At 34.5% G+C, this 230,686-nt stretch carries 235 protein-coding genes, 8 tRNA genes, 1 other RNA gene, 6 pseudogenes, 1 riboswitch and 4 other annotated features (2 of these 255 only partly in view); of the genes and pseudogenes, 32 read left to right on the forward strand and 218 right to left on the reverse strand.

What is annotated here, in order from left to right:
- The 7 genes from pstA to DM447_RS11350 all read right to left on the reverse strand — a co-directional run.
- Positions 1 to 378 carry the 5' portion of a phosphate ABC transporter permease PstA gene (gene pstA, locus DM447_RS11320; protein WP_112181319.1) on the reverse strand. 507 nt of this gene lie to the left of the window's left edge, so 378 of the gene's 885 nt are visible here — the first part of the coding sequence; its start codon is at positions 376 to 378; the stop codon falls past the left edge of the window.
- A complete protein-coding gene (gene pstC, locus DM447_RS11325) occupies positions 379 to 1,335 on the reverse strand; it encodes a phosphate ABC transporter permease subunit PstC (RefSeq protein ID WP_112181320.1) in 957 nt (318 codons plus the stop codon).
- A 96-nt stretch (positions 1,336 to 1,431) separates the two neighbouring features.
- A complete protein-coding gene (locus tag DM447_RS11330) occupies positions 1,432 to 2,439 on the reverse strand; it encodes a PstS family phosphate ABC transporter substrate-binding protein (protein WP_112181321.1) in 1,008 nt (335 codons plus the stop codon).
- Positions 2,440 to 2,623: 184 nt separating this feature from the next.
- Positions 2,624 to 4,726, reverse strand: coding sequence for a peptidoglycan D,D-transpeptidase FtsI family protein (locus DM447_RS11335; protein WP_112181322.1), 2,103 nt, complete (start codon positions 4,724 to 4,726; stop codon positions 2,624 to 2,626).
- Positions 4,727 to 4,776: 50 nt separating this feature from the next.
- Positions 4,777 to 6,051: an MFS transporter gene (locus DM447_RS11340; protein WP_112181323.1), complete on the reverse strand. Its 1,275-nt coding sequence runs from the start codon at positions 6,049 to 6,051 to the stop codon at positions 4,777 to 4,779.
- A gap of 160 nt (positions 6,052 to 6,211) precedes the next feature.
- Positions 6,212 to 6,823 (reverse strand): superoxide dismutase, encoded by a 612-nt coding sequence (locus DM447_RS11345; RefSeq protein WP_112181324.1) that lies wholly within the window; start codon positions 6,821 to 6,823, stop codon positions 6,212 to 6,214.
- A 179-nt stretch (positions 6,824 to 7,002) separates the two neighbouring features.
- Positions 7,003 to 7,608: a TraR/DksA C4-type zinc finger protein gene (locus tag DM447_RS11350; RefSeq protein WP_112181325.1), complete on the reverse strand. Its 606-nt coding sequence runs from the start codon at positions 7,606 to 7,608 to the stop codon at positions 7,003 to 7,005.
- A 283-nt stretch (positions 7,609 to 7,891) separates the two neighbouring features.
- On the opposite strand from DM447_RS11350, the pseudogene DM447_RS11355 reads away from it, so the two are divergent.
- Positions 7,892 to 9,562: pseudogene (locus DM447_RS11355) on the forward strand (IS1182 family transposase); the annotation flags it as partial.
- 13 nt (positions 9,563 to 9,575) lie between these two features.
- Here the strand turns inward: DM447_RS11355 and DM447_RS11360 are convergent.
- The 8 genes from DM447_RS11360 to DM447_RS11395 all read right to left on the reverse strand — a co-directional run bounded on the left by DM447_RS11360 (position 9,576) and on the right by DM447_RS11395 (position 12,919).
- Positions 9,576 to 9,648, reverse strand: a tRNA-Phe gene (locus tag DM447_RS11360).
- Between the two features lie 21 nt (positions 9,649 to 9,669).
- Positions 9,670 to 9,762: transfer RNA gene (locus DM447_RS11365), tRNA-Ser, on the reverse strand.
- A gap of 21 nt (positions 9,763 to 9,783) precedes the next feature.
- Positions 9,784 to 9,860, reverse strand: a tRNA-Ile gene (locus DM447_RS11370).
- Between the two features lie 7 nt (positions 9,861 to 9,867).
- Positions 9,868 to 9,943: transfer RNA gene (locus tag DM447_RS11375), tRNA-His, on the reverse strand.
- Positions 9,944 to 9,972: 29 nt separating this feature from the next.
- Positions 9,973 to 10,049 (reverse strand) — tRNA-Met (locus DM447_RS11380).
- Between the two features lie 4 nt (positions 10,050 to 10,053).
- Positions 10,054 to 10,128, reverse strand: a tRNA-Asn gene (locus DM447_RS11385).
- A gap of 252 nt (positions 10,129 to 10,380) precedes the next feature.
- Positions 10,381 to 12,027 carry a Na/Pi cotransporter family protein gene (locus tag DM447_RS11390; RefSeq protein WP_112181326.1) on the reverse strand — a complete coding sequence of 549 codons (1,647 nt, stop codon included), beginning with the start codon at positions 12,025 to 12,027 and terminating at the stop codon, positions 10,381 to 10,383.
- A gap of 265 nt (positions 12,028 to 12,292) precedes the next feature.
- Positions 12,293 to 12,919: an NfeD family protein gene (locus DM447_RS11395; RefSeq protein ID WP_112181327.1), complete on the reverse strand. Its 627-nt coding sequence runs from the start codon at positions 12,917 to 12,919 to the stop codon at positions 12,293 to 12,295.
- 90 nt (positions 12,920 to 13,009) lie between these two features.
- Between DM447_RS11395 and DM447_RS11400 the strand changes: the two genes are divergently transcribed.
- Positions 13,010 to 13,360, forward strand: a complete 351-nt coding sequence (locus tag DM447_RS11400; RefSeq protein ID WP_112181328.1) for a hypothetical protein — start codon at positions 13,010 to 13,012, stop codon at positions 13,358 to 13,360.
- A gap of 314 nt (positions 13,361 to 13,674) precedes the next feature.
- Here the strand turns inward: DM447_RS11400 and DM447_RS11405 are convergent, their stop codons facing one another.
- Both DM447_RS11405 and DM447_RS11410 read right to left on the reverse strand, forming a co-directional pair.
- Positions 13,675 to 14,118 (reverse strand): nucleoside recognition domain-containing protein, encoded by a 444-nt coding sequence (locus tag DM447_RS11405; protein WP_112181329.1) that lies wholly within the window; start codon positions 14,116 to 14,118, stop codon positions 13,675 to 13,677.
- 84 nt (positions 14,119 to 14,202) lie between these two features.
- On the reverse strand, positions 14,203 to 14,901 hold the full coding sequence (locus tag DM447_RS11410) for a transglycosylase SLT domain-containing protein (protein WP_112181330.1): 699 nt from the start codon (positions 14,899 to 14,901) through the stop codon (positions 14,203 to 14,205).
- A 181-nt stretch (positions 14,902 to 15,082) separates the two neighbouring features.
- On the opposite strand from DM447_RS11410, the gene DM447_RS11415 reads away from it, so the two are divergent.
- Complete coding sequence (locus DM447_RS11415; protein ID WP_112181331.1) at positions 15,083 to 15,370, forward strand: DUF2624 family protein; 288 nt, start codon at positions 15,083 to 15,085, stop codon at positions 15,368 to 15,370.
- Positions 15,371 to 15,412: 42 nt separating this feature from the next.
- Here the strand turns inward: DM447_RS11415 and DM447_RS11420 are convergent, their stop codons facing one another.
- The 24 genes from DM447_RS11420 to rpsU form a co-directional block, all read right to left on the reverse strand.
- On the reverse strand, positions 15,413 to 16,303 hold the full coding sequence (locus DM447_RS11420) for a deoxyribonuclease IV (protein ID WP_112181332.1): 891 nt from the start codon (positions 16,301 to 16,303) through the stop codon (positions 15,413 to 15,415).
- A gap of 70 nt (positions 16,304 to 16,373) precedes the next feature.
- Positions 16,374 to 17,687 (reverse strand): DEAD/DEAH box helicase, encoded by a 1,314-nt coding sequence (locus tag DM447_RS11425; protein ID WP_112181333.1) that lies wholly within the window; start codon positions 17,685 to 17,687, stop codon positions 16,374 to 16,376.
- Between the two features lie 349 nt (positions 17,688 to 18,036).
- Positions 18,037 to 18,843: a Nif3-like dinuclear metal center hexameric protein gene (locus tag DM447_RS11430; RefSeq protein WP_112181334.1), complete on the reverse strand. Its 807-nt coding sequence runs from the start codon at positions 18,841 to 18,843 to the stop codon at positions 18,037 to 18,039.
- Positions 18,818 to 19,540, reverse strand: coding sequence for a tRNA (adenine(22)-N(1))-methyltransferase (locus DM447_RS11435; RefSeq protein WP_112181335.1), 723 nt, complete (start codon positions 19,538 to 19,540; stop codon positions 18,818 to 18,820). Before DM447_RS11435 ends, DM447_RS11430 begins: the two co-directional genes overlap by 26 nt.
- A 33-nt stretch (positions 19,541 to 19,573) precedes the next feature.
- Positions 19,574 to 20,110, reverse strand: a complete 537-nt coding sequence (locus tag DM447_RS11440) for a hypothetical protein (protein ID WP_112181336.1) — start codon at positions 20,108 to 20,110, stop codon at positions 19,574 to 19,576.
- A 117-nt stretch (positions 20,111 to 20,227) separates the two neighbouring features.
- The gene (gene rpoD, locus DM447_RS11445; RefSeq protein WP_112181337.1) at positions 20,228 to 21,355 is read right to left on the reverse strand and encodes an RNA polymerase sigma factor RpoD; all 1,128 of its coding nucleotides are present in this window, start codon (positions 21,353 to 21,355) and stop codon (positions 20,228 to 20,230) included.
- Positions 21,356 to 21,387: 32 nt separating this feature from the next.
- Positions 21,388 to 23,205 (reverse strand): DNA primase, encoded by a 1,818-nt coding sequence (gene dnaG / locus DM447_RS11450; RefSeq protein ID WP_112181338.1) that lies wholly within the window; start codon positions 23,203 to 23,205, stop codon positions 21,388 to 21,390.
- 443 nt (positions 23,206 to 23,648) lie between these two features.
- On the reverse strand, positions 23,649 to 24,458 hold the full coding sequence (locus DM447_RS11455) for a pyruvate, water dikinase regulatory protein (protein WP_112181339.1): 810 nt from the start codon (positions 24,456 to 24,458) through the stop codon (positions 23,649 to 23,651).
- A gap of 16 nt (positions 24,459 to 24,474) precedes the next feature.
- A complete protein-coding gene (gene glyS / locus DM447_RS11460) occupies positions 24,475 to 26,568 on the reverse strand; it encodes a glycine--tRNA ligase subunit beta (RefSeq protein ID WP_112181340.1) in 2,094 nt (697 codons plus the stop codon).
- Positions 26,555 to 27,448, reverse strand: coding sequence for a glycine--tRNA ligase subunit alpha (glyQ, locus tag DM447_RS11465; protein ID WP_112181341.1), 894 nt, complete (start codon positions 27,446 to 27,448; stop codon positions 26,555 to 26,557). The genes glyS and glyQ overlap by 14 nt, the downstream gene beginning before the upstream one ends.
- Positions 27,449 to 27,538: 90 nt before the next feature.
- Positions 27,539 to 27,713: a binding site (T-box leader), on the reverse strand.
- A 58-nt stretch (positions 27,714 to 27,771) separates the two neighbouring features.
- Positions 27,772 to 28,527 carry a DNA repair protein RecO gene (gene recO, locus DM447_RS11470; RefSeq protein WP_112181342.1) on the reverse strand — a complete coding sequence of 252 codons (756 nt, stop codon included), beginning with the start codon at positions 28,525 to 28,527 and terminating at the stop codon, positions 27,772 to 27,774.
- Between the two features lie 79 nt (positions 28,528 to 28,606).
- The gene (locus tag DM447_RS11475) at positions 28,607 to 28,750 is read right to left on the reverse strand and encodes a YqzL family protein (protein WP_112181343.1); all 144 of its coding nucleotides are present in this window, start codon (positions 28,748 to 28,750) and stop codon (positions 28,607 to 28,609) included.
- Positions 28,751 to 28,843: 93 nt separating this feature from the next.
- A complete protein-coding gene (era, locus tag DM447_RS11480) occupies positions 28,844 to 29,746 on the reverse strand; it encodes a GTPase Era (RefSeq protein WP_112181344.1) in 903 nt (300 codons plus the stop codon).
- 175 nt (positions 29,747 to 29,921) lie between these two features.
- Positions 29,922 to 30,299 carry a diacylglycerol kinase family protein gene (locus DM447_RS11485; RefSeq protein WP_112181345.1) on the reverse strand — a complete coding sequence of 126 codons (378 nt, stop codon included), beginning with the start codon at positions 30,297 to 30,299 and terminating at the stop codon, positions 29,922 to 29,924.
- Entirely contained in the window at positions 30,274 to 30,741 is a 468-nt protein-coding gene (gene ybeY / locus DM447_RS11490; protein WP_112181346.1) for an rRNA maturation RNase YbeY, read from the reverse strand. Before ybeY ends, DM447_RS11485 begins: the two co-directional genes overlap by 26 nt.
- Before the next feature lie 2 nt (positions 30,742 to 30,743).
- Positions 30,744 to 32,876, reverse strand: coding sequence for an HD family phosphohydrolase (locus tag DM447_RS11495; protein WP_112181347.1), 2,133 nt, complete (start codon positions 32,874 to 32,876; stop codon positions 30,744 to 30,746).
- A 161-nt stretch (positions 32,877 to 33,037) separates the two neighbouring features.
- Complete coding sequence (locus DM447_RS11500) at positions 33,038 to 33,994, reverse strand: PhoH family protein (protein ID WP_112181348.1); 957 nt, start codon at positions 33,992 to 33,994, stop codon at positions 33,038 to 33,040.
- A gap of 3 nt (positions 33,995 to 33,997) precedes the next feature.
- Positions 33,998 to 35,227: a sporulation protein YqfD gene (gene yqfD, locus DM447_RS11505; RefSeq protein ID WP_112181349.1), complete on the reverse strand. Its 1,230-nt coding sequence runs from the start codon at positions 35,225 to 35,227 to the stop codon at positions 33,998 to 34,000.
- Positions 35,228 to 35,274: 47 nt separating this feature from the next.
- Positions 35,275 to 35,574, reverse strand: a complete 300-nt coding sequence (gene yqfC / locus DM447_RS11510; protein ID WP_369974651.1) for a sporulation protein YqfC — start codon at positions 35,572 to 35,574, stop codon at positions 35,275 to 35,277.
- Between the two features lie 105 nt (positions 35,575 to 35,679).
- Complete coding sequence (locus DM447_RS11515) at positions 35,680 to 36,147, reverse strand: hypothetical protein (RefSeq protein WP_112181351.1); 468 nt, start codon at positions 36,145 to 36,147, stop codon at positions 35,680 to 35,682.
- Positions 36,148 to 36,173: 26 nt separating this feature from the next.
- Positions 36,174 to 37,193 (reverse strand): flotillin-like protein FloA, encoded by a 1,020-nt coding sequence (floA, locus tag DM447_RS11520; RefSeq protein WP_112181352.1) that lies wholly within the window; start codon positions 37,191 to 37,193, stop codon positions 36,174 to 36,176.
- 27 nt (positions 37,194 to 37,220) lie between these two features.
- A complete protein-coding gene (locus DM447_RS11525; RefSeq protein ID WP_112182735.1) occupies positions 37,221 to 38,531 on the reverse strand; it encodes an NfeD family protein in 1,311 nt (436 codons plus the stop codon).
- 249 nt (positions 38,532 to 38,780) lie between these two features.
- Complete coding sequence (locus tag DM447_RS11530) at positions 38,781 to 39,227, reverse strand: GatB/YqeY domain-containing protein (protein WP_112181353.1); 447 nt, start codon at positions 39,225 to 39,227, stop codon at positions 38,781 to 38,783.
- A 72-nt stretch (positions 39,228 to 39,299) separates the two neighbouring features.
- Positions 39,300 to 39,473 (reverse strand): 30S ribosomal protein S21, encoded by a 174-nt coding sequence (gene rpsU / locus DM447_RS11535; protein ID WP_062319095.1) that lies wholly within the window; start codon positions 39,471 to 39,473, stop codon positions 39,300 to 39,302.
- A 184-nt stretch (positions 39,474 to 39,657) separates the two neighbouring features.
- Between rpsU and DM447_RS11540 the strand changes: the two genes are divergently transcribed.
- Positions 39,658 to 40,566 (forward strand): Na/Pi symporter, encoded by a 909-nt coding sequence (locus DM447_RS11540; protein WP_112181354.1) that lies wholly within the window; start codon positions 39,658 to 39,660, stop codon positions 40,564 to 40,566.
- Positions 40,567 to 40,929: 363 nt separating this feature from the next.
- Here DM447_RS11540 and DM447_RS11545 read toward each other — a convergent pair whose 3' ends face one another.
- The 7 genes from DM447_RS11545 to hemW form a co-directional block, all read right to left on the reverse strand.
- A complete protein-coding gene (locus DM447_RS11545; RefSeq protein WP_112181355.1) occupies positions 40,930 to 41,682 on the reverse strand; it encodes a 16S rRNA (uracil(1498)-N(3))-methyltransferase in 753 nt (250 codons plus the stop codon).
- Between the two features lie 20 nt (positions 41,683 to 41,702).
- Entirely contained in the window at positions 41,703 to 42,638 is a 936-nt protein-coding gene (gene prmA / locus DM447_RS11550; protein WP_112181356.1) for a 50S ribosomal protein L11 methyltransferase, read from the reverse strand.
- Positions 42,639 to 42,703: 65 nt separating this feature from the next.
- Positions 42,704 to 43,825 (reverse strand): molecular chaperone DnaJ, encoded by a 1,122-nt coding sequence (dnaJ, locus tag DM447_RS11555; RefSeq protein ID WP_112181357.1) that lies wholly within the window; start codon positions 43,823 to 43,825, stop codon positions 42,704 to 42,706.
- Positions 43,826 to 44,036: 211 nt separating this feature from the next.
- A complete protein-coding gene (dnaK, locus tag DM447_RS11560; protein ID WP_112181358.1) occupies positions 44,037 to 45,878 on the reverse strand; it encodes a molecular chaperone DnaK in 1,842 nt (613 codons plus the stop codon).
- A gap of 29 nt (positions 45,879 to 45,907) precedes the next feature.
- Entirely contained in the window at positions 45,908 to 46,459 is a 552-nt protein-coding gene (gene grpE / locus DM447_RS11565) for a nucleotide exchange factor GrpE (protein WP_112181359.1), read from the reverse strand.
- A gap of 184 nt (positions 46,460 to 46,643) precedes the next feature.
- On the reverse strand, positions 46,644 to 47,666 hold the full coding sequence (gene hrcA, locus DM447_RS11570) for a heat-inducible transcriptional repressor HrcA (RefSeq protein ID WP_112181360.1): 1,023 nt from the start codon (positions 47,664 to 47,666) through the stop codon (positions 46,644 to 46,646).
- 113 nt (positions 47,667 to 47,779) lie between these two features.
- Complete coding sequence (hemW, locus tag DM447_RS11575) at positions 47,780 to 48,946, reverse strand: radical SAM family heme chaperone HemW (protein ID WP_112181361.1); 1,167 nt, start codon at positions 48,944 to 48,946, stop codon at positions 47,780 to 47,782.
- Between the two features lie 845 nt (positions 48,947 to 49,791).
- Between hemW and DM447_RS11580 the strand changes: the two genes are divergently transcribed.
- Complete coding sequence (locus tag DM447_RS11580; RefSeq protein WP_112181362.1) at positions 49,792 to 50,805, forward strand: DUF3231 family protein; 1,014 nt, start codon at positions 49,792 to 49,794, stop codon at positions 50,803 to 50,805.
- A 490-nt stretch (positions 50,806 to 51,295) separates the two neighbouring features.
- Here the strand turns inward: DM447_RS11580 and DM447_RS11585 are convergent, their stop codons facing one another.
- Complete coding sequence (locus DM447_RS11585; protein WP_241964518.1) at positions 51,296 to 51,760, reverse strand: hypothetical protein; 465 nt, start codon at positions 51,758 to 51,760, stop codon at positions 51,296 to 51,298.
- Positions 51,761 to 51,878: 118 nt separating this feature from the next.
- Between DM447_RS11585 and DM447_RS18685 the strand changes: the two genes are divergently transcribed.
- From DM447_RS18685 to DM447_RS11595, 3 genes are all read left to right on the forward strand, one after another.
- Complete coding sequence (locus DM447_RS18685; protein WP_277871489.1) at positions 51,879 to 52,013, forward strand: hypothetical protein; 135 nt, start codon at positions 51,879 to 51,881, stop codon at positions 52,011 to 52,013.
- Positions 52,014 to 52,368: 355 nt separating this feature from the next.
- The gene (locus tag DM447_RS11590) at positions 52,369 to 52,593 is read left to right on the forward strand and encodes a helix-turn-helix domain-containing protein (protein ID WP_112181363.1); all 225 of its coding nucleotides are present in this window, start codon (positions 52,369 to 52,371) and stop codon (positions 52,591 to 52,593) included.
- Positions 52,594 to 52,672: 79 nt separating this feature from the next.
- Positions 52,673 to 52,873 carry a hypothetical protein gene (locus DM447_RS11595; protein WP_241964519.1) on the forward strand — a complete coding sequence of 67 codons (201 nt, stop codon included), beginning with the start codon at positions 52,673 to 52,675 and terminating at the stop codon, positions 52,871 to 52,873.
- Positions 52,874 to 52,882: 9 nt separating this feature from the next.
- Here DM447_RS11595 and DM447_RS11600 read toward each other — a convergent pair whose 3' ends face one another.
- Positions 52,883 to 53,083 carry a hypothetical protein gene (locus DM447_RS11600; protein ID WP_112181365.1) on the reverse strand — a complete coding sequence of 67 codons (201 nt, stop codon included), beginning with the start codon at positions 53,081 to 53,083 and terminating at the stop codon, positions 52,883 to 52,885.
- A gap of 464 nt (positions 53,084 to 53,547) precedes the next feature.
- Between DM447_RS11600 and DM447_RS11605 the strand changes: the two genes are divergently transcribed.
- Entirely contained in the window at positions 53,548 to 53,751 is a 204-nt protein-coding gene (locus tag DM447_RS11605; RefSeq protein WP_112181366.1) for a hypothetical protein, read from the forward strand.
- Positions 53,752 to 53,803: 52 nt separating this feature from the next.
- Here the strand turns inward: DM447_RS11605 and DM447_RS11610 are convergent, their stop codons facing one another.
- The 40 genes and pseudogenes from DM447_RS11610 to DM447_RS11800 form a co-directional block, all read right to left on the reverse strand.
- On the reverse strand, positions 53,804 to 54,694 hold the full coding sequence (locus DM447_RS11610) for a peptidoglycan recognition protein family protein (protein WP_112181367.1): 891 nt from the start codon (positions 54,692 to 54,694) through the stop codon (positions 53,804 to 53,806).
- A gap of 37 nt (positions 54,695 to 54,731) precedes the next feature.
- Positions 54,732 to 55,001: a holin gene (locus tag DM447_RS11615; protein ID WP_112181368.1), complete on the reverse strand. Its 270-nt coding sequence runs from the start codon at positions 54,999 to 55,001 to the stop codon at positions 54,732 to 54,734.
- 21 nt (positions 55,002 to 55,022) lie between these two features.
- Positions 55,023 to 55,313 (reverse strand): hypothetical protein, encoded by a 291-nt coding sequence (locus DM447_RS11620; RefSeq protein WP_112181369.1) that lies wholly within the window; start codon positions 55,311 to 55,313, stop codon positions 55,023 to 55,025.
- Positions 55,314 to 55,357: 44 nt separating this feature from the next.
- Entirely contained in the window at positions 55,358 to 55,540 is a 183-nt protein-coding gene (locus DM447_RS11625) for a hypothetical protein (RefSeq protein WP_112181370.1), read from the reverse strand.
- Positions 55,540 to 55,770 (reverse strand): hypothetical protein, encoded by a 231-nt coding sequence (locus tag DM447_RS11630; RefSeq protein ID WP_112181371.1) that lies wholly within the window; start codon positions 55,768 to 55,770, stop codon positions 55,540 to 55,542. Before DM447_RS11630 ends, DM447_RS11625 begins: the two co-directional genes overlap by 1 nt.
- Entirely contained in the window at positions 55,767 to 56,183 is a 417-nt protein-coding gene (locus tag DM447_RS11635; protein WP_112181372.1) for a DUF1617 family protein, read from the reverse strand. The genes DM447_RS11630 and DM447_RS11635 overlap by 4 nt, the downstream gene beginning before the upstream one ends.
- Positions 56,183 to 59,374, reverse strand: a complete 3,192-nt coding sequence (locus DM447_RS11640; protein ID WP_112181373.1) for a phage tail spike protein — start codon at positions 59,372 to 59,374, stop codon at positions 56,183 to 56,185. The genes DM447_RS11635 and DM447_RS11640 overlap by 1 nt, the downstream gene beginning before the upstream one ends.
- Before the next feature lie 29 nt (positions 59,375 to 59,403).
- Complete coding sequence (locus DM447_RS11645; RefSeq protein ID WP_112181374.1) at positions 59,404 to 60,858, reverse strand: distal tail protein Dit; 1,455 nt, start codon at positions 60,856 to 60,858, stop codon at positions 59,404 to 59,406.
- Positions 60,848 to 62,920, reverse strand: a complete 2,073-nt coding sequence (locus DM447_RS11650) for a phage tail tape measure protein (RefSeq protein ID WP_162632642.1) — start codon at positions 62,918 to 62,920, stop codon at positions 60,848 to 60,850. Before DM447_RS11650 ends, DM447_RS11645 begins: the two co-directional genes overlap by 11 nt.
- Positions 62,921 to 63,251: 331 nt before the next feature.
- On the reverse strand, positions 63,252 to 64,022 hold the full coding sequence (locus DM447_RS11655; RefSeq protein WP_112181376.1) for an HNH endonuclease: 771 nt from the start codon (positions 64,020 to 64,022) through the stop codon (positions 63,252 to 63,254).
- A gap of 136 nt (positions 64,023 to 64,158) precedes the next feature.
- Entirely contained in the window at positions 64,159 to 65,427 is a 1,269-nt protein-coding gene (locus DM447_RS11660) for a phage tail tape measure protein (RefSeq protein ID WP_241964520.1), read from the reverse strand.
- Positions 65,428 to 65,442: 15 nt separating this feature from the next.
- Positions 65,443 to 65,565: a phage tail assembly chaperone GT gene (gene gpGT, locus DM447_RS18690; protein WP_277871490.1), complete on the reverse strand. Its 123-nt coding sequence runs from the start codon at positions 65,563 to 65,565 to the stop codon at positions 65,443 to 65,445.
- A gap of 62 nt (positions 65,566 to 65,627) precedes the next feature.
- The gene (gene gpG, locus DM447_RS11665; protein WP_112181377.1) at positions 65,628 to 65,990 is read right to left on the reverse strand and encodes a phage tail assembly chaperone G; all 363 of its coding nucleotides are present in this window, start codon (positions 65,988 to 65,990) and stop codon (positions 65,628 to 65,630) included.
- Positions 65,991 to 66,025: 35 nt separating this feature from the next.
- Entirely contained in the window at positions 66,026 to 66,388 is a 363-nt protein-coding gene (locus DM447_RS11670) for a hypothetical protein (RefSeq protein WP_112181378.1), read from the reverse strand.
- Position 66,389: 1 nt separating this feature from the next.
- Positions 66,390 to 66,989, reverse strand: a complete 600-nt coding sequence (locus tag DM447_RS11675; protein WP_112181379.1) for a major tail protein — start codon at positions 66,987 to 66,989, stop codon at positions 66,390 to 66,392.
- Positions 66,990 to 67,000: 11 nt separating this feature from the next.
- Positions 67,001 to 67,384: a gp17 family tail completion protein gene (locus DM447_RS11680; protein ID WP_112181380.1), complete on the reverse strand. Its 384-nt coding sequence runs from the start codon at positions 67,382 to 67,384 to the stop codon at positions 67,001 to 67,003.
- Complete coding sequence (locus DM447_RS11685; protein ID WP_112181381.1) at positions 67,384 to 67,776, reverse strand: hypothetical protein; 393 nt, start codon at positions 67,774 to 67,776, stop codon at positions 67,384 to 67,386. The genes DM447_RS11680 and DM447_RS11685 overlap by 1 nt, the downstream gene beginning before the upstream one ends.
- Positions 67,773 to 68,141 (reverse strand): head-tail adaptor protein, encoded by a 369-nt coding sequence (locus DM447_RS11690; protein ID WP_112181382.1) that lies wholly within the window; start codon positions 68,139 to 68,141, stop codon positions 67,773 to 67,775. Before DM447_RS11690 ends, DM447_RS11685 begins: the two co-directional genes overlap by 4 nt.
- Positions 68,128 to 68,394, reverse strand: coding sequence for a phage gp6-like head-tail connector protein (locus DM447_RS11695; protein WP_112182738.1), 267 nt, complete (start codon positions 68,392 to 68,394; stop codon positions 68,128 to 68,130). The genes DM447_RS11690 and DM447_RS11695 overlap by 14 nt, the downstream gene beginning before the upstream one ends.
- A gap of 54 nt (positions 68,395 to 68,448) precedes the next feature.
- On the reverse strand, positions 68,449 to 69,600 hold the full coding sequence (locus DM447_RS11700; protein WP_112181383.1) for a phage major capsid protein: 1,152 nt from the start codon (positions 69,598 to 69,600) through the stop codon (positions 68,449 to 68,451).
- A gap of 13 nt (positions 69,601 to 69,613) precedes the next feature.
- Positions 69,614 to 70,339, reverse strand: coding sequence for a head maturation protease, ClpP-related (locus DM447_RS11705; protein ID WP_112181384.1), 726 nt, complete (start codon positions 70,337 to 70,339; stop codon positions 69,614 to 69,616).
- Positions 70,336 to 71,403, reverse strand: a complete 1,068-nt coding sequence (locus DM447_RS11710) for a phage portal protein (RefSeq protein ID WP_422385899.1) — start codon at positions 71,401 to 71,403, stop codon at positions 70,336 to 70,338. The genes DM447_RS11705 and DM447_RS11710 overlap by 4 nt, the downstream gene beginning before the upstream one ends.
- A 75-nt stretch (positions 71,404 to 71,478) precedes the next feature.
- Positions 71,479 to 73,125, reverse strand: coding sequence for a terminase TerL endonuclease subunit (locus DM447_RS11715; protein WP_112181385.1), 1,647 nt, complete (start codon positions 73,123 to 73,125; stop codon positions 71,479 to 71,481).
- A gap of 1 nt (position 73,126) precedes the next feature.
- The gene (locus DM447_RS11720; protein WP_112181386.1) at positions 73,127 to 73,456 is read right to left on the reverse strand and encodes a P27 family phage terminase small subunit; all 330 of its coding nucleotides are present in this window, start codon (positions 73,454 to 73,456) and stop codon (positions 73,127 to 73,129) included.
- A 108-nt stretch (positions 73,457 to 73,564) separates the two neighbouring features.
- The gene (locus DM447_RS11725; protein ID WP_112181387.1) at positions 73,565 to 73,897 is read right to left on the reverse strand and encodes an HNH endonuclease; all 333 of its coding nucleotides are present in this window, start codon (positions 73,895 to 73,897) and stop codon (positions 73,565 to 73,567) included.
- A gap of 252 nt (positions 73,898 to 74,149) precedes the next feature.
- Positions 74,150 to 75,694, reverse strand: coding sequence for a UvrD-helicase domain-containing protein (locus tag DM447_RS11730; RefSeq protein WP_112181388.1), 1,545 nt, complete (start codon positions 75,692 to 75,694; stop codon positions 74,150 to 74,152).
- Positions 75,681 to 77,444, reverse strand: coding sequence for an ATP-dependent nuclease (locus tag DM447_RS11735; protein WP_112181389.1), 1,764 nt, complete (start codon positions 77,442 to 77,444; stop codon positions 75,681 to 75,683). Before DM447_RS11735 ends, DM447_RS11730 begins: the two co-directional genes overlap by 14 nt.
- 214 nt (positions 77,445 to 77,658) lie before the next feature.
- On the reverse strand, positions 77,659 to 78,201 hold the full coding sequence (locus tag DM447_RS11740; protein WP_112181390.1) for a site-specific integrase: 543 nt from the start codon (positions 78,199 to 78,201) through the stop codon (positions 77,659 to 77,661).
- The gene (locus DM447_RS11745; protein WP_241964521.1) at positions 78,198 to 78,644 is read right to left on the reverse strand and encodes an ArpU family phage packaging/lysis transcriptional regulator; all 447 of its coding nucleotides are present in this window, start codon (positions 78,642 to 78,644) and stop codon (positions 78,198 to 78,200) included. Before DM447_RS11745 ends, DM447_RS11740 begins: the two co-directional genes overlap by 4 nt.
- 199 nt (positions 78,645 to 78,843) lie before the next feature.
- Positions 78,844 to 79,617, reverse strand: coding sequence for a DNA-methyltransferase (locus DM447_RS11750; protein WP_112181391.1), 774 nt, complete (start codon positions 79,615 to 79,617; stop codon positions 78,844 to 78,846).
- A gap of 145 nt (positions 79,618 to 79,762) precedes the next feature.
- Positions 79,763 to 80,635 (reverse strand): hypothetical protein, encoded by an 873-nt coding sequence (locus DM447_RS11755; protein WP_112181392.1) that lies wholly within the window; start codon positions 80,633 to 80,635, stop codon positions 79,763 to 79,765.
- Positions 80,636 to 80,668: 33 nt separating this feature from the next.
- Positions 80,669 to 80,875 carry an XtrA/YqaO family protein gene (locus DM447_RS11760; protein WP_112181393.1) on the reverse strand — a complete coding sequence of 69 codons (207 nt, stop codon included), beginning with the start codon at positions 80,873 to 80,875 and terminating at the stop codon, positions 80,669 to 80,671.
- Positions 80,876 to 80,972: 97 nt separating this feature from the next.
- Positions 80,973 to 81,308, reverse strand: a pseudogene (gene ssb, locus DM447_RS11765) (single-stranded DNA-binding protein); the annotation flags it as partial.
- 130 nt (positions 81,309 to 81,438) lie between these two features.
- Positions 81,439 to 81,804, reverse strand: coding sequence for an HNH endonuclease (locus DM447_RS11770; protein WP_112181395.1), 366 nt, complete (start codon positions 81,802 to 81,804; stop codon positions 81,439 to 81,441).
- 122 nt (positions 81,805 to 81,926) lie between these two features.
- Entirely contained in the window at positions 81,927 to 82,316 is a 390-nt protein-coding gene (locus tag DM447_RS11775) for a hypothetical protein (protein ID WP_162632643.1), read from the reverse strand.
- A 5-nt stretch (positions 82,317 to 82,321) separates the two neighbouring features.
- Entirely contained in the window at positions 82,322 to 83,260 is a 939-nt protein-coding gene (locus DM447_RS11780) for a DnaD domain-containing protein (protein ID WP_162632645.1), read from the reverse strand.
- Between the two features lie 69 nt (positions 83,261 to 83,329).
- Complete coding sequence (locus tag DM447_RS11785; RefSeq protein WP_112181398.1) at positions 83,330 to 84,082, reverse strand: phage antirepressor KilAC domain-containing protein; 753 nt, start codon at positions 84,080 to 84,082, stop codon at positions 83,330 to 83,332.
- A gap of 43 nt (positions 84,083 to 84,125) precedes the next feature.
- Positions 84,126 to 84,833, reverse strand: coding sequence for a hypothetical protein (locus tag DM447_RS11790; RefSeq protein WP_112181399.1), 708 nt, complete (start codon positions 84,831 to 84,833; stop codon positions 84,126 to 84,128).
- Complete coding sequence (locus DM447_RS11795; RefSeq protein WP_112181400.1) at positions 84,833 to 85,222, reverse strand: replication terminator protein; 390 nt, start codon at positions 85,220 to 85,222, stop codon at positions 84,833 to 84,835. The genes DM447_RS11790 and DM447_RS11795 overlap by 1 nt, the downstream gene beginning before the upstream one ends.
- Before the next feature lie 287 nt (positions 85,223 to 85,509).
- On the reverse strand, positions 85,510 to 85,752 hold the full coding sequence (locus DM447_RS11800) for a hypothetical protein (protein WP_112181401.1): 243 nt from the start codon (positions 85,750 to 85,752) through the stop codon (positions 85,510 to 85,512).
- 68 nt (positions 85,753 to 85,820) lie between these two features.
- On the opposite strand from DM447_RS11800, the gene DM447_RS11805 reads away from it, so the two are divergent.
- A complete protein-coding gene (locus tag DM447_RS11805; RefSeq protein ID WP_112181402.1) occupies positions 85,821 to 86,459 on the forward strand; it encodes a hypothetical protein in 639 nt (212 codons plus the stop codon).
- 184 nt (positions 86,460 to 86,643) lie between these two features.
- Here the strand turns inward: DM447_RS11805 and DM447_RS11810 are convergent, their stop codons facing one another.
- From DM447_RS11810 to DM447_RS11820, 3 genes are read right to left on the reverse strand one after another with little or no spacing between them, the layout of a single operon-like run.
- Complete coding sequence (locus DM447_RS11810; protein WP_112181403.1) at positions 86,644 to 86,898, reverse strand: hypothetical protein; 255 nt, start codon at positions 86,896 to 86,898, stop codon at positions 86,644 to 86,646.
- A complete protein-coding gene (locus tag DM447_RS11815) occupies positions 86,898 to 87,125 on the reverse strand; it encodes a helix-turn-helix domain-containing protein (protein WP_112181404.1) in 228 nt (75 codons plus the stop codon). The genes DM447_RS11810 and DM447_RS11815 overlap by 1 nt, the downstream gene beginning before the upstream one ends.
- Positions 87,126 to 87,158: 33 nt before the next feature.
- The gene (locus DM447_RS11820) at positions 87,159 to 87,404 is read right to left on the reverse strand and encodes a helix-turn-helix domain-containing protein (RefSeq protein ID WP_112181405.1); all 246 of its coding nucleotides are present in this window, start codon (positions 87,402 to 87,404) and stop codon (positions 87,159 to 87,161) included.
- A gap of 192 nt (positions 87,405 to 87,596) precedes the next feature.
- Between DM447_RS11820 and DM447_RS11825 the strand changes: the two genes are divergently transcribed.
- Together DM447_RS11825 and DM447_RS11830 are read left to right on the forward strand one after the other, a co-directional pair.
- Positions 87,597 to 88,247: a LexA family protein gene (locus tag DM447_RS11825; RefSeq protein WP_112181406.1), complete on the forward strand. Its 651-nt coding sequence runs from the start codon at positions 87,597 to 87,599 to the stop codon at positions 88,245 to 88,247.
- A gap of 68 nt (positions 88,248 to 88,315) precedes the next feature.
- On the forward strand, positions 88,316 to 89,458 hold the full coding sequence (locus DM447_RS11830; RefSeq protein WP_112181407.1) for a tyrosine-type recombinase/integrase: 1,143 nt from the start codon (positions 88,316 to 88,318) through the stop codon (positions 89,456 to 89,458).
- Between the two features lie 83 nt (positions 89,459 to 89,541).
- Here DM447_RS11830 and lepA read toward each other — a convergent pair whose 3' ends face one another.
- From lepA to gpr, 4 genes are all read right to left on the reverse strand, one after another.
- Positions 89,542 to 91,356, reverse strand: a complete 1,815-nt coding sequence (lepA, locus tag DM447_RS11835; RefSeq protein ID WP_112181408.1) for a translation elongation factor 4 — start codon at positions 91,354 to 91,356, stop codon at positions 89,542 to 89,544.
- Positions 91,357 to 91,458: 102 nt separating this feature from the next.
- Positions 91,459 to 91,776, reverse strand: a complete 318-nt coding sequence (locus DM447_RS11840) for a hypothetical protein (RefSeq protein ID WP_112181409.1) — start codon at positions 91,774 to 91,776, stop codon at positions 91,459 to 91,461.
- A 33-nt stretch (positions 91,777 to 91,809) separates the two neighbouring features.
- Positions 91,810 to 92,994 (reverse strand): stage II sporulation protein P, encoded by a 1,185-nt coding sequence (gene spoIIP, locus DM447_RS11845; RefSeq protein WP_112181410.1) that lies wholly within the window; start codon positions 92,992 to 92,994, stop codon positions 91,810 to 91,812.
- A gap of 81 nt (positions 92,995 to 93,075) precedes the next feature.
- Positions 93,076 to 94,188: a GPR endopeptidase gene (gpr, locus tag DM447_RS11850; RefSeq protein WP_112181411.1), complete on the reverse strand. Its 1,113-nt coding sequence runs from the start codon at positions 94,186 to 94,188 to the stop codon at positions 93,076 to 93,078.
- Positions 94,189 to 94,338: 150 nt separating this feature from the next.
- On the opposite strand from gpr, the gene rpsT reads away from it, so the two are divergent.
- A complete protein-coding gene (gene rpsT / locus DM447_RS11855) occupies positions 94,339 to 94,605 on the forward strand; it encodes a 30S ribosomal protein S20 (RefSeq protein ID WP_112181412.1) in 267 nt (88 codons plus the stop codon).
- A gap of 71 nt (positions 94,606 to 94,676) precedes the next feature.
- Here the strand turns inward: rpsT and holA are convergent, their stop codons facing one another.
- From holA to DM447_RS11915, 12 genes and pseudogenes are all read right to left on the reverse strand, one after another.
- Positions 94,677 to 95,708: a DNA polymerase III subunit delta gene (gene holA / locus DM447_RS11860; protein WP_112181413.1), complete on the reverse strand. Its 1,032-nt coding sequence runs from the start codon at positions 95,706 to 95,708 to the stop codon at positions 94,677 to 94,679.
- 356 nt (positions 95,709 to 96,064) lie between these two features.
- Positions 96,065 to 98,344 carry a DNA internalization-related competence protein ComEC/Rec2 gene (locus DM447_RS11865; protein ID WP_157967383.1) on the reverse strand — a complete coding sequence of 760 codons (2,280 nt, stop codon included), beginning with the start codon at positions 98,342 to 98,344 and terminating at the stop codon, positions 96,065 to 96,067.
- 43 nt (positions 98,345 to 98,387) lie between these two features.
- Positions 98,388 to 98,831 (reverse strand): annotated as a pseudogene (locus DM447_RS11870) (ComE operon protein 2); the annotation flags it as partial.
- Between the two features lie 62 nt (positions 98,832 to 98,893).
- A complete protein-coding gene (locus DM447_RS11875) occupies positions 98,894 to 99,511 on the reverse strand; it encodes a helix-hairpin-helix domain-containing protein (protein ID WP_112181416.1) in 618 nt (205 codons plus the stop codon).
- Positions 99,512 to 99,702: 191 nt separating this feature from the next.
- On the reverse strand, positions 99,703 to 100,452 hold the full coding sequence (locus tag DM447_RS11880; protein WP_112181417.1) for a class I SAM-dependent DNA methyltransferase: 750 nt from the start codon (positions 100,450 to 100,452) through the stop codon (positions 99,703 to 99,705).
- Between the two features lie 3 nt (positions 100,453 to 100,455).
- Positions 100,456 to 100,812, reverse strand: a complete 357-nt coding sequence (gene rsfS / locus DM447_RS11885) for a ribosome silencing factor (protein ID WP_112181418.1) — start codon at positions 100,810 to 100,812, stop codon at positions 100,456 to 100,458.
- Between the two features lie 5 nt (positions 100,813 to 100,817).
- Complete coding sequence (gene yqeK / locus DM447_RS11890) at positions 100,818 to 101,390, reverse strand: bis(5'-nucleosyl)-tetraphosphatase (symmetrical) YqeK (protein ID WP_112181419.1); 573 nt, start codon at positions 101,388 to 101,390, stop codon at positions 100,818 to 100,820.
- Positions 101,377 to 101,946, reverse strand: a complete 570-nt coding sequence (locus tag DM447_RS11895) for a nicotinate-nucleotide adenylyltransferase (protein ID WP_112181420.1) — start codon at positions 101,944 to 101,946, stop codon at positions 101,377 to 101,379. The genes yqeK and DM447_RS11895 overlap by 14 nt, the downstream gene beginning before the upstream one ends.
- A gap of 10 nt (positions 101,947 to 101,956) precedes the next feature.
- The gene (gene yhbY / locus DM447_RS11900) at positions 101,957 to 102,247 is read right to left on the reverse strand and encodes a ribosome assembly RNA-binding protein YhbY (protein WP_112181421.1); all 291 of its coding nucleotides are present in this window, start codon (positions 102,245 to 102,247) and stop codon (positions 101,957 to 101,959) included.
- Between the two features lie 2 nt (positions 102,248 to 102,249).
- On the reverse strand, positions 102,250 to 103,089 hold the full coding sequence (gene aroE, locus DM447_RS11905) for a shikimate dehydrogenase (RefSeq protein ID WP_112181422.1): 840 nt from the start codon (positions 103,087 to 103,089) through the stop codon (positions 102,250 to 102,252).
- 31 nt (positions 103,090 to 103,120) lie between these two features.
- Positions 103,121 to 104,242: a ribosome biogenesis GTPase YqeH gene (gene yqeH, locus DM447_RS11910; RefSeq protein ID WP_232824260.1), complete on the reverse strand. Its 1,122-nt coding sequence runs from the start codon at positions 104,240 to 104,242 to the stop codon at positions 103,121 to 103,123.
- Positions 104,230 to 104,745 carry a YqeG family HAD IIIA-type phosphatase gene (locus DM447_RS11915; RefSeq protein ID WP_112181423.1) on the reverse strand — a complete coding sequence of 172 codons (516 nt, stop codon included), beginning with the start codon at positions 104,743 to 104,745 and terminating at the stop codon, positions 104,230 to 104,232. Before DM447_RS11915 ends, yqeH begins: the two co-directional genes overlap by 13 nt.
- Before the next feature lie 386 nt (positions 104,746 to 105,131).
- Between DM447_RS11915 and sda the strand changes: the two genes are divergently transcribed.
- Positions 105,132 to 105,275 carry a sporulation histidine kinase inhibitor Sda gene (sda, locus tag DM447_RS11920; protein WP_112181424.1) on the forward strand — a complete coding sequence of 48 codons (144 nt, stop codon included), beginning with the start codon at positions 105,132 to 105,134 and terminating at the stop codon, positions 105,273 to 105,275.
- A gap of 132 nt (positions 105,276 to 105,407) precedes the next feature.
- Positions 105,408 to 106,106 carry an RNA polymerase sporulation sigma factor SigK gene (gene sigK / locus DM447_RS11925; protein WP_112181425.1) on the forward strand — a complete coding sequence of 233 codons (699 nt, stop codon included), beginning with the start codon at positions 105,408 to 105,410 and terminating at the stop codon, positions 106,104 to 106,106.
- A gap of 23 nt (positions 106,107 to 106,129) precedes the next feature.
- Here the strand turns inward: sigK and DM447_RS11930 are convergent, their stop codons facing one another.
- The 18 genes from DM447_RS11930 to cymR all read right to left on the reverse strand — a co-directional run bounded on the left by DM447_RS11930 (position 106,130) and on the right by cymR (position 123,264).
- The gene (locus tag DM447_RS11930) at positions 106,130 to 106,339 is read right to left on the reverse strand and encodes a YrhC family protein (protein WP_157967384.1); all 210 of its coding nucleotides are present in this window, start codon (positions 106,337 to 106,339) and stop codon (positions 106,130 to 106,132) included.
- Between the two features lie 81 nt (positions 106,340 to 106,420).
- Positions 106,421 to 107,116, reverse strand: coding sequence for a 5'-methylthioadenosine/S-adenosylhomocysteine nucleosidase (mtnN, locus tag DM447_RS11935; RefSeq protein ID WP_112181427.1), 696 nt, complete (start codon positions 107,114 to 107,116; stop codon positions 106,421 to 106,423).
- Between the two features lie 26 nt (positions 107,117 to 107,142).
- On the reverse strand, positions 107,143 to 107,823 hold the full coding sequence (locus DM447_RS11940) for a YrrS family protein (protein WP_112181428.1): 681 nt from the start codon (positions 107,821 to 107,823) through the stop codon (positions 107,143 to 107,145).
- Between the two features lie 277 nt (positions 107,824 to 108,100).
- Positions 108,101 to 108,577 (reverse strand): transcription elongation factor GreA, encoded by a 477-nt coding sequence (gene greA / locus DM447_RS11945; RefSeq protein WP_112181429.1) that lies wholly within the window; start codon positions 108,575 to 108,577, stop codon positions 108,101 to 108,103.
- A 188-nt stretch (positions 108,578 to 108,765) separates the two neighbouring features.
- Entirely contained in the window at positions 108,766 to 109,401 is a 636-nt protein-coding gene (gene udk, locus DM447_RS11950; protein WP_112181430.1) for a uridine kinase, read from the reverse strand.
- 3 nt (positions 109,402 to 109,404) lie between these two features.
- A complete protein-coding gene (locus DM447_RS11955) occupies positions 109,405 to 110,067 on the reverse strand; it encodes an O-methyltransferase (protein WP_112181431.1) in 663 nt (220 codons plus the stop codon).
- Between the two features lie 79 nt (positions 110,068 to 110,146).
- Complete coding sequence (gene mltG, locus DM447_RS11960) at positions 110,147 to 111,355, reverse strand: endolytic transglycosylase MltG (RefSeq protein ID WP_332871752.1); 1,209 nt, start codon at positions 111,353 to 111,355, stop codon at positions 110,147 to 110,149.
- Between the two features lie 152 nt (positions 111,356 to 111,507).
- Positions 111,508 to 111,786 carry a DUF1292 domain-containing protein gene (locus tag DM447_RS11965; protein WP_112181432.1) on the reverse strand — a complete coding sequence of 93 codons (279 nt, stop codon included), beginning with the start codon at positions 111,784 to 111,786 and terminating at the stop codon, positions 111,508 to 111,510.
- A gap of 16 nt (positions 111,787 to 111,802) precedes the next feature.
- Positions 111,803 to 112,219 carry a Holliday junction resolvase RuvX gene (gene ruvX / locus DM447_RS11970; RefSeq protein WP_112181433.1) on the reverse strand — a complete coding sequence of 139 codons (417 nt, stop codon included), beginning with the start codon at positions 112,217 to 112,219 and terminating at the stop codon, positions 111,803 to 111,805.
- A 1-nt stretch (position 112,220) separates the two neighbouring features.
- On the reverse strand, positions 112,221 to 112,487 hold the full coding sequence (locus tag DM447_RS11975) for an IreB family regulatory phosphoprotein (RefSeq protein WP_112181434.1): 267 nt from the start codon (positions 112,485 to 112,487) through the stop codon (positions 112,221 to 112,223).
- Positions 112,488 to 112,658: 171 nt separating this feature from the next.
- A complete protein-coding gene (alaS, locus tag DM447_RS11980; protein WP_112181435.1) occupies positions 112,659 to 115,292 on the reverse strand; it encodes an alanine--tRNA ligase in 2,634 nt (877 codons plus the stop codon).
- 320 nt (positions 115,293 to 115,612) lie between these two features.
- Positions 115,613 to 116,680, reverse strand: coding sequence for an AI-2E family transporter (locus DM447_RS11985; protein ID WP_112181436.1), 1,068 nt, complete (start codon positions 116,678 to 116,680; stop codon positions 115,613 to 115,615).
- A 49-nt stretch (positions 116,681 to 116,729) separates the two neighbouring features.
- A complete protein-coding gene (locus DM447_RS11990; RefSeq protein WP_422385900.1) occupies positions 116,730 to 116,969 on the reverse strand; it encodes a hypothetical protein in 240 nt (79 codons plus the stop codon).
- 92 nt (positions 116,970 to 117,061) lie between these two features.
- Positions 117,062 to 119,392 (reverse strand): SF1B family DNA helicase RecD2, encoded by a 2,331-nt coding sequence (gene recD2, locus DM447_RS11995; protein ID WP_112181438.1) that lies wholly within the window; start codon positions 119,390 to 119,392, stop codon positions 117,062 to 117,064.
- Between the two features lie 22 nt (positions 119,393 to 119,414).
- Positions 119,415 to 120,083, reverse strand: a complete 669-nt coding sequence (locus tag DM447_RS12000; RefSeq protein WP_112181439.1) for a tetratricopeptide repeat protein — start codon at positions 120,081 to 120,083, stop codon at positions 119,415 to 119,417.
- 79 nt (positions 120,084 to 120,162) lie between these two features.
- On the reverse strand, positions 120,163 to 121,272 hold the full coding sequence (gene mnmA, locus DM447_RS12005) for a tRNA 2-thiouridine(34) synthase MnmA (RefSeq protein ID WP_112181440.1): 1,110 nt from the start codon (positions 121,270 to 121,272) through the stop codon (positions 120,163 to 120,165).
- A gap of 23 nt (positions 121,273 to 121,295) precedes the next feature.
- On the reverse strand, positions 121,296 to 122,438 hold the full coding sequence (locus tag DM447_RS12010) for a cysteine desulfurase family protein (protein WP_112181441.1): 1,143 nt from the start codon (positions 122,436 to 122,438) through the stop codon (positions 121,296 to 121,298).
- A 406-nt stretch (positions 122,439 to 122,844) separates the two neighbouring features.
- Positions 122,845 to 123,264 (reverse strand): cysteine metabolism transcriptional regulator CymR, encoded by a 420-nt coding sequence (gene cymR, locus DM447_RS12015; protein WP_112181442.1) that lies wholly within the window; start codon positions 123,262 to 123,264, stop codon positions 122,845 to 122,847.
- Between the two features lie 280 nt (positions 123,265 to 123,544).
- On the opposite strand from cymR, the gene DM447_RS12020 reads away from it, so the two are divergent.
- Entirely contained in the window at positions 123,545 to 124,810 is a 1,266-nt protein-coding gene (locus tag DM447_RS12020; protein WP_112181443.1) for a replication-associated recombination protein A, read from the forward strand.
- Positions 124,811 to 124,982: 172 nt separating this feature from the next.
- Positions 124,983 to 125,669, forward strand: coding sequence for an RsfA family transcriptional regulator (locus DM447_RS12025; RefSeq protein ID WP_112181444.1), 687 nt, complete (start codon positions 124,983 to 124,985; stop codon positions 125,667 to 125,669).
- A gap of 60 nt (positions 125,670 to 125,729) precedes the next feature.
- Here the strand turns inward: DM447_RS12025 and ssrS are convergent.
- The 4 genes from ssrS to DM447_RS18440 form a co-directional block, all read right to left on the reverse strand.
- Positions 125,730 to 125,913: non-coding RNA, 6S RNA (ssrS, locus tag DM447_RS12030), on the reverse strand.
- Positions 125,914 to 126,019: 106 nt separating this feature from the next.
- Complete coding sequence (gene aspS / locus DM447_RS12035; protein WP_112181445.1) at positions 126,020 to 127,804, reverse strand: aspartate--tRNA ligase; 1,785 nt, start codon at positions 127,802 to 127,804, stop codon at positions 126,020 to 126,022.
- Positions 127,804 to 129,084: a histidine--tRNA ligase gene (gene hisS, locus DM447_RS12040; protein ID WP_112181446.1), complete on the reverse strand. Its 1,281-nt coding sequence runs from the start codon at positions 129,082 to 129,084 to the stop codon at positions 127,804 to 127,806. The genes aspS and hisS overlap by 1 nt, the downstream gene beginning before the upstream one ends.
- 65 nt (positions 129,085 to 129,149) lie before the next feature.
- Positions 129,150 to 129,372 (reverse strand) — a binding site (T-box leader).
- Between the two features lie 64 nt (positions 129,373 to 129,436).
- Positions 129,437 to 129,607, reverse strand: coding sequence for a hypothetical protein (locus DM447_RS18440; RefSeq protein WP_198663181.1), 171 nt, complete (start codon positions 129,605 to 129,607; stop codon positions 129,437 to 129,439).
- 83 nt (positions 129,608 to 129,690) lie between these two features.
- Between DM447_RS18440 and DM447_RS12045 the strand changes: the two genes are divergently transcribed.
- Positions 129,691 to 130,803 (forward strand): N-acetylmuramoyl-L-alanine amidase family protein, encoded by a 1,113-nt coding sequence (locus tag DM447_RS12045; RefSeq protein WP_112181447.1) that lies wholly within the window; start codon positions 129,691 to 129,693, stop codon positions 130,801 to 130,803.
- Here the strand turns inward: DM447_RS12045 and DM447_RS12050 are convergent.
- The 8 genes and pseudogenes from DM447_RS12050 to DM447_RS12085 form a co-directional block, all read right to left on the reverse strand.
- Positions 130,789 to 132,486 (reverse strand): annotated as a pseudogene (locus DM447_RS12050) (IS1182 family transposase). The gene DM447_RS12045 and the pseudogene DM447_RS12050 sit on opposite strands and share 15 nt — an antisense overlap.
- 172 nt (positions 132,487 to 132,658) lie before the next feature.
- Positions 132,659 to 133,102: a D-aminoacyl-tRNA deacylase gene (gene dtd / locus DM447_RS12055; protein ID WP_112181448.1), complete on the reverse strand. Its 444-nt coding sequence runs from the start codon at positions 133,100 to 133,102 to the stop codon at positions 132,659 to 132,661.
- A gap of 24 nt (positions 133,103 to 133,126) precedes the next feature.
- Entirely contained in the window at positions 133,127 to 135,328 is a 2,202-nt protein-coding gene (locus DM447_RS12060; protein WP_112181449.1) for a RelA/SpoT family protein, read from the reverse strand.
- A gap of 333 nt (positions 135,329 to 135,661) precedes the next feature.
- Positions 135,662 to 136,174, reverse strand: a complete 513-nt coding sequence (locus tag DM447_RS12065) for an adenine phosphoribosyltransferase (protein WP_112181450.1) — start codon at positions 136,172 to 136,174, stop codon at positions 135,662 to 135,664.
- Positions 136,164 to 138,515 carry a single-stranded-DNA-specific exonuclease RecJ gene (gene recJ, locus DM447_RS12070; protein WP_112181451.1) on the reverse strand — a complete coding sequence of 784 codons (2,352 nt, stop codon included), beginning with the start codon at positions 138,513 to 138,515 and terminating at the stop codon, positions 136,164 to 136,166. The genes DM447_RS12065 and recJ overlap by 11 nt, the downstream gene beginning before the upstream one ends.
- A 66-nt stretch (positions 138,516 to 138,581) precedes the next feature.
- On the reverse strand, positions 138,582 to 138,920 hold the full coding sequence (locus tag DM447_RS12075; RefSeq protein WP_112181452.1) for a LapA family protein: 339 nt from the start codon (positions 138,918 to 138,920) through the stop codon (positions 138,582 to 138,584).
- A 102-nt stretch (positions 138,921 to 139,022) separates the two neighbouring features.
- Positions 139,023 to 141,269 (reverse strand): protein translocase subunit SecDF, encoded by a 2,247-nt coding sequence (gene secDF, locus DM447_RS12080; RefSeq protein ID WP_112181453.1) that lies wholly within the window; start codon positions 141,267 to 141,269, stop codon positions 139,023 to 139,025.
- Between the two features lie 185 nt (positions 141,270 to 141,454).
- Positions 141,455 to 141,751 carry a post-transcriptional regulator gene (locus DM447_RS12085; protein WP_112181454.1) on the reverse strand — a complete coding sequence of 99 codons (297 nt, stop codon included), beginning with the start codon at positions 141,749 to 141,751 and terminating at the stop codon, positions 141,455 to 141,457.
- A 115-nt stretch (positions 141,752 to 141,866) separates the two neighbouring features.
- On the opposite strand from DM447_RS12085, the gene spoVB reads away from it, so the two are divergent.
- A complete protein-coding gene (gene spoVB / locus DM447_RS12090) occupies positions 141,867 to 143,420 on the forward strand; it encodes a stage V sporulation protein B (RefSeq protein WP_112181455.1) in 1,554 nt (517 codons plus the stop codon).
- On the opposite strand, the gene DM447_RS12095 is transcribed toward spoVB, so the two are convergent.
- Entirely contained in the window at positions 143,417 to 144,085 is a 669-nt protein-coding gene (locus tag DM447_RS12095) for a DUF421 domain-containing protein (protein WP_112181456.1), read from the reverse strand. The two genes, spoVB and DM447_RS12095, sit on opposite strands and share 4 nt — an antisense overlap.
- 60 nt (positions 144,086 to 144,145) lie before the next feature.
- Positions 144,146 to 145,453 (reverse strand): ArsB/NhaD family transporter, encoded by a 1,308-nt coding sequence (locus DM447_RS12100; RefSeq protein WP_112181457.1) that lies wholly within the window; start codon positions 145,451 to 145,453, stop codon positions 144,146 to 144,148.
- Between the two features lie 157 nt (positions 145,454 to 145,610).
- On the opposite strand from DM447_RS12100, the gene DM447_RS12105 reads away from it, so the two are divergent.
- Positions 145,611 to 145,985 carry a TIGR04086 family membrane protein gene (locus tag DM447_RS12105; protein ID WP_112181458.1) on the forward strand — a complete coding sequence of 125 codons (375 nt, stop codon included), beginning with the start codon at positions 145,611 to 145,613 and terminating at the stop codon, positions 145,983 to 145,985.
- Positions 145,986 to 146,178: 193 nt separating this feature from the next.
- Here the strand turns inward: DM447_RS12105 and yajC are convergent, their stop codons facing one another.
- The 12 genes from yajC to safA all read right to left on the reverse strand — a co-directional run bounded on the left by yajC (position 146,179) and on the right by safA (position 155,764).
- Positions 146,179 to 146,445 carry a preprotein translocase subunit YajC gene (gene yajC, locus DM447_RS12110; protein WP_112181459.1) on the reverse strand — a complete coding sequence of 89 codons (267 nt, stop codon included), beginning with the start codon at positions 146,443 to 146,445 and terminating at the stop codon, positions 146,179 to 146,181.
- 16 nt (positions 146,446 to 146,461) lie between these two features.
- Positions 146,462 to 147,601, reverse strand: a complete 1,140-nt coding sequence (gene tgt / locus DM447_RS12115; protein WP_112181460.1) for a tRNA guanosine(34) transglycosylase Tgt — start codon at positions 147,599 to 147,601, stop codon at positions 146,462 to 146,464.
- 31 nt (positions 147,602 to 147,632) lie between these two features.
- Positions 147,633 to 148,664, reverse strand: coding sequence for a tRNA preQ1(34) S-adenosylmethionine ribosyltransferase-isomerase QueA (gene queA / locus DM447_RS12120; RefSeq protein WP_112181461.1), 1,032 nt, complete (start codon positions 148,662 to 148,664; stop codon positions 147,633 to 147,635).
- A gap of 10 nt (positions 148,665 to 148,674) precedes the next feature.
- Complete coding sequence (locus tag DM447_RS12125; RefSeq protein ID WP_112181462.1) at positions 148,675 to 148,875, reverse strand: DUF2905 domain-containing protein; 201 nt, start codon at positions 148,873 to 148,875, stop codon at positions 148,675 to 148,677.
- Entirely contained in the window at positions 148,872 to 149,873 is a 1,002-nt protein-coding gene (ruvB, locus tag DM447_RS12130; protein WP_112181463.1) for a Holliday junction branch migration DNA helicase RuvB, read from the reverse strand. The genes DM447_RS12125 and ruvB overlap by 4 nt, the downstream gene beginning before the upstream one ends.
- Before the next feature lie 12 nt (positions 149,874 to 149,885).
- A complete protein-coding gene (gene ruvA / locus DM447_RS12135; RefSeq protein WP_112181464.1) occupies positions 149,886 to 150,497 on the reverse strand; it encodes a Holliday junction branch migration protein RuvA in 612 nt (203 codons plus the stop codon).
- A 385-nt stretch (positions 150,498 to 150,882) separates the two neighbouring features.
- Complete coding sequence (locus DM447_RS12140; protein WP_112181465.1) at positions 150,883 to 151,446, reverse strand: BofC C-terminal domain-containing protein; 564 nt, start codon at positions 151,444 to 151,446, stop codon at positions 150,883 to 150,885.
- Between the two features lie 130 nt (positions 151,447 to 151,576).
- Positions 151,577 to 151,906: a hypothetical protein gene (locus DM447_RS12145; RefSeq protein ID WP_112181466.1), complete on the reverse strand. Its 330-nt coding sequence runs from the start codon at positions 151,904 to 151,906 to the stop codon at positions 151,577 to 151,579.
- Between the two features lie 122 nt (positions 151,907 to 152,028).
- Entirely contained in the window at positions 152,029 to 152,757 is a 729-nt protein-coding gene (locus DM447_RS12150; RefSeq protein WP_112181467.1) for a YebC/PmpR family DNA-binding transcriptional regulator, read from the reverse strand.
- Between the two features lie 152 nt (positions 152,758 to 152,909).
- On the reverse strand, positions 152,910 to 153,650 hold the full coding sequence (gene nadE, locus DM447_RS12155; RefSeq protein ID WP_112181468.1) for an NAD(+) synthase: 741 nt from the start codon (positions 153,648 to 153,650) through the stop codon (positions 152,910 to 152,912).
- Positions 153,651 to 153,681: 31 nt separating this feature from the next.
- Positions 153,682 to 154,656: an aminoglycoside phosphotransferase family protein gene (locus DM447_RS12160; protein ID WP_112181469.1), complete on the reverse strand. Its 975-nt coding sequence runs from the start codon at positions 154,654 to 154,656 to the stop codon at positions 153,682 to 153,684.
- Positions 154,637 to 155,764: a SafA/ExsA family spore coat assembly protein gene (safA, locus tag DM447_RS18695; RefSeq protein WP_112181470.1), complete on the reverse strand. Its 1,128-nt coding sequence runs from the start codon at positions 155,762 to 155,764 to the stop codon at positions 154,637 to 154,639. Before safA ends, DM447_RS12160 begins: the two co-directional genes overlap by 20 nt.
- A 284-nt stretch (positions 155,765 to 156,048) precedes the next feature.
- Here safA and DM447_RS12170 point away from each other — a divergent pair.
- A pseudogene (locus DM447_RS12170) lies at positions 156,049 to 157,766 on the forward strand (IS1182 family transposase).
- Here the strand turns inward: DM447_RS12170 and nadA are convergent.
- The 3 genes from nadA to nadB are packed head-to-tail and all read right to left on the reverse strand — an operon-like array spanning position 157,740 to position 161,272.
- Entirely contained in the window at positions 157,740 to 158,843 is a 1,104-nt protein-coding gene (nadA, locus tag DM447_RS12175) for a quinolinate synthase NadA (RefSeq protein WP_112181471.1), read from the reverse strand. The pseudogene DM447_RS12170 and the gene nadA overlap by 27 nt on opposite strands.
- Before the next feature lie 3 nt (positions 158,844 to 158,846).
- Positions 158,847 to 159,689, reverse strand: a complete 843-nt coding sequence (nadC, locus tag DM447_RS12180) for a carboxylating nicotinate-nucleotide diphosphorylase (protein ID WP_112181472.1) — start codon at positions 159,687 to 159,689, stop codon at positions 158,847 to 158,849.
- The gene (gene nadB, locus DM447_RS12185; protein ID WP_112181473.1) at positions 159,689 to 161,272 is read right to left on the reverse strand and encodes an L-aspartate oxidase; all 1,584 of its coding nucleotides are present in this window, start codon (positions 161,270 to 161,272) and stop codon (positions 159,689 to 159,691) included. Before nadB ends, nadC begins: the two co-directional genes overlap by 1 nt.
- 100 nt (positions 161,273 to 161,372) lie before the next feature.
- Here nadB and DM447_RS12190 point away from each other — a divergent pair, with 100 nt between their 5' ends.
- On the forward strand, positions 161,373 to 162,485 hold the full coding sequence (locus DM447_RS12190) for an IscS subfamily cysteine desulfurase (RefSeq protein WP_112181474.1): 1,113 nt from the start codon (positions 161,373 to 161,375) through the stop codon (positions 162,483 to 162,485).
- Between the two features lie 14 nt (positions 162,486 to 162,499).
- Positions 162,500 to 163,039, forward strand: coding sequence for a transcription repressor NadR (locus tag DM447_RS12195; protein WP_112181475.1), 540 nt, complete (start codon positions 162,500 to 162,502; stop codon positions 163,037 to 163,039).
- A gap of 14 nt (positions 163,040 to 163,053) precedes the next feature.
- Here DM447_RS12195 and DM447_RS12200 read toward each other — a convergent pair whose 3' ends face one another.
- The 31 genes from DM447_RS12200 to DM447_RS12350 all read right to left on the reverse strand — a co-directional run bounded on the left by DM447_RS12200 (position 163,054) and on the right by DM447_RS12350 (position 192,415).
- A complete protein-coding gene (locus DM447_RS12200; protein WP_112181476.1) occupies positions 163,054 to 164,661 on the reverse strand; it encodes an IS1182 family transposase in 1,608 nt (535 codons plus the stop codon).
- 173 nt (positions 164,662 to 164,834) lie between these two features.
- Positions 164,835 to 165,710: a prephenate dehydratase gene (gene pheA, locus DM447_RS12205; RefSeq protein WP_112181477.1), complete on the reverse strand. Its 876-nt coding sequence runs from the start codon at positions 165,708 to 165,710 to the stop codon at positions 164,835 to 164,837.
- Between the two features lie 13 nt (positions 165,711 to 165,723).
- Positions 165,724 to 166,173, reverse strand: coding sequence for an ACT domain-containing protein (locus DM447_RS12210; RefSeq protein WP_112181478.1), 450 nt, complete (start codon positions 166,171 to 166,173; stop codon positions 165,724 to 165,726).
- Positions 166,174 to 166,235: 62 nt separating this feature from the next.
- Positions 166,236 to 167,513, reverse strand: a complete 1,278-nt coding sequence (obgE, locus tag DM447_RS12215) for a GTPase ObgE (RefSeq protein WP_112181479.1) — start codon at positions 167,511 to 167,513, stop codon at positions 166,236 to 166,238.
- Between the two features lie 12 nt (positions 167,514 to 167,525).
- A complete protein-coding gene (locus tag DM447_RS12220; RefSeq protein ID WP_112181480.1) occupies positions 167,526 to 168,059 on the reverse strand; it encodes a Spo0B domain-containing protein in 534 nt (177 codons plus the stop codon).
- Positions 168,060 to 168,893: 834 nt separating this feature from the next.
- A complete protein-coding gene (rpmA, locus tag DM447_RS12225) occupies positions 168,894 to 169,190 on the reverse strand; it encodes a 50S ribosomal protein L27 (protein ID WP_112181481.1) in 297 nt (98 codons plus the stop codon).
- A gap of 14 nt (positions 169,191 to 169,204) precedes the next feature.
- A complete protein-coding gene (locus DM447_RS12230) occupies positions 169,205 to 169,537 on the reverse strand; it encodes a ribosomal-processing cysteine protease Prp (protein WP_112181482.1) in 333 nt (110 codons plus the stop codon).
- Positions 169,538 to 169,549: 12 nt separating this feature from the next.
- Positions 169,550 to 169,858 (reverse strand): 50S ribosomal protein L21, encoded by a 309-nt coding sequence (gene rplU / locus DM447_RS12235; protein ID WP_112181483.1) that lies wholly within the window; start codon positions 169,856 to 169,858, stop codon positions 169,550 to 169,552.
- 16 nt (positions 169,859 to 169,874) lie between these two features.
- Positions 169,875 to 169,984: a sequence feature (ribosomal protein L21 leader region), on the reverse strand.
- A 36-nt stretch (positions 169,985 to 170,020) separates the two neighbouring features.
- Complete coding sequence (locus tag DM447_RS12240; protein WP_112181484.1) at positions 170,021 to 171,481, reverse strand: ribonuclease E/G; 1,461 nt, start codon at positions 171,479 to 171,481, stop codon at positions 170,021 to 170,023.
- A gap of 9 nt (positions 171,482 to 171,490) precedes the next feature.
- Positions 171,491 to 172,348: a site-2 protease family protein gene (locus DM447_RS12245; RefSeq protein ID WP_112181485.1), complete on the reverse strand. Its 858-nt coding sequence runs from the start codon at positions 172,346 to 172,348 to the stop codon at positions 171,491 to 171,493.
- Entirely contained in the window at positions 172,335 to 173,114 is a 780-nt protein-coding gene (locus tag DM447_RS12250; protein WP_112181486.1) for a M23 family metallopeptidase, read from the reverse strand. The genes DM447_RS12245 and DM447_RS12250 overlap by 14 nt, the downstream gene beginning before the upstream one ends.
- Positions 173,115 to 173,255: 141 nt before the next feature.
- Positions 173,256 to 174,053, reverse strand: a complete 798-nt coding sequence (minD, locus tag DM447_RS12255) for a septum site-determining protein MinD (protein WP_112181487.1) — start codon at positions 174,051 to 174,053, stop codon at positions 173,256 to 173,258.
- Positions 174,046 to 174,732, reverse strand: coding sequence for a septum site-determining protein MinC (gene minC / locus DM447_RS12260; protein ID WP_112181488.1), 687 nt, complete (start codon positions 174,730 to 174,732; stop codon positions 174,046 to 174,048). The genes minD and minC overlap by 8 nt, the downstream gene beginning before the upstream one ends.
- Before the next feature lie 37 nt (positions 174,733 to 174,769).
- Positions 174,770 to 175,306, reverse strand: coding sequence for a rod shape-determining protein MreD (gene mreD / locus DM447_RS12265; protein ID WP_112181489.1), 537 nt, complete (start codon positions 175,304 to 175,306; stop codon positions 174,770 to 174,772).
- The gene (mreC, locus tag DM447_RS12270) at positions 175,306 to 176,187 is read right to left on the reverse strand and encodes a rod shape-determining protein MreC (RefSeq protein WP_112181490.1); all 882 of its coding nucleotides are present in this window, start codon (positions 176,185 to 176,187) and stop codon (positions 175,306 to 175,308) included. The genes mreD and mreC overlap by 1 nt, the downstream gene beginning before the upstream one ends.
- 13 nt (positions 176,188 to 176,200) lie before the next feature.
- Entirely contained in the window at positions 176,201 to 177,241 is a 1,041-nt protein-coding gene (locus DM447_RS12275) for a rod shape-determining protein (protein ID WP_112181491.1), read from the reverse strand.
- Between the two features lie 226 nt (positions 177,242 to 177,467).
- Positions 177,468 to 178,157: a RadC family protein gene (gene radC, locus DM447_RS12280; RefSeq protein WP_112181492.1), complete on the reverse strand. Its 690-nt coding sequence runs from the start codon at positions 178,155 to 178,157 to the stop codon at positions 177,468 to 177,470.
- Positions 178,158 to 178,343: 186 nt separating this feature from the next.
- Entirely contained in the window at positions 178,344 to 179,276 is a 933-nt protein-coding gene (locus DM447_RS12285) for an SPOR domain-containing protein (RefSeq protein WP_112181493.1), read from the reverse strand.
- Between the two features lie 151 nt (positions 179,277 to 179,427).
- Positions 179,428 to 180,057 (reverse strand): type 4a pilus biogenesis protein PilO, encoded by a 630-nt coding sequence (pilO, locus tag DM447_RS12290; RefSeq protein WP_112181494.1) that lies wholly within the window; start codon positions 180,055 to 180,057, stop codon positions 179,428 to 179,430.
- Position 180,058: 1 nt separating this feature from the next.
- Positions 180,059 to 180,586, reverse strand: coding sequence for a PilN domain-containing protein (locus DM447_RS12295; protein WP_112181495.1), 528 nt, complete (start codon positions 180,584 to 180,586; stop codon positions 180,059 to 180,061).
- Between the two features lie 40 nt (positions 180,587 to 180,626).
- Positions 180,627 to 181,568: a type IV pilus biogenesis protein PilM gene (pilM, locus tag DM447_RS12300; protein WP_112181496.1), complete on the reverse strand. Its 942-nt coding sequence runs from the start codon at positions 181,566 to 181,568 to the stop codon at positions 180,627 to 180,629.
- A 13-nt stretch (positions 181,569 to 181,581) separates the two neighbouring features.
- The gene (locus tag DM447_RS12305; RefSeq protein ID WP_112181497.1) at positions 181,582 to 182,337 is read right to left on the reverse strand and encodes a prepilin peptidase; all 756 of its coding nucleotides are present in this window, start codon (positions 182,335 to 182,337) and stop codon (positions 181,582 to 181,584) included.
- 62 nt (positions 182,338 to 182,399) lie between these two features.
- Positions 182,400 to 182,732, reverse strand: coding sequence for a competence type IV pilus major pilin ComGC (locus tag DM447_RS12310; RefSeq protein WP_112181498.1), 333 nt, complete (start codon positions 182,730 to 182,732; stop codon positions 182,400 to 182,402).
- A 52-nt stretch (positions 182,733 to 182,784) separates the two neighbouring features.
- Positions 182,785 to 182,865: riboswitch (cyclic di-GMP riboswitch) on the reverse strand.
- Positions 182,866 to 182,918: 53 nt separating this feature from the next.
- On the reverse strand, positions 182,919 to 184,121 hold the full coding sequence (locus tag DM447_RS12315; protein ID WP_112181499.1) for a type II secretion system F family protein: 1,203 nt from the start codon (positions 184,119 to 184,121) through the stop codon (positions 182,919 to 182,921).
- A 33-nt stretch (positions 184,122 to 184,154) separates the two neighbouring features.
- Positions 184,155 to 185,195 carry a type IV pilus twitching motility protein PilT gene (locus DM447_RS12320; RefSeq protein ID WP_112181500.1) on the reverse strand — a complete coding sequence of 347 codons (1,041 nt, stop codon included), beginning with the start codon at positions 185,193 to 185,195 and terminating at the stop codon, positions 184,155 to 184,157.
- Positions 185,196 to 185,208: 13 nt separating this feature from the next.
- Positions 185,209 to 186,834, reverse strand: a complete 1,626-nt coding sequence (locus DM447_RS12325) for a GspE/PulE family protein (protein ID WP_112181501.1) — start codon at positions 186,832 to 186,834, stop codon at positions 185,209 to 185,211.
- A gap of 35 nt (positions 186,835 to 186,869) precedes the next feature.
- Entirely contained in the window at positions 186,870 to 188,360 is a 1,491-nt protein-coding gene (locus tag DM447_RS12330; RefSeq protein WP_112181502.1) for a pilus assembly PilX N-terminal domain-containing protein, read from the reverse strand.
- A 9-nt stretch (positions 188,361 to 188,369) separates the two neighbouring features.
- Positions 188,370 to 188,795, reverse strand: coding sequence for a PilW family protein (locus DM447_RS12335; protein WP_112181503.1), 426 nt, complete (start codon positions 188,793 to 188,795; stop codon positions 188,370 to 188,372).
- Between the two features lie 11 nt (positions 188,796 to 188,806).
- Positions 188,807 to 189,223 (reverse strand): type IV pilus modification PilV family protein, encoded by a 417-nt coding sequence (locus tag DM447_RS12340; protein ID WP_162632648.1) that lies wholly within the window; start codon positions 189,221 to 189,223, stop codon positions 188,807 to 188,809.
- A 96-nt stretch (positions 189,224 to 189,319) separates the two neighbouring features.
- Positions 189,320 to 191,041 carry a GGDEF domain-containing protein gene (locus tag DM447_RS12345; protein ID WP_112181505.1) on the reverse strand — a complete coding sequence of 574 codons (1,722 nt, stop codon included), beginning with the start codon at positions 191,039 to 191,041 and terminating at the stop codon, positions 189,320 to 189,322.
- Between the two features lie 96 nt (positions 191,042 to 191,137).
- Positions 191,138 to 192,415, reverse strand: coding sequence for a bifunctional folylpolyglutamate synthase/dihydrofolate synthase (locus tag DM447_RS12350; protein WP_112181506.1), 1,278 nt, complete (start codon positions 192,413 to 192,415; stop codon positions 191,138 to 191,140).
- Between the two features lie 99 nt (positions 192,416 to 192,514).
- Here DM447_RS12350 and DM447_RS12355 point away from each other — a divergent pair, with 99 nt between their 5' ends.
- Positions 192,515 to 193,411 carry an ATP-grasp domain-containing protein gene (locus DM447_RS12355; RefSeq protein WP_112181507.1) on the forward strand — a complete coding sequence of 299 codons (897 nt, stop codon included), beginning with the start codon at positions 192,515 to 192,517 and terminating at the stop codon, positions 193,409 to 193,411.
- 302 nt (positions 193,412 to 193,713) lie between these two features.
- Here DM447_RS12355 and DM447_RS12360 read toward each other — a convergent pair whose 3' ends face one another.
- Entirely contained in the window at positions 193,714 to 196,362 is a 2,649-nt protein-coding gene (locus DM447_RS12360) for a valine--tRNA ligase (protein ID WP_112181508.1), read from the reverse strand.
- 64 nt (positions 196,363 to 196,426) lie between these two features.
- Positions 196,427 to 196,658: a binding site (T-box leader), on the reverse strand.
- 133 nt (positions 196,659 to 196,791) lie between these two features.
- Here DM447_RS12360 and DM447_RS12365 point away from each other — a divergent pair.
- Positions 196,792 to 196,980: a hypothetical protein gene (locus DM447_RS12365; protein ID WP_112181509.1), complete on the forward strand. Its 189-nt coding sequence runs from the start codon at positions 196,792 to 196,794 to the stop codon at positions 196,978 to 196,980.
- On the opposite strand, the gene DM447_RS12370 is transcribed toward DM447_RS12365, so the two are convergent.
- The 7 genes from DM447_RS12370 to hemA all read right to left on the reverse strand — a co-directional run bounded on the left by DM447_RS12370 (position 196,977) and on the right by hemA (position 204,882).
- Entirely contained in the window at positions 196,977 to 197,996 is a 1,020-nt protein-coding gene (locus DM447_RS12370) for a protein kinase family protein (protein WP_112181510.1), read from the reverse strand. The genes DM447_RS12365 and DM447_RS12370 overlap by 4 nt on opposite strands.
- Positions 197,997 to 198,074: 78 nt before the next feature.
- The gene (spoVID, locus tag DM447_RS12375; protein ID WP_112181511.1) at positions 198,075 to 199,214 is read right to left on the reverse strand and encodes a stage VI sporulation protein D; all 1,140 of its coding nucleotides are present in this window, start codon (positions 199,212 to 199,214) and stop codon (positions 198,075 to 198,077) included.
- A gap of 197 nt (positions 199,215 to 199,411) precedes the next feature.
- On the reverse strand, positions 199,412 to 200,704 hold the full coding sequence (gene hemL, locus DM447_RS12380) for a glutamate-1-semialdehyde 2,1-aminomutase (protein ID WP_112181512.1): 1,293 nt from the start codon (positions 200,702 to 200,704) through the stop codon (positions 199,412 to 199,414).
- A 19-nt stretch (positions 200,705 to 200,723) separates the two neighbouring features.
- Positions 200,724 to 201,701, reverse strand: a complete 978-nt coding sequence (hemB, locus tag DM447_RS12385) for a porphobilinogen synthase (protein WP_112181513.1) — start codon at positions 201,699 to 201,701, stop codon at positions 200,724 to 200,726.
- Positions 201,688 to 202,497 carry a uroporphyrinogen-III synthase gene (locus DM447_RS12390; protein WP_112181514.1) on the reverse strand — a complete coding sequence of 270 codons (810 nt, stop codon included), beginning with the start codon at positions 202,495 to 202,497 and terminating at the stop codon, positions 201,688 to 201,690. The genes hemB and DM447_RS12390 overlap by 14 nt, the downstream gene beginning before the upstream one ends.
- Positions 202,494 to 203,426 carry a hydroxymethylbilane synthase gene (gene hemC, locus DM447_RS12395; RefSeq protein WP_112181515.1) on the reverse strand — a complete coding sequence of 311 codons (933 nt, stop codon included), beginning with the start codon at positions 203,424 to 203,426 and terminating at the stop codon, positions 202,494 to 202,496. Before hemC ends, DM447_RS12390 begins: the two co-directional genes overlap by 4 nt.
- A gap of 85 nt (positions 203,427 to 203,511) precedes the next feature.
- The gene (hemA, locus tag DM447_RS12400) at positions 203,512 to 204,882 is read right to left on the reverse strand and encodes a glutamyl-tRNA reductase (RefSeq protein WP_112181516.1); all 1,371 of its coding nucleotides are present in this window, start codon (positions 204,880 to 204,882) and stop codon (positions 203,512 to 203,514) included.
- Between the two features lie 276 nt (positions 204,883 to 205,158).
- Between hemA and DM447_RS12405 the strand changes: the two genes are divergently transcribed.
- Complete coding sequence (locus DM447_RS12405) at positions 205,159 to 205,641, forward strand: LiaI-LiaF-like domain-containing protein (protein WP_112181517.1); 483 nt, start codon at positions 205,159 to 205,161, stop codon at positions 205,639 to 205,641.
- A 43-nt stretch (positions 205,642 to 205,684) separates the two neighbouring features.
- Here the strand turns inward: DM447_RS12405 and yihA are convergent, their stop codons facing one another.
- From yihA to DM447_RS12435, 6 genes are all read right to left on the reverse strand, one after another.
- Positions 205,685 to 206,272, reverse strand: a complete 588-nt coding sequence (gene yihA / locus DM447_RS12410; protein ID WP_112181518.1) for a ribosome biogenesis GTP-binding protein YihA/YsxC — start codon at positions 206,270 to 206,272, stop codon at positions 205,685 to 205,687.
- 1 nt (position 206,273) lies between these two features.
- Positions 206,274 to 208,592 carry an endopeptidase La gene (gene lon / locus DM447_RS12415; RefSeq protein WP_112181519.1) on the reverse strand — a complete coding sequence of 773 codons (2,319 nt, stop codon included), beginning with the start codon at positions 208,590 to 208,592 and terminating at the stop codon, positions 206,274 to 206,276.
- 24 nt (positions 208,593 to 208,616) lie between these two features.
- Positions 208,617 to 210,272: an ATP-dependent protease LonB gene (gene lonB, locus DM447_RS12420; protein ID WP_112181520.1), complete on the reverse strand. Its 1,656-nt coding sequence runs from the start codon at positions 210,270 to 210,272 to the stop codon at positions 208,617 to 208,619.
- A gap of 140 nt (positions 210,273 to 210,412) precedes the next feature.
- Positions 210,413 to 211,690, reverse strand: coding sequence for an ATP-dependent protease ATP-binding subunit ClpX (gene clpX / locus DM447_RS12425; RefSeq protein ID WP_112181521.1), 1,278 nt, complete (start codon positions 211,688 to 211,690; stop codon positions 210,413 to 210,415).
- Between the two features lie 372 nt (positions 211,691 to 212,062).
- Positions 212,063 to 213,352 carry a trigger factor gene (gene tig / locus DM447_RS12430; protein ID WP_112181522.1) on the reverse strand — a complete coding sequence of 430 codons (1,290 nt, stop codon included), beginning with the start codon at positions 213,350 to 213,352 and terminating at the stop codon, positions 212,063 to 212,065.
- Positions 213,353 to 213,514: 162 nt separating this feature from the next.
- A complete protein-coding gene (locus DM447_RS12435; protein WP_112181523.1) occupies positions 213,515 to 214,498 on the reverse strand; it encodes a hypothetical protein in 984 nt (327 codons plus the stop codon).
- Positions 214,499 to 214,875: 377 nt separating this feature from the next.
- On the opposite strand from DM447_RS12435, the gene DM447_RS12440 reads away from it, so the two are divergent.
- Positions 214,876 to 215,196, forward strand: coding sequence for a hypothetical protein (locus DM447_RS12440; RefSeq protein ID WP_112181524.1), 321 nt, complete (start codon positions 214,876 to 214,878; stop codon positions 215,194 to 215,196).
- A 41-nt stretch (positions 215,197 to 215,237) separates the two neighbouring features.
- On the forward strand, positions 215,238 to 215,849 hold the full coding sequence (locus tag DM447_RS12445) for an NAD(P)-binding protein (protein WP_241964522.1): 612 nt from the start codon (positions 215,238 to 215,240) through the stop codon (positions 215,847 to 215,849).
- 34 nt (positions 215,850 to 215,883) lie between these two features.
- Here the strand turns inward: DM447_RS12445 and DM447_RS12450 are convergent, their stop codons facing one another.
- The 9 genes from DM447_RS12450 to DM447_RS12485 all read right to left on the reverse strand — a co-directional run bounded on the left by DM447_RS12450 (position 215,884) and on the right by DM447_RS12485 (position 223,039).
- A complete protein-coding gene (locus tag DM447_RS12450) occupies positions 215,884 to 216,651 on the reverse strand; it encodes a sirohydrochlorin chelatase (protein ID WP_112181526.1) in 768 nt (255 codons plus the stop codon).
- A 32-nt stretch (positions 216,652 to 216,683) separates the two neighbouring features.
- On the reverse strand, positions 216,684 to 217,466 hold the full coding sequence (gene cobA, locus DM447_RS12455; protein ID WP_112181527.1) for a uroporphyrinogen-III C-methyltransferase: 783 nt from the start codon (positions 217,464 to 217,466) through the stop codon (positions 216,684 to 216,686).
- A gap of 58 nt (positions 217,467 to 217,524) precedes the next feature.
- Positions 217,525 to 217,848 carry a nitrite reductase small subunit NirD gene (gene nirD, locus DM447_RS12460; RefSeq protein WP_112181528.1) on the reverse strand — a complete coding sequence of 108 codons (324 nt, stop codon included), beginning with the start codon at positions 217,846 to 217,848 and terminating at the stop codon, positions 217,525 to 217,527.
- A gap of 19 nt (positions 217,849 to 217,867) precedes the next feature.
- Positions 217,868 to 220,279: a nitrite reductase large subunit NirB gene (gene nirB / locus DM447_RS12465; RefSeq protein WP_112181529.1), complete on the reverse strand. Its 2,412-nt coding sequence runs from the start codon at positions 220,277 to 220,279 to the stop codon at positions 217,868 to 217,870.
- A 206-nt stretch (positions 220,280 to 220,485) separates the two neighbouring features.
- The gene (locus DM447_RS12470) at positions 220,486 to 220,788 is read right to left on the reverse strand and encodes a hypothetical protein (protein WP_112181530.1); all 303 of its coding nucleotides are present in this window, start codon (positions 220,786 to 220,788) and stop codon (positions 220,486 to 220,488) included.
- 271 nt (positions 220,789 to 221,059) lie between these two features.
- Positions 221,060 to 221,392 carry a hypothetical protein gene (locus DM447_RS18560; protein WP_232824220.1) on the reverse strand — a complete coding sequence of 111 codons (333 nt, stop codon included), beginning with the start codon at positions 221,390 to 221,392 and terminating at the stop codon, positions 221,060 to 221,062.
- A 17-nt stretch (positions 221,393 to 221,409) separates the two neighbouring features.
- Complete coding sequence (locus DM447_RS18565) at positions 221,410 to 221,694, reverse strand: hypothetical protein (RefSeq protein WP_232824218.1); 285 nt, start codon at positions 221,692 to 221,694, stop codon at positions 221,410 to 221,412.
- Positions 221,695 to 221,752: 58 nt separating this feature from the next.
- A complete protein-coding gene (locus DM447_RS12480) occupies positions 221,753 to 222,148 on the reverse strand; it encodes a gamma-glutamyl-gamma-aminobutyrate hydrolase family protein (RefSeq protein ID WP_112181531.1) in 396 nt (131 codons plus the stop codon).
- 426 nt (positions 222,149 to 222,574) lie between these two features.
- The gene (locus tag DM447_RS12485; RefSeq protein ID WP_112181532.1) at positions 222,575 to 223,039 is read right to left on the reverse strand and encodes a hypothetical protein; all 465 of its coding nucleotides are present in this window, start codon (positions 223,037 to 223,039) and stop codon (positions 222,575 to 222,577) included.
- Positions 223,040 to 223,608: 569 nt separating this feature from the next.
- On the opposite strand from DM447_RS12485, the pseudogene DM447_RS12490 reads away from it, so the two are divergent.
- A pseudogene (locus DM447_RS12490) lies at positions 223,609 to 224,219 on the forward strand (Type 1 glutamine amidotransferase-like domain-containing protein).
- A 529-nt stretch (positions 224,220 to 224,748) separates the two neighbouring features.
- Here the strand turns inward: DM447_RS12490 and DM447_RS12495 are convergent.
- On the reverse strand, positions 224,749 to 224,964 hold the full coding sequence (locus tag DM447_RS12495) for a hypothetical protein (protein ID WP_112181533.1): 216 nt from the start codon (positions 224,962 to 224,964) through the stop codon (positions 224,749 to 224,751).
- A 209-nt stretch (positions 224,965 to 225,173) separates the two neighbouring features.
- On the opposite strand from DM447_RS12495, the gene DM447_RS12500 reads away from it, so the two are divergent.
- The 3 genes from DM447_RS12500 (at position 225,174) to DM447_RS18375 (ending at position 226,195) form a co-directional block, all read left to right on the forward strand.
- Positions 225,174 to 225,413, forward strand: coding sequence for a CHAP domain-containing protein (locus tag DM447_RS12500; protein ID WP_112181534.1), 240 nt, complete (start codon positions 225,174 to 225,176; stop codon positions 225,411 to 225,413).
- Between the two features lie 27 nt (positions 225,414 to 225,440).
- Complete coding sequence (locus tag DM447_RS18700) at positions 225,441 to 225,572, forward strand: hypothetical protein (protein ID WP_277871491.1); 132 nt, start codon at positions 225,441 to 225,443, stop codon at positions 225,570 to 225,572.
- 449 nt (positions 225,573 to 226,021) lie between these two features.
- A complete protein-coding gene (locus DM447_RS18375; RefSeq protein ID WP_162632650.1) occupies positions 226,022 to 226,195 on the forward strand; it encodes a hypothetical protein in 174 nt (57 codons plus the stop codon).
- A gap of 94 nt (positions 226,196 to 226,289) precedes the next feature.
- Here the strand turns inward: DM447_RS18375 and DM447_RS12505 are convergent.
- The 7 genes from DM447_RS12505 to racE all read right to left on the reverse strand — a co-directional run.
- Positions 226,290 to 226,363, reverse strand: a tRNA-Arg gene (locus tag DM447_RS12505).
- A 4-nt stretch (positions 226,364 to 226,367) separates the two neighbouring features.
- A tRNA-Gly gene (locus tag DM447_RS12510) sits at positions 226,368 to 226,441 on the reverse strand.
- Between the two features lie 144 nt (positions 226,442 to 226,585).
- Positions 226,586 to 227,104 (reverse strand): metallophosphoesterase, encoded by a 519-nt coding sequence (locus DM447_RS12515; RefSeq protein WP_112181535.1) that lies wholly within the window; start codon positions 227,102 to 227,104, stop codon positions 226,586 to 226,588.
- Between the two features lie 15 nt (positions 227,105 to 227,119).
- Positions 227,120 to 227,713: an XTP/dITP diphosphatase gene (locus DM447_RS12520; RefSeq protein ID WP_112181536.1), complete on the reverse strand. Its 594-nt coding sequence runs from the start codon at positions 227,711 to 227,713 to the stop codon at positions 227,120 to 227,122.
- A gap of 10 nt (positions 227,714 to 227,723) precedes the next feature.
- Entirely contained in the window at positions 227,724 to 228,464 is a 741-nt protein-coding gene (rph, locus tag DM447_RS12525; RefSeq protein WP_112181537.1) for a ribonuclease PH, read from the reverse strand.
- A 106-nt stretch (positions 228,465 to 228,570) separates the two neighbouring features.
- On the reverse strand, positions 228,571 to 229,680 hold the full coding sequence (locus DM447_RS12530; protein WP_112181538.1) for a GerMN domain-containing protein: 1,110 nt from the start codon (positions 229,678 to 229,680) through the stop codon (positions 228,571 to 228,573).
- 257 nt (positions 229,681 to 229,937) lie between these two features.
- A protein-coding gene (gene racE, locus DM447_RS12535) for a glutamate racemase (protein ID WP_112181539.1) crosses the window boundary here: on the reverse strand, positions 229,938 to 230,686 show its 3' portion. Its footprint extends 58 nt past the window's final position; the window shows 749 of its 807 coding nt (coding positions 59–807); its start codon lies beyond the right edge, outside the window; the stop codon is at positions 229,938 to 229,940.

Genomic DNA, 230,686 nt, shown 5'->3' on the forward strand with positions numbered 1-230,686 from the left:
AATAGAAGGCACACCCGCTAAGTTTGAAATATTAGTTTGAATTATTGACTGTAAACGACCTTTTCTCGCATATAATTCATTATAAATCGCAGTACTGACACCCAAGACCATGGTTACTGGAATTACAACAGCCATTAACCAAAACGTACCAAGTACAGCACCCATAATACCAGCTCTATCAGGACTCGTTGATAGTTTTCCAGTTAAAAAATCTAGATTGATATAAGCAAGGCCTTGTGTTAACACTCGAATAATTAATACTGCAAGAACAACAAGTCCAAATAATGTTGATAATAAGAAAATTGTTTTCAATATATTATTTAAGATAATTCGAGACTTCATTTTTTTCTCAACTTGTTTCGTAGTTAAATGTTTCATTTAGTATTCCTCCCTATACCTACGAGAGACATATCTTGCAACGATATTCATTAGTAATGTAAAACAAAATAGAGTCATTGCAACTGCATATAAACTATAATAGATAGTTGAACCAGCAGGTGCGTCTCCACCAGAAACTTCCACAATATATGCTGTCATTGTTTGCATAGATTGCGTTACATCGAGGGTAAAGTTTTTAGAACTTCCACTTGCAATAGTTAAAATCATGGTTTCCCCTATTGCTCTTGAAATCCCTAAAACAAAGGATGCAATAATACCAGATAAAGCAGCCGGAACAATTACGCGAAAGGTTACTTCCAACTTTGTTGCTCCCAGTGCTAGTGCACCTTCTCTCATTGCGTTCGGAACAGAACTCATTGCATCTTCAGATAAAGATGCAATCATAGGAATAATCATAATCCCCATCACGATACCTGGGCTAAGTACGTTAGTTGCTTCTAAACCAGGTATGAATTCTCTTAATAGAGGTGTAACAAATGTAAATGCGAAGAACCCATAAACAATCGTTGGTATGCCTGCAAGCAATTCTAAAAGTGGTTTTAACGTTCTTCTAACACGGTCAGTTGCATATTCACTTAAATAAATTGCTGTCATTATACCGATTGGACCTGCAACAAGCATTGCAATTACAGATGAAATAATAGTACCTGAAATTAGTGGTAGGATGCCAAATTCTGGATTTTGGCTTAATGGCCTCAATATCGTTCCAGTAAAGAACTCAATTATTGAAACTCTAGAAAAAAAGTGTATTGTTTCTGTTAAAAGAGTGAACAATATACCAATAGTTGTTAATAAAGAAATCATTGCAATAAGAAATAATAAGACAGGAACGGCTTTTTCTATTATGGAAGAAAAACTTCTTCCTGCCCTTTTCTTACTAATTAATTCTCTCACTTGAACAGCATTATCTTTGTTTAAATTGCTGTTATTCGCCACTCATAACACCCCTCTTAATCTATTCTATAATACTAATTAGAGAAGAGAGCAATTAATTACTCTCTTCTCTATCAGATTTATACCTTCATCTTATTATTATTTAAGCCCATTTAGGAAATCTATACTTTCTTGTGCTTCTTCATCTGGGATTGGAGCAAATCCTGTTTCACCAGCAAAAGTATTTACGTTATTCATTAAATAGATTGCATAATCTAACACTTGAGCTTTTTCTGTTGCATTATTAACATTCAAATAAGTGAATACTGGACGAGTAAAGTTAGCATAATCGCCATCTTCAGCAATTGTCTCAAGAGAAGGTTCAACTGGTCCATCACCAAAATCAACATTTACTGCTTGTAATTTATCTTGATTATTTACATAGTAACCAAAACCAAAGAATCCAATAGAGTTAACATCTTCAGACACCAATGTTACCAATGTAGAATACTCTTGTTGAAGATTAACATCACTTACAAGATCAGCTTCTTCAAGAATATTTTCATAAAAGAATTCATACGTACCGTGATTCTCGTTCGGTCCATAAGTGTTTATTTTTTCATCTGGCCATTCTGGATTAATATCAGACCAGTTTGTTACACCACCATCAGCAAGGAAAATACTTAACAGTTCTTCTTCTGTCATTTCCGTAGCCCAATCATTATCTGGATGCATAACGAAAGTTAAACCATCTAATGCAACTTTCAATTCATGTACTTCGATACCAAGCTCTTCTGCAGCCGCTGATTCCTCTTCTTTAATTTGTCGAGAAGCGTCATTAAAATCAGTTCCATCTTCAACTAAGAACTTTTCAAATCCTGCACTTGTACCTGAACGACCTACTTCAACAGATACACCTTCTTGTTCTGTTAACATATACTCTTCTGCAATTCTAGCCATTAATGGATAAACTGTACCAGAACCATCAATAACAACACTACCTTCTAATTCTGCTGATTCACTTTCAGTATCTTCTGTGTCAGTTGATTCTGCATTCGAATCGTCTGTCTCTTCTGCACTTGAATCGTCACTTGATCCACAAGCTGCAAGTAAACCGATTGATAATACTAATAGTAAAGCTAATCCAACTAATTTTAATTTTTTCATTTAATGTTCCCCCTACAGTTTTGTATTACGCATTTAGGCTTGGCTATCTCAGCCACAAACTCATCATAACGTATTAGTTTGAACTTACCGTTAATTGAATGTTAAGAATGTGTAAATTAAACACTTATTTTGTCAGTAGATAAACTAAAAAGGTGTGAGCGATAATTATCGCTCACACCTTTTATTAATCTTCTTCTGCAACTTCTTCATTTAAATTTTCGGTTACGCCCGCTTCATCTCGTTCTTCTTTCAATTGGAAATACTTTTCAATAATACGGTTACCAATTTCATGATGAATACCGTTTTGGTCATTACCAGTACCTGTTCTTGGTACAATAATTGCAAAAGCTACCTCCGGCTCATCATATGGTGCATAACCAACTAATGAAAGATTATAAGTAGATTGTTTTACACCATCTATATAAAATTCGTTTTGAGCAGTACCAGTTTTTGCAGCAACCTTGTATTCATTGTTACCCCAATGACTTGATGCTGTCCCTTCTGATACTACGCGTTTGAATCCTTCTTGCACCCGTTCAATATAAGAATCATCCATCACAACTCGATTGAGTATATCGGTATCAAAGCTTTCAATTACGGGGCCTAAGGAATCCTTAGAAGCATTTGACTCCCTAACTTCTTTGACAATATGCGGTCTCACGCGATAGCCATCATTTGCAATAGTCGAAACATATTGTGCTAACTGCAATGTTGTATAGGTATCATATTGACCAATCGCAAGGTCTAAAAGAAGTCCCCCATTATCAGGATCCCCCACTACACCAGTAGATTCATATGGCAAATCAATTCCTGTTTCAACACCTAAACCAAATTGATTATAATAATTTCGTAATGTCTGAAACGAATCCCAATCAAAGCCTGATAGTTTTTCACCATATTGATAGTTTGCACTTGCTAATCTAATCGCTACATTAAACATATAAACGTTTGATGATTGTTCTAACGCTTCTATATCGTCTACATAACCTAAATTCTTCCAAGAGCTTTTTTTAGGGTCATTTGCAATTTTAATTGGCTCATCTTTAATTTGCTCTCCAGGACTCATAACACCTGAGTCTAAAGCAGCTAGAACAGTTGCCCCTTTGACCGTAGAACCTGGTAAATGTTGATCATAAATCGTCCGATATGATTGATCTACATACTCATCATCTTCTCGATGCGCTCCAGATAACGCAAGAACATCACCAGTTTGGGGATCCAACATCGCAACTAAAGCATCTTCCATATAACGATTTTCAGTTGGATTTTGATTATAATAACTTTCTAGTTCTTCTTGAACAATCTTATCAATTTCCTCTTGTAACTCAATATCTACTGTTAATATTAAATCACTACCACTTTGTCCTTCTATAACAGTATTTTGCCCTACAATGTCACCATTATTATCCGTAACATATTCTATTATTTCTTTTTGCCCAGTTAATACACTTTCGTATTCTAGTTCCAAACCACTCTTACCAACCCGATCATTTCGACTGTATCCTCGTGTTAGATAAAAATCCTGATTGTCAATTGGTATTCCTTCATTTGTTGACGTTATACTACCAATAAATGTGGAAAATGTATCATCAACTTTTGAAATGCGATTCCAATCAATAGAAGCATCAATTCCTGTAAGCTCAAACAAATGCTCTGAAACTAATGCATATTCTTCCTCGGTAACATTTTCATTTTTCACAATATGAGGAGAGAATTCACTCGCTGCATCTAATTCTTTTTTTATTGCAACAACATTTAATAGAACTGGGTCTGACCAATCATATTCGTTGTAATCTTCAGCTGTGATTTTTTCAAGTATTAGCTTATACTGTTCACTTGTATCTAATTCTAATTCCTCTTCTGTTAATCGATCACCTGCATCTTTAGCGTTAAGCATGTACCAATATTCCTTTTTATCTCGTTCTCGAATTAATTTCTCTAACGCTTCAAATTCTTCTTCCATTGTAATATATTCGCCCAATTTCTCTGCTAGTTCTAAACGTTCCGCAGCAGAATCACCATTCTTAGGTGGGGTATACGTAATGGAGCGCGTTGATTCGTTATCTAAAATTAATTTTCCATAACGGTCATACATTAAACCTCTTGGTACAGAAATAGAAGCTTGCGTATTTTCCGTTTCATTTATTTGATCTTGTGCAGCTTCACCATTCAAAATTTGCACGACACCTAATTGCAAAATTAATAATGAAAACAAAGCAAATACAAAAATGAATAATATATTTAAACGAAAGGGAAGTTGTACTTTCTTTTTTTTCTTTTTCCCCATTCTATTCTCCCCCTTTTGCGAACTCAATTAGGGCTATTATAGCACGTTTTCTATCTATTTTCATTATTCATTACGCCATCTTTTAATGGAGATGCAGGATTTTTCCCTGTAGGAAGGAAGGACACTTTTCGGATAAAGTATGAAACGACAATATGACCGGCACCTAATATAACTAATAAATAAGGAATAATTTGTTCAGCTGGGAATAGCTTTATACTAATTATAAATAACATAATTGAGCTCACTCTTCCTACATTTAGAAATAATTCTCTAACAACAATATATTCAATTCGCATTTCTTTTGCTTGCCAACCATGTCCTATTACGTCATATGTCATTGACACATAAGGAACCGTAAACAAAGGATATGCAATACCAATTATTGCACCATACAGTAATAAAATCGGAAAATTTAAATTAAATATAATAAGAAAAATCGCAAAATATAGTGTTAATCCTCCAATTAATATAGACCTTTTTCGCATATGCGGCTTAATTATACGTGTTGCTGCATAATAACAAACAAAGGAAGAACCCGAAAAAATAAGATTAAACGTACCTAAAGCCAACTCACTCCCTGTAGCAATAAATACCCAAATCGAGATAACAAATACAAAGATACCCTCTCTTAAACCTTGAAATGTATGTGCATATAGGATGTTACGCCAATTTTTATTATTTTTACGTTCATATAAAATGCGTTTAAAATTAAATTTACCTGTTGCTTGTCTTCTTTTTAAGAAGAAGCTACAAATAACCGCACATATAAATAGGAAAAAAGAAATAGAAAAGATAATCGTATACCCTTGTGAATTATTCATATTTGAAATTACATAACCAGCTAGGATAGGCCCAATCATCCCACCAAATGACTGCATTAGACCTAAAAATCCATTGAAGAAATCACGTGTATCTGGTTCCGTAATTTCAAATGTTAAGACGTTAAATGCCAACCAATAAAAACCATATCCAACACCTAACAATGCACCTAATAAAATGTTATATGTTGCAGCATTTTCACTTACTAGTAAAACTGTCATAAAAAAAATAGCTAAAAATGTAACACCTAACCGTAAAACAATAACCCGGTCCACTCTTTTAGCCAATCTACCTGCAACGATAAAGGTAACTGGTTGTAAGATATATACTGCACCATTATACTGTGCAATGGCTATGTAATCATTTGATTGTTTCCATAAGTAGATATTCACAAACGTATTCGATAGGAATGTAGCCAGAGCATACAATCCTCCAATTATTAATAATAGCTTTAAATCACGATTAACGACTATATCACCTAATAAGATGTTTGGTTTCTTTTGCATATCCAGTTCTCCTTGTTTAGTTCTAGATCTTATTGTTTTCAATTGACAAGGAGATATACAGTTTTCAAGCAAAGAGGTAATTTATATTGAAAGGGAAGACTAATTGAGTATAAAAAAAAAACTGAGGAATATATCCCTCAGTTTTTTTCCACTAAATAACTTACTTAGTAGCCTCATATAATTTAGAAACTTCATCCCAATTAACAACATTCCAGAATGCTGCAATATAATCAGGGCGTTTGTTTTGATATTTAAGATAATAAGCATGTTCCCAAACATCCAAACCTAGAATTGGCGATATACCATCCATCACTGGAGTATCTTGGTTTGGTGTGCTTGTTATTTCAAGTTTACCATTTTTAACGATTAACCAAGCCCAACCTGAACCAAAACGACCAGTTGCAGCTGCTGCGAATTTTTCTTTAAACGCGTCAAAGCTACCAAAAGCATCTTTAATTTGTGTTGCTAATTCTCCTGTTGGCTCTCCACCACCATTTGGTGAAAGTAGTGTCCAGAATAAGCTATGGTTTGAGTGACCGCCACCATTATTTCGAACAGCAGTTTGCACAGATTCAGGTAAGCTATCTAGGTCAGATAGAAGCGCGTCTAATGATTTATCTTGTAAATCTGCATGCCCTTCTAGTGCTGCGTTTAATTTAGTCACATACGTGTTGTGGTGCTTCGTATGATGAATATTCATTGTTTCCTTATCAATATGCGGCTCTAATGCATCATAAGCATAAGGTAATTCAGGTAATTCAAATTTAGTCATTAATAATTCCTCCTAAAGTAGTATGTAAGAAAAACGTTCACAGAATATTCGTTTTTCTGATACATTAATGTTACCAAAGCTCTTCCATTCTTGCAACTTTTATGCATGTAATAGAATTTACAATTAAAATGTTCTTCCTATTACTCATACACCTTTTATATTATTATTAAACTTCATTTTTAATTATTTCTCTTATTTTCACCTGTAATATCAGTCTTTGCAAAATTCTCGATATCTTTAGAATTTCTTTCATCCTGATTGATATATTCCTTTTGATAAAAGTCAGAGGCTGTGTCAGAAGATCCATGTTCCTCAACCGCCTCCCAAGTATCTTGACCATCAAAAGCTTTAGAATTATCTTCTTGTGTAACATTCGGGTTTAACAGGTCTTCCTCGATCGGACGGTGGTTATAATCAATATCTTCATTAACTGTTGCATGTTTTATACAGTGTAATGCTGTAGGCATTGCTTGTAATCTTTCTTCGTTTATTTCTTTCCCACACGTTTTACAAAAGCCATACGAATCATCATTTATAGCATGAAGTGCATCATTAATATCTCTTAACTCCTGTATTGTGTGTTCATTTAAAGCAATATTTTTTTCACGTTCAAATAATTCTGAACCTTGATCACCTGGATGATTATCATAATTTGATAATTCTTCTATGACTTGATTAACATAACCATCTTCCTGATTTTCTTGCATTTTCATTTGATCTATTACTTGCTTTTTTTCCTTAAGTAATACAGTTTTAGAATAATCCTTTAATTCACTAGTTACCATATTCTAAATCCTCCTAAATTTATAAGTTAAATTAGATACTTATACGTACTATCTTACCTTAATTAGTTGGTCTTAAACTTCATACGATGGAAAGTCTATGTAATTACTTATGAAAAACAAAAAAAGAGGCTGGGACAAAACTCAGATAAACAATAAAAAGTTGCATCTTCCAACGGTAGTTGGAAGATGCAACTTTTTTATAAAATCGAAAATTTTAGTAAGTAAAAAAGGATACCTTCTGATAAAATTAAAGTACCACACAATAACAATCGGAGGTATCCTTATGTTTAAAGATTATAACATGAATCAAGTAATTTTGCCGTTAGATTTTGAAATGAAATTACAAAAAAATGATATTGCCTATACGATCCATGACTTAGTAGAACAAATACCTGATAAAGCATTTTCTGTTTTCTTACATGAAACAGGTTGTCCTGCTTATCATCCACGCATGATGATGAAGGTTATTTTATGTGCTTACACGCAATCTGTTTTCTCTGGAAGAAAAATTGAATCATTACTGAAAGATAGTGTACGCATGATGTGGTTAGCGCAAGGTTATGAGCCAAGCTATCGAACGATTAATCGTTTTCGAGTCAATGAAGAAGTACAAGAACTGTTACGCCAATGTTTTGTACAATTTCGATGCCAACTGGTGAAAGAAGAGCTGATTGACCAGGAAGCGATCTTTATTGATGGCACCAAAATAGAAGCAAATGCCAATAAATTTACGTTTGTTTGGCGAAAAGCGATTGAAAAATACAGTGCGAATTTGGTGGAGAAATCAAATCAACTGTACGATGAATTATTGGCAAACGAAATTATTCCAGAAATAGAACGCGAAAGTACGGAAGAACTATCCACTAAAGAACTCGAAAAAGTAGTTGAGAAACTAGAGAAGACCGTTGAAGGATACGACAAACAGATCGAAGAAAGTAAAGATGTCAGCAAACGGAAGCAGCTTCGCTCTGCAAGGAAAACACCAAAAAAATACCGCAAACAGTTTAAAGATTACGTAGCACGCAAACAAAAATACGAAAAGGATAGGCTTATATTTGAAGCGCGCAATAGTTATTCAAAGACAGACCATGATGCCACCTTTATGCGCATGAAAGACGATTATATGAAGAATGGCCAATTAAAAGCAGGTTACAATGTACAAATTGCGACCGAAGGACAATATACACTCGCATATGACGTATTTCCCAATCCAACTGATGTACGCACATTCACTCCTTTTCTAGATAAAATCGAGGAAAGCTTCTTTGAACTTCCCACATATATCGTAGCTGATGCAGGGTATGGAAGTGAACAGAATTATGAAGATGTCCGCATTAATCGGGAGCGCATCCCGCTGATTACATACAATAGGTATCGAAAAGAGAAGACAAAGAAATATAAGCAAGACCCTTTTAACACAATGAACTGGGCGTATGATGAAGCGAGTGATTCTTTCCGTTGTCCAAATGATAAAAAAGTGGCTTTCCAGTATCTATCTAATCGAACAGGTAAAGATAACTTCACCCGATCCTTTAAAGTCTATGAATGTGAAGACTGTTCGGATTGTCCGTTGCGTTCCCACTGTACAAAAGCAAAGGAAGGAAAGAATCGAAAAATTTATTATAATCAAAAATGGGAACAACAAAAAGCATACACAAAACAGCAGCTTTCAGAAAAAGAAACCGGTAAAATTTATGGCAAACGAAAAATAGATGTAGAACCAGTCTTCGGATTTTTGAAGGCTAATTTGCGTTTCACTCGTATGTCAGTAAGAGGCAAGAAGAAAGTGGAAAATGAATTAGGATTTGCATTCATGGCGGTGAACTTGAGAAAGTACACGGCTAAGCATGCGCATGGTCCAACAAATCCTGAAAATAATCCAACAAAAAAAGATTCCGACCATCTTCCTAAGATGATCGGAATCTTTTTCGTTATTTTGGCTAGTTATGTCTCAGCCTCTTTTAAGATGGCTCGGGACGGAATCGAACCGCCGACACACGGATTTTCAGTCCGTTGCTCTACCGACTGAGCTACCGAGCCTTATTATGTATAAAAGAAAAATGGAGGAGGATGAGGGATTCGAACCCCCGCGAGCCGCGAAGCCCCTGTCGGTTTTCAAGACCGATCCCTTCAGCCAGACTTGGGTAATCCTCCGTAAAAATTATTCTTTTAAAATGGTGGACCCTGCAGGATTCGAACCTGCGACCGATCGGTTATGAGCCGATAGCTCTAACCAACTGAGCTAAGGGTCCTTACATATGGGGCGACCGGTGGGAATTGAACCCACGTATGCCGGAATCACAATCCGGTGCGTTTACCCCTTCGCCACGACCGCCATAGTAAGACACTTATAAATATTGAATTTGGTAGCGGCGGAGGGGATCGAACCCCCGACCTCACGGGTATGAACCGTACGCTCTCGCCAGCTGAGCTACACCGCCATAATGGCTCCACAGGTAGGACTCGAACCTACGACCGATCGGTTAACAGCCGATTGCTCTACCACTGAGCTACTGTGGAATAATAATTAATTGTTTCTAATTAAGTATCTTCTAAAAAATTCATGTCAATCAAGCGACGATATATAATATAACACGGATTAAAAATACTGTCAATAACTTTTTTTGTTTTTATATTTGCGCAACAAAATTAATATAGCATGTCCTATTAAATCATTCAAGCTTTTTCTACACAAACCCTAAATATTTTTTATCTAAGTGTCCAATATTTATAGTAAAATTATTAAAAAAGGAGGGAATATCCCCCCTTTTTTTAATGTATAGCTTCAGGACTTTTTTCTCCTAATACTTCTTCTGCAATATTTAATGAATGATCTCCAATACGTTCTAGATTACTTAAGATATCCACAAAAACAATACCAGAAGCACCAGAACACAGCCCTTCATTTAATCGAATAATATGCTTCTTACGGAAGGTTCTTTCCATTTTATCAATCTGATTTTCTTGTTGTACTACTTGTAATGCTAATTCCCGATCATTTTTATCTAATGCTTGAATTGCTTGTTTTACAGTCAAAGCAGTTAAATCAAACATTTCATTCACATCTATTTTTGCTTGTGCTGTGAGACTAATTTTGTTTGAGATTTTATATTGAATTAATTCGACTATATTTTCAAAATGATCCCCTATTCTTTCAATATCCCGAACAGAATCAATTAACGTAGAGTGCTTAGCACTTTCGAAATCAGACAGAGAAGAACTAGATAATTGAACTAAGTAATCTGTGATTTCTCGGTCTAATTTATTTAGAGCATTTTCAACTTGTAATGCTGCTTCAGCATGTTTTGTGTGATGGTTATTTAAAAACAAACTGGTTTCTTCTAAACCTTTATGTGCATATTGTCCCATACGAATTACTTCTTCTTTTGATTGTTGAAGCGCAACTGAAGGTGATTGTTGAATAAATATTGGATCTAGATGTGTCGGTTGGTATTTAACAACGGAATCTTCACCAGGAATTATTTTAGTTACCAAATAAGCAAGTCCACCTATAAACGGAAATTGAATAAATGTATTTGAAAAGTTAAATATACCATGTGCAAATGCAATAGTCATTTCGGCATTTAATGATAACTGTTCCTGAATATATCCAATGAATTGCGTATATGGACCAATAATTAATAGAACAAGCACAGTTCCAATAATATTAAATATAACATGTGTTAATGCTGCACGTCTTGCCGCTACGGTTGCACCAATTGATGCTAATATTGCAGTAATCGTAGTACCAATATTGTCACCGAACAACACAGGTAATGCTGCCTGTAATTCTATCGCTCCTTCAGCCATCAAACTCTGTAGGATACCAATAGTCGCACTTGAACTTTGAACAATTACAGTAAATAATGTTCCTACAATTACACCTAATATAGGATTAGTAGACATATCAACTGTCAATTCGTGAAATGCTTGAACATCTCGAAGCGGCTCCAAACCATTTCCCATTAGATCTAAACCGTAGAATAGTGCACCAAAACCGAAGATAGTTTGTCCAATATTTGCGGCCTTTTTACTTTTAAGGAAGAAAATCATCAATGCACCAACTGCCAATATAGGTAGTGCGTATGCTTCTATTTTAATACCTATAATAAACGCAGTAACTGTGGTACCGATATTGGCACCCATTATAACACCAATAGATTGTCTAAGTGTCATAAATCCGGCATTAACTAAACCTACTGTTAAGACCGTTGTTCCCGTACTAGTTTGTAATAAAATAGTTACGACTATACCAGCTAATACACCCATAAATGGATTACTAGTAAACTTATCAAGAATGTCTTTTAATCTTTCCCCTGCTATTTTTTGTAGTCCATCCCCCATATATTTAATACCTAATAAGAAGATACCTAATCCACCAACAAATAGAAAGACAAGTGATTGCACATCAATTTCCATTGGATTTTTTCATCCCTTCATTTCTTTTTTTATTATTACGAAAACAACACCTCTACCATTATTAATGAACTACTTGCGAATTGTAAAGAATTTTAATTAAACTTTACACTAAATTTACACAAGACTAGCTATTTTTCGACAAATTAAGTATTTAAATGTAAATTTTAGCATATTCAATGGTTTTAAACAGGTTATTACTATCTATCTTCTCCATTGCAAAAAAAAATATTGCTACTCTATATAGAGTAACAATATTTCATTCAGTTTATTTTGGAACAATTAATATTCTCGTACCATCCACTTGTTTGACTAAGATAGGTGTATCTTTCTTCAACCATTGACCATTTGTAACAGCACTATAATCAATGTCATTAATGCGCACTGTGCCAACCGGCCGCATATCAGTAGTTGTAATTCCCTCTTCTCCAATTAATTTTTTATATGATTGATTCATTGTACTATACCCTTTGTCTGCTGTAAGTTGGTCCATTAATGCTAACTTATTCCACATTTTTCTACCCTTAAATACTTTGAGAAAGAACAAAGAACCAAACCCTCCGACTAAAACGCCAATTATAGCATATAATCCCGCAGTCCAATTTGGAGAACTTAGACCGACTGATAAAATCATACAAAGCGCACCAACCGAAGCAAGTGTCCCATCATTTATTAATTTACCATCAATTATGATCAGTAAAATTCCAATACAATAAAAGACTAACATTATCACAAACATACCTGGATCAAGATACGTTAAAAAATAGACAGTTATAAAACCAAATCCTAATAATGCAAAGAAACCTCGCATATTAATTAACAGTTCACCCATTAAAAACAAAGTACCTAAACCAACCATCACTAAACTAATCCAATCAAGTTCTAAAATTGACATCTAATCACTTCCCCTCGCTTATATTTAGTATACGATAGAACAAGACAATTAGTTTCAACTTCTATTAAATCAAAAAGGAGCCACTCTAAAATGGGAATAAGAAAATTGTTTATATATACATTTATCATACTGTGCCTTTTCAGTATCTTTATAGACCTTAAAATTGGCTCCCCTATTAACTATACCATAGACGATCCAACCCTTACGAATGATGAAGACAGTAAAGTTATTGACTCTAAAGAGCAACTTACATTTAAAGTTGTATCTTATAAAATAAGTGTCGGCGATACTTTTATAAGTGTTATGGATCAAATAAATGGACAATCTTTAAATTGGAACTTGGAACAGTATGTGACTGATTTTAGTGCATTGAATCCGAAAGTTGATGTTCATGATTTACAAGAAAATGCACGTTATCTTTTTCCACAATATATAAACTAATTCAGACTAGTACATTATAACTAGCTAGTGGACCGATATAAAGAGGCGTAAGAAGCTGAAGCAATGTTATTGGACAGTTATGTGGTTGTTTATAATTAAAACACGGAGAGGGCATTAAAAGGCCATTACAGGATGAATATTCTTTATAGTTAACAGTGATTGTAACGTACTTATCTCATAATTTTTCTCGATCGCTAACTGTGGATAAAAGCTTGTCAGTGACTAACAAATAACACAAAAAGAGCTAAGAGGGATTGAACTGTTGTCACCCAAATGATGGTAGACAATTCAATTCACTCTTAGCTCCATAGCTTTTAAAAAAATGGAACAATAAATAATGTGATAATCATGGAAAGTGCCCCTGCAATAATTGCAGTATTTCCTAACGTATCGGCCCCACGACTTTTAGCAATAAACCCAACTATTATCCCTGTTGCACTTAAAAATATCGGCATTAGAAAAAATGATATTATAGAAGCAACAACAGCAAACCACCCAAAACCGGTTTTTGCCTCTACTTCTGATCTTTCCTTTACCTGTTCTGAAGCAATAGGTTCATTAAAATCATTTGCAGTTAATTCCGCTGCAAATTCTTCATCCCTAACATTCGATTGATCTAACAAGTCAGACGAATTGGTTAAATCTGTATCTTGTGCCCCTTGCTGATTCATAACCATTGTATCTGTATCAGCTTCCGTACCGAACTTAGGTGCATCTTGTATTTCTTCCTTTTTTTCATCTGGAGTGTATTGATCCATTTAAGGTCCCTCGCTTTCATTTATGAGGTGCCTTTTTAGTCTGTCAATAATCCGGCTATTCTTTACCCTGTAACTTTTTCCAAATTATTTAGCCAGTACAACAGTTTTATGTTCTTCTGCTTTAGTTTGAATTTTGTTTGCATAGTCACTTTTTGCAGTACCGTTTGACTCTTTATATGTCTCCATTCCAGACATTCCGCGGTGATAAGCCGTTAAAGCTTCATCCCAATTGTCATACTCGTGATGTAAGAAGTCTAAATATACCACAGACAACTGAATTGAATAGTATGGATCAAATAAAAGTTCTTCATCATAAGGTAAATCAGCCATATCTGCAATCCATGGAGCTGTATTCTTCATGAATTGAGACATACCATATGCCTGTCCGTATTTTGTTTCTGGACCAACTAAATCCGGATCGAATGTATTTCCTGTTTCAACTTTTAAAAGTTCATATACAATATAAGGATCAATCTCATATTTTTTTGCTTCATTTGCTAAATATATACCCCATGATTTTTTAAATTCCCCATCGCTATCTGCAACAAAATTTTCTGCCGTATTTTCTAATTCCGACCAATTTTTATAATTAGCTGTTTCAACATCAGTAGATTTAATATCATTATATGAAGCTGTAGCTTCTAGTTGATTGTTTTTTTGCTCTAATTGCTGTTTTTCTTGCTTCAGCGTGTCGATTCTTGTTTGATATTCTTTAAATGATATAATAAAAATAATTGCAATCACTGATATTAGTCCTCGATAAATCCATTTATTCTTTTTCATTAATTACTAAGCACACCTTTCCTGTTATCCCAATTTCTGCTACAGCATGTTATGCTATATCACTCTGTTTTATATTGCAACTAATTAAACTTTAAATCTAAATTGTTGGTACATATTCATAAAAACCGGCATATATTATTGCATTGAGTATAAATATACCCGAAACTAGAGGTGATAAAACATGCAACCATTTATTAAACAAATGATTGAAAAAAAATTAAAAAATATTTCAAAAAAAGAATTACTTAGTTACGCCAAACAATACCGTATAAATCTTACTGACATACAAGCAGATAAAATTGTTAAATTTCTTCATAATAATGATTTAAACCCGCTTGATAAATCAGATCGAGTAATTATGTTAAAAAAACTTGCTCAAATAACAGATCTTGAAACAGCGCAACAAGCCCAACAATTATTTAATCAGATAACGAAACAATATGGTGTGGATTCTTGGTTTAATCAATAATAAAAAAGGCATTCATATGAACTCATATGAATGCCTTTTTTATTATTGTTGTAAGATTTTCTCTTTAAGATCAGCTTGAAATTCAGCTTCTTTTAACATTGCGATTTCAAATTGGTATGGAGGCTTTTTGTTTTTCTTGTCTTCTCCTACATAAGGTGTTTCTAATATTTTCGGTAAATGACTTAGTTGGGGATGATGGACTATATAACGCAGCGCATCATAACCTATATAACCAAAACCAATATTCTCGTGCCTATCTTTATGAGCCTCAACTGGGTTTTTACTATCATTTACATGGATAACTTTCAATCGATCTAATCCAATAATGCGATCAAACTTGTCTAATACACCATCAAAATCATTTACAACATCATAACCAGCATCATGAATGTGGCATGTGTCTAAACATATAGATAACTTTTCGTTTCGCTCTACACCCTCTATTATTCGAGCAAGCTCTTCAAAATTGCTACCTATTTCAGAACCTTTTCCAGCCATCGTTTCTAGCGCGATCTGAACATCCTGGTCTTTTAATAATACTTCATTTAAACCCTCAATAATTCTATCAATTCCTTTGTCCACACCTTCTCCAACATGTGCACCTGGGTGTAAGACAATTTGTTTAGCACCGATAGCTTGCGTACGCTCAATCTCACTTTGCATAAAGGTAACGCCTAATTCAAAGGTTTCTTTTTTTGTTGTATTTCCCAAATTAATGATATATGGTGCGTGCACAACAATTTCCTCAATACCATTTTCTTTCATGTGTGCCTGACCCGCTTCAATATTTAGCTCTTCAATTGGACGTCTTCTTGTATTTTGTGGTGCCCCAGTATATACCATAAATGCAGTAGCACCATAAGATGCAGCTTCTTCACTAGAACCCAATAACATCTTTTTTCCACTCATTGATACGTGTGAACCTATTTTCAATTCCAACACCTCTTTTTCAAAACTAACATAATCATAACAGAAACACTTGCTTCCATACAGAAAAATTTAACTAGGAACGTTTATTTTGTTTTTGACTAATTCTCTTTTTAAGTTTTTGTTGCTCATATTTCATTTTCTTTTTATATCCTGGTTTTACTTTTTTAGTTTTCCGGACACGATTCCAAGCCTCTTGATCAGTGGTAGTGCCTGTTTGTTTTCTTTGCGAACGTTCATTCCAAGCTTTTATTTCTTTCCATTCCCCTTGTACAATATCGAATGTTGTAAACGATAGACCACGTTTAGTTAACTTCTGAATAAGGTTAACATCCGAATCGTCATAAAGATTAATGGCTGTCCCTTCCATCCCTGCACGAGCTGTACGACCCACACGATGAATGTAGAATTCTTCCTCTTTTGGCATTTGAGCATTAATAACATGACTGATACCTTTAATGTCAATCCCTCTTGCAGCTAAGTCCGTTGCTACAATATATTGATAACGCAACGATTGTATTTCTTTTAACACACGCTTTCTTTCACGGGCTTGCAAACCACCATGTATCAAACCTGCTTGAATACCTTTTTCTTGTAATTGCTTGTAGAGCTTGTTAGCTGCCTCTTTACCGTTAGTAAATATTAAAACTAAATATGGATTAATTACTTCCGATATTTTAAGAATTACTTCAGCTGGCTCACGATGACGTAAAGGTACTAATCGATGCTCGATCTTCTCTGGGGCAAAATGGTCTTTAATATGAAAAGAAGATGGATTGTGTAAGTATTTAGTTAAAAAAGGTTGTAATCTTTCTGGAATAGTAGCTGAAAAAACTAATACTTGAATTGACTCTCGTGCTCGAACTAACATCTTATCTATTTCTGTGATTAACCCTAAATCTAGCATTAAATCTGCCTCATCTATTACAAATCCTTCTGCAGTATAGATATCTAAGGCACCCTCTTGAATTAAGTCTAAAATTCTTCCAGGTGTTCCAACTACAATTTGAGGCTGTATTTTTAACTTTTCAATCATTCTTTTCTTATCTGTTCCACCAATGAATAATTTTGCGTTGATTTTATCTTCTTGATTTGAAAAAGCCAGAATTTTTTTTACTTCATTGTGAATCTGTGTTGCCAGTTCTCTAGTTGGTGATGTAATGACAATTTGTACCTCTTGTTTATTTACGTCTAAACGACTACACAATGGTAATAAAAATGCATGTGTTTTCCCTGATCCAGTGTGTGATTGTCCAATTACACTTTCACCACGTAAAACAGCTGGAATAACTTTCTGTTGAATTGGGGTAGGTTCTTTAAATTGTAGATTGTCAATGACGCCCTCAATCCACGGTTTTAAGTTGTATTGTTTAAATTGATGATTTTCCATATAAGTTAACTCCTCATTTTTTCCAAATCGTTTTGTACATCTATTATAAGTTAGATATACTGAAAATGCACATTACATTTCATTATATATCCTATATTGCCAAAAACCTATCTTTTTATTTTGCTGTTACTTCTATGATCTATATAATATAAGTATTACACATTTTGATTAAGATTATTTTATGAACAATGCGAGTTTATCATAAAGCGATTATCGATTAAAAGATAATTTGAATTATTTATGACTAACAGAGCACAAATTCATAGCTATTATTCTTCAAAAAGTCGTGCGCTAATTAATTATATTCAAAAATAAAGCAGACTATCAACGGTCAGCCTGCTTTATTTCACTATAAAAATTGAAACGGTTCTGTATTCTTAATCGATTCCTCGAAAGTTACATTTAGAGATTTTTCTGTTGTTTTCTTCTCCAAATATGATTTTAAATATGCTTTCATAACCTTTTCTACATGATGTCCAGGATCAATGACAGCTAGGTCCATTGCCATCGCATCTTGTGCATCATGAAACGTCATATCGCCAGTTACATAAACATCTGCGCCCATAAGCTTAGCCTGATTAATAAAATCTTTACCACTACCACCTAAAACAGCGACTTTTCTAACCTTCTTATTGAGTTCGCCTACAACACGTAAAGCTGGGATTTCTAACTTTTCTTTAACCCTTAGACAAAAGTCATTTAGAGATATTGTCTCTTTTAATTCACCAATTCTACCTGCCCCAATTGAATCTCCATGTTCTGATGGAACCAATACACTTGTATCTATTACTTCTAATCGGTCTGAAAGTATATCACTAACACCACCATCAATAACATCTAAATTCGTATGAACAGCATAGACCGCAATCTTGTGTTTTAATAGCTTTTCAATAATGCGACCTTCTGACTTACCTGTGTCTATTTGTTTTAATGGTTTAAATAATAATGGATGATGTGCAATGATTAGATCTACTTCTTTTTCTATCGCCTCATCTACTACATTTTCTAAAACGTCTAATGTTAGTAATACTTTATTTACTTTATCTTCCGATGACCCTATTTGTAGACCGACATTATCCCAATCATAAGCATATTCCTTAGGTGCCAGTTCTTCAAGGATAGCGACAATATCACGTATGCGTACCATCTCCTGCACCTTGCAAAACCTCCTCTATTACTTTTACCTCTTGTTTGAAGGTTGTTAATTTTTCATGATTTATAGTTCGAGCTTGTTTCATTTGCTCAATAACACGCAATCGATTGTTTTTTTCCAATTCCCACTTTTCTTTAAACGTTTCATTTTTTTCCCGTAACAGGTGTGGGCCAAACAATAATTCTTTCTTAAGATCATGATAACCGATTAAGCCATCACCATGATCTGCAACTAACACCTCATAAATATGCCCATCTTCCTTAATAATCTGTTCTGCAACTAATTGATAGCAATGCGTTGAAAACCATTCACGAACTAAATGAGCATCCACATTCGGTTGGACAATAACACGTTCAATGTTAGATAATTTATCTTTCCCACTATCTAAAATTGAACGTATTAATCCTCCTCCCATACCAGCTATTACAATTTGACGAACGGGGTAATTTGCAATTACTTCTAAACCATTGCCTTTAACAACGTCAATTTGGCTGGTTAAGTTTAGCGCTTTTACGTTATCTTTTGCACTTTGAAAAGGTCCATCGTTTAATTCACCCGCAATTGCAAATGAAGTAGAATCATTGGAACAAATATAACTTGGTAAATAGGCATGATCACTTCCTATGTCAGCAAAATATGCTTTTTTAGGTATATATTTTGCTACTGTATGTAGACGATCTGATAATAATTTTTCATTCATTATAATTACCTCGCAAAAATTATTCTTTTCTTTCTAAAAAACATAAAAAAGAAAACTCATTACTATTCCTGTACTACCTAAAAAAATCAAAAACTTCCTTTTGCTACGCATACCAATTAAAATCCAGATAGCGCATTGAAAACCTGCGAAAAGCGTGTTTAATAAAATAGAACCAAAGCTCAGGTATATTAATGTGACGGAAGTCAATAAAATGATACTTAATAAAATGATAAATGCATAGGCAATATATAATTGAAGCTTCTTCTTTGAGACAGTGTAAAAAACAAATGCAACAGTTACTATAAAAAATGAGAACAGAACTTGCATCCAGACATCTAAATGAGTAAAATATAAAATAAAAAATGAAATAGGTAATAAAAAAAGGTTTAAAGCTATGATACCTACACTAACTAAATTTATTCGTTCAGAATCAGGTTCTTCCGTTACAACGGTAGATTCACCCTCTGTATATAGAGCTAATAAAAAGTCACAATAATGACTCGGTAATAAATGAGACGCTTTCCAATATTTAATCTCTTTAATAATAATAGATTTACGATCTTCTGTCATTTGTCTGACACCTCACAAAAAGCAATACTTACTAAAAAAGGCGCAGCCAATGAAACCTCCAACATATTCAAATCATAAATTGGAAAACTCATTGTCTGCGCGTATATTTCAAAGTGTTTATTCAAGGAAATCTTTTAAACGTTTACTACGACTAGGATGACGTAGTTTTCGTAATGCTTTTGCTTCAATTTGTCTGATTCTCTCTCTTGTCACACCAAAAACCTTTCCAACTTCTTCAAGTGTACGTGTACGACCATCATCAAGTCCAAAACGTAAGCGAAGCACGTTTTCTTCACGATCTGTTAAAGTATCTAATACGTCTTCAAGTTGTTCTTTTAATAGCTCGTAAGCAGCGTGATCAGAAGGGGACGTAGCTTCCTGATCTTCAATGAAATCACCTAAGTGAGAATCATCTTCTTCTCCAATTGGAGTTTCTAAAGAGACAGGTTCTTGCGCAATTTTAAGAATCTCCCTTACTTTATCAGGAGTTAATTCCATTTCTTCTCCTATTTCTTCTGGAGTTGGTTCACGACCAAAATCTTGTAGAAGTTGACGTTGCACTCTAATAAGTTTATTAATTGTTTCAACCATATGAACTGGAATACGTATTGTTCTAGCTTGATCAGCAATAGCTCTTGTAATTGCTTGACGAATCCACCAAGTTGCATAGGTACTGAATTTAAAACCTTTTCTATGGTCGAATTTCTCAACCGCTTTAATTAGACCCATATTTCCCTCTTGGATAAGGTCTAGGAATAGCATTCCTCTACCTACATAACGTTTAGCAATGCTGACAACTAATCTTAGATTTGCCTCCGCCAGTCTTCTTTTAGCTTCTTCTTCACCTTTTTCGATACGCTCAGCTAAACCAATTTCCTCTTTAGCTGACAATAGGTCCACACGACCAATTTCTTTTAGATACATACGTACTGGATCATTAATTTTAATACCTAACGGGACACTCAAATCATTTAAGTCAAATTCTTCTACTTTTGAAATTTCTTTCATACTGGGATCTTCTTCAGATTCACCAATTATTTCTATTCCTTGTTCACTTAGGTACTCATAATATTCGTCCATTTGTTCTGACTCTAACTCAAAATTGGCTAAACGCTCTGCCACCTCTTCATAGGCTAACACACCGCGTTTCTTTCCCATTTCTAAGAGTTGATCCTTCACTTGTTCTAGCGTCAGCGTCAGTTCATTTTCGTTTTCTTTTGAACGTGATGGCTTATTATTCGCCATGAGTTCCCCTCCTTCCAAACTAACTCACCATATCAATGACTAGCATTTTTAAGTTTTTTTTGTATCTCCATAATTTCCATACCTATTTGTGCTGCTTTAACGAAGTCTTGTTGTATTTCAGCTTTCTTTTGTTCTTCCTTTAAACCTTGTATAATTACCTTATCTTCTAGTTCTGCACGAATAATTCTGATATAGTCATTAATTTCTTTATCACTAATGTCTGAATGCGTTGGTTCCATTGCAATTTCCACAATATGATTTTTAGTTGATTGATCAATAACTTTTTCAATAAAATGACTAATATCAGGAGCAAAACCTTCTTCGTAGTATGCATATAAATGTGTCACAATAATTTTATGTGAGTCCACAGTAAAAGAAGCACCTAATTCTTCTTTTACTTTTTCTGCAATTGAAGAATCGTATAGCATATAAGCAATTAATTGTTTTTCTGCATTATGAAAAGCAGGAAGTAATTTATTTTTTCGCTTATATATTTCTGTGCTTTTAGTATGGCTAGTTGCTTTCCGGTTATCCTGTATCCCTAACTTTTTCCTACGTTGTTGAATTTCATCTAATACTGTATCAAGTGATAAACTAAATTGTTTAGCAATTTCCTTCGCATAATGTTCTTGTTCCATTGGACGATTAATCGTTGCTATTTCATCAATCACTTTTTCAATATATTGAATTCGATCTCCTTCTAAGTTAAGGTTAAAGTCCTTCTTCATATACTCCATCAAAAATGTCATATACGTATTACTTGCATCAAGTACCTCTTGTTGAAAACGTTCAGCACCATACATTTTTATAAATGAATCTGGATCCAGACCATTTGGAATGCTTGCAATCTTTACAGTGCAACCAACATGTCGCATTAATTTAGCAGCCTTGTATGACGCTTCAAGACCAGCACGATCACCATCATAACAAATTATTACGAGCTCAACATATCTTTTTAACAGTCTTGCTTGTTGCTCTGTTATCGACGTACCTAAGGTAGCAACTCCGTTTAATATGCCAGCTTGATGAGCTGCAATTACATCCATATATCCTTCAAATAAAACAGCCTGTCCTTGTTTACGGATAGCACTTCTAGCCAAATCAAAGTTATAAAGTAGTTTACCTTTTTGAAAAAGTGACGATTCTGGACTATTTAAGTATTTAGGTTCTTGCTCAGTAATGGTTCTTCCACCAAATCCGATACTTTTCCCTAAATGATTACGAATTGGAAATGTAACTCTGCCTCTAAAACGATCACTTACTTGATTTTGATCATTCGCTGTTAACACGCCTGCTTTCACCATTTGTTGTGGATGAAAACCTTTCTTCTCTAGAAATTGAACTATAACCTCACGTGATTGTGGTGAGTAACCAAGTTGAAACGTGTCAATTACTTCATCAGTAAACCCGCGTTCTTGTAAATAGCGATAACCTTGTTTACCTTCTTTTGTATGTCGTAATAAATGATGGTATAATTTAGTGAGCCATTCATACGCTTTTAAACTAGCTTGGTCTTCTTGGTTGTTTAATTGTTCAGATTGTTTCTCCATATTTTCGGGTAATTCATGACCACTTTTTCCTGCTAGTTGTTGAATTGCCTGATAAAATGAAAAACCTTCTATTTCCATAAGAAAAGTTAAAACGTTTCCGCCTTTTCCACATCCAAAACAATGAAAAATCTGTTTATCCTGTGTGACTGAAAAAGAAGGTGTACTTTCCCCATGAAAAGGGCATAAACCAAAAAAGTTTTTCCCTTGCTTTTTTAGCGTTACATACTCACCAATTACATCCACAATATCATTGGCTTTCTTTATTTCATCGATTGTCTCTTCAGGAATTTGACCTGACATATACATCACCATCATCTATATAGTTCTATAAAAAACGTAAAAATCCTGCAACATTCGACATTTTTTTAATAATAATCACTAAAATTATTACTTTTTATTATAATACCTCTAATTCAAGATGAATAAACTTATGATAGCTACTTATTCTAAATCCTTTTTTTCATAGCTGTACACTACATTTAATCCTCAAAAAATAACCTATTTGTTTATGTTCTACAAAAATAATGAAATTCCTTCTTAATTTGCATCAATAAGTAATAAATTAGCTGAATATAATAAAATATTTTTTCACAATCACTAATTATAATATATATATATTAAAAATGCTATTCTTTTGATTATATTATTGCATAAAACATACAATTATAATCATGATTTACGTTATTTCCCTTTATGTATATAAAATCCTTATACTATTATACAAGGATTTTATATTTAACAACTTATAAAGTTGTTTGAGATTGAATAATTACATTTGCTGTCTCTTCGACAGCTTTATTTGATACTTCAATAACAGGACAACCAATTCGATCGATTATTGCCTGAAAATAATCGAGTTCATACGTAATTCTTTCATGGGTCGCATAACTAGCTTGTTCTCCTAATCCAAGTGTCTTTAATCTCTCTCGCCTTATGTCATTTAACTTCTTGGGACTAATTTTTAAGCCAATGCATTTACTTGATGGTATTGAGAACAATTCTTTCGGTGGCTCTACTTCTGGTACAATCGGCACATTAGCTACTTTATAACTTTTATGAGCTAAATACTGTGATAAAGGTGTTTTTGAAGTTCTTGATATTCCTATTAATACGATATCTGCTTGTTCAATTCCCCTTGGGTCTCTTCCATCATCATATTTAACTGCAAACTCAATTGCCTCAATTCTTTTAAAATAGGCCTCATCTAATTTATGAACTAGTCCAGGTTCTAATTTTGGCTTCTTTTCAAAAAAACGCTCCATCCCTTCAAGCATAGGTCCAATAATGTCGATAGATTCTATATTCATTTCAATGGATGTTTGTTTAATAAATTGCCGTAAGATTGGATTAATTAGAGTGAATCCGATCATTGCTTGGTCTCTAGCTGCTTTATTTAGAACGAATTCAAGTTTTGTTATATTATCAATATATGGAATTCTAACGATTTCATACTTTCCACCATTAACAAATTGTGATAATGCTGCTTTAATAACTTGTTCCGCAGTCTCACCAACCGAATCAGATACTAAATATATCAGTTGTTTATTTACCATTTTCTCCTCCAAATAGTTACGATGTGAATTGCTGTTTCCATTCAATTTGGCTTAAATCAGCAAATTGCAGTATTAATTGTGCAATTTTGTTTAACAAGGAAATTCGGTTTTGTTTTAACTTATCGTCCTCAGTCATTACCATTGTATGATCAAAAAAGGCATGAATTGAATCAGTTAAAGTTGTTAATGTATCAATAGCTTTAGCGGCTTCAAATGATTCCATATTGTTTTGATAATTAGTTTTAACTTTTTCATAAACGTAGTACAATTCTTTTTCTTGCTCATTTTCAAACAAGTCAATATTTATGCCAGTATCTTTACCTTTTTTAGCTAAATTTATAACACGTACAAACGCCTCTTGGTCCGATTTAAATCCTGGATCTTGTCTTTTTATTGTTAATAATTTTGCCTTTTTAATCGTAAACATCATGTTTCCGATTTTATTCATAAGAGTAGCTTCTACAATATCTTGTTCAATTCCTGCCTCTTTTAAAATATAAGCTGCTCTGCCACGGAAAAATTCTGATATGTTTTGTTTAGCTTCTTCTTTTGAAACAGTCATAATTCCTAACGTATCATACAGCTTTTCAGTAACTGTAATAAAATCATCTATTGAAGTAGACCATTTTTGATCTTGTGCAATTTGTAAAATCCCCATAGCTTGACGTCTTAGACCATAAGGATCTTGAGAACCACTCGGTACTATACCAACTGATATACAACCAATTATAGTGTCTAGTTTGTCAGCAATACTAACAATTGCACCTTCCGTAGATGATGGCAAGTTATCATTAGCAAACCTAGGCATATAATGTTCATTTATAGCTTTAGAAACTTGCTGATTTTCACCAAATATAGTAGCGTATTTTTCACCCATAATTCCTTGTAACTTCGTAAATTCATTAACCATATTTGTTACGAGATCAAATTTACTTATTTTAGCAGCACGTAAGGCATTTTCTTTTGTTATTTGATCGACCTCTAGTACTTCAGCTATTTCCTCTGTTAACTTAACAACACGTTCTACTTTGTCAGCAATTGTACCTAAGTTTTCTTGAAAGACCATTCGTTCTAATTTTTCGAGATTTTTTTCTATTGATTGTTTTTGGTCTTCTTCATAGAAAAACATTGCGTCTGAAAGTCTAGCATTTAATACCTTTTCGTTTCCTTTTGATACCACGTCAAGATATTGATTATTTCCATTTCGAACTGCAATAAAATGAGGTAACAATTCACCATCACTATCTAATACTGGAAAATAACGCTGATGTTCTTTCATTGAAGTAATTAATGCTTCTTTCGGTATGGTTAAGAACGCTTCACTAAAAGATCCAAAAAATACGGTTGGATATTCAACTAATTGACTTACCTCTTCTAATAATTCCTTATCAAGTGGTATTGTCCAATTTTGTTCCTTTTCTAAATTAGCTATTTGTTCTACAATTACTTGCTTACGGTCCTTCGCATTAGCAATTACATATTGATCACGTAATTGTTCTTCATATGTCATTGTGTTGGTAATTTCAAACTTTGTTCCTAGGAACCGATGTCCGAACGAGTAATTTGATGTAGAGACACCAGCAATTTCAAACGGTATAACAGTTTGATCATTTAAACCAACTAACCAACGAATTGGTCTAATAAACCGTAATGAGCCTGTAGACCAACGCATATTTTTAGGGAAATTTAAATCTAAAATAACATGCTTAAATTCAGGTAGTAATTCCTCAGCAGTTTTACCTGCAATATATTTTGTAACATACGCATATTCTGTTCCATTTACATCTTTAAAAAAGATTTCATCCACATCTTTTCCTTGGCCTTTGGTGAAACCAATTGCTGCCTTCGACCAGTTACCTTCTTGGTCTAAAGCAATTTTTTTAGCAGGTCCTTTTGCCTCTTCTTCTATATCAGCTTGTTTCGTTGCAAGTTGTTCAATTACAACACCTAATCTTCTCGGTGTCACATACGTTGTAATTTTTTGAAAAGGTAGTCGAATAGCAGTTAACCATTTCGCTGTTTTCTCCTGTAATTGTTTTTCTGTTGCATCTAAGAAACGTGCCGGCATTTCTTCAAGTCCAACCTCAAATAATATATTAGTTGTTTTCATTTTGTTTTCCCTCCTCTTTTAACATTGGAAAACCTAATTTTTCTCGTTCCTCTACATAAAGTTTAGCTATAGCACGTGCTAAATTTCGTACACGTCCAATATAACCTGTTCTTTCAGTGACAGAAATTACGCCTTTAGCATCTAGTAAGTTAAAAGTATGCGAACATTTTAATACATAATCATAGGCTGGAAAAACCAATCCTTTTTCCATGGTTTGTTTTGCCTCTTGTTCATATGTTGTAAACAAATTAAACAACATATCTGTATTCGATTCTTCAAAAGTGTATTTCGAGTGTTCCAACTCTGGTTGATAAAAAATATCTCCGACCGTAACACCATCTGTCCATTCTAAATCGAAAACATTTTCTTTATCTTGTATATAAGAAGCAAGACGTTCCAATCCATATGTAATTTCTACTGCTACTGGTTTGGCTTCCATACCACCAATTTGCTGAAAATAAGTAAATTGCGTAATTTCCATACCATCTAACCAAACTTCCCAACCTAGACCTGCCGCACCAAGTGTGGGATTCTCCCAATTATCCTCTACAAAACGAATGTCATGTTTCAGTGGATCAATTCCCAATTTTTCAAGTGATTCTAAATATAGTTCCTGAATATTATCAGGTGATGGCTTCATAATTACCTGAAATTGATGATGTTGATAAAGTCTATTAGGGTTCTGTCCATAACGTCCATCTGCTGGGCGTCTAGAAGGTTCTACATAAGCTACATTCCAAGGTTCAGGACCTAGGCTTCTTAATAAAGTCATAGGTGACATAGTACCGGCACCTTTTTCCACATCATATGCTTGCATTAAAATGCAATTTTGATCTGACCAGTGCGTTTGCAGTGTTAAAATCATTTCTTGTATATTCATTATTATTCCCTCCGTCTCTATTCATTTCTTATTTAAAATTATGTGAAAACACACGCAAAATCCCGTCCCTATGCCTCAAAAGTATTGAGGCATAGGGACGGGATTTCCGCGGTTCCACCCTATTTGCTATTTAAATTCAAATAGCCACTTTTTTATTGCAATGCTCCAGAGTGCCTTCCTTTTAGTGACCTATATCCAGCTTACACCGACCTGGACTCGCTCTTATAGATATAATAAAAGTACTACTCTCTTTCTAAGCAAAACTCGTCGAATTGTAATGAAATCATACGGTAAATTTGGTGTTTTGTCAACTATATTACTAATTAATCAGCATCGGTAAAAAGATCTAATTGCTTCAAAAACTTTTTCGATTTAATAAAATAACCTCCGTACTGATCATAGTACGTTTCCATTAATGCTTGCATTAATTTTTTATTTTCTGTTTTTACTGATATATTGCCGATTCGCTCAATATCCACTGCAGAAAACATTTGAAGTAATTTTACAATTGTACTAGATATAGTTATTGCCTCTTTATCAACCATTGCACATCTTTGGCAAAGTAGTCCACCTTCTTGTACAGAAAATGCGACATATGCTTCACTATGCTGTCCACAATGTGCACATTGTTGTAGTATTGGAGCAAAACCAGCCTTTTTATATAGTTTTAATTCGTACATCATCGTTATGATCTCTGGGTCTTTATCATCTGTTATGGCTTGTAAACTAAGAACAAACTGTTTATATATGAATGGATCAGCAATCTTTTCATCAATCAACTTATTGGTTAATTCGGCTATATAACTTGCATAAGCTGTTTTAATAATATCTTCTCTAATCTTTCTGTAGGACAGAATAATTTCGCCCTGCTGTAGCGTCCCTAAACCTGAACCGCCTTGCATTAGAAATGTCCCAAGAATAAATGGCTGCGTTATCGCAGCCATTCTACTTTTTGGTTTTTTAGCCCCACGTGCAATTGCTGTTACTCTGCCTTTTTCTTTTGTAAATAAGGTAACAAGCTTATGTGTTTCACCATAGTCTTGTGTGCGTAAAATAACACCTTCTATTTTTTCAAACACTACATTCACCAATCCCCTAAGGCAAATTAACGACGCATTATACATTAAATTAATTTAAATCACGTTACAAAATATAATTCTAAATTAGGTTATCATATTCTTGTATTGCTTCATTATCAGGTTCTGTTCCACTATCATGATAGACAGTTTCCAATTCTTTCATTAATAAATAGGTTTCAATGTTTCCCGTCTGACTAAAGACCTTCCATGATATGTCGACCACAAGAAACCCCACCTTTCTATGTTAATAAAATATGTGCCTACTAATAGAATGACCTAGTCTAATTAAAGCATGAGTTAAAATATTTACCATGTATTAATAGTCATCTTGACTAAAACCATATTCCTTTAAGCTCTGCGGACGATTTCGCCAATCCTTTTGAACTTTTACCCATAATTCTAAATAAACTTTTGTTCCTAATAATGTTTCAATGTCAATTCTTGCCTTTTTACCAATTTGTTTGAGCATAGAACCTTGTTTACCGATAATAATACCTTTTTGCGTGCTTCTTTCTGTAACAATCACAGCTTGTATACGCAGTTTTTCATCATCTTTTTCTATAATATCCTCAATCACTACCGCAATTGAGTGTGGAATTTCTTCACGAGTTAATTCTAATGCTTTTTCTCGTATTAACTCACTAATAATGAATCTTTCTGGATGATCTGTTACCTGATCTTCTGGATAATATTGTGGACCTTCAGGTAAATAACTTTTCAGCACACTAATCATATGGTCAACATTGTTACCTTCTAAAGCAGATATTGGTACGATTTCAGCAAAATCATACTTGTCCTTATATTTATCGATTAATAAAAACAATTCATCTGGATGTACTTTATCAATTTTATTTATAATTAAAAAAACTGGACTTTCTACATTTTCCAAGCGATCAATAATGTATTTATCTCCTGCACCAAAACCTTCTTCGGCGTTAATCATAAATAAAACAATATCTACTCCACTTAACGTGTTCTGCGCAATTTTAACCATAAAGTCACCTAGACGATGTTTTGGTTTATGAATACCTGGCGTATCAATAAATACAAATTGTGCGTCTGGCTCAGTTAAAACACCTTGAATCGTATTTCTCGTAGTTTGTGCTTTGTCACTCATAATAGCGATTTTTTGACCGATAACACGATTCATGAAGGTTGATTTACCGACATTTGGACGACCTACTATTGTTATAAAACCAGATTGATATGCTTTTTCCATGTTGTTCCTCCATTAATCCGTAAAAAATATTACTACAATTATTTTACTATATATTTAAACATATTTCACATTTTCGACAAAAGCTCCAATTTAATAAAAATGGAGTAGTAATTACAACAAAAAATGGCATAAAACGCGAAAATGTTAAAAAACGCTCATTAGCCATAAAAAGAATTTAGAATAAAGCCAAAATTTTCGGTATAAATACAAGTGATCCAACAATTAGTGAAACTAGAGCTGCAATCAATACAGCCCCAGCTGTGAGGTCCTTTATTTTCCCTACTGTTGGATGTATTTCTGGTGCTAGATAATCTAATAGGTCTTCAATAGCAGTATTTAGCAACTCACAAATTAACACGCTACCAATCGTTAAAGATAATAGCATCCATTCTACTATAGATAATTGGAAAGCCAATCCTAAGCCAATTACAATTAATAAAATGACGAAATGTATCTTCATATTATTTTCAGAACGAACTGCGTATTTTATCCCATTTAGTGCATATTTCAGCCCCAACCTACTACGCTTATTCCCTTGATAATCCGAAGCCATTTAAAAGCTCCTCTTGTCTTGCAAACATTTTTTTCTCGTCTACTTCTTTCATGTGATCATAGCCTAATAAATGTAGAAAACCATGTAATGCTAAGAATCCTAATTCTCTATCTAAACTATGATTGTATTCTTCAGCTTGTTCTTTTGCTTTATCAATGGAAATAACAACATCACCTAACATAAGTGGCATATCTTCACCAATAATTTCTAACTCGCCTTCTCCCATTTCCTCTAAAGCAAAAGAGATCACATCGGTAGGTTCATCTATCTGACGGTAATTACGGTTTATAATTTGAATTTCTCTATTATCAACAAAATTAATGGAAAGTTCAGATTCTTGTGTTACTCCCTCCTCTTTTGCTGCATATGTTAATAGTTGTTGGATTAAATCTACATACTCTTCTGTTACAGAATTTGTTTCATCATGAAAATCGATATGCATGCTTACGCCTCCTTTGTTTTTTTACCAGTAGGATATTGAATTCTAGAATGATATATCCCATTTAGTGATTCATTAATTGTTGTTTTGATTATATCTAACTCCTTAAAAGTTAGTGCGCTCTCATCTAATTGACCATCTAATAATCGATCTTGGATAATGGAGGTTACCATTTCATTAATTTTCTCCATTGATGGCTCTGGAATTGATCGAACTGCCGCTTCAATTGAATCGCAAATTGATATAACTGCTGCCTCTTTTGTCTGTGGTCGAGGACCAGGATAGCGAAAATCCGACTCTTGTGTCAATTTACCAGAGTCTTTTTCCTTATATAAGAAATATTTTAATAAGGTTGTACCGTGGTGTTGTTCGGCAATATCAATAATTTCTCTTGGGAATTTATGTTGGCGTAAAATTTCCGCACCATTATAAGGATGTCCAATAATAATTTCCGCACTTTCTTTAGGTTCCAGATAATCATGTGGATTTTGAATACCCATTTGGTTTTCAATAAAATAATGCGGGTGTTTAGTCTTACCTAAATCATGATAATAAGATGCCACTCTTGCCAAGAGTCCGTTTGCTCCAATATTCTCACACGCTGCTTCACTTAAGTTTGCAACCATTACACTGTGATGATAAGTACCCGGAGCTTCCATTAGTATCTTTCGAAGTAACGGATGATTTGGACTAGCTAATGTTAATAATTTAGTATCTGATAAAATGCCTAGTTCTGATTCAAAAAACGGTAAAATACCTATTGTTAATATACATGCAGTAAAGGCAGCCGACAATCCATAACCACTAAATACAACATAATCCAAAAGAACATATTTTTCGTAAGACAGAAATAGAAATAAAAGAACAGTTAAAATATTAACAACTGCAGTTCCAATACTTGCTTTCAAAATTGTTGATCGATCTTTTATTTTGACTAAGAGCACAATGCTTGCTAATTGAGAAAACAAAAAGTATATTCCGACTTCCACATTTAATGAGCCTGGAATTTGTCCATTAAAAATTACACTTCCAATAATTGAAAAAACAATCGCAAAAGTAATAGCTGACTTTTCACGGAATAACAGCTTCATAAGAAGTACTCCAGTTATAATTGGAACTAAAAAATACAATTGATTTATATTAGTTGCAAAATAACTAACAGATTTCATCACTCCAACTATACCAACACTAATAAGCGTAATACCAATTAGCTTTCTATAGTCTAATGTTTGTTCTTTTGAAAAATCATTCATATCATAGAAAATAAATCCTAATAATAATAAAATCAAAATCAATAAACCAATTACTGGAAAGACGTTTCGATCACTATTTAACAAACCAACTAATTTCAGTTTTTCATATAATTCATTTGTTATTGTTTGACCTTCTTGGACAATTACTTCGCCGGCTCTTATCATAACAGGTTCAACATTTTTTATAGCTTGATTTTCCGCTTCCATTGTCTCATTCACAGAGAAAAATGAATTTTCTACTATAGCAAATTGTCCTACGTCAATTAATGCCGTTTGCAAGTCATTACTTAAACTCGAATAGCGCAGTTTTTGATTAATGTTACTTATTGCTTCTTCAATTTCTTCGGTACGAATTCCCTCATTGTATGCATCATACAAGCTAGTTATCAATAATTCCTTGGCAACTAAACGATCATTATCACTAGCTTCAACTAGACTTACTAATGTATTTTGAGTAACAGCATCTAATAATTCAGGTGTCAATAACTGTTTTAAATCTTCGACCGTTTCAGCACTTGATTGTTGTATCTCCTCATCAGACCCAGAGGATTTTCCTGATACGGTTCCTACAGCATCAAATAACTCGTGAACATAGTCAATTCGTTCTTCAGTGATTTCAGAAGAAATACTATACCGATCTTCTATCGCTTGGACAGCTTCCCTTCTTCTATGTTCTGTTTCCTTTGTATCTTCTATTGTAATTGGCGCTCTAATTGTTTCATTTGCATTACTAAAACGCTCGATATCATACGTTTCTGTATAAACATTAGAGATCATAAAAACAAAGAAAAGGGATCCAATAACTGCTAAAGTTAATATAATCTGTACTGACTTATTTTGAATTCGGAAAATGCTACGGAATCGTTTCTCCCAAAGACCTCTCATTTATCTTTCCCCTTTTCAACTATACAAAACGATAATGTTTTCTCTTGTTTTTATCATACACTGATTATACGCTCATGTATATATTTGCCTGGAAATTGATAGCTGTAATAATTATACAGAAAAAGACCCACTAGTGGGTCTTTTTTCTTCTGTTATTAGGGTTAAGACTCTTCAAATGCATCAATAATTTTCTGAACTAATGGATGACGTACAACATCAGCTTGTTGTAAGTAAATAAAGGAAATGCCTTTTACTCCACTTAATCTTGATTCGACAGCCTTTAATCCAGATTGTACGCCACGTGGTAAATCAACTTGTGTAATATCACCCGTTACAACCATTTTTGAACCGAACCCTAGTCTTGTCAGGAACATTTTCATTTGAGCATGTGTCGTGTTTTGCGCTTCATCTAAAATAACAAATGCATCATCTAACGTTCTACCCCGCATATAGGCTAAAGGAGCAATCTCAATGGTACCTCGTTCAATTAGTCGAACTGTATGTTCAGTTCCTAATACATCGTGTAATGAATCATATAACGGCCTTAGATAAGGATCAACTTTCTCTTTTAAGTCACCAGGTAAAAACCCTAAGCTTTCACCGGCTTCTACTGCAGGACGAGATAGAATAATTCGCTTAACTAAACCACTTTTTAATGCTTGAACAGCCATTACTACTGCTAGATATGTTTTACCAGTACCAGCAGGACCAATTCCAAAAACTAAATCATCTGCTTTTAATGCATTTACATAATTTCGTTGTCCTAAAGTTTTAACGCGAATTGACTTTCCTTTGGCGTTCTTCGTAATTTCGTCTTCAAATAAAGTTTCAAATTGGTCAATTTTACCTTTTTTTGCTAATTCAACTGCATACACAACATCTCGTTCAGAAATGGATAATCCTTTTCTGATTACTTTTAATAATGCATCAAGTATCTCTTGAATTAGCGCAATTTCTTCTTGTTCACCCGAAACCCGTACTTTTTCACCTCTGGTAATAATAGATACTTGTAATTGGTTTTCAATTTGAATTAAATGCTTATCCTCAGCACCGAATAAACTTAGTGCTTCGTTTGGATCTTTAATTTCTAAATCGATCAAGTGTAACGCTTCTGGCATAAGTTAATCTCCTTGAGATAGGTCTTGTATTTTTGCTATATTTTCTTTAACAGTAAAGTATAGCTCTAATTTTACTTTACCATTCTCGGAAGCTTCATGCAAAATTTTTTCATTTGTTATTTCTGCAGCTTGTCCCAATGTTTCTTGTAAGTCAATTTTGGCTTGTCTAATCCCCAACTCTTTCGCTTCTTTTTCTGATCTTTTTTCTACCACTTCTTCAAGTTCATATACTTCCTTTTTGTAAAAATATATTGGTAATTCCCATTGAAAAAAGTAAATAGAATTTTGCTCTTCTTCAATTCGTGAGGACTGATATTCCTCTTGGAAAAACCCCCAGATTGGAACCTTCTGATTATTTCCACCCAAATAATATTTATTATTCACTTCACCTGTTATTGCTTGGTAGGTGACTTCCATTGGCACTGAGATAGTGGATTCATACCATGTATTCGCATAGATTTCTGCTTCTGCTGCAATTTGATATTCGCCTTCCTCCTTCTCATTTTCTTCTCCCTTCTCTTCATCGATAGCATCTGCGGTTTTCAAGTCTCCTGCTACTAATATTTCTCCTTTTTCAACAAAATCATTTATCTTTGCAAGCGGTTTTCCTTTTGAAACATACATATCTACAATTACACCACTTTTATTCGCTACAATATTACTAGGACTTTTCACTTCTTGTTCAGATATAGTGGTTTTCTCAACACCCTCTAACGTATAGGTTGTCCCTTTTTCTTTGACACCAACCCATAATAGTTCTGGATTATTGTCTAGAACCAATCGTTGCAATTTACTTGGTGATTCAACTGAGAATTTTAATACACCTGGATAAACGCCGTTTGCCCTTAGCGAGGTTCTAATTTGTTTTTCTACCTCAGGCCTTACACCATCAATCTCAATTTTCCATACCATATTAGATAAAAAAAACACAAAAAGAACACTTAAAACGATACCAAACATAAGTGCCTTTCTTTTTTTAAACTTCTTCCAAGTGAATGGAAGACCTGTTCTTTTTTTAAACTGTATTTTGTAACGTGTTTTTTTCCTTATTTTCTTTATTTTCAAAAGATCTTTCACAAATATGTTTGCAACACATGTTTGTTTATCAATCTTATGTATATCCCAGACATAAATTTCATTTCTGGCACATAGATCCAAAAAAAGCTCTGGTCGACTCCCAATTACATGTATAGTTAAATACCCTCGAATCCAAGTACCTTGTTCCTGTTTCATTTTTTCTCCTCCCTCATTAGAAAAGTACTATCATACAACACATACTTTTAATTAATAGTTTCGTTTTTATGTTCTAGAAACATAATGGTATCAATCGTACCTTCTATTAAGATTTCTTCAGGTAGTAGTGTTTTAATCACAAGCTTATTCCCAGTTATTTTTAACGCCCCTTTTTTCAACTTCAGTTGTAATTCTTGATCAGTAAAGACAATTAATCCTCGATGATTTTCTATATAAGCATGGAATTGGCCGATTGTTGTAATTCTTGGTAACTCCAATACAACATCAGAAGGTAGTTGCAGATGATTACTTAACCAATTTCCAACACGTTTCTGCCACTCATTCATCAAAACACCCTCCTCCTCTATCAATATATGAAGGTACAAATCATATAAGAACAAAGAAAAGCCTCACCTTTTTACAGGTGAAGCTTTTCTTCTTTATAGTATGATTCACTTTTGATTTCGCACGTAAGATTTAGTTTGATACGGCTTTTTAGATCTTGGTGCACCAAGAACTTCTGCCATAACAACACTTTCAGCTAAACCTTCTCTTGATATATTTCTTCTTAAAGAAATTTTCGTCGTTCTGTTTTTCTTTGTTGTAATTTTCTTATCTAATCTCACTACTTCTTGTAAAGGATTATCACTAATAGCTCCATCTTTGTTATACAAATTCGGATCAACAGCTAAGTTAGACTTTAACTTTTCTAGCTGTTCTTGCTTCTTATTAGAATAATCCTCCATAGCAGTAGTTTGTTTATTTGAAGTTTGACGTTCTTCGTTACGCTCAATCGGTTTCACAGTTTCTGTTCTTCTAACAGGTTTATTCTCTTCCTCTTCCTTGTCTTTTCCAAATAAACTTATTAGACCTCCACCAATTGCAAATAACATCATAAGAAAGGGTAAAATGCCATCCATAAGACCTCTCCTTTCAAGATAAATATTTATTCATCTTCTGAATCGGAATCATCCTTCGATAATTTCCCAATAGAATCACGCATATCTGTATCCGCGTCTATATTTTTGTAATTCATATAATCCATTACACCCATATTTCCAGAACGTAATGCTTCTGCTAATGCACGTGGTACATCTGCTTCCGCTTCCACAACTTTTGCACGCATCTCTTGAACACGAGCCAACATTTCTTGTTCTTCTGCAACAGCCATTGCACGACGTTCTTCCGCTTTAGCCTGTGCAATATTTTTATCTGCTTCGGCTTGATCTGTTTGCAACATCGCACCAATGTTTTTACCAATATCAATATCTGCTATATCAATGGATAATATTTCAAATGCTGTACCTGCATCTAGACCTTTTGATAGAACATTTTGTGAGATTGAATCCGGGTTTTCTAGAACTTTACTATGGCTCGCTGAACTACCAATTGTACTTACAATTCCCTCGCCTACACGCGCAATAATTGTCTCTTCACCAGCACCACCAACAAGTCGATCAATGTTAGCTCTTACGGTAATTCTTGCTTTGGCTTTTACTTCAATACCATCCATGGAAATACCGGCAATAAAAGGTGTCTCAATTACTTTTGGATTTACACTCATTTGAACTGCTTCTAATACATCACGACCAGCCAAATCAATTGCAGCAGCACGTTCAAACTCAAGTGGTATATTTGCTCGTTGTGCAGCAATAAGTGCATTAACTACTCGATCCACATTACCACCAGCTAAATAATGACTTTCTAATTGATTCGTATTGACAGCCAGACCCGCTTTATGTGCTTTAATTAACGGGTTAATGACGCGGGCTGGTACTACTCGACGTAGACGCATACCTATTAGTGTGAAAATATTAACTTTAACACCAGCTGCTAATGCACTTACCCATAACATTACTGGAATAAATGTAAAAAGAATCGCAACTGCAATAACAATAATTCCAATAATGATTAGTGGGACAAAGTCACCCACTGCATCAAAGTTAGTGCTTCCTAAGATAAACATATAATCTTCCTCCTACTATTTAGTAAATTAAACTTGTCGAACCACAATTCTTGAACCTTCTGATGTAACTACTTTTACCTTTTGCTGACTTTCAATATAGCCACCTTCTGATACAACATCTATTCGTTCATTACCAATAAGTGCTGTACCTGCAGGCCGAAGAGGTGTCACCGTTGTACCTTCCATGCCAATTAATTCTAGTTTATTAACTGAAGATACATAACCCTTTTCAGTAGTAGTTGCATCATTTAATATTATCTTTCTTAAAAAACCCTTCTCTAAACCAATCGTTTTAATCAATACAATTGCAGTAATAATTGCAACTACGAATGCGATCATTATACTCATACTCATATGAACCACATTATCAGTCGACATATATAAAGAACCTACAACTGCACCAACTCCCAGAAATCCAATTATACCTCCAGGAACAAATATTTCCGCAAAAATTAACACCATACCTACTATTAATAATATGATCGCCTCATAGCCAGCAAAACCAGCCACAATGTGTCCGTAAAAAAATAATATTAGAGATGTAATACCTATCGAACCAGGTATCCCAAATCCAGGAGAGAATAACTCAACAATTAGTCCGATACTTGCAAGCGATAATAAAATAGGAACAACTGCTGAATTTGTTAGAAATCTGGCTACTCCTTCAGAAAAGGTTACTTCCATTTCGACTATTTTTGCATTTGATAAACCTAATTGACTTAAAAGCTCTGTACGATGGTTAACAACCGCTTCTGCATAACCAACTTCAACTGAATCAGAGGGACTTAAAGTTAGGTACGTGCCAGTTGGGGCGTCGTATTCTGGCAGATCAATTTCTTTGTCTGCCATAGCTTGTGCATACAGTGGATCTCTTCCTTTTGATTCTGCTGCACTAGTCATAGACTCAAACCAAGCTGACTGTGCCTTTTCTGCAGCTTCAGATCCATCAGAATTAATCACTCCACTTGCCCCCATCGTTGATTGAGGCTTCATAAAAATATTATCAGTGTTTAGAGCAATATAAGAACCTGCAGATAAAGCTTGAACTGTTATATAAGAAGTTGTCTCAATTTCTAGGTCTTGTAATAACCCACCAATATTAGTCGCAGCATCTACACGCCCGCCAGGAGTATTGAGTTCGAAAATAATATGATCAGCATCAGCTTCAGCTGCTTCTGTTGTAGTTCGACGTAAGAACGCTTCCAAACCACGTTCTACTTCCGCTTCAATTGGGATAACATAAACTAATTTTCCATCCCCATTTTCTGCTGCACTTACACCTTGTGTATGTATGGATCCAACAATAACAAACAGTAAACTAATGAGGATACTATACATAACACTTTTAACTATATTCACTTTAACCCCCCTTTCTTCACACTTATGTATACGAATTAGGCGACACTTAAGTTTCAGAAAGTGTTAAATCAATAGTTGAAATTTAATTAGACTTAAACCCTTTAATAGTCTATTTTTGAACAACCTTTACATAGTATAACATCTACAACAAAAATAATCCCCTATCACGACTAAATGATAGGGGATTATTTGCTTTATAAAATCTTCACAAAATCACAAAATGTGTAATTATGCTAAGTGTTTTTGCACTAACTTCTGGACTACTGTGCCATCTGCTTTGCCCTTTACTTTCGGCATAAGCGCACCCATCACTTTACCCATTTCTTTTTTTGAAGTAGCATTCACTTCTTCTATGGTTTGCAAAACGATTTCTTCAAGCTCTTCATTTGATAGCTGTTCAGGCATATATACTTGTAAAACATCTAATTCAACTTCTAATTTTTCTACAAGATCCATTCTTCCAGCTTCTTTAAATTCATGGAGGGAATCATTTCTTTGCTTTAACTCTCTAGATAAGATGGTTAATTCCTCTTCTTCTGTTAACGCGTCTTTTCCAAGTTTAATTGCTTCATTCTGTAAAGATGCTTTCACCATACGAATAACGCTTAGTGTTTCTTTATCTCTACTTTTCATTGCTATTTTCATATCTTGGTTGAGACGTTCTGTTAATAACATTCGTTTCTACACCCTCTTTTAAAGGAAAATCAAAAGAAAATATCTTTTTCATTCCCTACTTGCAATCAAAGATTACTTACGCTTTCTAGCCGCCTCAGATTTTTTCTTGCGACGAACACTAGGCTTCTCATAAAATTCACGCTTACGATATTCTGACATTGTACCAGATTTTGATACACTGCGTTTAAAGCGACGAAGAGCATCTTCAAGAGACTCGTTTTTACGAACGCGAGTTGTATTTGACATGCTAATTTCCCTCCCTCCGAAGCATTCAACAGTTTAATGCGACATATGTATGCACATATGCCTTACAGGTATTATAATATAAGGATTTTTCTAGGTCAACTTTTGTTTTTTAAAATAATAAATTAATTGTTATAAGCATGATCAAATAACCTTGTCCATATAGTAGATTAGAGGTGACTGTACTATGGGATTATTATCTTTATTATCCGTTTTTCTACTTTTGTTTTATATGGGCATGCGCCTATTACAAACTGGTTTAACTTTCTTTATGAGCTCAAGAATAGAAGAATGGCTTACTAAAGGTACGCAAAATGTTTTTGGAAGTATCTTAATTGGAATCATTGCCACATTTCTTCTGCAAAGTAGTTCTGTTGTATTAGTCATTACGATAAGTTTTGTAACGATTGGTGTAATAAGTTTCCGACAAACTATTGGCATAATTCTAGGTGCAAATATCGGAACGACAATGACTGGAGAAATTCTCGTCTTTGGCGACGCTTTTCCATTTTTGATTTGGCTTGTAGTTGGTTTATTCTTACTATTATTCCCTCAAAAAAACATCTTCTATACTGGATGTATTCTTGTAGGCCTATCAACAATCTTTGTTTCTTTAGACGGATTTGAATCTTTAGCTACTTTGGTGGCTAGTAATCATCTAATATTAGCAGGACTTAGTTTAACAGAAACATCACCTAGTATTGGTATTATAATTGGAACTGTTATCAGTGGTATTATTCAATCTTCCAGCGCTACATTTGGATTAACGCTAAGCATGATGCAACAAGAACTCTTACCTCTATCTAGCGCGATTGCAATTATATTAGGATCAAACATCGGGACATGCGTGACATCATTAATTGCTACACTTGGAGCTAAAAGAGAAGCTAAACTTGTTGCCATAACACATACTGCATTTAATCTTATAACGGTTATCATTGCGATACCTTTACTACCAATTTTCAACTTAATTGCACTTCACTTAGCGAATAACAGCAGTATGCAATTAGCTCATATATCTGTCGTCTTTAATGTATTTTCAGTTCTTATTGTCCTTCCTTTTGTTCCATTATTCGAAAAGTACATTGCTAGATAAATAAAAGTTACTTAATTAAAAAAACAATAAACAGCCTGGCAATTGCCAAGCTGTTTATGTCTAACACCACATGCTTTCCAACAAGTTGTTTAGTGAACCGCTTAATTTAAGTATATATGTAGTTTTTCAGAAAAATACCACAAGCACATATTCAGCTAACTTTTAAAGGGAATCCATTTACTGATGCAGCCATATCTAAAGTAATTTAAAATACTACGTTGGATCATTCCATCAAGTTGATAGGATGAAACAAACGTATGATTAGAAGATAAGCACACAGTAAATTTCACTTCATCTTCTTAAAATTATAAGACTTACTAGTTACCAAACCCAATTGCCTGTTTCACGCTGCTAGTATTATTTCTATTCTAATTCTTCAAAATGATACGACAGACTTGCTAAAGCGTATAGAGCCGCAGTTTCTGTACGTAGTATACGAGGACCAAGTCGAATCGATTGGAAATCAGCATTTTTAAGTGCGATTATTTCATTTTCAGAAAATCCACCTTCAGGACCTATACACAAGAAAACTTGTTCTGAGGGTACCATCTGTTTTAAAAAATAACTTAGCTTATTTGTAGGTATGTCTCTGGTTGTTTCTTCATAAGCTACTAGTCTATGGTCAAAACTTGCGCTCATCTCAATTACATCTTGTAATGAAGCTACTTTTTCAATCTTTGGCAATAATGTGCGATGAGATTGTTCACTAGCTTCTTTAATAATTTTTTGAAAGCGTTCATTTTTTTTACTTGCCTTCTTTTCGTCCCATTTTACAATTGAACGTTCTGCTTGTAATGGAATGAATCCAGCTGCACCAAGCTCTGTACCTTTTTGTAAGATTAATTCAAACTTATCACCCTTTGGTAATCCTTGTGCAATTGTAACACGAACAGGTAACTCAACCGTCTGTCTCTGCCACTCCACAATCTCTGTAACTATCTTATCATCTGCCATTGATTTGATCGCACATACTGCAGCTTTCCCATCAGGGTGATTACAAATTATCTTATCGCCGATTTCCATCCGCATCACACGGGTGATATGATGAATATCGTCATCTGTTATAGTGACATGCATGTCTGACCATCCAGTGGCCGTTACAAAATAACGCTGCATATGACGCTCCTACTCTCTTCCTATTTCTTAGCTATAATTGAAATCCAGTCTTCCATTTGATTAATCTCAATAATTTCAAATCCAGCTTCTAGTAGGGCTTGTTTCACATCTTGTTTCTTTGCCTGAATAATTCCCGAGGTGATAAAAATACCTCCTGGCTTTAAAACTTCGTAAGCCCTTTTTTCAAAACGCATAATAATTTCTGCTAAAATATTAGATACAATAATATCCGGTTGATGTGAAACATTATCGAGTAAATTATTTTGTTTTGCTTCAATAGCATGTTCAACCTTATTAATTTTAGCATTAATGATAGCGACTTTTACTGCAACATCATCTAAATCATAGGCATATACATGCTTTGCCCCAAGTAATATCGCTGCAATGCTTAGTACACCGGAACCAGTACCCACATCTAACACAAGATCATCGTTTTTCACATATCGTTCTAATGCTTGCATACTTAGAACCGTTGTTGGATGTGTACCTGTTCCAAATGCCATTCCTGGATCTAATTCAATAATTATTTCATCAGTCGAAACGGCATGGTAATCTTCCCATGTAGGTGTTATTGTTATCTTCTCTGAAATTTTAACCGGTTTGTAATACTTCTTCCAAGCAGTTGCCCAATCTTCTTCATTCACTTCGCTCATGGTTATATGATTTGAACCTAAATCAATATCGTATGCCAATAGATTATTGATTGCTTGTTTGATTTCAGCGACAGTCTCACCTAAGAAACTATTAAAAGGAAGATAAGCTTTTAACATAACACCTTCCTGCGGAAAATCGACAGGATCAAGTTCATACATTTCTCCTAAATCTGTATTCCGTTCCTTCATTAAATCCTCAGAATCCTCAATAACTACACCACTAGCCCCAGCTTCATGAAAAATGTTTGAAATTGGCTCGATTGCTTCATTAGTAGTATGGATACACAATTCAGACCACTTCAAAAAATCAACTCTTTTCTTGTGATTTTATTAAACATGGACAAAATATACCGAAAACACGATAAGTATTATTCGCCCTTAAACGCCCTTTTCACACGTTGAAAAAATGAGTCATCATGTTCATCTGTTGGTTGATCTCCACTTGCTTCATTTAATTCGCGCAACAGTTCTTTTTGTTGTTCACTTAAATTTGTAGGTGTAATCACACGCATCTGCACATGTTGATCTCCATGACCATATCCACGGACATTGGGCGCACCTTTACCTTTAAGACGGAATGTTTTACCTGTTTGTGTTCCAGCTGGAACTTTTAATTTAACTTTTCCATGTACAGTAGGAATTTCTATTTCATCACCAAGTGCTGCTTGAGCAAAAGTTATTGGCATTTCACAAAAAATGTGATCTCCATCTCTTTTATAGAACTCATGACTCCTAACTTGCACGACAACGTATAAATCACCTGGAGGTCCACCATTTACTCCTGGCTCACCTTGACCAGTAACGCGAATTTGTTGTCCCTCATCGATACCTCCTGGAATACTGATGTGGATTTTTTTGCGTGCTTTAACTTTTCCATTTCCACCACACGTTTTACATTTTTCGGGAATTATTTTTCCAGATCCATTACAATGATTACAAACGCGCTTATTAACAACACGGCCGAATGGTGTATTTTGTTCAACATTCAATTGTCCTGAACCATTACAATGTGAACATGTTTTCACCTTAGTACCTGGTTTAGCGCCAGTTCCTTCACACGTATCACATTCTTCTTCTCTTGGAATTTCAACATCCGTTTCTTTACCAAAAATAGCTTCTTCAAATTCCAAAATCATTGTGTATTGTAAGTCTGCACCTTGTCTTGGCGCATTGGGATCACGTCTACGTCCGCCTCCACCAAAGAACATATCAAATATATCACTAAATCCACCGAAGTCTTCTGCACCACCGCCTCCAAATCCTTGACTTTGAGGTCCTGCATGACCAAATTGATCATATTGTGCACGTTTTTGTTCGTCACTTAATACTTCATATGCTTCTTTTGCTTCTTTAAACTTATCCGAAGCACCTTCTTCTTTGTTTACATCTGGATGATAACTACGTGCTAATTTTCTATATGATTTTTTAATTTCTTCTTTTGAGGCACCTTTTGAGACGCCTAATACGTCATAATAATCTCTTTTACTCACTGACTGATCACTCTCCCGACTCTTCTTTACATAGATTTTATCATAACATTGATGCTCTTATGAGAGCAAATAGTATTCAAATGATTCATTTTATGCTATTTATTTTATTTTTATATATTTGAATTTTTATCAAGTAGTAATATATAGAGGAAAAGTCAAAGTCAAGTAAAACCTGACTTTGACTTTTCCAATTTACTAACTTATTTGTTTCTTATTTGTTTTTATCTTCTTCTTCTTTATCTTCATCTTTAACTTCTTCATAGTCAGCATCTACAACATCATCATCAGAAGAACCTTCACCCTGAGCTGCTTCAGCATCTGCTTGAGCTTGCTCGTATAATTTAACAGAAAGTGCTTGAACTTGTTCCTCTAATGCATCTTTCTTCGTTTTGATTTCTTCTAGATCATCTGCTTCTAATGCCGTTTTTAACTCATCTTTGGCTGTTTCTGCCTTTTCTTTTTCTTCATCAGAAACTTTATCGCCTAGATCTTTAATTGTTTTATCTGTTTGGAATACTAGCTGGTCAGCTTCATTACGAAGTTCAACTTCTTCGCGACGTTTTTTATCTTCTTCAGCATTTTCCTCAGCATCTCTTACCATTTTTTCAACTTCTTCATCAGATAAACCTGAAGAAGATTTAATTGTAATCGATTGTTCTTTGTTTGTACCTAGATCTTTAGCACGAACGTTTACTATACCATTTGCATCAATATCAAATGATACTTCAATTTGTGGCACTCCACGTGGTGCAGGTGGAATATCTGTTAATTGAAAACGACCCAATGTTTTATTATCTCCAGCCATTTCACGCTCACCTTGAAGGACGTGAATATCTACTGCTGTTTGATTATCAGCCGCTGTTGAAAACACTTGCGAATGACTTGTAGGAATAGTGGTATTACGCTCAATTAACTTAGTCGTAACGCTACCCATTGTTTCGATACCTAATGATAAAGGTGTAACATCAAGAAGTACAACATCTTTAACATCACCTTGTAATACACCAGCTTGAATTGCGGCACCTAAAGCAACTACCTCATCCGGATTTACTCCTTTAGATGGATCTTGACCAGTTTCTTTTTTAATTGCTTCCTGTACTGCTGGAATACGAGTTGAACCACCAACTAAGATAACTTTGTTAATTTCACTAGCTTTCATTCCAGCATCTTTAAGAGCTTGTCGCGTAGGTCCCATTGTACGTTCTACAAGATCAGAAGATAAGTCATCAAATTTTGCACGAGTTAAATTCATTTCTAAGTGTAATGGTCCAGCTTCGCCTGCTGTGATAAATGGTAAGGAAATTTGTGTTTGTGCAACACCAGATAAATCCTTTTTAGCTTTTTCAGCTGCATCTTTTAAACGTTGTAAAGCCATTTTGTCTTTTGAAAGATCAATGCCATTTTCTTTTTTGAACTCTGCAACTAAGTGGTCAATGACTACTTCATCAAAATCATCTCCACCAAGACGATTATCACCGGCTGTTGCTACAACTTCAAAAGTACCTTCACCGATATCTAAGATAGATACATCAAATGTACCTCCACCTAAGTCGTATACAAGAACTGTTTGATCTTGATCAGCTTTATCAATACCATATGCTAATGCTGCAGCAGTAGGCTCATTAATAATACGTTCTACTTCAAGACCAGCTATTTTACCAGCATCTTTAGTTGCTTGACGTTCAGCATCATTAAAATATGCAGGTACAGTAATAACAGCTTTTTCTACAGTTTCTCCAAGATAATCTTCTGCATATGACTTAATGTATTGTAAGATTATTGCTGAAATTTCTTGAGGTGTATGCTCTTTTCCTTCAACTTCAACTTTATAATCTGTTCCCATATGACGTTTAACAGATTGAATCGTGTTTGGGTTAGTAATTGCTTGTCGTTTAGCAACTTCACCTACTTGACGTTCACCATTTTTAAATGCAACAACTGATGGAGTTGTACGGTTACCCTCTGGATTCGGGATAACTTTTGCTTCTCCACCTTCCATTACTGCAACACATGAATTTGTTGTACCTAAATCAATTCCAATAATTTTTCCCATGGTTATTTCCTCCTCTAATACATATGTAATTATTGATTCACTTTTACCATTGCCGGGCGAATAACCCGATCTTTTAATTTGTATCCTTTTTGTAATTCTTCGACAACAACATTCGATTCATATTGATCATCTTCCACTTGAACAACAGCTTGATGTAAATGCGGATCAAATGTTTCTCCCTCTGTTGCAATAACTTCAGCGCCCTCTTTTTCCAAAGCATCATTTAATTGACGATAGACCATCTTGATTCCATCTACAAACTGCTTAGCAGCTTCATCATTAACTTCCATTTGTAGTGCTCTTTCAAAGTTATCTACAATCGGTAATAAGTCTGTAATCAATGATTGCGATCTATATTTACGATCCGCTTCTTTTTCCTTCTGGGTACGGCGGCGGAAGTTATCATATTCTGCTTGTACTCTTAATAACCTTTGGTAAACTTCATCCTTTTCCCTTTGTAAGACCTCAAGTTCATTAGTCTCTTCTTCGGCATCAGGTTGATTTACTTCATCAATTATTTCTTGATCAGCTTTTTCAATTACTTCATCTTCTTGTTTTTCTGCTTGTTTATTCTCTTCCATTATGGTCACCTCCTCTAATTAATTCATTTGAAAATGAAACCTTGTTGACTATATCATGAATAAACATGGAAATAAAGTTTTAGGTTTCAGCTTTAATCAACTAATATTCAATGAAGAAAAGCATTCTTCTCGATCACTTGTTAGCATTTAGTATCATCTTATTATGATAAAAAATACAGCTCACTTAAAACCAAGAATGAAATGTACTCGACATTCGACTAGATAAGCTATTTAATAGTGAAATAACACGAGAATACTCCATCCTAGTTGGTCCCAACAAGGCAATTGTTCCTATTTGTTCTCCAGCTAATGAATAAGTTGCGGTAATCAAGCTGCAATCCTGCATTTCATCCATCTTATTCTCTTGCCCAATAGAAACATGAATACCATCTTTATTGGAACGTAAAACATTTGCAATGATATCCTCCTGTTCCATTACCGAATATAAAGAGTGAATTTTATCAACATCTCTAAATTCTGGTTGCAACAAAATATTGGTAATACCACCCACATAAAGTTTAACAGGTTGTTCATCAAACAATGCTGCTCTTAAATATTGAAAAGCTGAATCGAAATCATCCATATATTTATCAAGCACATTTAGCAACTCTAACTGTAATTTCTCATAGAGATGAATAATCGGTACATTTTTTAATCTGTCATTTAAAATGTTTACCAATTTTTCTAATTCACTTGGTTTAATTTCCGTCGGTATTGTAAAAGAACGGTGCTCTACATGACCCGTGTTTGTAACTAAGATAGCAACAGCCATATTAGATGACAAATGGATAATTTGTAATTGCTTCAAGGTTGTTTCGTATACCTTGGGTCCCAGAATAATCGACGTATAATTGGTTAATTCCGAAAGCACTTTTGCTGATTTTTGTACAACCTGTTCAAATTCAACCATTTCTTCTGAAAATGCGTGAGAAATAACACTTCTGTCACTATTTGATAAATGAAAAGGCGACAATAAATGATCGACATAAAATCGATAGCCTTTTTCTGAAGGCACCCTACCAGAAGAAGAATGAGTCTTTTCAATAAAACCTAATTCTTCTAAATCCGCCATATCGTTTCGGATAGTTGCTGGACTATAGGTTATCTCTTCCATTTTTGAAATAGCTCGAGATCCGATAGGTTGTGCTGTGTGGATGAATTCATCAATAATAACTTGCAAAATTAATAATTGTCTGTTTGATAACATTGATGATCACCTCTGTTAGCACTCTTAGCACCCGAGTGCTAAATCTATTATTAAATTATCAAATGCAGGCAAAAATGTCAATATGCATGCTTATAATTTTTAAATAATAATTGCTACTTCGCAGTAAGTATTCGTTTGAATTTCTCTTGTTCTATTAAGAATTCTTGAAACACCTCATTACCAAATAATTGACCTGCTTGTGTTAACCTCACCTGGTCTCCCACTTCTTCTATCCATTTTTTCTCTTTTAATTGTTGTAACTCATCATCATATAAATCAGTTAATGCTAGATTATATTTTTCACTAAAGCCAATTTTTGATACACCAGATCGTTTACGTAATCCTAGAAACATTTCTTCTTCAATTTGTTCCTTCACTCCAATTGGTTCTCTATGAAGTACTGGAAAATCGTTCTCATTCGCTTTTTTAAAATATGCAGGAAATGGACGTAAATTAACAATTCGTTCCCCTGGTAAATACCCATGCGCACCTGCGCCAAAACCAAAATAGTAATCATTATTCCAATAGGTTAAATTATGCTTACTCTCATAGCCAGGAACGGCAAAATTACTTATTTCATATTGATTCTTTCCGTGTTTCTCCATCTGGGTAATTAAATGCTCATACATGTCCGCTTCTGTTTCTTCCGGTTGCCTTTTTAATTTCCCTTTTTTATAACGTTGATAAAAAACAGTTTTGGGTTCAATTTGCAACGAATAAGAGGAGTAATGTGGCAAATCAAAAGCTAAAGCTTCTTGTACTGTTTTTTCAAATCCTGTCATTGTTTGTGTTGGTAGACTATATATTAAATCAATACTAATGTTCGTAATACCGTGTTTTTTCAGGGCATCAACATTTTGATAAACATCTTTAATTCGATGAAGTCTCCCTAATTGTTCTAGTAGTTCATCATCAAAGACTTGTGCTCCCATCGATATTCGATTTACACCAAAGGCTTTTAACAACTTTATTTTCTCTTCGTCTAAATCACCTGGGTTTGCTTCAAACGTATATTCTTCAACACTTTCCACTTCAAAGTATTTACCAATTGATGTAAGTAATTGTTGCAATTGTTTTGTATTAAGCGCAGTTGGTGTTCCCCCACCAACGAATATTGTTTTCATCTTTTGCCTTGGTTCCTTTATATAGGCTGCCATTTCTTTATCTAATGCAATTAAATAATCATCCGCCATTTTTTCTTCATAAAAGAATTTTGTGAAGTCACAATAGTGACAGATCTTCTCACAAAATGGAATGTGGATATATACCGATGATACCATTAACTTTCTCCCCTTCTTTATTCGATGTGATAATAGTAACTAGAAACCCTTGCCACATTAATGACAAGGGTTAGTTTTAATTATCTTCATCCATCCGCAAGACAGCCATAAATGCTTCTTATTTATTGTTTATGACTAATCATATTCTATAATAACCTATTGTAATTAGCAACGTATTCACATCAATGTTTTATGGTGTTTGTTTTATTTAATTGAATTTAATCATATTTTATTAAAACTAAGAATTATTTATTTTATGGTGGCGAATTGGTGGAACCCATTGACCAGTTGTGTTGTGATAAACAACTGGTTTTTCACCTTAAATACTCGTTTCAAATATAACTATGATCTAGTTTATACCTATAAATATTTCCTACTGTTTTAATAGTTTCTCACATTTTATTTTCAATCTCTACATTATATATGTGTTGAAAGAAATTTCTATAATATCATTAATATTACGCTAAAAAGAAAAGAACACGTACAATGAAATTATAATTACCTACAAAATACATAGGATAGCCAATTGAGGCGATTCGTAATCCGAACTTTAGTTTGATTTAATTTAGTGCAGAACATTGTTTTGAGAACCGTTTACTTTATCTCCTATTTTCTTAATTTATTAAAAGTAACCATAATTTAAGGTGTTGGTCACTTTTTTGGTCACTAAAATAAACAGCTAATATTATTTTTATAGTCAGGTAGTCAACCCATGTGACCGTCAATTAAAATGAAACAGAATTTTCTTGAAAGAATCATTTATGGGATATATTTTTGATCTACATATGACAAGTAACTATTGGGCAATATAAATAATATAATGTTTTATAGGAGGTATAAATGTATTGGAACAGGAAAAGCAAATTAGGCTTACATCAACTGAAATAACTCAACTATGGGCTCAATACATGAATGATAGTGCAAGTATTTGTATGTTAACTTACTTTTCAGAAAAGGCTGAAGATGCTGAGATTAAACCTATAATTGATCATGCTTTAGAGCTATCACAGGCTCACATACAAAAGTTAACCTCAATATTCACCAAGGAAAAGAGCAAAGTACCTCATGGATTTAACGTAGAGGAAGATGTTGATTTAACTGCTCCTAGATTGTATTCAGATAGCTATGTATTAAATTATATTCATCAAATGGCTATGATTGGGCTTACCAATTACGCCGCAAGTTTATCAGCATCAGTAAGAACAGATATAACAGACTACTACATGGAATGTCTCTCAGAGATAACAAAATTATATAAGATGTCAAAGGATTTATTATTGTCAAAAGGTCTGTACATAAGGTCTCCTTATCTACCAAATATAGAAAAAGTTGACTTTGTGAAAAAGCAAGGTTTCTTATGGGATATACTTACAGACAAAAGACCTTTATTAGCATCAGAGGTCGCTAATTTATTTACAAATCTTCAAAGGAATGCTTTAGGGTCATCTACCCTTACTGGTTTTAGTCAGGTTGCACAGGAAAAGGATGTTAAACAATTCTTTATAAGAGGTACAGAAATCGCAAAAAAGCATAGCAAACTATTTGGGACGAAATTAGAAGAAAGTAACCTCCCTATTTCTATTTCATGGGCAACAGAAGTTACAAACAGCACAACTCATACATTTTCAGATAAAATCATGATGTTTTATACTACTGCTTTGATTTCTCTAAGTGTTGGGTTTTATGGCACAAGTCTTGCTCAAAGTCCCAGAGTAGATATAGGTGTAATGTATAACAGACTATCTTTAGAAATTCAGTTATATTCTGAGGATGGAGCAAATATCATGATAAAAAATAGATGGTTAGAACAACCTCCAATGGCATCTGACAGGGATGAGTTAGCTAAAAAGAACATGTAAAATTAAAATTATACTATAGTTTCCGTTGAGGGAGTTCTTAGAACTCCTCATTTTTATATGCAATGGCTAAGCCCTCCCTACTGTAATAGTGCAAGTTTCGCTATGTCCCTTATATCAGTAACCTACCACATTAATTTAATAAGAGTTATACCGTGTTTTTGTATAAATATAACATCACATTCATCTTGTCTTGTATATAAAGCATTGTAGTCGTTATGCTACATAAACACTACATAAATTGATCCACACGAATCCTTTTAGCATTTACCTATGAATATTAATTTAAAGATTTTAACTTGAAAAATAGTGTGTCGAATTATCGAGCAAAAATTGTACCAGCCTATTAAGCGGTCACATCCAACTGTCCTCATTAATTATCATTAGATTAATTTTCCGTTCTTTCCAATAAATTAGTTTGCATTCTCTTATACTAAACACACTCAATAAGGACTAACGTTCTTTTCAATCAGGTAAAGATATTATGAAAGTTCTAGTTATTATCTTTATTACGTAGTAAATCTTTTTCATACCAAATCTGAAAACAATATATTAAAAGGGCTAAACCAATCATCATTAAATATGTAATATGTGGCGACAATTCTCCCGAGGCCATTCCAAGTTTTTGTTGGACTGGATACCATAAATATATATATACACCATCTAATATTAGGTTTGTTATTAAATAAACAATAAATTTCCCATAGGTAAACTTAAAAATCCATATTGTGGCTACTAAATAAGCACTATATACCCAAGGAATATTTGCAACTTTGTCCCAATCAAAGAGCCCTGATTCTCTCCACCAATTATAATGATATGCCGCTTGGTATGTTAGAGTGTTGACTACAGTTACAAACAATCCAACTGGTAGAAATCTTTTAAGCGTTTTATCTCCAATTAGCACCAGTGATGCAATAGGAAGCAAAAACATTAGCCATAGAATTATTTGATTCACATTAATTATCCTTTCCAATCAATACGTTTAATCTAGGTATTCCCCATATGTTTAGATTAAATGTATTGATTGGAAAAGCATTAAAGTCCTATAAGGCAATTTAAAGTGAAAATTATTTTTGAAAGAAAACGAATGTATAGATATAGAAGGTTTTATTATTAAGCCACTCAATCAAAATAGAATTGAGGTTGATGTTGCGGACGGTTTGGAGTTTTTAAACATTGAGGATATAGTTGATATTTCTTTGCAATAAACACTTGACATATTAACCTTATAAGGTTATAATTAATATATAAAGTAATAAGGAGGTGAACAAATGTTAGAAGGTCTAAGTAAAATAATAGAAGCGATAGCCACTTTAACAACAGCCACCGCTTCATTAATAACAGCTATCGTCGCTTACAAAATATTCAAAAAGGATAAAGAGTAAACGACACGCAGTAAGGAGTTGGTGCTCCTTACTGCTACTATAACACTCATGAAAGGGGTTTTCAATTATGACCTTTATTATTGCGTTATCCTCTTTTATTATATCGTTAACAGTGCTACTAATCGTATTAATGTTGAAAAAGACTAAATAGAAATTAGACCTTCTAACATTTCGAATTATGGATAAAGAAATTAATAATTATATGACACCAGCTGAAGCTGCATACCGTTGGGGTAAGAATCAGGAAACCGTTAAAAATAAGTTAAAGCCATCTTTAAATAGTGAGCTTGATCAAATGATCAAGCGTGGTTTAATTAAATATTATCAAAAGCCAAATGGTCAAAGAAAAGAATGGATTGTAAGTGTTCAAGCAATGGAAGAATGGTTCGGAAAATCAAATTAAAAACCTTGAGAACTGGAAGAAATAAGCAACGAATTAATCACATTTAAAAAGTTAATAAAGAAAAATGAGGTGAGTAATATTGAAAGAAGATATTCGAAAATTAATTGAATCTGATATCACGGGTTATAAAATCAATAAAGAGACTGGCATATCGGAAAGTAATATATCCAGGATTAGAAGTGGTAAAATAGAATTAGGAAGTATTTCGTTAGATAATGCAACTAAATTGTATGAATTTTATAAGAAGCATAAAGAGGATATAAAGCCCCCACAAGTGTGAGGGCTTTTTTTATTGCGTAGAAACATCATAAACACTAGTGTTAATTGTTTCTAATTTTGCTTCGATAAAACTCTTTAATCTAGGAATGTCTAACTCTTTAACTTCATCTTCGTAATAAATATATGTAAAATCCTCTTCGGTGTCATGTACTTTGATAATTCGTTTACCTACTTCTTCGTCAAATTCTGTACTTACTAATTCATATCTCATTTTTATCACCTCACTTTTTTACAGATTAGCATGAATTTGGTGAAAAATGACGTTTTATAGGTATATTGACACGTAATGTTCATATTTGTGTATCCAAAGAGTTATATTTAATGTAATAAAAGCTTGATTTTATAACGCACACGTTATACAATGAGTATATAGAAAGGAGGTGCAACGTGGAATACTTAGTAAAAATAATAGCCTTAGCAATATCGGTTCTAACTTTTCGTAAAATTTGGCTGTCCAACCAAAAGACTAAATTAGAGATCGAATTGCTAAAGCTAAAACTTAAACGGTCGAGACGAGGAGGTTAACTCCTCTCTCTCTTCCCTAAGTATATCACAAAAATATGTATTATATAATAATGTCTGGTTTGTGGGTTATCATTGCTCTTCTTGGTGTCAGAAAATTGTTTTTATTAAATACAAAAAGAAAACTAATAAAAGAAAAGGAGCGATTAGAAAATGAACGATCAAAATAATAACACTAAAACTGCTGCATCACAAGTGAAAGCATCAAGAAATTGGGAACAAAAGAATCGTAAAAAAGCAACTGTTGCTAGTTATCGACGTACAGCAAGGTCATTTATCAAAAACCATGCAGAACAAGATGATTTAGAGGAATTAAAAAATCTTATCGTTGAAAGAGAAAAGTTGTTAGGGGAATGAAGAAAAAGACCACTATTAATTTAAATAAGCCCCAATTAAGGGGCTTATTATTTTATAGATTACCTTTATTAAGTCTACGTTGTAACTCTTTAACCATAGCCGACGGATCACTGATAACTTTATCATATGGTGTACCTAAATACTTTTGCAGCATACCAACTGTATTAGGTCCTAACAATCCGTCTTGTGTTGCTCCGATTAATTTTTGTAATGCTTTTACAACTAGACTTCCTTTTTTTCCGTTACCAAAGTTAATACCACTAGCAAATGCATCAGTAGCTTGGTTGTGTACTTGATCGCTAATATAACTATCTGCTGTTGTGCCTAAATACACTTGCAACGCTTCGATTGTTTCTTCACCTGGTATGCCATCAACATCTAGATTTGCTTTTGTACTGGACTTAGTTGTAGTAGCTGACTTAACCTGCGTTTTTGACACTTCTGCAGTTTTTTCGCCCTCAACCATATTCAAGAAGTCGCCCCACGTAATACCGTCTTTACCAGCTCGTAATTGTGCTGGACAATTTTTATTGTACCAATCATGATGTTGTTTAACGTCATTGAGTGATAAGTTATGTTTGTCCAATAAATGTTTTACTAACTCCGCACCATTTTTAACAGCTTTTTCATAGTCACCATCGCTATTAATACATATTTCTACGTGTACGGATTGCGTATTACCTGGACCTTGGCCATCAGTTGCCGCCCAACATTTAACTTCATCTTCAAATGATTGATAAGATTCTTTGTCGTCAACTGAATAGTGCCAACTAGCTTCTCTAGGATTAAGCTTAGACTGTATGTTAGCGTGTGCTTCCGCATCGGCTCCTTTATTCGCATTGCCTGTTTGATGAACCGTTATATAGTTTACTGGATTTCCGTAACCATATGATCTTTTGTTTACAATACTAGATGGAACTAATTGTTTTATGATATTAACCATTATAAATCTCTCCCTTTAATCAAATTAAAAAGGACACCTATTCGGCATCCTTCGTGTTCCCTTCTCGTTTATTTACTGCTAATTCAAACAGTCCTGTACCAGCTAAACCTGCAAAACCTCCCGCCCATAAACGCATGAGCAGATCAAGGTCACTAAACGGGTAAGCTACTGCACCAATTGCGATACCTACAACAAAACTTACTGAAGGCACAATGTTTTTAGGTATGTTTACTGACTTTTTAAATAGTTCCACTAACGCAGTGACGATCGGTAATAATACTGTTGCGAAAATTAATACTTGTTCCATATGTCTCACCTCCCTTCAAATTTAATTCAAGAATTGAAAAAGAGCATAAATGACTGTTGCTATCAGCCCTCCTGCTCCTGTGATGTTAATAATTAACTTCCAAAAATTAGATAACTTTAGTTTGTTTGTTGATAAATGGTGTTCAATTAAGGTGTTTAACAACTTCTTTTGCTCATCATTACTCTTCTGAACCGTTGTTCTGATTTCCCTCATTTCATGCGACATACCAGTAAAGGTGTTCTCTAATGTGACGATCCTTCTTTCGTGGTCCTGCCATATTGGCATGTTTTCCATCTCCTCCTGATTTTGCAAATCCTTACCCCCTAGTCAATACTTTTAGCCATAAAAAATACGCCTTATTTGGCGCTAAATTTCTCTCTCGCTCTTTTCTCTTTTTCTTGTAATTCTGTTACTTCTTGATAGATTGATTTTGCTAATTGCTTTGTATCTGCATTTAACGTTACTTCTACAGCTAGATGACTTACTTGTGCTTCTAACTCTAATATTCGTTTCTCTAATTGTTCAACTTTATTAGACATTATGCTGCACTCCCATCATCCATAATTTTTGTAGCTACTTTCTGTCTAACCAATACTTCCAATGCGCTAGGCGCTTCATTTCCTGCATACTGTTCAGTTGTCAACGGGATATAACCATTCACATTAATGGTCCGATCTTCGTCTCTTCCTTGAAAATGAACCTTCACACTTTCTATTTCTTGTCCATCAACATCATAATTCATAGATACACTCGTAATGGTTATATTCATTCAGCTCCATCTCCTTTTTCAAATTGTTCACACAAGTAATCATATACAACTGCTTCTTGGCCACTAAATTCTTTATCACATTCATCTAATACCTTTTTAACTGTTTTAAGCATACCTTGCGCATCACCGCCCTCAATGATTAACGATTCATCCAACAATTCTTGATAATCCTCTTTAAAAGCTTTTTGATCTTCAATATCATACCTGTCATCATTAATAATTGCCTTGCCTTCATCATCTTTTTTAGAATGTTCTTCAGCGATTTGCTTGCGTTGCTCTTCTACTTTTTTTGACCTTTCAGCCAATATTTTAATAAACTCAGTACGGTGTCTTGACTGCTTGCGTTTTAAATTCAAATCAAAAAGCAGGCTGGTTGCCTGCCCTAATTGTGCGTTTTTAATTGTTACTTGCATTATGCTGCCTCCTCTAATTTCGCTACCTTTTGTTTAAGTACCTGGTTCTCCATTTCTAAATATTTAATACGGTCCGCATGATCATTAGCAACTGGAATTAATAAAGTCCATAAGCGATCATACTCAATGCCTTCTATTTCATCTCCATTAAATGTTACGTATTGACTCAATCCTACATCAAAAACATTTTCAGCAATTAAACCGTAGTATCTTTTTAATCCATCTGTGATTCCGCCATTTTCAGCGACCTCTGCTTTATCAAACCAATGACTTGGTTTTAAATCTAAAATCTTATTATAATCAATGTCGACAGCCTGTATATCTGTCTTATATTTCTTGGCTGAGGTTACACGCGCAAATTGTCCTGCTGTAGATATATACACGTTTGATGAAGCACCTGTGGTTGTGTTGTAAGCACCTGTTGAATAAAGATTTCCATCTGATCGGAAACTAGTCTGTGATACAACTGTACCTGTTGCGTCTAAATATAAATTGTTACCCTGCGTATATACCGCTGCAGTCCTATTGGTTCCATCTATAAAATCTCCAAAGCCGATGTCGCCTCCATTACCCATATAAGTGCCTCCGCCACCTGCGGATACTACAGATATACCAACTGCTTCAATTTTGACCTCAGTGTTAACCGACTGCCTTGAACTATCAGCGTTTATTAGTCCTGTTTTAAGCGAAAACTTACCATTATTTAGCGAGAATAATCCATAAGAGTTATTTGTTCCGTCTCCTGAACCACCTATGCTACTATAAAAATCACCCTCTGCAACAATGTGGTTATTTTCAATCCTGGTATAATTTCTTGCATCTGTTACTGAATTAAAAGTTGATCCATTAATATCTATACCGTTGATCTCACCTGCATTAATAATTCCTAGATTGCCAGTGATATCAGATAAGACTGTTACTGCACCAACAAGATTTATATTAGTTGCATCAATCGTAGCGCTCTCACTAGATAAATTTATAGATGCAATCACACCGTTTTTATTTACTTTTAAATCTATCTCACTATCGAGACCATCAATATTCAGTTCTACACTCGATACCCTGTTTTCTATATCATTAACAGTTATACTATTAGCCTTCAAGCTTATTTGACCATTAAGTCCATCAATATCTAATTCGGCGCTACTAACTCGTGATTCAATAGCACTCACTGTACTTGATTCTGCTTTGGCATTAATTTGAGTTGCTTGTTGTGTGATATCAGATTCAGCACTATCAACTCGACCTTCTAGACTATTAAATGTAGTTTGTTCTATCTTGCTTGATATTTCATCTGATAGCTGACTTATGCTACTATTAGCTTGACTTATATCGGTTGTGTGGCCATTTACTGTTGTATTTAAACTACTTACATCAGCACTAATGCCATTCACATTAACAGTTAATGTGCTAACATCATTACTAATGCTCGTTACATCATCAGACAGGCTGTTTAACGTACTCTGTTCAGCTTTTAATTCTACTTGTCCAGCAAGTATGTTAACCTCACCCGATAAGCTAGATACATTGCCACTCACTGTGTCTAACTCATCTTGATTCGCTTTCAGATTGATAGCTGTAGAATTTGCATTAATATCGGTTCCTTGCTGACTAACCGTATTATCAAGTGTACTAAGATCACTAATTGCTATATTAAGATTACCTTCGACTGTGTCTAAGTTTGTGCTTACAGTAGTGATTCGCCCATCCTGTTCATCTAACTCAGTTGCATTATCTATTACGGATTGTTGTAAATTACTAGATGTGGTTTCTAGATCGTTTACCGTATTATTTATTGTTTGGACAGTTGAGCTATCTGCTTTTAAAAGTAGCTCACCATTTACATATTCAAGATTTGCCTTATCTAATAACTCTCCATCAATCTGTGTTTTAACTGTATTTGTATAGTTGTTTGCATTACTTTCAGCGCTAGATTGTGCATGATCAGCTTTATCTTGCGATCCCGTTGTCGTCTCAATAACAGCTTGGCCAACTTCACTATCTAATTTATCCTTTGCATCATTACCTGGTTCGTCTTTTTGATCGACCTCATCTTTCGTATAGGTGACTTCTTCTAGGTCAGCTTGACTTATTTTCTTGCGCAATTGTGCTTGTAGTGATTGCCAAATGCTGTTGGCCTCTGCTTCGGTGTATTCTACAAAGTCGCCTAATTGCACTTGCTTTTCTGCTCGATCTTTAATATCCCGATCTTGAAAGTAGATCCTTGCCTCTAAATATAAAGCTGGTTCATAACTTGTATCTTTTATTTGAATGGTGTCACCAAAACGAATCTTTTTATTTTCAAGACCTGGTACCTTTTCCAAATCTGCAATCGTACCCTCATAGCTCACAATAGCATTAATACGCTTTGCTAATTCCTGTTCACCTAGTTCGATCAATCTTTCTTCGGTTGCATTTTCTTCTACACCAAACTGCGGTTCATAGGGTTTGATGATGTGCTTTCCATCTCGTCCCCAACGTTGTAATGCATCTTGATCTTCTACTAGCACAGTTAATCTATTACCATCTTCATCAAGAGGACCCAACACTTCAAGCGCAGTAACAATATCTTCCGTGTTTTCAATACGCTTCAAACCAATTAAGTCTTTTCCAAACTCAACACGTCTACCGCGCCATTGTCCGACCTTTTCAACTAGATCGACATAACGACCGCTTATTTTTCCACCTTCTTGTTCCACTCGGAATCTTAATTCTAAACCAAAGACAGATGCAATTTTCTTTAAATAGGTATGTGGATCTGTGTAATCATCAAAAGTAATGGTTCTTACACCATTAAAAAACACGGTACCCATTTGCCATTCCGTTCCGTCTAACGCTTGATTACCGTGAGATTCAGCAGATAAAGCTTGTGATGTATGTGGTTGAATTACTTTTGCAGTACTTAACGCTGCATAACTACCATACGAATAAACTTCTAGTTGTCTATCTATTCTGTTCTCTTGTATTTCATAGATAATAAACTCTAAAAACTCGCCATCTTCACCAGGTATAATCACACGGTTATTACCAGCAATATAAGTAGCATAATCTCGATCCGCATGTGTACTAAAATCAAACAGTTCACTACCATCTTCTAAAGACTTTTTATGGCTGTTTGAAAGAACATTGCGATATCGAATATGTCCCAGAGCTTGATCTGTTTGGCCATTCGCTATGAAAACCTGACTCATTTTTCTCACCTCCGTTCCTCTATGACAGGCTATAGATATCTATTACGATAGCTACCACTTGTGTTTACCGTATTTTCAGGCATTACAATTAAATTGTTTTCTCCTTTTTCCAAAGCGAAAAAATCTGCACCTAAAATACTAGATTCATACGGTTCACCGTTGATATAAACTTGCCCATTATTCGTATGATCGAAAATAATTTTGTCTCCTTGATATGCAATATAAGGGACTTCAGCATCAGATGGCTGATTAATCTTCCAAAATCGTGTATCACGTATTGCCATTTCAGTCGTTTCATAGTCGCCAAATTTTCCAATATGAACTTGAATTTGTGCAACAGGACGTTGATATGTGCCTTCTCCATCATTAAAATAGCTTGTCTCTCTTGCACTGTGCACGCCATTATCGACTTTAGCAATGTAGGAAGTCCAAACGTTTCCATTTCTTCTTAGTCTTAAAATCCCTAAGAAGTCATCCCAAAGCTCACCATTGGATTCGTCTGTTGTTTGACTGAGTGTCATTAGATATTTTCTATCACCGTTGACATCTTGGATGTAGGCTTCCATCCGATTCCTCTTTACCGCTTCCCACGAATCAGTAAGTGCAATTTTAGCTATGACACTACCATTGACATCAAGCAAATACACTTCTACACGACCCACGCCTGCAACACTATTAAAGTTACTTAATGAAATATCCATTACAAAATCTTGTAGTGTCTCCGATAAACTTGTTTTTAGTGCTGGACCATACCATTTGGATCCATCCGATGGACTACCAAAACTAGATACGATAAACTTATCGCCGTCAGATGTCATCGTTCCTGAAATTACGCCATTATCAACTTGATTTGCATTCGTCCATCCAGTTGTAGTTGCCATAGTGTTATCAAGAATTTTAGTAAGTGGATTATAAACAATGCTGTCGACATCAACAGGTTGACCAATCATATTGTACGTACCCAATTGATTTTGTATCAGTAAAAATGTAATAGGAGCAAGGATTTCAAATTCAAAGATTGGTTCGGATTCTGCGGTACCCGTGTTTGTAATTTGAAAATAATCGGATTCAGTGACAAATGGCTTTTCTTCACCGTACCCATATGGATCTGGGCAAATAAATTGTATTGTTCCTTTTCTCAATCGTGACATTTTTTCAAAGTCATCAATGGAATTTTGAACGACTGCATAATAAATTCGTCCTGGTTCATCATCAAATTGCAACTCGACAACTTCATCTGTGATGAGCCATTCTGCTAATTCATCTTTTTTGATCAATTCATCTGCATCATCTTTAATATGAAATCCTACAGGTTGATTAATAATTAATGGTTCAATGTCTGTTGATTGCAAGTAACCGCCTGGATAACCTGGTACTGTTAACAGATTTCTACTTCTGGCCGCAAAGGGAGGTTTGCTTCGTCCACGTTCAATATATAACCAGTCTTTTCTCACACCATTAAACGTTATAGATTTATACGCCAAATTTCTCCCTCACCTTCTGCTTCCGATTCTGTGTTTCTGTTATAACAGGTTCAAGACCCTTTCCTAGGGACCTGGAATCTATGATAGGATTTATATCCTTCGCCAACAATTGCATTAAGATTTCGTTTTGTTGTAGTGTAGCATTAAGTAAATCTTTCGTGTAATCCACTGCTGTTTTTGTTGATCTATTTGTTTGACCAGATGAATTACTTTGCTTACCTAACAACGCTAGTAACTTGTTAAACGGATTATTTCTCAAATTACTTACTATTCTGTCTGCTTCGCCTGCTGGACTAATGCCCGTTGCATAACCAGGCATGGGATTGAATGCTTTCATAATGTTTTTCGATTCATCATGTGTAAACACCTGGTATCCTGAAGGTCTATCGTACATGCCTAAACCAAGCATTTCCCACTGATTACCCAAGCGCCCTAGTTCAAATCCTTCTTCACCAGCTAAAAATATTCCCCCTGGATGATGGTCAGTACCTGTTGCATATTGTCGTACATGTCCGCCACCTCCAACTAGACCAATATTAGCCGAGTCGCCTTGCTTAAACCCTGAATAACGAGCATAAAATTTAACGGTAACATTATGGTCCTGATAAATTGTTTTGCCTGCAAGCTCATTCATCGTCCGTAACTCTTTTTGTGCGTCTTCAAGTTTGCCTATTTGGGAATCGATCATACCTATTTGATCTTGATATTCTTGCGTATTCAATTCGCCAGAATACTTTAATTCATCAAGTTTACCTTTTTGTTTATTCAGTTCATCAATTTCTTTTTGAACTGTTTTTAGCCCTTGTCCTTTTTCAGCGTTTACACCTGATTGTTTAAGAATTATCGCTTCATACTCGCCTATCAAAGTTTCAAATGCATTTAATTCTTTTTGGGTTTCTTCTAATGATTTTTCCTTTTTAGCAATGGTCGTGTCAATGCCAGTTATTATCTGATCATGCATACCCTTTTGATCTATTAACAATTTACGTGCTTCTTCTTCTTGCAATAGTTTTTCAGCCAGTTCTAATCTCTCATTACCAGTTAGGGTAAGTAAGTCTTTCTTTATGTCTGCTATTTCTAAATCCTTGTCCTTTATTTGTTCGGATAACTCTGATAATCTATCTAGCGCATCCTCACGCTCTAACTCCTTAGCTGCAATTTCTTGCTGTAATGTTTTTTGTTCTTTTAGATTTTCTTTTTGTTTATCCATTTCCGCAGTTATGGCATCATACGTATCATCAATTAATCTTTGCTTTTCAGCATTGTTTAATTTTTCAAGTTCTTCTAATACTTCAGCGTACGCATTTCCTTGTTCTGATATAGCTGAAGCAGTACTAGGTGATTTTTCAACTACATCCTCATTCAATTCTAAAAAATCTCGCATTTCATCATTAGTTAGAGTAGACTTTTCAAGCAATTCTGCTTGTTCATCTTTTAGCTTTTCGATAGCTTCTTCTGTTTTCGCTTCTTTTAATTCATCTGCAACATCCATGTAACGTAACATTTCATCCGTGGATAGCTTGTTTTTTTCTTGTAAGGCAACAAATTGTTCTATAAGTTCATCAACAGATTCTATTTCTTCTTTTCTAGATTCGATTGATTTAAGTGTGTCTTCTGTGTTTTGATTCATCGATTTACTTAATTCATAAATCCCATAACTTAATCCGCCTATGCCAGCTATAGCCAAACCTACAGGACCGCCCGTAATGCCCATTAACCCTATACGCCCAAGCAAGCCCTTTCCACCTGCGATTCCCAATACTTTGGATAAACCGCCAGTTATTTTAATCAATCCGCCGACTCCACTACTAATACCTCCAACAACAGATAAAACGGGACCCGCTGCTGCAGCAATACCACCTAGCATGATAATGTTTTTCTTTCCTTCTTCGTCTAATTCTTCAAACCACTCAGTGACGTCCTCAATTCCGTCTTTTACATCTGGAAGTACATCTCGAGTAAAATCAAGTAGCGTTTCACCAACTGGTAACAAGAATTCCTTAGCTTCACGCCAAGTAGCCTTCCACTGTTTGGATATCGATCGCTCAGCATTTTTAGTCATGTCATCCATAGTACCGTCTACATCTTCTAACCCTTCACCAATACCCCCAAGTGAATAGACTGCATCGGCTTCAAGATCTTCGAACTTTGTCAGTTTGTTATCGTAAAGGCTTTTTATCCTCTACTTCTGGGGGTTTCCCCGCATTACGGTACGTCCATTCATACCCAGCTCAGCATACATTTTCAATCAACAGAGATGATTGTCGCTCACTCGTGGAAGGTTTATATTCTCAATGTTGAGTTTCACCTTCTATGCGTTACGGTGTCAAAGTTTTTTTAATTTCTTTGATTACCACGGTATTAGCATATAAATCACATTATAAAAAGAGCACCTACATCAGGTACTCCTTATTTCTCACATATGTTATAAATTGTTGTTTAGTATTGTTTCTGTTCCCATATTTCTTGTGGAATTTGTTATGGCAATCTTCACAGAGAGTGATGCCATTATCTATATCTATTCGTTTTTCTTTACACCAGTTATATCCATCAAGATGATGAGCATGGAGGTTTCCACCTTTATCATCACCGCAGCATTGGCATGTATAATTGTCTCTTTCATATACGCTCTTTCTCCAAACTCCATATCCTTCAAACAATCTTCCTATTTCTCGTTCTTCAGTAGTTATTTGAGGTCTATAGTTTGGATTAGCTTTTCCGAAGCGTTGAATGCCATGCATTGGATTGTTTTTTCCACTCCAATCAAAAGTACCAAGGATAGAATAAGTTTTTATGAAAAATTTGTCATGACATTCTTTGCAATAAGTGGATTTCATTTTACCACTACTGTATTTCTTGCCACATTTTTTACATTCATGTTTATATTTATTCTTATCCCTTTTATGTTCACAAGGTTTGCAGTAGCTGAAAGGTCTTCTCTTCCCCGTATTAAAGCGAATATTAAATTCATTTAATGATTTTTCTTTGCCACAATCAGCGCAAAACTTGTAACCTTCTTTTGGAACTGGCGGTACTGGGGTTTTTCTTCTTCTTAGATTTTCACATTTTTTACACCTTTTCCTGTGACCATCTTTTTTGGACTTATCTATGACGAATAGATTAATAGATTTTGTTTCCCCGCAGTCAATACAAGTTTTATTCAATTCAACAACCTCCCGAAGTTGTCCCCGGTTATATTAGAAGGGTAGGCAGTCGGGAAACTGCTTTTCGGTTCGCCAACCTAGCCCTAAGCTCAATTATAACATATTGTATTTGCAATTTACTTAGCCTTCACCGTTTTTAAGCGATTTTACTTCGGCACAACTCTCGTCTACCGAATAGCTCAACTCCAATTTGGTTAGCAGCAACCTGATCGTCCATACCCTCTAGCTCTTTTAATACGGCATTGGAAACGTCTTTTACAGTCTTATCACCCTTTTCAAACTCTTTCCATACACCTTGCGTGTCTTTAGAAAGTAGTCCCATTGCTTCAGAAGTCGTTTTACTTCCATCCTTCACACGAATCTGAAATTCTTTCATTATGTCATTGATGTAATCAAGATTGTAAACACCAGCTTCGGTACCTTTTTGTAGCAACTCAAAATACTCTTCTGCAGAATAGCCCATATTTCCAAACAGAGTGGAATATTCACTGAGATTATCAAACATCTCATTACTAAAATCGAGTCCGTTCTGCGCCCCTTTAGCCATCAAATCAAAGGCTTCATCCGCTTCAAGACCAAATCCTTTCATGACATTATTTCCTGCTCGTGTGACCTCGTTTACGTCCGCTTCGAATGTTTCACCTAATAGAAAAGCTTTCTCAGTGATTCGTTCCAGATCTTCATTGTTTATATCTTTTATATTTTGCTTGGTTTGTAACAAAGCATTATCAATTTCATCTGCGCTTTCTCCAAAACCATTTTTATAAATATTTCTTGAAATATCCGTCAGTTCCTTAGCTTCTGCTGCAGTTAAACCTAACGAATTTTGTATCTTTACAGTAGAATCCTCGTAACTAGATGTAACTAACCCCATAGCTGTCCCCATACCTAGCACCGCTGGTGTAAGCGTAGTTGACATCGTATTCCCTATGCCACTCGCTTTATCACCAAATCTTTTAAGCTTAGTTCCTGCTTTATCAAGTTGATCGCCCATCTTTGCCCAGTTAGAGTTAGCTACGCGTTGCTCTTCTCTTAATTGAGATAAATCATTTTCCACACGTTCAACATAACGACTTAAATTATTTAAAGAAGCAACTTGGTTGTTATATTCCTTCGCAGCTTTTTGTGCTTCTTTAGATCCTTCACCGTGTTGTTTGACCAGCTTTTCATAGCTGGTATAGGCTTTCTCTGTTACGGCTTGTTGTACCTCTAGCTTTTTGTTTAATCCTTGAAGACGTGTTTCATATTTGCCGATTGATTTATCACTACGATCAAAAGCAGACATGTTAGCTTTCATTTCGCTGTTGACCGTGGTCAATTGGGATTTTAAATCTTTAAGACCAGAATTGATTTTCATCGTTTCTAGGTCTAGCTCAATGGACAAGCCTTCTATTCTTTCAGCCATCTTTTATCTCCCTTCTTAACCACCAAAAGCAGAAATGAGTGACTTTTCTTCTCTTGGTTTATTTTTATCTTGCATGAGTTGCACAACGTAATGGATAGGCATATCTAGTATTTCGTTAATATCCTTTCCATTGCGCATTAATTTGTGGATGAGTATATCTAGATATTCAGCTTGCTTGGCGATAGAAAAATCCTCATCCTCTAATTTTTCTTCGCCATGAAGTTTTTTGTGTCATCAGACTGTTGACCTTGCGCCACAAAAATAAGTTGTTGTTTTAAGACGTCTTGTCCACCTGGTGCGTGGAGACGATTGTATATGTCATCTGTTGTAATCTTTCCGGCAAAAACTTCATTGGCCACAAAATCAGCGATCTTATCAAATTTATCAGCTTCCGACATTTTTGTATTAGCCTCTACCTCATGCCAAACCTCAATGGCATCACGAGCAACTCTCAACGGTATAAAAGCAGGCGTCCATACTTTTTCAATCTCGGGTTCGTCACCTTTCAGAACGCCTTCTGGATTTTTCACAAGTTCAAGCATATTTCGTTTTAAATTGGCCATGATATTTATTCCTCCTAAATAAAAGGAACAAGGTTTTATCCCTGCTCTTTGATCAATGGTTTTCCTATTTTGTTCTGATCGGACATTAATTCTTGGATACGTTTATCACTTATTTCTGAATCTGTGCGTTTCGGGTAAATATCATCTTTGGTATAAATAATATCTCGGTCCTCAAGATCTTTAAAGTCATGAATAACAACATATTGCTTAGGCTTATCCTCTTCTTTTTCAACCTCTTCTGAAGGTGTTTCTTTTGTATCTGTTTCACTTTCAGTTTGATCTTCTGAATCTCCTTCTAAAAGACTAAGAAGTTCATCACGATTCATGTTGCTTTTATAGTCGATTTCTTTCTCGTCCAATTGCTTTTTAATTTCATCAACAGTTAGTTTATTACTCATATTATGCTCCCTCCGGTTCTGCTTCAGGGTGTGCTATGCCAAAGACTTTCATAAACAAAGCATCGCGATTAACAGTTTCGCCTTTAGCGTCTTGTGCAAAAATTACAGACTTTTCTTCTGAAAATCCTGGTACTTCTCGGTCCATAAACTGAGCTGAAATTTCTTCAGTTGAAAACTCCGTGCTTCCGCTTTTAGTACTACCACTAACAGAAGGTCTATTGAAAATACCTTTAGGTAAGCCAACGTATTCACGGGATCCATCCTCGTAAGTCTTAGCAAATATACAGGCCACATATGGTGGATTGTCATTACTACCTGCAGCTGTTAATCCCTCAACGGTTTCCCATCCCAATAACTTTTGTTTGTCTTCGATGGGGATTTTATGAAATACAGAAGTTACACTAACATCACCACTAGATACAGCCATTTCTGCTGTTCCATTGTCACCATAGGCTCGTACAACGTCTTGTGGCATATCAACAGTTATATTTTGCAAAAACTTCACTCTTTCAACCGCTTCTGTTATTAATGCATCTCCAACTTCACCATAGTAAAACTCATCTACACCGGTTGAAGCTCTATAATTCTTTTCTTCTGGCATTCTAATCACTCCTATAAATTATTAAAATCTTCTCTATACAAAGAACCGCGATACCTTCTAGCATCACGGAAAACTCCTTGATCATATTCTTTTGGTCCAGGATGTTGAGAGAAACCGAATTTACTCCACATGATGTTAAGGATCTTGTCTGCTATTTGATCAGTCAGTTTTCTATCTGGACTCCAAACATCAATCTGCAGAAAGTAATCTAGCTTAGTCCATTTGTTATCTGCAAAATCAATTGGCGACGGTGGGGCAACAGGATCTATGACAATATAAGGCTCATGTACTTCACCTGTTTCAGGGTATTCATAAAACTTAATCCTTTCCAACCCCTGTTCTTTAATGTATGCATCTGCTACTAAGGCTTCATAAATCATATCTAGAATATCCATCAAAAGCCACCTTTCAAGGCCTTACGGACCGCATCTCGATATACCTTTTTGCTATTTTTTAATGCCCTGGAAATAGCACCTTTACCTTTTGGATTAGGATTGTTAATGGTTCCCCATTCATTGAGGTGAATAATACGATAACGGCCTTTCGGACCTCTCCAATGGATTGTTACTACACGAACACCATTTATCCATTCTGGACCTTTGATAGTTATTTCCTCGATACTTCCACCCGTGTCTTTGAAACTTTCGAATTCTTTCTCGAGTACTTTAACAAATTCCTTGGCTGCATTAAGTAAAGCCTTGTCAATAATTTGTTGCATCGTCTTTTGACCCAGTTTATGTTCTAGTTCATTTTGCAGTTTTTTTAATCCCTTTATTTTCACACTCATTTGACCAATCTCGCTATAACATTAATAAACCTGTTATTTTGCGGATCCGGTTGTACCTGCTTCACATTATATCGATTGTCTTTGTACTGCGGGTGATCAATTAAAATATAATGCTTATCAGTGGGAATATAGTCTTGTAAAGGATCCCTTATAACAATAGTGATATCAGACAAAGTACCATTGGACTTCGCCAGTTCCACATCTTTCATCCACACTTCATCAATCTTGGCCATGCATTCATAGAGTGTCGTTTCTTCTTTCTCACCTGGTTCAGGTCCAGGGTTAGGAGTATACTCAAAAAAGGTAATGGGTGTCCGCAATTCACCACTATGCACACGTGGTGGCTTATACTTAAACTCCCTCATCTGTATCACCTTCCTCAGCAAATATCATGTCTATCCCAAGTGAATTAATATCACTTAGAAAATTATCCTCAAAATATTCAACGGCATCGTTATAGGCGTATCTTGTACGCTCTAGTACTAGCTCCATTGCTCGAATATCAATTGTCGTTTCTCCCTGAAGCTCAAATGCTCCACATTTACTCTCAACGTAAGCATAAGAAAAGGATAACAATCGTTTTAAATTGTCATCCTCCCCACTATGAGATATATGCATACGATCTTTAAATTCTTTTAAAATTTCTTCAGTGACCAACTAGACCACCTCCAATTATGCTCCTGCAGGTTCTTCAAGATTTAGTTCTAAATTATATACTTGTGCAGCATTATTATCTTTAGGCTTACCTGTTGCAAACTGCTTTGCAATAAACACATCTGCATCTTCTAATGCGAGCGTCTCTTTGTAACGGTTTGTTTCTACTCCGCCTCCAATAGCTGCGATATATTCCCCTTTCACAAAGAACAGTACCTTGCCTTCAGGAACGAATACTGATTCCGTCATTATTGGATTGAATGGTAAGTTTGTCACATATACGCCATTTGCATTTTGTGTTGTTGCATTTGCTTGGATATCAAACGTATCAAACGGATTTGTAACCATTACCACTTTACCTGCAACTTTACGAGGTTGATCTGCAACAGACCCATCTTGCTTTAATTTCTCAGCTAGTTTTTTTACTACACGTTTCAACTCATTAATTGTTGTACGGCCTGGTTCAAACGTTAAAGTTCCTGCAGATGCTTTATCAGTCACTGCCCCAGTTTCTGTATCTACTGTTTTAAGTAATCCAGTTGGTTCGTTTTGGTTCATTCCACGCCCAGTAACATACCCTTTTTCTAAACCAACTTTCATCGCTTCAGAAATAAGTGTACGAACATATCGCTCCACCCATGCTGGTCCAAGTTTTAACATATCCTTTGCAATGGGAACAAATGCAGTTAATTTAAGTTGTTCGATTTTTTCTTTACGGAACGTAGCGTTTAGTTGACCCTTAATTTCACTAAATAATGGACCCCAAACGGCTGCACCTTCTGGATCGTTGGAATAAATAAATTCAGTAACCGCTCCTAAATTTTGAATGCCAATAGCACTTAGTAATGGATGTTCTTTTACAATATCCTCAAAAATTCTCTCTTGAGTAGTTTCTGGAAGAGTATCTGTTTCCTTAAATCCACCCTCTTCAATCACAGCGTTAAAAAACTTAGATTCTGCACTAGTTAGCACATTTTGACCTCGTGATTGCAAAGCAACATTGTCTGCCATTTGTGTGTTAACTTGATCCAAAATATGGCCTTGTACATCGTTAGCAAGTGATTCTAACATACTGTTTAAAGCTGCTGTTTGTTCTTCTTCTGTACCATTTGCAGTTGCTTTTGCAAAATCCTGTTTCTTTTCCTCAAAATTATTAAATTTGATTGGCATAGTTATTCTCCTCTTATTTTAAATTTAAAAAAAGCTTACTCATATTCTGCTTTGGTTCAGCAGGAGTAGGCTCTTTTGGTTTTTGATTATTTGGTTTTGCTTTAGCTACATATTTCGCAACTATGCTTTCATTTACATTTTCAGGTTCTTCATTTTCCTGTTCAATGTCTTCAATTTCAATTTCATCTGCTACCTTGTCTGCAAATCCTAAAGCAACTGCCTCATCTGCGTTTAACCACGTCTCATCATTTAACAATTCAATTAGTTCTTCATGACTGCCGACAAAGCGATTACTATATGATGCTGTCACCGCTTTATCAACTTTACGTAAATCTTTTGCAGTTTTTTCAAAGATAGCAGCGTTACCATATTCAAATGTGCTAGCTTGATGAATCATCATCATGGTATTGCTTGGCATAATGATTTCATCACCAGCCATTGCGATTATAGAGGCAGCGCTGGCTGCCCATCCATCGATATGAATAGTTACCTTCGCTTTGTGTTTTTTAAGGATATTTCCTATTGCTATTCCATCAAATGCTGAGCCACCACCACTATTGATATGAACATGGATTTCTTCAACATCTGCAATTTCAATTTGTTGCAGGATATTTTCAGCGCTGTTTCTCCAACCGCCAATAAAACCATAGATTGATAGTTTTAATCCCTTTTCAGCTTGGTTCTTAATATCTAAAACTTGTTTGATTTGTAAGACTTTGTTTAAGTCGAAATTTTTCACTCTTTCTCACCTCCTTCAACGGTTTCAGAATAGTTTTTCGTAATAACATATTTCTCATGAATCGGATCATCAGACTCCTCCATTCCTAACTCATCTCGTAATTCATGGCCATTTGCCACACCGGATGATCTCAGCTTGTCTACTGCAGTTGCTACATCAAACATATTACGGTAAGTTATACGTCTTATGTCCATTCGCTTTCCACTTAAATACTCTTGCTTCGAAAAAAATTTGCCGTCAAACTCATCCTTTATTTTTTTTAGAAGTGAGTCGATGCAAAAGGTCATAAAGTTTCTTGTATGCTTTTCAACATCTGCCATCTCCCCATGTACAAGTGATGGCGGAATGCCAACCGCTTTTGCTACCTGGTCTAAAAAACCATTGGTGATTTTGTTAATATCATCAATGGTTTGTCCTGAGCCACTCGGCTTAGAATGTTCCTCATACTTAAAGCCTTTTTGTTGCGGAATAATTGAAAAAGTCTTCTCTTTAACCGATTGATACATACGATTAATAAAATTTTGAAGCTTCTCTTGATTCTCTTTATCCTTCGGATTGACATTTTCCATGTCGACTGTAGCGCGTATTTGGTTTTTGAATTTCTGATATTCTAACAATCTACCAAACAACTGCCCGTAATCACTGTAAAGCGAATTTAATAGTTTTGCTAAATTCTCGTTGTCATATTCCAAGTAGATTACATCGCACATCAAAAATATCCTCTGATACGTAAAATTTTTAATTGTAACACTTTTAAATGTATCTTCCACCAAGCCATATTCTTCACGGTAAAAGTCATCTGCTATCAATAGATCATCGTTATCTGACTTAATGATTAAGCATTCATTGTCATGGATCAATTTATAAATGACTGTCTGCCAAAACCGTGCTGCAGACATATTTTTGTTCGGACGTACATTCAAGCGATAATACAGCTCGTCTTTAATAAGCTTCTTGCCATCTTTGATACGAAACTCTGATTGACTAATAGTTCGACCGATTAAATTCACACATATTTGTATAGCCAGTCTTTTCATGTGGATCCGTTCTGATGTGCTTTCCAATAAGTCTAGGTCGTACATCTGGTTTAGCTCACTCTGCCGCCTGAATAAATCGAATAACCCCAATTGATCACCTCCTTAAAATGCAATATCATCTAGATAAAACGCCTCTTCATCTTCTAGAATATTATCAGCTTGCCATAATGCATGAATAAACGCTTGGAAACCGTCTGTTTTTCTCCTAACCTCATCCTTTTTCAGATACTCTTTATTGCCATCTTTTTTTATATGCACATAAACATTGTTCGTAAACCAACGCATTAATGGATTCTCGCCATAAATAATTTGTTGTTGAGCAAAAAGTGTCTCTACTCGAGGAGCCAACAAGGAATGAATTGCCTTTGGATTACGTATATAAATTAATTCAAATCCTTCTGCTTCAAGTGCTGTCTTTACGAGATCAAGTCTAAACGTATCTGCGACAATCCGATTCAAACCATATATTTCTCGCATCTCTACAAACCAATTAACAATGTGTTTTATATCAATTACTGGGCCCGTTAATATGGTTAGTAATCCTTCTTCTTCCCAATCCTCTATTGGCGCTTTTACATCGACAGCATCTAAAAAGCCACGTCTGACAAATGAATGAGTTTTCCATATATAATCTTCGCCGACCTTAAACAGCAATCCAACCGCTGCAAAGTCTCTGATACTTGCAAAGTCCAATCCACCAACAGCAGTTCGATGTTTTAATTCCGGGAACGGTCTATTTGTCGCCTTAATTTCATCCCAAGTGGCGACGGATGCCGTTAAATCTGTCGCTGGGCAGTTCATTCGTTTCGTCATGAATCGTATGCGTGCAGAAGCTTTGGAATTTCCTAATGTGATATATTGCGTTTTAACTTTTCGAAACAACTCTGTTCCATACGCACTCATTGGTTCATGAAACATTGGATTTGCCTTTTGCCAATTAGAAGGATCGTCCATTTCTTTTTCATCATCTAGCGTTGCCATAAACACAAACAATGGATCGTCTAAGGATTCACCATTTAATACTCGAATAGCACGTTCTTTTAAATCATCTAAGTAACCGCCACGAATAAAACCATCTGTCGTGATGAAAAATTCGCGAGAATGCTTGACTTTACCTAGACCAGAAGAAAATACATCCACAATAGCCGAGTCTGCATATTCGTGTACTTCATCGTATATGACACATCCATCACGCAAACTATCTTTAGTTTTTGCATTCGACGTGTGATACTTAATCTTGCTTCCATTCGTGCGACTCACAACTTCAGATTTCGTATGGTAAAACAGGGACTGTAATACACCCTTTTTTCCATCATGCTCAATCGTGTTATACACTTCTTCAAAAGAAGTCTTTGCTTGGTCTTCACTGTTGGCTACAATCGAAACGTTATAATTTTTTATGCCATGTAGATCACTAATAAAGAAATTAGTTAATGATGAAATTAATCCATTTTTTCCAGCACCACGAGCCTTATATAAAAAGAACTGTTCAAAGAACGGGTAATTTCCTTCTTTGTAATACAAGAAAACAAAAGCTGTAATGAATTTTTGAAACGGCATTAATTTGAAATAATTCTTTTCTGTAAAAGCAATATACCTTTCATGAGTTACTTCATCAAAATAAATATCATCACGATTTAGAACATAGTTTTTTAAATAAGAAAATAAAAGAACCACATACTTACTGACTTTTATTTTGCCAGCTTTGTATTGGTTCATATAATAACTTACATGTTTATTTATTTTCATATTAGATCAAATCATTTGCTGTATAGGTTTTATTATTTGTCTCATCATTATCAATGAAGTTAAAAGTCCGTTCTATATTCATGATGGATGTATTTACTTTATTCATCTCAGTCAACAGAGGATGGGATTTCACATATGTTTGACTGCCATTCTTAACGGTAATTGAAACACCCTCTTTTTTAATCGTTCGTTCCATACGACGATAAATCTCAATGTGCTTTAAGTACCTACCAACTTTTTCGACTTCAACAGGGCTATCCGTATCTACCCTAGACAGGAGATAATCCTTGATCTTATGCGTACTTACATCGGTTCTGAATGTCACTGTCACATGCACCCACCCCCCTCACGTGAGAATTTGGTTTTAAATCTGGTTAATCGACCCCCCTCCCCGGTGCCCCTGGCATTTATTTTTCTCGAAACTTTTGACCGGGGGGTACTACCACCATTCGTCATCCCATTTATTTTCTTTCTTTGGAAATAATCGTCCATGTTCTTTGTTGTGACAATCGACGCATACGGTTTCTAAATTATCTATGTCTAATGCAAGTTCTGGATAATGATAGAGTTCTTTAATATGGTGAACAACTAACTTTATCTTCTTTCGTTTAGCTTTTTTACTATACTCACCAGTATCCACAGTAACTCGTCCTTCACGTTTACATTGTTGACACTCATAGTTATCGCGCTTCTTTACTTGTTCTCTTAAAGCCTTCCATTCTGCACTGTCATAGAATTTACGCTTTTGTTCATTAGTTTTGTATTGAATCATATTCATGTCCTTTTCATTTACAATAGGTCTCTTTTATTGATTCATTAAAGCAGGACTTATTGTTTACTATGATTTACACTTGTCTTTTTCAATATTAAAAAAGACACCTCATTAGCGAGATGTCTCAATTTTTTTGTTTATATTATTATTTATTACAATTAAAGTTTATACTTTTTATAATTCCATAATATAATAATAAACTATATACTTGAACTAGCTCTGTTTGTATTCTGCCAAAATCTTGACTTTATTTTACTCATATTTAAAAAGTGTATTGCTATCTTCTATCCCATTTTCATACGCTATTTTTGAAACATGTTCATAGTATTCTGTATCATCAATAAACATAATAAACTTTTCTTTGGCGCGTGTAATACAAACATAATGGTTTTGTACATGCTCCTCGTTATAGATTTTGTAATAACGTGCAAATGTTATTACTTGATCAAACTCTAAGCCTTTTGAAGCGAAAACTGTCATTACTTTATGTTTTGATTCTATGATTCTGAAAGCCATATCGTAATTACTATTAAAAATACTCTCATTAAATTTATTGATTTCGTTTTCCTCAATTGAAATTTCTAAATAATCGGCTAATTCATAAACAATCTCTTCAACTTTTTTATAAGTTAAATCTTCACTTACCCTCAATTTTTCTATTATTTTATTAACTTCAAATCTTGTGCCTATTCTTTCATCTATATAATTATTTTCTAAGAAGTCAAAAATTGAGTAAGTTGAGTTTGAATTCTTGATGAATAATGCAAGCTCTTTTAATAAGTACCCATTAGGAATTCCTTCATCAATCGGGGTCTTAGGTATAAAAACAAAATCAAATCCTTCTTGATTTAGTAGTTCTGTTATTTTCTTGGCATCATTATTAAAATTAGAAATAATAGTTATCTCATTATTTAAATCAAGTTCTTTCATAGATACAAGACTCTTAAATTCTTGCTCAAAACCTATAAAATTCCTTCTATCATAAAAATTTCCTGGGTTGTATTCTTTAAATACTACATTTTCAACATATTCACTCGTATCCATAAAGTATTGAGGATTATCAAATAAGTTTGCATAATTTTCAATTTCTTTATCACAACGGAAATTAGTTATAAGTTTATAAAAACTGAAACTTTCAATCTTTAGTAAGTCGAATACGTTACTCATTGCTCCACGCCATAAATATATTGCTTGTTTTGCATCTCCAACAATAAATAGTTTTAATTTTAATTCATTTTTTAATTTCATAAAGAAAAGGTGCATGTCATTATCAGAATCTTGGTATTCATCGATAAATATCCATGAATATTTCGCTTTTAAATATTCTTGTGCAGCTTTTGAATTTTCTAATATTTCATAAGCAAGTCTAAATTTAAAATTTTGTTTTTTATCTTCAAAACTACCTAGGATATTATTATTCTCCAGTTGTTCTAATCCTGATTCAAAATCATCAAATTTATATTTATCTTCATATTCTACTGAATAATCGTTTTTAAAATTCATACCTAATGCATCTTTAATGAATGGTCTTATGATTTCATTTTCTATAAAAGAATCATTTGTCATAACCGTAATTGTTTTTTTGATATCTTCTTTAATTTTTTTTTTTATTTCTTCAGTAGCTTTTACAGTAAAGGTAATAGCAGCCAATGTTCTATGATCCTTTATTTTTTCAATTTCCACAATCATTTTTTTAACCATAATTGTAGTTTTACCAGAACCTGCACTAGCTGAAACTACTATATCTCTATTATCTTCTAAAATCGCATCTCTATCCTCTTTATCAATCAATTTCATTCGGCACCAACTTTGACAAGGATTGAAATAATGGATGTTCAATTATAGCTTCACAATCCTCTATAGTTAACTTAGAAGCAAGTTCAATCATATTTATCAATTTATGATTTTGAAGATAATCAATAGGTTTTGTTCCCAGTATTTCTTTCATTCTCGCTTCGATAACTTCATACAAATCATGTTCTAAATCAATTCTTGATAAAAATATATTATTTTCTTCAAATTGTTTTATACTTTTTTCAAAAACATCATATTGCTCTCGTTTTTTTTCTTTAATCATTTGTTGCTTTACCCTTTCTTTGAAAACCCTATTACCTTTTTCATTTTCATAGTAATAATCTATTTCAACATGCTCTTTAGTTTGTTCTCCTTTTGTATGTATTAAATTTAAGCATCTATTAATTCCTATTAAATCAAACTTTGTCGGGTGACCCCTTTTTGCTTTTAAATCATTATCTGTTTTTACTATTGAAGTAATATTTAAACCCTTTAAAACATCTACGTAAGGCTTAAATTTTATTCCATTTACTTCTAATATATAACCTCCTTCTAACTCATATCTTGGAAATACCTTTTCTAAAACTTTTTCAAATAATACTTTTTCTGAAGGCCCTTCTATTAATAGAACTTTTTCAGAGAATAATGCTGTCGACAATGCTCTATTTAGTTCCTTTTTTACATTTTTATATTCATCATCAACATTATAAATATATGAACTACAGTTTATCCGTTTTTCAGAATAAATTCTAATTAATGATGCATTATCCATTTCGTACAGTAATTCAGAAGAATGGGTTGATAAAAAGAAATACTTATATACTTCCGAGTTAAATAATTGTTGGGATAAAGCAATTTGCATAGACCTATGCAAACTATTTTCCGGTTCCTCAACTAGATAAATAATTATCTTATTACCTTCCTGCGCTTTCATTAAATGGTTTATTAAAGAATAAGCTAATATCTTTTTTCTCCCGTCACCTGAAGTCGGATAAACATTATCATCATTTTCTCTTTTGATATAAGGAACTAAATTTCCGAAATAACCATTAATGGTTATCTCTGATTTCATTTCTATATTAATTTTTTCTTTTTTTAACTTTTGGTATTCTTCAGTAATAGTTTCTTGAAACGATTGAATAACTCCCATACTACTAATTTTACGATTCATATCTAATCCAAGTTTCTTAATATCATTTGAAATTACAATATCACTTGTTTCAAGTTTATTTTGATCAAATAGTTTTTTTCTGTTTTTAGAAAAAGTTTTCTCCAAATCTATTGTTGGATCGATATATACTATCTTAAATAAATTATCTAAGTCACTATATATTCCATTTTGAGGAATTTCCTCTAAATTATCTTTGGCACTGCCCCAGTAAATTTTAGGTATCCCCACCTCTTCGCCTTCATCATAAACACCTTTTACTTGAAAAAAGAAATTATCTAAATCATTACTGGATCTTGCTTTTCCAACTTTAGCTAATATATGTTGTGAATCTTCACTAGACTCTCTATCAGATAAATCAATACCTAGTGTTATTTCTATAATTTCATTTGTATCATTCTTAAGATAATCCGACTCAATAAAGCCATTTTTTCGTATATCTCTATCTAACAAAAATCTTATAGCAAATAGAAAATTGGTTTTCCCGACATCATTCATTCCAAATACAACATTTTGATTTGTTAAATCAATTGTCACATTTTCGAAGTTACGAAAGTTTTTAACCCTTAAACTTTTGAGCTTCATATAAATATCCCCCGTCAAGTTTTATTTTTCATTAATTACCCATATCTTATAGTGTGTAAAACCCGTCAAAAGGCTGTAAGGCTTTATACACCTAATTCTACCACAATTTAGCATAATGAATTACACAATATCTTATTTTGGTGAATTATGTAGTAAAAAAGTGACATTTTGCCTAAAAATCTAAAATAAAAAATGCCCATTAAAATAATGAGCATTAAATCTTAAAGTTTTTCATTGCTTTATCCATACCATCTTGATCAATACCAATGTATCGTAGCGTAATATCTGGAGATGAGTGGTTAAATATCTTTTGTAACATGGCCACGTCTTTTGACTGCTTATAAAAATGATATCCAAATGTCTTTCTTAACGTATGTGTGCCTATTTCTTCTAAATCCACATACTCTGCAGCTTCACGTAATATTTTATATGCCATGCTTCTACCAATGGGCTTGTTAACGCCTTCTCTACTTTTAAATAAAAATTCATAGTCTTCTTTTCCATCAATGTATATTCTTAATTCCCGTTTTAAAGCAGGTGTCATTTCAATGCGCTTTTGTTTATTAGTCTTTAATTCCTTTATATTAAAATATGACTGCTTTGTATCACTAACACGTAATGGAAGAATATCCGATATTCGCAAGCCACTGTTTATACCCGTAACGAAAAGCATATAATTCCGTTCACTTTTTGATTTAAAGTAGTGCTTTATTGTCCTGATTAACTCTGGATCTCTAATGGGTTGAACAAAATTCATGCTCTTCTCTCCTCCTCATAAACTTCAATATGCATAATAAATGCTAACTTATAAAAGGCTCTAGATTTGATACGATAGTACTTTCTTTCACTGAATCCTAAGTCGTTATACACTTCATAATCATAGATATCATCTTCCTGCAAATAACGGTTGATAATTACTGTTCGTTCTTGGTATGCCAAACGATTAACAGATCGTTGCACCCACCTAATAAAATCACGACGTTTCTTCTCATGATCTATACGTTTGATTGCAATATCTTCTGTCGAAGAATGGAACTGATTATTCATTGTTGGTGGTGTAATCGTGAATGATGCAGTTATTTTGGGTTGTAATTCCTCAGGGTCCATTAATAGAAAAAACTTATATTTCTCTAGGATACTTTCCACCGCATTACGCGTTTGTAATCTATTAATCTTTGGAAGGTTAAAATTCATTTGCATCATTTATCTCCCTTTCGTGTTTTTACTTTAAAAATCTGTACAGCGTCAATAATGGCCAGCAGAAAACCACATAAAGCAAAAAGTATACAAATATTATTCCTCCTAAAAAGAAAAAGGACACTAACTAAGCAACTGCATACGCAGCATACTCAATAAGTGTCCTCCAGTTAACTGGTAGAACTAAATTAATTAGTTTCTTCTATCCTTTAGTGATATTTACTAATGGTAATTCTAATTTCTCTCGGTTTATATTAATTCGATTCATACCTTTAATGCAATATTCTTCTTCTAGCTCAAACCCAATCCAATTTCTTTTGGTATTGTCACAAGCAACTGCAGTCGTGAATGATCCCATACAATTATCAAGAACAACATCTCCTCTGTTTGTGTATGTTTTAATTAGGTGTTCAAACAGAACCAATGGTTTTTGAGTAGGATGAAACGTCTTACTATCTCTAGAGAAATCAAGAATAGATTTAGGATAGTTTGTATGTGTCGTTGTATATTCTTTCATCAAGCTTGTATCGTTTTCTTTAAATATACCACCAATCTTTTTACGTTGTCCTTTTCTAACCTTCAAAAGCGGAACTACTCCCTGCGGATGATAAGTAGGCAACTTTTTATAAAATACACAGATATTTTCATGATTTTTTAAAGGCATTTTTTTTGCATTTTGAAAACCTGTCGTATGCTTTCCTTTTTTCCAAATCCATTCATAACGGAACCAACTCATATTACTCCCTATTAACTTAGTAGTAAATGGTTGGCTTGCGGTTAGCACAATAGCTCCATTATCTTTTATAACTCTTTTATATTGTTTCCACAAACTATCAAACGGAATTATTTCATCCCATCTACAGTTAGTAGTGCCATATGGCAAGTCACATAGAATCATATTAACTGATTTGTTAGGTATTTGTTTCATCCCTTCAATACAATCCATATTGTAAATCACATTTTGCTTAATATTCATTTCTTTTCCCCTCTCAATGTAGTATAATACAGAAGAAGGGAACGTTTGTTCTTTTTTTAGATTTTAAGACCTATTTAGGTCTTTTTTTATACTAAAGGATAGTATTAGATATGAATTATTGTTTTTAAGTTGTCAGTTTGAAAGATTAGTCTCTTACTTCAACTATCTTTAATTTCGAAATTTTTCTTTGTAACGTACCAGCATTTAAAGTGGTTTCTCTAAGTGCAAAAAAAGTTTTCTCAGTTAAATAGGTGTCTTTCAGTTTTTCTTCATTATCTTTTACCGCAAATTCAAAATTATAATCTCCTACACCTATTCCTGCAGAGGTTTCTAGTACTTTCAGTTTACCTGTGAAGTTTTCAGCATTACTTTTAAAAATATATCCTTTAAAACTAATTGTTTCATCTTCTATTCTTGTAATATTTTCAAATAACAATTTTTCTTCCTCTCCTATTATAAGTTTATTGGAGTTATTTCCTCTTTCATAAACATTAAACGAATCGATCCCTTTTAATGGGTTAATAGATCTTGCCAACTCATCAAAAGTTCTTTGGGATAAACTCGCATATCTAAGTACTTCGGGAGCTTCCTCAATTAAAATATCTCCATCACCATTTATTATATTTATATTTCCGTTGTTATCACCACTAGGATACATATTTATTATAATTCCTTGACTGTTTAATTCGAATATCTTTTTTAAATACTCATATCCTTTTGTAACTAGATTCCATAAGTCTTTAGGTGTCATGTTTTGAAAAGCAGGAAAAAGAGAAAGACTTACTCCGGTTAAATGTATTACAAGATCAGCCTCAAATGAGCCTTCTCTTATATCATAAGCTTTAATTTGCAATATTTCCCGATCTTTTTCTGACATCTTTTTTCTGTCTTCAATAGTTAAATAAGCTTTGTCTATTAAAGTATGAAAATTATTAAGTCCTTTATTTAAATGAAATAAATTGTAACCGTTATTAAATTCTTCTCCAGAAATTTTAAAAGTAAGTTGTGAAGTATCCAATGGTATTCTCCTTTAATTAAGGACATCGATGTTTTAAAAATTCTCTCCTTCTTCCACTTTCACACGTTTTACAGTGCCTTGATGAGTTATAATTTTTGTTTCACCATGTCCAGGTAAGTAGGTCTTTTTTGCTATACCTTCACAGTATACGACAATAAACGGCCAATTTCCTTCTTTTATTGGAATTTCTATGTTAAATTTTTCTGCACCTTGCTTTATAATTAATTTTTCTAATCTCATCTTTTATACACTCACCCTTAAAAAATTTCTGAAATTCCACTATAGACAATTTAGCTGTAGCTACTTTATATTCCGCTTGTTATTATTGAAATTGTTTAGAAGCGGATGATTTATTTTTTGATTCTAAGAATTGAACAGATCCAGCAAGTATCTCCGTCACATATACTGTTTTTCCATCTTCCCCTTGAAAGTTATGTGTTTGGATGTGACCGTCTACACCAATCATGCTACCTTTCATCATAAACTTAGCTAAATTCTCTGCTGGTTTTCGCCAGATTACGCAATTAACAAAATCAGCTTCTTTATCTCCTTCTTGATTTGAAAATGGTCGATTAACAGAAATTGTAAATTTTGCTACCGCTACACCATTTGGTGTATAGCGTAAAGCAGGATCTTTCGTTAATCTGCCAACTAGCACTACTCTGTTTAACATTTCATCACCACCCTGACTTAAATAAAAACTATATAACTGTACCTACGTGGTTTTGACTTGAATGTTTTAATAATTGTTAGCACATCACCATCACTAGTTTCTCTTATATGTTCTTGTACATATAATTTTGTCATAGCAGATCCCCATCTTTATCAAGTTTATTCTGCTGCCAGTTTTCAAACCATTTACGCCCTTCACTTGATGGCTCACCATTAGGTCCTTGACACTTGTGATGTGCCCAATCATGGCAAGTTCTACACGTTGTGGCTCCATTATATTTGGTACCTAACCCGCCTTGACTTTTATAGATAATGTGATGTGGTACATTCTCAATTTTATGACTACCACATTTTACACAACGAGAATTATCACGTATAAAGATTGCTAGTTTAATAGCTTGTGTAAAATCTTTACTCTTCCGCTTCTTCTTTGATTTCAGTCCTAACTGCTTTGACTTCGGATACGGATGAAATTCATTACTTAGCTTTATTCCCATGCTTATCTTCCTCAATCTTTACTTTGAACAACTTTTTATAACATTCCCAACATAGATGACTGCCCCAATGATGCGCTGATTTCTTATTACACTCGACACATTTATTCACTTGCAGCACCTTCTTATAATTTTATTTGTAGGTCCTCACGCACTCTGCATTTATAAACCCTAGACTGTTGTAGCGCTTTTGCTTTTCGTATATCACCAACAACTTTATTCACTTCCTGAAGATTGTTACGAAATTTCTTTAAAACCGTCGTAAGCGGTTCAAGTAATTCCAAATCATTCTTCAGTTTTCTCCGCTTTTCTCGTGCTATTTTTAATTCTTTTGATAAGCGGTACCCATCACTAGCGTTGAAACTAGAAAATTCTATGACATGCAATAAATCTTGGATTTCTTGATTAATTAGATCTAGTTCTCTTTTGTTTTCATTCATACGATCCGGGACATCACGAACTGCATTCCTTATCATTACTGCCGTTTGTTCGACATCAGTAAATAAGTCATCCATTTCAATCACTCTCGATTCTCTTTTTGCTTGTTATAACTTGCAAGCAAATCACTAACATTAGGCAGATCTTCTTCTTTCGTTTTCTCGATTGACCGTTCCTTTTGTCGTTTCTCTTTTTGCTGCTTAAACCAGTCTGGAACGATATCTTCCTTGGTACCTCTTCTAGAAAACTTTGATTCTTGCTTATGCTTGAACTCAGCACTTAGCTGGTTTGCTTCATCAACGTTTTTTATTTTCCGATCAGCCCAGGTCTTCATAATTGCTTTAGCATATGCGTAAGGTTTTTGGTTTTCCAACGCAATTGTTAGAGCGTGTACAACAAGATCTTCACTGAGGTCCTGAACCCAGTAACCAATCTCTTGAGCAATAAACGGAGATAATACTCCCATATTCTTTTGATAAAATTCATAGACATTTTCATTATTATTACGCAAATCGGATTCTTCTTGTTGTTGTTGTTGTTGTTCTTCTTCTTTTTCTTTTTCTTCTTCTTCTTCTTCTTCTTGTCCACCTATCGTGTACGAGTCGTTATACGTATCGTATAAATCTCTAATTTCTTTCTTCTCGATACGTTCTCCAACATAAGATATCAACCCATGATCTTTTACCACTTGAAGTTCTGATTTCACACAGTCTAAGACCGGTTTACCTCCACGATTAAAGTTGTATTTACCCCAATTTTTAATGGCTAATTCTCGAGTATCTGGATTGTAAGCTACTAATTTATGGTGGTTAATGAAACGATCTAATAATGCATTCACACTCTCAATCGAATGGCCAATATCAAAAGCTATTTGTTTTTTTGTAATTTGATAAATACCAATTTGTGTTGTTTTGGAGTTCGTCAATAAATATAAAAAGAAAAACTTATCTTCTGGTGTAAATTCTTCAACTATTTTCGGGTCGTTCCAAAAGTCTGTGTGTACCATTCTAAATTTAGCCATGTTAACCACCTTTTCTGAATTTGTTGTATAATAGGGGGTAGGATGATGTTGGTGCATCATCCTACGTTTTTAAGCGGATTTATCTAATAATGGATAAATCCCGTGAGACTTTAATATCTCATGAATAAAAAGACGTCCTTTTTGGGTCCATCTGGTGTGAAGTTTCGTTCCAGTGGTCCCATCTTTTTTTCTGTATTCTGTTGTTTTGGATTTGGTATACCCACTGCCTTGATGTTTACCATATAACAACCATTGCCCATTCATTTTGTATTGGACACCAGCTGCATGTAATATGTCATTTAACTTCTTCCCACTCAATGCATAATCTTTTGCTATTTGTGTTATGTTTACGGCATCTTTTGATGCAAGTATCTTATCTACGTAATTTACTTTTGGTTCATACTCCTTAACACGTTGTTCAAGCATTAATTTTTCTTTTTGTTCTTCTATCCAAAGTTGAGCACGTTTTATAGGATCATCAATGGCATAAGAAGCTTGTCCTATTTCATACTTCTCAGTTTTACGAATAGAAGGAAGTACCTCATGAGTAATCCATCTTTTAAATTGCTTTGCTTCTGGTTTACGGCTTGACAAAACTAAATTGTAAAGCCCGAATTCATTAACACACATTAAGTGTCTATTCTGCCTACCGTCATTTAAAATGACGCTAGCTTTCTCATCATAATCTAATCGTGTTATTGCTTGTCTGCTATTATTGATTTCTAAAATTTCACAAACATCTTTAGCAACAAACCACGGTCCAGTATCTTTCTCAATGATTCTTAATCGGTTCCCTTCAAATACTTTTGTAAATTGATCCAATCCATCACCTTCTTAGTTTTTTGAAATACCTTCCTGTAATTTATTAAGCAATTATATGGACTTTGCCATCTTGAATTAATTCTTCTAATTCGCTAGATAGATAGTCTTTTATGTTATCCATTGCTTCTAGTTGCCAAGCTCCTCCATCCGCTTCAAATAATGCGCATTCAGCCCCATCTCTCATACGAAATACAAATTTCGATTCCGGTTGTTCCACTTCAGTAAATGTACGGTAAGGTGCTACCATAATTGGATTAGGAACCTTAACATCACCAACCTGTGCAATACCTGTTTTTGCAGTAACAGATTGACTAATCCCATCATCACCAATTGTTTGTACATTTTCTTCACGAATATTACCAACTACTTTCAAAACAATTTGACTATCTTCATTCCTCAGAAAGCAAGACTGTAATTTAATGTTGAAGGCCTCCGCATTATAAAATCGATCAAATTGAAAATCTGGAACAAAAGCATCAGATACTATCCATCTATTCCGCTTAACATCACTATTAATAGTTGAAAAAGCAATAACTGTTGTTGGATCCTTTACGTGTATCATTACTTCACCAGTTGAATCGAAATTTGATTTCAGATAACCAACTAGTCCAGATAAGCTTTGCACATGTATTGGTTCTCCTATAGGTTCAGTTATTAACTGCACATTACCTGTAGCATAATCTTGGCCATTCACCTGTTTTATTTCTTTATTTCCTAATCCTACTAAGTATTGCAATGCATCTTTTATCATTATTTTTTGCCTCCTTGTTTTTGAAGGTCAACTATATTTTGACCTCGATCATCTTTTATTTCGCCTGTATCTGAATCAAAATATGTTTGATCTTTTAAGCCACTCTTTAATTCAGCTGCAGTAGCTACCCCATTTTCATCTCGATCCATAATTAGAGAAGATAATACTGCATTACGTGGAGTAAGCGTTGATTTAACTTCAACAACAACGTCAGTAAGTTGACGTCTTTCATCCGCTTTTAAAACTAGATTCACCTGTAACTTTCTCTTCTTTTCTGGATCAGTATTTGGATCACCGATGTTTTCTAAAACCTTTTTTAATTCGTAATCAAACTGTTCTGCTAAAGCCCCATTAGCAAATGTGTTCAAATCGACAATATAATTAGTCATATTAAATCTCCTTTCGTTTTATATAGGAAATGTATTGTTTTTGGCCACAAAGCATAGCTTCAGAGCTCCTACTTCAAGTGACAATTGAATAGCAATGTATTATCGTACATAGCGTTAGCTAGTTAATATAACCTTTCATATCTCTTTACAAAAAGTTATTTCCAATAAATATTTACTCACCTCGATCTAGTTTCTCGTAATTGGCAATCCTGCCGGCCAATACACCTAACATTGCATTCACAACCAGCACAACAGCTGCAGCAATGAATAATCCGCTCCCTATACCTTCAAGCATTAAAAACACCTACTTCTTTCACTTCTTGGTACAACGACATGATCTCTGGAAAAGACCTTTTAAATGCAGTAATCCTTTCAGCACCTAAAAGTGGTATACGAAAAACATATTCCATGTCCGTCATCAATGCTGCTAGTCTAATAGATTTAATGTAGTCGTCTTTCACTTGCTTGATTTCTTCAAAACGACCTTTAAATTTATTCAGTACATCTTGATCAGTTGCTACTTTTGTCATAAATTTTCCTCCTTTGTAGGAATTTAGTTCCTTCATGTCGAATCTTGTATGGGAAGGAGGTGTATTTTTTGATAGAAGGATTTCTTCAATTTTTAATAGATAATATTAACTTGGGTACTTTTTTTATTGCTGCATTAACATTCGGAATAACATTCGCTAATTTTTACAGAAATAGAGCTTCAATCAAAGTAATTCAATTAGATAAGAGTCAATCAGTATTGATTAAACCTGATATAATTGATAGTGAAAACCCTGATGTCTATTGGTACGATGACTATAGGTTAATAGTCGATCTTATAATTACTAATCAAAGTGCAAAACCTATATCAATTGTTGAATTCGAATTAAACGAACAGTTAAAATTCAATTCATATCATCTACCTGGTGCAGACTATAAAGTCACTACTCAACCCAGAAACGAAACTAAAGGTGGATTAACAGTATCGGGCACTGAAAAATATATAAGATATCCTATAGGTGATTTATGGCTCCAACCCGTTATAGATATACCACCTCACACTTCAAAAAGAGGATTTATCTTTTTTCATTTTTCAGATGAAAAGGCAGTAACCGTTGGTATTAACAAACTGAATATCATTTCTTCTCGTAAAACATTTACTAAAGATTTAATTGTATTCGAATCTCAAAAGTCTCGCCTTCCGCTACCAAGTAATATCCATTCGGATCGTAATTCTTTAGATTTCTAAATTCTTCTCTCAAGTCATCTACATATTCGATGATGTCTTTTTGTCTTTTATCACTTATTAGGATCTCTGTTGAAGCTAGTTCGTTAGCAATAGTTCTAGCTTCATTTAATTTCGTTGATAGCTCATTAATCATTTTTGTAGCATCCTCCATACCTTCTATCTTGAATTCTGATTCCAAACTTTCTCACCCCCTTTTCACCCTGGCATGAAATCCAGCAAACAATGGCCAACCTTCAAACTTTGTTCGTTCATACAAAAGTTCTTCATAAGTAATTTCATTGTAGTGAGTACCTTTTTCATCTACTGTCATAATCTCAATCTGACAATTAGTGTCTAACTCAACATCATCGTCATCTGTTATTAAATATGCTTGTCCTTCCATTACTGCGGTAGTTCCAACAAAATAACCATCAAGTCGATCAATTAAATCTTTATACATTAAGTACCACTCCTTTCATAAATCACTTTTAATTCTTTAACATTTTCTAAATCAGAGAAATCTTTACCAGCATTCCGCTTCATAAAATCATCAAGTTCAAAAGATGAAATTTTCATTGAACCCAACTTGAGCGCTTGTATATGACCATGTTTGATTAGGTCATATACTTTGTTTTTATTTACGCCCAATATTTCAGAAGTTTTGGAAATAGTGTATAAGCAATTCAATTCCTACACCCCCTACAACAGTTTATGAGAAAATTAAAATACTTTATCTTTAAAATTCGCATTATATGCGACAAAAGAGTTAAAAAAAATAGCCATTGACTCTTCTTTACTTAGATTTAATGTTTCCACAATTTTATTTGCTTCCTCAATTGTCAATGACTTCCCTTTATTATTAAGTTTCCTATACAAAGTACTTTTGTCCATCCCCAACTCTTTAGCCAAATTCTCTACATTTAAATTATTTTCTACAATTTTACCTTTTAACTTGCTTATGTTCATTAATCACACCTCTTTTCATGCACATTAATGTCGCGTATTATGCGATTAACTAAATCATAAAGTATTTACAATATAGAGTCAACAGTTTTTTATTGCAATACGCGATTTATTTCATTCTTTTTATTTAATTTTGTTGCATTAATGCGACAAAATAGTTTATAATAAATTCATCGAATTGGAGGTGAAATATTTATGAACATAGGTACGAGAATAAAAAGTAGAAGAAAACAACTAAAAATGACTGTTGATGAACTAGCCAATACACTTGGGAAAAACAGAGCTACAATTTATAGGTATGAGAGTAGCGAGATTGAGAATATGCCTATAGATATTGTTGAACCACTTGCAAAAGCATTGAGGATAACACCTTCTTATTTAATGGGTTGGGAAAATGGCGATAAAAATAATCTTAAAGAGGAATCAAATTTCTCCTACAATTACTATCCTGAGTCTGTTTCTGCTGGTCTGCCAATAAATATTGATGGTATTACAGAAGAATTTGTAGAAAATATAAAAATACCCAATTCGCTTATGGGCAAATGGGCAGGGAGTAAAGATATTTTTATAATGAGAGTAAATGGTGAATCTATGAACAGGACTATTCCTCATCATTCTTTAATCGCTGTAAAAAAATTATCTTTAAATAATTTATGTAATGGTGACATTGTTGTTTATAGTCATAATAATGAATACTCAGTTAAAAAAGTGTACAAGCACGAAGATATTTTAATCTTCAGACCAGACTCAACAGATGAAAGATTTGCTGATTATGTGGCCCGCTCTGATGATGTCAATCTTGTGATTCATGGGAAGGTAGTAATTTATATTGTTGAACAAGATTAAATTACCAACGTTGATAATTTAATATGGCAGGCTGATCACCTGCTTATTTTTTTAGGGAGCTGATATTAATGAAAGGCGGCGTAAGGAAACGTTACGGTTCATGGTATTACTATTTTGATCTTGCCACCACAGAAGGGAAACGAAAAAAAATTGAAAGAAAAGCTGAAGGTGCAAATAGCAAACCAGAAGCTGAAAGGGTTTTAAGACAAGCTATTGCAGAGTATGAAAACAGTGGCGTATTTTTTGAACCTTCAAAAACGTCAGTACATGATTATTTTCAATTTTGGTTAAAAGAATACGTTGAACTAAATTTAAAACATAATACGATAGAAAATTATAGAGGCGTTATCAAAAATCACATTGTTCCAGCTTTAGGTGATAAGCATTTAAGATCATTGTCACCAGAAGTATTACAGAAGTTTATTAATGATAAATTTAGAAATGATTACTCACATCAAACGCTGACCATTTTTCATAGTGTTCTTAAAAACGCTTTAAATCAAGCCGTATTCCCCTACAAATTAATAAGAGATAATCCAATGAATTATGTAAAAATACCAAGATTCGAATCTAAAAGGACCACCAAAAAAGAATTGAAAATCTTATCGAAAGAAACACTTAAAAAGATTAATGATTATCTTACTGAAGAAGATATATTTTATATTCCATATCACATTGGTTTAAATACAGGAATGCGTGTAAGTGAAGTCTGTGCTTTAACCTGGGATTGTGTTGACCTTGATAATGGGATAATTGAAGTAGATAAAATTCTAATTAATAAAAATAAAGAATGGATTTTTGGAACACCCAAGACAGCCGCTTCTTATAGAAAAATTAAAATAGGCAAAACATTAATCAACATTTTAAAAAAACATCGTGTTCGTCAGAAGCAAAATAAGCTTGTTTACGGAGAGTTCTATGAGGATAGTGAATTTGTGTGCACAAAAGAAAACGGAAAGAATGTGACCCCCTCTAGTTGCAAATGGGGCGGTCGAAACTTGAGAGTTAAACTCGAAATAGGTTTTAATTTTCATTCACTCCGGCATACACATGCAACACTGCTTTTAGAAAGCGGTGCAAAGCCAAAAGATATTCAAGCTCGGCTTGGACATTCAAGAATCAGTATAACTTTAGACACCTATTCGCACTTAACAGAAAAAATGCAAAATGAGACAGTCGATATCTTTGAACGTGCTATGTATAATGATTAACTCCCCCACCCTTTAATACAGTTCGGTGGCTATACGGTGGGGGAAGCTAATATTTAAGAGTATTTTAGCTGTTAAAGGTTGATTTAATCTTCATCCATACGTAAAACAGCCATAAATGCTTCTTGTGGCACTTCAACAGAGCCAACCATTTTCATACGCTTTTTACCTTCTTTTTGTTTCTCTAACAACTTTCTTTTACGTGTTATATCTCCACCATAACATTTAGATAAGACATTTTTACGCATTGCTTTAATTGTAGATCTCGAAACAATTTTATTTCCTATTGCTGCTTGTATTGGCACTTCAAACTGCTGCCTTGGAATTAGTTTCTTTAATTTCTCAACAATTTGCTTTCCTCTATCGAAAGAGAAATCCCTGTGAACAATAAATGAAAGTGCATCAATTGTTTCACCATTTAACCAGATATCCATTTTCACAAGATTCGATACCTTATAACCAATCATCTCATAATCAAAAGAAGCATACCCTTTTGTTTGAGATTTTAAAGAATCAAAAAAGTCATAGACAATCTCGGATAAAGGGATTTCATATACCACATTAACACGATTATCATCTAAATATTGCATATCAAGAAAGTCACCACGTTTTTTCTGACACAACTCCATCACTGCTCCAACGTAGTCATTCGGTACCATTACTGTCGCCTTTACAAATGGTTCACGTATTTCCTTAACAGATTGTGGATCTGGCATAATTGATGGATTATCAATTGATGCTTCCGTATCATCTTGTAAAAGCACCTGGTAAATAACACTTGGTGCTGTTGTTATTAGATCAATATTAAACTCTCTTTCAATTCGCTCTTGGATGATTTCCATGTGTAATAAACCTAAAAAGCCAGCTCGGAATCCAAAACCTAATGCTTGAGAGGTTTCTGGATCATATTGTAATGACGAATCATTTAACTCTAATCGCTCTAACGCTTCTCTAAGATCATTATAGTTATTAGCATCTACTGGATACAATCCACAAAACACCATAGGATTTAAGCGACGATAACCAGGTAATGCAACTTCAGCTGGATTATTAGCAAGTGTTATTGTATCACCGACTTGTGAATCGCCAACGTCCTTCATTGATGCCGTTAGATAGCCAACATCACCCACTGAAAGTACATTTTGAGAAACTGGTTTAGGTGTAAACACACCAACATCATTGACTTCAAACTCTTTTCCATTTGCCATCATTTTGATGGTGTCGCCTACTTTAACGGAACCCTCTTTGATACAAACATACGCTATAACACCCCGATAAGTATCATATAATGAGTCAAAGATTAACGCCTTTAATGGCTCATCCGCATTTCCACTAGGTGCAGGTATTTTTTCAACTATACGTTCTAATATTTCATCGATACCAATTCCTGATTTTGCACTTGCAAGTATTGCTTCATCACCGTCAATACCTATCACATCAGTGATTTCTTGTTTAACTCTTTCAGGATCAGCGCTTGGTAAATCGATTTTATTAATTACTGGAATGATCTCTAAATCATTATCTAGAGCTAAATAAACATTAGCTAATGTTTGTGCTTCAATACCTTGGGCTGCATCAACAACTAAGATTGCACCCTCACATGCTGCCAAACTTCGCGACACCTCATATGTAAAATCGACATGTCCTGGTGTGTCAATCAGATGAAATAAGTATTCATCCCCATTTTCTTGTTCATAATGTAATTGTACTGCATTTAATTTTATTGTAATTCCACGTTCACGCTCTAAATCCATTGCATCTAAAAATTGTTCTTTCATTTCACGTTGAGACAATGCTTTTGTTTTTTCTAATATTCGATCAGCTAATGTTGATTTACCGTGATCGATATGTGCAATGATTGAAAAATTTCGTACGCGTTTTTGATCTCTTGCTTTTGACAATGTACACTCACTCCTATTTTCCGGCAACAATACTAGGATTGATTATAGCAGTGATAGATAAATGATTCAATTGTTTTCATCAAACTTCTACACGAAAATGATTCATATGAAAACTTGAGAAATACTATATGCAACGTCAATTACCTGATTGTAAAACCAGACACTAGCCTTTTCTATTGACTGTGCGGCTTGATACGTCATATTAGTTGGTTGTTCTTGCTGTTTTTCAGATATGACATTCACTACATCCGTATTGTTTTCTGATGATGGAATTTCTGGTTCAGCTACAGTAGTAACTACTTCAACTTGTTTTGCTATTTCTGGTTGATTCACTATGTCCATTTGCGGCTGTTGTGCCCCTAAAATCATACCTGATAAGAAAAAAACAACCAACAATAAGAGCCCTATCAATTTACGCATCAGTTTACATTCTCCTTTACATCATAAATAGTATTAATTAGCATCTTCACTAACTTCAAGAGCATTTGCATCCCAATAATAGCTGCTAAAGACCTCTGCCAACGCATCAGCAGAACGGTACAACTCTGTCATTGTATTATCAACGCCACCAACTTCAATCAAAATTGCATTATCCGCTAAATTTTGATTATAAACACCATTTCTTCCAGCGCCTCCTTGTTCTGTGACACCTCTACTTAATCCAGGATACTTAGCCTCTAATTGCTCGTGAAGTTTTGTTGCTAACGCTACATTTTCTTCATTTCCGCTATAATCTGAACCAATCACAAAAAAGAGTTTAGCATATGTTTCTCCGTCAATCGTTGCTGTTGTATCATCTTTCCTTCGACTATCACGATGTAAATCAAAAACATACTGAATTTGACTATTGCCTGCTAATGCTTCTTCTACAATTGGTTTAGACGCTTCATACGATTGCCAATACTCCCAACCATTTTGATTTAATACTGACATGAAGTCAGTATGATCTACTTGTGCTCCAATTCCTTTTGCCTCTAAACTTTCCGCTAAACGATCACTTACTTTTGTTATATTCACTTCATCATGAAAAGCATTATTAGGGTCATCCACACCCTCTAAATTAGGTAAAAATGATTCACGATTATGCGTGTTGTAAACGAAAACAACCTTTTCTCCTTCTGTTGTTTGTTCACTCTGCTCTTCTTCTGTTTGTTCATTTTTAGGAATTTCTTCGTCCATCGTTGCATCTCTTTCTTCTAAAACAACATCTAGCGGAGAAGAGGATTCAATTGGCAAATTAGTATAATCCGTTCCTTCAGCTGCTATAATAATTTTTCTGTCGAATGCATAAAAACCTGGTAATTCGCGGCCTAATAGACTTCTTACGTCATTTGGCTTTATATTTGTTGCTAATTCAAACATAAAATCATTCCATTGAATTGGTTCTACATCAGAGGGATAGGCATCTAAAAATTGTTGATTTTCCATCCCTAATAAATATAAAAATGTTGAACCATTTATTTGGCTTGTCCATGACGTTAAAAGTGAAGATGATAAGCGATAAGCTGGTTTTGCAGTTGTAAAAAAGCCGATTGAAACAAACAATATAATTAGGATTATCATCCAAATTGATCCATTTCTAACATACTGAACAAATGATTTACGCACGTTATTCCATTTTATTTTTATATGAGTCATAGTTCCCTCTCCTAATTCTCTATCAGGTTTACTAGATACTTATGATAGATATTAAGAGAGTAGAACCAATTTCATTTCTTTCTAACGTGTATAGGCTCCAGAATTACTGATTGTTACTGTTTGATGTAACGCTGCATTAATTCCTGATGCTAATAGATGTGCCATGTCTTTCATATAGCCGTCTACTTCCTTTGGCGTAACCATTAAGTTGTGTCCAAGTGGCGTCAATACCTCTTGAATTAAGGTGCGTTTTTCTTCTTCATTTAACCCACCAATCATGCCGAACATAGCTTTTCGTTTCTCTAGTTTTGGCATGTCCTCATCTGATAAAGTGCGTTTTCCAAAGTTCATACTTGCAGGTGTAAGACTTTTAGATGGTCTATCTTTTTCAGCCCATTCCCGGCCAAAATGTTTTAACATATAATCAATCGTATCACTCGTAATTGTTACAGCATCGACTACTGTTGGAACACCTATAGCTATAACAGGAATTCCTAATGTCTCTCTACTTAACTCTTTACGCTTATTCCCGACGCCTGAACCTGGATGTATCCCAGAGTCTGAAATTTGAATCGTTGCGTTAACACGTTCGATTGATCGTGAAGCTAATGCGTCAATTGCAATAACGAAATCCGGTTTTATTTTCTCAATGATGCCCACAATAATGTCGCTTGTTTCAATACCTGTAACTCCCATTACACCAGGAGTTAATGAAGAGACAGAGCGATAGCCTTCTGCTACTGTTTCAGGATGAAGCTTAAATAAATGACTTGTAATAAGCGATTTCTCTACCGTCATTGGTCCAAGTGCATCCGGGGTTACATTACCATTACCTAATCCTACAATTAAACAGGTCGCATCCTCTTTAAGATTCGTTTCTTCTAATAGTTTTACTAACTCTTTTGCTAGAACTTGTGCTGCTTCTTCTTGCAGATGACTATCTTGCCGTTTCACACCTTCTGTATGAATGGTAATGTAGTTTCCAACTTTTTTTTGAATTTTTTCTGCGCCTACTTTATCAATTTGAACATAAGTAACAAGTGTATCTTTTTCTTTATGTTCATTTATTACCACGCCTTCAATTTTCTTTTCTGTATCGTTTTCCTCTTCTACATACATATCCTTTGCTTCTACTGCCAAGTCTGTTCTAATAGAAGGTTTCCTATCATGAGATTGAGCCAATTTCTTCACCATCCTTTTCTATATAGACTTGCCAGACCAATTAAAAAAAATACGTATTCCTAACCTTATAGATATTTATATTGAAAAATTCGCTGTGCTTTGGTACAATGTCTCTTGTTCCATAGTAATTTATAATGGATCTCAAAACGTGGAGGTGAAATCATGGCTAATATTAAATCAGCAATTAAACGTGTACGTTTGAATAATGAAAAACGCGCGCATAATGCACCAATTAAATCTGAAATGCGCTCTAACATTAAACAAGTAGAAAACTTCGTTGCCGAAAAGAATGTAGAAAGTGCAAAAACAGCTTTACAACGTGCAATTAAAAAAATTGACAAAGCAGTTCAAAAGGGCATTGTCCATAAAAATAATGGTAATCGTCAAAAATCACGCCTTACTAAAAAAGTAAATGAGCTTAGTGCTTAATTACTTTTTATGACCAACGAAAAAAAGCGACCCTTTTAAAAGAAGGATCGCTTTTTTAATTACTATATTTTTTATGCCAACTTTTGTTGAATTAATTGGTAAAGTAATAGTTCAAACGCTAATGGTTTATCAATCTTACCTTGCTTGATCTGTGCATCTGTTGTTGCACAAGCATCTATTATGAACTCCAACCTTTTTTGCGTGAATTTCTTTTCTCTTTCCATCGACATTTTTACTACATAAGGATGCACTTTTAAGTATTGTGCCATTTGTTTTTGACCGTAGCCTTTTTGCACTAAAACTTTGACATGATAAAGTGTTCGAAACTGAGACGCTAATAAAGCGACTAGCGCAATAACTTCCTCATTCATTCTTTCTAAATCTTTATAAATCTGAATCGCTTTATTTAGATCTTTAGCGATTACTGCGTCAACTAATTTTAATCCAGATGTGTTTGCTTGATGTGCTACTAAATCTTCTGCAATAGAAGCAGTTACTGTCCCATTCGTACCTACATACGTCGCTAATTTCTCTAATTCCTTTTGTAACATTAGTAGGTTAGTTCCAGTTTCTCGAACAATTAATTCATAAACTGGCTTTTCTAATTTAACTTGGAGCGTTTTAGCCATATGATCAATCCATCGGTCCACATTCCAAGCTTTTATTTCTTCACAATCAACCATTGTAGCTTGTTTCTTTAACAATTTTATTAATTTTTTCCGCTCATCTAACTTTTCATATGGAGCAATTAAGACAAGTGTGGAATAATCTACCGGTTGCTCAATATAGTTTTGTAAGCTTTCTAAATTATGATCTACATTAGATTTATCCTGCTTAGCAGTTAAAAATAATGGGTTATAAGCAAAAATTATTTTTCTTCCGCCAAAAAATGGGTATGTTTCTGCATCCATTACAACCTCTTGAATTGTTGTTTCTTCTAAGTCGTAACGAATAATATTTGATTCTTTATCTTCAGGTGCCAAACCAGTAAAGATCAACTGCTTATTAATAGCTTCAATTAAGAATGATTCTGTGCCATATAAAACATATAAAGACTGTAATTCTTGATTTTTTATTGTTTCAATTGCTTTAAAATAATCCACTTTTTTCACTCCGATAGTTCTACATTGATATATATATCCTAAAGTGAATAGCTAAAGAAAACAAGCGGTAATTTCAAAAAAAGGAGGAAGCGATGAATATCACTTCCTCCGCAATCTATATGAACGTTTTAATAACAGTCCTAGGTAGCTGGCATTAAAACGATGTTTTCAATTATAGATTGACCCAAGGATTAAAAAATAGGCATGTAAACTGTTGCTAACAAAGGAAATTGCCCTAAAGTAAACTGGTAGCAATTAGATTATTATGATTTATACATAACAAAAACGCTTAAGCTCTACTTTTTCTAAAATAAATCATGAAGTAACCGTTTCTATTTGTTTGAACCTAAGATATATTATGGTAAGAATGATGAAAATGTTCCTTGATCTCCAGTATTTTTATACGTATATTGTATCGCTCCTTGTTTATCGGTTCGGTATATGATGATGTTCTCTTTTGATAAGCGTTCGATAACATCTTGATCTGGATGATTATATTGATTATTTTCACCAACGGAGATTAATGCAATTTGAGGACGAAATGCTTGTAAAAAGCTAGAAGAAGTAGAAGAATGACTACCGTGATGCGCAACCTTTAGAACATCCACTTTTATATTGGGATAATTTTTCACAAGTATTTGTTCTACATCTGCACTAATATCTCCTGTGAAAAGCCACATTAAAGATCCAATTTTAGACGCTATAACTAGCGAATTGTCATTTTCCGCTTCTTGATTCACTTCTGGATGCATCACATAAAATTGTTGTTGATCAATCATAAAGTGCTCATCTTTTTTTAGATAATCCCAGTTAATTTCTTCTTTTTTTATTACATTAGCTAACTCCTGAGGTGGGGTAAAATAAGTACTTGTTACTATACGTTGGACAGGAAATTCCTCTAATAAGAAAGGTAAACTTCCTATATGATCATGGTCAGCATGTGATAGTACAACTAAATCAATATTCCCAATACCTCTACTGTACAAATATGGTTTTATTACTTGTTGATAAGTCCGATCAGATGGGGTTTTAAAATCACTTTCCATCGTTCCTGCAGCATCGATAACAATGACACCTTTTCGATAAGGTAGTTCTATAATAATCGAATCCCCTTGACCTACATCAAGCATTGTGATTGTTCCATTTCCGTTAATATATGGACGACAAGCGATCCAAAAAACTAAACCAATTAATACTAATCCGTTTAAAATAGCCATTCTTTTCTTTTTATCATCTAGTGCAATGAATAAGAAAAACAAACATAAATAATATGGAATATAGTAATATATAGGGAATTCACCGATTATCCATGGATAATACCATTTTTGATCAATCCATTCTATTATGGATAAAGCAGGTTGATGAAGATGAATAAAAGTGCTATCGATTAACGTAGTCAAAAACGGAAAGAAATAAATGGAAAGAAGCATGAGGAACAAAACAGGCATAACTATAATAGAAAAGTAAGGTACGACTATAGTATTTAGTATCAGTGATAATGGATTCAAAAAATAAAAATGGGCTATTTGAATAGGTAAAACACTAACTAAGCTAATAAAACTTATTCGAAATATAAGATTTAATTTTCCGCTACTTCTGGTTATAAAATGTTTAGACAACAAAATGGATAAGGTTACAAGAAAAGAAAATTGAAAACCTAATTGGTAAATGATTTGTTTATCAAATAAAACACAAATAAAGAAAACTATACTTAGACTATCAATCATTCCTAAGTTTATTTTATTTTTCATCATAATAAATCCTAATATCGTCATCCATGCAGCTCGCCATACAGATGGAGCCCCTCCACTAATAAACGGATAAACCATCAACAATGCAAGTAATAGATAAAATGCTTTCTCTTTCGTAACCATACCAGTCTTAATTAAGATAAAATAAACAAAGCTACTAATTAATCCTACATGTAAGCCAGATATAGCTAGCAGGTGGGACAACCCCCATCGTTCGAATACATTGATGATGGCCTTTTCGTCAATCAATGCGTCTCGGCCTAATAATAGCGCTTGGAGCCACCCACTCGCAAAACTACTTATTTCCCTTTCAATTTTAACTATGATATTTTTCCGCAAAGTGAAAAGCTCATTTTCAAATGAAGAGCCAGTACATTTTAGATCGCTTTGCTCGATCGTTATGAGATAGGTTATTTTTTGTTTAAAAAGGTATTCTTGATAATTAAATTGACCTGGATTTTTGCTGACTGGAGGTATTTCTGGTGATCCTTGTAACTGACATGTGGCACCTGTTTTCCAAGTTGTAGAGGAGGATAGATCCTCTTCATTTTTAAAGTTAGTGACAAGAAGATCTTGATTTGTTATAGCATCATGAAAGACAAATGAGGTTTTTAACGGAGTAGAGTCTATCTCTGAGGTGATGGTTCCCATGAAATCCTGAACTTCACCATCTAATATTTTATTTTGATTCGATGGATAATAGTAAAAAGAGAAAATGAAACATGTACTACACATGATCATAATATCCACAATTCTTATCCGTTTGTTCTTGAATAGTAGGTATAACCAAAGAAAAAATATACCATAAAGGAATAACAATCGCAGTGTGATTGCAATTATTCCAATAATAGCACTAACTGCAATCAGATGCCATTTTCCACGCACAATTGGCTCTCCTCTTTTCTATTTTTAATTAATTTTCAGGTATTAAGTCGATTGAAACTTGTTCTAATACGACTTTTTCAACATGAACCCCTGCTTCACGAAAGAGATCAATTGCATATGGGTGATTTTTATAATCTGTTGCATAATAAACAGACTTAATACCACCTTGAATAATAGACTTACAACATTGTAAACAAGGAAAATGCGTTACATACATTTCTGCTCCATCTGTTGCTACGCCAAATTTTGCGCACTGTAATAATCCATTTATCTCTGCATGAATCGTACGCACGCAATGTCCGTCAATCACATAACAGCCTTCATCAATACAATGCGTACTACCGGAAACACTTCCGTTATATCCGCCTGCAATAATTCGTTTATCACGAACAATCGTTACTCCTACCATTAATCTCTCACACGTACTACGCAAAGCAATTAAATGACTTTGCGCCATAAAATACTGATCCCATGAAATTCTTTCCATTCATACATACCTCACTTACTTTTTTCTAAAGTTTATCCAACAAATGAACATTCGTCAATGACTTATGGAATTTGTATGAATTCCGCAAGATTCTCAATTGTTTTAGTTCCAATTCCAGTTATACCTTCTAAATCCTGAATCGATGTGAATGGGCCATTTTCTTCTCGATACTGCAAAATGGCATCAGCCTTAACTCCACCAATGCCTGGTAGGGTTTCTATTTCTTCTTTAGTGGCTGTATTAAGGGGAATTTTAGATGTAGTTGTTTCATTTGTGGTTGTTTGTAAGGTTTGTATCTCTTCCCCAATTTTCGGGACAATTATCACCATTTCATCTACTACTTTTTGGGCTAAGTTTACTTGCTCTAGATTGGCTTGATCAGTAAACCCACCTGCCATTTCAATTACTTCTTTCACACGTTTCTCTCCAGTAATTTCATACATATCAGGTTTCATCACTTCACCTTTCACATCTACAAACTGCTTGACTGGCTCTGTTGTATGCTCTATGGGATTAACTATTTCTTCCTCTAACTCCATTTCTGGTTCTGTCTGACTAACATTCGAACGAATAGTCGTATTAGTCATCTGACTAGAATTGATTAATTCCCATAATCCAAATGCTATTATACCAATAACGACACTAGCGATTAGCCAATTGTTTTTTAACCAATAAAACATTTCCAAACTCCTCTCTTTTGCATAAGGTATGGAAAGGAAAAAGCACATGGGAAATTCAAAAATAAATAGGTAGGCATATATTTTTCAAAAAACGAACACTTCTTATTTCGACAAAAGATTTGTTTATCCTGCAATTTTATAAAAAAAGAAAAAACGCTCATTCTTTTTTATGAGAATGAACGTTTTAATTTCTATTTTTGACATACAAAAAAGATTCGTTGTTCTTTTTCGATCGTTTCCTTTGAAATTGGTTCGAAATTAAAATCAGCATATAAACCTTTGATTTCAAATCCACATTTTTTTAATAACCTTTCATATGTAGGTATTGGAAAAGTCCGTTGATGATGAATCTCATCAAATCGATCATATTGTTTTTGATCTTGAATAAAAAAGGTTAGATTATGAAAAACTTCCCCTTCTTGTTCACCTGGCTCACAGAACCAAACATACCCCATATCTTCATACATTTCTGAGAAAACTTGATCTTTTAATTCTGATTCCACATATCCTATTGCATGAATATCAAATAAAAATAAACCATTTGGTTTCAATAGCTGCTCAACATTACTGAATACGTTCGCTAATTCTTCCTCTGTTGTGATGTAATTGATAACATCGCAATAGCTAACAGCGGCATCAAATTGGCTTAAACCATTCAAAGAACGTAAATCCTGTTCAACCCATTGAATTTTTAAGTTGTTTGCACTTGCTCTTTGCTCAGCATGACTTAACATATCAGCCGCTAAGTCGACACCTACTAAATCATAACCAGATTGTGAAAGTAGACAAGTGATTTGTCCAGTTCCACAACCTAAGTCAATTATTTTTTTTGTTTCAGTTCCATACTTTTTTAATGCATACTTTGTAAAAGCATGCCAATCATCATAAGGAGCATCTTCCATTAGTAGATCATATACATATGACATCTTATTGTAAGACATTGTTTATCCCTCTTTTGAGAAATGCATCTCCACTAGTGGTGCATCACCCCAAAGTCGCTCAAGATTATAATAGTTACGCTCATCACTATGGAAAATATGACAAACAACATCGCCTAAATCAACTAGGATCCAGCGTGCTTGGTCAAATCCTTCCATTCGCTTTACATTAATATCTAATTCTTCAGCTTTTTCCTTTATTTCTCTTGCAATTGACTGTACTTGTCTTTCATTACTTGCATCACAAATTAAAAAATAATCCGCCATTGATGAAACTTGTTGCATATTTAATAAAACAATATCGTTACCTCGTTTGTCATCACAAGCTTGTGCTGCTAATTTTGCAATTTCTTCGTTATTCATTAAATTTATTCCCCCAGTTTAATTTTACTTTTCAGATGATTATATGCATGTATCGCATCTGGATAAATCTTTTGATTATGTGTTATTAAGTGTTGTATTGTATTTTTTAAAGTTAAAAACACAGCATAATCCAAATCCTGTATTGCTTGTTCACGCACATCTTCAACTCCAGGAAAGTTTCTACCTGGTTCAATGTAATCCGCTAAAAAGATAATTTTTTCCATTGTATTCATATATGCCTTGCCTGTTGTGTGCCAATGAATAGCCTGTAAAATAGTTCGATCTGTTATGCCTACTTCACGTTCTACTAATAAAGCACCTACTGGACCGTGCCATAGTTCTGAATGATAATCCAATAAGTCTTTTGGCAATGTCGACTTTTCAATCCATCGTTTCATTTCATCTAAATCACGATATTTTGCATAATCATGAAAAATTGCAGCAAGTTCAATTTTATCAGTTGGTTGCTCATAGTGTACAGCTAAATCAATCGCTGTATCCGCTACACGGATAGTATGCTCATACCTTGCTAACTTTAAATGTGATTTTACTATTTGTAAACTTTCAGTTCGATTCATACAAATGGAACTCCTTTATCACGCGTAGTACGCTTGGGGTCACTAAATATTTAATTGATTGTTCCTTTTTTATCCTTTTACGAATCATTGTGGATGATATATCCATTATCGGGATATCTAATCCAATGACTGGATAATCTGTTTTTAAAACATAATCTGGTCGTTTCACACCAACAAATTGAATTAATCCTATTAACTCATCAATACGATACCATTTCGGTAAATATTCCACCATATCCGCGCCAATAATAAAATAAAACGTAATGTCTGGATGTTTTTCATTTAATAACATTATGGTATCAAATGTGTACGATTTACCTAAACGATCAACTTCAATTGTGTGCAGAAGAAAATGATCGTTATCTGCAATTGCTACTTCTAGCATATTAATTCTTTGTGTTACAGTTGTCGTTGTCTTCGCTTTATGTGGTGGTTCATAGGAAGGAATAAACCAAATTTCATCCAGCCCTAACTGTGTATAAGCTTCTTCAGCTATCATCAAATGTCCGATATGTGGCGGATCAAATGTTCCTCCTAATAGGCCTACTTTTTTCATTTTGTTCTCCTTATGGAAGCTCGATCTGTTTATTTTCTACTGACTCTTTATATAACACAATATTGTTTCCGATTACTTGTACAAGTTCTGCTTCTGTACCTTGCACCAATTGATCAGCAACAACATCTTTATCTTCAGCACAATTCTGCAGCACACTTACTTTGATTAACTCTCTTTTTTCTAGTGCTTCATTTACTTGTACAATCATGTTCTCATTAACACCTGTTTTTCCTACTTGGAAAATCGGTCGTAATGGATTCGCTTTTGCTCGTAATGAGCGTTTTTGTTTACCTGTTAACATAGTTATTCATTCCCTTTTAAAATGTCTTCTAGCCCTGATAGTAGTGGCTCAATCGTTACTTCTTTTCCACTCCATAATTGAAAGGCTAATTTTGCCTGATATAACAGCATCATATGCCCTTGATGGATAGAAGCACCCTTATGCTGTGCCTCTAAAAGAAATTGTGTCATTAATGGTTGATAGACAATATCACTAACAACTGTATCGTTATTAACATACTCTAATGAAATAATTTGTTCTTGTGTAACTGGTTTCATTCCAACTGATGTTGTTTGAATAATTAAATCGTAATCCTGAACATGTTTCTCAGCTTCTTGAAAACTTAAAGCACGTGAGTTTACTTTATCCGTTCTATTCAAAGGAAGCAAGTCTGTCGCTTTTTTCAACGTGCGATTGGCAATGTCCACTGTCTCAAATGATGCACCACACAAAGCGTAAAATATACCTCTAGCAGCACCACCCGCCCCTAATACGAGTACACGCTTATCCCCAGAAAAAAGCATTGGAAATTGTGATTGCATTGCCGTCAGATATCCTGCTCCATCTGTATTATAACCAACCCATTTACCATTTTTAAATACCACTGTGTTTACTGCACCAATTAAAGCAGCATAAGTGTCTACTTCATCTAAATATTTCATAATGGATTGTTTATACGGTACGGTAACATTAAAGCCATCCAATTTATCTTCTTTAAGTTTCTCAACAGTTTCACGAAAATTTTCTCTCTCCGTCTCATATAACAAATATGTACCATCCCTATCTATTTGTTGAAGAAACTGTTGATGGATCCAAGGTGATAAAGAATGCTTGATTGGATAACCAATTAAGCCTAATTTCATCCTACTCTCCCCCTTTTCTTCTAGATAGCTGTTATATAAGTGCGTCTCTACGTGATACGGGCATAATGTCCGGTGAATGCGCACTGACAGTTGCATGATTTCCAGTAACAGTAATCCAACCTAATCCTGGAAAAACAATATCTGTTTTATTATCTTTCACTTTAAAAGATTGTTCTTTTAAAGCTGGATATTCCGTTACATTTTCTTTACTTGGTGGTGTTAACATTTCTCCTACATGTTTCTCATAAAGGTTTTCTGCATTATCTAATTTTGTTCGATGGATTGTTAGTTGGTTCGCAAAATAACAGACAAATGATTGTTTCTCTCCTTTTACAAAATCAAATCGTGCAAGTCCACCTACATATAACGTTTGTCCTTCTTGCAATTGATAAACGCGTGGTTTAATCTCTTTAGTTGGTGTAATTGTCTTCAAGTCAAAATCCGACATGTAGTGTGATAACTGTTTTCTATTGATTACACCTGGCGTGTCATATAATGCGGTTGAATCATCTAAAGGAATCTCAATAAAACCAAGTGTTGTCCCCGGAAAGTATGAAGTGGTTATTGCATCTTTCGTACCAGTTGACTCATTTATTAGTCGATTAATAAATGTTGATTTCCCGACATTCGTGCTTCCTACTACATATACATCTTGCTTTTTACGGTATGACTCAATTGCATTTTTAACTTGATCCATTCCTTGTCCTGTGGAAGCGGAGATTAAAAATACATCTTGCACGACAAGTCCTAGATCAGCAGCTGACTTTTTCATCCATTGTCTTAACTTACTAACATTAGTCGATTTAGGCAATAGATCGACTTTGTTCCCTATTAAAATAATTGGATTATCGCCTGTCAAACGATGTAGACTTTTAATAAAGCTCCCATTAAAATCAAATACATCTACTAATTTAACAATTAATCCTTTTGTTTTACTGATTTGACTTAGCATATCTACAAAGTCTTGATCAGTATACGAGACATCTTGAACTTCATTATAGTGTTTTAACCTAAAACATCGTTTACAGATGATGGTATCATTTTTTAAAGCAGACAGTGGAACATAACCTGCTTCGTCTTCATTTATAGTTTGAATTGGTGCACCACATCCTTGACAGATATCATCTAATCGTTCTGTGTCTATTCCTTCCACGTTATCATTCCTTTCTTTCGCATCCAACTTAGAATTCTTCGTTCCATTTTTCGATTAATTCGTGTTAACATACCATCCGTTTGGACAATAGGTACAACGAGGATTGTATAGAAACCTGCACTATTACCACCTAATATATCAGTCATTAATTGATCGCCTATAACAACAACCTCTTCTTTTTCCAAGCCCATCCGCTTAGCTGCTTTTTTAAAAGCTCGGTTCAATGGCTTTCTAGCACTATATACGAAAGGTCTTTTTAAAGGTTCAGAAAATATACGAACTCTTTCTTCCTTATTATTTGAAATAATAGTTACGTTAATATCATTTTCTTCCATGCTTTGAAACCATTCGACAATTTCAGGTGTTGCATCTACTACATCCCAAGCCACTAAAGTATTATCTAAATCTGTAATAATACCGGTAATACCTTTCTCTTTTAAAGATTCTGGCGTTATTTCGAAAATAGTTTGTACATGTTGATTTGGTAAAAATTTTTTTAGCACGTCATTTGCCACCTCTGTTTACATTTACCTCTCCCATTCCACTTACTCATCATAAACAATTTATCACGTTCTTTCAAAACTATTCTACTAAAAACGCAATAAAATTATATGTATATGCTTTTTAAACCCTTTATATTCCCGAAAATCGTTCGACAAATTAATGGTTTTTTCACGACTGTGGATAACTTTATGCACACGAAAAATCGCGATAAGACAAGATTTTTCAAGTTTTTCCTCACATTACTAACAAGTTATCTACAGGCTATGTAGATAACTATTCGCTTGTATCAAACATTTTAATTTGTTAAAGTATTAATAACTTCTTCCTCATGAGATACAAAAATCGACTTAATATTGTATATCCAATACTTTAGGAGGGGCTAAAGATGAAACACTTATCAGATGATTTATTAATTGAGTCGTACTATAAAGCATATGAATTAAAGCTCAGTCCAGAATTTATACGCTTAATTGAGCAAGAAATCGAACGCAGGTCACTTGCTAATTACATTCACTATTTTGCTAATTAGCAAGTTTCTCCACTCACTAAATTATTCTACAATACTAATCAATCAGTTTATATAGGACAGACACTATTATGATGTTTCCTTCATAGATTAGGGATATAGGCAAAAGCCCAAACGCTATGGAGGTGCATATACTTGTCAACGATCTTAAGTGCGCTTGCTTTACTAATGAAGGATGCACTTTTCTTTGTATCTTATGTAAAAAACCACGCTTTTCCACAACCACTCAATTCAAAAGAAGAGGCCATTCAAATCAAAAAAATGCTTGAAGGAGACGAAGATGCTAGAAACATGCTAATCGAACATAATTTACGATTGGTAGCACACATTGTTAAGAAATTCGAAAATACTGGTGAGGATAATGAAGATTTAATTTCAATTGGTACCATTGGGTTGATTAAGGGAGTAGAAAGTTTTTCAATGGATAAAGGAACTAAATTAGCGACCTATGCTGCTCGCTGTATTGAAAATGAAATCTTGATGCATCTTAGAGCATTAAAGAAGACTAAAAAAGATGTTTCCTTACAGGATCCAATAGGGCAAGATAAAGAAGGTAATGAAATCAGTTTAATAGATATATTACAAGCTGAAAATGATGATATTGTTGAATTTATACAATTAAACATGGAAGTTGCTAAAATTCAAAAATACTTAAACATTTTAGATAATCGCGAGAAACAAGTTATAACAAGCCGCTATGGTTTAAGTAAAGAAGATGAATTAACACAAAGGGAAATTGCAAAGAAACTAAATATATCTCGAAGTTATGTATCTCGAATAGAGAAACGAGCGTTAATGAAAGTATTCCATGAATATTATAAAAAAGAGAGATAAAGAGCACTCCTATGGGTGCTCTTTTACTCTTTATTCCTTACTTTTATTATTAAAGTCTGAAACCATAATGCACCACCCAAACATGCAAGCATTAAGGTTATCAAATATGTTAAGTGTTCTGTTTGCTGACGTACATAAGCCTCTATTATGAGACCAGCGTATAAATAACTACTAAGAATTAATAGAACAAGCAAGAAGCGTTGAAAGTCTCTAACTTTTGTATCATTCCCCATCTTGGTCTCTCCTTTACCGATGATGTATGTTGATAATAACATGCATTCGGTGTGAAAAAACCTAGTAATTCATGGGAAACATTAAATATCTTGAACAACTTCCATAATTAATTGCGCAGCATGTTTTGCTGCGGTATCCAAAAATGCATCAAACGATACAGCTGATTCTTTACCGGCAATATCAGATAAAGCTCTTATTATTACGAAAGGCGTATTATATTGGAAACATACTTGTGCAATCGCTGCTGCCTCCATTTCAGTTGCAATCAACAAAGGGAATTTTTCTCTAACAAATTCAACACGTATTGGATCCTGCATAAAGGAATCTCCTGTTCCTATTAGACCTTGTTTGGCTTTCACATGAAGGATTTGTTTAATAACCTTTTCCACTTTCTCTATTAGAAAGGGATCAGCAAGGTATGTTTCTGGTAAACCAGGTACTTGTCCATATGCATACTGAAATGCTGTTACATCAACATCATGATGTGTTACAGCATTCCCAATAACTAAATCACCAACATCTAAAGTTGCATCAAAACCACCAGCAGAGCCTGTATTTATAATGTAAGTTGGTTTATAGCGTTCATGTAAGATGGTCGTTGCCATTGCTGCATTAACTTTCCCTATTCCTGATTGCAAGATAACAACACTTTTCCCTTTAAGAGAACCTGTTATAAATAAACAGTTAGCTATTTTTTCTTCTTTTTCAATATTTGTCATGTTGTCTTTTAATAACGCTATTTCTTGATCCATTGCCCCAATTATCCCGATAATCATGCTCTATTTCTCCTTCAATAATACTTTTAGTTTTCGCTAGTAAAGCGATATTTTTGGTCATTTTCATTTAATATTTCCACCTGAGTTGGTTTCCAACCTTGATTTTCAATCCAAGCTATAAAAACGCGGTAATGTTCAGACTCCTCACTATTTGAAAAGGTTGTAATCACTTGTTGTTCACCATTTCCTGCGACCCATAAATAAATCATATTCTCAGTTGATAAACCTGTAGCTAACGAAGCAGCACGCATCATCTCTTCCCAATCCTCAGAAGTTTTTTCCCATACAATTTCATGTGGTTCTTCTTGATTAGTTGGAATAGGATTCCAATTCCCAGTATACGCTTCTATGACATTTTCGTCTTCTGATTCTACTACTTCCAAATTAACTTCTTCTGTTCCATCGGTTTCTAGTTCCAATTGCTCCTCCGCTAGTTCATCAGTATCAGTTGTTTCATTCACATCTTCTTGATCTTGTTCCGTATCTTGCGTATCTGCTTCAGAAGTTACGTTATCTTCGTTTAATTCTGACTTTGCCGCTGTATCTTCTAATGCATCGTCATCTTCGCCACCAGAAAACACAAGAATTGCAATAAAACAAATAATAAGCGCTACACCTAACAAAGCAAGATAGGATAACCATTTTGTATTTTTACGTCTTTTCTCAAATCTATTTAAGCGACTATATTGATCAAAATCTTCTGGCATATAGTTTCCTCCCTCTTGACCATTTTACCTTATATTATGTTCTAGTAATGCAATCAATTTCCCTTTTAAAATTGTCATTTTTTAAAAGGTTGTTTTTTATGCTACGTTACCATAAACTTTATAATCTACGTCGCAGTTTCTCTCAAGTCTTGATATTCAAAGTAATGGTTTGCGAAAAAACTTTTAAATTATTAAAAAATGTTTCATGCCAATAAGTAGCATGAAACATTTTAATTTATTGTCTTTGATTTAAAATCTTATTCATTATGTCGTTCACTTATTTAACACTTATTATTTTCACATTCATATCACCAGCAGGTGTTGAAACAGCCAGCGATTCTCCAATTTCACGTCCAAGTAAACTTTTAGCTATTGGTGAGTCATTTGAGATTTTACCTTCAAAAGGATCTGCCTCAGCACTACCTACAATTGTGTAGGTTTCTTCATCACCATTTGGTAACTCTTGAAACGTAACAGTCTTACCAAGTGAAACAACATTTGGATTTTGGTTATCATTTTCAATAATAACTGCATGCCGTATCATATTCTCAACATGGCCTATACGTGCTTCTACAAAAGCCTGCTCATCTTTCGCTGCATCATACTCAGAGTTCTCAGATAGATCACCAAAATCACGTGCTTCTTTTATACGTTCAACAATTTCTTGACGTTTCTCTGTTTTTAATAAATGCAATTCGTTTTCTAACTTTTCTTTTCCTTCTTGCGTCATATAATAGCTTTTCTCTACAGCCATTCTAAACACTCCTTTTAATTCCAACCCTTTTTAAACAGCAAATTACTTATTGATATTTATTCATAAAGTAGTCTGAATATGTCAATCTAATGTAAAAGTAAACGTTTAATAAAACTACTAACCAATACTATGGCAGATTTTTTGTAATATTTCAATACTTTTCTTTTGAAACTTTTTAAGAGATTTGTTTAATTCATCTTACGAGCTAATATTGTTTGTATCTTTGTAGCCATTAAATCAATCGCAACGAGGTTTTCGCCACCTTCTGGAATAATAATATCTGCATAGCGTTTTGTTGGCTCAACAAATTGTAAGTGCATTGGTCTTACTACATTAATATATTGATCGATAACGGAATCAATCGTACGCCCACGCTCTTTAATGTCACGAAGCATTCTTCTAATAATTCGGACGTCAGCATCCGTGTCAACGTATACTTTTATATCCATTAAATCTAATAATCGTGGATCTTCTAAGATTAGTATTCCTTCTAAAATAATTACTTCTTTAGATTCAACAGATACTACTTGATCAGAACGAGTATGCTGTTTATAGTCATAAATTGGCTTATCAACAGCTTTATGTTGTAATAATTGATGCAGATGCTTAATTAAAAGATCATTATCAAATGCTAACGGATGATCATAGTTCGTTTCTAATCTTTCTTCAAAGGGTAGATGCGACTGATCCTTATAATAATAGTCTTGTTCAATAACTAAAATGGTCTTATCAGCAAAACGTTTGCAAATTGAACGCGTAACAGATGTCTTTCCAGAACCAGATCCACCGGCTACACCTATTACGATAGGCTTTTCATTACTCATGTGTTAACTATCCCCTTTATTATCATGTTGTTGTTTTTTTGTTGTTATTGCTATCCCATCGCCTATAGGTACAATTGTAGTATGATAAGCTGACATGTTAACTAACCATTCATTATAGGCACGAATCTTTGTTGCAATACGTTGTTGTCCTTTATTTTGGCTACTGTCAGTAGCAACCATTCCTTTGAATAAAACATTATCAGATATAATAATGCCATCTTCATTTAAAAATGGCGAATACAATTCGAAAAATCGTTGATATTGTCCTTTTGCTGCATCGATAAAAAGAAGATCAAACTTCCCTTTTACTTCTACTTCATTACTAATATCGAGCGCATCACCGAAAACTAAATCGATAGTGTCAGTATCACCATAGTTTGAAATATTACTAATAGCTTCTTGATATCTTAGTAGGTCTCGTTCTATTGTTACAATAGTAGTACTAGGATATGCACTTGCCATTTGTAAGGCAGAATAGCCAATAGCGGTGCCTATTTCAAGTATTTTTTTTGGCTTTTTCATTCGAATTATTTGTTTTAAAAAAGCAATACCAGTTGGTTCCATAATTGGAACGTGGTTAGCATTAGCATAAATCTCTAGCTCTTTTACCCAATTATCCTGTGATTCAATTAAACTGGATAAATATTCTTCCGTTTCCTTGTCCATTTAATTTAAATTCCACCTTTTCACGCTTAAAATAAGGAAATTAGGAGCGATTATCAAGTAATCACCCCCCAATCTCTTGCTATAAATCTCGATCTAAATGTTCTTTGGCTAATTCTTTGTGTCTTTCAAATGTTTCAGCATAATAAATTTCACCGTCTAGAGCAGCTACAAAGAATAAAAATTCTGTATCTTCAGGTTCTATAATTGCTTTTAATGAGTTTTCACTAAAATTAGAAATTGGTCCCACAGGTATCCCATCTATCCTGTAGGTATTATAAGGTGATTCAACTTCCAAGTCCTCAAGTAAAACTCGGTCTTTATGTGTACCTAATGCATACAAAACAGTTGGATCTGTTTGTAGCCTCATATCGTTTTCTAATCGATTATAAAATACACCTGCAATTTTCTTGCGATCCTCTTCTGTACGTGCTTCTTTCTCAACTAATGAAGCTAATGTAATAACTTCGTGCATCGAAAAATCTTCCATTTCATTGATCTGTGATTGATACGTTAATACTACTTGTTCCGTTTTTTCTAACATTGTTTTTATAATGTTGTCTATAGAAGGATCTTCTGTATAAAATGGATAAGTAGCTGCAAATAAATAACCTTCTAATGGGTAACGGATGTCTGTGTCTAATATTTCTTCCGATAAGATTGATGGATACGTTTGAATTAGCTGACTAATATAAGCTTCATCTTGCATTCTTTCAATAAATTCATCTCCATCAATACCAGCATTGTTCTCATATAATGCTGCAATTTCATCAATACTTTTACCTTCTGGTATGGTTACATTAATTACAGCCTCTTGCATTACATTACCGGTTTGTAATTTGTCTGTGACTTGAGCTAACGTCATGGATGGAGACAACTGGTATTCACCAGCTTGAAATTCCGCAGCATTGTTAAACTTTACGTAAAAACGATAAATAAAAGCATTACTAACAATACCCTCTTCTTCTAATATATTCGCTATTTGAGATGTGGATGATCCGAGTGGGATCTCAATGGTTTTTAAAGTTTCATCACTCGAGTCAACGGGTGCAAGCCCATCCCTCACATATATGTATCCAGATATACCTCCTACAACTAAGGCTATTGTCAGTAGTACAAGTATTGTTGCAACAATCTTTCTTACTAAACTAGCTTCTTGACATCTTTGAATAAAAAGCTCTCCACGTGATTTATAAGACTTCATTGATTCTTTATCATCTATGCTCTCTTGTGTGTGTTGGTTGTCTTCTTCTATATGTTTCTTTTTCTTTTCGTTATCAGATGTGGACATCTTTAAATCCTCCCTTCATCCGGTACATTATACTACAAAAAACAACACTATTTCCATTTTATTTTCAAATAAAGTTTATAACACACAAAAACAGAAGGAAGTTGTTCCTTCTGTTTTTGTTATATTAACACTACTAACTAACAATGCGAAAACTATTCCTCGTCATCTGTGAGTGTATTAAGCATTTCTTCAACCATTTCCCATTCTTCATCACTTTCAATTTGAAATAGAGCCAAATCGTCTTCATTATTTTTATCTTCATAACGAAAGGCGAACACTTCTACTTCTTCATCTTCGTTTTGATCAACCGGAACTACTGCTATATAAGATTGTTGATTCTCATCAACATCAAATGTGAAAAGTACCTCAAATAAATGTTCTTCACCGTTTTCATCTGGAATTATAATTCTTTCTTTTTCTTCTAATGCCATTTTTTGCACCTCCAACTTATTGATGGGCATCTAAATACCCTTGTAATATCATGACTGCCGCCATTTTATCAATTACTTTTTTTCTTTTTTTTCTACTCATATCTGCTTCTATTAAAACACGTTCTGCAGCCATTGTCGTTAAACGTTCATCCCACATAAATGTTTTTAGTTGAAACGTTTCTTCTATGAAAGTGGCAAACCGCTGACAAGCCTCTCCTCGTTCACCTATTGAGCCATTCATATTTTTTGGTAAACCTACAATTACTTCTGTTATTTCATGTTCTTTAATAAGATCTGCAAGCTGTTTTTCTACTGTTTTGAAATCTAATTCATCCCAGTACAACGTAGTGATACCTTGGGCTGTCCACCCAAAAGCATCACTAACTGCAATACCAATCGTTTTAGAACCAACATCTAACCCCAATTTTTTCATGTTACTCCTCTTTGTGCTGAACTAAGTAGTACTTAACTAATTCTTCAATTAGCTCGTCTCTTTCAATTCTTCTAATTAGATTTCGTGCATCTTTATACCTCGGAATGTACGCCGGATCACCCGAAAGTAAGTACCCAACGATTTGATTGATAGGATTATAACCTTTTTCTTTTAATGCCTCATAGACAGTAAATAATACTTCGTTAACATTCTCTTCTAAGGGCTCTTCTGAAAAATTGAATTTCATGGTTTTATCCATTGAGTCCATACATAACACCCCGCCTTTTTATCATGTCCAGTTTTTTGTACCTAAAAAGTTTCTTCAAATGAAACTGTCACTATAAATTTTTCTTTTACATATTATTGTAAACACAAATAGCATAACATACTTTATTTAATCTTTTCTCTATTATATCGTTTTTATACGAAAAATAACAATCTATTCGATTGAAGAAATAAATTGTTTAGCATATGACAATGCTTCATCCAATTGTTCTGGATTCTTTCCTCCGGCTTGGGCCATATCAGGACGACCGCCTCCGCCTCCGCCACAACGAGTTGCTGTTTCTTTAATTAACTTACCAGCATGATAGCCACGGTCAATAAGATCCTTTGTCACACCAGCAGCCAATTGTACTTTGCCATTATTAACAGCACTTAACAATACAATACCTGACACAAGCTTTTGTTTTAATTCATCTACCATACTACGTAATTGATTAATATCTGACACATCAACTTGTTTAATTAAATATGATACGTCATTTACTTGTTCAACATCGTCAAGAATAGATGCCGCTTCTATATTAGAGAGCTTTTGACTTAGTGAGTCCCTATCTTTTTGCAACTCTTTTATTTCTTGAAATAAACTATCGATACGTTGTGGTACTTGATCTAGTGAAACTTTCAACAAACTAGCAGCTTTCTGGAGATGGTGCTGTTGATTTGTAACATGTAGATAAGCACCTTTACCAGTTGTTGCTTCTATTCTTCTTGTACCTGCACCTATTCCAGATTCTGTTGTGATTTTAAATAAACCTATTTCAGCAGTATTCAAAACATGACAACCGCCACATAGTTCAATGCTAAAATCACTAATTTTTACTACTCGAACAACATCACCATATTTTTCACCAAATAATGCCATTGCACCCATTTCTTTTGCCTCTTCAATTGGATAACTCTTAATTGAAACTGCTAGGGACTCCCATATTTTTTGGTTAACAATTGTTTCAATCTGTTCGATTTCCTGATCTGTGATGGTACTAAAATGAGAAAAATCAAAACGCAAACGATCGGTAGCCACTAACGATCCAGCTTGATTAACATGTTCACCCAGAACATCTTTTAAAGCTTGATGTAGCAAGTGTGTAGCCGTATGATTTTTAATGATTGATGTACGTGCTTCTTTATCAACAACAGCTTTAACAATGTCACCACTGTTCAAGTTACCTTTTGTAACTGTTACACGGTGTAAATGTTGTCCTTTAGGAGCTTTCTGAACACCTTCAACTCTCGCTTCAGCTTGTTCCGTATAAAGCCAACCTATATCTGCTACTTGTCCACCGCTCTCAGCATAAAAAGGCGTTTGGTCTAACAAAACATAAACTTCTTTCTCACTTGATTGTGTGACAACTTCTTTATTCTCTATAATGGTTGAAATAACTGTGTCTACTTTCAAGTGATCATATCCGACAAAAATACTCTCTGCTGTAAGCTCACCAAACACACTGTCTTGTACTTGCATCGAATCGACTTTTTGTCTTGCATTACGCGCTCGACTTTTTTGCTTGTCCATTTCTTCTTTAAAACCTGCTTCATCAATTGTAAATCCTAGTTCATTCACATATTCCTCTGTCAATTCTTTTGGGAAACCATACGTGTCATACAATCTAAATACTTCTGTTCCAGGGAAGACTTTGCTTCCTTGGCGGTTCTCTATTTCGATAATGTTTTCAAGAATGGTTAAACCTTCATGTAACGTTTCATGAAACCGTTCTTCTTCGGTTTTCACTACATTTTCAACAAATGCTTGTTTACTCTGTACATTGGGATAAAATGCTTGCATAATTTCTCCAACTGTCACAACCAATTGATACATAAATGGTTTCTCTATTCCAATTTGCTTTGCGAAACGAACTGCTCTACGTAACAACCTTCTTAACACATAACCTCTTCCTTCATTCGAAGGTAATGCACCGTCAGCAATAGCGAATGTAACGGTACGTATGTGGTCAGCAATAACTTTATAGGCAACATCCATAGACTCTTCTTCGCCATATTTAACAGTAGCTAGTTGTTCTACTTTTTTAATGATAGGTAGAAATAAATCTGTTTCAAAATTAGTTGGTGCATTTTGAATAACACACACCATACGTTCTAACCCCATACCTGTATCAATGTTCTTCTTTGGTAAAGGTGTATACGTGTCATCAGGATTGTGATTAAATTGTGAGAAAACAAGATTCCATATTTCTAAATAACGATCATTTTCTCCACCTGGATATAGTTCTGGATCAGTTGGATCATTGCCATACGCTTCTCCACGGTCATAAAAAATTTCCGTATTAGGACCACTAGGACCTTCACCGATATCCCAGAAATTCTCTTCTAATCGAATAATACGCTCTTCAGGTAGTTTGATATTATTTTTCCACAGATCATATGCTTCGTCATCTTCTGGATGCACTGTAACTGCTAATTTTTCAGGATCAAAACCAATCCATTTCTCATTCGTTAAAAACTCCCAAGCCCATTGAATGGCTTCCTCTTTAAAATAATCACCAATCGAGAAATTACCAAGCATTTCAAAGAAAGTGTGATGACGCGCTGTAAAACCAACATTTTCAATATCATTTGTTCGTATAGATTTTTGCGCGTTAACAATTCTTGGATTGTCCGGGATAACTCTACCGTCAAAATACTTCTTTAGTGTTGCAACACCACTATTAATCCATAATAATGTCGGATCTTCCTTAGGTACTAGAGATGCGCTAGGTTCCACTCTATGTCCTTTTTCTTCAAAGAAATCTAAAAACAATTGTCTAACTTGTGCTGAAGTGAGTGTTCTCAATTCAATAACCTCCCTGATTTAAATATGTATCTTAAAAAAACTAAAAGCTCCCGTCTCTGCAAAAAATTGCAGGGACGAGAGCTGAATATCGCGGTACCACCCTGATTATGAACTAATACGTTCATCATCTTGAGCACGATAACGGTGTGTGACCGGCAGGTATTAACTGCTCTCTGAACTAGCTTCTGTGACCCTTCATTTAGAATTTCTTACAGCCTAAGGAAATTCCTCTCTTTTAATGGTCTGCCACATACTGATGATCATCTACGATTTAAGACATGTTACTTGCTAGCATATTATAGATAATATTTAAACATATGTCAATCTGTTGATCTAAACTCCTTCATATGCTTAACAATCACTTTTAAAACCGTTACAAATGGAATAGCCACAATCATACCAACTATTCCAGCTATTTCACTACCAACTAGCAAGGCAAAAATTATAATTATCGGATGTAAATGAACACTTTTTCCAACGATATAAGGAGAAAGTAGATTTCCTTCTATGAGTTGGACAACAATCACCCCTAGTATTACATAGACAACTTGCTTCATAGATATGGTAAAGGCAATTATTACTGCTGGTACAGCCCCAATGATAGGACCGAAATAAGGAATTATATTTGTTATTCCCATCAAAATTGCTAATACAATAGGATATTTCATACCAATAATCAGAAAAATAATATAGGTCGTTAAACCAACAAATAAGCAAACAAGTAACTGCCCTCTAACATAAGCACCAAGCGTTTTATTAATCGCGGGTCCTAAAACTTTACTATCTTCCTGATACCTTTTAGGAATTAACTTAGCCGTACTAGATTTTATTAATTTATAATCTTTTAGCATATAAAAAACTAAAACAGGTATTACAGCAATTATAATAAATAAATCCATTATCTTTGTAGCATTTTTTAATATAGAAGTTACATATTGTGTGATAAACTCTTCTATCTCGTTAAAAAACAAATCCATACGATCATGAAATGTTTCTGGTAGAAAAGATGTGCTTTCATACAATTGATAAATCTTTGTACGATATGTATGGATAAAATCAGGTAAATTTTCTTGTAAATCTTTTAATTGCAAGACAAATGCCGGAAATATGTGATAAGCAATATACCCTATGCTAGTAATGAACAAAAGGTAAATTAGTGTGATAGCTAACCAACGTGGTATTTGATAAGTGTGTATTTTTTCAACAAGTGGGTGTAACAAAAAAGCAACAATACTTGCTATTATAAATGGTGTACTAATATGCAGTAGGCTGACCAACACAGAATGATAGAAAGGAAATAGTTTGAGCATTAAATAGAAAAATAGGAGTAATAAGATACCGAATACAATCCAATACAACCAATGGATTATTTTTTTTTGATTAAACATTAGTAATTTATCCCCTTATTAAAAGTTAACAGAAATGCTTCATCATCTTTTACCACTGCATCTTTCTATCTTCTTCCGTAAAAAGATCATCAAGTGAACTTAGGGAACCATCCTCCTCAACTTCATGCATATTAAAAACACCTTCCATTACAGTAAGTTCGATAAAACAATTCCAGCAATAATAATGTTGATTTCCTATTTTCCCTATGTTTTTCCCTTTACAATTTGGACAATACATGTATTTCGCACTCCTTTTACCTAATAAAACAATTACTGCTATTCTTTCCACCTTTTTGGTTATTTATTCAACTCAAATTATTACAATCTTATGAATACACTAAAACACACCATACAGCGATTGTATGGTGTGTTTTAGTATATCTATAAGAAATCATAAGGGGATAAAGCACTATCCTCCTCATTCTCAGTAGCAGTTTTCAGGTTTTGATCTTCTTTTATTATAAGCGTTAATTTATCAGTTAAGGTTGTATATCGTTTATTTGTATCTTCTTCTTTTACGCCATATAGAAAAGCTTGTTTATCGCCACAAATAATTAAAGATTGTTTTGCACGCGTTAATGCCGTGTATAACAAATTCTTACGAAGCATTCGTCGATAACCCGGCACAACAGGTAATATAACAATAGGAAACTCACTACCTTGTGATTTATGGATTGATATACAATAAGCATGCATTAAGTTTAATAAATCTTTTCTTTCATAAACAACATCTTTCTCATCAAATGACACAACTACTTGTTCAACTTGATCGACATTTTCGTCTTCTTGAAAAATAGCTGTTATCTCTCCTATATCTCCATTAAAGACGCCATCTTCGGCCTGATTAACTAATTGAATGACTTTATCTCCAGTGCGGAAGGTAACATCTTTAGCTCTTAATTCCCTACGATCTTTTCTTTTAGGATTAACTAACTTTTGAATTTCCTCATTTAACTGATGAATGCCTGCCTGAGATCGGTACATTGGGGCTAAAACTTGAATATCTTTAAGCTCAACACCCTTTTCATGCGCCTTAGTTACAATTTGTTTAACAACATCTACGACGTGTCCTTCATTACAAGCAATAAAATTAAAATCATTTGCTTTTTGAAGTGATTCTTTCGTTACTCTTTTTTGTTTCATTTCATGTGCTAACTGAATAATTTTCGAGCCCTCTTTTTGCCGATACACTTCTTCCAATTTAACAGCCGGTACCAATTTACTTGCAAGTAGATCTGCTAATACTTGACCCGGTCCCACAGATGGTAATTGATCTTCATCACCCACTATTAACACTTGCATTTCTTTAGGTATTGCTTTAAATAATTGATTAGCTAGAAAGACATCTACCATCGAAAACTCATCAATCACTAATAATTTTCCATTTAGCTGATTATCTTCATCTTTTTCAAAAGATTCATTTCCATCCCAACCTAGTAATCTGTGGATAGTAACAGCAGGCAAACCCGTAGACTCATTCATCCTTTTTGCTGCCCTTCCTGTTGGAGCTGTTAACACAAATGGGAAATCAGATTTATTATCATATTTATCAATATCTGCAGACAAATCATATAACTGTTCATACGCCTTAATAATACCCTTGATTACAGTAGTTTTACCTGTTCCTGGCCCACCTGTAAGAATCATCACTTTTTCAGTTAAAGCTTGTTTAATCGCAGCGAATTGTTCTTGTCCATAACTTAATATTTCATCTTCTTCAATTTGTCCTACAATTTTTAATAATTCAGCTTCCACCACATCATCTTCTATCTCTTGTTCAAGAACACGATTTAATTGCGTTGTGAAACCCGCTTCCGCATAATACAAAATTGGTAGAAATACCTTATCATTTTCTTCCATTATTAATTGTTTTTCTTCATTTAAAGATTGTAGTTCCGTCCAAATTTCCTCTTCTGTTATTTGATAACGTTTTGCTTGTATTAATCGACTCGATTGTTCGATTAATGCTGTTACTGGAAGATACACATGTCCATTTTGTGTTGAATCTTGTAAACAAAACATGCAACCAGCCTGAATTCTACTGGGATGATTCATTGCTATGTTATGTTGTTTAGCAACTTCATCTGCTCGTAAAAATCCAACACCATCAATGTCAAAAACATATTGATACGGATTTGTTTCTAATATATTTATTGCTTCATCTTTGTATACTTGATAGATTTTTTGTGCCATCTTTAATCCGAAACCGTATTTAGAGAGATGGACAACAACATGCTCAAATCCTTGATGTTCTTGTAACTTTTGATGAAGTCCCTCGGCTCTATCTTTGGTCAAGCCACGAATATCATCTAAGACATGAGGATCTTTCAATATTTTAGAAACAGCATTTTCACCAAGTTTTTCAACGATTCGCTGCGCTGTTTTTTTACCAACTCCGTGAAACAGTTCACTTGATAAATAAGCAACTAATCCTTCTTTCGTGTCTGGTATATAACGTTCATAATGCGTTACTTGATACTGCAAACCAAATTTTTTGTGTTTAATAAAATCCCCACGAAAGATATACGGTTCTCCCATGTTCAGTTGATTAAAATAGCCTTTTATTACAACTTCCTTTTCAGAGAACGTTTCATTAGTCTGGAGCACTTTAATTTTAGCAATGGAAAAGTGTTCTTGATGATTAGTGAAAATCATATGAATTAGTTCCCCTTTTATATAATTCTCTTCCACTTTATTGTAGTTGTCCTCCATTACTAAAATACCCCTCTGCTATTTATTGATTCGATTGCTCAATTAACATTTCTACTTTTGATTTAGCATCTAGTGCTAAACTATGATCCGGTTGCAATTCGACAGCTTTAGAAAGGTAAGCTAACGCTTCTTCAGGCTTGTCTTCAAATATTGATGCCACACCTAAATTATAATGTGCATCACTGTGTGTCTGATCAAGTTCTAATACTGCTTTAAACATTTCTTTGGCTAGTTCGAGTTGATCTGTTTGAGCTAAAGCCAGGCCATATTGAAATAAAACTGCTTCATCTGTTGGATTTATTTCTTTTGCTCGTTGAAAATAGACTAGTGAAAGTTTGTCATGTCCTTGTTGTTGAAGTGTTAAACCTTGCATGAAATACACATCTGCTTCTTCTAATCCACTATCAATCGCCTTTTGATAATTCTTTTGTGCTTTTTTAAGATCATCTAGTTCAAAATAGAGATTGCCAAGCCCATAATATGCTGTACCTGCTTTATCATCCAATGTAATTGCTTTCGTGAAAAATCTTTCCGCTCTTTCATTATCATTCATATGTAATAGTAAGTTACCAAAGTTAATATACCCTACTGGATCTTCTGGTGCTTCTTCAATAACCTTATTAAAGCAACTTGCTGCTTCTTCAAATTTTCCTTCTTGCATAAACTGTATACCTTTATTTGTTTCCTCCATGTTAAAACCTTCTTTCAATCTTTATTATACAGAAAAATACAGAACAGAGGAATGTTAATCTGTTCTGTATTTTTAATTATTAGCCAACGTAATCTAACATTACTTCATCTTTAAAAATTTCATCTATTGTTCCACCACCAAGACAAACCTCACCATCATAAAATACAACAGCTTGTCCAGGTGTAATCGCACGTTCTCTTTGATCAAATACAACACGTACTTTATTATCAGTTAATGGTATTACCGACACTTTACTATCCTCTTGACGATAGCGGAATTTGGCTGTACAAGTGAACGCTTCTTGCGGCGTTTCATTTATCCAATTTAAGTCTGTCGCAATTAAGCCATCTGAATAAAGGTAATCATTCTCATAGCCTTGCTCTACATATAAGACATTTTCTTTAAGATCTTTTCCAACTACAAACCATGGACCACCAGGACCACCAATTCCTAATCCTTGGCGTTGTCCAATTGTATAATACATCAAGCCCTCATGTTGGCCTTGATTCACACCATTCATCGTACGCATATAACCTGGTTGTGCCGGTAAGTATTCACTCAAGAACTCTTTGAAATTCCGTTCTCCAATAAAACAAATACCCGTACTATCTTTTTTAGTCGCAGTTGCAAGGTTATGTTCTTTTGCAATACGACGAACTTCTTTTTTCGGTAGGTGACCTAATGGAAACATTACTTTCTCTAAAACATCAGCAGACAATTGGTTTAAGAAATAAGTTTGATCCTTATTTGAATCAACACCTCGTAACATTTCAACTCGATTACCGTTTTTACTTACTTGCGCATAATGTCCAGTTGCCACATAATCAGCACCTAGAGATAATGCATGCTCTAAAAAGGCTTTAAATTTAATTTCTTTATTACACATTACATCTGGATTTGGTGTTCGACCAGCTTTATATTCGTCTAGAAAATAAGTGAATACTTTGTCCCAATATTGTTTTTCAAAATTAACACCGTAATATGGAATATCCAGTTGATTACAAACGCGAATAACATCATTAAAATCTTCTGTTGCGGTACAAACACCGAATTCATCGGTATCGTCCCAGTTTTTCATAAAAATGCCTACTACATCATAACCTTGTTCTTTTAGCAAAAGTGCTGTGACCGAGGAATCCACTCCGCCACTCATCCCTACAACAACACGTATATTTTTATTATCTTCCATCTCATTCACCACCTAACTATTTTTTATGATACTACTCTATTTACAATTGCAGCTATTTTGGTGGCTGCTTCTTCAATTTGTTCCTTGTTATTTGCTAAACCAAAGCTAAATCGAATAGAATTTATCGTGCGCTCATCTTCTTTACCATACATTGCAGCTAACACATGCGAAGGCTCTACAGATCCTGCTGTACAAGCACTACCACTTGAAGCCGCAATTCCTGCTAAGTCAAAGTTCATTAATAAAGACTCCACATTAGCTCCCGGAAAGCTTATATTTACAATTGTTGGGACTGTAATTGCATTTTCACCATTAATAGAATAATGCACGTTTTCCTTCTCTAATATCCCCAATAACATTTCTTTATAAGCTTGATAAGCATTCATTCGTTGCTCTTTTTCTTGTTGTATTACTTCAATTGCTTTTTGAAAACCAACAATATTTGTAACATTCTCCGTTCCTGGACGTCGTTTTCGTTCTTGTTCGCCCCCAAATTGCATTGTATTTATTCGTACACCATCTTTTATATAAAGAAAACCAGTTCCTTTAGGTCCATTGATTTTGTGCGATGATACTGTTAGTGCATCCACACCCAATTCACTTACATTAATATCACAAATACCATAGGCCTGGACCGCATCGGTATGAAAATAAGCTTGATGATTTTTAAGAATTTCGCCAATCTCTCGAATAGGTTGCATAACGCCTGTCTCATTGTTCACCATCATGATAGAAACTAAAATCGTTTGATCTGTCAAAGCAGCACGAAAGTCTTCAATCATTACTTGTCCTGATTTTTGCACAGGTAAATAAGTGATCTGATAGCCTTGTTTTTCTAGAGATTCAGCTGCATGCAATGTCGCATGATGTTCTATTTTCGTTGTAATAATATGTTTGCCTTTATCTTTATTCGCCCAAGCAATGCCAAGTAAAGCTAAATTATCAGCTTCTGTTCCACCACTTGTGAAAATGATGTTTTTTTCAGAAGCATTAATACTCTGTGCTGCTGTGTTTCTAGCCTCATCGAGTAGCTGTCTAGCTTTTCGTCCAAATTGATGAATACTTGATGGATTTCCAAATGATTGTTCCATCACAGAGAGCATCGCTTGTATCACATCTGGGTGTATAGGAGAAGTCGCTGCGTGATCCAAGTAAATTGCATCCATTAGTCTGCCTTCTTTCCATTATCTATAGTTTAAACTGGCAAATAAGTCTTAGTATAACTAGGAAGTTTCACAATCAAAAGTTGACAGTCTGCTTCTTAATTTGAAGAGTACTAACTAGCATATCTAGTTAAATTGGCAACAATCCAACAGGAACTGCGCGGTCTGAAGATCCACTCAGAAGCGTTTTTTGCCTGCGATTACTCGGTCCACTGAAGACACTTGATTCTAAGTTAACTGAAGTCATGCCTGTTGAAAAGGAGCCAATTTCACTTAAGAAAGCGGCTCGAAAACACTCTTGTTACGTTGGAGAGATTCTTTGAAAGACTATAAAGCAATATAAAAGATATACTTCAAATTTAAAACAGTCAACGATTAGCACTTATTTTTGTTTAGGAAGTTGAGTCATTTATATATAAAACATATGTGGTTCTTGACTATCGTCGTCACCATGTTTTCGCAAATCTTCTAATGTGGTAGTATCTAATACATCTTTAACCGCATCTCTAACGCGCATCCATAGTGCTTGCTTTGCGGGTTCTTCATCTTCAATACCTTCTACAGGAGTAATCGGTCCTTCTAAAATACGAATAATATCTCCAGCTGTTATTTCTCTTGCTTCTTTCGCAAGTAAATAACCCCCATAAGCTCCTCGAACACTTTTTACTAAACCAGCATTTCGTAAAGGTGGAACTAATTGTTCTAAATAATGCTCAGAAAGATTATTTTCATTTGCAATTGTTTTTAAAGAAATTGGGCCATCACCAACCCTTTTCGCTAACTCAATCATAATTGTTAAACCGTAGCGACCTTTAGTGGAAATTTTCATATTTTACACTCCCTATTTGCTAACTAACACTAACTCTATAACATTACCCAATAAATAGCATATAGCGTAATTGGTTCTTTTGTTAAATAAATTTCTTTTTTTCTTCTATTATGAGATTATTATAGCACGAATGACATATTTCTTGCATTTTTCAAACGTTATCAGTACGCTAGAGAAAATATGATATTCTCATATATATAGAGGTTGAAAACAAGAAATAATTCTATCGATTAATAAGTAAGAAGTCAAGTATTTCAATCCATTAAAGGAGTTAACTTCCATGGCAAATCAACCGCTCGCATTCCGTATGCGACCGAAACATATAGACGATATCATCGGACAAACCCATTTAGTTGGAAAAGGAAAAATGATTCACCGTATGATTGAAGCGAACAGGTTATCCTCCATGATTCTATTCGGCCCACCTGGAACTGGAAAAACATCGATGGCAATGGCTTTAGCCAAAAGTTTGAATCTTCGGTATAAACTTTTAAACGCTGTTATTGATAAGAAAAAAGACATGGAAATCGCCGTTGAAGAAGCAAAAATGTCAGGACAACTTGTATTAATTTTAGATGAGGTGCATCGTTTAGATAAAGCTAAACAAGATTTTCTATTACCTCATGTAGAAAGTAATTTAATAACTTTAATTGGTTGTACTACAAGTAATCCATATCATTCAATTAACCCAGCTATTCGAAGCCGTGTTCATTTATTTGAATTATCAAAGTTACAACCAGTAGATGTCAAAAAAGCAATAAATCGTGCACTTAGTGATTCAGATGAGGGAATTGGATCTATGCAAGTTGAAATAACAGACGAAGCCCTCGAACATTTTGCTCAATCAGCAAACGGAGATTTACGAGCAGCATTAAATGGACTTGAATTAGCTGCTTATTCAACCCCTCCCAATGAGGGTGAAATTATTTATATATCATTGGACGTTGCTGAAGCGTGTATGCAAAAGAAAAGTTTCTCTCATGATAAGAACGGTGATGCACATTATGATGTATTATCTGCTTTTCAAAAATCCATTCGGGGTAGTGATGTCAATGCTGCACTTCACTATTTAGGCAGATTAATAGAAGCAGGAGATTTGGAGAGTATCGCTCGAAGGATGGTTGTTTGTGCGTATGAAGATATAGGAATTGCTAACCCACAAGCTGGTCCTAGAGCATTAGCCGCTGTTGAAGCCGCTGAACGCGTTGGATTTCCAGAAGCACGAATTCCTTTATCTGTAGCGATAGTTGAATTATGTCTTTCACCTAAATCGAATTCAGCTTATTCTGCCCTTGATCAAGCTTTGGCAGATATCCGAAGTGGTGATACTGGCGATATACCAGCTCATTTAAAAGATGCACATTATCAAGGAGCGAAAACATTAGGACGTGGAGTCGACTATAAATATCCACACCAGTATGAAAGTGGTTGGGTCAAGCAACAATATCTACCAGATAAAATTAAGAATAAAAGATATTACCAACCTAAGCAAACAAGTAAGTTTGAGCGGGCACTGAAACTAATCTATGATAAAATAAAATCATAACTTGTATAATTCTATTCCAAATCGAACATACTAGTAAAAAAGCGTTATTAATGTGATTTTAGCTAGTTTCTATTTTTAAAGGATCTTTTATAAAGATTACTATTAGTAGTTAAATAACTAGTTTTATAAGTGAATTTACTAGACAGTATCGTATCAAAAGGAGTGAATTAAATTGGCAAAAGTTAGACAAGATGCGTGGTCACACGAAGATGATTTATTACTTGCAGAAACCGTTTTACGTCATATACGAGAAGGAAGTACGCAACTAAATGCATTTGAAGAAGTTGGTGACAAATTAAATCGTACATCTGCTGCTTGTGGATTTCGCTGGAATGCAGAAGTCCGTCAACGTTATGATCAAGCTGTTGCAATTGCGAAAAGACAAAGAAAAGAAAAGAAACGGCAATTTGCAACACAGCAAAAGCAACCTACTCATTCGATGCTTTGGAAAAAAGAAATCACACCATCAGAAGAAACAAATACAACAGTTACAGAACAACCTCAAATGATGGCAGAACAAAATTTTTCCTTTGCAAATGAACCCGAATCAATTGATTTAGATAGTGTTATCCGTTATTTAAGATCATTGAAGAAGAACGTTGATCATTCTAATCGAGCAAAACACAATGAAGCTAAATTACAAGTAGAAAATGATAGCTTATCGAATGAGAATCAACAATTACAAAAAGAAGTAAAACAATTGGAAAAACAATTAGAAACAGTACAAGCAGACTATCAAGCTTTCTTACAAATCATGGACAGAGCACGAAAAATGGTTGTGTTTGACGATAAAGATGGAAATGCATCTCCAGCATTCAGAATGGAGAAAAATGGAAATTTAGAACAAGTTGCACGATAACAAAAAAGCATCCCACCTCCATTAAACGAAGGTTAGGATGCTTTACTTATGTATGAATAGTTCAATCCCGATTGTGCCGTCTTTGTAAAAAGTTTTGAGCCCGCCTATTTGCAGGTGGGTGCCCTGTTTTATATCTAATACGTCCTTAGTTAAAAGGCATGTACGCCATATAAAAACAATTGGCTCCCGTAATTATAAATGTTCGGTCAAAACATTAATAATTCAACGAACACATCAGGATTGTTTACTATCATTTAGTTGTTAATTACTAATTAACTTCTACACATATATTAGCATAGAAAACGATTTATTTCAAATGTTTTAACAAGCAATTTATTCCAATTATCGCTTTATTTTTCACTTGCTCCTGGCTTTTTTTGTAATAGTAATTGCAACTCATCTAGCTGTGCTTGACTAACGCTACCTGGAGCATCAGTTAATGGATCAGATGCAGATGCCGTTTTCGGAAATAGAATCGTATCACGTAAATTTGTTTTTCCTGCTAAAAGCATTATAATACGATCGAAGCCTAAAGCAATCCCACCATGTGGTGGAGTACCATACTCAAGTGCTTGTAGAAGGAAAGAAAATTGTGACTCAGCCTCTTCTTTTGAGAAACCAAGTGCTTTAAACATTTTATCTTGTATGTCTCTCTTATATATACGTAACGAACCTCCACCTAACTCAAAGCCATTCAACACTAAATCATAAGCCTGTGCCTTTACTTGCTCTGGATGTGTTTCTAATTTATCTATATCTTCCATACTAGGCATTGTAAATGGATGATGTGCCGCAGAGTATCTTCCTGAATCTTCATCATATTCTAATAATGGCCAATCGGTTACCCATAAGAAATTAAATTGGTTCTCATCAATTAAGTTTAATTCCTTTGCTAATTTCATACGAAGTGCACCTAAACTATCATATACAACAGCATTTTTATCAGCAACAAATAGTAGTAAATCATCACTTTCCGCCTGGAGTCTTTCCATTAATACATTTTGCTCTTCTTCAGTGAAGAATTTGGCAATTGGACCCTTAAATGCATTATCTTCTATTTTCAACCATGCTAACCCTTTTGCACCATATATTTTTACAAAGTCAGTTAATTTATCAATATCCTTACGCGAATAATCTTTTGCATGTCCTTTAACATTTATCGCACTTACTTTTCCACCTGAAGAAATGGCACTTTCAAATACCTTAAAGTCCGATGTTTTAACTAAGTCTGATAGATCAACTAGTTCCATATCATAACGTGTATCTGGTTTATCTGAACCGTAACGCTCCATCGCTTCTTCATACCGTATACGAGGTAAAGGTAAAGATAAATCGATCCCTTTAACTTCCTTCATTAATTTTACCATCATTCTTTCCGTCATCTCCATGATTTCATCACTTGACATAAATGATGTTTCTATATCGATTTGGGTGAATTCTGGTTGACGATCTGCACGTAAATCCTCATCACGGAAACAACGAGCAAATTGGAAATAGCGTTCAAACCCAGCAACCATTAACAATTGTTTAAATAATTGCGGAGATTGTGGGAGTGCATAAAAATGACCTGGATGAACACGGCTAGGAACAAGATAATCTCTCGCACCCTCTGGGGTACTTTTTGTTAACATTGGTGTTTCCATCTCCAAATATTGTTCCTCGTTCAAAAATTGACGAATAACTTGTGTCGCTTGATGGCGAAGCCGAAATGTTTGTTGCATCGATTCTCTTCGCAAATCAAGATAACGGTATTTTAAACGTAATTCTTCAGCGATTTCTTTATCATCATGTACAGAAAATGGTGGATTTTTTGCTTCATTTAAAATCGTCACTTCATTAACTAATATCTCAATTTTACCAGTTATTAGTTTTTCATTGATAGTTGCTGCTTCCCGCTCAACAACTTCTCCATGAACCTCTAATACATATTCACTTCGAACCGATTCTGCAATAGTTAAAGCTTGTTCAGAAACAGTTGGATTAAATACAATTTGTACTAAACCAGAACGATCACGGAAATCAATAAATATTAAGCCACCAAGATCCCGACGTTTTTGAACCCATCCTTTTACACATACCGTTGAACCAATATCTGTTGTTCTTATCGTACCTGCTAATCGTCTCTCCTGTTGCATTATACTTTCCCCCCGTGTAATAGTTGTTCTATATGCGTAATCACGTGATCAAGCTGTACAGTTTCTTGTTCACCTGTGTTCATGTCTTTGACATTAATATTGTTTTCAGCTAATTCATTATCTCCTAAAACTAATACATACTTCGTTTTGAGACGGTCAGCAGTTTTAAATTGACCTTTAAACTTTTTCGATTGATAATCTTTGTCCACTTGGATACCAGCTTGGCGCATTTCATATACTAGACTTGTGGCCTTTTGTTCAGCCTTTTCACCCATTGTTACAACATAACAATCTAAACCACTATCAATTGGTAAGGTTAGTTCTTCTGCTTCAAGAGCCATTAATAAACGTTCTACACTCAATGCAAATCCAATACCAGGCGTTTCTGGACCACCTAAATCTTCTACTAAACCGTTATATCGACCACCACCAGATAAAGTTGTAATCGCTCCAAAACCATCTGCATCACTCATAATCTCAAATGCAGTGTGATTGTAATAATCTAAACCTCTAACTAAGTTTTTATCTACTACATATGCGATATTCATTTGGTCTAAGAAACCCTTTACCTGTTCAAAATAATTTCGTGATGCATCATTTAAATAATCTAATATGGATGGTGCTGTTGCCATCGACGGATGATCTTTATCTTTTTTACAGTCCAAAATCCTTAATGGATTTTGCTCTAATCGTAACTGACAATCACTGCATAGTTCTTCTTTATGAGGTTTAAAGTGTTCAATTAGAGCATTGCGATGACTCGTTCTACTTTCGGTGTCTCCCAAGCTATTAATAACCAATCGTAGCGAACGTAATCCCAATTGCTGATAAACAGACATTGCAAGTGAGATTACCTCTGCATCTATTGCTGGATCTGCACTTCCTAATGCTTCTACACCAAACTGTACAAATTGCCTCATTCTTCCTTGTTGTGGTCGTTCATAACGGAACATCGGGCCTGCATAAAATAGCTTAGTTGGCTGTGTAGCATGTCCAAATAACTTATGTTGCACAAAGGCTCTAACGACTGATGCAGTTCCTTCTGGTCTGAGCGTAAGACTCCGTTCTCCTCGATCTTCAAATGTATACATTTCTTTTTGTACGATATCAGTTGTATCACCAACTCCACGCTGAAATAATTCGGTGTGTTCAAATATCGGCGTGCGAATTTCTTTATAATTATATGTACGACAAAGTTCTTTGAATTTCTCTTCAACATATTGCCATTGTTCTGTTACACCTGGTAAAAGATCTTGTGTTCCTCTCGGCGCATTAATCATTTGTTTAACCCCCTGTTAATTAATCCCTATTCTTAAACATAAATAAACTCCCGTCCCTCCAATAAAGAAGGGACGAGAGTTTAACCCGTGTTACCACCCTAGTTGAAATGTATACTACATTCCCACTCGAAACAGTTAACGCCTGTCTACGTTTGTATTTACTTCGCTTTCAATACAAATCCTAAGGAATGTCTTTCATTAAGCTGCTTAACCGGATTCCCTTTCAGCCTAGGGGATTCACTCTCTTTTGCCGCATTTCCTAACTACTTTTTCCCTCATTGGAGATAACACTTTATAAACTCGTACGAATTGTAAGAATTGTTTATAATATTACTGTTTGTGAGCTATCTTGTCAAGAACGATTTAATTTTCTTTTTAACTTTTTAACATCATATAAAGAAATTCCTAACTCCTCTGCAATCTCTAAACTATTACTTACTGATTCCAGTTCAATAAACCGATGAAAGTCTACATTTAATAATCCATTATTGTATCTATTAGATTGATTATCATTAACTCGCATGAATCTAACTCCCTTATGGTAATTTTAGAGTTGTTCTATTATAATTACACTAGAATTCATTTTAAAAAATTTGGGGGTACATCATGCGTCTACGACGAAAGCATATTTTTTTGTTTTTCATTTTCATTATTTTTAGTCTATCCAATTATGCTGAGGTCTATGCACAAGAAGTAACGATTGCAGCTGATGGTCTAAATATAAGAAGTGGTCCAGGCGAGGATTATGACGTTGTTGGACAAGTTAATACAGGAGAAATATTCCAACTCATAGAAGAAAAGCCGAATTGGATAGCGATTTCGTATAATTCTCAAACCGTATGGGTAGCAGCAGAATATGTTAGCCTATCACCTGAAACAGGAGAAGAGACTGATCAATCAGAAGAAGTAGAAACAACAGAGGAAAATATAGTAAACGTTCCAGAAGAGCAAAATACAATTAAAAATGCCATGACTAAATTTCAAGAAACCAATGTTCGAAGTCAACCTTCAACAGCTGGTGATATTCTCACTACACTAGGTAAAGGTGAAGTCATTTCCACAATACAATCTGAAAATGATTGGCTTGAAATAGAATGGGATAACACAACTGGTTATGTTCCTTCATGGGTTATTGGCGATGTCTCACCAATTCGAACAGATGCAACATCTGTATTTCAAAATAAAGTGATTGTATTAGATGCTGGCCATGGTGGTAGAGACGTTGGTGCAATTGGTGCAAGTGGTAATTACGAGAAGGATTACACGTTACGTACTGCTAAAATGGTCAAATCCTATTTAGAACAACTAGGAGCAACTGTTTATTTAACACGTGATGACGATCACTATTACACACTAACGAGTAGAGCAGCCTTTTCTAATTATCAGAATGCGGATATGTTCTTAAGTTTGCATTATAATAGTACCCCACAATATCCTAATGCTGCTGGGATAAGTACCTACTATTATAACGAAAGTGATGCAGCCTTAGCTGATATAGTGCACACAGAATTATTAAAGTCACTATTAGCAGAAGATCGTCAAACTAATTATGGAGACTATCAAGTAATTCGAACAAATCACCGTCCATCACTATTACTAGAATTAGGATTTATATCGAACGTTGAAGAGGAATCAAAGATACAAACACTTTCCTACCAGAAGAAAATTGCGCAGGGAATTATCGCAGGTTTACAAAGATATTACTCATATAATGAATAAGTAAAAAGAGGCTGGGACATAACTAGCCAAAATAACGAAAAAGATTCCGATCATCTTAGGAAGATGGTCGGAATCTTTTTTTGTTGGATTATTTTCAGGATTTGTTGGACCATGCGCATGCTTAGCCGTGTACTTTCTCAAGTTCACCGCCATGAATGCAAATCCTAATTCATTTTCCACTTTCTTCTTGCCTCTTACTGACATACGAGTGAAACGCAAATTAGCCTTCAAAAATCCGAAGACTGGTTCTACATCTATTTTTCGTTTGCCATAGATTTTACCGGTTTCTTTTTCTGAAAGCTGCTGTTTTGTGTATGCTTTTTGTTGTTCCCATTTTTCATTATAATAAATTTTTCGATTCTTTCCTTCCTTTGCTTTTGTACAGTGGGAACGCAACGGACAATCCGAACAGTCTTCACATTCATAGACTTTAAAGGATCGGGTGAAGTTATCTTTACCTGTTCGATTAGATAGATACTGGAAAGCCACTTTTTTATCATTTGGACAACGGAAAGAATCACTCGCTTCATCATACGCCCAGTTCATTGTGTTAAAAGGGTCTTGCTTATATTTCTTTGTCTTCTCTTTTCAATACATATTGTATGTAATCAGCGGGATGCGCTCCCGATTAATGCGGACATCTTCATAATTCTGTTCACTTCCATACCCTGCATCAGCTACGATATATGTGGGAAGTTCAAAGAAGCTTTCCTCGATTTTATCTAGAAAAGGAGTGAATGTGCGTACATCAGTTGGATTGGGAAATACGTCATATGCGAGTGTATATTGTCCTTCGGTCGCAATTTGTACATTGTAACCTGCTTTTAATTGGCCATTATTCATATAATCGTCTTTCATGCGCATAAAGGTGGCATCATGGTCTGTCTTTGAATAACTATTGCGCGCTTCAAATATAAGCCTATCCTTTTCGTATTTTTGTTTGCGTGCTACGTAATCTTTAAACTGTTTGCGGTATTTTTTTGGTGTTTTCCTTGCAGAGCGAAGCTGCTTCCGTTTGCTGACATCTTTACTTTCTTCGATCTGTTTGTCGTATCCTTCAACGGTCTTCTCTAGTTTCTCAACTACTTTTTCGAGTTCTTTAGTGGATAGTTCTTCCGTACTTTCGCGTTCTATTTCTGGAATAATTTCGTTTGCCAATAATTCATCGTACAGTTGATTTGATTTCTCCACCAAATTCGCACTGTATTTTTCAATCGCTTTTCGCCAAACAAACGTAAATTTATTGGCATTTGCTTCTATTTTGGTGCCATCAATAAAGATCGCTTCCTGGTCAATAAGCTCTTCTTTCACCAGTTGGCATCGAAATTGTACAAAACATTGGCGTAACAGTTCTTGTACTTCTTCATTGACTCGAAAACGGTTAATCGTGCGATAGCTTGGCTCATAGCCTTGCGCTAACCACATCATACGGACACTATCTTTCAGCAATCCTTCAATTTTTCTCCCAGAGAAAACAGATTGCGTGTAAGCACATAAAATAACCTTCATCATCATTCGCGGATGATAAGCAGGACAACCTGTTTCATGTAAGAAAAAAGAAAATGCTTTATCTGGTATTTGGTCTACTAAGTCATGGATCGTATAGGCAATATCATTTTCTTGCAATTTCATTTCAAAATCTAACGGCAAAATTACTTGATTCATGTTATAATCTTTAAACATAAGGATACCTCCGATTGTTATTGTGTGGTACTTTAATTTTATCAGAAGGTATCCTTTTTTACTTACTAAAATTTTCGATTTTATAAAAAAGTTGCATCTTCCAACTACCGTTGGAAGATGCAACTTTTTATTGTTTATCTGAGTTTTGTCCCAGCCTCTTTTTAAAATTTAATCAATCTTTACTATCTAAGATCAGCGTAACTGGTCCATTATTAACCATATCTATATCCATCATCGCTCCAAATAAACCCGTTTCGATATGAATGCCAGTGTTCTTAATAGATTGATTAAAATAATCATAGCACTCTTTTGCTTGATCAGGCTTAGCTGCTCCCATAAAATTAGGTCTTCTTCCCTTTCGACAATCACCGAATAAGGTAAACTGTGAAACGGATAGTATACTTCCTTCTATATCTTTTACAGAGAGATTCATTTTTTCAGAATTATCTTCAAAAATGCGTAAGTGAATGATCTTTTGAACAAGGTAATCTGCATCTTTCAACGTATCCTCGTGGGTAACACCGAGTAAGACCATTAAACCTCGTCCAATTTCTCCTACCTGCTCACCCTTGACTGACACACTTGCATGATTAACTCGTTGAATAACGGCCCTCATTAAAAATATCTCCTTTAAGACTAGCTATTGTAATACGCGTTCAACAGTATAAACGTCTTTTATTTGTTTTAAACGATCAACAATTTTACGTAAATGTCCTAAGTTATGAATTAGAATAGTCAAATGAATTACTGCCATTTTATTTCGATCAGACTTTCCGTTTACAGCAGTAATATTTGTTCGCATTTCATTTACAGATTGTAAAACGTCATTTAACAAACCGCGACGATCATATCCAGATATTTCTAAATCAACATGGTATTGTTTTATGTCAGTGTTACTATCTTCCCATTCCACATAAAGTAACCGTTCATCGGTTAATTCTGCCTTAATATTAGGGCAATCAACACGATGTACAGAAACACCACGTCCTTTAGTAATAAAGCCAACAATCTTATCACCTGGTACAGGGTTACAACATTTTGATAATCGCACTAATAAATTATCGACACCCTCTACCTTTACACCAGAATCCTTTTTTCGATAGGCTTTTGGTTTTACCGTTTTTTTCTGTGCACCTTCTAAAATTTGCTCTAATTCCTGATGTTCTTCCTCTTTTCGCAACTTTTCTGTTAGTCGAGTTGCAATCTGAGCAGCCGTTATTCCTTGATACCCTACAGCGGCATACATATCTTCAACACTTATAAAATTAAAACGTTCCGCAACTCTTTTTAAATTGTCTGTAGTAATGGCATCTTTTAAAGCAAAACCAGTTGCTTTCACTTCTTTATCTACCATTTCTTTTCCTTTTACTACATTTTCATCTCGTTGCTGTTTCTTGAAAAACTGTTTAATTCTATTTTTAGCTTGAGATGTTTGTGCCATCTTCACCCAATCACGTGACGGTCCGTATGAGTGTTTTGATGTTAAAACTTCAACAATGTCGCCATTTTTAAGTTGATAATCTAATGGCTCCATTTTTCCGTTTATCCGTGCACCTATTGTTTGGTTTCCAACTTCTGTGTGGATTTTATAGGAAAAATCAATAGGCACTGAACCAGCTGGTAGTTCAATTACATCACCTTTTGGAGTAAAAACATACACCATGTCAGAGAAGAGATCAACCTTTAGTGATTCCATAAATTCTTCTGCGTCATGTGTTTCTGTTTGCCATTCTAGTATCTCTCTAAACCAAGCAAGTTTTTTCTCGGAATTTCCTTTTGTTTGTTCTAATTGTTTACCCTCTTTATATGCCCAGTGAGCTGCAATTCCATATTCAGCTATCTCATGCATTTCTTTTGTTCGAATTTGCACTTCTAGCGGAGCACCTTTAGGACCAATCACTGTTGTGTGTAAAGACTGATATAAATTTGGTTTCGGCATTGCAATATAGTCTTTAAAACGTCCTGGCATAGGTTTCCAACAGGTGTGAATAATCCCTAAAACGGCATAACAATCCTTAATACTCTCAACAATTATTCGAACTGCTAGCAAATCATAAATCTCATTAAATTGTTTGTTTTGTAAGACCATTTTACGATAAATACTATATAAATGTTTTGGTCTTCCAGAAAAGTCTGCTTTAATACTTATGTCCGCTAATTGATTTTGCACTTCTGTCATAACTTCTTCAATATAAAATTCACGTTCTTGTCGTTTTTGTTTCATTAAATTGACAATACGATAATACTGTTGAGGATTTAAATAGCGTAATGCTGTATCTTCAAGCTCCCATTTTATAGCAGATATACCTAAGCGATGTGCTAATGGTGCAAAGATCTCAAGCGTTTCATTTGAAATACGTCTTTGTTTCTCTGGGGGCAAGTGTTTTAAAGTCCGCATATTATGCAGACGATCAGCTAATTTTATCAAAATAACACGAATATCTTTTGCCATTGCAATGAACATCTTACGATGATTTTCCGCTTGCTGTGCTTCTTTCGATTTGTATTTAATTTTACCTAATTTTGTAACCCCATCTACTAACATCGCAACTTCATTATTAAAGTTTTCTTGTAACATTTCTACCGTTATATCTGTATCTTCCACAACATCATGTAAAAAGCCACCTGCAATCGTTTCTGGGTCTAGTTCTAAATGAACCAAAATTCCAGCTACTTGAACCGGATGGATAATATATGGTTCGCCTGATTTGCGAAATTGGTTCTCATGTGCCTTTTTAGCATATTCATAAGCACGCCTAATAAAATCAAGATCTTTACCTGAAAGATATTGAGAAGCTTGTTCAATTACATCTTGTGCTGTCAAAATATTCTCTTTCGACATTTTATCACCTTTACCCTCTTATGCCTCTGTTCATTTAGTATGACATTTTCCATATAAATATATAAGAACGAAAAACCATAAAGCTTTATTATAGTATAATAAAAGATTTGTCCAAATGATACAAGGATTTCAATTCTCTTTAATTCAAATAGTCGTATTAACTCTTTTCAAATGTGAAATTGACAAAATAAAACAAATTACGCCTTTAATTAGGAAAATAAGGAGTACCTCCAATTAGGCACTCCTTTCTTATAAGAAATCATTGTCTTTTAATTAGATTATAAACTGTAACTTAACATTATTGTAACATCTCTTATCAATGCTCTATTCAGTCTAATATTCCATTAGCGTTAGTATATCATAACCTTCTAAATTATCTCGACCGTTTAAGTATGTAAGTTCAATTAAGAAAGCGCATCCGACTACAATACCACCTAATTGTTCTACTAACTTAATCGTTGCATCGATCGTTCCACCAGTAGCTAATAAATCATCTGTTATTAGTACCCGTTGGCCCGGTTTAATTGCATCTTTATGAAGTGTTAGTACATTTTCACCATATTCTAAATCATAATTCACTTTAATTACTTCTCGTGGTAATTTACCTTCTTTTCTAACTGGTGCAAATCCAATTTCCAATGCATAGGCCACTGGACAACCTACAATAAATCCTCTAGCTTCAGGTCCTACAATTAAATCAATATCTTTTTTATCTGCATAAGCAACGATTTCATCCACTGCAGCTTTATAAGCCTTGCCATTATCCATCAGTGTTGTAATATCCTTAAAGCGTACACCTTCTTTAGGCCAATCTTCTACCACAGTAATATAATCTTTATAATTCATTCGTTATTTCCTCCTCAACAGAGCTTGTGTGCTCCATTTGACTGTCCATCCATGTTTTTAACTCACGGTAACTAGAATAATATAATACTTTTTCCATCTCAGCTTGTTTAATCGATTGCTGATAAGCATTTGATTCTGTTAAATCTCGTTTTCTTACTTGCTTATTAGGATAAATCACACCATCTGTCATTTTAACAAATTCCAGCTCGGAAAACACCTTAATAATAAACTCTATTTTATTTGTTTTCCAACCTTTGCTTTTACTTAATATATCTAATTCAGTTTTCCTATTAAATTGTTCTCTTTTTAATAACATACCATAAAACCATTTAAACTCATCACGAGTAGGAAAAGACTGCAAAAAGTGCTCTTCCTCGATATGATAACACGCAAAGATATTTTGTGGAGAGAGAAGGGAGAATACCTCTTCTAATTGTTCCAATTGATTGGGTAAGTCTAACAAAACTATATTCTTAAACGTTGTAACATCTTGCTCTTTAGCAAGTATCCGTAACTCTTCAAAGGTGGCATATGTTCCTTCAACCTTATGCTCAGCTTCTTTTGTTTCAAAAGAGAGCATAATCGTTTTGTTTTTATCTAAATGTTCTAGTTTTTTTGACCATAATTTAGAACCTCGATAATCAAATAATTGCCACTCATTTACTGCTAGATCTTGGATCATGAGCTGTGGACTTTTTTTACCATTCCATTCATTAATTTGCAAAAAACCTACTGCTTCTATTTCAGTATGTTCTGAAATAGAATGATACAATGCTCCCATACCAAAACCAACACCAGCCAGTTGAACAGAATCACTACGGAATGAAACTTTCAAATGGTTTTTTTCACTACCTATTTGCCTCAATTCATTAGGTTTATCCTTTAAATGGAATAAAGGCTTCGGATTACCCATACCAAATGGAGCTATTTTATTTAACTCATTTACTAAACCAATATCAATTGAATTGATTTCAATAGAGTCTTCTATATCTAATTGTTCTTTATAGTCTTCCGGTTGCAGTTGCTCTTCTGCTAGTTGATTAAGCGAATGACGTATTTTATCAACGTTCTCTTGTAAAAGCGTCATGCCTGCTGCTTGCGAGTGACCACCAAACCGTAAAAATTGATCTTTTATTTGCATACCGTTTTTAAATAAATCAAATGCTTGAATACTGCGAGCAGATCCTTTTGCATAACCTTCTTCTGGCTGAATCGTTAAAACAATGGCAGGTCTTTGAAACGTTCTAACTAGTTTTGATGCTACAATTCCAAGAACACCTTGATTCCAACCTTCTTTGGCAACAACGATCACGTTCCTATTCTCATCAGGTGTAGATTCCACCATCATAATTGCTTCTTTAGCAATTTCTTTCACTATTTGTTGTCGCTCCTGATTAAGCTGATTAATCTGTGTTGCAATTTCTTGCGCTTCTTCTTGGTCTTTCGTTAATAATAATTCAACTGCAGGATAAGCTGTTTGTAATCGACCCACAGCATTAATACGCGGCCCGATTAAAAAGCCTATATCTTCTTCTGTCATATCACCTTGTATACTACACGTTTGTTTTAACGCATCTATACCCGGACGATTAGATTGACTAATTGCTTTTAAACCATGATACGCTAAAATACGGTTCTCTCCTACTAATGGAACTAAATCAGCTATTGTTCCAATAACAACTAGATCTAAAAGTTGTGTTGGAAAATAGCCCAATATATGTTCGGCCAACTTAAAAGCAACGCCTACACCAGCTAATTCTTTAAATGGATAACTTTCCGAGCATTTCGGGTGTACAATCGCGTAAGCTTCTGGAAGTGATTCTTGTACTTCATGGTGATCCGTAATAATTAAGTCAATTCCAATTTCTTTCGCCACAAAAGCAGGTTCGATTGCAGCAATTCCAGTATCAACAGTAATAATAAGTTGAAACCCTTGTTTTTTTGCATCCCTAAAAGCTTGTTCATTAGGCCCGTATCCTTCTGTAAACCGATTCGGAATATAGTAATCACACATTGCTCCTGCCTCACGCAACGCCTCAATCAATACAGCCGTCGCACTAACACCATCAGCGTCATAATCACCAAAAACTAAAATACTTTCACCTTGTTCAATCGCTTGATCAATACGTTGTTTTGTCTTCTCCATATCATTTAACAAACTAGGATCATGTAGATCTTTTAAGTTAGGATTTAAAAATGTTTCCGCTTCTTCTATTGTCGAAATTTCTCGCTTAGCAAGCATACCTTTAATCATTGGTGATACATTTAATGATGCAAGTTCCTCAGATATTGCAGCATGCTGTTTATATGTAAAATTCCATTTTGTTTGACTTTGTAACATAAGTTCACCCCTGACTTACTTATTATACAAGAGTATGTCAGGGGGTTCAAATACAAATACTTCTTGTTATTCCTTAGAAGTGTCATTTGTGTTATTAATTTCATTATTATCTGCACTTTGCTCATCTAATGTAGATATGTCCTTTTCTTTTTCAACATTTTTTAGACTTGCGATTTCTTTTTTAAGTGAACGAACTTGTTTTTGGTATTGTAATAATCGAAAAATACCAAATGCACTTGTAATTAAACCACCCATTAAAACAGATACTAAGATGACAAGTACTAATGGTGCTTGTCCAGTTCCAAATAGATAATCAACTTCTACAGGAGCGACATTAATAACTGCAAACACAGCTACAATAAGTGCGAAGATAAGTGCTAAAATAATATGCGTTTGTCCTTTCATGTAAACACCTCTTTTTCTTGAATTATAAGTATAATTCCCTAAACCCTTAAATATAAAACGTATTAAAAAATAGCTCTCCCTTTTTAGGAAGAGCTATTTTCCTTAAACTTGTGGACCATCATTTCGTTTCTTTTCTGCATAGATGATTGGTTTTTCTTTTATGTTCTTACCACGCCATATCAGCCATACTTGAGCTGCGATAAATAGTGATGAATACGTACCAGCGATTAAGCCAACCACGAGTGCAAATGAGAAATTGGTAATCGAAGTTGCACCGAAAATATAGAGGAACACAGCAGCTATAATCACGGTAAGTACTGTATTTATACTTCTACCTAATGTTTGCATTAAACTTCTATTGACAATTTCAGATAACGCCTCAAAAGTTCGTACTCTTTTCTTTGCTTTGAGGTTTTCCCTAATTCGGTCAAATGTAACGATTGTATCATTAATTGAATAACCGACTATCGTTAGTATTGCAGCAATAATCGTTATATCAAATTCTAGTTGGGTAATACTGAATATTGCGAGTATAAAGAACGCATCGTGCAGTAGAGCTAGAATGGCTGTTAATGCGAAATAATATTCAAAACGAATCGTTACATAAATAATTATCCCAATTGAAGCAATTATGACTGCATAAAGGGCATTTTTTGCCAATTCTTGACCTACAACAGGGGATACTGTACTCACATTCGGATCTGAACCATATGTTTCATTAAAATAAGTTCGTACATCAGCAACAGTATCTTGTTCTAATTTAGTATCAAAACGTGCAACAGCTATATCGTTAGCATTACCAGATAAAACAATATTTTCTGCTTCTAATCCAATTTCTTTAAAGTCTTGTTTTATTTGTTCAGTGGTAACAGGTTCACCTACATTAATTTCAACACGTGAACCACTTTCGAAATCAATTCCAAGGTTTAATCCAAAAATACTTAAACATGCGATACCCGTTATAACCAAAATACCTGAAAGCGCAAAAAACTTATTGCGATACTTCACAAAATCAACTTGACGTCCAAAAACTTTAGGCTCGACTTCGGTTGTATCCGCTATGTCTTTAATATCTGTTTTTCTAACACCAAACCAACTTGGACGCTTATTCAAGAATCTACTCTTAACCCATAGACCTAAGAAGAATCGGGAACCAAATACTGCGGTAATAAAACTTAAAATGATACTTACGATTAATAAAGTCGCAAAACCTTTGACAGAACTTGTACCAAATGCAAATAATACACTTGCTGCAATTAAAGTCGTAATATTCGCATCAAAAATAGTAGACAGGGAGTTACTATTTGCTGATTTAAACGCGGCACTGATAGACTTGCCTTGTTTTAATTCTTCTTTCATTCGTTCATAGGTAATGATATTAGCGTCTACTGCCATACCCACCCCAAGAATCAAAGCGGCAATACCAGGTAATGTTAATACACCGTTCATTAGTTCAAATACGAGTAATACTAAATAAATATACATACTTAATGTAACGACAGCTATAAAGCCTGGGAACCGGTAATAAACAAGCATAAATAGGAAGATTGACGCAACCCCTAACATACCAGCAAAGACCGTTTTATCCAACGCTTGCAAACCAAACTGAGCACCTACAGATGTCGTATATTCTTCCGATAAATTGACGGGAAGTGATCCTGCATTTAAAATATCCGCGAGTTGTTTAGCTGATTCAACTGTAAAACTACCATCAATTTGTACATTTGGTTGATCTATCGTATAGCTTACAGCTGGAGCGGAAATATACTTTGGTTCAGCTTTTTGCGATTCTTCTTCAAATGAATCACCTTCTTGATAATCCATCCAAATCGCTAATCGATTATCTTCCATTTGAGAAATTTCACTCGTTACCTCAGCAAATGCGGAAGCATCTTTAAATTGAACGGTTACAATTGGTTGATTGGTTGTGGCATCAAAATCTTGTCTAGCACTACCTTCAACAATATCTGAACCATTTAAATATTCTACATCATTGACATCTCGAAATGACAATTGAGCTGATGTGGATAGTAATTCACGTGCTTCATCTTCATTCTCTATCCCAGCTAATTGAACCCTTATACGGTTTGGTTCTTCAATATTGAAATTAGGCTCACTTACACCTAACACATCGACACGTTGACGCAATGATTCAACAGTGGCTTCAAGATCAGCCGTATCTATTTCTCCACCATCAAGCGCCTCCACATCATACAAGATCTCAACTCCACCTTGTAGATCTAAACCTAATTTTATATCTTTTGTAACACCTGTTATTGTCGTCCCAATCGTACCTGCTAAGACTAAGACGATCAGAAAAAAGGCAATAATTCTGCCTCGTTTTACCATGGACAATTGCGCCTCCTCTACACTATTCTTCTTTTTAAAAAAACTATGTAAGACTACTTTCTAAAAGAATAGCGTAACTCATTTAAACTCTATTACATTTTCATATTTAAAACTATACTACCAAAATATTATGAAACGAAGATCAACTAATGTCAATCCAAAAATCACAAATAAGCAATAAGTGTTTAGTTCACTTCATTCATTATATTTAATGCAGCAATAGAAGCCATCAAATCTTCATTTTGATAAGATTGCATGGTCAAATAACTCATGAATTTACTAGCACTTAAATGATAAATATCTTCTACTATCTCAAACAACCGCTTTTCCGGATTACCTTTCCACACTTTTTCAATTAAGCAATTCCATACAATTTTGCGTGTTGCATTATCATAGCCCATTAAAATTAATTCCTCTACCTTACTATCCAAGACCACTAGTACTGTACTTTTCCAGTCTTCTACTTGTTTAACTACTACCATATATAAAACCTCCTCTTTCGGATTTATCTAACTGCTTGTCATGCTTGACCAATCTATCTGCATATACATTATTGTATAGGAATTTTATTTTTTTGAGAAGGTAGGATTGTCAATAATGACAAAACAAACATTTTTGCAAGGAACACTTATATTAATAGTTGCTGGACTTATCACACGATTATTAGGCTTTATTAATCGAATTGTTGTAGCTAGGTTAATGGGTGAAGAGGGTATAGGCCTTTACAACATGGCTTTACCAACCCTGTTTCTCATCTATACTTTATCACAGTTTGGACTACCTATCGCAATTTCCAAGCGGGTAGCTGAAGCAGAAGCAAATAATAACACGAAACAAATTAAAAAAATTCTAATAATTTCTCTCGTTATCACTGGTACATTAAGTATATTTTTTACAATAGGGATGATTATCAGTGCACCAATTATTGCAAGGCATTTTTTAACAGACCCAAGAACATTATACCCATTACTAGCCATTACGCCAATGGTACCTATTAGCGCCATATCATCCGTTATTCGAGGTTATTTTCAAGGGCGACAAAATATGAAACCACAAAGTTATGCACAAGTTATCGAACAAATAATACGAATTTCATGTGTAGCGTTTTTTATAAGATTATTACTTCCTTATGGAATTGAATTTGCTGCTTGTGGAGCTATGATTTCAGTTATAATTGGTGAACTAATTTCACTTATGTTCATGCTACGAATGTTTCGCAAACATAAACGAATCACATTACATCATGCTACTTTTTCATATATAACAACGGGGAAAGATACATTAAAATCTTTATTATCAATTGCCTTACCTAGCACGGGGAGCAGATTAGTTGGTTCAATATCAAATTTCTTAGAACCTATTTTAGTATCTCAAAGTTTGGCTATTGCCGGTATTACCACGATTGCTGCAACCAAGCAATATGGTGCATTAACCGGGTATGCTATTCCACTTTTATTTTTCCCTACTTTTATTACACATTCTTTAGCTGTAGCCTTAATTCCAAATATTAGTGAAGCAGAAGCGAAACATAATCATTCTTTAGTTCATTACCGTATCCATCAAGCAATTCGCATTTCCTTCGCTTCTGGTGCAATAGCTACAATTATATTAACTATGTTTGCTTCACCTATTTTACATTTTATGTATGGCACAACAAATGCAAGTGGGTTTCTTATTCTAATGGCCCCTTTATTTTTATTTCTATACATTCAATTTCCATTGAATGCTACCTTGCAAGCATTAGACTTTGCTCAAAAAGCAATGTGGAATAATATACTTAGTACATGTGTGAAGTTTGTTATATTAATTGTCTTAACAACAAATCCGGCATTTGGCATTATGGGGGCTGCGATTGCGATGACAGTAGGTGTAGTGTTAGGGACATTTTTACATCTAGCAACATTAAATAAAGTAATACAATTTCGTATCCCAAAAGTTGACTTACTTAAAATGATTGCGTTGTTAGGATTAACCTGGCTAACAGCTAACATTTTAAAAGAAATCTTTACTGGGTACCAAACTACATTACTTCCATTTTTATTGCTCTTAATTTCGATTCTGATTGTATATATCTGTTTGCTTTTTTTCTTGCGATTTATTACAAAAGAAGAATTAGCTCAACTACCATTCATTAATCGTTTTGTTTCTTAAGTATATTCATTTTTTATATCTACAAACCAGTTTTTAGATTGATCTAAAGAACAAAAGGATATCTGCTTTATATCAGCATATCCTTTTTGTTTTAAGTTCGCTATAAGCCAAGATTCATTTTGATCTATTTTCTCTAAACCTTCTAATTGAATGACACCATCTATAATCAGTGGAACAACAAAACCATTTTCAGCACTTTCCTCTTCTTGATTCGCATTTTCAAAAATAGATAACTTACCTGATGGTTCCAAAATAGCAAATGCTACATCTTGAATACTCTTCGTTCCATTCTCTCTTAGTTGTTGCAATAAATCATCAAACGTATATCGATTTTTCTTCATTTCATACTCATCAACTTTACCACGTGAAATAATCACGGAGGCTTTTCCTTCAAACCAGTCTCTAAAATGCTTGTTTTTTAATGATAGCCATGCAACAGTTCGCTGAATAAACAACAAAAGACCCATTGGGATGAGAGCTTCAATCAACATCCTATCGGTATCCTCGACTGTAAACACCGCCATTTCTGCCACCATAATAAATACAACGATATCTAATATACTCAGTTCTCCAATTTCTCGTTTACCCATTAAACGAAAGATAATCACAACTATGATATAAATAAAGAATGTTCTAAAAATTAACGTTCCTAACTCAAAATCCATCGTTATCCCGTCCTCACTTGATGGTCTTTCCTCCTTTTATTATCGCCTGTATTCTAATTATTATCCTATCAAAAAGGAATCAATAAAAGGACGCAAATAACGGAAATATATATATATTGTGCAAACAATCATTGAAAATAAAACAAAAGGAATTCCATACTTTAAATAACGCATAAAGGATATACTTTCTCCCTCGCCCTCCGCTAATCCAGCTACGACAACATTAGCAGATGCACCAATTAATGTACCATTACCACCTAAACACGCACCTAGAGCAAGAGCCCACCATAATGGATCAACGTTCGTCATCCCATAGGCCTGAAACTCTTCTATAACCGGTATCATAGCAGCAACAAAAGGAATATTATTAATAATTTGTGAAATTAATCCTGATATCCATAGTAGTATAATAGCTGTTAAAGGAAGGTCACCTTCTGTTACCCATATAATATATCGTGCCAGTTCATCAATAGCACCTACTTCTTCCAGGCCACCTACTAACATAAACAATCCGATGAAAAAGAATAAGGTAATCCATTCAATCTCTTGAAATACTTTTTCTGTTTCTAACTCCTTTTCCGTTAACATAAGTAAAAGAAGAGCACCAAAAACAGCTACAGTTGTTAGATCAATATGAAAAATTGGATGAAGTAAAAATCCAAGAATTGTGAGACTTAGCACAGATACTGATTGATAAATCATCGGGCTTTTTTTAATATATTTACTAGCATTAATTTGTAGTAAGTCATCTACTAAATGCAATTTCATGACAAGCTCTTTTCTGAATCGCAAGACTACAAATCCAAGCATACAAATAAATAAAATGATAACTACAGGCCCTAAATTAGTAATGAATGATAAAAATGTAAAATGTTCAACTGCTTGACCAATCATTATATTTGGTGGATCTCCAATTAGTGTAGCTGTTCCTCCTATGTTAGAACTTAGAATAATAGTTAACAAATAAGGAAAAGTTGGCAACTCCAAAAGCTTTGTTAATGTTAAAATGATCGGCACAAATAAAAGGACTGTTGTTACATTGTCAAGTAACGCAGATCCTAAAGCAGTTAAAACAGCCGTCCCTATTAACAATGGAATTGGGGCTCCATTTACTTTCTGTGCAAATATTATTGCAATATAAGTAAATAATCCCGTTTTCTTCGTAATAGAAACTAAAACCATCATTGAAAAAAGTAATGCAATTGTGTTCCAATCAATGTAATCAGTGAATACGGCCTCCCAGGTATATACTTTTGTAAGTAATAATAGGACACCCCCTGAGAGCGCTATTAATGCCTGATTAACCTTTTCCGAAATAATAAATAGATAGCATACGATAAAGATGATAATTGCTATTGTAAAAGCCATTGCTTGTCCCCTTTCCAAGGGTAAATTAACCTGTCTAAATACATAGAGCTTTTCTATCAATATATGCTGAGATTAAGAAAATATTTAAGTCTTTTTCAGCAATTGTTGCATAGATTTAATTAACACGTAATTTAGGACAAGCGAAGGAGGAACAACTATGGTAAATACGAGGTTTAAGGCACTGTTACATGGCTGGATTGTCATATTAGCTATTCTATTATTAGCAAGTCTTATTTTATCTTTATTACTACGCTTTACTTCTTTAGGAGCTTCTACACTTAGTGGAACAACAACAATTATTAGTTTTCTTGCATTATTTGCAGGGGGTTGGGTTGCTGGACTAAAAGCCGGAGAAAAAGGATGGCTAATTGGGATTCTTACTAGTCTTGGATTTTCTTTATTTATTTTCTTATATCAATACTTAGGACTTCAAACTGTTTTTTCTTTATCACAGATTTTATATCATACTGGGTTTTTAGTAACGGGTCTAGTTGGAGCTATTTTTGGGGTTAATACGTATCGTAAAGCCTAATAACTATACTTTTTGATCGTTCACTAGGTTTGGAATTGCTTGATAGTATCTAAAAGAGACTACTTATTTAAAAGATTTAGTTTAACACGAAACATCTATACACTACGACGTAAGGGGTGTTTTCGAAACAAAATAAAGAGGGCAGCACTTGAGTGCTGTCCTCTCTATTTTTTAGCCTGTAACGTTTTATTAATTAAGCTTCTGTCTGAGAGACTACATCTCTAACAGACGAACGATCATATGTAAGCTTCGTTCCATCTACTTCAATAATAACTGTATCTTCATCGATCGCATACACAGTTCCATGCATACCACCAATCGTGATAATTTTGTCTCCCTTTTGTAGATCGCTTTGCATTTGTCTTACTTTCTTTTGACGTTTTTGTTGTGGACGAATTAAAAGAAAATAAAAAATCACAAACATTAAAATAAACGGAAAAACTGTTGCAAGTATATCCAATCTATTCCCCTCCTTCTTAAAAGTTTTTAGCATTTGGTTTATTATAACCATAATCTTCAAAGAATTTCTCTTTGAAATCACCAAGACGATCTTCTTTTATCGCTTCGCGGACTTGCTCCATTAAGTTTAACAGAAAATACAGGTTATGATAAGTAGTAAGTCTAAAACCGAAAGTTTCATTTGCTTTTACTAAGTGACGAATATACGCCCGAGAGTAGTTTCTGCAAGTATTACATTTACAATTTGGGTCAATTGGCGAGAAATCACGTGCATATTTTGCATTTCGAATAACAACACGACCTTCCGAAGTCATGCACGTACCATTTCGTGCTATGCGTGTTGGCAAAACGCAGTCAAACATATCAATTCCCCGAATTGCACCATCAATTAAAGAATCAGGCGATCCTACACCCATTAAATAACGTGGCTTTTCACTTGGAAGCATCGGAGTCGTGAAATCTAAAACACGATTCATCACATCTTTAGGCTCACCAACGGAAAGTCCACCAATAGCGTAACCTGGAAAGTCAAGTGACGTTAAGTCTTTAGCACTTAAACGACGAAGGTCCTCATATTCGCCTCCTTGAATAATTCCAAATAAACCTTGATCTCCAGGACGATTATGTGCTTCTAAACATCGTTCAGCCCATCTGCTCGTTCGTTCTACTGAATCCTTCATATATTTGTGTTCTGCTGGATATGGTGGACATTCATCAAAAGCCATCATAATATCCGCACCTAAAGAATTTTGAATATCCATTGCTTTTTCTGGTGACAAAAATAACTTTTCCCCACTAATATGGTTACGGAAATGAACACCTTTTTCTTCTATATCACGTAAATCACTTAAACTAAACACTTGAAATCCACCTGAATCGGTTAAAATTGCTCCATCCCAATTCATAAATTTATGCAAGCCTCCAGCTTCTTTAACAATATCTTCACCAGGTCGAAGCCATAAATGATAGGTGTTTGATAGTATTATTTTGGAACCTATCTCTTCTAATTCTTCAGGACTCATTGTCTTAACTGTTGCGAGTGTGCCCACCGGCATAAACATTGGTGTATCAAAAGAACCATGAGGTGTATGAACCTTACCTAATCTAGCCCCCGTTTGCTTACATGTTTTAATTAATTCATATGTGATTGCTGCCATGTTTTGTATTTTTCCTTTCTAGTTGTAAAATTTATAGAATTAACATTGCATCGCCAAAACTAAAAAAGCGATATTTTTCACGTACTGCTTCGTTGTATGCTTCTAATACAAAATCTCTATCCGCTAAAGCACTAACTAACATAACAAGTGTTGATTTCGGCAAATGAAAATTGGTGATTAATCCATCAATTACACGAAATTTATAAGGAGGATAAATGAAGATATCCGTCCAACCATTAGCTGCAACTAGCTTCCCATCATAATCACGTGCGATCGTCTCTAACGTCCTTGTAGAAGTTGTTCCTACTGCTATAACTTTACCACCATTTTTTTTCGTGTTGTTAATCGTATCAGCTGTTTCTTGTGACATATGATAAAACTCAGCATGCATATCATGTTCTTCAACTGTATCAACACTTACCGGACGAAATGTACCTAATCCAACATGCAACGTTAAGAAAGTAACTGCAACACCTTTTTCTTTAAAACTCTCTAACAGCTCCTCAGTAAAGTGTAAGCCTGCTGTTGGTGCTGCTGCAGATCCTTGCTCACGTGCATATACCGTTTGATAACGATCTTGATCAGGTAATTGCTCTTTAATGTATGGAGGAAGTGGCATTTCTCCTAGTTGATTTAACACTTCTAAGAAAATTCCTTGATAGTTAAACTTCACAATTCGACCACCATGTTCTTTTAAATCTAGACAAACACAGGTTAACTTGCCATCTCCAAAACTTATTTCAGTTCCTATTTTGACCTTTTTTCCTGGTTTAACTAGTACTTCCCAAACATCTTCTTCCTCTTGTTGATGAAGCAATAGCACTTCTATTTTTGCACCAGTATCAATTTTACTTCCAAATAATCTTGCTGGCAGTACTTTGGTATCATTTAATACTAAACAATCGCCAGTATTTAAATAATCTAGTACATCTACAAACTTTTTATGTTCTATTTTTCGATCTTTTCTATCCATTATCAATAATCGAGATGATGTTCGATCTTTTAATGGCGTTTGTGCTATTAACTCTTCTGGTAAATTGAAATCAAAATCTTTTATCTCCATGTTGCACTCCTTAACGAAACTTACTAATAATAAATAAAATAACCGATAAAATCACACTTATTATAATAGATGTCATAATCGGAAAGTGAAAAGAAAAGTTCCCTCTCTTAAAGCTAATATCCCCAGGTATTTTACCAATAATCCCAGACAATACACCAACTATAATCAATACAATACCAATAACAATAAGCATTTTTCCGAAATCGGTCAAGGTTTTGGCACCTCTCGATTAACATGCTGATAGGCTTTTGGTGTAGCAAGACGTCCTCTTGGTGTACGTTGAATAAAGCCCATTTGCAGTAAAAATGGTTCATAAACATCTTCAATTGTTTGTGATTCCTCGCCAACTGTTGCGGCTAATGTATCTATGCCAACCGGTCCACCTTGAAAAGAATCAATTATAGCGAGTAGCAGTTTATGATCAATGTGATCTAATCCAGATTGATCGACCTGTAACATCTCTAATGCTTCTTTGGTAATAGCTAAACTAATTGCAGATTCTCCTCGCACTTGAGATATATCTCGCACACGTTTTAACAACCGATTAGCAATACGTGGTGTTCCACGCGATCTTCTTGCAATCTCTACTGCTGACTGTTTTTCAATTGTCACTTCGAAAATAGAGGCAGTACGTTCTACAATTTCACATAAATCATCCGTTTCATAAAATTCTAAGCGACTTAATACACCAAAACGGTCACGCAATGGTGCTGTTAATAGCCCAGCTCGTGTCGTTGCACCTACTAATGTAAATGGTGGTAATTCTAAGCGCACTGAACGAGCAGTAGAACCTGTACCTATCACGATATCTAAACAAAAGTCTTCCATCGCGGGATATAGTATCTCTTCCACAGCACGTGGCAATCGATGAATCTCATCAATAAACAGAACATCTCCTGTTTCCAATGAAGACAATATTGCTGCTAGATCTCCGGCACGCTCAATTGCTGGCCCAGAAGTTGTTCGAAATTGTACACCCATTTCATTTGCAATAATAGAAGCCATTGTCGTTTTTCCTAAACCAGGTGGGCCATATAATAAAACATGATCTAAAGGTTCATTCCGCAAGCGGGCTGCTTCAATAAAAATCGCTAAATTTTCCTTCGCTTTATGTTGTCCAATATACTGCGCCAAGGTGGAGGGACGTAGGCTTAATTCGATGGATGTATCTTCCTCATGTATTTCACTTGAAATCATACGTTCTTCCATTTCCTCACCCCTCTAATTTTGCATAAGTAGTGCTAAACCTTTTCGCACTAATTCATCCGTATTTTTAGAAGCCTCTTCTTTTAACTTAGGGGAAATTTGTTTAATTTCTCGATCAGAGTATCCTAGTGATTTTAATACTTCTACTGTTTCATCTAATGCCTTTATTTGATCTGTTGTAACTTTTACAGTTTTAGCATCCGCTACATTAGCAGATACATCAAATTCTATTGTTAACTTCCCTTTAAGATCTAAAATCATTTGACGAGCCGTCTTTTTTCCTACTCCAGGAAAACTCGTTAAGAATTTTTCATCTTCTTCCTCAATTGCCACAACAAAATCTTGTACACCAGCAGTGGCGACAATTGATAAAGCACCTTTTGGTCCAATTCCTGAAACATTCAATATTCGTGCAAATAATGATTTTTCGTCCACCTTTGAAAATCCATATAAAGTTTGAGCGTCTTCTCTTATGTAGTGGTATGTAAAAATACGTACCTGCTCACCTAACTGATCTTGAAATTTAAAAGGATTTGCACAAATAATTTCATAACCTACTCCATTTGCTTCGACAATAGCAGTCGTTTCAGTCACTGTATCTAGTTTACCATTTATGTACGCAATCATCATCATCTCTCCCTAACATTCTCCAAAAAATCTTTACTCTAGTTTATCACACAATCGTACGTTCGTATAACATCACTTTCAGACATTTGAGCATATTACATTAAACGTTGGATTTTATGAGTTTAGAGTATGTCTATTATAATAGCTTGACACAATTTCAAAAAATTGTTGATTTTCGAAGAACCATAGACTCTGTAGTAACTACCATGTTGATTTGCGCTACAGGCAGTCGCTTTCCGCGGGCAAGTCTTCAGCTAACTTCTATTTTGAATTGTGAGACTTTCTTGTTATACCAAGACTTAAGTGCCTGATTTACATTACGAAAGTTGAGAAAGTAAAAATAAACTAAAAGAAAACAAGCGAAGCATCGATCCGCTTCACTTGTTTAACCTTGGACTTGTTTTGTTGGAGAGAGATCACGATAAACTTCTAAAACTTGATGATAGGTTTCTATGTCTTCAATCTTAATTCCTGTTTCTAATTCTTCTATTTGAAAACTCTCTAATGTGCTTGTATCGATTTGATAAAAAGATTGAATTACTTGCTGATGTACAGGTTCACCCTCAAAAATAGATAGCATTCCTTCTTGTAAACCAAAATAACCATTTGCCTTTAAGTATGGAGAAATATCATCCACTTGCTTTCTAAAAGTCATTTCACCTGATGATTGTTCTACTAGTTGCCAATCTTCATACGATGCCCAAAAGTCTTCCATTGCACCAATAGACTCTTCATGCGTTTCTTCCTCTATTTTACCATCAAGATATTGTTTCTGTAATGTCACTTCTAATACTAGTTGTTCATTAACTTCAGGTTGGCTTGTTGTTGGTGTAACTTCTCTTTCTATTACATCATTAACATCGCTTTGTTCTTTGTTAACACTAACAATTAAAACCACGACTGCTATTACACTAATTAACACGCTTATATAAATTTTTTTTCTATGCATTTGTTTTCACCTCGGTCAATTAAACTTATGCAACGATAGTTTGTCCTATCATTGTTATCTTTGACCAATAGTTAAATTTTTATACTTTCGTGAAAGTATAAAAAACAAAACAAAAATACCGACTAAAGGTTTAGTCGGTATACACTACAAAATCATATTCATCAGGATCAATAATTCGCACTTCAAATATCTCATTTTCTTCTAAAATAATTTCTTCTCCGTTATAGTAACGGATAGCATCATTAAAATCTTCATTATGCATCGCAATAGCATACTTATTGTCATGCAATTTTTTAACTTGATTAAATTTCAATTCTCTTTTTGCACTTTGACTTGCTTTTTGATAGATTACATAGTAATCCTTTTCATCATTAATAAAATGATCTAAATGTTTGAGTGCATCTTGTCTGTCTGTAGTAAATTGATCTTGTAAAGCTTCACTATCATTTATTTCACTCATTGAAGACACCTCATTATGTTTTTTATCATTATATTCTAATTTGCTTGATTTAGAAATGGCTTACTGCCTATTATTTTTAAAATAATCAGAAATATGTCAGACTTTATTATATTTTACCATCTTTATTCTACTAAACCGTTATGATGAATCTCTTGAACATCCTCTAAATCTTCTAATACACTTAGTAACTGTTCCATTGACTCCGAATCTTTCTTACTTAATTCTGTATACGTTTGAGGGAACATTGTTACTTCTGCTGTTTCCAACTCGTACTCCTCTTCCATTAAATTAGCTTTAACTTCTTGAAAATCTTCTACCTCTGTAAAGATTTCATATACTTCTTCATTTGTTTCCATTTCTTCTGCCCCAGCTTCTATAGCAGTAAGAAGCATCGAATCTTCATCAGCATTTGTTGCCGATTTTTCAATCACTATGTATCCTTTTCGTTCAAATAAAAAAGAAACACACCCATTTTCACCTAAATTACCATTATTTTTTGTAAATGCATGGCGAACATCAGCAGCTGCTCTATTTTTATTATCTGTTAACAATTCGACCATTACCGCTACACCACCAGGGCCATATCCTTCATAGATAACTTCCTCGTAATTTGCGCCATCTAACCCACCAGTAGCTTTTTTAATTGCCCGATCAATATTATCATTTGGCATATTGGTTGCCTTTGCTTTATCTATTGCTAACCGCAGGGAAGGATTCATTTCAGGGTCTCCTCCACCTTGCTTTGCTGCGATAAAAATTTCTTTTGCAGCCTTCATAAATATTTTGCCTTTTTTTGCATCTTGAGCGTTTTTACGGCGTTCAATATTCTTCCACTTCGAATGACCTGCCAATTATATAACATCCTTTCCTAAATATACCGTTGATATTAAGTACTTTATATTACTATAACATATCTAGATTTTCCTTTAAAACAGGTAAAAGACTCTTTGTATGTTTCAATTACAAAGAGTCTTTTTTAAAGTAAAAATTCAAGCCTTATCAATTAAAATACTTCTGGTGCTTTAGCCATTTCACGTTTATGCGCTGTTGTACGGTGCATTCGATCAATAATTTCTTTATCCTTTTCAGGAACTTCATTACCTTTGAGATAACTATCAATAGTTGCATAACTTGTGCCCATCTCGTTCTCGTCTGTTTGACCTTCCCATAGACCTGCACTTGGCTGTTTATTGATAATTTCATCTGGTACACCTAAGACTTTAGCTAATTCTCTTACTTCACCTTTCGTTTGATGCACTAGTGGTACTAAATCGACACCACCGTCTCCGAATTTAGTGAAGTAACCAGTATACCATTCGGCAGCATTGTCTGTACCGACAACTAAGTACTGATGATTTGCTGCTAATGCATACAATGTACTCATACGTAAACGCGCACGTAGATTAGCATCTGCCAATTGCTTTTGATCAGGATTTAATGTACCAGCCTGTGTCAATTGGCTATTAATTTCAGTTAGCATAGTATCATGTGTGTTAGTTAAATCAATTGTTACATTGTCTATTCCAGCAGCTTCTACTACTTTATTTGCATGTACCAGGTCTTCAGGATTACTTTTACATGGCATCATAACACCTAAAGAAGCCTCAGGAGCAGCACGCTTAATCAGGTTTGCAACAACTGCTGAATCAATTCCCCCACTCACACCGACTATTAAACCTTTTACGCCAGTTTCTTTGATTTGATCTTGTAACCATTTAACGAGTTTTTCTGCTGTTTCTTGCATCTTTGATTATCCCCTTCCACTATCATTACTATTATTTTAGCATGGTATCTACTTGGTCGACAAACTTTTTCCGCTCCTGCCAACTCATTGAAAACTGCTCTATATATGCCTTTATCTCTGCTTCAGTATGAGGTCTTGTCATATAATACCACCATTCACGTATTAAATCAGTTGGAACAGTTACACCAATTAACAACAAACGCCATTCTTTTAGCGAGTAGGTGTGTATGTATGTGTATAATTGATCAAGACTGTGATCTATATACGGTAAGAAACGCTGGCATAACTGGATATAATCATATAATGGTGGAGCGGACGCCAACAAATCAAAATCTATCATGTATATTCTATTTCTATTATCTCTCAAAAAATTGTGAGAAGCAACATCACCATGATTCCAAGTTAAAAGCGATGCATCATTCGATTCAAGTTTCGGTATATTTTCTAAATGATACAGATCGATCCGTTCTAACATTACTTTTTCTACTTCACTATACAATGAAGCATTTCCAGTATTAATTAATGCCTGTTTAGTTTGACGCCACTTTTCTAATCGTCTGAACCATTTCCCGATTATTTTAGTAGACTTAAGTTCAGTATCCATACGTATCCCTCTGGTAACTTCATGAAAATCGGATAATGTCTCTAGTGCCGCTTGTCGATCTATTTCTTCATGATAATCTAGTTTTTTAGCATGCAGATAAGGTTGCATCGCCCAGTAATACCCAAATCCTTCTAAAAAAAGTCTTTTATTCGGAAATGCAATAAACTTAGTAATAAAGGATTGACTCACTTTCGAAAAAAAATCCCATTGTTTATCGATGATAGAAAATTGTTTGTATCCTTTTATAATATATAGTTGATTCGTTTCTGTCTTTATTTTAAATATTGGATACTTAATGATCTTTATAGAAATTATTTTTAAATCACCCTCTTCTAGTAAAAAAGAAGCGAGACGACTCTTTGCTGAATCGTCTCGTTTACTACTATTCAATTCCCTCATCATCTTCAGTCATCCGATAAGGATAAGGTGAACCCATCTGTGGCATCGGTTGAAATGGCATATTATAGTCCATTTGTGGTTGCATCATTCCTGGTGCGCCTTGTTGTGTTGGATAAAATGGTTGATCCATTGCATTTTCAACACCTGTTGGCATCTGCATACCTGGTTGCAATCCTTGTGGCATTTGCATACCCGGTTGTGTCCCTTGGGGCATACCTTGTTGCATTCCATTCGGAGGTGGCGTTTGGTTATATCCATTAGGCGTCATATTATACTGAGGCATCGGAGCATTACCTTGTTGCTCACCTGAATAAATGCCTGGGTTCGTATTCCACTGGCCGCCATTTTGTTGCATTAATGGCATGGTTTGTTGATTCATATACTGGTTTGGCATAGGTGGCATTTCTATGCTGGATGATTCCATTTCATCACCCATGTCATATCCTTGATAAACAGGTGGCTGACCATGTATTAAACTTTGTGGTGATTGAAATTGGTGACACGGATCCATTGGAACAGGAGCAAAACTTGGCATCTGTTGTTGTGGGTATTGCATCGGCATCTGCTGCATCGGTGGCATACACGGCATACATGGCTGCTGCATCATATGATGAGATGGTTGCATTGGTTGTGGCATTTGCTGTTGAATTGGTTGCTGAATTGGTTGTGGTTGTGGCTGCGTTTGGTGTTCCGTATATTGGAAGTTATGTTGATTAATTTCCGTATCGTTATCCTCAATATCTACATCAATATTATAATTAGTTGAATAAAAATCAGGTAAATTTGGTAACTGAATTGGTTGTGGCACAGGCATTGGCTCAGCCTTTACTGGCATCTGTTTTTTTACTGGCGTTGTTTTTTTTGTATCATCTTCGTACATAACTGGTTGGGCTTTCTTTGACACATCTTTGTATGGATGCATCGTTTTGTCATTTACCGGTTGTTTTTGAACTTGTTTTGTTGAAGTAGGTATTTTAATTTTCATACCTGGCATAATCTGATTTGGATCTGCTAGTTGTGCATTCAATTGCTTCACTTCTTCAAAGTTAACCCCATATTTCTGTGCAAGATTCCATAACGTATCACCTTTTTGTACAATATGAATTTTCAACAGTGAAAACTCCTTCCTATATTTTAGCACTTAGTGAATTAGGCATATCACATTATAATTCATTATCAACATATGCGATTCACCTAGAAAGTTGATAATAAATTAAAATAAAATTAAAAAAACGAGGCTGGGACAAAACCCAGATAAACAATAAAAAGTTGCACCTTTCCAAATTTATGGTTGGAGGGTGCAACTTTTTATAAAATCGAAAATTTTAGTAAGTAAAAAAGGATACCTTCTGATAAAATTAAAGTGACGAAACAATAACTATCGGAAGTATCCTTATGTTTAAAGATTATAACATGAATCAAGTAATTTTGCCGTTAGATTTTGAAATGAAATTACAAAAAAATGATATTGCCTATACGATCCATGACTTAGTAGAACAAATACCTGATAAAGCATTTTCTGTTTTCTTACATGAAACAGGTTGTCCTGCTTATCATCCACGCATGATGATGAAGGTTATTTTATGTGCTTACACGCAATCTGTTTTCTCTGGAAGAAAAATTGAATCATTACTGAAAGATAGTGTACGTATGATGTGGTTAGCGCAAGGTTATGAGCCAAGCTATCGAACGATTAATCGTTTTCGAGTCAATGAAGAAGTACAAGAACTGTTACGCCAATGTTTTGTACAATTTCGATGCCAGCTGGTGAAAGAAGAACTGATTGATGAAGAAGCGATCTTTATTGATGGCACCAAAATAGAAGCAAATGCCAATAAATTTACGTTTGTTTGGCGAAAAGCGATTGAAAAATACAGTGCGAATTTGGTGGAGAAATCAAATCAACTGTACGATGAATTATTGGCAAACGAAATTATTCCAGAAATAGAACGCGAAAGTACGGAAGAACTATCCACTAAAGAACTCGAAAAAGTAGTTGAGAAACTAGAGAAGACCGTTGAAGGATACGACAAACAGATCGAAGAAAGTAAAGATGCCAGCAAACGGAAGCAGCTTCGCTCTGCAAGGAAAACACCAAAAAAATACCGCAAACAGTTTAAAGATTACGTAGCACGCAAACAAAAATACGAAAAGGAGGGCTTATATTTGAAGCGCGCAATAGTTATTCAAAGACAGACCATGATGCCACCTTTATGCGCATGAAAGACGATTATATGAATAATGGCCAATTAAAAGCAGGTTACAATGTACAAATTGCGACCGAAGGACAATATACACTCGCATATGACGTATTTCCCAATCCAACTGATGTACGCACATTCACTCCTTTTCTAGATAAAATCGAGGAAAGCTTCTTTGAGCTTCCTAAATATATCGTCGCTGATGCAGGTTATGGAAGTGAACAAAATTACGATGATGTCCTAATTAATCGGGAGCGCATTCCACTAATTACATACAATATGTATCGAAAAGAGAAGACAAAGAAATATAAGCAAGATCCTTTTAACACAAAGAACTCGGAGTATGATGAAGCGACTGATTCCTTCCTCTGTCCAAATGACAAAAAAGTAATGTTCCAGTATCTTTCCAACCGGATAGGTAAAGACAACTTCACTCGAGAGTTTAGAGTCTATGAATGTGAAGATTGTTCGGATTGTCCATTACGCTCACAATGTACAAAAGCAAAGGAAGGAAATAATCGAAAGATATATTACAACGAAAAATGGGAACAACAAAAAGCATACACAAAACAACAACTTTCAGAAAAAGAAACCGGTAAAATCTATGGTAAACGAAAAATAGATGTGGAACCAGTCTTCGGATTTTTGAAGGCTAATTTGCGTTTTACTCGCATGTCGGTAAGAGGCAAAAAGAAAGTAGAAAATGAATTAGGATTCGCGTTCATGGCGGTGAACTTGAGGAAGTACACCGCTAAACATGCGAATGGTACAACAACGCCTGAATATAATCTAACAAAAAAAGGTTCCGACCATCTTTCTATGATGATTGGAACCTTTTTTCGTTATTTTTGGCTAGTTATGTCCCAGCCTCGTTTTACATGCCTATCAGGCATGACTAAGCATTTGTGCTAAAGCACTTTTTGCTGCTCGTGTTGTTTCATAATCTACAATAATTTGATTAGTAAACTCACCTTTTTCCACGGATTCAAGCGCCCATAACAGATGTGGTAAATCAATTCGATTCATTGTTAAACAAGGGCACATAAAAGGATTTAATGAGGTAATATCCTTATCTGGATTATCCTTTATTAATCGCTTTACTAAGTTCATTTCTGTTCCAATTGCCCATTTACTCTGTGGCAAGGAATTTGTTATCTTGTCGATAATGTATTTTGTCGATCCAGCATAATCAGCCGCTTGTACAACTTCCCAACTACATTCCGGGTGGACAAGTATTTTTCGTTCAGCATCGGTTTCTCTACTATTTTTGACATTTGTAAGAGTAAAGTTTTCATGAACAGAACAATGTCCCTTCCATAAAATCACTCTAATCTGTGTGAAATCACCACCATATTCAAGTTGATTACTAATCGGATTCCAAATAGCCATCGCATCTAATGGTACTCCTAAATCAAAAGCAGTATTTCGACCTAAATGTTGGTCAGGTAAAAATAATATTCGTTCTTTTTGATTAAAGGCCCACTCCACCATTTTTGTAGCATTTGATGAGGTAACTGTCGCACCACTATTTTTACCGACAAATGCTTTTATAGCAGCGGTGGAATTCACATATGTTAACGGTACAATTGTATTGCCAAACGTCTGTTGCAAAGATGCCCAACAGTTCTCTGTTTGATCAATATTAGCCATATCTGCCATTGAACAACCTGCACGCATATCAGGTAGAATTACTTTTTGGTGATGATTCGTTAACATATCCGCTGTCTCAGCCATAAAATGCACACCACAAAAAACAATATATTCTGCTTTTGTATTTGCTTGAGCAAGCTGTGCAAGTTGTAGTGAATCACCAGTTACATCTGCAAATTGAATTACTTCGTCTTTCTGATAATGATGTCCAGGTATAAATAGCCGATCTCCCATTTGGTCTTTGATACGCTTTACTTCCTTAACCATCTCTTCATTTGTTAGCCTTTTATATTTTTCAGGAAGCTGATATGATTCTTTTAAAAAGTCAAGTACTTGCATGCTTTATTCCCCCTTTGATTGAATATCCATGCTAATGTCAACTGCTCGTGCTGAATGTGTGATAAAACCTAAAGAAATATAATCAATCCCCGTATCGCGGAAACGCGCAATTGTATCAAGCGTAATATTTCCTGAGGCTTCTGTTACGATATTGTCTGGAACAATTTTCAATCCTTCTATAATTTCTTCTGGTGATTGATTATCAAACATAATGATATCTGCTTCAACTCTCACCGCTTCTTTTACTTGTGTAATTGATTCGGTCTCTACTTCAATTTTCACCATGTGTCCAAGTTTACTTTTCACTTGTTTAACTGCATTTTCAATCGATCCATATAAAGCAATGTGATTATCTTTAATCATTACACCATCATATAATCCAAAACGATGATTATATCCACCACCACAAGTCACAGCGTATTTCTCAAACATTCTTAATCCTGGTGTTGTTTTTCTTGTATCTATTATTTTGGTATGTGTACTATCTAATTGTTTAATAGCTTGATTAGTGAGTGTGGCTATACCGCTCATTCGTTGTAATAAATTTAATACGACCCGTTCTCCTGTCAATATCGTGCTCATTTTTCCTGTTACCTCTGCAATACGATCACCTTTTTTAAACCAATCACCATCATGCTTATGTTGGATAACTTTTACATCATCATCAATTAGTTGATAGGCCATTTTAATTAAATCTACTCCAGCTAAAACACCTGCATCTTTAGCTATTATCCATGCTTGTGCTTTTTCATCTCCTGAAAACAGAAGTCGACTTGTCAGGTCACGCTCTCCTATATCTTCTAATAAAAATTCTTTTAACCTTTCTTTCGCTTTTAATTCGTTCATCATTCTCCTCCAGTTATTGCTTGATGCAAATCTTTCTCCTTATATCGTTGAATATGTTTATCATTCCAACACTTTCTGCTTTTTGGAAAGTCCATCCGGTAATGCGCTCCACGACTTTCATTCCGAGTCAAAGCAGAAGAGACTAATAGCCAACTTGCTGTTACTTGATTAAAGAGCGCTTTTTGATGTGGTGGTACATCTGCAATCGATTTGTAAATAATAAAACTCTCCAACCAATCTTTTGCTAAATTTAATCCTTGATAGTCACGATGAATACCCGCATATCTCGTCATTAATTGTTTTATATCTGCTAGCTTAGGTAAAATTATCTCTCGAAGTTGCTTTACATCAATATTTTTTTTGTCTTTCCTATGATGTTGCGTCCTATTTGGTAATCTCGAAATATGTCTTGCTACTTGATGACCATAAACAAGACCTTCTAATAATGAGTTACTTGCTAAGCGATTCGCACCATGAACACCAGTACAAGCTACTTCACCAACCGCATATAAGCGGTCTATAGAGGTTCTTCCTTGTTGATCGGTTTTAATGCCACCCATCGAAAAATGCATACCTGGTGCAACAGGTAGTAAACCTCTTCCGATATCTACGTTCGCTTTTTCACATAAATATGTAATCGACGGAAATCGAGTACGAAAATCTTTTATCTGTGAAATATCTAGAAAGACAGCCTTGCCACTGTTTCGTATTGTTTGAATTGTGCGGGCTACAATGTCACGTGGAGCCAAATCAAGAAGTGGATGTACATCTTCCATTATAAAATCTCCATTTGCTGTAACTAACCTTGCTCCCTCACCTCTTACTGCTTCTGAAATTAATCCAAAGCTCTGATCATCTTTCCACAATAATGTAGGGTGAAATTGTACAAATTCAAGATCTGTCAATACAGCACCTGCTTGATATGCTAACCCTAGACCTTCTCCTAACATACTCGGATGATTAGAAGTTACATCAAATAGGCCTCCACACCCTCCCGTAGCTAGCACAACATCTTCAGCATATATAGCTGATACAGTACCTTCCTCATCGATAACCTGGACACCAATACATGTCCTGCCTTCTATGATTAATTCAATAACCGTCAGATTTGTAATTATTTCAATAGCAGTTGTAATACGTTGATGCAAAAAGGTAATCAGTGCTTTTCCTGTTGCGTCTCCACCTGCATGTAAAATACGTCGATGACTATGCGCACCCTCTTTACCAAGTGACAGCGATTTATTTGCATCATAATCAAAAGGAAAACCTTCATCAGCAAGTTTTTGTATATAGCTTGATCCTTTTCTCACTAAAAGTTCAACTGCTTCTTCATTATTTAAGCTATATCCAGCTTTGATTGTATCTTGTACATGTAACTGCCAACTATCTTCCCGATCAACTACAGCAGCAATTCCCCCTTGTGCACGAATTGTATTGTTATCTGTAAGACTTCCTTTTGTAAGAAGCAATACGCGTTTTTCTTTTGCTAATTGAAGTGCTGCAGTGCAAGCCGCTATCCCACTTCCAATTATTAGTACGCGATCTTTTTCGATTATATGTGCACCCCTTTCACTAAAAATCATATCTGTCTTTACACCTATCTTTACATATTTATTTACAGATGACAATACTTATTTTACAATGAATAAGAACAACAATTATGTTCGAGAGGAATAACGCCTGATGATTGATTTAGATAACGCTGCTACAACGCCAATAAGCATGCATGCATTAGAGGTTTATCAACAAGTTGCCGTCCAATGTTATGGGAATTCAAATAGTTTACATGATATCGGATCATCCGCTGCAGATGTCTTACAATTTAGTCAAAGTAAAATGGCAACTATTCTACAAGCACCTTCTAGTGGTATATACTTTACGCGCGGAGGAACTGATGCAAACCAACTTGCAATAAAATTATTACTACGTTCCACTGAAAAACAAGGGAAGCATATTATTACAACTGCATTTGAGCATACGTCCATCATTAACTATTTAAAAGATTTACAGAAGTATGACGATTATCAGATAACCTATTTGCCAACTAATCAAAATGGTGAAGTTGAACTAAAGACATTAAAAACTCTTATTAGGAAGGATACTGTTCTCGTCATCGTTCAACATGTAAATGCTGAAATTGGCAGCATCCAGCCTATTGAAGAGATTGGGGCATGGTTAAAAACACAACATATACTGTTTCATAGTGATGGTGTCCAAGCATTTGGAAAAATAACTGTTCATATAAAAGATCTTGAAGTGGATAGTTATGCTGTTTCTAGTCATAAAGTACACGGACCAAAAGGAGTAGGAGCCTTGTATGTAAATCCATCTCTCTCAGACCATAGATCTGTCCTGCATACAGGAACAATGGATATCCCCGCCATTGCAGCATTTGTTACAGCAGCAAATGAAACAGTATCAACTATTCAACAAGAGGTACATCGTATTAAAAATCTTCGTGATGATTTTGTCAGTGAGTTAAATAAAAGGGGTTTCCCGTTACAGTCTTTCACCAGTCCAAGACAACTGCCACATATCGTTGGAATTCTTTTTGACACAATACCTGGGGACTATGCTATGTTAGCCTTTAACCAAGCTGGTATTGCTATCTCAACCGGAAGTGCTTGTAGTGTTGGAAGCCAGGAGCCTTCACGAATGATGCGCGCAATTGGTATACCTACTCAAGAATCAAAGCACTTTGTTCGATTCTCCTTCGGTAGTACTACTAAACAAAATGATCTAGAAAAAGCGATAAATGTATGCGAAAATATAGTAAAGCAATGGGGTAGTGTATAGAAGGGAATTTTACAATGGATCAAGCAAAAAAAATGATTGGATCTGAACGAAGAGTAGCTATATTAAACTGGTTAAAAGAAAGTATAGAGGCACTAACAGGAAGTGAGTTAGCGGAAAAAGCAGGAGTAAGTCGACAAGTTATTGTCCAAGATATTTCTTTATTAAAAGCAAAGAATGAACCGATTATGGCTACTAGCCAAGGATATATTTATTTAGTTGGAGAGCCTCAAAACAAAGTTTTTAAACGGATTATAGCTTGTGAACATGGACCAGAACAAACACAAGAAGAACTAGAATGTATCGTAGACCAAGGTGCAACAGTAAGCAATGTTATTATCGAACACCCAGTATACGGTGACTTGAAAGCCTCTATTATGGTAAGTAATAGAAGTGAAGTTGCACAATTTTTAGATAAAATAAAAGCAACAAATGCACCTTATTTATTGAATCTAACTAACGGGGTTCATTTGCATACAATTGAGGCAGATCAAGAAGAAAAATTAGATGCCGCCTATCAAAAGTTAAAAACTTTAGGAATCGTTATCGAAAGCTAACATTTCTGCACTTCTCATAAAAACAACGAGGCTGGGACATAACTAGCCAAAATAACGAAAAAGATTCCGATCATCTTAGGAAGATGGTCGGAATCTTTTTTTGTTGGATTATTTTCAGGATTTGTTGCACCATGCGCATGCTTAGCCGTGTACTTTCTCAAGTTCACCGCCATGAATGCAAATCCTAATTCATTTTCCACTTTCTTCTTGCCTCTTACTGACATACGAGTGAAACGCAAATTAGCCTTCAAAAATCCGAAGACTGGTTCTACATCTATTTTTCGTTTGCCATAAATTTTACCGGTTTCTTTTTCTGAAAGCTGCTGTTTTGTGTATGCTTTTTGTTGTTCCCATTTTTCATTATAATAAATTTTTCGATTATTTCCTTCCTTTGCTTTTGTACAGTGGGAACGCAACGGACAATCCGAACAGTCTTCACATTCATAGACTTTAAAGGATCGGGTGAAGTTATCTTTACCTGTTCGATTAGATAGATACTGGAAAGCCACTTTTTTATCATTTGGACAACGGAAAGAATCACTCGCTTCATCATACGCCCAGTTCATTGTGTTAAAAGGGTCTTGCTTATATTTCTTTGTCTTCTCTTTTCGATACATATTGTATGTAATCAGCGGGATGCGCTCCCGATTAATGCGGACATCTTCATAATTCTGTTCACTTCCATACCCTGCATCAGCTACGATATATGTGGGAAGTTCAAAGAAGCTTTCCTCGATTTTATCTAGAAAAGGAGTGAATGTGCGTACATCAGTTGGATTGGGAAATACGTCATATGCGAGTGTATATTGTCCTTCGGTCGCAATTTGTACATTGTAACCTGCTTTTAATTGGCCATTCTTCATATAATCGTCTTTCATGCGCATAAAGGTGGCATCATGGTCTGTCTTTGAATAACTATTGCGCGCTTCAAATATAAGCCTATCCTTTTCGTATTTTTGTTTGCGTGCTACGTAATCTTTAAACTGTTTGCGGTATTTTTTTGGTGTTTTCCTTGCAGAGCGAAGCTGCTTCCGTTTGCTGACATCTTTACTTTCTTCGATCTGTTTGTCGTATCCTTCAACGGTCTTCTCTAGTTTCTCAACTACTTTTTCGAGTTCTTTAGTGGATAGTTCTTCCGTACTTTCGCGTTCTATTTCTGGAATAATTTCGTTTGCCAATAATTCATCGTACAGTTGATTTGATTTCTCCACCAAATTCGCACTGTATTTTTCAATCGCTTTTCGCCAAACAAACGTAAATTTGTTGGCATTTGCTTCTATTTTGGTGCCATCAATAAAGATCGCTTCCTGGTCAATCAGCTCTTCTTTCACCAGTTGGCATCGAAATTGTACAAAACATTGGCGTAACAGTTCTTGTACTTCTTGATTGACTCGAAAACGATTAATCGTTCGATAGCTTGGCTCATAACCTTGCGCTAACCACATCATACGTACACTATCTTTCAGTAATGATTCAATTTTTCTTCCAGAGAAAACAGAAAATGCTTTATCAGGTATTTGTTCTACTAAGTCATGGATCGTATAGGCAATATCATTTTTTTGTAATTTTATTTCAAAATCTAACGGCAAAATTACTTGATTCATGTTATAATCTTTAAACATAAGGATACCTCCGATTGTTATTGTGTGGTACTTTAATTTTATCAGAAGGTATCCTTTTTTACTTACTAAAATTTTCGATTTTATAAAAAAGTTGCATCTTCCAACTACCGTTGGAAGATGCAACTTTTTATTGTTTATCTGAGTTTTGTCCCAGCCTCGTTGTTTTTTATTTATTATTTTAATGTATCATCATATAAGAAATATGGATAGCTTCCTAATACTTCAGCTGAACAACCTAAGGCTTCCATCTCAGCAATTGTATTCGGGATAAGAATGTCGTCCATCTTTTTTTCTACATCTACTAAAAAGTAATAGTTTCCCAAACCTGTCTTCATTGGCCGGGACTCTATCTTAGACAAATTAATTTTTCGCCAAGCAAATGCCGACAATACTTGATGAAGTGCTCCAGGATGGTCTGTTGGTAAAGAAATCATTAAAGTTGTCTTATACCCTTTTAATGTAAGATTTTCTGAATGCCATTCCTTATCATTTTTATGTAACACAACAAATCGCGTATGATTATTTTCAAAATCATGAATGTTTGCTTGAACAATTTTCAGACCATACTCTTTGGCTGCAAGTTCATTGGCTATAGCCCCAATTTTTAAGTCAGGGTTCTCGCTAACAAATTTTGCAGCCGCTCCAGTTGAAGTATACGTTTCTGCATTTACATGTTTCATACCATTGTGAAGAAATCGATGACATTGTGCAAGTGCATGTGGATGTGAATAGATAGTAGTTATAGATTTCCAATCTTCCTGATGATCTGGATGGACCATTAGGTGTTGCTTAATTGGAACAACAATTTCACTAACAATCTTGAGAGATTTGTATTGAATAAGATAGTCTAAAGTTACGTTAACTGTTCCCTCAAGTGCATTTTCTAATGGTAGGACACCATACGTAACATGACCATACTTTACCGCATCAATGCACTCCGGAATCGTTAGATAGCTCACTTTTTCATCCGTATTAAATAGCGCATCTACAGCAGTCTTAGTAAACGTCCCTTTAGGACCTAAATAACCAATCTTTGTTGACACAATCATTTCCCCCAGTTCCCTATGCACCCGACCCTAAGATTTCTACTTTATCAATAAATTCGAGTTGTTGTAATTGCTCCAATAAATCCTCAATACCTATCTCTAGGCTTTCCGTATTAAGTGAGATAGTTACATTAGCCTTTCCTTGAATTGGAATGGTTTGATGGATCGTTAATATATTCCCACCCACTCCAGAAACAGTAGTTAAAAGATTGGACAACGTTCCTGCACGATCTTCTAAATGAAAAGATAATGTTATAATTCGTTCCTCAAGCATTGCCTGAAAAGGATAAACAGCATCTCGATACTTATAGAATGCACTTCTTGAAATACCCACCTGCTTCACTGCTTCAAAAACAGATTCTACCTTTCCACGTTCAATTAATTCTTTTGCTTCTAATGTTTTACGCATTGACTCTGGAAGAAAATCACCTCTAATTAAGTAAAACTTCCCCTCATTCTCCACCATTTAAAACAATCCCCTTTTTGAAGAACTACGAGTAGATAGTAGGATTAATGCATTTGTAATGATTATTCTACAAACTCAAATGTGTAATCTAACAATCGAACGGTATCACCATTCTCTGCTCCTTTTTTCCTTAACGCCTCATCTACACCCATACCACGTAACTGACGAGCAAAACGCTGTACAGATTCGTCGCGATTTAAATCGGTCATCTTAAATAATTTTTCGATTTTCTCACCATATAATACATAAGCACCATCTGGATCACGTGTGATTTGAAAGGCAGGTGCCTCTTCTTTGAAACGATAGACAATGTGTTCTGGCGCGTCTTCTACAGCAACAGTTTTTGGTACTTCTGCCAACTTATCTGCAATAGCAAATAAAAGTTCACGTATACCCTTACGTGTAAGTGTGGAGATCGGATAAATCGGATGTTCATCACCCATTTTTCCTTTGAAAATCTCTAAATTTTCTTCCGCTTCATATACATCCATCTTATTTGCCACAATAATTTGCGGTCGTTCTAATATAGCTGGATCATATGCACGTAATTCTTTTTTAATCGTCTCAAGATCTTCAAAAGGATCTCTACCTTCTGTTGATGCCATATCGAGGACGTGAATGACTACACGCGTTCTTTCAACATGTCGTAAGAATTGATGACCTAGTCCAACACCTTCATGCGCGCCTTCAATTAAACCTGGTAAGTCAGCCATAACAAATCCGCGCTGATCTTCCGTTTCAACTACACCTAGATTAGGTGCTAATGTTGTAAAATGATAATCTGCAATTTTGGGTTTTGCTGCACTTACAACGGATAATAAAGTTGATTTACCAACACTTGGAAATCCAACAAGACCAACATCCGCTATTAGTTTGAGCTCAAGTGTGATATCACGTTCTATACCAGGTTCGCCCTTTTCAGCTATTTCAGGAGCAGGGTTTTTCGGCGTCGCAAAACGAATATTCCCACGTCCACCACGTCCACCTTTAGCAATAACACCACGCTGACCATGTTCCACTAAGTCAGCTAGAACTTCACCAGTTGCATCATCTCGAACAGTTGTCCCAGGTGGAACCGCTAATATCATAGCGGATGAGTTTTTACCGTGCTGTCCCTTACTCATACCATTTTCTCCACGTTTTGCTTTGAAATGTCGTTGATAACGAAAATCCATTAACGTGTTTAATCCTTCATCTACTTCAAATATAATATCGGCGCCGTTACCACCATCTCCACCAGCAGGGCCACCCATTGGTACATATATCTCACGACGAAATGATACTAAACCATCTCCGCCATCTCCAGCCTTAACATAAACTTTTACCTGATCGACAAACATCCTGTCACCTCTTCATTCACTTATCCATGTCACGGTAAATATTTCGTGATCATGCTGACTTTTTTCTATTTCAACATTTAACAATTCATCAGAGTGTTCTATTTTATTTTTTAACTCATGTGATTTTTCAAAAATACCTGAGAAAGTAAGTTGTATTTTTAATTGTTCGTTATTTAATTGTTGAACGTTTATTGTACCATGATACATCTCTGTTTTCATACAATACTTAGTAAAATGCACCATTATTCTTTCTAATCGGTCATATAGTTCAAAATCATTAACAGTAAGTGCCTCACTTATATTAATAGTATTAGTCAATTGAAAATTATCAAAACGCCAATTAAATTGTGTAAGCCATAGTACCGTTTTCGGTAGTGGCATATTTTGTAAGCTTCGTTCTGATACAGCTCGTTCAACAGAATCCTCAATTTTCTTCTGTACCTTATCTAATTTACCCATTTGTGCATATCCCATAATCAGTTGTAGCTCATTCATCCAATCATGTCGATAATGACGTAACAGGTCCACAACATCCTCATCTTTCATATTTCATCGCCTCATTTCATATCATGAAAATTATAGCAAAAAAAGGCTAACTGTGAAAGGTCATGTCAGTAGTATAGTCTTAATTAAGGTAATTTAATTATAATATAATGCACAATTGATAGAAATTGCGACATAACAGAAGATCCCCTTACCCGCTACGTCAGCAAATGGATTCCCTTTCCGTGGGCACAGTCTCAGCTAACTCGGATAAGCAAAAGTCGCTTTCCGAGTGGATCTTCAACTTGTGGGATTGCGATTACTCATCCCATCGAAAACATTTGCTGTTCCCACAGGAGTGTCATCCATTTGCTTTCTTCGCTGGACAGAACAAATGTAATATAAAATAAGCTATCTACTGTCTCCCAAACTTTTATTACGCTTATTACAGCGTTCAGTTAGATAAATAATATCTTAAAAGGCATGGTATCGTTGATAAAGCAACTTCATCAATAAACATAATACCGACTAGCGATAAAAATACACGACGACTCCTGCAGGAACAGCGTATGTTTTTGATGGGATGAGTAATCGCAATCCCACGATCTGAAGATCCACTTCGTAAAGTGTTTTTTCTTTACGAAGTTAGCTGAAGACGTGCCTGCGGAAAGCGTCGTGTATTTTTAGAGCGGCTATTACGTCACAGTTGGTACGAATTCTGACGCAAGGAAGGTTACGTGATAGTTTATAGATAATTCGTAATATAACTTCTTTAAGAAATTGACTAAGAGAATTGGTATAACTATATTATGTATTGATAAGAAACTCTCTACTTTTACTAGTATAAAGAAAAAAGACTCTAACCTTATTCAGGATAGAGTCTTTCTTCTTTTTGTATTAAGCTTCTTGCGTAACTGGTAATGGATAAACACTTACCTTTTTACGATCGCGTCCTACACGTTCAAAGCGAACAATACCATCAGTTTTAGCGTAAAGCGTGTCGTCTCCTCCACGTCCTACGTTAGTACCAGGATAGATTTTAGTTCCACGTTGGCGGTAAAGAATTGATCCACCAGTAACCATTTGTCCATCAGCACGTTTTGAGCCTAGACGTTTTGATTGTGAATCACGGCCGTTTCTTGAACTACCTTGACCTTTTTTAGATGAGAAAAACTGCAAATCTAAACGTAACATTGGTTTGCACCTCCTTACTTTTCAAAGATTCGTATATATTGATTATAGTCACGTTCGACCGTTTCTAATGAAACAAACATTCCTTCTAGCAACAATTCAGCAGCTTGACGCTTACCTTCATCTAATTGCTCAGGAAGTTGTACATATAGATAACCGCCTTCGCCACCTTGATCAATATTTGGTTCAATTTCACAAAGCTTTATTACTGCATTAACGGATCCAAATGAGATAGCAGAAACAGCAGCACAAACTAAATCATGCCCATGTGGTCCACTCTCAGCGTGTCCGCTCAGTTCAAAAGCATATATTTGCTTATTTGATTTACGATAAATTGTTACTTGTATCATACTGAAACAACCTTACGCGTTGATTTTTGAAATCGTAACTTTCGTAAATGGCTGACGATGACCTTGTTTACGGCTATAGTTCTTTTTAGCCTTGAACTTGTAAATTGTAACTTTTTTCTGACGACCTTGTTCTTCAACTTTAGCCGCAACTGTAGCACCTTCTACTAATGGAGAACCAACTTTTACGTCGTCACCACCAACAAAAAGAACTTTATCAAATGTTACTTCTTCACCTGCACCAGCTTCTAATTTTTCAATGTAGATAGCTTGACCTTCTTCAACTCTAACTTGCTTACCACCAGTTTCAATAATAGCATACATACTGCTTGCACCTCCTTCAAAAACTCAGACTCGCCATACAGGTGTCATTTTCATGACTTAGTTAAGAAAATACTAGCTATGTAGCTCTCTTTTCTATTAACCCGATCTGTGCGGTTGTAGCAGCGGGCGCTACAATGAATAACGTATTGATATTATCATGAATCACAGTACTTTGTCAATGATAGCATGGTGATTTGTCTCTAAGAAGTCTTTTATCAGTGAACTACTTCCAGCTAATTTCACCTGATATGACGTAACACCCTTCGTTTGATTCATATAAACAGATTGATGTAGCTGTTTTTTTATTTTATTAAGATCTATGTGTTGCAACCACAATTTATAAATCTTTGGATTTACATCTATTATAATGGCATCGACATTTGTATTTAAATAACCATAAAGAACACGCTCTAATGCGTAAACATATGTCATATTTGAAAAAGTTAGATGGTCTTCTGTTTTATCCGAAATGAGTTTACTATGAGGTGCTGTCGCTCGCTTTCGGGTCATTTCTACTAGACCTAACTGTGTAAATCCATATACTTCTGAACGGATAGGATCTTCATCAAGTGCTTCTCTTAATACATCTAGCACCTTTTTCTTATCTGATTGGTTTCTCATACTGATGAAATCAAGAATGATAATGCCAGAAAGATTACGTAATCTAACCTGTGTCGCGATTTCCTTCGCAGCATATATATTTGCCTGTAAATATGTCCGTTCTTTATCATTTCTACCTGTAAATCCACCCGAGTTAACATCTATAATAGTCATCGCTTCTGTTTCTTCTATGTATAGACTCACACCGTTTGATGCTTCAACTTTAGGGTGCACACATGCTTTCATCAATTGCTCAATAGTTACAGGCAATTGATCTTCAAGCTGTTTCTCCCATGTAATTGGAGCTTTTAAATGGTTGTAACGTTCTCGAAGTTCAGTTGCAATAGCTGGATCATCTAAATAAATATGATCAATGCCTTCAGATGCGAATTTTCGAATAAAACGATCTAAAACTGGAGCATCATAATATAAACAGCTTGGCACTTTTAATTGCTTACTTTGCTTTTCTAGTAGTGCCCAACGATTACGTAAGTGTAAAAAGATTTGTTCCAATTCGGCACTCGTAAGATCAGCAGCAACCGTACGAACTATAGCGCCTTCTTTTTCTTCGCGTATATTTTCTATGGTAGCTTTTTTCTCTTCTACATGATTGCTAGCAAGTTTTTTTGACAGTGCTATGTAATTCCCAAAAGGTAAGTAAACGATCGCTTGATCAGCAATGGTTATATTCGCAGTCAATCGTGCGCCTTTTGTATCATAAGCATCCTTTGTAACTTGTACTATCATACGCTCTCCTTCTGTAATAAGCGATTCCAATTTTTTAGTTGGATTCGCTCTAGCTGCAGGTAATTCTTTTCGTTGTAAAAATCCTAACTTTTCTGAACCAATATCAACAAATGCAGCTTGTAATCCCTTCTCGATTTTACTAACTTTTCCTACAAAGATAGAATCGACGAGTTGTGGCTGATTGGGGCGATCAATAACAAATTCTTTGATCTGATTATTTTCTACTGCAATGGCAATTTTTTCTGTTGGTTGGGTATGAATATATAGCGAAACCAAATTACTTCCTCATTTCTGTGTTCCCTGACTCACTTCTTTTATAGTCGCTTGATGCTGCTTTAATTTAAAATATATATGTAAACATGTAGCTTCATCCATTACATGCCAATCATCTTTAATGAAAATATCATGACGATATTGACGATGGAATTTTGAGAACACATCAATTAGTCGCATATCACTCGTAACAACAAGCGGGAAAACTTTTTTAGTTACTTGCTCCGTTTCAAACCTTTTTAGTAAAAAACGCATAAATACATAAAACCTTTGTTTCCATTCTAATCGATTTTCCCACAAGATAAAAGTAAACAATAAAACAGTACTTAATATGAATGAAAAAGAAGTTAATAATACAATTAAAATAATACTTATAAAAAGAATAGAGGATACGATTGTATATGCATGGGCTTTACGAAAAGGCAAAAAGGTAGACAATGTTATAAAAGCTAGTTTACCACCGTCTAATGGCCAAATCGGTAATAAATTGAACAATAGGATAGTTGTATTATATTGAAACCCTAATGCAAGTAGTGAAGGATTTAACCATCCTAACTGCTGTACACTAATTAGTAGTATAAAAATGATAACGTGTTGAAATGGACCTGCAAGTGTAATGATACACTCTTCTCTTAATGGTTTACTTACGTGCTCATCGGTTTCCATAACACCACCAAACATCCAAAGCATTATCCTTCTGACTTTCCAACCATAATGAACAGCTGCTAGATAATGTCCTAATTCATGAATCAACACGATGGAAAAAATAAGCATCATCTCCACCAAAGTACCTGTAAGAATTGATGCAATAATGCTAAACCAAAGAGTTGGATGAATTGATAGTGGTGGAAACTTATTACGGATTTTCATCTACCTTCATCACCTTTACTGGATCAAGGAACGTATTATCTTTTTCAACGGCAAAGTATAATTTACTCTCATTTGCAACAGAAGGAATAAACTCACCAATAATTTGATTAGTATCTACAAACTGATATTGATTAACAGTAAAGTCTGATAGGTTTCCATAGATGGATTTACTTTTATCAGGGTGCTGAATGATAATCGTTTTATTTGTTTCTTTATCATTACCAGCAAAAATAACAGTACCTTTTTCCATTGCGTATACATCGGAAGTACCTTCAGATGTTATCAAAACACTTTCTCCATTCACCTGAAATGATTGACTTATCGTTCCATTAACTGGAAGTACTGGCGCGCTTCCGGCAGTTTCAATAACACTTTGGTCAGTAAAAGCTAGTGGTGACCCAAAAGTTGTTTGATACCATTGATTTACAGTTGCAAATGGGAATTCTTCTGTTAAGGCAGAGGTTGTCCACTCTTTTGGTTTAGATAATGATGCGTGATCCACTTGATTAACCAAAGCTAATAAGAAAAAGATGCAAGCTGCAATTAGTGACTTGAAAACAAAGGAAGAAAAAAAAGCCGGTGAATCTCTTTGTTTCTTTTCTGCAGTGGGATAATATGTCGGCATATATCCATGCTTCTCTTCATCTTGCAAAACTTGACTTGATAAATTAGGTCGATATACTTTAGGATCGCTTTTGATAGCTGGTAGCTTTTGTTGCTTTCGTCTTGCTATATCTTTTCTAACCTGCACAATATCCTTTTTCATTATTTTCACAATCCTTCATTAGCTATTTCTACAAGTCTATGAAGGACTCAAAGTGATTATGCTCGTCTTAAAAAAATCAATAATATGATCCTATCAAAAAAAGGCACTTACCAATTAGTTGTAAGTACCTTTTCATCATTATTATGGACGCATACCAAAGAATTTTTTTACTTTTGAAAACATACCCTTTTCATCATCAAAAGATAAAAGTGGGACAGATTCACCGAGAATACGTCTAGCTATATTGCGGTAAGCAATAGATGCTCTTGTATTCGGCTGAAATACAACAGGCTCCCCATGATTAGATGCTTTAATTACTTCATCATCATCTGCAATAATACCTAACAAATCAATCGATAAAATTTGAACAATTTCATCAATATCTAGCATATCCCCACTTTTCATCATATGATTACGAATTCTATTAATCACTAAATGCGGCGGTTCGATATCTTCTTTTTCAAGCAAGCCAATAATTCGATCTGCATCGCGAACACTTGACTTTTCTGGGGTAGTAACAACAATAGCTTTGTCTGCACCAGCAACAGCATTTTTATAACCTTGTTCAATTCCTGCTGGGCAATCTATTAAAATATAATCATATTCTTCTTTTAACTCGGCTATCATTTCTATCATACCTTCTGGTGTTAGATCAGATTTATCACTCGTTTGAGCAGCAGGAAGAAGGTATAAACAGTCAAATCGCTTGTCCTTAATTAAAGCTTGCTTTAATTTACAACGTTTCTGAACAACATCAACAATATCATAGATGATTCGGTTTTCTAAACCCATAACCACATCTAAATTTCGCAATCCAATATCTGTATCCATTAAACAGACCTTTTTATCCATTAATGCTAGTGCTGTTCCTAAATTAGCTGTAGTGGTAGTTTTCCCCACACCACCTTTACCGGAAGTGATTACGATTGCCTCACCCATTTAAAATTCTCCTCTCAAACCCATTTAAATCAGGTCTTTTTTGTGTTAGAACTTGAAGGCGGTCTATCACGATTTTTTCTTTTGTTTCATCAATAAAGCCACATTCCATATAAACACCATCTGCTTCATAATCAGGAGAACGGCTTATAAAATCAGCAATTCTTAATTGCATTGGTTGCATATAAGAAGAAGCAATAACTGCATTTCTGTTACCTTCACTTCCTGCATGCGCAATACCACGTAAACTCCCCAATACAAAAATATTGCCTGTTGCAACGATTTTCCCACCCGGGTTTACATCTCCGATTAATAATAGATCACCTGTAATCTCCAATACTTGACCAGAACGTACCATTTTCGTTATCGTTTTGATTTCACTTTCTTCTTTCCATTGTAATGCTTCACGCTTTAAAATAACATTAGATTCAACTGATTCAACTACTAATTTCTTTTTATTTCGTATTAAATCACGTAGCATCTGTTCTTGTTCAGTATGTAAATAACGATTACCAAGATGAATCGTTACAGTAATCATCGGTTCGTCATCAGACGTATATTCGGTTGATAGTACTTGTTCCAGTTCATCTAATATCGCCGTGAAAGAACAAGTATCATCGATATATAATGTCAAACCATCTCGTGTGCCTTTTATCGTCACTAGTTGCTTGTTAGTAATCACGGTTTAATCACCTCATTCTACATGTATTCCACTGCAATTAGGAACTATTTGAATCAAATCGCTCTGCAGCCCATTGTACTAATTTTTTCTTCATCAGAAGATAAAGAACTAAAAAGAAAATCATATTTGCCACAAGTGTTGGCAATAAACGATTGGTTATGTACACCATACTATCTATTTGGCTAATCCCAATAAAAGAATAGATTAAATAAATTCCACCATCTACTAAACTAAGGCCAACGGCGGTTAATAAACATGCAACTAAGAAGTTTGTATGCAATACTTTTCGCACACCATGTATAAAGTAAATAATAATACCATACATAAACATATAGACACCGATCACATTTGTATAAACGAGATCAACCATTAATCCAGAAATAATAGCAAATAAAATAGAATAATACGTATATTCTAGATCATAAAATAACGCAATGAGCACTAGAAAAACAAAAAGCCAATGCGCAGCTAATAACCAACCTTTTTCAATAACGATCATTGGTAAAAAGTCAAAAGCCACTCCTTCTATTACTAGTAAGAATAGAAGCAAAAGAGGGAGATATAATCGCGACATTATTCTTCCTCCTCTTCTACCACTTCATCATTTGTTGTCATTGTGCGATCCAAAACAATTACATGATTTAAATGATACAAATCGGCTGATGGTTCCACATAGGCAACTTGTGTTAAACCATACTGATCTGTTGTCACTTCAAGAATTTCACCGATTTCAAGTCCTTTTGGAAAAACGCCACCTAAACCTGATGAAAAGACAAACTCACCTTCTGGGATTTCGCCATCATATTCCGTGAATTCAAGTAGTAATGCTTCACGTTCTTCATCAAAACCAAGTATAAAACCACTCGCGTCCTCGTCTTCATCCGTTATATTTACATTTACCGAAATCCGATTAGAACGATCAAAGCCATTTAATAACAGGACAGTAGACGTGTATTGTGAAGCTGATTGAATTTTCCCGATCATACCGTCTCCGGTAATCACAGCCATATTCTTCTCCACACCATCTTGCTTACCCTTATTAAGGGTAACTTGTTTAAACCATTGATCTGAACTTCTTGCCGAAATAGAAGCTTGGATCGGCTCATAATCAGAAATAGAATCAGCTTCTGTTTTATCATTAAGCGCCATTAATTCTTCATTTTCATTTCGAAGTTCTTGAACCTCGTATAATGTTTGTTGATATTGTGCTAGTTCTTCTTTTAATCGCTGATTTTCTTCAAAAATATTTTTGAAATCATCGATATTTGTAATTATATTTGTAGTATATGCAACTGGGACGTGGACAACCTGCTGCATCCACCCAACTGCATCTTGAAAAAACTGTTCAACTGCTGATAATTCCTCACGTTCACGTAGTGAGAAACCAATTAAACCAACCAAAATAATAAAACCAATTAAAATGGTAAAAAGTCGCTTTCTACGAAAAAAAGACATTTAACACACCTACTTAATTCATTCTTGAACGAGAAGAAATACTAGGATGAGACCTGAAATGTTGGATATAGTCTAATGACATTCCAGTACCAATTGCAACACTATCTAAAGGATTATCTGCTACAAATACAGGCATTTTCGTTTCATCACTAATTACTTGGTCCAATCCTCTTAACAGTGACCCTCCACCAGACAAGACAATACCGCGATCCATAATATCAGCTGCTAATTCAGGAGGTGTTTTTTCCAATGTGTTTTTGACAGCATCAATAATTGCAGTAACTGCATCATTTAATGAATTTGAAATTTCTTCTGCTGTAATAGTTATTGTTTTTGGAAGCCCAGTTAATAAATCTCTACCTCTAATATCCATTTCATCATTTTGGGCAGGTTTCCCTGCATTACCAATATCCATTTTAATGGATTCAGATGTTCTTTCACCGATCATTAAATTATACTTTTTACGGACATATTGAACAATAGATTCATCCATATCGTCTCCAGCAGTACGAATGGATTGGCTTGTAACAATTCCACCGAGTGAGATAATCGCTACTTCAGTGGTACCTCCACCGATATCAACAATCATACTACCTGTTGGTTCCCAAACTGGTAAACCTGCTCCTATTGCTGCTGCAAAGGGTTCTGCAATTGGATAAGCTTCTTTCGCACCTGCTTGTTTCGTTGCATCAATTACTGCTCGTTCTTCAACCATTGTAATACCTGATGGTACACAAACCATAACATTCGGTTTTCTGGCAAAAGATGAACGGTTTTTCTGCGCTAAACGAATATAATATTTCATCATTGTTGCCGTTGTATCATAATCCGCAATTACTCCGTCTTTCATAGGACGAATAACGGAAATATTACCAGGTGTTCTACCAATCATATTTCGTGCAGAGCCACCAACGGCTTCAATTTCACCTGTTGAATTATTGATAGCAACAACTGACGGTTCTCTAACAACAATCCCTTTTCCTTTTACATAAACGAGTGTGTTTGCAGTTCCTAAATCAATTCCTAAATCTTGCGATAAACTAAACCCAGCCAAATCAATCTTCCTCTCTAATCTCACGATGCTTATTGTTTCATCTCATTAATTTTTAGTTTCATCATGTAAAATCCAACTTCCATATTGGTATCATAACATGAAAAGTTTGTTATAGCTGTTATTCACCATAACAATAAGCGCCAAATACAAGGAAATCTTGTAAAGTGGCGCCGAATGTAAACTTCGTCTATACAATTATACGAAAAAAAACAAAAAATAGATAGTCTTATACGTATCCTTTTTCTTTTAATGATACAAATTTTTGATCACCGATAACTAAATGATCCAAAAGTTCTATGCCAATCATCTTACCACATTCTGCTAAACGTTTCGTGACTTGAATATCTTCCTGGGAAGGGGAAGGATCACCTGATGGATGATTATGTACACATATAATCGATGCCGCAGAACGTTTAACTGCTTCACGATATACTTCACGAGGATGGACAATAGAAGCGTTAAGACTCCCAATAAATACGGTCTGCCTATGAATAATTTGGTTCTTAGTATTTAAAAATAAACAAACAAAATGCTCCTGGTTTAATAGGCGCATTTCCTCCATGACAAAATTAGCACCATCTTCAGGACTCCGAATAACATACCTTTCTTGCGGCTTTAATTGATTCATACGTTTACCCAGTTCAATAGCCGCTAAGATCAGCACAGCTTTCACCATACCTATACCTTTAATCGCAGTTAATTCTTCAAATGTTGACTCCCGCAATAAATTTATTCCTTCAAAGTGCATTAGCACACGTTGAGCTAGATCCTGAACAGATTCTTCTCTTGTACCAGTACCTAATAATATCGCAAGTAACTCTTGGTTAGAGACATGGCTTGCTCCTAATTCAATCAATCTCTCTCGAGGCCGATCTTGTTTGGGTACATCTTTCATCGTTACATGTATACTAGTCATCTATTCACCTCAATATGTTTTTTTATACAATTAATAGTACCGAGTCAATGAATAGAAAACAAATCTGCATTTCTCAAATTCAGGGCTTTCTTTATATGTTAAAGATATAAATTTGGTTAGATAAAAACAAGCATTATACAGTTTAACCATATTAAGAATTACTTTTTATTATGTTCTAACGTTTTTTTAAATATTTTGATAAAGTTGCCATACTTCCAATAATTGTAATTGTTTATTTTCTCTACTTTCCCCTTCAGTAATCATGGTAGTAATTTTTTGAATAGAATCTTTCCATGCCGTAACACTCTCTGGTAATCCTTCTGGAGCTACTTCCAACCAATTTGTCCATACCTCAACTTGTTCAGCATCTGAATCTTGATTAACCGCCTGAACTGTATCTGTCCATAGAGTTGGGAAAGTTTGTAACCATTCTATTACTTGAGGATTAAAAGCTGCGTTACGTTCTGTTGTTGACCATGCGCGTGCATATGCCTCCAACCCTTTTGCCTCCATATCACTTGCAATGGCTTTTGCTCCTTCTTCTGTTGGAGTAATCCCGACAAATAATCGAAGTTGATCTCCTTCGTTCCAGACCATTGCATTATAACCAGAAGCTGCTATTTTATCTTGCCATTCAGTTGCCTTTTCCTTCGTTGAGAATACACCCACCTGAACAACATAAGCTTGTAATGCTTCTAACGTTATACTTTCTCCATCAACAACTTCCGTTTCAGCTCCCGTATTTGTCGAAGTAGCTTCAGAAGAAATTCTATCATTCGTCGCAAGATTATCTTGGTCATCTATTTCAACAAACATCTTTAAAATAATAAATCCTAATATAACACTGATCCCAATCGCACCACATGCAGTAAATATAAAGGCTTTAACAACCGAATTATTATTCTTTTTACTCTTAATCTTTTCAGACGAAGAATCATCAGTTAAATGACTGTTTTTTTCAAAAACATCCACCTCTTCGATCTCCTCTTTATCCAAACTAGCCGCTTCCTCAAACCATGTTGGTCTATCAGATAAATAATCCCGACTATCATTTTTACTATCTTGCTTATTCTGTTTTTTATTATTTATTTTTACAGTGATTTTGTTATTGTTATCCACCCTAATTACCTCGTTTCCTATTACGTTTGGTTCACTCTATCATAATCCAAATGAAAAAGTAGACGAGTTTTGTCAGTACGCGATAGCAATTACCAACATAAACTAGCAAATTATTCGTAATTTCTTTGTAATCAAAAAAACAAGAGGACCATTAATCTTGGTCCTCTTGTTGTTGTTCTGCTTCTTGTTCTTCATCATATTCGAATGTTGGTGTTTCTGTTTGAAGTGCTGTTAGCGTTGGATTGTAAAAGGTAGTTAAACCGACGGAGAGTTCAATACTTCCTTCTTCTACTTGAACAAATTCAATATTATTAATTTCCACTATGCGATCCATGTTAGTTAACTCTGTTAAAAACTGATTCATCTCATCATAATTTGGTGATAATACTTCCATTTGATAATTTATTTTAGTAAGTTCAGATGTAGCTTCTCCATCTTGATCACTAGCTACTTGATCTTCACTATTCGTCAATAATGTTATAGTACTGTTCGTTTTCTTCTCTATTTCTTCAACATTCAAAATTAGTTGATTAATTGCTTTATCTATTGGGATTTGCTTTTGTAAATCCAATGAATTAGCAACTTCATCCTCAAGTTCTTGTTTACTTAAATCCGCATTTTCGATCAATTGATCCTGTTCTGCAAGTTCACCTTCTAAGTACCTTACTTTTTGTTGACTAGGATAAATAAATTGATAATAAGAAAAAAAGGCAATTATAATAACTAGTAAAACTACACCAATCGATAGCAATGAGTAGATACGTGACCATTTAAATATCATTTTAATCAGCCTCTTCCACTAAATAATCTGCATTAATACCAAAATTAAATGTTGCAACATAGTAATCATCTATTTTTTCTAAATTTATTAAATTTACATTATCTGCATATGTCGACCCATTAATATTTTGACTAAAGTTGGCAGCTTCTGATAATGCATTTAAATGAATACCTATTGTTACACCATTCGTGATAGTAAATGAATAGTTTTCAATAAACGTATCGTTTGGCAAATCAGCTTGGATATCGTCTAATAAAAATAAAGAAGGATAAACAGCAGTTTCTAATTGCTCAATTTGTGCTTTCAATGTCTGTTTTTGTTGTTCGACCATGTTAAGTGTATTAATTTCTGCTATAATTTCAGATTTATCTATTCTTTCTTGTTGTAGAGAAACATATTTATTCTCCAAACTTGTATGGAGAATGAAGAAACTAATACTAATAATAAGTAAACTGACCATAAATATAGCAAGTAGCAAATATAGGGCGGTATTTATCTTCTTTTTTTCAACAAAATTTATTTCTATCATAAGGTGATCCCCTTACTATGAAGTTTAAATAGTCTTTTCTTCACTTTCTTTGTGTTAGTCCATATACAGTAGCATATTCTGGTGGTAAGTCACTAGGAAATAAAATGGTTTTAATTGGTAAATTGAAACGAGATGCCAGTGATTCATTTATTGACGACTGCGCTGGAAAATCACCGATTAATAATAAATGAGAAACTTGGGCCTCGCCTGACATAATAGAATATTGATAGAAATCCATAAAACGTTCTATGGTTATTAACTGTTCATCAATCAGCTCTCTCCACATATCTTCATTTGAATGCATGGAATCTTCAACTAGCTTATTATTAAAAATCATATCATTATTATTTAAATGAATATGGCGATTGAAGATTGGTTTTTGATCATGAAAGACCGTGAGCACTAAGTCCGTTTTAGACCACTGAATCATAAGTAAATGCTCTTCTTTGTTAGCAAGATCCAAATTATAATAAGTCCGATATACCGATAGAAAAGACAAGTCAGCTACCATCAGTTTTACATTCGCTCGTTCAAACACTTCTATGTAAGCATTTAACCGTTCTTTTGGGTATGCAAATAAAAGAATTTTATTGGTTTGTTCTTCTTCTGCAATAACCTCAAAATCTATAACTGGATTTTGAAAAGGCAGTCGAATACTACCTTCTAATTCTAATTCAATATATTTTTTTACTTCATCTTTAGTTAATTGTTTAGGTACTGATTCTTCTCTCATCGTAACAAAAGCATCTGGAACGCAAAATACGAGGTGCTTATTCCTCCATTTTTTATCTTTAACAACATTTTTAATGATAGTCGTTAACTTTTGTTGATCTAAAATTTTTCCATCTTCAACAATGCCTTGTTCCAATGGTATTTCCCCATAGTCTTTATTAGCTGTAACGTTTTTTTTAGTGGAAACAAGATATCGAATCATCGTATCATTTATTGCGATGTTTATTCTATCTTTGTTAAATAAACTCATTTGTGTTCATCCTTTAAAAAAATGATGTAATGTACCAATTGATTATCTGACTACCAAAAAAATAAGTAGTTAACGCAGCGATGCAAATAGAAGGGCCGAATGGTACCGGACTTTTACGATTGATTCTTCTAGTAGCCAATAATAGCAATGTGATAATTGTGCCGAAGATAGTTGCTAGAAAAAAAGTTAGTAGAATTCCTTTATATCCTAACACAATTCCTAGTATAGTGAATAACTTCATATCACCCGCACCCATACCACCTTTACTAACAAGTATGATCAGCGTTAATAATATAAATCCGACTGCTGCACCAGCAATTGAAGACCACCATGGTTCTAACGGATCTATGATGCGTAAGATAATTAAAAACGGTAGAAAAAACAATAAGATTTTGTTAGGTATTAGCATATAAGTGATGTCTGAAACAACGATAATCACACATAAAGAAGTGAGTATTAGTGCCATTACTAACTCTAATTGAAACCCCAAAAAATAATAGCTAAAACTGAAAAGGAAAGCTGTAGATAATTCTATTGTAGGATAAAGAGGGGAAATCTTTTCTTTACAGTTTCTGCATTTACCAGCTTGAAACAGATATGAAATAATCGGAATCAGCTCATACCAATGCAATGTTTTATCACAACGAGGGCAATAAGAACGTTCAGATTCTAAGAAATTATTATTCGGTACACGCAAACCAACAACATTATAGAATGAACCAAATACACTTCCAAAAATAAAAAAGATAACGATATAATAGACTTCCATATTTTTTATCTCCTAATTATGTATAAAAGACCCCTTTGGGAAGGGATCTTTTTAAAATATTATTACTCAGTGTATTCGTATTGATTCGTATCTTCATCAAAAGTAACTGTGCCATCTGGTAGATCATCACTACCCTCAAGATAACCTGCTGTTACAAGTTCAGCAGCAGTCATACCAGTTTCGTCAAATTCACCTTCTACATCTGCTAATCTTGCAGCATCAAGTACCAATTCAATTTGAGCATCATCAGAATCTTCCTGTGCTCCCTCAATTATATTCCCAATTGCAGGAACGGCAATTGCTACAATAATACCCAAAATAACAATAACTGCTAAAAGCTCTACTAATGTAAAACCTTTCTCATTGCGTAACATTTTTTTCATTCTAGTTAACATATTATTCCTCCTCATTTAATTTCTCTTATAAAAAAAGACTCACAGCATAAAAAATGGTGTCAGTCGGTTGCACTACTAGCTCAAATTTATCCAAGTGCCCAGATACAGATAAACCTTCATTGCTTCTACTATTCGTTTTATACTAATAGTTCTATTATACTACATTTTTATAACCTGTCTACACTTTTAGATATTTTCAAACAAGCTAAACATAGGTATAACGATCGCTAAAACAATTGCACCTACGATTACAGCTAAAAATAGAATCATTATCGGTTCAATTAACGACTTTAACTTTTCCGATGATTCATCTAATTCTTGTTCATAAAAATCAGAAACTTTTTTCAACATCGCATCAATTGAACCTGTTCGTTCGCCTACAACAATCATTTGTGTAATTAATTTAGGGAAAACCCAATGTTTTTCCATAGGCGTGGCTAGTGACTCTCCCTTTTCAAGAGAATCTCTACTTTCACGCAAAACTTGTTTAATTACTTTATTATCTATAACCCGCTCCGTTATCGTAACAGCTTGTAAGATTGGTACAGAACTATTTAACAAAGAACTTAATGTTTGCGTCATTCTAGCAAGTAAAGACTTTTGAATAAACATACCGAATATTGGAATTCGAAGTTTGATGACATCAAATAAATAAGAAATGTTTGGGCGACGATTTAATAATCTAATCGTCACACCTAACACTAGTATTAGTATCATCATAATCCACCAATAAGACTGAACCATATCGCTAATACTTAATATCGCCGCTGTATATGGTGGTATTTCTTGGTCAAAAGATAGGAACATGTCCGTGAAAATCGGTACAATAAATGCAAGTAAAAAAATAGTGATAAATACGGCAACAATACCAACCACAACAGGATAGGTTAATGCAGTTATGATCTTTTGTTTTAACTGGTATTGTTTCTCATAATAAGTAGCCATTCTATCAAGGATTTCATCTAAATTACCACTAATTTCTCCAGCATGGATCATACTGATTAATAATTCAGGGAAAAGACGAGGAAATTCTGCTAATGCATCAGATAGGCCAATTCCTTCTTCTAGATCGTTTTGAATTTGTTGTAGCGCTTTTTTTAGTGGTTTACTTTGTGTTTGATCTTCTAGAATAGAAGTTGTTTCTACTAATGTTATACCGGCATCTATTAACGTCGAAAATTGACGGAGAAAAATAACAAAATCCTTATTCTTTATTGGATTACCTATATAAATATCTTTGTATAAAAATGAGTTCAATTCATTTATCTCAAATAAAATTAGTCCTTGAGACTTTAATTGTTTGATCGCTTCTTTTTCATTCTCGCTACTAATTTTCCCTTTTTTTATCTTGCCATCGACAGATTTCGCTTTATACGCATAATAGTTCATAAAATTCCACCTCTTCCCCCATCATAACTTGAACTAAAAAGTCATATCTTTTAAATACGGAGATGCATGTTTTTGCGTTATAATTCCTTGTTGTAACATCCGTTTTATATCCATCGTCATGGTATGCATACCATACTCTTTAGACGTTTGCATGGTGTTAGGAATCTGATGCATTTTTTCTGATCGAATTAAGTTTTTTACTGCAGGTGTGTTAATTAAAATTTCAGTTGCTGCTGCTCGTCCAAATCCTTTTGCCAAAGGAAACAAGCGCTGCGATACAATGGCCTCTAACACATTAGCAAGTTGAATTCTTATTTGACTCTTTTGGTGGGCAGGAAAAACATCAATAATTCGATCCATCGTTGAGGACGCATCAGTTGTGTGCAGTGTTCCTAGAACTAAATGTCCCGTTTCTGCAGCAGTTATTGCTGTAGAAATTGTTTCTAAGTCGCGCATCTCACCAACTAGTATCACATCTGGATCTTGACGCAAACACGCACGTAACCCTTTTTGAAAACTACTCGTATCGAAACCTACTTCTCTTTGATCGATAATGCATTTGTTATGCTGATACAGATATTCGATTGGATCCTCTAACGTAATAATATGTCGGTTCATTGTTTTGTTCATATAATCAATCATCGCTGCCAAAGAAGTACTTTTTCCACTTCCAGTTGGACCTGTTACCAATACTAACCCTTGTGGTAACCCTGCTATTTCTTTCAATACGTTAGGTAAATCTAAATCTTCAATAGATGGAATCGTAGTTGGAATCGTTCGAATAGCTAAAGAGATACAATTTCGTTGAAAGAAAATATTCATTCGAAAACGTGATACCCCTGCAATTCCATGTGATAAATCTAGTTCTCTTTCATCTAGTAATTTAGACCACATCTCTTCGTTAAGAATCGATTTAGCCATTTGTTCCGTATCGGTTGGTTCTAATTTATTCTGTCCATGAAGTTGTAACCGACCGTCCACACGAAAAATCGGCTGTGATCCTACAGTTAAATGGACATCTGACGCTTTTTTATGAAATGCTGTAGTTAATAATTCCTCTAGTCTATTTTCCATGTTTGCTCACCACCTACTCTTCCGTTGCCACACGTAATACTTCATCAAATGTGGTAATACCCTGCTGTACTTTAATTAGACCATCCACTAACAAAAATCGCATGCCATTTTGCTTTACATATTCTTTAATATCTGTCATATCAGACTGATTCATCATCATTTTTTTGACTTTATCATCGATTACTAAAAGCTCATGAATTGCTGATCTACCACGATAACCTGTTGATCTGCAACTATCACAACCAACACCCTCGACCACTTCCGTTAAATCTATATTATGACGACTAAAAATTTCCTTTTCCATTTTAGTTACGGGTCGTGATTGTTTACAATCGACACAAACTTTTTTAACTAAACGTTGGGCCATTACTGCCGATAAAGCAGAAACGACAAGATAAGGTTCAACATCCATATCAAATAGACGAGGAATCGCTGCAATAGCACTGTTTGTGTGTAGTGTACTAAATACTAAGTGCCCAGTTAATGCTGAACGTATTGCTATTTCAGCAGTTTCGCGGTCACGAATTTCACCAACCATTATTATATTTGGATCTTGGCGTAAAATTGATCGTAAACCTTTTGCAAAAGTAAGACCTACCGCAGTATTTACTTGGACCTGATTGATACCTTCCAATTGATATTCAACTGGGTCTTCTATTGTGACGATATTAACATCTTCCTGGTTCAATTCATTGATTGATCCATAAAGTGTTGTTGTTTTACCAGAACCTGTTGGACCTGTTAATAAAATTAATCCTGAAGGTTGTTCGATTATTTTTTGATATTTATCTAAAGTGTCTTTTGAAAAATCAAGTTCTGTCAATGTTTTAAATATATTACTTAAATCTAAAATACGAATAACTATTTTTTCACCAAAAACCGTTGGTAAGGTTGAAATCCGTAAATCGACTGGTTTCGCATCAATGATTAAACGAATTCTACCGTCTTGTGGCAAACGTGTATCCGTGATATTTAATTCCGATAATATTTTCACTCGGGCAATTAAAGCATTTTGTAATCGCTTTGGTATTGTTTTTTCTGTTCGTAACATACCATCAACTCTATATCGAATCATAACCTTCGACTCTGAAGGATCAATATGTACATCACTCGCTTTTAACGTTACACCTGTTTGTAATATTTGATCTAATATCCGAATGGCAGGCGCTTCCTCATTTTCAGATTCCTCATCTGTATAAGCGGCTTCCATGTCATAATATTTATTTATCGCTTGTAAAATATCATCTTTTGTTGCGATTACAGGTTTGATCGTAAACCCTGTTGATAGTTCTAAATCATCAATTGCATAATAATCAAGCGGGTCATTCATTGCAACAGTTAAAATATTCTCTTGTTGTTGTATAGGTAAAAGCGTATTTTCACGTGCTGTTTCTTTTCGAACAAGATCCATTAAACCTTCATCAATTGGAAAACGATATAAAGAAACGCTTGGAATTTTCAAATGTACTTCTAAAACTTCTAATAATTGTTTTTCCGTGATATAGCCCTGTTCAACAAGTGCATCCCCTAGTTTTTGTTTCTCCCATTTTTGTGCTATTGCCTCAACTATTTGTTGTTCGGTAATTAAGCCATTTTCTTTAAGGACGTCACCAAGTTTCCGTTTATTTCGTATCGCCATTTGACCCCTCTTTTCGTAACAATATAATTAAAACTCTAATCTGACTCTACTGTTGGCTGCTTTTTAATTAAGTCGTCCGTTGATGGAGAACTGTTAGTGCCGAAAGGGAAGTCATCAAGATTCATTGACTTGAATTTAATGAATCCTCCACCAGTACCTGTTATTGAGTTAGTAATTACTGTACCATTTATCGATCCACTTCCTGAAAAAACTAAATCTGCATTAGGCGCGATAACAAACGCAGAAGAATATGTACCTCCTTCGAATACTACACTATTACCCCCACTTACTATAAAGCCTTGAAAATCCCCGCCACCTGTCAGTTTTACATCAGCTTTTTCAACAAATATTGAACCATTAATATATTGTGCATTGGAAACTTCTATCCTTGAAGTTCCTTGATAATACATATTTAATTGGTTAGTATTCCCTGTATCATTGATAGTACTACTTCCTCCAATATTAAACGAATCTTGAATATAAATATTTACCTTACCACTGCCAATTATATTAATATGACCTTGACTTAAATCTAAATCTTTTACTACAATATCATGATCTTCATTATTCGTATTAATATTCAATGTATTGTTACTTGCAAATGTTATTCGATTGAACTGAAGGTTTTTATCTAAGTTTAAAGTGTAGCCATTCGCTTGATAACTATTAATATTTAAATTGCCTCCTTCAATTACTTTGAATCGTTCATACTCTCCTCCTATTGTTTCGTCAATAGGAGGAGAGTATGTTGGATATGTTGGATGATTATCAATAATTGTTTGATAGTCTTCCCAAGGTATTGAAGTTAAGTTTGATTTAACTTCCGGTATAGTACCCTTAAAATTTTCAGGCTCATGAATTTTCAAGGCATTTTCCACTGCGTTTTCAGGAACATATGCAATACCATAAACATGAGTTGTTCCATCCATTTTAATTAAGTTAGGAAGAGTTGAATCAACATACAAATCTCCGTTTAGAGACACACTTCCTACCAGTGAAATACTATTCTTAACAATTGCTACTGCATTATCGGGTATCTCAATCGAACCACCACTCCCAGACTTCCAATTCACTTGAAATGGTTTTGTTACTGTGCGTGTTCGCTTTCCAATAATGCCTTCTGATACAATTTGATAAGAGCGAGGGTTGCCATCTGTTACTTGTTCCACTTTAACTTTAGCACTTGGTTGTTCAGTAAAACTCTCTTCAAAGTCTGAAATACTAGTACCATCCAATTGTTGTTCTATGCGGGAATTAAGATCAGAATAAAAAGAAGCTTCTGTGTTCGTGGTTTCGTATATCGATTCAACAAGTGTTTCTATCTCTGCGTATGTTTGATTTGCTCCACCCTCAGCTACATAATAGGTAGCCTGATAATCTCGATCAACAGTAGTTAATTTGATATTAGCAAATGAAGCAGTGGCTAATGCCAAACCTAATAAAGATAATACTGTTAAGGCCATCATTACGATAACTAAGATAGCACCATCTTGATTATTTTTTATATATTTGTAATGTTTTTGCATAAACTTCACCTACTCTCGCAAATAAATTACTGTAGATAGTGTTTCTATTTTTCCATTCCGATTTGGGAGACTACTAATCGATATTTCTATTTTTCCATCCTCTTTATCAATATTAAAACTTGATATTTGGTCACTAATTACGGTGCTATTTTCATAAAAATTTGGTTGTTCTAGTTCGTAACTATTTGTACCAATGGTTATTTCGTTTGTATCACTTGTAACACTTACTAGATCAGCTTCTGTTGATCGTATTTCCTTGGTAATAGTCGCCATAACATAACGCACTTGTTCCTGATAATTGATTTCTTCCGTTTGATTTCGATATTGTTTTTGGCCGAATATATGCGCAGATCCAATTAAAGCAATTATGATTGACATTAAAGCAAGTGCGGCTAATAATTCAATTAATGTCATACCTTTTTCATTTTTGAACACTAGCACACCTTCTAACTTTCCCACAATAGTTTTGTTTCCAACTGTGCTTCTAGTTTATTTGCATCATTATATACCTTTACAACCACGTCTTTTACATCGTCGTTAGTAGTAAATGTAATACTAATATTATAAATATTAGTGTCTTCCATTTGCTTCGTGAGTATATACTCATAATTACTATCTGAACTGTTTACATGATACGTATTTGATAAATAGGTAATTGTATCCACGTAACTCATCGTATCACTCAAATGATATATTTCTTCCATTTCTGATTGTGCAACATATGACGAATCAGTGATATCCTTTGATACATTGTTTACTTTGGTTGATTGAATAAAAAAAGTTAAAAAAGTAACAATTATGATCGAAAGTATAGCAATAGAAACAATTATCTCTACTAAAGTCATACCATTTTGATTATTCATCTGCGAAAAACTTTTCGTCATCATCATCTCAGCCTTTTTAACTATATTCTTATCTTAAATATAGTACAATTTAAACTACTTGTATATGTTTTTCAATTATGATTGATAGACCGCAACTCGATTTCTACCTTTTTGCTTAGCTCCTACATACATCGCACGATCTGCTAACCTGACCAATTCGAATGGGTCTTCACAATGCTCCGGATAACTAGCAACTCCTACACTAATGGTGACCGTAATATCAATACACTTTTCATTTTCTTGTATATGTGTATAGGTTCTTATTGTTTTATTTGTAATAACTTGGCGTAATTCTTCTGCGCGTTGCTGACTGTCTTCTGCATTCCTTCCAGGTAAAAACACGACAAATTCTTCGCCACCATAACGTGCTACTAAGCCTTCATCTCCAATAAATGTTTTGACTCTTTCTGCTATAGCTTTCAGAATTTCATTGCCACATTCATGTCCATACGTATCGTTTATCTTTTTAAAATGGTCTAAATCGAATAAAATAAGTGAACAAATTTTTGATTTGTTGGATTCTTTGATTTGAGTACTATAATTTTGCATATAAGCTTCAAAATAACGAAAATTATATAAACCTGTTAATTGATCTGTTTCACTTTGTATTTTCCTATCTTCGTAATTTTTTGCGTTTTCTAACGCAATTCCCAAGAAATTATTTAGTATATTTAATATTGTAAATAAGTGCTCCGTAAAGGCTTGTTTATATTTCGATACGAAAACGATAATCGCAACAATTTCATTATTCCGTTTTACAGGCATAACAACAAGACTTTCCCCATCTTCGGGTATGGCACTATCACGTATATAATCCCATGCTTTCTTATGTTTATAATGCAGCATTTCTTCTTGTCTCCACGCTTGTTGGATAATAGTATTTCCTTCTTCAATACAAATAGAATCACGATAAACAAGACCTTCTAATTTAGTATAAGAACGAATTAATTTTAATTGTCTATTATCTACCACATCATAAGCAAAGGCATAATCTACAGCAAAGATTTCTGTAATATGGGTTAAAAAAACCGAAATAACATCATTCCGTTCTAACTTCCCTGTTAACGCCTGTCCTATTTCATTTGTTTGTTTTAAATAATAATTTACTGTTCTACTAGAATAGAATAGTTTCATAATAATAGAAATACTAATAAACGGTATGCCAACTACGTAAATACCAATAACACCAAATTTTTCATACATTAAATAGAGTATAAAACCAATTGGTAAAACAATTAAAGTCGTAATCATTTCCCACAAAAAACCTTCATCAAAGAATTTTGTTTCTTGTTCATAAAAAAAGCGTTTAACGAAGTGGAGGAAAATTTGATTAGAAAGAAAAACTGTTACCACATAACCAATTAATTGCAATTGTTGGGTGAAAGAATCTAAAACAATCGCTTCGTGTAAACCACCTATCCATTTATATACACTTGCCGATAAGACGGATATGAATAAAAACATAAGTAGATTAAGCGGAATTCGAAATGCCTGACTTTTATCTATTTTAAGTTTAATTAAAACAACAACTAATGCAATTTGCGTTAGTAATACTTCAATAAATAATCCGAATATTAAAAAGACTGCAAACCCAATACAATTCACCAAAAAAATCGGTGTTTTATTAACAATTATAGGAAAAAAGGAAACTGTGGCCATAATGATCGCAAATGACACGACACTTAACAACTGATCTTCATAATAAATTGGCCATGCAACATATGTCCAAACGATAGATAATGGCCAAATAATTAACCAAATTATCCAAAGTAACATTCTTTTTGATTTTAAGACCATCTAGTTTCCTCCTTTTACTGGTTCAGTCATTTAGTCATACATAAGTACTTCATTCAAAGTTTTCAGAATATATTAAAGATACCATAATAATTCTAATTACTCAAAAAAATCCCTAACTTTTCCAATAAAATCTAATGAACCTGTTATAAAAGTAATCTTATCCTTATCCTCATTTAAAATCTTTTGTAATGCCTGCTGCCAATCAGCTTCTTCTATTTTACCGTGGTTTTCAACTTGTTCATATAATTCTGATGCTTTTGCTGCCCTTTGATGGTCAAAACTTGTAAATGTAATAGTATCAAAATAACTCTCAAGCAAGCCAACCATTTGCTTTATTGGCTTATCAACGAATGCTGCGAAAAGTAATTGTTTTTCTTCTGTTGGGAAATACCGCTGCACCGTTTTTATAAACGCTGTAATTCCTTCTACATTATGGGCTCCATCAACAATTACTATTGGTTGATTTGATATTTGTTCAAACCGACCGAAAAGCGTTGCCTGACTCATGCCAGTTTCAACCGCATTTAATGCTTTAGAGAATCCACGATCACGTAGTTGCAACAATGCCATTACAGCAAGTGTAGCGTTATGAATTTGGTGTGTACCTCTCATTCTTAAAGTGATTGGATACGATACTTCTTTTGTTTGAAAAGTAAATGCCTCTCGTTTATTATCATCTATCCGCACATTCTGATAGTTAAAATCTTCACCGATTTGCACTAATTCAGCTTGATTATGTTCTGCGACATTTCTGATAACTTTCTCAGCAACTTTAGGCATTTCACCTAGTATTATGGGAACATAGCGTTTGATAATTCCAGCTTTGTGATGTGCTATTTCTTGATAAGTTTCTCCTAAAAATGTTCGGTGATCAATACCGATGGTTGTAATAATTGATAGAATAGGATTAATTGCGTTGGTTGCATCCTCCAGTCCTCCCATCCCTGTTTCAATAATTGCCAAATCAATATTTCCAGCAAAATAACCATAAGCAATAGCTACAATAATTTCAAAAGAACTTGGTGGATTATCTTGCAACTCAAGTATATGAATCGCTGGTAGTAACTGATTAAAAATTTCCATGAAAGATTGATCAGATATGGCTTGATGGTTAATTTGAATCATATCGTTTCGCTTCGCTATACTTGGCGAGGTGAATGTACCTATTTTATAATCACTTAAAACCATACAAGTAGAAATATATGTTAGTGTTGATCCTTTGCCGTTAGTCCCTGCTATATGTACAGATTCAAATTTCCTTTCTGGATGATCAAGTGCTTCTAATAAAATGTTCACTCTTTCTAATCCAGGCTTTATTCCACCACGTGTTCGGGCATTTAAAAATTCATCTACTTCTTCTATTGTATAAATCAAATCTTTAACCTACTTTCCTAAAGATACTTTTTCATTCATAATAAGATAGATATTACATCAAATAATAAGTTATTAGAGGTTTGAGAGAGGATTTTTTATATGTATGGTTGGGTTATTTATAATGGCAATTTGTCGAGTGATAAATTCATTAGTTTTTCAACATGGATACAGAATGCAGGTAACAAAGAAGGAATGACTATTGAGCAAGTTAAGAATGATCAAGTTCTTTCTATTGTAGATTCTACTGGATTAAACTTACTTCAGTCAATTAAACAAGACCATCTACCAGAATTCGTTGTATTTATTGATAAAGACATTCCATTAGCACGCCAGTTAGAATTAATGGGGATACGGGTCTTTAATTCTGCTGATGCGATTGAGTTATGTGATAATAAGGTATTAATGTACCAAGCTTTAGCACAAAAGAAAGTTACCATTCCCAAAACAATTATTGCACCAAAAGTTTTCTCAGATGTTACTAAACTGACGATGGAAAACTTTTATGAAATTGAAAAAGCATTAACATACCCACTGATTATCAAAGAAGGCTACGGTTCATATGGCGAACAAGTTTTTCTAATTAATGATCGTATCCAATTAATAGAGAGAATAAAACTACTTACTAATCGACCATTTCTATTTCAAGAATTTATTAAATCAAGCTATGGACGCGATGTTCGAATTAATGTTGTAGGAAATGAAGTTGTAGCAGCAGTAAAACGCTTTGCCACTGATGATTTCCGAGCAAATGTCCAATTAGGCAGTACAATGGAAACTTATCAACCTTCCGAGAAAGAAAAAGCTCTAGCTATCCAAGCAACGAAGGCTGTTGGAGCTGATTTTGCTGGTCTAGATTTATTGTTTGGTGAAAATGATCAACCTATTATTTGTGAAGTAAATACAAACGCCCATATAGAAAATATTTTTCATTATACAGGCGTAAATATTGCAGATCACATCATTGCATTTATTAAAAAGCAAGTTAATGAAAGATAAATGAATGTCGGATCTGGATTCTGCTTGTGTTTCGCCCGATTATGCTCGCGTTCGCTTGATTAATTGAATTATCGCCCGATTATGCCTGCGTTCGCCTGATTAATTGAATTATTGCCCGATTATACTCGCGTTCGCCTGATTTTCAAGTTTTTCGCCCGATTAAGCTTACTTTCGCCCAATTATTCCAGCTATCGCCCGATGCCAACTGATAGATAGAGCCCGATATACGAGAAAGCCTTCCACATATCCACATAAAAACAGCTAAAGTACGTAGCACCGCACTTTAGCTGTTTTCAATATAATTATCCTTGTAATTCTTTTATACGTTCTTCTACTTTCGCTCTTTTTTCTAAATAATCTTTTTCTTTTCCTTTTTCTTCAGCAACTACTTTTTCTGGTGCTTTACTAATAAAGCTTTCGTTGCCTAATTTTTTCTGAACACGTTCTACTTCTTTATTTAACTTATCAAATTCTGCTTGTAATCGCGCAATTTCTTTTTCAGCATCAATCAAACCTTCTAATGGTAAATAAAGATCTGCACCTGTTACTACAGCAGACATTGCTTTTTCTGGTACATCCACGTTTATTGAAATTGTTAATTCACTTGTGTTACAAAAGCGCTCGAGATAATGTCGATTCGCTTCTAGCTGTGCTTCTATCTCTGCACTATTTGCTTGAACAAACAAGACAATCTGTTTCGACATTGGTGTATCTACTTCGGCACGAATGTTTCGAACAGAACGAATAATGGCAACAAGACGTTTCATTTCTTCTGCTGCACTTTCGTCATGCAATTCATTACGGACTTCTGGCCAAGCTGCACGCGTAATTGATTCGCCTTGATGCGGTAAGTGCTGCCAGATTTCCTCTGTAACAAATGGCATAAATGGATGAAGCATACGCATCGTATTATCTAAAACATAAGCAAGTACAGAGCGTGTCGTGTGCTTTTGTTCTTCGTCCTCACCGTACAATGGAAGTTTCGCCATTTCAATGTACCAATCACAGAATTCATCCCAGATGAAATTATAAAGGTAACGTCCAGCTTCACCAAAATCATAGCGTTCAACATTTTTATTAACATGCTCAATCGTTTCATTTAAGCGAGTTAAAATCCATTTATCTGCAACAGACTTTTCACCAGTCAGATCAATCTCTTCGTACTTCAATTCTTCCATGTTCATTAGTACGAATCGTGATGCATTCCAAATCTTATTAATGAAGTTCCATGTTGACTCTACCTTTTCCCATTGGAAACGTAAATCTTGACCTGGAGTTGACCCTGTTGCTAAGAAATAACGTAGCGCGTCTGCCCCATACTTTTCGATTACTTCCATTGGATCAACACCATTGCCTAATGATTTACTCATTTTTCGACCATCAGCATCACGTACTAGTCCATGAATTAAGACATCCTCAAAAGGACGCTCATCATTAAATTCTTTCGATTGGAAAATCATTCGAGCAACCCAGAAGAAAATAATATCATAACCAGTTACAAGCGTATTAGTCGGAAAGAAGTGTTTAAAGTCTTCATCCTCTGTATTCGGCCAGTTTAATGTTGAAAAAGGCCATAATGCAGAAGAGAACCAGGTATCTAACACATCATTATCTTGATCCCAATTTTCAATGTCTTTTGGTGCTTCTTTGCCTACGTATATTTCTCCTGTTTCCTTATGGTACCAAGCTGGAATTCTGTGTCCCCACCATAATTGGCGCGAAATACACCAGTCGCGAATATTCTCCATCCAGTGTAAATAAGTTCCTTCAAAACGTTTTGGTACAAAATTAACTTTTTCATCTTCAGATTTATTTTGTAAGTCTACCGCTTCATCTGCTAGTGGTTGCATATTAACAAACCATTGTGTTGATAAATACGGTTCGACAACAGCCCCGCTGCGCTCCGAATGACCAACAGAATGCATGTGTTCTTCAATCTTGAATAAAACGCCTGCTTCTTGAAGATCAGCAACTATCTGTTTTCGACAATCAAAACGATCCATTCCTTGATATTTTAAAGCCTTATCATTCATAGTTCCATCTTCATTCATAACCAAAATACGCTCTAGATTGTGACGATTACCAACTTCGAAATCATTCGGATCATGTGCAGGTGTTATTTTTACTACCCCAGATCCGAAGTCCATCTCTACATAATCGTCCGCAATAATTTCAATTTCACGTCCAACTATTGGTAGCACAACCTTCTTACCAATTAAATGTTGATAACGTTCATCTTTTGGGTGAACGGCAACAGCAGTATCACCAAGCATTGTTTCGGGTCGAGTTGTGGCAATCTCGATGTAACCTTCTTCATCTTTTAGTGGATAACGCATGTGATAAAAATGACCTTGAACCTCTTCATGAATAACTTCTATATCTGATAAAGCTGTTTTTGTTGCTGGATCCCAGTTAATAATATATTCACCGCGATAGATTAAGTTTTTTTCATATAAGGTAACAAAAACTTCTTTTACAGCCTCAGATAAACCTTGATCTAATGTGAAACGTTCACGAGAATAATCTAAACCAAGTCCTAGCATTGCCCATTGGTCCCGAATAAAGGAAGCATATTCATCTTTCCATTCCCAAGCTTTATCTAGAAACTTTTCGCGACCAAGGTCATATTTGCTTATCCCCTCTTCACGAAGTTTAGTTTCCACTTTCGCTTGTGTTGCAATACCAGCATGATCCATACCTGGTAAATACAAAACATCATAGCCCTGCATACGTTTTATTCTGGTAATCATATCTTGTAGAGTTGTATCCCATGCATGACCAATATGCAGTTTGCCTGTTACATTTGGTGGAGGTATTACAATTGTGTACGGCTTTTTCTTCTTATCTCCATCAGCTTCAAAAAACTTTCCGTCAACCCAATATTTGTAACGTCCTTTTTCAACTGCAGTAGCATCATATTTTGGTGGTAAATTTTGATTCTTTTCACTCATAACGTCTTTTCCTCCTTATTAACATCCAATCGGTTCCGAAAACATAAAAAACCCTTTACATCCAATAAAGGACGAAAAGGGCTAGATTCCGTGGTACCACCTTTGTTTACATTTTCCTAAAAAAATGCACACTCAATTAGGATATAACGGTTCTTCACCGGCTCCTTCTACTATACATTCAAAGTAGCTGCATCCAAGGCGACATTCCAAAACAGATAATCCTAAGAAATCTTTCAGCAAATGATTTCTCTCTCTATTGGCATCTCTTCTGTACTCTTCCTCTTCTTCGCATTTCAATTTCATTTATTCTTATATCAGCTATTTTATACAATTTCTTAGTGAAAAGTCAATAAGCAACTCAAAAAGACAGGCACTATTCGTTTTACCTGTCATAGAATACACCAAAAGAATCAGAGAGGAGTAACCTAAATGAGTCGCTTTTATCGTTTTCGTTTGCCTCCATGGTGTCAACAGTGGTTACTTATAATTGAACGTTGCATGATGCCTATCTTAATCGTGCAATGTGTAAGAACTTTATTTTTTCCAACCACATTTGATGTGCTATTACTAGGTGTTTTTATGGGGATATATATTTCATTCTATTTTAAATGGATTTAATCACTATTTTCTTTCGTTTGATTTTCAATTACTATGTTCCGATTATGTTCAAGCATCTCTTGAAACATTACACCAGCTAACAATCGACGATAATTTTGCAACAGGTTTCTTATTTGAAAAGGCTGTGCTTGAACTTGATCGAAATCTTGGATGACTTTTAAATATCGATAAGGTTGTAATAAATGAATAGCTAATAAACTACGCTCACTATTTGTTAACGGATTTTGTTTTTCATAATATGAAAAGTCGTCTATTATTTTAGTAATGTTTGTATCATGTTGAAAACAGGCTCTATGTAAATAGTTTTGCAGGTCCAACATACTATCACCAAAATGAGCATGCTCCCAGTTAATTAAAACTGCTTGATCTGATGTAAAAATATGATGTGTTGCAGATAAATAACCATGGCAGATTGATTGATAAGTTGTTTGCTCTTCCTTTATATCAGTTAAGTAATTGTCATGCCATTTAGAAAGTTGTTTCAAGGCATTTAGTATATCTCGAAATTGTGTACAAACTTCTAAACCAAACGGTGGCATGTAACGCATCTGTTCAAAATGACCTATGTATTGAAGAAGTAAGGATTTGGCCTCTTCATGCTTTTTCTTTTCATCCTCAATTTTCTCTTCTATTGTCTGCACTTCAATGGAGTAGCCTTGTTTTGTGCTACCATGCAGTCGACCAACAGTTGCAAATAATCCCTGTTGGTGATCTATTGTATGATCGCCATTTTCACTTTCAAACCAAGGGGATAAATAATAAATATTATTTTGATAAGTACAATAAATGCTTCCTTCAGTAGTTCGATAAACAGGTGAAATAACGGAAAGATCTCTAACAGCTTTTAATTGATATAATTCTTGCCACTGCTCAATATTGGCTTCTTCCAATCTTGCGTGTTTTAATGCAAAATTATAGTTATTACTTGTGATCTTCCAAAGTCTCGGAGTTACGCTTGTTACATTAAATAAATCAATTCCATAAGCGCGCAAAATCTCTGTTATAATTTCCACCATTAAACACCTCCATCTTGTATAGAAAAAAAGAAACGATAACACCCACATGGTTAGAAGTGAATGTTACCGTATAACCACTTATTTCTTCTCTTTTTTACGTTTTTCAGGAATATACAAAATCTGACCAATCTTCAAATTATCGTTTGCTAGATCATTTGTTTGTGACAGTTGAATAGGTGATAGATCATAACGATCAGCTAACGTCTGCAACGTATCTGTGTCTTGCACAATACACATGCGAAGCCTTGTATATGCTTGCTCCTCTTCTTCTTCATTAAAAATATCTAATAAATAGGTTGCTTCTTGTTGGTCATCGTCATCACGTTTTGAATCCTTTGTTTTGACCTCTATTCGATTTACTTCTACTTGTTCATCATTATTTACTTCAAATAATTCTTCTGATTCGATGGCTTCGATCGATTCAACTGATGCAACAGATTCAACAGATTCAATTGATTCGATTGATTCTTCTAGATCCTCATGATCAAAAAAGGTCGCAAAAGACTGTGGCTTTTTAGTAGGCCAACGTTCCTTGCTTTCTTCCGTTTCCTCTTGTGATACCGCTTCAACTAAATTAGGTTCTTCACTACGGTTATCCTGACTTTCATTTTCCTCTGCTGCTTCTTTTAGATCAAAAGTAAATGTATCCTCCTTATTAATCCAAGGATCCTCTACATCACTATCCGTTTCTGTTACTTCTTCTTCATATTGCTTTATTTCTTCTAGTTCCTCTAGTTCTTCTAGTTCTTCTCTTTCCTTCACTTCATCGCCATTCACCCCATGAATTGCGATGGAGGCGCGTATTTTTAATTGACTACTTTCAGGTAATTCATAATCAAACGCTTCAATTCCGACCATTATCTCATCTAAATTGGTGACTCTATGCAAAGGAATGGAAACCTCGACAGGAAAGTGATGAGAAAATTGATTTACACCATCATCTTGTGGTTTAACTTCCTCCATATAACGATGCGCTGGGTAGTCGATACTGTCGATATCTTCTCTATTAGCAACAGCTTCGAGATCTAAGTTTTGATCTTCAAAAAAATACTCACCTTTTAATTCCATAACACCCCGGATCGACACGTACTCTCGATATTCTTGAATGGAAATTTCCGGTTCTAAGGAAATTCCAATCATTTCCTTAACTTCCTGTCCGTTTTTAAAGCTTAGTACTTCATTTAAATCAAACGTAAAGACAGAATCATCATAGGACATTGCTACTCCTCCTTCCTAAATAAAACAACGTACCTTCCTTTTACAGATATATGTACCAACTAAAAATATATGCAAAAAAATATTGCGTGAATAAACAACATCTAACCTACTTTAATTATATGATCGATAATAAATTTGATTACCAAAAAGCAAAAAAAAGTGTAGCTTTTAAATTAATCTCAGCTACACTTTTTCATTTATTGATTCGCTATTTTTTTAAATGCAACGCGAGCCGCTGCAATTGTCTTGTCAATGTCTTCATCCGTATGCGCAGTAGATAAAAAGATACCTTCAAACTGAGAAGGTGGTAAAAAGATGCCTTCTTCAATCATTGCGCGATAATAACTAGCAAAATAATCTACATTAGATTTACTTGCTGTTTCATAATTAGTCACTGGCTCTGCATTAAAGAAAAATCCAACCATTGAACCTGCACGATTGACTTGTAAGTCTATCTCAAAGTCTGCTGCAGCTTTTCTATATCCATCAACTAGACGATCAACTTTCGCATTTAGTTTTACATATGCGTCTTGATCCATCGCCTTTAATGTTTGATAACCTGCTGTCATTGCTAATGGATTACCAGATAACGTCCCTGCTTGATAGATATCGCCAGTAGGAGCAATCTTCTCCATGATTTCTCTTTTTCCACCGTAAGCACCAACAGGAAGTCCTCCACCAATTACTTTGCCTAGACAAGTTAAGTCTGGAGTTACATCAAAGTGGCCCTGTGCACAATTATAACCAACACGAAAACCTGTCATCACTTCATCAAAAATAAGAAGCGAGCCATTTTTTTCGGTAATATCTCGTAAATTTTGTAAAAAACCAGCTTGCGGCGGTACAACACCCATATTGCCTGAAACTGGTTCTATAATAACCGCAGCAATATCATCACCAAATTGGTCAAATGCATACTGAACGCTTTCAAAATCGTTATATGGCACCGTAATGGTATGCTGTGCAACAGAACTTGGTACACCGGGGCTATCAGGTAATCCTAAAGTTGCCACTCCAGAACCAGCTTTAATTAGCAATGAGTCACCATGTCCATGGTAGTTTCCTACAAATTTAAGAATTTTGTCGCGACCAGTATATCCTCTAGCAAGTCTTAATGCACTCATTGTCGCTTCTGTCCCCGAATTCACCATTCGCACCATTTCAATTGATGGTACTCGTTCAATAACAAGTTTTGCTAATTGGTTTTCCAATAATGTTGGAGCGCCAAAACTCGTTCCTTTTTCGACTATCTCTTTTAATTTTCCAACCACTCTTGGATCGGCATGCCCTAAAATTAAAGGTCCCCAACTCAAAACGTAATCAATGTAATGATTTCCGTCAATATCCGTAATCCTTGAACCTTTTCCGCTTTCCATAAAAATCGGATTCATTCCTACTGATTTAAATGCTCGAACCGGTGAGTTAACCCCACCAGGTAGAAGATCAACCGCTTCTTTGTAAGCATCAATTGATTTATCGAAATTCCTCATTGTATTGCACCTCTTCCTGCTATTCTTGCAACCACTTAGCAACGTCTTTCGCATGATAGGTCATAATTAAATTTGCACCTGCACGTTTCATTGATGTTAACTTTTCTAGAACAATAGCTCTTTCATTTATCCAGCCATTTTGAGCGGCAGCTTTCACCATTGAATATTCTCCACTAACATTATAAGCTACAATTGGTACATCATGTCGGTCGCGAACATCACGAATGATATCCATATATGATAATGCTGGTTTCACGATTAAGAAATCTGCACCCTCTTCTACATCACTTGCAGCCTCCCGAAGTGCTTCCAATCGATTAGCAGGATCCATCTGATATGTTTTACGATCTCCAAACTGTGGTGCACTTTGCGCAGCATCTCGAAAAGGACCATAAAAAGCCGATGCATATTTTACTGCATAGGACATAATTGGCGTATTTTCAAAACCAGCTTTATCTAACCCTTGACGAATTCCAGCAACAAAGCCATCCATCATATTAGATGGTGCAATAATATCTGCGCCTGCTTTCGCTTGAGAAATAGCTGTTTCTATAATTAATTGTAACGATTGATCATTTTCAACGTCACCGTTATGTATCACACCACAATGTCCATGTGACGTATATTCACATAAACAAGTATCTGCAATCGTCAACATGTCTGGGAAGTTCTTTTTAATTTGACGCAATGCTTGCTGCACTATACCTGTTTCACAATAAGCCTGCGTACCTACTTCATCTTTCTCTTTTGGAATACCAAATAATAGTACACCATGAATGCCTAGACGCTCCAACTCATTTATTTCTTCATCTAAATTGTCTAACGATACCTGAAAACTACCAGGCATAGAAGAAATCTCATGCTTAATATCCTCACCCTCAACAACAAACATAGGATAAATGAGATCATCTGTTGATAATACCGTTTCTCTCACCAAAGCTCTCATATTGACAGAAGACCTTAACCGTCTATGTCTTTTAAAGTTATGTTCTTTCATTACGTTCACCTTCTCTTTCTTGTGAAAAAAAATTGATCATCTCTATTACCATCTTTTCTGTGGTGAATTCTTGTGGTATGCGTATTTTATTAAAACCATTAACTTTTGCTGTCTCAGCGGTGGTTGTGCCAATACATACACATAAACGATGCTGTTTTATCCTCTCAAGGTCTGTTTGAACAGCTTCTAATTGTTGATTAAATGCCTCAATAGTTGACGGACTTGTAAAGGTATAACCGTCAATTTCATCCTGTTTAATAAGCTTTATTAATTCAGTTTGATTGTCTTTGTTGACTACTGTTTCATAAGCAATCAAATAATCTATGTAGACCTGATGGGCCTTTAATACATCTTTCACTTCTAATGGAGATCGATTTCCTACCACCAACAAAACTTTTTCAGCTGAACCAAAATGGGCAACAAACTCTTCAGCCATTGCCTCACTTTGATAATTTGTAGGATGAAAGTCTACTTCATATCCATATGATTGTAGCATTTGCTTCGTCTTTTTACCAATAACAGCAAACTGTAGCCCTTTTAAGACAGATGCATTAATTTCATATCGAACCAGTTGCTCAAAAAAGTAAATAACACCATTCGCACTTGTGAAAAAAATCCACCCATAATCTTTGATGCCATTTAATAATTGATGATGATTTGATTTGTGCAGTCGAAAAGTTAATAACGGAATGTGAATAACTGTCGCACCAACATTCTCTAATTGATTTGAGAATATCTCTCCTTGTTCTTTTGCACGTGTTACAAGAATTGTTTTTCCTTGTAATGGCGAAATCATTCGTTTTCTAACTCCTCTTTCACTTTCCGAACAATTTCATCAGCGCCCTGTTCTTTTAGACGTTTTGCTGCCTCTTGACCAACTGCAACTGGATCTTTACCGCGGATAATTTCATGCAAAATTGTCTTTCCATCGGGTGTAGAGACAAGTGCTGATAATATAATGTCATCCTCATCTAAATAGGCATAACCTGCTATAGGGACTTGACATCCACCTTCTAATAAATGTAAAAATGTGCGCTCTGCAGTTACTGTCCGAGTTGTTTCTTCATCACGAATTTTCTCAAGCCAATAGATTAGTTCTGTATCTGTTTCACGGCATTCAATCGCTAGCGCACCTTGACCAACAGCCGGTACACTTATAGTTGGATCAAGATATTCTGTTACCACTTCTTGACTCCATCCCATTCTACTAAGTCCTGCTGCCGCTAAAATTATCGCGTCAAAATCTTCTTCTTCTAACTTTCGTAGACGTGTATTAATATTACCACGAATCCATTTAATCTCTATATCAGGACGAATTGCTAAAATTTGCGAACTTCTACGTAAACTACTCGTTCCTACGATCGCACCCTTAGGTAAATCTTTGAATAACACATGATTGTTAGATATAAATGCATCACGATGATCTTCCCTTGATGGAATCGTTCCAATAAGTAAACCTGAAGCAACTTTTGAAGGCATATCCTTCATGCTGTGAACAGCTAAATCAATTTCTTCATTATACATTGCCTGCTCAATTTCTTTAACAAACAATCCTTTGCCTCCAACTTTAGACAGGGTTACATCTAAAATTCTATCCCCTTTAGTTGAGATTTTCTTGATCTCGAAAGTAAATGGTGCATTCACTTTTTTTAATTGTTCTATTGCCCATTCAGTTTGCGTTATAGCCAAAGGACTTTTTCGTGAACCAATGATAATGTTCCGCATTCTTAATCATTCCTCTCCAGTTTAAACATGTACATACTTCATTTTAACAATACCCCACCAATAATTACAAAGGGTGGGGTATTGTTTAGCGCATTAGAGCTGGTTCCAATTTAAGATTGGCTGTTTTATTAACAGTCCTCAATGCGATCACATTATTATCTTCTACTTGTTCAGCTATTTTTTCTTTCACTAAATCTTCAATTCCAAAAATCTTTGTTAATAGCTGTAGAGAATCATCTGCCTCAGGACCTACTGATAGTTCTTTGGCCTGTAAGATAGGTTGTTTCAATAACTGATTAATAATACTTTTCGTATGCTTACTAATCACTTTACGCTCACGTTCTGTTAATCCAGGGATTTTCCGTTCTATACTATTCATAGTGTCCGCTTGAATACTTAAGGCATGTTCGCGTAATGAAGATATGATTGGCACAACACCTAATGTTTTTACCCAATCATTAAATTCAACAATTTCTTCTTCTATCAACATTTCAATTTGTTCTGAAGCAATTTTTCTTGAATAATTATTATGATCTACAACACCTTGTAGATCATCTATATCATTTAAATTAATACCTTCCAACGTTGCAATATCAGGATCAATATCACGTGGCAAGGCAATATCTACAATGAATAGTGGTCTGCCTTGTCGATGTTCTACAATTGGTTTAAGCATATCCTTTGTCAAAACAAAATCTTGAGAATCTGTAGAACTAATAAAAATATCAGCTTCTAACAACGCATCATCAAATTCTTGTGCCGAACGCGCTTGTCCTCGGAATTGTTTTGCTAATGCTTGAGCCTTTTCAAATGTACGATTTATAACAGTTATATTCTCAACACCTGAACCCTGTAAATTTTTCGCAGCTAACTCTCCCATTTTACCAGCACCTAGAATTACAATATGCTTATTCGCTAAATTAGGAAACATCTTTTTGGCTAATGTAACTGCAGCATAACTAACAGAGACAGCATTCTCTCCAATTGCAGTTTCTTTATGGGCACGTTTTGCAAGGGTAATTGACTGCTTAAATAATTGGTTAAACATCGTCCCTGTAATACTGTTTCGTTGCGCAAGTAAAAATGCATGTTTCATTTGTCCTAATATTTGTGTTTCTCCAACAACCATTGAATCAAGTCCAGCTGTCACGCGAAACAAATGCTCTTTTGCACCATCATTTTCATAAACAACTAAATGAGAAGTAAAACTTTCTTTATCTAAACCGAACCAACTTGCTAAGAATTGTTTTAAATAATAACGTCCCGTGTGTAATTGATCCACAACAGCATATACCTCTGTACGATTACATGTAGAAACAATCACATTCTCCAAGACACTTTTTTGTTTATTTAACGTCTGCATTGCTTCAACAAGTTCATCCGCTTGAAACGTTAATTTTTCTCTGATATCAATTGGAGCAGTTCTATAATTGACACCAACCATCAGGATATGCACACTATCTACCCCCAAGTTTTCCGTAACACAAGGTTACATATCTTATTATATCATTTTTTATATGAATCAAACGTTTTTAAATAGGGCAATTTTCTTACAATATATTCTCAAAATTAAAAACATCACTTTGTTATCTTTCCCTACCAACATTATGGTAAGATAAGTAATGTTGTTTCTTTAATTATTAATTTCATTTACCTACATACTTTAACATATTTAATAGCTACAATCAACAAATTAATACTACTTAATAATTATTATAAAAAGGAGTTACTAATGCGCAAAAAACATACGCTAACGGCTTTTCTGTTAATTGGAATTGGAACTTATTTTTTATTAAAACAATTAAGATTCCCAATTATTACTGATTTTTACTCATGGCCAACGTTATTGATCATTCTTGGAGTTGCTTTTCTTTTACACAGTTATATCGCGAGAGATTATGATAAATTGTTTCCTGGCGTGATTTTATTAGGAATTGGAAGCCACCACCATGGCTTAAACAACTATTCTTTTTGGATTGATCATTGGGGCATTTATACTATTATTATTGGATTGGCTTTCTTAATTCGTTATCAAAAGACAAAGGCTGGGTTAATACCAGGTTTAATTTTGTTAGCTTTATCATTTATAGCCATCTTTGCGTCTAATCAACCTGGATGGTTTCACTGGATAAATGAATTTATGGCTTTATTAGAAACATTTTGGCCACTTGCTCTTGTATTGTTTGGTGCTTATTTATTATTTAATAAAAAATAGCAAGTCCGCATAACATTATGCAGACTTGCTATTTTTCTGTTAGTTATTTTGCTAGAAAAGAATCAATTGTTCTCCATGCGTCTTCTTTTCCTTGTGCTGTTTCAGAAGAGAATGGAATGATCGTATCAGTTCCTTCAAGTGTCAATGTCTCTTTTATTCTTTTAACATGCTTTGCAACTTGATTCTTTTTAATTTTATCTAACTTTGTAGCGACTACTATAACCGGAATATCATGATGTTTTAAAAATTCATACATAGAAACATCATCCACACTAGGCTGATGACGAATATCTACAACTTGAACAGCAGCACGTAAGTTTTCACGTTCCAAAAAATACTCTTCAATCATGTTTCCCCATGCTTCTCGTTCTGTTTTTGAAACTTTTGCATAACCATACCCAGGTACATCTACAAAGTGGAAAAAGTCGTTAATTTTATAAAAATTAAGTGTTTGTGTTTTTCCTGGCTTTGAAGATGTTCGGGCTAATGCCTTTCGATTAATTAATTTATTAATAAATGAAGACTTGCCAACATTGGATCTACCAGCTAAAGCGATCTCTGGAAGACCTCCAGTTGGATATTGCTTTTGTGATACAGCGCTAATAATTATTTCAGCTTTTGTTACTTTCATATTAATCCCCCACTAAAGCATGTTCTAATACTGTGTCTAAATGTTGCACAGCTATAAATGTTAACTCCTCACGTACACTTTTAGGTATATCGTCTAAGTCTTTCTCATTATCTTTCGGAATAATGATTGTTGTTATTCCAGCTCTATGCGCACTCAAAGCTTTTTCTTTTAGACCACCGATAGGTAACACACGACCACGTAATGTAATTTCACCAGTCATACCAACCTCTTTTTTCACAGCTCGATTAGTAAGTGCTGATACCAATGCAGTTGCTATTGTAATACCGGCAGAAGGACCATCTTTTGGTGTTCCTCCCTCTGGTACGTGAATGTGAATATCATTTTTTTGATAAAAATCAGGATCCACGTTTAGCACTTCAGCACGCGAGCGGATATAACTAAAGGCAGCCTGCGCGGATTCCTTCATAACGTCTCCTAGCTTTCCAGTTAACGTTAACTTACCTTTTCCAGGTACAATACTAACTTCAATTGCAAGTATATCACCACCAGCAGAAGTATAAGCAAGTCCAGTTGCCGTACCAATCTGATCTACTTCCTCCATCATACCGTACTGAAACAATGGTTTGCCCAATAAGCTCTCCAACTGCTTCTCCGTCACAATAACTTTCTTTTTATCTTCTGAAATAATAATTTTAGCAGCCTTTCGACTGATAGATGCTAACTGACGTTCTAAACCACGAACACCAGCTTCTCTCGTATAACGACGAATTAATTTCAGTAATGCTTCATCTCTTAATTGAAGTTGTCCTTTTTGAAGCCCATTTTCTTCTATCTGTTTAGATAGTAAGTGTTCTTTGGCTATGTGTTGTTTCTCTAACTCTGTATACCCTGCTATCGAAATAATTTCCATCCTATCTAATAAAGGACGTGGAATAGTTTGTAAGGTGTTAGCTGTCGCAACAAACATAACTTGACTTAGATCGTATGTTTCTTCAATAAAGTGATCACTAAAGTTACTGTTTTGTTCAGGATCCAATACCTCTAACATTGCTGAAGATGGATCACCCCTGAAATCACTAGCCATTTTATCAATTTCATCTAGTAAGAAAACGGGATTAACCGTTTCCGCCTTTTTCATGCCTTGCATTATTCTTCCTGGCATTGCACCAATGTATGTTCTTCGATGTCCTCTTATCTCAGCTTCATCACGAACACCACCCAAAGAAATGCGAACAAATTTTCGATTTATTGCCCGGGCAATTGATTTTGCGAGAGAGGTTTTACCTACCCCTGGTGGACCGACTAAACATAGAATTGGCCCTTTTAATGATTTTGTTAAGTGTTGCACCGCTAAGTATTCCAATACTCTTTCTTTAACTTTTTCCAATCCATAATGATCTTCATCTAAAATCGTTTCTGCATGATGGATATCTAGATTATCATCTGTTACATTAGTCCACGGTAACGCTATTAACCATTCAATATAATTTCGTATCACGGAACTTTCTGCTGACGTTTGAGGTACTTTCTCAAATCTATCCAATTCTTTATTAGCAATTTTTAATATACGTTCTGGCATATCAGAAGCAAGTATCTTTTCTTTAAGATCTGCAACATCTCCTGTTTTACCATCTTTATCGCCTAATTCTTTTTGGATAGCCTTCATTTGTTCCCGTAAGTAGTACTCTTTTTGCGTTTTTTCCATTGATTTCTTTACATGAATTCCTATCTTCTTTTCTAAATCTAGTACTTCTCTTTCATTAGAAATATATTGGATCAATGTTTTTAATCGTTTCTTTATGTCGTTTGTTTCTAATAATTCTTGTTTTACTTTTATCTTCAGCGATAAATGAGAAGCTACAATATCAGCTAAACGGCCTGCTTCTTCTATATCTTTTACTGTTTCATAGGTTTCTTTATTAAGTTTTGTTGAGATCTTTATGTACTGTTCAAATTGTTCTAACAAAGAACGCAGTAGAGCTGTTTCTTCATTTTTATCAGCATGTTCATCTTTAACGGATTCAATTTCTACAATGAATTGATCTTTATCTTCTATAAATTGAACAATCTGACCTCTACTTAATCCTTCTACTAGAACACGAAATGTACCATTAGGTAACTTCAACATCTGTTTCACTTTTGCAATTGTACCAATTCGATGTAAATCTGTTTCACTTGGATCATCTATTGAACTGTCCTTTTGCGCTACAAGAAAAATGGTGTTCTCTTCTACCATTGCTCGTTCTAACGCATGTACAGAGCGCTCTCTACCTACATCTAAATGCAAAACCATTGTAGGAAATACGAGAATACCTCGTAAAGGAAGGAGTGGTATTTGAATGTTGCTTGTTTCAGTCATTTCTGTACCTCCGAATCGCATAAATTAACTTGATTTCTTATTATCATTATACATCTTTTCAGTTGATGTAGTATTTGCTTCTAATACATAGGGTAATGCCTCTTGAAAAGTCTCAATTGGAATCACATTAATCCCTTTAATCTTCTGCGTCAGTGCTTGGTGATTTGCCTTAGGTATTAGTACTGTTTTAGCACCCGCATCTTTAGCTGCTTTTATTTTTATTGTAACGCCACCAATAGGTAAAACTTGTCCGTAAAGGCCTAATTCACCAGTCATTGCAACATTACAACTAATAGGAACCTTTTTCATACAGGAGTATATCCCCATTGCGATAGCTAAACCTGCAGACGGGCCATCCACTGGCGTACCACCAGGGAAATTAACATGAATATCATATTGATGTGCTGGTATCCCAATTGATTTTAAAAAGGTGACCACAGTTTCTACTGAAGCTTTGGCCATACTTTTTCGTTTAATTGACTTTGATTGCGTTCCTATCGTTTCTTCCTCTGCTATGCCTGTAATTATTATTTTAGAATCTTTTAATGCTGGCAACAATAAAACTTCCAGTGGTAACAAATAACCTGTACTAGGACCTAGCAAGGCCAATCCATTTACTTTACCAATTTTACTTTCTAATGGTATTTGACTAATAGGACGTGGAGTTAACCTACTTATTTCAGTAACCCATTCCATGTCAGCTAGTTCAATTGATTGTCTGCTTTCTTTCATTGCAACACTTGCAGCGATTTGAATTAGATTAACTGCTTCACGACCATTTTGTGCATAAATAGCTAACATATTTAATGCTTCATTTGATAAAGGAACAGCTACCTTATCACTGGCACGTTTTGCAATTGTCATCATATCTTCTTTCTCTAAATCACGGAAATATATCTCCAAACAACGAGATCGGATCGCAGGTGGGATTTCCTCTGGCATTCGTGTTGTTGCTCCAATTAAACGAAAATCAGCAGGTAATCCTTCTGTAAATATCCGATGAATATGTCGCGGAATATTTTGATTTTCCTCACTGTAATAAGCACTCTCATAGTGGACAACGCCATCTTCTAGCACTTTTAATAATTTATTCATTTGAATTGGGTGTAATTCACCAATCTCATCAATAAATAAAATTCCACCATGTGCATTTGAAACTGCTCCACGTTTTGGTTGAGGAATTCCAGCTTGTCCCATTGCTCCTGCACCTTGATAAATAGGATCGTGTACAGAACCTATCAATGGATCAGCTATACCACGTTCATCAAATCGAGCAGTTGTTGCATCCAATTCAATAAATGGTGCACTCATAACAAAAGGAGAATCTTTATTTTTTCTTGCTTCCTCTAATACTAATCTTGCTGCAGCGGTTTTTCCAATACCAGGTGGTCCATATATAAGGACATGCTGTGGGTTACTGTTACATATTGCAGCTCGCAACGCTTCAATTCCATCTTCTTGTCCAACCACATCTGATAAAACTTTTGGTCTAACTTTTTCTGATAAAGGTTTGGTTAAGCGAATGTTTTTCATGGCTCGTAATGATTCAAGTTCTTTTTTTGACTCTTTTTCTATAACATTTTTACTAGCTCGTTGGCTCTTTAACATATTCCAAAAATAAAGCCCAATCACAATCCCAAAAAACAGTTGAATAATCATTACAATACTAACAAGATCCATATGCTACCTCCGAAATTTAAGATACATGTTAGTATTTCCCCAAATCCAATACCTAAACAAAAAAACAACGAATTAACTTATATGTATAGTGAAATCCCTTGCTATTAGATAACAAGGGATTTCTATCAAATTATAATACTTTACGCACTTTCTTTAGGTGTCTCTTTATTTTCATCTTGTACCGTTCCATCTTCTAGGATCAATTTCGGACGACCATTTTCCAATGTAACAGTTTCCTTCGTAATAACACATTTAACAATATCATCTCGTGAAGGTAGTTCGAACATCACATCTAACATGATACTCTCAAGGATAGAGCGAAGTCCACGTGCACCAGTTTTTCGTTCGATTGCTTTTTTAGCAACTTCTATTAACGCTTCCTCTTCAAATTCTAATTCAACATTATCAATTTGGAACAATCGTTCATATTGTTTAACTAATGCATTTTTAGGTTTTGTTAGAATTTCTATTAGCGCCGCTTCATCTAATGGCTCTAAACTACCGATGATTGGTAAACGACCAATAAATTCAGGAATTAGACCAAACTTCAATAAATCTTCTGGTAATACTTTTTGAAGAAGTTCACCTTTGTCCATTTCGTTATTCTCTGTATCAGCACCAAAGCCAATTACCTTTTTACCTAAGCGACTTTTAATAATCTGGTCAATACCATCAAATGCACCGCCACAAATAAATAGAACATTTGTTGTATCTATTTGAATGAATTCTTGATGCGGATGCTTACGTCCACCTTGAGGTGGCACACTAGCAGTAGTTCCTTCAAGAATTTTAAGTAACGCTTGTTGAACACCTTCACCAGAAACATCACGTGTAATCGACGGATTCTCAGATTTACGAGCAACTTTATCAATTTCATCTATATAGATAATACCTTTTTCAGCTTTTTCTACATCGTAATCTGCTGCCTGAATTAACTTCAATAAGATATTCTCTACATCTTCACCAACATACCCTGCCTCTGTTAATGATGTTGCATCAGCAATTGCAAATGGTACATTTAATATTCGTGCTAATGTTTGTGCTAAAAGAGTTTTACCACTACCAGTTGGACCAATCATTGCAATGTTACTCTTTGAAAGTTCTACATCATCAGTACCTCTTGTTGCATTAATACGTTTATAGTGATTGTATACGGCTACAGATAGATTCTTCTTCGCTTTGTCTTGACCAATTACATAGTCACTTAGAATATCACGTATTTCTTGTGGTTTTGGAACGTCCTTAAATTCTACTTCTTCGTCTGTTCCTAACTCTTCTTCCACAATTTCTGTACATAATTCAATACATTCATCACATATATAAACTCCTGGACCAGCGACAAGCTTTCTTACCTGATCTTGGCTTTTTCCGCAAAACGAACACTTTAATTGTCCTTTTTCTTCATTAAATTTATACAACCATTTCACCCCTCAAGTGTAAAAATATCTATTTGATAGGAAGAAGCATCTACATCCCTATATCTTATAGCCTCTCTTCAACATGATATCAGATAAAAGCATGATTACAAAGTAATACACTTTTAATTCTAAAAACAGTCTTTCCTATCTTGCTTGTTACTAAACAAACGTTGAATTAAAATTGTCTACAACATTTGTTAAATTCAAACTAATTTGTCCACTTTATTATGTATACTATTTGGTAAATGTCAAATAATTTGCTGTATGTAATGTTATGTATGTCATCTATTTGTTTCATTATAGAAGAGAAAACAAGGCACGTTTTTGATGTACCTCGTTTTCTAATTACTATAATCTTGTTAAATAAACTTCTTATTTCGTTTTACTATTTTCAGCAAGAAAGTCGATTGATTTTTTGAATTTAAGATCGTCTTTAATTGCATCTGTATTTCCACCAAGCATTTGTGTAAGTTGTTCTACATCAACTTGGTACATACCTGCCATTGATTCTAACTCTTGATTTACATCTTCATCAGTTGCTTCAATGTTTTCAGCAATCGCTATAGCATCAAGTGTAAGGTTTGTTTTTACACGTTTTGCAGCATCTTCTTTCATTTGTTCTTTAAGTGCATCGGCATCTTGACCAGAGAATTGGTAGTACATGTCTAGTGTCATACCTTGCTGTTGTAATTTCTGTTCAAATTCACGTAACATGCGATCTAATTCAGTTGTTACCATTACTTCTGGAATGTCAACTACCGCATTATCAGACGCTTGCTGAATAAGTGACTCACGTTTATTGTTCTCAGCTTCTGTTTTCTTTTGCTCTTCTAAACGATTCTTAATCTTTTCTTTTAATTCTGCTAAAGTTTCTACTTCTTCATCAACGTCCTTAGCAAATTCATCATCCAACTCTGGTAATTCTTTTCCTTTAACTTCATGAATTTTAACTTTGAAAGTAGCTTCTTTACCAGCTAATTCCTCAGCATGATACTCTTCAGGGAAAGTCACTGTAACTTCTGATTCTTCACCAGCCTTCTTACCAACTAGCTGTTCTTCAAAACCAGGAATGAAAGAACCTGAACCGATTTCTAATGAATGATTTTCTGCAGATCCACCTTCAAAAGCTTCTCCATTTACAAAACCATCAAAGTCCATCACAACAGTGTCACCTTCTTCTATTGCAGAACCTTCGTCTTTAACAACAAGCTCAGCTTGGTGTCCTCTTTGATGCTCTAAGTCACTCTCAACATCTTCATCTGTAACTTCTACAGCTTCTTCTTCAACTTCTAATCCTTTATAATCACCTAATGTTACTTCTGGCTTAACCGTAACATTTGCTGTGAAAATAAGATTACTTCCCTTTTCAATCTGCGCAATATCAATTTCAGGTTGGTCGATTGGTTCAATACCAGTCTCCTCAATAGCCTGTGTGTAAGATTCAGGTAGAATGATATCTACTGCATCTTGATAAAGTGATTCAGCTCCAAAACGTTGTTCAAATAATCCACGTGGTACTTTACCTTTACGGAATCCAGGTAGTTGTACATCTTTCACTACTTTTTTGAAAGCTTGATCTAATGCTTCGTTGAATTTTTCAGCTTCCACTTCAACTGTTAAAAGGCCTTTATTACCTTCTTGTTTTTCCCATTTTGCTGTCATACTATTCCCTCCAAAAATCTATAAGTAATTCTATTTGCCGTTCATTCATTGTACGATGCTTCTTATACGAGACCGAACGCAAATTGCGACCATCTTATTATAACATAAACGTCCGGCCTTTCAAGATTTAGAATCAAGATCCACTGTTATTTCCAATTCTGATTATTCTTCCATTATGGAGAAATAGATTTTCTCACAATATAATATTTCATCTATGTATTGCCCAATTTCTTCATCTTTCATTGTTTCCGCTACTTTTGGTTCATCTATAAATGATGATGTAACAAGATGAACTAAAGCTTTTTTCATCATATCAGCTTCTGATTTATCCACAATAAAAGGGTACCTAACATACAAGTATCTATACAATAATTGATCTGCTAGTTCAAATAGGGTTGGATTATCTTGTTCAAGCTTTTCTAAACTTTTTCTTATGTCATTACGAAAAGGGTGATCCATAATAAAAGGGTATGTACTTGGATTAATTACCATTACTTTTGAAAACTTTTCAATGTTTATGTCTTGGTCAATTGATTCTGCTTGTAATAAACCTAAAATGGAGGTTTTAATTACTGGATGCACAATTTTATTTAAGAGTATTTCTTCAAAAAGATTCAGATAAGCAGATAAGTCGCTTTGATGTAAGTGATTAACTAAATGCCATTGTAATACTGTGTCATCTCGTTCAACAGCGTCTTCTAATTCTTTTAATGTTGACATGGCCTGTTTTTCTTGTTGCTCTTCTCGTAGCCTTTCATTTAAATGATAAAGCGTTTCTAATTGCGTTCTAAAAGGATCAGGAAGTTTTTCATGAATAACATCCTCTAACAATTCAGACACCTCTTGATACTTACTCGCTTGAAACAATAACGTAGCATATATATGTATGTATGAGAAGTAATTAGCATCCTTATTTGCAAGTAGTGATTCACATAATTCTTCTGCCTCTTCTTGCATTCCAAGTTCCATTAAACACGTTAACTTGCCAACAGATATTTCTTGGTTGTTAATTTGATAAGAAAGCAACGTGTTAAATCCATCTAAAGCTTCATGAAATCTTTTTTCACGTAAAGCTTGGTATGCTTCACTTTCCAAATCCTTCTTCCATTTTGGGAAAAGGACGACTTTTTGATCATTATGCTGCATGAGACATCCCACTCTCAGATAATAGTTTATATGCCCATATTAATGGAAATAATAACCTTAGGCAATATTATTCTATTTTTACTATTTGTTTTAATAAATCATTCCCTTTTTAAAATTAATTCAAACTAGACAGTTTCACAGATATAGTTTGCAAATATAATGAACACTGGTTTTAAATGAACTTTTTTATGAAACACACTTATATTAATTCCTATTACAAATTTAACGATCCTCCTTACTACTTATTATAATACTACTTTTACTTCAAAATTAAAAACCTAGATTTTATTTATTTGAAAATTCTGTTATCATTATACTACTTATTTGTTTATTACCCCACTATTATAGTGGTACTATGTCCTATAGGAGGTGTACTTATGATGAATGAACAAAATGCGATAAAGTTAGAAATTGTTGCTAGGAGAGCATTAAATATAAAACATAAAGACGGAATGGCAGGCACTATTTCCAAAGACTTTATATTACATAATAATGGTGCTTTTACAATTATATGTGCCTCTCTTGCTCCTTATTATCTTCACGCAACAAGTGAGCAAAGAATCATCTTAGACTCCATGATAGAAAACTACCGAATATTAAATGATTGCGATAAACAAACCTACTTTAAAATGATCGCCCTTGTTGCTGAAGAATTACGTAACTTTTTAAACGAACTGGGAGTTCAAGATGCAGATTAATACTAACAAAGGATAGTGATATAATGGCTCCTATTCCAATAATGATAGATTTAAAAGGACAAAAGGTTGTAGTAATTGGTGGAGGAAAGGTAGCACAAAGAAGAATTGATACCTTGCTTGATCATGCTGCTATTATTACCGTAATAAGTCCAACCGCAACGAAAACTATCGAATCTTTACATAAACAAAAAAAAATACGATGGCATGAAAAGGTAGTAGAAGAATGTGATCTAGATAATGCTTTTCTTATCATTGTTGCAACGAATAACTCTGCGGTTAATCACTCGGTAATTAAATCGGCACCAAAGAGCGCATTAATTAATGCGGTTGAAGATGCTAAACAAGGAAATGTGCAATTTCCGATTCATTTGAAGCGTGGAAAACTATCCATTGCTATCTCTACAAACGGAGCAAGCCCTGCATTTGCAAAAAAAGTAAAACATGAATTAGAAAATAAATATGATGAACAGTATCAGGCGTATATGGATTTTTTATTTGATGCACGTCAATTAGTGAAAAATGCAAATCTAGATAGAGACGAGAAGAAAAAAATATTACATTCACTAATTAATGAAGAATTACTTGATATAAACCTCCAAAAACAAACACTCGATTCTTTAAAATTAGAATTACATAAAAAAGCTAGCGAATGATCTATTAATAAATCACTTGCTAGCTTCTTTATTGTTAAATTAATGTTGGAATAGGTTCTTCATTCCTAATCGCTTCTACTACTCTATTTTTTAATTGCTCACAAACATGATCATGGTCACCAAGGTAATCACAAATAATGACTTCTTGCTCTGGGTTCAAACTCAGTTCATCTACAAATTCTCTTATTTCCTTCATTAAAATACCCGTGAAAAGCAAATAAGGAAGGATAACGATATGTTCTGCACCAGTTGAGACAGTCGCTTTGAGTTTGTCTTTGAATTTAGGTGTGGCTGCAGCGAGGAAACATTTTTCAACTGAGGATACATGCACTCTTCCTTGTAAGGAATCTGCAATTGATTGTATATCATTTACAGCGTCTTGATCACTACTACCTCTTCCAACAAGTAAGATATTTGTTTGAGGAGTTAAGACTGTTCGCTCTTCTAATCTCTCAACTAAAACATCATTCATCTTCTCCTGAACACCGATGGGTTTCCCATAACTAAATTGTACATCTTGATACTTGTTTTGAGCATGTTCTAATTCTTCTGGTATATCTTTCTTAGCGTGACCAGCTGTTAGTAACAACACAGGCACAACAGCAATTTTAGTTGCCCCTTGTTTAATACATTGATCGACACCCTCTATAATAGACGGACTTGCCAATTCCAAAAAACAATATTCTTGAATTTCCGTATCAACTAATTTCATTGTCTTCTCAATGAAATTAATTGCTTCTTGTGCAGCTTTTTTTACACGACTACCATGACAAACATATAATACAGCTTGAATGTTAATCACTCCTTTTTAATATAGCAGGTATAAGTTCGATTCTAAAAGGCTTCCTTTAATTCAAAATCAGATTTACTAGAATTAATTTGTTTCAATCTGTTAATTCTTTCTCGGAAAGTAACAATTTCTCCTATAACAATCATTGCTGGATTTTGAATTCCTTCTTCCTCAACAATAGAAACAATTGATTCAAGTGTTCCAATTACTGTCTTTTGCTCATCGGTTGTTCCTTGCTGGATGATTGCTACAGGAGTTTCTTTACTTTTTCCATATTTTAAAAGTTGATCACAAATATAAGGTAAATTTCCGATCCCCATATAGATAGCCAAAGTATCCACTGCATGAGCAAGACTCTCCCATTTAATATCATGAGGCTTACCTTTCTTACAATGACCGGTAACGACGGCAAAAGAATTACCTAATTCACGGTGTGTTAAAGGAATATCCGCATATGCAGGGGCCGCGATACCTGCAGTAATTCCTGGAACAACTTGATAATCTATTCCATTTTCCGCTAACACTTCCACCTCTTCAGCACCACGACCATATATAAAGGGATCTCCACCTTTAAGTCTTACTACCATTTTACCTTGCGATGCATATTTAACTAACAAGTCATTAATTGTCTCTTGTATCATCATATGATACTTTGGTAGTTTTCCGCAATAGATTAAATTCGCATTTTCCTTAGCTTCTGTAAGTAACGCTTTATTAACAAGGCGATCATATAATATAACGTCCGCTTGTCTAATCAATTTTAACGCTTTTACAGTTATTAAGTCGGGATCACCTGGACCTGCTCCAACAATATACACTTTTCCCACAATGAACCCTCCTCTTTAGACTTAAGAGCTTCCTTATTCACGTAAAACTTTTTATCTATTACTTTTCCATTAAAACATATACTTGATCTTCTGTAACCTCAGTAGTATATGTTTGGACACAACCCTCATCTGGTGCTTGTGCTTTTCCATCAACCATACTTATTTTCCAATCATGCATTGGGCAAAAAACATGGTCACCACTTACCATTCCTTCTGCCAGTACGCCACCCTTGTGTGGACAACGGTTTTCAATAGCTCGGATATCTCCACTAGCTAATTTAAAAACCGCCACCTCTTGATCACCAATTATAACTGTTTTTCCAAGCTTTTTCGGCAATTCAGAATAGTTGCCAACGAAAATCCGTCGTTGTGTTTTTTCCATGTAGATCCCCCCGATTTTTTTATTTAGAAGTTGATGTAACATTTACTTTTTCATAAAGTTCTCTTAACGTTTCTTCATTATTAATCACTTCACTCCAAGGTTCCTGAATAGCAGATAAGGCAATATCCATTCTTTCATTTAGCTCATCACGAGTCTCTTTGACTGCTAATATTTCTTTAACATGGTCAATACCTAAGCGATCGACCCAGCTAGAAGTTCTTTCTAAATAATTGCCAGTTTCTCTATAATATTGCAAGTATGCTCCAACCCATTCCATTACTTCATCCTCTGTTTTCACCTTACATAATAGGTCACCTTGTCTAAGTTCTGTACCTCCGTTACCACCAACATGTAACTCCCAGACACCATCTAGACCAACGATACCGACATCTTTAATTCCACCTTCTGCACAATTCCTTGGGCAAGCAGATACAGCCATTTTTAATTTGTGTGGTCCAGATATACCTTCAAATTTTTTCTCTAATTTAATTCCCATACCAGTTGAATCTTGTGTACCGAATCTACAGAACTCAGAACCAACACACGTTTTAACTGTACGAAGTCCTTTCTGATATGCATGACCAGATTTCATCCCTAGGTCTGCCCACATGTCTGGTAAGTCTTGTTTCTTAACACCGAGTAAATTTATTCTTTGTCCACCTGTTAACTTAATCATACCGACATCATATTTATCTGCTGCATCTGCAATTTTCCTAAGATCTACAGCATTCGTTACACCACCATACATTCTAGGGATAACACTAAATGTGCCATCTTTTTGAATATTAGCATGAAGGCGTTCGTTAACGTATCGAGATTCCTTTTCATCCTCATAATCAGTTGGATTAAGCATACCTAAATAATAATTTAAGGCCGGTTTACATTTTGAACAACCTTCTTCATTACTCCAACCTAATACATTCATAACTTCACGTGTATGTGTAAGGCCTTTTTCTTTAATTTCCTCAATTACTTCATCTCTTGATAAAGTTGTACAGCCGCAAACAGATACCTTTTGATTTTCATTATAATCATCACCGAGTGTGTATTCTAACAAATCAGATACAAGTGATTTACAGGTTCCACAAGAACGAGATGCATTCGTGCAACCTTTTACTTCTTCAAGTGACTTTAAACCTTTTGAATTAATTGCATCGACTATTGTGCCTTTACTTACACCATTACACCCACATATCAATTCATCATATGGCATTTCAGCTACTAAACTTGCCCCTGACTGTTCGCTTTCGTTAGCATTTAAATATTCTTCAACATCTGCTGCTTTTTTAATAAGACTTAACAGCCGTGTACCATCTTTTGTATCACCAAATAGCACAGCACCTGCTAATTTACCATCTTCAACTATTAACTTTTTATAGGTTCCGTTCCATTCATCAAACACTTTTATCGATTTCGTATTTTTATCTTCATCTATTTTACCAGTTGAGAAGACATCAACACCCGAAACTTTTAATTGGGTAGAAACGACTGTCCCTTTATAACCATCACATGGAACACCACATAACTGTTTTGCTAAAGCTTGCCCTTGTTCATATAAAGGAGCAACTAGTCCATAGACCATCTCTTGGTGTTCAACACACTCACCAACCGCAAAAATATTTGGCGTCTCCGTCTCCATATAATCATTAACAATTATTCCTCGATTAACTTTAATCCCATTCTCCATTGCCAATGCAACATTAGGCTTTATTCCTACTGCCATAACAATTAAGTCAGCATCAATTTCTTCCCCGTCATTAAATCTAAGACCGCTAACTTTTTCCTCACCGGTAATTTCTGCTGTTTGTTTATTTAATAGAAAGTTCATTCCTTGTTCTTCTAATTCTTTTTGAAGAAGTCTTCCTGCTGGTTCATCTAACTGGCGATCCATTAAATAATCATTTATATGGATAACATCCACTTCCATACCTAAGTTGAGTAATCCACGAGCCGCTTCAAGACCAAGTAAACCTGCACCAATAACTGCTGCTTTTTTATGTTTCTTTGAATAATCAATCATTTTTTCACAATCTTTAATATCGCGAAACCCTGTAACTCCCTCTTTATCTGCACCTGGTAAAGGCAAAATAAATGCATTAGATCCAGTTGCGATAATTAATTTATCGTATGGCTCTTCTCTACCTTTATCTGTTGATACTACTTGTTTAGTTTTATCTATATTTATGACTGTTTCGCCTGGATATAATCGGATGTTATTATCTTCATACCATTGCCATTCATTTAATGTGATATCACTTACGTCTGTATCACCTTGCAAAACTTTTGATAATTGAATTCTATTATAGTTTGGATATGGTTCGCTACCGAAAACGGTAATCTCAAATTGATTTGGTTTAAGTTTTAACACTTCTTCAATCGCTCTAATTCCTGCCATCCCGTTTCCAATTAAAAGCAACTTTTGTTTTGGCATGTGAATAACTCCTCCAAATAGTTTAATTTTCTGAAAATTCATCTTATATCTAATATAAACATACTTAAAACATGTATTCAATTTACTTGTTAGATAAGCTGACAGTGTTATTCTTATGCATTTTTATGTGAAAACATATATAAATAATACAAAAGACAACCTACTAATGCGTAGATTGCCTTTTGTTCAACTATGTTTCTCTTAAATTAATGTTCTATTAAATGGGTAAATTGTTTCGAATGCTCCATTGCAAACTGAATGATTTGGTTGTACGTATCTTGATCATATTGGTTTCTGAAAGGGGTATAGATCTTTGCTGTTCCCTCATCAATTATTTTAACCCTTTCTCCACCACGCACATAAAGTGTGACATATAAGAAAGGTTCTGCCATATTATTTTCTACGAGAAATTCTTTAGGAAACGTTGCATTAATTAGTAGACGGTCTTCCACATGTTTTAAGGAAAGATGGCTGAAAAATTCAAGATTCTTAATATCATTTATAAACAATGAAAAGTCCTCCTTCTCAATCACTTAAAGATACAATAGTTATTTTTGTTAGCTAAATCTAATTTTAACATATAAATCCAATTCATAATGTAATCTTTCCATTAAAATCTGATTACATATTAATTGCTATCTTTACATGATTTCGAATACTTACTAATGAGATAAAACAAAAGAGGAATGTGGGGATTATTTCGAATTCTTAAGGGAGAGAACATTATTTTAATTCAAACGAAGCGACTAGACATACGTGTTTATTTTGGAGACTTTCATCTCATTTAATCAATTCTTCAATTTCATTTTTATTATAATGATCTATTACACCAGGCTTTGAACTTATATAATCAACTATCTCCTCTTTTTTAAGCTCTAAAGTTAGATTTAATCCTTTCATAATCATAGTAAGATATTGCTTGGAAGGCTTGCTAAAAGGAACATCTAAATCCCAGTCTGCAGTAAATGTTACAATTGGATAGCCATCTACTTCTCCAAGATAAAGGAGCGTTCCGTACCACGAATCCCTATATGTCATTACACCATTTTTTATTAGTTCAGTTAAATCTATCTTCAAATCTGCTTGATTATTTTCTTGTTTAACTAAATCCAAAAACTGATCCTTTGTTATTAAATATTTTCTGCTGTATGTAAGATGTTTTTATCTTGCTTCAACCCGATAAATGCTACACCTTGTTTTTGCCAGCGAACAGAGTTTTTCGCAAAATATAAAGGTAAATTCATCTTGTATGTCACTTCTTTTATTGGAAGTGACTTATCTTTACAACCGACTTCCACTTTAGAAGAGCCCTCTGCCTTGCCACCTTTTATATAACATAAAAATTTATCCCTATTTAAATTTGAGCCATAGCTCGCATACCAAACGTATTCGAGTTTTTTTAACTTCTGGTCCATTACATCAAATCCTAATGAGATTTAGACAATAAAAAGCATTTAATAGTAGGAATTTTCTTCATTTTTCATTAGCCATATCACTTTTGCTACATGCTTGAACAAATACTTGGAAGATGTCTTGCATACGAGAATCTATATCGACCATCTCCTCAGGATGCCATTGAATACCTAACATAAATGAATGATTAGTTGGTCCCTCAACTGCTTCTATTAAACCATCTGGAGTAGTTGCTACCGTTTTAAGATTAGATGCAAGCTTATTAATCGATTGGTGATGTATACTGTTCACCCGTATCTTTGTATCATTAAATATTTGATATAACATACTATCTTCATTGATCTGCACGTCATGTGTTGGCTCTTGTCTATCACTTTGCTGGTAATGCTTAATTACTTTGGGGTTAGCTTTTTCAATATCTTGAATAACCGTTCCACCCTGCGCAGCATTTAACATCGTTATCCCTCTACAAATTGCCAAGAGTGGTTTCTTTTGTTGTTACACACTTTTAACAAGAGCAATCTCCATTAAATCTCGCTTTAAATTTGTTTGTATGAACTCGGATCAACATCTTCTCCATTACTTAAAATGATTTCATTACATATGGACACCCATACTTCAGCATGAGAACTTTTTTATTCATATTACGTTTAGATCAATCGCACTTGGATTAACTATCCATAACCATAAATTAACCTATATTCTTTAGATGATATCCCTTGCTACAAAATGCTATAGATTAGCGCTTTGTAGCATTTTTTTATTTTTAATTATTTCATTTTTTTATACTTTATTACGAGTATTCACGAAATTGGTATCCTGTGATGGTTTCTTTTATATCGAGCTTTATATAAAAATGAAACTTAACTTACCTACAAATTTTTATTTATTATCCTTATTACTTAATAAACCTTTTTCATACCAAATTTGAAAAACATATATCAAAAGGGATACGCCGATCATCATCAAATATGTAATATGTGGCGACAATTCTCCCGAAGCCATTCCAAGTTTTTGTTGGAATGGATACCATAAATATATGTATGCACCATCTAATATTAGGTTTGTTATTAAATAAGCAATAAATTTTCCATAGGTAAACTTAAAAATCCATATTGTTGCTACTAAATAAGCACTATATACCCAAGGAATATTTGCAACTTTGTCCCACTCAAATAGCCCTGATTCTCTCCACCAATTATAATGATATGCAGCTTGGTAAGTAAGCGTGTTGACTACAGTAACAAACAATCCAACTGGTAGAAATCTTCTAAGCGTTTTATCTCCAATTAGTACCAATGATGCAATTGGAAGTAAAAACATTAGCCATAGTATTATTTGATTCATATTATTATCCTTTCCAATCAATGCGTTTAATCTAGATATTCCCCATATGTTTAAATTAAATGTAATGATTGGAAAAATATTTAAGACTTTCTTTAAGGCAATTTTAAGTGAAGATAAATTATAGAAGTAGCCATACTTTATCATGCAAGAAAAGAATTGAGGTAGATGTTCGGACGTTTGAGACTTCTTAAACATCGAGGATATAGTTGATATTTCTCTACAATAGGCTCTGTTAATGTTTATTGTTAATAATTTGATTTATCCGAACCTATGTTCCATAATAGGTTTAGCTACCAAAACGTTGGTCATGACCGTGAGATCAACTGATATTCTTAAAGCCATTCAAAACTAAATTCAGCAGAGAAACATCGTTTGTGAGAATATTTAATTGATTCTTCCTGCATCGTCCTCGACAGAAACTGTTCTTCACAAGAAATTTCTAAGTGTGAAAAAGAGTGGATATCATTGATCTGATTGCGAGTCGAAACATATTGTTCGTTATCTACATTATAAATGGTGTGAAAAGTTTTCAATTTGTACAAGAATAATAAGGAGAAAGGAGAATAGACATGATTAAAATGTTTTTAACATCTTCGCTTAAAGATGTCGTTGGTCTATTCAAAGAATTCGTGGAGGTGGATTTAAAAGGGAAAACTTTAACGTTTATTCCTACTGCAAGTGTTCCAGAAGAAGTAGTCCACTATATTTATACCGCAAAAGAAGAATTTAAAAAGTTAGGGATAGTTGTTGAAGAGCTTGATATTTCAGTAGCTCCAAAATGTGAAATTAAAGAAAAGTTAGAACGTAACGATTTCATTTACGTATCAGGCGGAAATACTTTTTTCTTATTACAAGAGTTAAGGAAATCAGGGGTAGATGAGATAATAACAGAACAAGTTAATTCTGAAAAATTGTATATTGGGGAATCAGCAGGTGCTATAATAACATCACCCAATATAGAATACGCAAAATTTCTAGACGATAAAGAAAAAGCAACTGAATTAAAATCGCTTGATGGTTTAAATTTAATAAATTTTATCCAGTCCCCCATTTTAATAGCGAACCATTTAAAGACGAAGTATTTGATTTAATTGCTTTTTACGAATTTAGAATAAATCTTTTACATATTTCAAATTCACAGGTTATACAAGTTGAACAAAACAATATAGTTGTTAGGTAAAAAATTCTTATTTAATTTGGTGCATTTAATAAGCAACCAAGAATGACGTAGATTCAGTCATAAAAAGACGGTCCATAAAAAGTATTGATCGTAGAGTTGCTGGTAAAGCTACTGGTTAGATAATGAGAAATTTATTAAATTAAGCCCCCACAACCGTGAGGACTTTTTTCTATACGGCATCGAAACATCATAAACGCCAATTGCTATCGGATCTACTCTTTCTTTAATAAATAGTTTTAACGCTAGAATGCCAATATCCTCAACTTCATCTTCGTAATAAATATATGTAAAATCCTCTTCGATGTCATGTACTTTAATAACTCGTTTGCCTACTTCTTCGTCAAATTCTGTACTTAGTAATTCATATCTCCTTTTTATTACCTGTTTTATTTACAGATTAGCATGAATTTGGTGTAAAATATCACTTTATACATATATTGACACGTAATAATCATCTTTTTGTATCCAAAAAGATTTATTCTATATTAAACCTTTAGATTACATCTTCTTGTGAAATTTACTTAGGAGGTTATGGATTAAGAATATTTATACCCTCTCCTTCAGGAATTTCGTGATATTCCATGATCTCACCATCAACTACTCCGAACTCATATGCAGTATTTTCTATTACTGCGGCTCCAACATATTTTTCACCTCTTGGTTCTTTCCAGTTATACCAACTTTTTATTAATATAATATCCTCTTGATTACTATATCCCTTTTCTTGAATTAAATAATTCCGCATCATCTCTTCTGTTTCTGAAATCTTTTTGGGATTTCCATAAAAGGTTGCTAAATACAAGAAATATACTAGATAAAGTAAAACTATTGAAAATAATACAAAAAAATAGTATTTTTGTATATTTTTTTATCATTTAATCACCATTTCTTCTTTTTTTGTCACTATTAACATTTTAATCCAAAAATAAAGAAAAGAAAAGAGGAGATTTATTCATGAAAAAAGTTTCATTTTTACTTTTATTGTCGATCTTTGTCGCCCTTTTATTTGCAAGTTCAGTATCAGCTTTCTCTTATCCCAATGGAACAAAAGCAAAAGCAGGAGATATCTTAGTGACAGACGACGCTGCCGCTAAAGGAATAACTGGTCATGTTGCTATAGTAACTGACTCAAATAATCATTTAGAGATAAAAGGGCCTGGTTATAATCCAGATATTTATTCTTTTAAAAAATAGTTTAATGCTAAAGATAGTACAAAAGTAGTGAGGATTGGTAGTATATCAAAAGCAAGTAGTGCTGCAGCATTCGCAAAAACATATGATAATTCAAATATTCCTTATGGTTTCAAAACAGATCTATTAGATAATACCAACATATATATTGTTCAAAACTAGTTTGGCAAGTATATTCTATTGGTGCTCCAGGAATATTTGATCCTGATGCACAAAGTTTTGCCACGAGATATGGTCTCTTACCTCCTTATCTATTCTTGCAAGGTTCTTTTTATGAAGCTACCTCTTCAAAATTAGTTTATTCAAAAGGTTTATCAAGAATAGGTGATATAAAGTAATTACCACCCTCCTAGTGTATATAATAAGCTGGAGGGCTCTTTTAATCTATTAAAATCACTATTTACTAGATATAATAACTAGCAATATTATAAAGGTAAGTTTTATACGATTGATCTTCTTTGTAATTGAACATCCTTTAGATTTTAAAACAGCTTTTAGTTTCTTACGAGTGTTTCATCCATAGACACCATCAACCTCATTTTAAAGTATATAACTTAGAAGAATCTAAACTGCTTTTTTCAAGACTTGAGGGTGAATATGAAGTATGGCAATTGATTGTAAAGGTTGCAGCAGTTAGTTGTTTTCCTTCCAATGCTGCAATTTCGCCTTCCCTAAGACTAGGTCATTCGAAAATAGGTACTACAATGGATACTTATGGACACGTACTCCAGGAAGTTGAACAAAGTGCAGCCACATATTTCGAAACATTATTTAAAAATGATTAAAATTGGTATCCTCTTGGTATCTTTCCAAAAAAATATATAAACCTCAAGAAAACAAAAAACCTCATAAACGTTAAGTTTACAAGGTTTCTAATGATGTCCCAGGAGAGATTCGAACTCCCGACCCACGCCTTAGAAGGGCGTTGCTCTATCCAGCTGAGCTACTGGGACGTATTGGAGCGGGTGAAGGGAATTGAACCCTCGACATCAGCTTGGAAGGCTGAGGTTTTACCACTAAACTACACCCGCGTGGTATTGATTTATGTACAAAAAATGTACTAACTTTCGTAACAGACAAGACTTATTATATTAAGTTTTGAGTCTTTTGTCAATATATTTAAAGAAAAAAGTTATAGAAGAAATATGGATAATCCATATTTCTTCTATAGAATATCATTTTATTGTTGTCTCGAAGCCTAAATCTTTCACTAGATTTCCATCAACATCATAAAAATCTACTGTTAATTCTTGACTTGTTTCCCATGATAAAATCGCATAGGTTTTTTCTTCACGTACGCGTGGCAGACGTATACTGCCAGGATTAATGATAACTTTATTGTCGATTTTCTGTGCTACTGCAATATGAGAATGACCATGACAAATTATCTTTGCATCTAATTCTTTTGCTCGCTTAATAACTGGTTTTAAAGAAGTTTTTACTTGATGCATATGTCCATGAGTAATGTAAAAGTTTAAATCAGCAACAGCAAAATCTAATTCATCAGGATACCGTGAATCAAAATCACAATTCCCAGTAACTTTCTTGAAATTATCCATTGGACTAGCGTCAAATTCTAATTCTGAATCGCCACAATGAATCATTTGGTCGACCTCATCCTTGTGACGTTCCTTAATTATTTCAAGTTCCTCTGTTAACCCATGACTATCACTGGTGATCAATACTTTTGGCATAGTACCCCTCGCTTTCTATATACTCTTTACCCATTCTTCTATTTTTTTTAACGCATTTCCTCGATGACTAATCTCATTTTTTTGATCAGAGTTTAGTTGCGCCATGGTTAGCTTGGTATCAATTGGTTGAAAAATCGGATCGTAACCAAATCCATTTGCACCAATTGGTATGCGTGTTATCTTGCCCTCACATGTTCCACGTTTAACTACTGGTTCTTGGTTTGGCCTTACTATTGCTAGTACACAAACAAATCGAGCTGAACGATTTTCATCTGCGATATCATGCATTTCATCTAATACTTTATGTAGATTCTTTTGATCATCTTTTTCTTCTCCTGCATAACGAGCAGAGTATACACCTGGTCGTCCATCTAATGCATCTATTTCCAAACCAGAATCATCAGCTAAAACAGGAATCTTAAATTTTTCTGCAATTGTTGCTGCTTTTATGATTGCATTTTCCTCAAAAGTACTACCTGTTTCTTCAATATCGTCAATTGGTTCTTTCAAATCCAATAAAGAAGTCACGTTAATATCATATTTTTTAAATAGCAATTGAAAATCTTTCACTTTACCCTTATTTTGGGTCGCAATCATGATTTCTTTCATCATTATCCCTCTACTTTTCTAAATATGTTGACCACTGTTGTAATGCATCTTTTTGGATATCAAATATTTCTTTTAAACCTTTATCTGCCAAACCTAACATTGTTTGTAATTGTGCTGGACTAAATGTAGCTTCTTCACCAGTACCTTGAATTTCTACAAACTTTCCGTTACCTGTCATCACGATATTCATATCAACATGTGCTTGTGAATCCTCTGTATATTCTAAATCTAAAACTTCTGTTCCATCTGGCATCACACCAACAGAGATTGCTGCTAAATAATCAGTAATTGGCATTTCTTTGATTGTTCCTTTTTCGATTAATGTACCAAAGGCGTGAACAATTGCAACAAATGCACCTGTAATCGATGCAGTTCGTGTACCACCATCTGCTTGGATGACATCACAATCAACCCAAATAGTACGCTCACCAATTTTATCTAAGTCAACAACTGCACGTAAGGCACGACCAATTAAACGTTGGATCTCCATCGTTCTTCCTGATACTTTACCTTTTGAAGACTCACGGATATTTCTTGTATCTGTTGCACGCGGCAACATAGCATATTCTGCTGTTATCCAACCTTTTCCTTTATTACGCATAAATGGTGGAACACGATCTTCTATACTTGCATTACATATTACTTTTGTATCTCCAACTGTAATTAATACTGAACCCTCTGGATGTTTTGTATAACCCGTCTCAATTTTTATATCTCTTAGTTGATCTACTTCACGCTCACTTGGTCTCATAAATTCTTCCTCCTTCTAATTCTTTCTAATCGTAACATATTTTTACCCATTTCGATAACTTCATGCAAAGAAAAAAAGGAGCTGATTGTTCCAGCTCCTTTTCCTATTACAAACTTCCAACTGGTACAAAGGTATCCCTTGAAACAGGTTCGCTATAAGGCACACCATGTTCATTAAATACTTGTTCAACATCATCAACATTTACAGAAACAGCTTCTACATTCACTTGGTCTGTCAACGTTAATACCAATGTCTCCATTACTTCATCAGATATTGCTCCGCTTGCTTCGTCACTTAGAATTTCTTTACTGAATGTTACCTGCAAGACACCATCTTCTATTGTTGGTTCTTCCATAATTGTAGCATTCTGATTAAAAACATTTAGTAAACCTAGATCATAGGATGGGCCATCTAACAATGCTTGTACAACTGATTGATAAACATTATCCTCAATCATCTCAACATGTTGTGTTACTGGCACATAATATAATTGTTCGCCTTGTTGTGATGGATAGTAAAGCGTTACGGCTTCACTATCCAAAAGATCCACACCATCTGCATGATAAACATTAATGCCATTTGCGCGTGAGTAGCCATCTGTTAGTGGTGTACCGTTTACTGGCATCTCCTTTTGCTCAAATCCATTAATCCAAAGATTAATTTTGTTAACATTATCAAATTGTGTAAGCGTGTATGTCATTGCTTGAATGATTTGTTGTTCTTCTTCCGGCTGATATTCTGTAAACTCTTCTGACAAATCTACAACTAATGTACCATCTTCCTCTAAATTCAAGCCTAAAATTTGTGTACCAGCTGGTAAAACTGCCTCAAATCCATTTGGTAAACTAGAAGTGACCGGACCATCCTTAATTAAATACTCTAATACTTGAGTAGCTACTTCATTAGTTTCTGTTTTAGGTAATTCCATTGTTTGTGGAACAACCATTCCTTCTTCATTAATTAAATATAATTCTCTTGGAACTGTTTCTGTTTCTGTTGTTGTAACATCAACGCCTTCTTCTCCAACAGTCGTTTCAACCGTCTCTTGCTCTACTGTGTCATCCGTTTGTTCTGTATCAGTTGTTTGACCAACTGGCACATCTATTTCTTCTAATGTTTGTTCACCTTGAAATAGTCCACAACCAGTTGTCAAAAATAATACAAACAAAATCGGTAATCCAATTCTTATTGTCAGTTTGAATAATCGCATACTCATGTTTTTCCCTCCTACGATGGTTTGTATTATTATGTATACGAGCTGTTCAGAAAAATAGACCTATCTTTACTCTAGATTATCTAGAAATTACTTTGTTATGTTCATAAAGGCAAAACAGCACTTATTGTAATCAGTATTATTATTCAAAAAAAGAACCATGGCTACGACTATTGTAGGCACGGTTCTCTCTATTTGAATAATTCTAGTAATAAGTTGTGGGCTTTCATTGTATTTATCAGATTTTATTCTATACTCGTCTAGTTTGTTTCTATATCTGCATTCTCAATAATATTAATTGGTATATCTAACCATTGAATCGCAATACGTTCAAAAATTTCCCATGGGCCAGTGGTATAAAAACGATGATTTGGTGAACGTTCACCTTCGTATATCGTTTGATGATAACCTAAGATTACACTAACTTCTCGTGCAGTCTCTTCACCTGATGAGATGATATGAACTTCTTCTCCCATCACAGCTTGAATAGTATCCTTTAATAGCGGATAGTGCGTGCAACCTAAAATTAGTGTATCAATTATTTCTTTTTCCTTAATAGATTGCAAAGCGTTCTCTACCACTTGATATGCTTTAGCACCAGTAAATACACCTTGTTCAACCATTGGGACAAATTCAGGGCATGGTAGACCTTGTACTTCTATTTCAGAATTAATACTATGCAAAGCCTCTGGATAAGCCCGGCTTTCAATTGTTCCTTCTGTTCCAATAACACCTATTTGCATGTTTTTTGTCATCTTTATCGCCGCTCGAGCTCCTGGTTGAATAACTCCAATCACAGGTATATCTAATTTCTCTTGTAGTAATTCCAATGTGAAAGCTGTTGCTGTATTACAAGCTATAACAAGTAACTTTATATCTTGCTTCAATAAAAAGTTAACCATTTCTAACGTGTATTGAATTACTTCTTCTTTTGGTCGTGGACCATATGGACAACGTAATGTATCCCCTAAATAAATTAATTGTTCTTTTGGTAATTGACGCATCAGCT

It is taken from the genome of Paraliobacillus zengyii (assembly GCF_003268595.1).
Lineage (GTDB): Bacteria > Bacillota > Bacilli > Bacillales > Amphibacillaceae > Paraliobacillus_A > Paraliobacillus_A zengyii.

Coding starts and splice junctions, on each gene's coding strand:
- DM447_RS12390 (WP_112181514.1), bottom strand. CDS start 202,497: ATGATTTCGCCATTACAAGGAAAAACAATTCTTGTAACACGTGCAAAA.
- DM447_RS11975 (WP_112181434.1), bottom strand. CDS start 112,487: ATGGACTCAATGGATAAAACCATGAAATTCAATTTTTCAGAAGAGCCC.
- DM447_RS12230 (WP_112181482.1), bottom strand. CDS start 169,537: ATGATACAAGTAACAATTTATCGTAAATCAAATAAGCAAATATATGCT.
- DM447_RS11675 (WP_112181379.1), bottom strand. CDS start 66,989: ATGCCAGAAGAAAAGAATTATAGAGCTTCAACCGGTGTAGATGAGTTT.
- rpoD (WP_112181337.1), bottom strand. CDS start 21,355: ATGGCGAATAATAAGCCATCACGTTCAAAAGAAAACGAAAATGAACTG.
- DM447_RS11735 (WP_112181389.1), bottom strand. CDS start 77,444: ATGAAGCTCAAAAGTTTAAGGGTTAAAAACTTTCGTAACTTCGAAAAT.
- DM447_RS11610 (WP_112181367.1), bottom strand. CDS start 54,694: ATGGTTAATATCATAAAACAATTAGTTCCATCTAGTATTGTAAACAAA.
- rpsU (WP_062319095.1), bottom strand. CDS start 39,473: ATGTCAAATACAACTCGCGTTCGTAAAAACGAGTCTCTTGAAGATGCT.
- rpsT (WP_112181412.1), top strand. CDS start 94,339: ATGGCTAATATTAAATCAGCAATTAAACGTGTACGTTTGAATAATGAA.
- mreD (WP_112181489.1), bottom strand. CDS start 175,306: ATGTCGCGATTATATCTCCCTCTTTTGCTTCTATTCTTACTAGTAATA.
- DM447_RS12440 (WP_112181524.1), top strand. CDS start 214,876: ATGATGAATGAACAAAATGCGATAAAGTTAGAAATTGTTGCTAGGAGA.
- DM447_RS11700 (WP_112181383.1), bottom strand. CDS start 69,600: ATGCCAATCAAATTTAATAATTTTGAGGAAAAGAAACAGGATTTTGCA.
- DM447_RS11880 (WP_112181417.1), bottom strand. CDS start 100,452: ATGTCTTACAATAAGATGTCATATGTATATGATCTACTAATGGAAGAT.
- DM447_RS12045 (WP_112181447.1), top strand. CDS start 129,691: ATGCGTCTACGACGAAAGCATATTTTTTTGTTTTTCATTTTCATTATT.
- rsfS (WP_112181418.1), bottom strand. CDS start 100,812: ATGAATAACGAAGAAATTGCAAAATTAGCAGCACAAGCTTGTGATGAC.
- DM447_RS12315 (WP_112181499.1), bottom strand. CDS start 184,121: ATGAACTATTATGCGTATAAAGCGAAATCTGTCGATGGCAAGATAAAA.
- DM447_RS11825 (WP_112181406.1), top strand. CDS start 87,597: ATGAACATAGGTACGAGAATAAAAAGTAGAAGAAAACAACTAAAAATG.
- DM447_RS12160 (WP_112181469.1), bottom strand. CDS start 154,656: ATGATGAGGGAATTGAATAGTAGTAAACGAGACGATTCAGCAAAGAGT.
- DM447_RS11690 (WP_112181382.1), bottom strand. CDS start 68,141: ATGAGGGAGTTTAAGTATAAGCCACCACGTGTGCATAGTGGTGAATTG.
- DM447_RS18565 (WP_232824218.1), bottom strand. CDS start 221,694: ATGGACCAGAAGTTAAAAAAACTCGAATACGTTTGGTATGCGAGCTAT.
- DM447_RS12360 (WP_112181508.1), bottom strand. CDS start 196,362: ATGAGTGAAAAGAATCAAAATTTACCACCAAAATATGATGCTACTGCA.
- DM447_RS12365 (WP_112181509.1), top strand. CDS start 196,792: ATGAGTCGCTTTTATCGTTTTCGTTTGCCTCCATGGTGTCAACAGTGG.
- DM447_RS11895 (WP_112181420.1), bottom strand. CDS start 101,946: ATGAAAAAAGTAGGCCTATTAGGAGGAACATTTGATCCGCCACATATC.
- DM447_RS11640 (WP_112181373.1), bottom strand. CDS start 59,374: ATGAGTCAGGTTTTCATAGCGAATGGCCAAACAGATCAAGCTCTGGGA.
- aspS (WP_112181445.1), bottom strand. CDS start 127,804: ATGCAACAGGAGAGACGATTAGCAGGTACGATAAGAACAACAGATATT.
- nadE (WP_112181468.1), bottom strand. CDS start 153,650: ATGCAAGAAACAGCAGAAAAACTCGTTAAATGGTTACAAGATCAAATC.
- DM447_RS11650 (WP_162632642.1), bottom strand. CDS start 62,920: ATGACTAAAAATGCTGAGCGATCGATATCCAAACAGTGGAAGGCTACT.
- dnaG (WP_112181338.1), bottom strand. CDS start 23,205: ATGTCAGGTCAAATTCCTGAAGAGACAATCGATGAAATAAAGAAAGCC.
- gpG (WP_112181377.1), bottom strand. CDS start 65,990: ATGGCCAATTTAAAACGAAATATGCTTGAACTTGTGAAAAATCCAGAA.
- floA (WP_112181352.1), bottom strand. CDS start 37,193: ATGTTTATCTTAGGAAGCACTAACTTTGATGCAGTGGGTGACTTTGTC.
- DM447_RS12340 (WP_162632648.1), bottom strand. CDS start 189,223: ATGAATAATCAAAATGGTATGACTTTAGTAGAGATAATTGTTTCTATT.
- DM447_RS11340 (WP_112181323.1), bottom strand. CDS start 6,051: ATGCAAAAGAAACCAAACATCTTATTAGGTGATATAGTCGTTAATCGT.
- DM447_RS12100 (WP_112181457.1), bottom strand. CDS start 145,453: ATGGCTTTTACAATAGCAATTATCATCTTTATCGTATGCTATCTATTT.
- gpGT (WP_277871490.1), bottom strand. CDS start 65,565: ATGCGCAATGGAAAGGATATTAACGAAATACTAGATATGCCTATCCAT.
- yqfD (WP_112181349.1), bottom strand. CDS start 35,227: ATGAAACAGGAACAAGGTACTTGGATTCGAGGGTATTTAACTATACAT.
- yhbY (WP_112181421.1), bottom strand. CDS start 102,247: ATGTTAACAGGTAAACAAAAACGCTCATTACGAGCAAAAGCGAATCCA.
- obgE (WP_112181479.1), bottom strand. CDS start 167,513: ATGTTTGTCGATCAGGTAAAAGTTTATGTTAAGGCTGGAGATGGCGGA.
- minD (WP_112181487.1), bottom strand. CDS start 174,053: ATGGGTGAGGCAATCGTAATCACTTCCGGTAAAGGTGGTGTGGGGAAA.
- dnaK (WP_112181358.1), bottom strand. CDS start 45,878: ATGGGAAAAATTATTGGAATTGATTTAGGTACAACAAATTCATGTGTT.
- yqeK (WP_112181419.1), bottom strand. CDS start 101,390: ATGAATCGAACTGAAAGTTTACAAATAGTAAAATCACATTTAAAGTTA.
- mtnN (WP_112181427.1), bottom strand. CDS start 107,116: ATGATTATCGGGATAATTGGGGCAATGGATCAAGAAATAGCGTTATTA.
- hemL (WP_112181512.1), bottom strand. CDS start 200,704: ATGAGGAATTTCGATAAATCAATTGATGCTTACAAAGAAGCGGTTGAT.
- DM447_RS11455 (WP_112181339.1), bottom strand. CDS start 24,458: ATGGTAAATAAACAACTGATATATTTAGTATCTGATTCGGTTGGTGAG.
- rplU (WP_112181483.1), bottom strand. CDS start 169,858: ATGTATGCTATTATTGAAACTGGTGGTAAGCAAGTTAGAGTTGAAGAA.
- DM447_RS12190 (WP_112181474.1), top strand. CDS start 161,373: ATGATTGATTTAGATAACGCTGCTACAACGCCAATAAGCATGCATGCA.
- DM447_RS12060 (WP_112181449.1), bottom strand. CDS start 135,328: ATGTCGAAAGAGAATATTTTGACAGCACAAGATGTAATTGAACAAGCT.
- recJ (WP_112181451.1), bottom strand. CDS start 138,515: ATGTTACAAAGTCAAACAAAATGGAATTTTACATATAAACAGCATGCT.
- mreC (WP_112181490.1), bottom strand. CDS start 176,187: ATGTCTTTTTTTCGTAGAAAGCGACTTTTTACCATTTTAATTGGTTTT.
- DM447_RS11745 (WP_241964521.1), bottom strand. CDS start 78,644: ATGCAAATGAATTTTAACCTTCCAAAGATTAATAGATTACAAACGCGT.
- mltG (WP_332871752.1), bottom strand. CDS start 111,355: ATGTCCACATCTGATAACGAAAAGAAAAAGAAACATATAGAAGAAGAC.
- DM447_RS12105 (WP_112181458.1), top strand. CDS start 145,611: ATGGTAAATACGAGGTTTAAGGCACTGTTACATGGCTGGATTGTCATA.
- nadB (WP_112181473.1), bottom strand. CDS start 161,272: ATGATTTTTAGTGAAAGGGGTGCACATATAATCGAAAAAGATCGCGTA.
- DM447_RS12195 (WP_112181475.1), top strand. CDS start 162,500: ATGGATCAAGCAAAAAAAATGATTGGATCTGAACGAAGAGTAGCTATA.
- DM447_RS11680 (WP_112181380.1), bottom strand. CDS start 67,384: ATGGATATTCTAGATATGATTTATGAAGCCTTAGTAGCAGATGCATAC.
- DM447_RS12010 (WP_112181441.1), bottom strand. CDS start 122,438: ATGGATGCAATTTACTTGGATCACGCAGCGACTTCTCCTATACACCCA.
- DM447_RS12355 (WP_112181507.1), top strand. CDS start 192,515: ATGTATGGTTGGGTTATTTATAATGGCAATTTGTCGAGTGATAAATTC.
- DM447_RS12345 (WP_112181505.1), bottom strand. CDS start 191,041: ATGGTCTTAAAATCAAAAAGAATGTTACTTTGGATAATTTGGTTAATT.
- DM447_RS11515 (WP_112181351.1), bottom strand. CDS start 36,147: ATGGATGGCATTTTACCCTTTCTTATGATGTTATTTGCAATTGGTGGA.
- queA (WP_112181461.1), bottom strand. CDS start 148,664: ATGGAGATAAAAGATTTTGATTTCAATTTACCAGAAGAGTTAATAGCA.
- lonB (WP_112181520.1), bottom strand. CDS start 210,272: ATGGATCTTGTTAGTATTGTAATGATTATTCAACTGTTTTTTGGGATT.
- DM447_RS11500 (WP_112181348.1), bottom strand. CDS start 33,994: ATGCCAGAAGCGTTACACTTGATCGATTTAGAAATTAAAGATCCAAAC.
- secDF (WP_112181453.1), bottom strand. CDS start 141,269: ATGGTAAAACGAGGCAGAATTATTGCCTTTTTTCTGATCGTCTTAGTC.
- hrcA (WP_112181360.1), bottom strand. CDS start 47,666: ATGTTATCAAACAGACAATTATTAATTTTGCAAGTTATTATTGATGAA.
- DM447_RS11875 (WP_112181416.1), bottom strand. CDS start 99,511: ATGTTTTATTGGTTAAAAAACAATTGGCTAATCGCTAGTGTCGTTATT.
- DM447_RS11615 (WP_112181368.1), bottom strand. CDS start 55,001: ATGGAACAAGTATTAATTTTCGCAACAGTATTATTACCGATCGTCACT.
- ruvB (WP_112181463.1), bottom strand. CDS start 149,873: ATGGAAGAACGTATGATTTCAAGTGAAATACATGAGGAAGATACATCC.
- nadA (WP_112181471.1), bottom strand. CDS start 158,843: ATGCAAGTACTTGACTTTTTAAAAGAATCATATCAGCTTCCTGAAAAA.
- DM447_RS12330 (WP_112181502.1), bottom strand. CDS start 188,360: ATGCAAAAACATTACAAATATATAAAAAATAATCAAGATGGTGCTATC.
- DM447_RS12485 (WP_112181532.1), bottom strand. CDS start 223,039: ATGAATCAAATAATACTATGGCTAATGTTTTTACTTCCAATTGCATCA.
- DM447_RS12495 (WP_112181533.1), bottom strand. CDS start 224,964: ATGCGGAATTATTTAATTCAAGAAAAGGGATATAGTAATCAAGAGGAT.
- DM447_RS11435 (WP_112181335.1), bottom strand. CDS start 19,540: ATGAATGAAAAATTATTATCAGATCGTCTACATACAGTAGCAAAATAT.
- DM447_RS12480 (WP_112181531.1), bottom strand. CDS start 222,148: ATGTTAAATGCTGCGCAGGGTGGAACGGTTATTCAAGATATTGAAAAA.
- spoVID (WP_112181511.1), bottom strand. CDS start 199,214: ATGTCCTATGATGATTCTGTCTTTACGTTTGATTTAAATGAAGTACTA.
- ybeY (WP_112181346.1), bottom strand. CDS start 30,741: ATGCATATCGATTTTCATGATGAAACAAATTCTGTAACAGAAGAGTAT.
- DM447_RS12405 (WP_112181517.1), top strand. CDS start 205,159: ATGCGCAAAAAACATACGCTAACGGCTTTTCTGTTAATTGGAATTGGA.
- DM447_RS11330 (WP_112181321.1), bottom strand. CDS start 2,439: ATGAAAAAATTAAAATTAGTTGGATTAGCTTTACTATTAGTATTATCA.
- DM447_RS12500 (WP_112181534.1), top strand. CDS start 225,174: ATGAAAAAAGTTTCATTTTTACTTTTATTGTCGATCTTTGTCGCCCTT.
- DM447_RS11485 (WP_112181345.1), bottom strand. CDS start 30,299: ATGGCTTCGGATTATCAAGGGAATAAGCGTAGTAGGTTGGGGCTGAAA.
- lon (WP_112181519.1), bottom strand. CDS start 208,592: ATGACTGAAACAAGCAACATTCAAATACCACTCCTTCCTTTACGAGGT.
- dtd (WP_112181448.1), bottom strand. CDS start 133,102: ATGAGGGCCGTTATTCAACGAGTTAATCATGCAAGTGTGTCAGTCAAG.
- spoIIP (WP_112181410.1), bottom strand. CDS start 92,994: ATGACTCATATAAAAATAAAATGGAATAACGTGCGTAAATCATTTGTT.
- DM447_RS11405 (WP_112181329.1), bottom strand. CDS start 14,118: ATGGATCAATACACTCCAGATGAAAAAAAGGAAGAAATACAAGATGCA.
- DM447_RS11635 (WP_112181372.1), bottom strand. CDS start 56,183: ATGCAAGTAACAATTAAAAACGCACAATTAGGGCAGGCAACCAGCCTG.
- DM447_RS11495 (WP_112181347.1), bottom strand. CDS start 32,876: ATGAGAGGTCTTTGGGAGAAACGATTCCGTAGCATTTTCCGAATTCAA.
- DM447_RS11605 (WP_112181366.1), top strand. CDS start 53,548: ATGAACGATCAAAATAATAACACTAAAACTGCTGCATCACAAGTGAAA.
- DM447_RS11820 (WP_112181405.1), bottom strand. CDS start 87,404: ATGAACATAAGCAAGTTAAAAGGTAAAATTGTAGAAAATAATTTAAAT.
- DM447_RS11840 (WP_112181409.1), bottom strand. CDS start 91,776: ATGCGTAAATTGATAGGGCTCTTATTGTTGGTTGTTTTTTTCTTATCA.
- DM447_RS11440 (WP_112181336.1), bottom strand. CDS start 20,110: ATGACAGAAGATCGTAAATCTATTATTATTAAAGAGATTAAATATTGG.
- pheA (WP_112181477.1), bottom strand. CDS start 165,710: ATGATTGTGTCAACAAAGATTGGTTATTTAGGTCCTAAAGGGACGTTT.
- DM447_RS12145 (WP_112181466.1), bottom strand. CDS start 151,906: ATGAGTGAAATAAATGATAGTGAAGCTTTACAAGATCAATTTACTACA.
- DM447_RS11730 (WP_112181388.1), bottom strand. CDS start 75,694: ATGAAATTGATTGATAAAGAGGATAGAGATGCGATTTTAGAAGATAAT.
- era (WP_112181344.1), bottom strand. CDS start 29,746: ATGGAAAAAGCATATCAATCTGGTTTTATAACAATAGTAGGTCGTCCA.
- rpmA (WP_112181481.1), bottom strand. CDS start 169,190: ATGTTACGTTTAGATTTGCAGTTTTTCTCATCTAAAAAAGGTCAAGGT.
- hemW (WP_112181361.1), bottom strand. CDS start 48,946: ATGGTATCATCGGTATATATCCACATTCCATTTTGTGAGAAGATCTGT.
- DM447_RS12325 (WP_112181501.1), bottom strand. CDS start 186,834: ATGGCGATACGAAATAAACGGAAACTTGGTGACGTCCTTAAAGAAAAT.
- DM447_RS11600 (WP_112181365.1), bottom strand. CDS start 53,083: ATGAGATATGAATTAGTAAGTACAGAATTTGACGAAGAAGTAGGTAAA.
- DM447_RS11725 (WP_112181387.1), bottom strand. CDS start 73,897: ATGATTCAATACAAAACTAATGAACAAAAGCGTAAATTCTATGACAGT.
- DM447_RS12370 (WP_112181510.1), bottom strand. CDS start 197,996: ATGGTGGAAATTATAACAGAGATTTTGCGCGCTTATGGAATTGATTTA.
- recD2 (WP_112181438.1), bottom strand. CDS start 119,392: ATGGAGGACAACTACAATAAAGTGGAAGAGAATTATATAAAAGGGGAA.
- DM447_RS11715 (WP_112181385.1), bottom strand. CDS start 73,125: ATGAAAATAAATAAACATGTAAGTTATTATATGAACCAATACAAAGCT.
- DM447_RS11545 (WP_112181355.1), bottom strand. CDS start 41,682: ATGCAGCGTTATTTTGTAACGGCCACTGGATGGTCAGACATGCATGTC.
- pilM (WP_112181496.1), bottom strand. CDS start 181,568: ATGAGTTTATTTAACAAAGATAGAATAAACATCGCAATAAATGATACG.
- DM447_RS11740 (WP_112181390.1), bottom strand. CDS start 78,201: ATGAATTTTGTTCAACCCATTAGAGATCCAGAGTTAATCAGGACAATA.
- nadC (WP_112181472.1), bottom strand. CDS start 159,689: ATGAACGAATTAAAAGCGAAAGAAAGGTTAAAAGAATTTTTATTAGAA.
- ruvX (WP_112181433.1), bottom strand. CDS start 112,219: ATGAAAAAATTGGGGTTAGATGTTGGTTCTAAAACGATTGGTATTGCA.
- DM447_RS11810 (WP_112181403.1), bottom strand. CDS start 86,898: ATGTATAAAGATTTAATTGATCGACTTGATGGTTATTTTGTTGGAACT.
- glyS (WP_112181340.1), bottom strand. CDS start 26,568: ATGAAAACAACTAATATATTATTTGAGGTTGGACTTGAAGAAATGCCG.
- DM447_RS11350 (WP_112181325.1), bottom strand. CDS start 7,608: ATGGTAACTAGTGAATTAAAGGATTATTCTAAAACTGTATTACTTAAG.
- DM447_RS11345 (WP_112181324.1), bottom strand. CDS start 6,823: ATGACTAAATTTGAATTACCTGAATTACCTTATGCTTATGATGCATTA.
- sda (WP_112181424.1), top strand. CDS start 105,132: ATGAAACACTTATCAGATGATTTATTAATTGAGTCGTACTATAAAGCA.
- DM447_RS11685 (WP_112181381.1), bottom strand. CDS start 67,776: ATGAGTGTGAAAATAAAGGGATTAAAAAAACTGCAAAATGAACTAGAA.
- DM447_RS11390 (WP_112181326.1), bottom strand. CDS start 12,027: ATGGAAATTGATGTGCAATCACTTGTCTTTCTATTTGTTGGTGGATTA.
- DM447_RS11775 (WP_162632643.1), bottom strand. CDS start 82,316: ATGGATGACTTATTTACTGATGTCGAACAAACGGCAGTAATGATAAGG.
- DM447_RS11625 (WP_112181370.1), bottom strand. CDS start 55,540: ATGTCTAATAAAGTTGAACAATTAGAGAAACGAATATTAGAGTTAGAA.
- DM447_RS11955 (WP_112181431.1), bottom strand. CDS start 110,067: ATGGACAAGGAAACGGAAGAATATTTATCCAGTTTAATTGAATCACAG.
- DM447_RS12075 (WP_112181452.1), bottom strand. CDS start 138,920: ATGAAAGGACAAACGCATATTATTTTAGCACTTATCTTCGCACTTATT.
- DM447_RS11790 (WP_112181399.1), bottom strand. CDS start 84,833: ATGATAAAAGATGCATTGCAATACTTAGTAGGATTAGGAAATAAAGAA.
- DM447_RS12305 (WP_112181497.1), bottom strand. CDS start 182,337: ATGGAAGTCTATTATATCGTTATCTTTTTTATTTTTGGAAGTGTATTT.
- DM447_RS12000 (WP_112181439.1), bottom strand. CDS start 120,083: ATGGAGGAAACAAATAAAGGTATACAGTTTATGCAAGAAGGAAAATTT.
- yqfC (WP_369974651.1), bottom strand. CDS start 35,574: ATGAATGAGTGGCAGAAACGTGTTGGAAATTGGTTAAGTAATCATCTG.
- DM447_RS12530 (WP_112181538.1), bottom strand. CDS start 229,680: ATGAGTATGCGATTATTCAAACTGACAATAAGAATTGGATTACCGATT.
- DM447_RS11425 (WP_112181333.1), bottom strand. CDS start 17,687: ATGGAAAATCATCAATTTAAACAATACAACTTAAAACCGTGGATTGAG.
- DM447_RS11940 (WP_112181428.1), bottom strand. CDS start 107,823: ATGCCAGAAGATTTTGATCAATATAGTCGCTTAAATAGATTTGAGAAA.
- DM447_RS11410 (WP_112181330.1), bottom strand. CDS start 14,901: ATGAAAAAGAATAAATGGATTTATCGAGGACTAATATCAGTGATTGCA.
- radC (WP_112181492.1), bottom strand. CDS start 178,157: ATGACTAGTATACATGTAACGATGAAAGATGTACCCAAACAAGATCGG.
- DM447_RS12310 (WP_112181498.1), bottom strand. CDS start 182,732: ATGTTAACTAGAATGAAAAAAATGTTACGCAATGAGAAAGGTTTTACA.
- DM447_RS12140 (WP_112181465.1), bottom strand. CDS start 151,446: ATGCATAGAAAAAAAATTTATATAAGCGTGTTAATTAGTGTAATAGCA.
- udk (WP_112181430.1), bottom strand. CDS start 109,401: ATGAGTAATGAAAAGCCTATCGTAATAGGTGTAGCCGGTGGATCTGGT.
- greA (WP_112181429.1), bottom strand. CDS start 108,577: ATGGCTGTAGAGAAAAGCTATTATATGACGCAAGAAGGAAAAGAAAAG.
- DM447_RS11530 (WP_112181353.1), bottom strand. CDS start 39,227: ATGTTATTAACAGAACGTCTCAACCAAGATATGAAAATAGCAATGAAA.
- nirD (WP_112181528.1), bottom strand. CDS start 217,848: ATGGAAAAAACACAACGACGGATTTTCGTTGGCAACTATTCTGAATTG.
- DM447_RS11590 (WP_112181363.1), top strand. CDS start 52,369: ATGGATAAAGAAATTAATAATTATATGACACCAGCTGAAGCTGCATAC.
- DM447_RS18440 (WP_198663181.1), bottom strand. CDS start 129,607: ATGCGAGTTAATGATAATCAATCTAATAGATACAATAATGGATTATTA.
- DM447_RS11630 (WP_112181371.1), bottom strand. CDS start 55,770: ATGAATATAACCATTACGAGTGTATCTATGAATTATGATGTTGATGGA.
- DM447_RS12295 (WP_112181495.1), bottom strand. CDS start 180,586: ATGATAGAAATAAATTTTGTTGAAAAAAAGAAGATAAATACCGCCCTA.
- DM447_RS11525 (WP_112182735.1), bottom strand. CDS start 38,531: ATGTATAGTATCCTCATTAGTTTACTGTTTGTTATTGTTGGATCCATA.
- pilO (WP_112181494.1), bottom strand. CDS start 180,057: ATGATATTTAAATGGTCACGTATCTACTCATTGCTATCGATTGGTGTA.
- DM447_RS11800 (WP_112181401.1), bottom strand. CDS start 85,752: ATGACAAAAGTAGCAACTGATCAAGATGTACTGAATAAATTTAAAGGT.
- spoVB (WP_112181455.1), top strand. CDS start 141,867: ATGACAAAACAAACATTTTTGCAAGGAACACTTATATTAATAGTTGCT.
- DM447_RS11760 (WP_112181393.1), bottom strand. CDS start 80,875: ATGAGATTAGAAAAATTAATTATAAAGCAAGGTGCAGAAAAATTTAAC.
- DM447_RS12320 (WP_112181500.1), bottom strand. CDS start 185,195: ATGGAAAATAGACTAGAGGAATTATTAACTACAGCATTTCATAAAAAA.
- DM447_RS12065 (WP_112181450.1), bottom strand. CDS start 136,174: ATGAATTATAAAGATTATATTACTGTGGTAGAAGATTGGCCTAAAGAA.
- rph (WP_112181537.1), bottom strand. CDS start 228,464: ATGAGACCAAGTGAGCGTGAAGTAGATCAACTAAGAGATATAAAAATT.
- ruvA (WP_112181464.1), bottom strand. CDS start 150,497: ATGATTGCGTACATAAATGGTAAACTAGATACAGTGACTGAAACGACT.
- DM447_RS12210 (WP_112181478.1), bottom strand. CDS start 166,173: ATGGTGGAGAATGAGGGGAAGTTTTACTTAATTAGAGGTGATTTTCTT.
- grpE (WP_112181359.1), bottom strand. CDS start 46,459: ATGGAAGAGAATAAACAAGCAGAAAAACAAGAAGATGAAGTAATTGAA.
- DM447_RS11930 (WP_157967384.1), bottom strand. CDS start 106,339: ATGGGGAATGATACAAAAGTTAGAGACTTTCAACGCTTCTTGCTTGTT.
- DM447_RS11540 (WP_112181354.1), top strand. CDS start 39,658: ATGGGATTATTATCTTTATTATCCGTTTTTCTACTTTTGTTTTATATG.
- mnmA (WP_112181440.1), bottom strand. CDS start 121,272: ATGGAAGATAATAAAAATATACGTGTTGTTGTAGGGATGAGTGGCGGA.
- DM447_RS11780 (WP_162632645.1), bottom strand. CDS start 83,260: ATGGCTAAATTTAGAATGGTACACACAGACTTTTGGAACGACCCGAAA.
- DM447_RS11965 (WP_112181432.1), bottom strand. CDS start 111,786: ATGGCATTAGAAGAAAAAGAAAGAATTATAATTCCAGATGAAAACGGT.
- DM447_RS12250 (WP_112181486.1), bottom strand. CDS start 173,114: ATGAAAAAGGATATTGTGCAGGTTAGAAAAGATATAGCAAGACGAAAG.
- DM447_RS12200 (WP_112181476.1), bottom strand. CDS start 164,661: ATGTTTAAAGATTATAACATGAATCAAGTAATTTTGCCGTTAGATTTT.
- hisS (WP_112181446.1), bottom strand. CDS start 129,084: ATGATTAATGCGCCGAGAGGAACACAAGATCTTTTACCAGGTGTAACA.
- DM447_RS11770 (WP_112181395.1), bottom strand. CDS start 81,804: ATGGGAATAAAGCTAAGTAATGAATTTCATCCGTATCCGAAGTCAAAG.
- DM447_RS12020 (WP_112181443.1), top strand. CDS start 123,545: ATGGCAAATCAACCGCTCGCATTCCGTATGCGACCGAAACATATAGAC.
- tgt (WP_112181460.1), bottom strand. CDS start 147,601: ATGGCAGCAATCACATATGAATTAATTAAAACATGTAAGCAAACGGGG.
- DM447_RS11335 (WP_112181322.1), bottom strand. CDS start 4,726: ATGGGGAAAAAGAAAAAAAAGAAAGTACAACTTCCCTTTCGTTTAAAT.
- nirB (WP_112181529.1), bottom strand. CDS start 220,279: ATGCCAAAACAAAAGTTGCTTTTAATTGGAAACGGGATGGCAGGAATT.
- cymR (WP_112181442.1), bottom strand. CDS start 123,264: ATGAAAATTTCCACTAAAGGTCGCTACGGTTTAACAATTATGATTGAG.
- DM447_RS11795 (WP_112181400.1), bottom strand. CDS start 85,222: ATGACTAATTATATTGTCGATTTGAACACATTTGCTAATGGGGCTTTA.
- DM447_RS12515 (WP_112181535.1), bottom strand. CDS start 227,104: ATGCCAAAAGTATTGATCACCAGTGATAGTCATGGGTTAACAGAGGAA.
- gpr (WP_112181411.1), bottom strand. CDS start 94,188: ATGGTGAAGAAATTGGCTCAATCTCATGATAGGAAACCTTCTATTAGA.
- DM447_RS11695 (WP_112182738.1), bottom strand. CDS start 68,394: ATGCATATATCTCATAGTGGGGAGGATGACAATTTAAAACGATTGTTA.
- DM447_RS12095 (WP_112181456.1), bottom strand. CDS start 144,085: ATGGATTTTGAGTTAGGAACGTTAATTTTTAGAACATTCTTTATTTAT.
- DM447_RS11830 (WP_112181407.1), top strand. CDS start 88,316: ATGAAAGGCGGCGTAAGGAAACGTTACGGTTCATGGTATTACTATTTT.
- DM447_RS11395 (WP_112181327.1), bottom strand. CDS start 12,919: ATGTCAATTTTAGAACTTGATTGGATTAGTTTAGTGATGGTTGGTTTA.
- DM447_RS11415 (WP_112181331.1), top strand. CDS start 15,083: ATGCAACCATTTATTAAACAAATGATTGAAAAAAAATTAAAAAATATT.
- DM447_RS12445 (WP_241964522.1), top strand. CDS start 215,238: ATGATAGATTTAAAAGGACAAAAGGTTGTAGTAATTGGTGGAGGAAAG.
- glyQ (WP_112181341.1), bottom strand. CDS start 27,448: ATGAATATACAAGAAATGATTTTAACACTGCAAACGCACTGGTCAGAT.
- aroE (WP_112181422.1), bottom strand. CDS start 103,089: ATGAAATTAGGCTTAATTGGTTATCCAATCAAGCATTCTTTATCACCT.
- DM447_RS11985 (WP_112181436.1), bottom strand. CDS start 116,680: ATGTTTAATCAAAAAAAAATAATCCATTGGTTGTATTGGATTGTATTC.
- hemC (WP_112181515.1), bottom strand. CDS start 203,426: ATGCGGAACATTATCATTGGTTCACGAAAAAGTCCTTTGGCTATAACG.
- DM447_RS12520 (WP_112181536.1), bottom strand. CDS start 227,713: ATGAAAGAAATCATGATTGCGACCCAAAATAAGGGTAAAGTGAAAGAT.
- hemB (WP_112181513.1), bottom strand. CDS start 201,701: ATGAAAGAACATAACTTTAAAAGACATAGACGGTTAAGGTCTTCTGTC.
- DM447_RS11660 (WP_241964520.1), bottom strand. CDS start 65,427: ATGGCTGAAAGAATAGAAGGCTTGTCCATTGAGCTAGACCTAGAAACG.
- DM447_RS11750 (WP_112181391.1), bottom strand. CDS start 79,617: ATGAATATTAAGCAAAATGTGATTTACAATATGGATTGTATTGAAGGG.
- tig (WP_112181522.1), bottom strand. CDS start 213,352: ATGACAGCAAAATGGGAAAAACAAGAAGGTAATAAAGGCCTTTTAACA.
- DM447_RS11670 (WP_112181378.1), bottom strand. CDS start 66,388: ATGAGTAATAAACTAACTGTTGATGAAATTAAAAAGCAATTGGACGAG.
- DM447_RS12220 (WP_112181480.1), bottom strand. CDS start 168,059: ATGAAAGATGAGGATGTTGTGGACCTGTTACGTCATTATCGACATGAT.
- yihA (WP_112181518.1), bottom strand. CDS start 206,272: ATGAAAGTAACAAAAGCTGAAATAATTATTAGCGCTGTATCACAAAAG.
- DM447_RS12245 (WP_112181485.1), bottom strand. CDS start 172,348: ATGAAAATCCGTAATAAGTTTCCACCACTATCAATTCATCCAACTCTT.
- DM447_RS12085 (WP_112181454.1), bottom strand. CDS start 141,751: ATGGTAGTAGTTAAACAAGTAGAAGACTGGAAAAGTACAGTACTAGTG.
- DM447_RS11400 (WP_112181328.1), top strand. CDS start 13,010: ATGGGAATAAGAAAATTGTTTATATATACATTTATCATACTGTGCCTT.
- DM447_RS12435 (WP_112181523.1), bottom strand. CDS start 214,498: ATGCAGCATAATGATCAAAAAGTCGTCCTTTTCCCAAAATGGAAGAAG.